The following is a 230,082-nucleotide window of genomic DNA, read 5'->3' as shown; positions in this document are numbered from 1 at the left end:
ACCGCACCTCGTCCGCGAGCCGGCGCACCGAGTCGGTGACCTCGTCCTCGAGTGCGTCGAGGTCGCCCCCGCGCGCAAGGAGCTCTTCGCGTCCGGCGTCGGTGATCTCGTAGACGGTCTTGCGGCCGTCCGTCGACTTTGTGACGAGGCCCTCCTCCTCGAGCTTGGCCAGTCGTGGATAGATCGTGCCGGCGCTCGGGATATAGGTGCCGCCGAACCGGTCGCTGAGTGCCTGGATCAGCTCGTAACCGTGCCGCGGCTGCTCGGCGAGCAGGCTCAGCAGGTAGAGCCGCAGGCTGCCGTGGGCGAAGACGGGAGTCATGCCGAGGCCCCCGTTGCGGTGTTCGCCGGGGCCTCGCCCGGCGCTTCGAACCCGGCGGCTGCGCTCGGGGCGCTCGCCGGGGCCTCCGCCGCCGCGGCCGGACGCCGGACGATCGAGATGTCACCGGAGACGGAGTTCGCGTGCAGTTCGAGCCAGCTGCCCGCGAGCACGCCCGTACTCGACTCGTAGCCCTTTCCGAGGGTGCCCTTGACGGTCTGGTCGTCGAGCTGGAGGACCCCCGAGATGGTGTTGAGGTGGTACTTGATCGGGAGGCCGGCCTCGACGCGTGCGGTGAGGTTGCCGCTCACGGTGTTCGTGTTGACGGTGTCCGGCGAGGCCTCGAGGTCGAGGAACACGTTGCTCGCGACGCCGTCGACGCTGAACCGGCGGATGCTGCCGCTCGCGGTGACATCGCCGGAAACGGTGTGCGTGGTGATGTCGCCGGAGTGGTTGCTGACCGAGATCTCGCCGTTGATCGCGTTGACTTCGATGTCGCCCGTGACGCCGTCGACGACGAGGTCACCGGAGACGGTGTTGAGCTTGAGGTCGCTGCGGAGGCCCGTGATGAGCGCGCCGGCCGAGACCACGCCGAGCTTGAGGGCGACGTCGCGCGGGACGGTGATGCTCACGTCCGCCCGGGCGCTGCCGCGGAAGGAGGCGAAGACCTCGATGAAGTTGTCCCAGCGCAGCTGCGGGTGGTCCACCTCGAGGGTGTCCCCGTCGAGGGAGATGCGGAGGTCCTTGCCGCTGACGCTGTGCACCTCGACGCGGGTGAACGGTTCGTCGTGGCCGATGATGTCGACCTTGCCGCCGATCAGCCCGACCTTGAGCCGGTTGACGAGTTCGACGTCGATCACCCGGGTCTGCCCGGGGGCGACCAGCCATTTTTCGAGTGCCATTGTGTGCTCCTTCTGTGGGCATCCGCTGCGGACGCCGGAAACTTTTTCGCGCTATATCGCGTCTGGTGTAATTCACGATATATCGCGTTGCGGCGGTGCGCAACCCCCGTGTGGGCGCGCGCGCGGGCGGGTGCACGTCAGTAGAGGAAGATCGGCAGCCAGGCCGGGGTGTGCGCATGCACGATCACGAGGAAGACGACGAGGTCGAAGAGCAGGTGCACGACGATGACGTAGCCGAGTGACCTGGTCAGCGCGAAGGTGAAGCCCTGCAGGAGCGCGAAGGGGAAGGTGATCAGGGGGCCCCAGCTGCGGTAGCCGAGTTCCCAGAGGAACGAGGTGAAGATCACCGCCTGGAGCAGGTTCGCGAGCCAGTCCGGGAAGTGCCGGCGCAGCAGCGCGAACACGGTGCAGATGAAGAAGAGCTCGTCCCAGATCCCGACGAAGCCGACACCGACGAAAAGCCGCCCGATCTCGTCCGGCGCGGTGACGGTCGGCCAGTTGTGAAAGGCGCCGGAGCGGATGAAATAAGTCGGCAGAATCGCATAACCGAGCGCGATCACGACGACCAGGTACCCGAGCGCTGCGGATGTCCAGGGTCGCCCGGTGCGGATCGGGAACCGGATCGCCCGCTCGCGGTAGAGGTGGCGCGAGACCAGGTACGGCAGGAGCACCGCGAGCGTGAGCACCGCCCCCATCAGCGCCATGTTCGGGTAGTCGATGTTGGCGGCGAGGGAAATGGTGCTGATCAGCAGGAGGCCGAGGGCGACGAGCGCGAGGTCCCGGGCGAGCGGACGGTCGATGACGACGGCCGCCGCGAGGGCGATTCCGAGCAGCAGATAGCCGGCGGGGATCGAGACCGGCGTGTGCACTCCGAAGAGCAGCACCGCTGACGCCGAGACCAGGGACGCGGGCACGAGGCGGAGCGCCAGGCGCGCGCGGGGCCGCGCGGCGGCATCCGTCGCCTCGGTCATGTCGTGCATGCCACATGGTACCGAACTCGATTCGATCCCCCGGGTTGACCTTGACGCAACGTCAAGAATTATTGTGGTGAACACAACGGACGGGGAGTGGACATGGACTGGTCGATCCAGGAAATCGCGCGGCTCGCGTCGACGACGAGCCGCACCCTGCGGCACTACGGCGATCTCGGGCTGCTCCCGCCGAGCCGGATCGGTGCCAACGGGTACCGCTACTACGACGCGGCGGCGCTCGTGCGGCTCCAGCGCATCCTGATGCTGCGCGCGCTCGGGCTCGGGCTGCCCGGCATTCGCGAGGTGCTCGACCACGAGACGGATGCCGCCCGCGCCCTCGGCGCGCACCTCGCCTGGCTGCGCGGCGAGCGTGACCGCCTCGATCGCCAGATCGGCTCGGTCGAGCACACCATCACCACCCTGAACAGGAAGGAACAACTCATGGCAGAGAACATGTTCGACGGATTCGATCACACCGAACACAAGGAGGAGGTCGAGCGACGCTGGGGAGCCGCGGCCTGGGCGAGCGGCGACGCCTGGTGGCGCGGGATGAGCGCCGCGGAGAAGACGGCGTGGCAGCAGCGGCAGGAGCGGCTCCTCGCGGACTGGCGTGCGGCGGCCTCAGCCTCCGGAGCCTCCGGCGGCCTCGACCCGGCGGGAGCCGAGGCCCAGGCGCTCGCGCAGCGGCAGTTCGACTGGTTGCGGGCCATCCCGGGCACCCACGGCGGCGGTCCGGGCGGCACAGGCCCCTCGAAGGAGTACCTCGCGGGCCTCGGCGAGATGTATGTCGCCGACGGGCGCTTCGCCGCGAACTACGGCGGCCCGCCCGGGGCGGCCTTCGTCCGCGCGGCCCTCCTGGCCTACGCCGACCGCAACCTCTAGCGCGCGTCGGCCAGGGTCGAAGCGGGCGAGGGCGTCCGAGGCGCCGGGAGCGGCAGCGCGAGGCGGGGGATGGTCCACTGGCAGAGCGGACCGACGAGCGCCGCGAACAGCACTGTGCCGATGCCGACATTGCCGCCGAGCACCCAGCCGAGTGCGAGCACGGTGCCCTCGATGCCGGTGCGCACGATCCAGATCGGCCAGCCGGTGCGCCGGTGCAGGCCGGTCATCAGGCCGTCGCGGGGTCCGGGACCGAGGTGCGCCCCGATGTAGAGGCCGGTCGCGACGGCGAGCAGCAGCACGCCTGCCGCGAAGAGCAGCGCGCGCAGCCACAGGTCGAGGCCCGCGGGCACCAGCCAGAGGCCGACATCCACCGACGGGCCGACGAGGAGCGCGTTGATCACGGTGCCCACGCCCGGCTTCTGGCGCAGCGGGATCCAGAACAGCAGCACGACGCCGCTCAGGATGACGGTCAGCAGGCCGAACCCGAGGTGGGTGTGGCCGTCGATGCCCTGGGTGAGCACGTCCCAGGGCGCGACGCCGATCGCGCCGCGCACCATCAGCGCGATCGCGATGCCGTACAGGAAGAGGCCAATAAGCAACTGAATGAGGCGACGGGTCATGGAAACCAATCCAATTGCACGAGTGGACTGTTATCAAGTAGCCAATCTGTCTAGAGTGGCCTCATGTCGGACACCCAGCTCAGCGCCCGTGCCCTCGAGTCGAAGCTCGGCGAGTGGCGCACCGGCGGGAGCGCCTACCGGGGGCTCGCCGATCGCATCCGCCTGCTCGCCCTCGACGGCCGCCTGACCGCCGGCACCCGCCTGCCCGCCGAACGCGAGTTGGGCGTGCGCCTCGGGCTGAGCCGCACGACCGTGACGGCCGCCTACCGCGAGCTGCGCGCCGCGGGGCTGCTCTCGAGCGTGCGCGGCTCCGGCAGCGTGGTGCGGCTGCCGGGCTCCGGCGCAGGCTCCGGCGCGGCGGCCGGTCCGGGCTCAGGGAGCGCATCCGGCGACACCGGTGTCCTCGATCTCAGCAAGGCGACGATGTCGGCCCTCGGCGGGCTGGCGGATGTCGCCGCGCGGGCAGCAGAGGACCTCTCGCGCCACCTGAATGGTCCGGGCTTCGATCCGGTCGGCATCCCGGAGTTGCGCGCGGCGATCGCCGAACGCTACCGGGTGCGTGGGCTTCCGACCGACCCGGACCAGATCATGGTGACGATCGGCGCCCAGCACGCGATCTCGCTGCTCGCCCGGGTGCTCGTCAGCCGCGGCGACCGGGTGCTGATCGAACAGCCGAGCTACCCGCACGCGGTTGAGGCGCTCAGCGCGGCCGGGGCGCGGCTCGTGCCGGTGAGCGTGACGGCGCGTGGGGGCAACGGCTCGTCCGGCTGGGACGAGCCCGCTCTGCTCCAGGCCCTCCGTGGCAGCAATCCCGTGCTCGGCTACCTGATGCCCGACTTCCACAATCCGACAGGGCAGACCATGCCCGCCGAGCAGCGGACCCGCGTCATCGAGGCCGCCGCCCGGCAGGGCACGGTCCTCATCGCGGACGAGACCATGGGCGAGCTGAGCATCGACCGGCCCGACGATTTCATGCCGTTCGCGGCATACACGCAGGGCGAGCCGGGAAATGCGGGAATGAACGGCCAGGGACGAGGATCTGGCGCCGGCGTCCGCGCCACGGTCGTCACGGTCGGCTCGGTGGGCAAGACCATCTGGGGCGGCCTGCGCATCGGCTGGATCCGGGCGGAGCCCGCGCTGATCCGCCGGCTGGTTGTCGCGCTCACGGCACTGGACATGGGCACGCCGATCCTCGAGCAACTCATCGTCACCCGGATGCTCCCGGAGATGCCGGCGATTCTCGAGCGTCGCAGCCGCGAGCTCCGGGCCGGGCGCGACCACCTCGAGGCGCTCCTCTCCGCGCGCTTCCCCAAGTGGACCGTGCCGCACGTCGACGGCGGCCTCACGGCGTGGGTCAACCTCGGGCGACCGGTGAGCTCCCAGCTCGCGCTCGCCGCGCGCAACCACGGCCTGCTCGTGCCGGCCGGTCCCCGCTTCGGCGTCGACGGCGCCTTCGAGCGATTCCTGCGGGTCCCGTTCTGCCACGGCGTGTTCGAGATGGAACGCGCTGTGGACGCACTGGGCCTGGCCTGGGGGACGCTGCTGCGGCATCCGCTGCCCGACACCGGGTACCTCGCCGACGTCGTCTGACTGCGAGGTGCCCCAACGCGCCGAACCGGGGGGGCGAAACGCGACACGGGCGTCACGCGGCGATGCGATACTGAGCCATGCATTTTCTCGCCGTGCTGAGCATGAAGAACAGGGCCCTGATCGCCCTGATCACGATCGTCGCCGCCATCTTCGGCAGCCTCGCCCTCACGAGCCTCAAGCAGGAACTCATCCCCTCCCTGCAGCTGCCGCAGTTGCTCGTCTCCACGAGCTACCCCGGCGCCTCGCCCGAGGTCGTCAACGACGACGTCTCGACCCCGATCGAGACCGCGATCCAGGGCATCGCGGGCCTCGAATCCACCTCGACGACGAGCAGCACGAACTCCTCACTCGTCAGCGCCACGTTCACGTACGGCACCGACCTCGTCAAGGCCGAATCCCGCATCAGCCAGGCGATCAACCGCATCAAGACCCGGCTGCCCGACAACCTCGACCCGCAGGTGATCAGCGGCAGCATCGACGACTTCCCGGTCATCTCCCTCGCGGTCGCCGGCGGTGACCAGGCCACCCTCGCCGACGACCTCAAGCGCAGCGTGCTCGGCGACATCCGCGACGTGTCCGGGGTGCGCGAGGCCGCGCTCGTCGGCGACGTCGGCCGCCGGGTCACCATCACAGCGGATGCCGCGGCCCTGGCCGCCCGTGGCCTCAGCACGCAGGCCATCCGTTCGGCGTTGCAGCAGAACGGCGCGCTCATTCCCGCCGGCTCGCTCACCGAGGGCGACAAGACCCTGTCGGTCCAGGCCGGCGGCAGGCTGACCTCGGCCGCGGACATCGCCGCCCTGCCGCTCCTCGCAACCGGCGCCGGCACCGCCCCTGGCGCCGATCCGGGCACTGCCCCCGCCGCCCCGCCCACGATCGGCGACGCCGCCACCGTCGTGCTCGGCGAGAACCCCATCGCGAGCATCTCCCGCGTCAACGGCCAGCCGGCCCTCACGATCGCGGTCACGAAGGTGCCCGCCGCCAACACGGTCGACGTGTCCACGGCCGTCCGCGCGATCCTGCCGAAGCTCCAGGATGCCGTCCCCGGCACGACGTTCACGGTCGTCTTCGACCAGGCGCCCTTCATTCAGGAGTCGATCAACGCGCTCACCCAGGAGGGCATCCTCGGGCTGGTCTTCGCCGTGCTCGTGATCCTCGTCTTCCTGCTCTCGGTGCGCGCCACGCTCGTCACGGCGATCTCGATCCCGACCTCCGTGCTGATCACCTTCATCGGCCTGCAGGGCGTCGGCTACTCGCTCAATATCCTCACCCTCGGTGCCCTCACGATCGCGATCGGCCGTGTCGTCGACGACTCGATCGTCGTGATCGAGAACATCAAGCGCCACCTCGTGCCCGGGGTGGACCGTTCCGAGACCATCGTCGCGGCCGTGCGCGAGGTCGCCGGCGCGATCACCGCGTCGACGATCACGACCGTCACGGTCTTCCTGCCGATCGCCTTCGTCGGCGGGTCCACCGGCGAACTCTTCCGCCCCTTCGCCCTCACCGTCACGATCGCGCTGCTCGCCTCCCTGCTCGTCTCGCTCACGATCGTGCCCGTGCTCGCCTACTGGTTCCTGCGCGCCCCGAGCCCCAAGCCCGCCAATCCCGCCAAGGCGCCGAAGCCCGGCAAGACACCGAAGTCCGCCAAGCCGGGCACGACCCCCGAGACCGCCCCCGTCCTCGTGACAACGGATGCCGCCGCTTTCGCGGCCGCCGACCCGACCGGCCCCGTCACGCTCGCGTCCGAGTCCGCGCCAGGGACGACCGTCGCCGACCCCGACCCCGACCCCGACCCCGACCCCGGCGTCGCCCCCGCCGCCGCGCCGGTTTCGGCGGAATCGGACCGCGACCGCGCCGTTTTCGGCAGCCCGCTCCCAGAACCGCAGGCGCGGGCTGCCGAAACCGCCGCGCCGGTGGACCACCTTGGCGAATTCGCACCTGAGGCACCGACCCCCGCGGCGGCGACCCCGGCGACCCCGGCGGCCCCGACGGCCACCACGTCCCGGCGCACCCGGCGCGCAGCATCCGCCCCGGCCCCCGCGATCGCAGAGGAGCCGAGCCGGCTGCAGGCCGGATACCTGCCGATCATCCGCTGGACGCTCCGGCACGCCGTCGCCACCCTGCTGCTCTCCGTGCTCGTGCTCAGCGGAACGGTCGCGATCATCCCGTTCATGAAGGTCAACTTTCTCGGGTCGACCGGTCAGACCACGTTCCGGGTCGCCCAGGCCCTCCCGGTCGGCACGAGCCTCGCCGCCCAGGACACCGCCGCGACGACGGTCGAAACGGCCCTGCGCGGCACGCCGGGCGTGAAGATCGTCCAGGTGTCGATCGGCGGCGGCAGCGCCCTCGCCGCGTTCGCCGGGGGAGCGCCGACCACGAGCACCGTGACCTACTCGATCACGACAGACGGCGTGGCCAAGCCCGACGCCGTGCAGGACGCCGTCCGCGGCAAGCTCACCGCACTCACTGATGCCGGCGACTTCTCGGTCACGGCCGGCGGCGGCTTCGGCGGCACCTCGGACATCGCCGTCGACATCACCGCGGCCAACGGCGCCGACCTGCAGACAGCAAGCGACAGCATCCTCGCCGCCGTGAAGAAGCTCGACGCGATCAAGGAGAGCTCGAGCAACCTCGCCGCATCCCGACCCTACCTCGCCGTGACGATCGACCGCACGAGGGCCGCCGCCGCCGGACTGAGCGAGCTCGCCCTCGGCACCCTCGTCTCCCAGGCGATGCAGCCGAGCGTCGTCGGGTCGATCGTGATCAACGAGGCGAACCTGTCCGTGTATCTCACCGGGGCCAGCTCGCCGGAAACGACGGCCGAGCTCGCCGCCCTGCCGATCCCGACCCTCGCCGGGCCGGTCGCGCTCAGCACCCTCGCGACCGTCGAACAGGTCGACGGCCCGGCCACCCTCACCACGACGAAGGGCCTGCGCACCGCGACGGTCTCGGCGACGCCGAACAACAACGACCTCGGCACCGCCAACGCCCAGATGGCGACCGTGCTCGCCGACACGACCCTGCCGACCGGCGCGACCGCGACCCTCGGCGGTGTCACGAAGGACCAGACCGACGCGTTCCAGCAGCTCGGCATCGCGCTGCTCGCCGCGATCCTGATCGTGTACATCGTGATGGTCGCGACGTTCCGGTCGCTGCTGCAGCCGTTGCTGCTGCTCGTGTCCATCCCGTTCGCGGCGACGGGGGCCATCGCGCTGCAGGTGATCACCGGCATCCCCCTCGGAGTGCCCTCGCTGATCGGCGTGCTGATGCTGATCGGGATCGTGGTGACGAACGCGATCGTTCTGATCGACCTCGTCAACCAGTACCGGCGGCGGGGGCTCGACGTGCGCGAGGCGCTCGTCAACGGGGCCTCCCGGCGGCTGCGCCCGATCCTGATGACCGCGCTCGCCACGATCTTCGCCCTGCTGCCGATGGCGGTCGGCCTGACCGGCACCGGCGGGTTCATCTCGCAGCCGCTTGCCCTGGTCGTGATCGGCGGCCTGGTCTCCTCGACCCTGCTCACCCTCATCGTGCTTCCGGTGCTGTACTTCCTCGTCGAGGGCGGCCGGGAGCGCCGGGCTGTCCATCGCGAGGAGAAGAATGCAGCGCGCGCCGCCGCGGCGGCCGATGCGGGGACGAACCTCGGGTAAACGCGGGGTTAAACTGGGTGAAGCGGGGTAGGCAGCAGCCTCTGGCCCGGCACACCGGTCACACCGTCGCGGCCTCCAACTCGCGAGAGGCACTTCATGACCGGGCGTTCCCTGCTCTCCGACCCGTACCGCAACAAGGGCACCGCGTTCACCCGGGCCGAGCGGATGCGCGGCGGCATCACCGGGCAGCTCCCGCACGTCGTGCAGACCATCGAGCAGCAATCGGGCCACCTCTACCGGCGGTTCCTGGCCCGGCCTAACGACCTCGAGAAGCGCCTGTTCCTGATGGACGTCTGCGCGCGCAACCGCCGGCTGTTCTACTACGCGATGTCCCGGCACCTCGTCGAATTCCTGCCGATCGTGTACGCGCCGACCGTCGCCCAGGCGATCCAGCAGTACAGCGACTGCTACGCGGGCAGCGACGTCGCCTACATCTCCGCACTCGATCCCGAGAGCATCGGGGAGGCGCTCCAGATCTACGCCAACGGCCGGGACATCCGCCTGATCGTCGCGACCGACGGCGAGGGCATCCTCGGCATCGGCGACTGGGGCGTCAACGGGGCGGAGATCCTCACGGGCAAGGTCGCCGTGTACACCGCGGCAGCCGGCATCGACCCCGCCCAGATCCTGCCGGTGTTCATCGACGTCGGTACCGACAATGCCGGGCTGCTCGCCGACCCGCGGTACCTCGGGAACCGGTTTCCGCGCATCCGCGGCGCCGATTATGACCGGTTCATCGACGACTTCGTGCAGACGGCCCTCGGGCTGTTCCCTGGCGCGCTGCTGCACTGGGAGGACTTCGGCCGCGCGACGGCGGCGCCGATCCTCGAGCGGTATCGCGACAGCATCTGCACCCTCAACGACGACATCCAGGGCACCGGCGTCACGATCCTCGCCGCCCTGAACACGAGCATGCTGATCTCCGGGTTGACCCTGGGCGACCAGCGCGTGTTGATCTTCGGCGCGGGGACCGCCGGGATCGGCATCGCCGACCAGATCGTCGACGAGCTCGTCGTCACAGGGGGGCAGTCCCTCGCCGAGGCCGAGGCCCGGATCTACCTGATGGACCGGCAGGGGCTCATCGTCGACAGCCTGCCCGACCTCACCGCCGGCCAGCGCCGATACGCCCGGTCAGCACGGGAACTGGCCGGCGATGCGTTCGCGCCCGCGCTCGCCGACCCGCGCTCGCTGCAGGGCGTTATCGCCGCCGTGCACCCGACCGCGCTCATCGGCACCTCGACCCAGTTCGGCGCCTTCACCGAGGCTGCCGTGCGTGAGATGTCCGCCCACGTCGAACGCCCGCTGATCTGCCCGATCTCCAACCCGGCCGAGCTCGCCGAGGCGACCGCGGCCGACGTGATCACCTGGACGGCCGGCGCCGCCCTCGTGAGCACCGGCTGCCCGTCTGCCTCCGTGCGGTTCGACGGGGTCGACTACGAGATCGGCCAGGGCAACAACGCCCTGATGTATCCGGGGATCTGCTTCGGAGCGATCGTCGCCCGGGCGACCGTGCTGAACCGGGCCATGCTCCTCGCCGCCGCGCACGCGATCGCCGGCATGGTCGACGTGACCCGGCCGGGCGCGGCCGTGCTGCCCTCGTTCCGCGACCTGCCAGAGGTGTCGCGCCGCGTCGCCGTCGCCGTGGTCACCCGGGCGGTGCGCGATGGCGTGAACGGCGTCGCCATCGCCGACCCCGAGGCCGCGGTCGCCGCCGCGACCTGGCGCCCCGGCTACTAGACGATCCGCTCCGTCGCGCCCGGCCTCGCCGGCTGTACGCTTCGCCGCGCCCGGCCTTTCCGACCGTCCGCCGGCCTCCACCGGCATGCCCCGGGGCTAACTCAGGAGATTCGCCTCGGCGACGGCACGCATCCGCGCGTTTCCGGGCCGTTGCTTCGAGCTGACGCGAATTCTTCCTGAGTTAGCCCCACGCTGCTCGGATGAGGGCGGGTGCGGCGCTTGAGGCGTGGTGCCCGGGAACACACTGGCTAGGCTCGAAGGATGGCCACCCCCGATTTCATCCTCGAACTGCGCAAAAGCATCGGACACGCCCCGCTCTGGCTCATCGGCGTCACCGCGGTCGTCGTGCGCGGCGACGAAGCGCTCCTCGTTCGCCGCGCCGACAACGGCAACTGGTCGAACGTCGCCGGCGTCGTCGACCCCGGCGAAGAGCCCGCGGATGCCGCGGCCCGCGAGATCCTCGAGGAGTCCGGCATCGTCGCCGAGGTCGACACTCTCGTCGGTGTCTTCGCCCGCGAGCCCCTCCAATACGCCAACGGCGATCACGCCCAGTATCTCGACGTGCTCTTCCGCTGCCGGTGGGTGAGCGGCGAGCCGCACCCGGCCGACGGCGAGAATACGGCGGCCGCCTGGTGGCCGCTCGACGCGCTCCCGCCCCTGCCGGGCACTCACGACGAGCGGCTTCAGCTCGCCGTCACCCAGTCCGGGCCCGCGCACTTCCGCCGCCGCGACACCCAGGCCGACACCCAGGCCTAGCGCCGGTCGAGGCACACCCGAACAGGGGCATCCGCTCGACCTGACACGGCGGGGACACCCCTGCTATCGTGCTGTTCGAAACGAGCGGGACCCTCGCCCGGCATCCGTCGGAGCCGACGTCCCGCATGAGAGGGGCACACCCATGAAGGCATCGGCAGAACTCGGCGGCAACCTCCAGTCCGTCCTCGTCGACCTGATCGAACTCCACGTTCAGGGCAAGCAGGCGCACTGGAGTGTCGTCGGCCACAACTTCCGCGACCTGCACCTGCAGCTCGACGAGATCATCGACGATGCACGCATCTTCTCCGACGAGCTGGCCGAGCGGATGCGCGCACTCGACGCCCTCCCCGACGGACGCACCGAGACGGTCGCCAAGGACACCCACCTGCCGAAGTTCCCGGCGGGCGAGGTCGACACAGCGGAAACCGTCGTCATGATCACGGAACGTCTCGACGCGACGGTGAAGAACATCCGCAAGGTGCACGACGCCGTCGACGAAGAGGACCCGACGAGCGCCGATATCCTGCACGGCTTCATCGAGAAGCTCGAGCAGTACGCCTGGATGGTCAGCGCCGAGAACCGCCTGCCGCGCAAGGCGACCGCCAAGTCGCCGACCCGTCCCTCCGGCCGGGCCCTCACAGACATCGCGGACTGAGCCACTGGCCGCACCGGCACGCTCGGATCCGGACGCGGGTGCGGCGGCGAAGGCGAAACGACGAACACAGCGGAACTGGGGATGCGGCGAAGTGGACTCGGCGAGAGGAGGACGCCGAAACAGTGCACGCGGGTCAAGAATGACAAGCGAAGGAAGGCGAGGCCGCAGATGAACCAGCGAAACTTCGACAGTGAGAGTGCCCCGGTCTGGCTCGGTGCGCCCGGTGATCGCGAGGCGAGTGAGCAACTCCGCGTGGTCGCCGACGAGGCCTCGCTCGTGACCGGCGACACCGGGCGGGCGCTCCGCCTCGCAACGCACCTCGGTTCCCGTCTTCCGGACATCGGGGAGGGCAATACCCTGCACCTCTTCGAGACGCTCGCGACGGTCTCAGCGGCCGACCCGTCGGCGGCGCGCGTCACCGACGGTCATCTCGCCGCCCTCTCGATCCTGGGCCAGGCATCCGTCGAACCGGGACACCTGCCCGGCGGCGACGCGGACCGGACCCGCAGCTGGGGTGTCTTCGCGGCCGAAGCGCGCGGCACCCGCCTCGACGCGACCGAGTCGGAGCAGGGCTGGCGACTCGACGGGCTCAAGCCGTGGTGCTCGCTCGCGACCTCGCTGAGCAATGCCCTCGTCACGGCGCACACCTCGAGTAATGCGCTGCGGCTCTTCGCGGTCGACCTCGCCGAGCCGGGCATCACCGTGCTCGAGGACACCTGGGTCGGCAGGGGACTGCCCTCGATCACGAGCGGTCCCGTTGACTTCCGCGGCGTGCCCGCGGTCGCGATCCGCAAAGACGACTGGTACTTTGACCGGCCGGGCTCCGCCTGGGGCGGGATCGGCGTCGCCGCCTGCTGGTTCGGCGGCGCGGTCGGGATCGCCCGTCGGGTGTTCCGCGGCGCGCAGGACTGGCCGGCGGACCAGATCGCACGTGCGCACCTTGGCGCGATCGACGTGACCCTGAGCGCGTGCGGCGGCGCCCTCGCGGCAGCGGCAGCGTCGATCGACGACGGCACCGCGACCGGCCAGGCCGGGGCACTCCTCGCGGCGCGGGTGCGGGGTCTCGTCGCGCGTTCGGTCGAGGAAGTCATTGCCCGGGCCGGGCATGCGCTCGGCCCGTGGCCGCTCGCCTTCGAGGCCCGTCACTCGCAGCGGGTCGCCGACCTCGAGCTCTATGTGCGCCAACACCACGCCGAACGCGACGAGGCCGCGCTCGGCGCCCTGCTCCTCGACGGCGGTCCGGTTCCCGGCGGCGGTCCCTCGCCCTGGTGAGCGGGGCGTTTCAATCGGCACAGCAGCCCACCACGACAGGGATCCCACCCCGGTGGACGCACAGGGGTCCGATATGTCAGGATTCCGCCGTGACCACTCCACCGGAACGCCGGATGCTGCTCGACACCGCTGCCCTGTACTTCCGTGCGTTCTACGGCGTGCCCGACACCGTGCGGGCGCCGAATGGGCAGCCTGTCAACGCCGTGCGCGGCCTGCTCGACATCATCACCCGGCTCGTCACCGAGTTCCCGCCCACCGAGATCGTGGCCTGCTGGGACGACGACTGGCGGCCGCAGTGGCGCGTCGACCTGATCCCGACCTACAAGACCCACCGGGTCGCCGCGGTCGTCGAGCCTCCCGCAGCGGATGCCCCCACCGCGATCGAGGACGTCCCCGACTTCCTCAGCCCGCAGGTTCCGATCATCCGCGAGCTGCTCGCCGCGCTCGGAATCCCGGTGATCGGCGCCCCGCGGCACGAAGCAGACGACGTGATCGGCACCCTCGCCTCCCACGCGGACATCCCCGTCGACGTCATCACCGGCGACCGCGACCTCTTCCAGCTCGTCGACGACTCCCGTGCCGTGCGGGTGATCTACACCGGCCGCGGCATGGCCAGGCTGGAGACCTTGACGTATGCCGCGCTGGTCGCGAAGACGGGGGTCACCCCGGCGCAGTACGCCGACTTCGCGACCCTCCGCGGCGACGCCTCCGATGGCCTCCCCGGTGTCGCCGGAATCGGCGAGAAGACCGCGGCCACGCTGCTCGCTGACTTCGGCGACCTCGACGGAATCGTCGCAGCGGCCGCCGATCCGGCCTCGGCCATGGCAGCGGGTGTGCGCGGCAAGATCCTCGCCGCCGCCGACTACCTCAGGGTCGCCCCGACCGTCGTCAACGTCGTGCGCGACCTGCAGTTCCCTGCATTCGAAGCCCGCATCCGCCCGAGCACCCCGGAGCAGGACGCCGAGCTCGACCGTCTCTCCGCCGAATGGGGCCTCACGACCGCGATGCAGCGAGTTCGCGCCGCCCTGCTTGCCCTCGCCTGATCCGTTGGCCTCGACGTTGGCCTCGACGTTCGCCACGGCGGCCGTTCGAATGCTGCGGTTCAGGTACCGAGGTTGACTCCGCGGAGGGACAGGAAGGGGACGGCGTCGACGGCGGTCCCGTCGATCCTGACCTCGAAGTGCAGGTGGCAGCCGGTCGAGGCGCCCGTGCTCCCGACCCCGGCGATCACCTGGCCGGCAACGACGCGCTCACCGACGCTGACCAGGGTCTCTCCGGGGGCGATGTGCGCGTAGCCGGTCGTGATGCCATTCCCGTGGTCGATCAGGATCCAGTTGCCGTAGGTGCCCAGTACGCCTGCGGCCTCGACGACTCCGTCGGTCGCCGCATAGATGGCCGCGTCGCACCCGGCGCCGATGTCCGTCCCCCGGTGGAAGTCACCGACCCCGGCAACCGGGTGCACGAGACGCGGGCCGAATGCATCGGTGATGCGCCCTGCGGCTGGTCTGGTCCAGCCCTGTTCGCTGAGACGCCCGGTGTCCGCGACGGGCGCAGTTGCCGGGAACGGCTGGACCTCGCCCGCCGCCGTGGCGGCCGGAGCTGACCGGGCAAGGTCGGCGAGGGCGGCGGATGCGGCGTTGACGTCTTCCTGCGCCGCCGTGACCGCCGTGCGGGCGGCGGAAACGGGGACGGCGGCGATGACGACCTGAGCGGCGGCATCCTGCTTCTCGAGCGCCTGCTCCCGTTCGACGTCCGCGGCGACGCGACTGCGCACGTCGTCGAGATTCGCGGTCAGCCTGGACAGGGTATCCAGTGTTCCGAGCTGAAACAGCAGGTCATGGTCGGCCCTGTCGTCGAGCAGCGCGTCGAGGGTGCTGTTGCCGGATTGTTGCATCAGGCCGCGAACGAGAGTTGCCAGCACCCGGCGGGACGCGTCGGCGGTGACTCCTGCGCGTTCCCTGAGCGCATGCACGAGGTCGGCCCGACTGACAGCGGCCTCGTAGTCGGCGTGGGCTGAGGCGTCGGCAAGCTTCGCCGCACCCAGCCTGGTTTCCGTAGCGCGCAGGCGGGACTGGGCGGCCGCGACGGCGGCGGCGCGGCGGGCGGAGGCTTGTTCCGTCAGGGCCCTCGCGGCGTCGGCGGCGCGGGCGGCAGCGGCTGCCTGTCGTGCGGCCGCCGTCAGGGAGCGTGCCAGCGGGCCGAAAGCCTGCTGGGGTTCCGGCGCGACCAGCACCGGGGCCGGCAGGGAGGCCGGCGGGGTAGGCGACAGTGTCGGTGTGGGTTCCGGGGTCGTCGTCGCCGTCGGCGTCGGAAGAGGAGCGGGCGTTGGTTCGGGGGTGGGCGTCGGCGTCGGAAGAGGAGCGGGCGTTGGTTCGGGGGTCGGCGTCGGTGCCGGCGTGGGAGACGGAGCGGGCGCGGGTTCCGGCGTCGCCGTCGGCGCGGGCTCTGGCGACGGTGCCAGTGTGGGCGTGGGTTCCGGTGTCGCCGTCGGTGTTGCCGTCGACGTCGTCGCGGGCGTTGGATCGGGCGAGGGCGTGGGTATCGGATCCGGCGTGAGTGCGGTCGTTGCAACCGGAACCGGCTGGTCCACGGGCTGCGCGGCGTCCGCCTGTGCCGACGTCGGCATCCCCGTGATCACGAGCACGACGATCGCGATCGTCGCGAGCGGATGCGCCAGTCGGGAGGCCGCGTGAGTGTCCGCACGGCGACTGATTCGACGGACACCTCGTGGCGCACTCATGAGCCTCCGCAATCCAGCTTCGGGTGATGGACGGGCAGATCGACCGGGTCGATGCCCGGCCATCGTGACACGGTCCGGCCCGGGCGACAAGCGCGGCACGGGGCTTTGCCACGCCGGTCTCCGGGGAGGATGGGCTCCCATCCTGACCACCGCACCCTGGGCGGACAAGCCTCACGCTGGGGGTGCTCGACCACCCAATTCAGGGGGCAGCGAGGCTCGCCCCCCAATTTTGGGGAGGCGAGCATCCCTCAGGTGCGGCTCGGTCGACAGGTCGCGTCCGGATGCCGGCGCTCCGTCTGGGGAGCAACCGCTACCGTGCAGAGATCCGGTTCCCGGTTGAGTGCGCCTGCGAGCAGCTCGGTGAACGTGGTGTGGTCGTCGGCGAGCGGGATGCGAATCATTGTTCCCCCGGGTCGGTCGCTGCCCTGTCGGGAACTGGACTACCTGCGTGATCAGGTGATCATCATGGCCTCACCTGGCCGGTTCGTCCATGAATCGCGATACCCCCGTTCGGGACGAACCGGGCGCCCGTCGAGCACTCAGGCCAGCGGCCCCGTGACGGATGCCGCGGCATCCGCGACCGCGCCCGTCGCGACGATCTGCACGACGGCTTCGATCTCGGGGGAGAGGAAGCGGTCGTGCCCCGGACCCTCGGCAACGGTGCGGACGAGGTCTCGCACGGCGCCGGTCGCGGCTCCCGGCTGCAGCGGCGCGCGCAGGTCGAGCGACCGGGCGGCAGTCATGATCTCGATCGCGAGCACCCGCTCGAGACCGTCGAGGGAGCGGCGGAGCTTGCGGGCGGCGGCCCACCCCATCGAGACGTGGTCCTCCTGCATCGCCGAGGACGGGATCGAGTCGACCGAGGCCGGCACGGCGAGGCGCTTGAGCTCAGAGACGATCCCGGCGGCGGTGTACTGCGCGATCATCAGGCCGGAGTCGACGCCGACCTCGTGCGCGAGGAACGGCGGCAGGCCCTTGTTGCGGTGCGCGTCGAGGTGCCGGTCGGTGCGGCGCTCGCTCATGCTCGCGACGTCCGCGGCGGCGATCGCGAGGAAGTCGAGCACGTAGCCGACCGGGGCGCCGTGGAAGTTGCCGTTGGACATCACCCGGCCGTCGAGGGTGACCACGGGGTTGTCGACGGCGCTCGCGAGCTCGCGCCCGGCGATCAGGGCGGCGTGGTCTGCGGTGTCGCGGGCGGCGCCGTGCACCTGCGGGGAGCAGCGCAGCGAGTAGGCGTCCTGGACGGTGGGGTCCTCCGGGCCGGCGTGGAAGGCGAGCAGGGGTGATCCGGCGAGGATCGCGCGGAGGTTGCCGGCGCTCGCGGCCTGGCCGAGCTGGGGTCGAAGCGCCTGCAGGTCGGTGGCGAAGGTCGCATCCGTGCCGAGCAGCGCCTCGACGCTCATCGCCGCGGCGATATCGGCGGTCGTGAGGAGTCGGCTCAAGTCGGTCAGGGCGAGGACGAGCATGCCGAGCATGCCGTCGGTGCCGTTGATCAGGGCGAGGCCTTCCTTCTCGGCGAGCACGACCGGGGTGATTCCGGCCGCGGCGAGGGCCTCCCCGCCGCCCATCAGCGTGCCGCTGGCGTCGCGCACCCGGCCCTCGCCCATCACCGCGAGGGCGCAGTGGGCGAGCGGGGCGAGGTCGCCTGAGCAACCGAGCGACCCGTATTCGTGCACGACCGGGGTGATGCCGGCGTTGAGCACGGCGGCATAGGCCTCGGCCGTCGCGGGGCGCACTCCGGTGCGTCCGGTCATCAGGGTCGAGAGCCGCAGCAGCATGAGCGCGCGCACGACCTCGCGTTCGACCTCCGGCCCGCTGCCAGCGGCGTGGGAGCGCACGAGACTCGCCTGGAGCTGGGCGCGGCGGTCGCTCGTGATGAACGTCGACGCGAGCGCGCCGAAGCCGGTGGAGATGCCGTAGTGCGGGTTCACGTCGCTCGCAAGGCCGTCGATGATGGCACGGGTTTCCGCAACGCCGACGAGCGCGGCCGGGTCGAGCACGATGCGCGCGTCGAGGCGGGCGACGGCGACGACGTCTGCGAACGAAACTGCGCCCGCTCCGACGGTGACCGTGACTGTGGCTGTGGCTGTGGCTGTGGCTGTGATGCGTGCGGCGGTGGATGCTGCGGCCGGGTGGATGCCCGCGGTGACGGATTCTTCGGTGTGGCTCATGTTTCGATTGCACACCCTGCGCGGCCGCCAGGGGCACGGATACACTCGAATCTGTCCGGTATACCGGACATCTGGCGCACGAGACCGGCAGGAAAGGGGCATCCGGATGGTGGTCACACCGAAGGTCCCTGCCGCCCGGAACACCCTGCGGCTGCTCTCCCACCTTGCGGCCCAGCGCGGTCCGGCCCGGGCGAGCGCGATCGCGACGGCCCTCGACCTGCCGCGGTCGACGGTGTACCAGCTGCTCGCCGTGCTCGTAGAGCAGGGTTTCGTCGTGCACCTCCCCGAGGAACGCCGTTACGGCCTCGGTGTCGCAGCCTTCGAGCTCAGCACCGGATTCTCCCGTCAGCAGCCGCTGTCCCACCTCGGCCGCCCCCTCGTCGCGCAGCTCGTCGACCGGCTCGGCGAGAGCGCGCACCTCGTCGTGCTGCACGGCCGGGACGTGGTCTACCTCGTCGAGGAGCGCGCCCCGCGGCGGCCCTCACTCGTAACGGATGTCGGCGTCCGCCTCCCGAGCCACCTCACGGCGAGTGGGCGCGCGCTCCTCGCCGCGCTGCCCGCGGCCCAGCTGCGTGCGCTGTATCCGGACAAGGCGGCCTTCGGACGTCGGCAGGGTGAGGGTCCGGGGCAGGGGCCGCGGAGCTCGTCCGAGTTGCGTGCGCTGCTGACGACGGTGCGAGCCGACGGCTTCGCCCGCGAGGACGGGGAGATCACGCCGGGGATGGCATCCGTCGCCGTCGCCGTGCGGGACCACACCGGCTGGCCCGCCGCCGGGATCGCCGTGACCTTCCCCCGCGAGCGGATCGCCGAGGAGAAGTGGCCCGCGCTCGCCGCAGAGCTCGCCGGCACCGCCGCGGAGCTCTCCCGCCGCATCCACGGGCGTCCGTGACATCCGCCTCAGTGCGTGAACAGGGCGATCAGCAGGGCAACGTAGACGACGACGAAGACGGCCGGTGTCACGAACCGCACCACGTTCACCCACGGTGCCGCCGACAGGATGCGCAGGGTCACGGCTGACGTGCTTCCCACGGTTCGCAGGTCGGCGATGACAGCGAGGGCCTCATTGGCGGCGTTGATCTGCACGAGAGCACCGAGGATGCCGGAGGCCAGGAGCACGCCGGCCGCCGCGACCCGCACGCTCGGTGCGGCTTCGGCCAGGCCCAGGGCCAGGAAACCCACCAGTGCCGTGAGCAGGAAGGTCGGGGCGACCTGGGACACGATGACGTGCCAGCGGGTCTTGATCCAGAGGTTGACGAGCTCGGATTCGGTCATGCGGGGCTCCACTCCGGTCGCCGCGGACGGGCGACCTGCATCCATTCTCGCGCGGCGCATGCACCCGCGGGCCCTCGGTCACTACCGGGAGCCCGCAGCGCAGCGGATGCCCGGCTCAGTACCAGCCGACGCTCACCGAATGCGCCCAGGCGCCGCAGGGCGTTCCGTAGACGGCGGCGATGTAGCCGAGGCCCCAGTCGACCTGGGTCGCGGCGTTCGTGCGCCAGTCGGATCCGGCCGACGCCATCTTGCTTCCCGGTAGCGATTGGGGGATGCCGTACGCCCCGGAGCTCGCGTTGTAGGCGTCGGCCCGCCAGCCGGACTCCTTGTTCCAGAGCGACACCAGGCAGGTGTACTCGTTGCCGCCCCAGCCGCGCGCGCTGACCGCGCCCGCCGCGTATGCCCGGGCCGCAGCCGGAGACGACACGGTTGCGGACGGGGGAGCCGTGGTCGAGCCCGCGCCTGAGGAGCCGGAACCGGAGGATCCGCTCGAGCCTGAGCCGCCCGACCCGCTCGCCGCCGCCGGTTGAGCGGCCGCCGCTGCCGCAGCGGCCTGGGCCGCCGCGCTCGCCGCAGCCGCCCGCGCGGCCTCTTCCTGTTGCTTCTGGTACGCCGCGGCCGCGGCGACGCCGGCCCGGTAGGAGCGCTCCGTCTCGGCCGTCGTGTTCTTCAGGCTCGCGAGCTGGGCGTCGAGCACGTCCGAGCGCGTCCGTTGCTCGGCGAGCTGCGCATCGGCGGCGCGCTGGGCCTCGGCCGCGGCCGTCGCACGATCCTTCGCCTCGACGGCGAGGCGATCGCGTTCCGTCGACGCCGCGGCGGCTTGCTCCTCGAGGCTCTGCACGAGGTTGCGTTGCGCGAGCGCCCGGTCGCGGATGCCGGAGGTCAGTTCGCTCAGCCGGGTCGAGGTGCTGAGGGCCGACAGCAGGTCGCTCGCCTGGCCGGGAACCAGGAGCAGGGTGGCGACGGCGTCGCTCGCCCCGGAGCGGTACAGCTGTGCACCCAGGAGCCCGAGCTGGACATCCGCTGTCCGGGCCTTCTCGGTCGCGGTCGCGAGCTGGCGCGCGAGGACCGCGGCGTGCGCGGCGGCCGCGCGTGATTCTGTGTCGGCGGTGGCGGATGCCGCGCTCGCGGTGATCGCAGCGTCACCGAGCGTCGCGGCCTGGGTTTCGAGCCCGGTCAGCAGGGTCCCGATCCGGGACACCTCCGCCTCGGTCGCCGCCGTGGAGGCGCGGGCCGCCTCGACGTCGGCCCAGCTCGGATAGTCGTCGGCCTGGGCGGGAATGGCGACGGTCACGGCTGCGCCGAGCAGGGCGATGACGGCCGCCATCACGCTCCATGCCCTCACTCGTGATCGCACCTGTCTCCGCCCGCCGTCTACCGAGTGTAGTTCGCGGCCCTTGGACTGTCCCGGCCGGATTCCCGGGCGGCGACATCGGGAGGCCAGGTCCGGGCATCCGCCGGAACGGCCCGCATCAGGTCGCGGTCCGGGCCAGCCGAGGGCGGAGGGCTGCGAGGATCCGGGTCAGGTCCAGCGAGATCGCGGTCGCGGCGCCCATCGCCGTCGCGGGAGTGGCGTCGTGCCGGTTGTCCAACTCGGCCGTCAGCTGCGCCACGGCGGTCTCGGCCGTCTCGAATGCGCCAGAGTCCGTGAGGACGGCCTCTCCGTCCAGGCCCGACTCCCACTCGGTCAGCACCGCGACGACCGCGAGCAGGGCCCGGCCGAGTGGCGGCCTGAGCTCTGGACGCAGTTCGAGCGCGATCGGCGCCCCCCAGACCGCCCCGGCGAGCACATCGGTGAGGTCGCGGACGTGGAACGTCACGGTCTCGAGCGCGGCCAGGTCGTCCCGATCCCTGGCCAGGTCGCGCCGGTGGATGCGGGCCCGAGGGTTTCCCTTGCGGCTGTCTTCCGCGTGGAACAGGGCTTCGCGCACGTCGCGCGCGAGCGTGACGAGTTCCTCCCCGTGGCTCGCCCAGTCGTCGCGCTCGGGCGGCCAGTTCTCGGTGAGCGCCTCGGCCAGGTCGGAGAGGTGGCCGGCGAGCCTGCCGCGGTAGTGCGACAGCTGGCGGCCGACGGCGTCGAGTGTCAGAGGTGGCAGGATCAGGAGGTTCACGGCGAGTCCGATCACGATGCCCAGGGAAAGCTGCTCGAGGTAACCGATCGAGTACCCGTCCGCATTCGGTCCCCCGATGATGAGCACGAACAGGGCCGTGACGGGGATGTACTCCCGGTTCGCGCCGAACACGCCGGTCGCGGCGACGAGCGCGCCCACGCCAACGGCCAGCGATATGGTCAGCACATTCGGTCCGCTCACGAGCAGCACCGTACCCGCGAGCACGATCGCGACGAAGAGGCCGCCGAGGGTCTGCAGTGCGTTCCGAACGGAACTCATCAGCGTCGGGTACATGCTGACGAGCGCTCCGAGCGGCGCGTAATACGGGTACTCGTTGGCGGCCCCCGGCAGGTATCCGGCGACCGTCCACGCGATGGCCACGGCGAGGGCCGCCTTCGCCGCGGCCAGCAGCCGAGCTGCGGTCAGCTGCGATCCCACCCACCGGGGCGCGTGTCGCACGGTCTGCCGTACGCCCGATCGCGTCATCTGCGTCCCTTCCTGTCACGACACGGTACCTCCCGAACCGGTTCTTCTGCCGGGAGGTTCGACCGAACCCGGGGTGCCCCGAAACTGGTCCGTGACTTTTGGGGAACTATCCGGTAACGTTGACAGGTCGGCTCTTGACACCGTGTGCATTTGTATGCGCGGATGGGTTTGTAAGTCAGGATGGGCCGGTTTCCCAGTAATCCGCTGGTGAAAAATCACTGTATGTGAACGGCCCCGGCCATAGACTGCCCGGGTTCTCAGGTTGCGACGCATGTGCGTCGTTGTTCTGCCATGTACCCAATACAACCCAGGAATTTTCTATGCCTACGAGCAACAATCCGGCTGTCAGCCGATCCAACAAGAACTTCGACCCGAAGTACGCCGCCAAGGGCGGACCCTCCCGCGGAGGATCCAACAACGGCAGCAAGAGCCCGGGCCACCGCGGCTACCAGGCTGATGCGGGCGCCCCCAAGAAGGCCCGCTGGAACGCCGGCGAACGCGCCGACCGCGCCGCAGGACGCCCCACCAACGACCGCCCGGCATACGGTGACCGTCCGGCCCGCAGCAATGACCGTCCCGCCTATGGCGACCGGCCCGCCCGCGGCAACGACCGCCCGTCGTACAACAACGACCGCCCGTCGTACAACGGCGCCTCGCGCACCGACCGCCCGACGCACAGCAACAGCGAGCGTCCCACGTACAACGCCCGCTCTGAGCGTCCGTCGTACAACAGCGACCGTCCCCGCACCGACCGTCCGTCGTACAACAACGACCGCCCGTCCTACGGCGACCGCGCCCCGCGCACCGACCGCCCGGCGTACAACAAGGACCGTCCCTCCTACGGCGACCGTCCGGCCCGTACGGATCGTCCGGCGTACAACAGCGACCGTCCCCGCACGGACCGCCCGGCCTACAACAACGACCGCCCGTCCTACGGTGACCGTCCGGCCCGTACGGATCGTCCGGCGTACAACAACGACCGTCCCCGGACCGACCGGCCGGCCTACAACAACGACCGCCCGTCCTACGGCGACCGTGCCGCCCGCACCGAGCGTCCCTCCTACGGTGACCGTCCGGCCCGCACCGAGCGTCCCTCCTACGGTGACCGTCCCGAGCGTTCGCACTCCGACCGCCCGTCCTACGGCGACCGTCCGGCCCGCACCGAGCGTCCCTCCTACGGCGATCGCCCCGACCGTGCGGCTCGCTCCGAGCGTTCCGACCGCCCGTCCTATGGCGACCGTCCGGAGCGTTCGCACTCCGACCGCAGCAACCGTTCTGCGCATGACGACGGCGGCCACTCCAGCAACTTCTACCCGAGCCGCGACACCAAGGCGCACTTCGCCGCAGGTGATGACGTCGTCCTCGAGCGCCTCGAAGCCATCGCGACGACGGCTGCCGAAGTTGTCGGCGTGACCTTCGGCGACCTGGGCCTGGGCGAGAACATCGTCCGCGAGCTCGGCGCCCTCGGTGCCGCCAGCCCGTTCCCGATCCAGGCCGCGACCATCCCGGACGTGCTCGCCGGGCGCGACGTGCTCGGCCGTGGCAAGACCGGCTCCGGCAAGACGATCGCCTTCGGCGCTCCCCTCGTGGAGAAGCTGATGGAGAACAACGGCGCCAAGGACCGCAAGATGGCCCGCAAGCCCCGCGCGCTCATCCTGGCCCCGACTCGCGAGCTCGCGCTGCAGATCGACCGCACCGTGCAGCCCATCGCCCGCAGCGTCGGCCTCTTTACCACCCAGATCTACGGCGGCGTTCCGCAGTACCGCCAGGTCAGCGCCCTCCAGCGCGGCGTGGACATCATCATCGGCACCGCCGGCCGCATCGAGGACCTCATCGAACAGGGTCGCCTCGACCTCAGCGAGGTCGTCGTCACCGTCCTCGACGAAGCCGACTACATGTGCGACCTGGGCTTCCTCGAGCCCGTCCAGCGGATCCTGCGCCAGACCAAGAAGGGCGGCCAGAAGCTGCTCTTCTCGGCGACCCTCGACAAGGGCGTCGCCTCGCTCGTCAAGGAGTTCCTGACGAACCCGGCCGTCCACGAGGTCGCCGGTGAAGACCAGGCCTCCTCCACGATCGACCACAAGGTCCTCGTCATCGAGCACCGCGACAAGAGCGCCATCATCGGCCAGCTCGTCGACCGCCAGGGCAAGACGCTCATCTTCTCCCGCACCCGTGCGTACGCCGAGCAGCTCGCCGAGCAGCTCGAAGATGCCGGCGTGAAGGCGACGAGCCTGCACGGCGACCTGAACCAGGCCCGCCGTACCCGCAACCTGCAGATGCTGACCAGCGGTCGCGTCAACGTGCTGGTGGCAACGGATGTCGCGGCCCGCGGCATCCACGTGGACGACATCGACCTGGTCATCCAGGCCGACGCCCCCGACGAGTACAAGACCTACCTGCACCGCTCCGGTCGCACCGGCCGTGCAGGCAAGTCCGGCACCGTCGTCACGCTGATCCCGAAGCAGCGTCGTCGCCGCATGGACGAGCTCCTCGAGCGCGCCGACATCGAAGCCAGCTTCATGAACGCCGCCCCCGGCGACGCAGCCGTCCGCGAGCTCGCCGGCCTGTAACACCCGCACCACCCGCACCAGGCGCAGGGCACTCACCATCCGGTGAGTGCCCTGCGCCCGTTAACCCCGCCCCCGTACCCCGCGAGAGCGCGCTCTCGCGAGACGGTTCGAGGCGAGGGTGAGCGATGCCGCGGGTCAGGCGAGTGCGAGCATCGCGGCCGCCGCGAGCGCGAGACCGAGGCCGACCCACTGCACCGGCGCGATCCGCTCCCTGAGCACGACCGCTGCGAGCAGGATCGTCCCGGCCGGGTACATCGCGGTCAGCACGCTGATCACGCTGAGGTCGCCGATCCGGATCCCGATGAGCAGCAGGAAGTTCGCGGCGACGTCGACGAGACCACAGACCGCGGCGAGCGTCAGGCCGATCGTGAGGGTGGACCGGGAGCGCCGACCGGTGCGGGCGGGAACCGGGGCCGTGTCTGCCGCGCGAGCAGCGGCATCCGTCGCCCCGAAACCGGCGGCGGCAACGCCCGTACCGCCGGACCCCGCGAGCACCCGCCGCCGACGCGCGGAGACGACGGCGAGCACGCCCACGATCGAGAACATGATCGCGGCGTTGACCGCCCGGTTGAGCACGAGCGGCACGAGTCCGCTGTCGTCGGGAGTCAGGTCGATCAGGATCAGGAACACGCCGATCATGATGCCTGACCCGATCGCCATCAGCACCCCGAGCGTCGTCGGCCGCACCGCGCCCTTCTCTGGCACGAAACCCACGAGCACGACCGCGACGAGCGCGAGACCGAGGGCGGCGTATCCGACCGGCGCGAGCCGCTCGCCGCCGACGAGGCCGGCGGTCATCGGCACGATCGCCGAGACCACGGCGGTCAGGGGCGAGAGGATGCTCATCGGACCGATCGCGAGGCACGCATACAGCAGGGAGATCGCGATCGCGCCGGTCACCCCGGAGAGCGAGCCCCAGAGCACGGCGTCCGGCGACCAGACACCTCCCACGAACGGCAGGGCGACGAGCAGGACCAGCAGACCGGAGCTCGCGGCGACCGCGGTCACGAGCACCGAACTGAGGCGCTTGGCCGCGAGGCCGCCGAGAAAGTCGGCGCTCCCGTAGATGAGGGCGCCGGCGAGTCCGACCAGGGCGGTGAGCATAGGCATCCAGCCTATGCGAGTCGCGCAGCCAGTCCCGGCGCACCCACCGGGCACACGCCGGCGATTCCGGCACAGGTATGGTGGGAGCGACACGGCCGGAGGAGGACCAATGACCGCACGCTGGACACGGTTCGCCCGCGGCTGGGCGATCGCCGGTTTCGCGACCTTCGTCGCGGCGCTCTCGCACACCCTCGGCGGCGGCGCAGCCCCCGGCCTGCTCCCCGTCGTCATCTCCCTCGCGTTCGCCGGCATCGTCTGCATCGGCCTCGCCGGCCGGGCCCCCTCCCTCTGGCGCACCGCGGCGGCCGTGCTCACGAGCCAGCTGATCTTCCACGGCCTGTTCTCCCTCGGCGCGTCCGGTGGTTCCCAGCGAACGGATGCCCCGGCCGGCACCCTGCCCGCCCACAGTCACCCGGCGGGCTCCGCCCTGCTCTCGGTGCAGTCGGGAGCGATGACCGCGCCCGGCGTGTCCGGCGTGTCCGGCGTCTCCGGCCTGCCCGGCGCCCACGGAGCCCTGCCGATGGCCGGCATGACCGGCATGTCCGCGGCCCCCCTCGACGCGGCCCTGATGTCGCTCGCGCACCTGCTGGCGGCCGTCGTGACGATCGTCGCCCTCCGCCATGGCGAACGTGCGTTCGGCATTCTCGTCGCGGCGGCGCGACTCGTCGTCCGCAGGGTCCTGGTCGCCAGCAGCCTGCCGGTCCGCGCTCGCACGGCGCGCCGAGCCCCGGCGCCGGCGCTCGTCTTCCTGCCCCGAGACCTCGGGGTACTCCTGTCTGTGATGCGGCACCGCGGCCCGCCGGTGACCCTGCGTTTCGCCTAGACCAGACCGTTTTGCTTTTCGCTCCGAACCAGGGGCAGTCGCGTGCGCTGCGGCCCGATGCCCCGGTTGTTCGGTGCCGCCAACTATCTAAGGAACCACAGTGACGTTCACGACCACCGCACTCGCGGCATCCGCCCTGCTCGCCGGCGGCATTCTCGCCCTCGCCGCGCCGCTCTCCGCAAGCGCCCACATCGACATCGACCCGTCCTCGGCCGCGGCCGGCTCATACTCCGTGCTGAGCTTCTCGCTCCCGCACGGCTGCGCCGGATCACCCACGACCTCCATCAGCATCGCCATCCCGGAGAGCGTCGTCAGTGTCACGCCGACGGTCAACCCGAACTGGACGGTCGAGAAGACCTCGACCCCGCTCGCGACCCCGCTGACGGACGAGGACGGCACCTCGATCACCGACAGGATCGGCGGCGTCGTCTACACCGCGATCACTCCGATGGCCGACGGCCTGCGCACGACATTCGACCTCAGCCTGCAGATCCCCACGGATGCGGCGGGCACGACCCTCGAGTTCCCCGTCGTGCAGACCTGTGTCGCCGGTTCGACGAACTGGGACGCGCACACCGTCGAGGGTGAGGCCGAACCGGAGCACCCGGCGCCGTCGATCGCGGTCACCGCGGCCGTCGCCTCCGATGAGCACGCCGCCGCCCACACCGACACCACCACCGAAGCGAGCTCCGAATCGGCGGATGCCGCGGCATCCGCCCCCGACGTGCTCGCCCGGGTGCTCGGAGTCGGCGGCCTCGTCGTCGGCGTCGTGGGCCTCGTGCTCGCGATCACCGCCCGTCGCAAGCACTCGGCTTAGGAGAGAACCATGCGAAGCAACCACGTCCGCGACCGGTCCCTGCGCGCGCTCGGTGTCGCGGCCGTGGTTGCCGCGTCGCTGGGGTTCTCCGCCGCCCCGGCGTCCGCGCACAACTATCCGGTCGGGTACGCGCCCGCGGAGAACTCGGTCGTGACCGAGCAGCCCGGCAACTTCACCGTCACCACCAACGACGCCCTGCTGAACCTCGACGGCACTGGAACCGGCAACGCCATGCGGATCAGCGGTCCGACCTCCGCACCTCTCTACTACGGCGACGGATGCATCACCCTGTTCGGCGCGAAGCTCGAGACCACGGCCCAGCTCGGCCAGCCGGGGGAGTACACGGTGACCTGGCAGGTCGTCTCGACGGACGGGCACCCCGTCTCGGGCAGCTACACGTTCACCTGGCAGCCCGCCGCCGGCCAGGTGCTCGCGACCGGCCTCGCCGCCGCCCCGACCTGCGGCGCCACCACCGCACCGGATGCCCCGGGTGCCGTCGCCGAGGCATCCGCCGGCACCCCTGCAACCCCTGGCGCCGCGCAAAGCGCGGTCGCCCCCACCGACCTGCTCTGGATCGCCGGCGCCGCGTTGGCCGTGCTCATCGCGGTGGCCGCAACCCTTTTCCTCACCCGCCGCCGCCCCACCCCCTAACCCGCCCCACCCCGGCTCGCGAAAGCGGGTGAAACGTCGGTTTGATCCCGTCATAACGACGATTCACCCGCTTTCGCGGAGAGGGATAGCGCCGTCGGTCGCCGGTAGACTCGCGGGGTGAGTTGGACTGCCGAAGTGCCCCGTGAACCGGACGAGTGGGTGCCCGACGACCGCGACGCGCCGGAGGACTACGACGCCCCGCCGCCCCCCGACTACGGAGCGGGCGACGGCCAGGGAAACAGCCCCGGCTACGGCTCCCGAGTCGCCCCGGGCGCCGGAGCCGGCGGATCCGGACCCGTCCGCACGTCGTTGGCGACGGCATCCGCCCCGCCCCGCCGCGCCACCGCGAAGTTCGCGACGGCGGCCGATGCTCTGCGCACGGTGTTCGGCTACGACTCGTTCCGCGGCGAGCAGGCCGCCATCATCGACCAGGTCATCGGCGGCGGCGATGCCGTCGTGCTGATGCCCACCGGCGGCGGCAAGAGTCTCTGCTACCAGATCCCGTCCCTCGTGCGCGAGGGCACCGGCATCGTCATCTCCCCGCTGATCGCCCTCATGCAAGACCAGGTCGACGCCCTCACTTCGGTCGGTGTCCGCGCCGCGTTCCTTAACTCGAGCCAGGACTCTGCCGAACGCTCCCGCGTCGAACGCGACTACCTCGCCGGCGACCTCGACCTGCTCTACGTCGCCCCCGAACGGCTCTCCTCCGAGGCCACCAAGCGTTTCCTCGAACGCGGCACGATCGCGCTCTTCGCGATCGACGAGGCCCACTGTGTCTCGCAGTGGGGCCACGACTTCCGCCCCGACTATCTCGCACTGTCCGAACTCGCCGGCCGCTGGCCCGACGTGCCGCGCATCGCGCTCACGGCCACGGCGACGGATGCGACGCACCAGGAACTCACGCAACGCCTGCAACTCGAGGGCGCGCGTCACTTCGTCGCCAGCTTCGACCGTCCGAACATCCAGTACCGGATCGTCGCGAAGGCCGAACCGCGCAAGCAGCTGCTCTCGTTCATCAAGACGGAGCACCCGCACGACGCCGGCATCGTCTACGCGCTCAGCCGCAAGAGCGTCGAGGCAACCGCCGAATTCCTCCGCGCCAACGGCCTCAACGCTCTGCCGTACCACGCCGGCCTCGACCAGGCGGTGCGCGCCCGCAACCAGTCCCGGTTCCTCCGCGAGGAGGGCGTGATCATCGTCGCGACCATCGCGTTCGGCATGGGCATCGACAAGCCCGACGTGCGCTTCGTCGCCCACATCGACCTGCCCAAGTCCGTCGAGGGCTACTACCAGGAGACGGGCCGTGCCGGCCGCGACGGCCTGCCCTCGACCGGCTGGCTCGCTTACGGCCTGCAGGACGTCGTGCAGCAGCGCCGCATGATCGACGAGTCGCCCGGCGACCTCGCCCACCGCCGCAAGCTCTCCGCGCACCTCGACGCCATGCTCGCCCTCTGCGAGACGGTGCACTGCCGCAGGGTCAACCTGCTGCGCTACTTCGGCCAGGCGAGCGAGCCGTGCGGCAACTGCGACACGTGCCTCGAACCGCCTGTCGGCTGGGACGGCACCGTGCCGGCCCAGAAACTGCTCTCCACCATCGTGCGCCTGCTGCGCGAGCGCAACCAGCGTTTCGGCGCCGGCCAGATCGTCGACATCCTGCGCGGCAAGACCACCCCGCGCACGACCCAGCACCACCACGAACAGCTCGCGACCTGGGGCATCGGCGCCGACCTCTCCGACCAGCAGTGGCGCGGCGTCGTCCGCCAGCTGCTCGCCCAGGGCATCCTCGCCACCTCCGGCGAATACGGCACACTCGTGCTCACCCCGATTGCCACCGAGGTTCTCGCCGGCCATCGCACCGTCGAGCTTCGCAGCGAACCCGAGCGTGCGGCACGGTCCACCTCCTCCGCCCGCACCGGCGCCGCGAAGGCCGCGGCCGCCGACCTCACCCCGCAGCAGGACGCGTCGTTCCAGGCGCTCCGGGCCTGGCGCTCGAGCGTGTCCAAGGAGCAGGGCGTGCCCGCGTACATCGTCTTCGGCGACGCGACCCTGATCGCGATCGCGGTCGCGAACCCCGGCGGTATCGGCGACCTCGACGGCATCTCCGGCGTCGGCGCCAAGAAGCTCGAGGCCTACGGGGCAGGAGTGCTCGAGGTCGTCGCCGCGGCGGGCGCTTAGGACTACTCGTTTTTGTGCTTAAGGGCACTCGTTCGAGTGCGGGCCCTGTGGAAAGCTACAAGACGGATGCCGGGCGCGGCACCCGCCTTTGTAGCCTCGTCATGCACTATTTCCGGCCCTCGCCGAGCCGCCCTAGTGTGTAGAAAAATTCTGCCTACAAAATCTTCCGTGTAGGAAGCTTCCGTGCAGGAAACTTCGAGTTCGAGCGAGAACAAAGGACCAACGATGGTTGACACTGCCCAGCGCTCCGCACCCTCCGCACCGGCGACGCCCTCCCCGGTCGCCCCCAAGCCCACCGGCGCCTTCACCCCCATTCCCGCGATCAACGTCCCGGCGCTCAGCCGCCAGCTGCTCGGCAGCTGGCCGGAGATCCGGATCGAGGCCCGCAAGCTCACCGCACGCCCAGAGCTCCAGGGCATCTCCGGCCTGTCGATGGCCGAGCACCGGCTGCGTGTGCTCGAGCAGTTGAGGCTGCTCGCCGTCCAAGGCCACGTGCACCGTGCCTTCCCGGTGCACCTGGGCGGCGAAGACAACCACGGCGGCAACATCGCCGGGTTCGAAGAGCTCGTCACCGCCGACCCGAGCCTGCAGATCAAAGCCGGCGTGCAGTGGGGCCTCTTCGGCTCCGCCGTGATGCACCTCGGCACCCGCAAGCACCACGACGCATACCTGCCCGGCATCATGAGCCTCGCCACGCCGGGAGTCTTCGCGATGACCGAGACCGGCCACGGCTCCGACGTCGCGAGCATCTCCACCACGGCGACCTACGACGCCGAGACCCAGGAATTCGTCGTGCACACCCCGTTCCGCGCGGCCTGGAAGGACTACCTCGGCAACGCCGCGAACGACGGCATCGCGGCCGTGCTCTTCGCCCAGCTCATCACGGGCGGCGTGAACCACGGCGTGCACGCCTTCTGGATGCCCCTCCGCGACGAGACCGGCGCGTTCCTGCCCGGCGTCAGCGGCGAGGACGACGGCCTCAAGGGCGGCCTCAACGGCATCGACAACGGCCGGCTCGCCTTCGACAACGTCCGCATTCCCCGCGAGAACCTGCTCAACCGCTACGGCGATGTCGCAGAAGACGGCACGTACTCGAGCGCTATTTCCAGCCCCGGCCGCCGGTTTTTCACGATGCTCGGAACCCTCGTGCAGGGCCGGGTGTCCCTCGACGGGGCCGCGACCCAGGCATCCGCCATGGCCCTCACCATCGCTGTCACCTACGGTAGCCAGCGCCGCCAGTTCACGGCCGGTGGAGAGGCCGAACAGGTCATCCTCGACTACCAGCGCCACCAGCGCCGGCTGCTTCCGCGCATCGCGACGACTTACGCGCAGACCTTCGCCCACGACGAGTTCCTGGTCGCGTTCGACAAGGTCTTCAGCGGCATCGCAGACACGGATGCCGACCGCCAGGACCTGGAAACCCTCGCCGCAGCCCTCAAGCCGCTGTCGACCTGGGCAGCACTGGACACCATCCAGGAGGCCAGGGAGGCCTGCGGCGGCGCCGGCTTCCTTGCCGAGAACCGCCTCGTCGGCCTCCGCGCCGACCTCGACGTCTACGCGACGTTCGAGGGCGACAACACCGTCCTGCTCCAGCTCGTCGCCAAGCGGCTCCTCACCGACTTCAGCCGCAAGTTCGCCGACGCCGGCAGCGGGGTCCTCGCCCGCTACGTTGTGCAGCAGGCCACCGACCGTGCCCTGCACAACACCGGCCTCCGCACCCTCGGCCAAGCCGTCGCAGACTTCGGTTCGACGGCGCGTTCGGTGGGCCAGCTCCGCGAGACGAACGTGCAGCGGGAGCTGCTCACCGACCGGGTCGAGACCATGATCCGTGACATCGCCGGCAAGCTCCGCCCGGCGAGCAAGCTCTCGGCGCGGCAGCCAGCCGACCTGTTCAACGCGCACCAGGACGAACTCATCGAGGCGGCCCGCGCGCACGGCGAACTTCTGCAGTGGGAGGCATTCACCCGCGCCGTCGAGCACACGACCGATGCCGGAAACAAGCAGGTCCTGACCTGGCTGCGCGACCTGTTCGGGCTCGGGCTCGTCGAGAAGCACCTCGCCTGGTACCTGATCAACGGACGCCTGTCCGCCCAACGCGCCCAGTCGGTCACGGCGTACATCGACCGGATCATCGCCCGCCTGCGCCCCTTCGCCCAGGACCTCGTGGACTCGTTCGGGTACAGCCCCGAGCACCTGCGCGCGAAGATCGCCTCCGGAGCGGAGCAGGAACGCCAGGACGAGGCCCGCGACTACTACACCGCGCTGCGCGCCTCCGGCAACGCCCCGTCAGACGAGAAGGCCCCGCGCAAGAAGTAGCGGCCTGCCGAAACGGGCGCGGCGGCAGATGCGGGGCCGGTCCCGCTCGCACCCGCGCCGGTTTCGGCAGCCCGCGCCGGCGGTTTCGGGTGCGACTTGCGCAAACCGGCGCGGCGGCGGATGCTGCGGCGCCCGCGAGCGGGACGCATCCGTCGTACCGGGGTACTACGCGCCGCGGCCGGTAAGCATCCGTTCGACCGATGCGCCCCGAGAGGCGCCCTGCGTATCGTGAATGCGGGGCCGGCGTTCACCTTGCCTGGCCCCGCCAACGATGCGAATGAGGAGACGGATGATTCAGGCACAGTCCCTGACCAAACGCTACGGAAGCAAGGTCGCGGTCGACGCGATCGACTTCACCATCCAGCCCGGAACCGTGACCGGCCTGCTTGGCCCGAACGGCGCAGGCAAGACCACGACGATGCGGATGATCGTCGGCCTCGACCGGCCGGACTCCGGCTCGGTCCTCGTCAACGGCCAGCGCTATCAGGACCTCCGCGCCCCGCTCCGCGAGGTCGGCGTGCTGCTCGACGCGAAGGCGATCCACACGGGCCGTTCGGCGCGCAACCACCTGCTCGCGATGGCCGCGACCCACAGCATCCCGAAGAGCCGCGTCGACGACGTGATCGAGCTCACCGGACTCACCTCCGTCGCCCGCAAGCGCGTCGGCGGCTACTCCCTCGGCATGGGACAGCGCCTCGGCATCGCCGCGGCGCTCCTCGGCGACCCGGGCATCCTGATCCTCGATGAACCCGTCAACGGGCTCGACCCCGAGGGCGTGCAGTGGGTGCGCAAGCTGATGCGGCACCTCGCCGGTGAAGGCCGCACCGTGCTGCTCTCCTCACACCTGATGAGCGAGATGGCGCTCACCGCCGACCACATCATCATGCTCGGCCGAGGCCGGGTCATCGCCGACGCCCCCGTCGCCGAGATCATCGGCCAGGCCGGCGGAGCGACCGTCCGCGTGCGCAGCCCGCATGCGACCCGACTCGCCACCCTGCTCGCGCAGGCCGAGGTCACCGTCGTGAACCTCGAACAGGACGTGCTCCAGATCACCGGTATCACGGCCGCCGAGATCGGCGACCAGGCCGCAGCCGCCGGCATCGTGCTGCACGAACTCACGAGCCTCACCGCCTCCCTCGAGGACGCGTACATGTCCCTCACCCGGGACGAGGTCGAGTTCCGCACCGGCGGCACCGGCGACGACGAATTCGACGATGACGATTCCGACACGACAGACGCCGCAGCGGATGCCGCCGCGAACGACGATCCGGACCCGCGCGAGACCGAACTGCAGGAGGCATCACGATGAGCACCCCCACGATCCTGGTTGCCGGTACCCCGGAAGCCCTCGCCGACATCGGCGCGGAATTCGTGCCCGCGACGACACCGGCCGGTCCGCACCTCAGCGCGCTCGGCATCATCCGCTCGGAGTGGATCAAGCTCATCACCGTGCGCTCGACGATCTGGTGCTTCGCGGTGTTGCTCGTCGTGTCGATGGGGCTCGCAGCGATCATGTCACTTGCGCTCGACCTCACCGGGACCGACATCACGACGGTTCCGGGCACCGACCAGGCCCGGTTCGTGGCGCAGGCCTCGACCTTCGGTGTGTTCTTCGGCCAGCTCATCGTCGCCGTGCTCGGCGCGCTCGCCGTGACCGGCGAGTTCACGACGGGCATGATCCGCTCGACGCTGACCGCGGTGCCGAAGCGCCTGCCGGCACTGTGGGCCAAGGCCCTCGTGCTGTTCGTTGCGACCTTCGTCACCGGCCTCGTCAGCAGCATCGCGGCCTACGTCGTCACGGTCTCGATCGTCTCCGGCCAGGGCCTGCACGCGAGTCTCTTCGCCCCGGAGGTCATCCTCCCCGTGCTCGGCGGTTCGCTGTACCTCGGCCTCGTCGCGGTCTTCGCACTCGGCATCGGCGCGATCGTGCGGAGCGGGGCCGGCAGCATCGCCGTCGCGCTCGGCGTGATCCTGCTGCTCCCGGTCGTCCTCCAGATGATCCCGGCCACGTGGGCGACCGACGTGCTCCCGTACCTGATCTCGTCAGCGGGTATCAGCATGTTCGGCCTGATGCAGTTCGCCAAGGTACCACTCGACTGGTCGGTCGACCTGGTCATCGTCCTCGTCTGGGTCGTCGTGAGCCTCGGCACCGCCGCGGTGCTGCTGAAGCGCCGCGACGCGTAACCGGGCGGCAATGAACAGGACAGAGCAGGCAGGGTCGGTTGCCGGCCCCAACCGGTGACCGGCATCCGCCCAGTTCGCAGCAAGTAGAGTCCCAAGCATGACCTCCACCAGTCCCAGCCCCGCCGCGACCCCCCTCGCGGACGGGGCTGGCCTGCGTTTGCCGACGCCTCCGGGAGTCACCCGTCGGTTCTGGGCGCGGCACCCCTGGTTCGTCGATTCCCTCGTCGCGGCCGTCTACCTGGTCCCGACCGCGATCGTGCTCCTGGTCGACGCGACCCGCCCGGGCGGCGGACCCGCTCCGGTGGCCATCGTCTCGGCGCTACTCCTCACCGCACTGATATTCGGAGCGTTGCTCTTCCGCAGGCACGCCCCGCTGCTCGCCCTCGCCATCTCCTCCGCGGCGCTGCTCCCGTCGTTCCCGAACCACGGCCAGGGCGACACCCTGCCCGTGATGATCGCCCTCTATGCGGTCGCCGTGTACCGCAACGTGAGCAGCGCCTGGATCGGCCTCGCGGCCGCGGTCGGCATCTCCACCCTCGGCGCCTATTTCGGCTCGGGCAACCCCTTCATCTCCTGGGTCAGCGTCGCCTCGCAGGACGCGGTCCTGCTCATTGTGGCGACCGTGATCGGCGTGAGCGTGGGCGATCGGATGCGCTACGTCGCCTCGCTCGTCAGCCTCGCCGCCCAGCTCGCCCACGACCGCGACCGGCAGGCCCAGCTCGCCCGCAGCTCCGAACGCGCCCGGATCGCCCGCGAACTGCACGACATCGTCGCCCACAGCCTCTCGGTCATGGTCGCGCTCGCCGACGGCGCGGACGCCCTCGCGGTCCGCGACCCCGAACGCTCCCGCGCCGCGATGCGTGAGGTCGCCTCCACCGGCCGCGGCTCGATGGCCGAAATGCGCAGGCTCCTCGGCGTGCTCGGCGACGACGACGAGACGGCGGATGCCGCGGCATCCGCCCCCGGACTGGCCGCGCCAGGGCCAGTGGCCGGTACCACGACGGCCGCGGCAACGACCACCGCGACCGCCGCCCCGCTCGCCCCGCAGCCCGGCGCCGACCAGCTCGTCGACCTCGTGGACTCCTTCCGCTCAGCGGGGCTCCCGGCCCGGCTCGAGCTGAGCGGGCGCGTGCCCGGCAGCCCCGGCGTGCAGCTCACGATCTACCGGGTCGTGCAGGAATCCCTGACCAATGCCCTGCGCTACGCGTCGCACCCGAGCGTCGTCTCGGTGAGGCTCTCCTCGTCGCCCGGCCGGGTCGAGGTCGTCATCGACGACGACGGCCACGCCCGTGCACCGCAGCCGAGCGTGGGCGGCCGGCGCGGCATCATCGGCCTTGGCGAGCGCGTCGCGCTCTACGGCGGCACCCTCGAGGCCGGCCCGATCCGCGGCGGCGGCTGGAGGGTGCGCGCGACGATGAGTCTCGAAGAGGGGCAGGCCTCCGCATGACCGGTCCAGACTCGGTCGCCGCCGCCGCCGCCGCCGCCGCCGCCGCCGCCGCGCAGTCACCGACGCGGATCATGCTCGTCGACGACCAGGCCCTGCTGCGGATGGGGTTCCGGATGGTGCTCGAGGCCGAGGATGACTTCACCGTCGTCGCCGAGGCAGGCGACGGCGCCGCGGCCGTGCGGCTTGCCGCGAGCATGCTGCCCGACGTCATCCTGATGGACGTGCGGATGCCCGGCGTCGACGGGATCGAGGCGACCCGGCTGATCACCGCGGCGCACCCCGGGATCCGGATCATCATCCTCACGACGTTCGACCTCGACGAGTACGCGTTCGGCGGCCTCAAGGCCGGCGCCCGCGGCTTCCTGCTCAAGGACGCCCAACCGAGCGAACTGACCGCCGCGATCCGGGCGGTCGCCTCGGGGGAGGCATCCGTGTCGCCCCGGGTCACCCGTCGGATGCTCGAGTTGTTCGGGTCCAGGCTCCCCGCCGAGGGGACGGACGGCTCCGAGACCGGCGAGGACCCCGAAGCGGATGCTGCGCGCATCGACGTGCTGACCGACCGGGAACGGGAGGTCTTCTTCGCCATCGCCGAGGGCCTCTCCAACACCGAGCTCGCCGAGCGGTTCTTCCTCTCCGAGTCGACGGTGAAGACCCACGTCGGCCGGATCCTGCAGAAATTGGGCCTCCGCGACCGGGTGCACATCGTCATCCTCGCCTACGAGCAGGGCCTGGCCCGCCCCTGAACGCCGTAGGCTCGGGAGATGCGCACCTTCTACCCCGAACTGGAACCCTACGAAACCGGGATGCTCGAGGTCGGTGACGGCCAGTCCATCTACTGGGAGGCATGCGGTAACCCGGACGGCAAGCCGGCGGTCTACCTGCACGGCGGTCCCGGCGGCGGATCGAGCCCCCAGCAGCGTCGAGTGTTCGACCCGGCGAAGTACCGCATCATCCTCTTCGACCAGCGCGGCTGCGGGAAGAGCACCCCGCACGCGAGCGCAGCGGATGCCGACCTCAGCACGAACACGACATGGCACCTGGTCGCCGATATCGAACGCCTGCGCGAGCACCTCGGCATCGACCGCTGGCAGGTCTGCGGCGGATCCTGGGGCAGTTCCCTCGGCCTCGCCTACGCCGAAACCCACCCGGAACGGGTGACCGAGCTCATCCTGCGCGGCATCTTCACCCTGCGGCCCGTCGAGCTCGACTGGTTCTACGAGGGCGGTGCCGCGGCGATCTACCCGGACCTGTGGGAGGGTTTCCTCGCGCCGGTCCCCGTCGACGAACGCGGCAAGCTCATCGAGGCCTACGGCCGGCTGTTGCACGACCCCGACCGTTACGTGCGGGAGCGCGCCGGCGTGGCCTGGTCGACGTGGGAATCGTCGACGATCACGCTGCTGCAGCAGCCCGCGACGATCGCCCGGTTCACCGAGCCCGACTTCGCGGTCGCGTTCGCGCGCATCGAGAACCACTACTTCCGTAACCTCGGCTGGTTCGAGCCCGGGCAGCTGATCCGTGACGCCGGCCGGCTGAGCGAGATCCCCGGCGTCATCGTGCAGGGCCGCTACGACATGTGCACTCCGGCGTTCACCGCCTGGGAACTGCACAAGAACTGGCCGGAAGCCGACTTCCGCATGATCCCCGACGCCGGGCACTCCTTCGAGGAACCCGGCAACCTCGACGCGATCATCGAGGCGACCGACCGCTTCGCCGCCTGAACCGCGCGGGGTGGCTCACTCGAGCGTGAGCTGCCCGTCGTGCTGCCGGTAGCGCTCACCCGTGACGGGGCAAATCCAGAGGCCGTCGCCGACGTGCTCGAGGGTCGCGCCGCTGCGGCCGACCCAGCCCACCCGCTCGGCGGGGACCCCGACCATGAGCGCGAAGTCGGGCACATTCGCGGTCACGATCGCGCCGGCGGCCACCATCGCCCAGCGCCCGATCGTCAGGGGGGCGAGGCACACGGCGTGTGCCCCGACAGAGGCCCCTGTCCGCACCGTCACGCCCAGCGTTGACCGCTCACTGACCGGCCTGGCCGAGCCGTCGGCATTGATCGCACGGGGGTGCGGGTCGTTCGTGAACACGGCCGCCGCCCCGACGAAGACCCCGTCCTCGAGCAACGCGGGTTCGTAGACGACCGCGTATTCCTGCACGATGCAGTTGCGGCCCACCACAACGCCGGGTCCGACGTACGCGCCGCGACCGAGAATGCTGCCCGGCCCGATCCGGGCGTACTCGCGCACCCGCACCAGGTCGGCGATATGTGCGCCCGCGCCGATGACCGCGCTCGGGTCGACTTCAGCGGGGGCGGTGACGTTCATCGCGCGCCCGTCGTCACTGCGGTGGCGCCCGGTGCAGTGGTGCCCGGTGCGCCGGGACGCGAAGCGCGTGCGCTGGTCGTGCCGCGCGGGCGCATGGCCGCGTGTGGGGTGGTGGATCGGGGTCGACGGGGTAGTCGATGCGATGAGGTCGAATTCACGGCAGTCCCTGTGCTCGGGTGTACAGGAGGAAGCGGACGGTACGAGGAACGGATGCGTCGTGGCCGCCGTTCCCGGCGGTCACGAACGGAACGTACCCCGCAACTGCCGCGACACGCTAGTACCCCTCAGGGGGACATACGATATTCGCGAGCTTCACCGAGTAAATGGGGACGAGGTGGACCGTGACCTTCCTCGTGTCTACGCCCGCGGTATCCAGCAGTGCCTTGAGGGTCGCCGTGTCGGGCACAGGGAGCGGGCCTTCGAGGCGGATGTAGACGTCGGCGTCCCGCGTGCTCACGGTGTCGACCTCCCAGCCGACCGACTGCGCCCGGGTCTCCGCGACCCGGTAGCCGCCCAGCTCGACGATGGCGCGCGTACTGATTCCGACGAGGAAGCCGACAAGGTACCCGACCGCGGTCGCGCGCCTGCGACGACCAGGAGCAGCGATCGGAGCAGGTTCGCCCTGTCCCCTATCACGGTCGCCGTGGAGTCGCTCGATGGTGTCGCCTGGGCGCATCACCGTACGTTTGTAGTCATGACTTCTCTTCCGACCCTTCCCATGCGCGGCCGTCCCGGCGAGGATACCCCGGACGGCCGGGGCAGGACCGGCCTTGATCGGGTCGGCGCCGACCTGCACGGGAACCCTGACGTCATCGTGGACCGCGTGGAGGTGACCTCCGACGGTTGGCACGTTCTGCGCCGCACCACCTTCCGGTACCGCGGACGCAACGGGCAGCAGACCAGCCAGCAGCGCGAAACCTACGATCGCGGCAACGGTGCCACGATCCTGCTCTACGACCCGGATCGCAGGACGGTCCTGCTGACGCGCCAGTTCCGGTATCCCGCCTACGTCAACGCTCACCCCGACGGCATGCTCATCGAAACCGCGGCCGGCCTGCTCGACGAGGACTCGCCCGAGGTCGCGATCCGGAGGGAGACGAGCGAGGAGCTCGGCGTGACGGTCGGGGAGCTGCGGCACGTGTTCGACCTCTACATGAGCCCGGGTTCGGTCACCGAGCGCGTGCACTTCTACGTCGCCGCCTACGGCCCCTCCGACCGGGTGTCGGCAGGAGGCGGCCTCCCCGAGGAGGGCGAGGAGATCGAAGTCCTCGAGATCCCCTCCGATGAAGCCCTGGCCATGGTCGCCGACGGCCGCATCGTCGACGGTAAGACCGTGCTCCTTCTGCAGTGGGCCGCCCTGGCCGGCCTTCTCTGACTCGCTCGGCGACTCTGGGCGGATGCCGGTTGCAGCAGGGGTGCATGCCGCCGAGCGTCGTCCGTTCACCAGCCGTGGACATCCGTTCCAGCAGTCAGTCGTCCGTGTTCCGGCGTCAGGTTCGAACGCTACCCATCGTCACACCCCGGGGATTCCGGCAAACTCCTTCTTCGTTGAGGTGTACCACTCCATCGACTGCTTCGGGTGCCTCCAACGAGCTTTCATCTCATTGTGGGCTTGCTCATGAGTGGCGTCTCCGGCTTTGACCGCGTCCTTGAGATGGCGGTTCTGGGCCTTGATGACGTCATCGGCGGTCTCGCCGTGAAGCGGTTGATCGCACGGTCCACCCAGCTGGCGGCAGGTCATGGTCTTCATCGGTTCGGGTCCTCACTGTACAGGCGGTCCCCGTTTGAGACCCGCTACCTAGATGACGATCGATCGGCGCCAAGTGTGACCGCTGCCGTGGTCGACGGTCGCAGGTCGATCTCGGCTCGCTCCCGCTTCACGCCGAATGATGTGTTCCAGGACCGGCGGGTCGGCGCGGAAGTCGATCCGAGACACGACGCCGTCGAGGACCGTGAAGTCAAACGCAACACGGGGGGAACCGCGATGAAACCATGCGGCCCCGGCGCGCCCGTCAATGAAGACGGGGAGAGCGGCCTTGGCTGCGCCGTTGAACATCGTCGCCACCGCGGTCCGCCCTTCGATCCGCGACGGGGTCCCCGCCGCTATGGCCGCGTCATCGCCGACGACCACGACGTTCGGTGCCAGCAGCTTCACGAGCTGCTCGAAATCGCCCTGCCGCGAGGCGGCGAGGAATGCGTCCACGACTTTCCAGTCGGCGCGGCCGTGCTCCTGGCCCTGCGGGCGGATCTTGCTTCGCGCCCTCGAAGCGAGCTTGCGTGCAGCGGCTGGAGTGCTCCCGAGGATTGCGGCGATCGTGGGAAAGTCAATGCTGAAGCTGTCGTGAAGGACGAACGCGACACGCTCCGTAGGCGTGAGGCGGTCCAACACCACCTGGAGGGCGATCCCGACAGTGTCGGCGAGGGCGAGCTCATCCGCTGGATCGGCGGTTCGCGACGGGGACTCGAGGTCGTCAACGAGGATTGGTTTCTCAGCGCGCAGTCTGTCCAGGCACAGCCGTGTCGTGACCGTGGTCAGCCAGGCCGGCAGATTGTCGATCACGGCCTCTGTGGCGTGAAGCCGCAGCCAGGCCTGCTGGACGATGTCCTCGGCCTCCGTGCCATCGCGCAGGATGCGTCCGGCAATACGCAACAGCCGGGGACGCTCTCGTTCGAAAACTGCTGTCTCGTCCATGATCATCACGCTTTCAGTGGAGGTCTCATGTTATGGGTGACCTGCGAGCGTCGGGCCGTGAAACGGAAAGGTCACCGGGTGAGAGTCTCGGCTATCGCCTTGACCTGCGCCAGTACCGCCTGCGCGTTGGCGCGCTCGAGGGTCTCCGGCCGGGCAAGGCAATCGATGTGCCGTCCGAGTCCGGGGTAGGCCAGCGGACGAAGGACCAACTCCGGGTGCTCGCGCAGGTCGGTCGTGTACCGAGGCATCAGCGCGACGCATCCGCTCGCTTCGAGGATGGACGCGGCTACTGAGAATTCATTGATCCGGTGCAGGATTCGGGCCTCGTTCCCTCCGATTCCCGCGATCAGGGAGAGAGCCTGCGTGAGCGGGAAGCCTTCGTGCACCGCGACCCATTCCTCGTTGCGAAGATCAGCCGGCTCGATCGCGGCTTTCGCCGCGAGTCGGTGATCGTGTCGGACCGCGATATCCAGAGGCTCGTACAGGAGGGGTTCCACACGAACCGACCCCGGCCACGAGGGGCTGCCGACCAGCCGATGGGCGAGCACAAGATCGTGATCGATGGTGAGAGCGGGGAAGTCCTCCTGGGCCACGTCAAAATCGCTCAGCCGAACGCCGGGCAGGCCAGGCCTCCGGCAGGCCGCGATCAACGGTCCGAAGACGGCCAGGCCCACGCTGTGAAATGCCGTCACGGAAACGATGCCGAGGTGATCGCCCTGGAAAAGTGCCACCGCCCGCGCGGCGCGTTCGAGTGCCACTTCGACGTCGATCGCTGCCAGAGCGAGGGCGCGCCCGGCATCCGTGAGTGCCGTCCTTCGGCCGTCCCTGAAAGTCAAGGGAGCGGGCGACTGACGCTGCAGGGCGCTGATCTGCTGCGATACCGATGACGGCGTGACGTGCAGCGCCGCCGCGACGGCGGCAATGCTGCCCCGGTCGCCCAGCTCTCTCAACGCCCGAAGCTGACCGAGTTCCATAAGTTGAAACTAATGCATGTGACACAAAAGTGCTCTCTTGTATTACGTGAAGTCAGGCCGGACGATGGAGGAATGGCCGCCCTCCTCAGTCGATTCCGCGTCGACCTGCTCCTGCTTCTGGTCGCCGCCGCGTGGGGATCGACATACCTCGTCTCCAAAGAACTGGTCACGCTAGAATCCGTCGTCGCCCTGCTCGCGATACGGATGCTGTTCGCTGCGGTCGTCATGGCAGCCCTCGTTGCCGCACGGCGGCACCGGATTACGCCAGGGGAGTTGCGATCCGGGATACTGCTCGGGATTGTGCTGGCTGCCGTGTTCGCCTTCGAAACCTTCGGGATCGCCCACACATCGGCCACGAATGCCGGACTCATCATCAGCCTGACGATCGTGTTCACTCCGATTCTGGATTCCGCCGTCTCGGGTCGACGCCTGCCCGGCAGGTTCTTCCTGGCCGCGCTGATCGCCATCGGTGGAGTCGCCCTGCTCGCCAGTGGCGGTGTCTTCCAGGCGCCGAGCCTCGGCGACCTGCTCGTGCTCGCCGCGGCCATCATCCGTGCCATCCACGTCACGTCGATGTTCAAGCTCACGGGCAACACTCCGACGAACTCGCTCCACCTCACCACGGTGCAACTCTCGACCTGCGCGGTGATCTTCTCGGCGGCGTCACTGTTCTACGGCGACTCGATCCCGCACTTTCTGGCCCGTCTCGACCCCGGACGCACGCTCCTGTTCCTCTACCTCGTACTCGCCTGCACCGTCTTCGCGTTCCTGATCCAGACCTGGGCCGTCCGACGCACCTCGCCCTCCAGAGTGAGCCTCCTCCTTGGAACTGAGCCGGTCTGGGCTGCAATCGTCGGAATCGCCGTCGCTCATGACCTGGTGGCCCTCGCCGGATACGTCGGAATCGCCCTCATCCTCGCCGGAACCGCCTGGGGCCGGTCCGTCGAGCAACGGCACCGCCTCGCCCCGGCTGCGCACCAGATACCCGCAAGCCGGAGCTGAAGTCCGTCGCGATTCGCCAGTTGCGCCAGGCGTCATCATTCTCGCGTGTACAAAGTGGCCTCTTCGCGTGAATCCAGGTCGAGCACATAGGTCTGCGTCGGCCTCTTCAGCAGTGAGTGCTGGAACGGCTCTCCCAACGGCCGCCATCCCTCATGCCGATAGAGATCGACAGCAGGGTGGTTGTCCGTGAGGACGTGCAGTACAGCGTGCTTGTGACCGTGGCGCTGGAGTTCATCGGCAACATTGACCAGAAGCGCTCTCCCGAGCCCACATCCCTGCGCGTCTGGTGCAACGGCGAGCAGGCTCACCACCGCAGCGTCGGGTGGATCGGTCGGTAGCCCCCTCTTCGGTGTTGTTGCGAGAACGAAACCCCGGATTCCAGCACCGGGCTCCTCGGCCACGATCCAACTCTCGGCGTGGTCGAACTTCGGTTGAGCGCGTTCGGCCACTTCCGCGACGGTCACCCCATCGCGCGCGGCGCAGGCCCGGACCCACAGCGCGACGCACTCAGCGGTGTCAGCTGCACTGCCGGTGCGGAACGCGGGAGACTGGCGGGCACTCGCCGCTCGAATCCGGATACCCATGACGCGAGCCTAGCGACGGTCGAACGTGGCATCCCGTGATCAGCGCCCGACGGCGCATGTGGATCAGGAGTGTGGCTGGTCGGGACGTTCCATCCAGGTCTCAGGTGCCACCACGCGGGTGAACCCGAATTTGGCGTACAGGCCGTGAGCGTCAGCGGTCGCGAGAGCGATGCGGCGCAGTCCGAGGGGTCGGCAGTCTTCGACGATGCCTGCGATGAGCATCTCCCCGAGGCCCTGGTCGCGAAGCTCTGGGTCGACGAATACGTCGCACAGCCAGGCAAAGGTCACTCCGTCGGTGACCATTCGGGCGTACGCGACCTGCCGGCCCGATGCGGTGTCATAGAGGCCGAAGTTGCGAGAGCCGTCGATCGCCGCGTCCTGTCGTGAACGGGAGCGCCCAGGGGCCCAGTATGACTGCTCGCTGATCCAGCGGTGGACCATGTCCCGATCGATCTCAGTAGAATCCGCGGAAAACCGATAATGAGCAGTCATGACTTCATCTAACCGGTCACACGTGCCGAGAATCGCCCGTATTGCCGGGTGGCCCCGGTGCGCCGACGATTCTGGGCGAGCGGATGCAGTGGCGCGGTTACACGAATCCTGGTCCGATCGACCGGTGACTTCACCGAGCCACCATGCTACGTTTTTACTAACTAGTAAAAGGTGGTGGGGTCATGAGTGCAGCAATCCTGGCTCGTTCCGCCCGTGCGGCGAGCGGCCTCAGTCAGAGTGAGCTGGCCGCTCGATCCGGGATCGCCGGCTCGTCGCTGTCGCTGATCGAGAACGGCAAGCGGGAGCCCACGGTTGCGACGCTCGAGGCGCTCCTCCTCGCGACGCGGCACACCGTGGTCACGCTGCCGACCGTGCGCAGCGACGCCGCCCGGATCGCCTCGGAGATCGCTGCCGCGCTCGCCGCATCCGACGAGCCCCTGGCCTTCCGGTGGTTTGCGCAACTCGCCGACAACCTTGCCGCCGAGCGTGGCGCGACACGGGTCGGCCTGACACTCACGGAGCCGCTCCCGACCGGTTCCGGGCACTGGGACACTGCCATCGCCGCGCTCTGCGAGTACCGACTCAACGCGGATGCGCTGCCGATCCCGGACTGGATCGTCGCGAGAACCGGGACCGCGGGCAGCCCGTGGTCGCCTTCGACCAGCGACTACGACATTCCCGCAGATGTGGACCGGGTGCCTCGCGAGTTCCGTGACCGCGGCATCCTGATTGAGGCCGCCACGCTGGAGAGCGTCTGATACCTGGCGGCCAACTCGACCGCGACGACCTCATCCGCGGCCTCAACGTCGTTATCCTGCCCGTGGGCGGCGAACCGCTTGCAGCGATTTCGAATTCATCGGGACAACTTCGAGCACGGCGTTGCCGGGGCGCGCGGGGGCGAGAAAGAGTAGTTCCCTGGCCGAGGTCGCAGTTCAAGGTGCTGTCCCCCCAGTCGTGGTCACACTGGCCCGCTGTCGCCTGAGTTCTCGTCTGGACCGTCGTAGCGTTTCAAGAATGAGCGGTGAAGCGGCGTTGACGCCCAAGAGAATGCGACTGCGGTACTCCGGGCAATGCCGCATGTGCGACGTCGAAATCCTTGCGGGGACCATGGCACTCTACGAGCGCGAGACCAAGACGGTCGCCTGCTTGACCTGCGCTCAGGATTCAGCGGTGGCCGCCGCATCGGTCGCCGGCCCGACTGAACGCAGCACTATCGACACGGACGCGGTCACAAGCCCGGAGCCAGCACCCGAGGAGCTCGAGGTGTTTGGGGGTACGGCCGGCGCATCGGCCCAGCGAGAGCACGACCGCCGCAAAGACAAGCGTGAGACAAGGATCCGTGAGAACCACCCGCATCTCGGTGGGCTCATCCTGGCGCTGAGCGACGAGCCGCAGAGCACCCGGGCGTGGGCCGTCGGGGCGCAGGGCGAGGTGGCGCTAGGCCAGCGGCTCGACAAACTCAGCGGGAGTGGCGTCCACGTCCTGCACGACCGTCGCATTCCTCCGACGCGAGCCAATATCGATCACATTGCGGTCTGCCCCTCGGGGGTCTCCGTCATCGACGCGAAGAAGTACCAAGGTCGCCCCCGGCTGCAGGTCGAAGGAGGACTGATCCGTCGCCGGACCGAATCGCTGATGGTCGGGTCGCGTAACCAGGACGGGCTGGTTGCCGGTGTGCTCAAGCAAGTCGCACGAGTCAGCGCGGCACTGGCGGACGCAGGCATGGACGGGGTCCCCGTGCAGGGGATGCTCTGCTTCGTCGGAGCAGACTGGCCGCTCCTCGGTGGCGACTTCGTAATCGATGGAGTTCAGGTCCTGTGGCCGAAGAAGGCAGTCGAGCACCTGCAGAAGACGGGGCCTCTCAACGAGCCGGTAGCGCTGCAGATCCACCGGGCTCTCGCGTCGGCCTTCCCGCCGGCCTGAGTGCGTGACCTGTTATTGAGTACCGCTGGGCCAGGGCGAGTCAGGCATCGGTCGAAGGCTTTCCAAGGACTCGGCCGATATTGGCTGCTTGTGTTCGTCCACTGCTGGTGCGAATGCCCGAACAGACCAGACGACCTCGCCGCAGTTTCGGATTGTGATGTCAACGAGAGGCCCCGAGAGAGGCCACAGGGTCCATTCCATCTGGGCGTCAGTGCCTGTGCCGCCCGACGTCTTCCGCATGACGGATAGCTTGGCTCCGCCTGTATTGGCGCCCTGAACCGACCACTCTGACATCAGCACGCTTGCTGCTTGTTCTTCGAACCGTCCATGACGCAGTGCTGCCTCGAAGAATTCCTGAGCGCGATTGAACTCGTCGTCCTCAACGAGCCAGACTTCGACGAAGAGTTGTCCGTCGAGAGTCGAGACGATGACCCTATCCGCTGCGCTCATATCCGTAGTGTCGCATTCTCAGGCGCGTGCGGGCTCTTCGTCGGTGTCTTCCCGCGCTTCAGCTCTCATCGGCCTGAGACGAACCACTTCTACTCCATATGCAGGCAAATCCGACGGCCTCGTCTGTCTGCGGTCCCTGGTAGATCAGGGTTGGACAGAGGCGAGCGACAACGGGAGGAAGCATGGGCTCCGTGACGTCTTACGAAACGGCGAGGGGCAAGCGCAACCGGGTTCGGTACCGCACGCCCGATCGGCACCAAACGGACAAGCGCGGATTTCGCACCAAGCGGGAGGCCGAAGACTTCCTGGCCTCCGTCGAGGTCTCGAAGATGCGCGGTGAGTGGGTCGATCCGTCAAGGTCGCGAGTCAACGTCGGTGAGTGGGCCGAGGCCTGGTACTCGGCGCAGCTGCAGATCAAGCCGACCACGCGGGCCGGGTACCGCCTGTACCTGGACAAGCACGTGCTGCCGAAATGGGGGACCGTGCCACTCCGAAGCGTGCAGCACGCCGATGTACAGCGCTGAGTGAGCAGTCTGGCCGCGGTTCTCGCGCCGTCGACCGTGCGGCAGATTCACTTGGTCCTGGCCGGCACGCTGAACTACGCCGTCAGGGACGGGCGCCTCGTCAAGAGCCCAAGCGACGACATCCGCTTGCCGCGGATCGTTCGCACGCCGCGCGGGTACCTCACGCACGACCAGGTCGCCCGGCTGGCCCGCGAGTGCGGAGAATTCGGCGACGTCGTGCGGTTCCTGGCCTATACCGGGCTGCGCTGGGGCGAGATGGCCGCGTTGAGGGTGGGGCGGGTTGATCTCAGCAGGCGGCGGATCGAAGTCGCCGAAGCGGTCTCGGAGGTCGGCGGGGCCGCTGTCTGGGGGACCCCGAAGAATCACGGCCGCCGCTCCGTGGCATTCCCGGCGCTGCTGGCCACCGAGCTTGCGCAGAGGTGCCAGGGCAAGCGCCCGAAGGACCTCGTCTTCACGAGCACGGCGGGTGCGTGGCTGCGCAACGGCAATTTCCGGCACCGGCACTTCGACCCGGCGTTGACGCTCATCCGCGAGGGACGCAGTACCCCGGACGACCCCGACCTAAACGTGGTGGCCGACCCGAACTTCCCGCCTCAGCCGCGATGACGCTCGACGTCTATGCGGACCTGTTCGACGACGACTTGGACGCCGTGGCCCGCGCTCTGGATGACCAGGCCGCGGCATTTGGAAGAGGGCGCGACGCGTGAGCCCTCGGAACTCCACTTTGACGCGACCTGCTGCGAACCCTGACGTCTGGAGAGCTGTCGAGGATCTAGACAAGATTGCCGGGTCGCGAATAGCGATTTGGCAGTAGCGACCCTGCGACGGTCTTCTTTCTTTCGAATATTTCGAATAGAATATCGCGAAGAAAGGTGATCACAATGAGTCTCACGCGCGAGAAACGCCAACCGCGAACCTACCTACCCAGCGAAATAGATTCCCATGCCATCGACGAATTTATTAGGCAGATCCAGAACATCCACGGCAGGAAAGCAACGCTCACGTCGGCCGACGGCGCACAGGTCATCGAGTTGCCTGAGCCTCTCTTTGATGTGCTGCGACAGGTTGCGGATGCGTTGAGCAACGGTAAGGGTGTCACGGTCGCTCCCCAGGAATCCAAGCTCACGACTCAGTCTGCCGCCGACTTTCTCGGCATGTCGCGCCCAACGCTCGTGAAGCTCTTGGAGTCCGGGGAAGTTCCATTCGAGCTCGTTGGGCGGCACCGCAGAGTTACACTTCGGGACCTGGTGGAGTACAAGGACAAATTCAGGGTCGAGCGCCGTGCTGTTCTGCGCAAGATGGCCCGGGAGGGTCAAGAGGCGGGCATCCTGGATTTGACGGCCGCGGATATGCCGGGACGAAGCTAGCGCCTGATGTCCTTCCCCGCCTTTCTCGACACGTGCACCTTGTTCGGAGCGGCCCTCAGTGATCTGCTCTTGGAGCTGGCTGAGCGAGGTGCCTACAGGCCGCTTTGGTCGGCACGCGTGTTGAAAGAACTGGAAAGGAACTTGACTGACAAGCGCATTGGCGCTCAGGCAGCTCGGAACCGGATTGCGGCAATGCAATACGCATTTCCCGATGCTGAAGTGACCGGATATGGCGACCTGATTGACGGCTTGCGAAATGACCCGAAGGACCGGCACGTGCTCGCAGCCGCAATCCGCGCCAATGCGGAGGTCATTGTGACGTTCAATCTGAGGGATTTCCCGGACGACGCTCTGGTCGGATACGACCTCGAAGTAATCCACCCCGATGAGTTCCTGTTGGACCAGCTTGACCTGTACCCGTCGCTCACGCTGCTCGCTGTAGACGAGATTGCGGCGGCATATGAAAACCCGGCGATGACAACCGAGGAGTACCTGGAACGTCTGCGCGCGGCAGGAACTCCGATGTTCGCGGATGCCGTTCTGGACCGCATCTAAACGGGCGCTCTCACGATCCCTGGGTGCCGTCGAAAGCAGGCGGATAAAGGCCACCGAGTGCGCTCTCAATGATCACGCGACTGTTTCAAGTGTGGGCAAAATGTGGGCAAAAGCCGAATTCGGGGCCGGAGAAAAGACATCCGTTAACGAGAAAAACCCCGGATAACCGGGGATTTCAGCGGGTGGCCCCGACGGGCGTCGATCCCGTGACCTCTCGATTTTCAGTCGAACGCTCTACCAACTGAGCTACAGGGCCAGAAAGTAACTCGAGAAGTCGCTTTCCAAGGAAAAAACCCTCTCTCGCGAAAGGGCGTTTTACCTTTGCGACCCTGACCGGACTTGAACCGGCGACCTCCGCCGTGACAGGGCGGCGCGCTAACCAACTGCGCTACAGGGCCTCACAATGAGAACCAAACGTACGTTTTCATTTATTCGGTGTTACTTGTACTGATTTACTACCTGCTTATTGTTGCACATTCAGTTAGGCAGGTTGCGTAGCCCCAACGGGATTCGAACCCGTGTTAACGCCGTGAAAGGGCGCCGTCCTAGGCCTCTAAACGATGGGGCCGAGACGCCATAAACATCATGGCTACCGACGAGTAAGCATACGGTCTCTTGGGTGAAAACCCCAAATCGGCACGTGGACGGATGCCCGTGACGCCTCGCCCGCGCCCCGGCGCGCCCGCGAATGGCGGCCGATTCGCCCGGTTGGGGGTTAGATTCGGCTCCGATAGCGGGCGATACTGGCGCGAACTTGTTACTGTGAAAAAAGTGGCATCGTGACCAGTGTGTTCACGCGGTGCCCAATCAGGGAGTTCTATGCGCAAGGCAGTGACGAGTGACCGCGGGGCCAGCGAACAGTCGGGTCCACCCCGGCCGGCCGACGGACGCCGCGTTCACGGTCATCGGGGCCTGCTCAGAGGCACCGCCGCAACCGCCCTCGCCACGGCCCTCGCCCTCATCGTGACGCTCGTGATTCCCGCCGGCGGCGCCCAGGCGGTCGACTACCCGAGCTGGCAGGACGTGCAGAACGCCAAGTCGAACACGGCCGCCGCGTCCGCCAAGGTCACCGAAATCCAGAATCTGATCTCGAATCTTCAGACCCAGGTCGCCCAGACCCAGGCCGAATCCGAGAAGCGCGGCGCCGAGCTTCAGGTCGCCCAGAACAACTACGACGACGCCACCCGCCGCGCCTCCGATCTGCAGACCCAGGCCGACGCGAGCAAGGCGACTGCGGATGCTGCGACGAAGCAGGCCGGTCAGCTCGCGGCACAGCTCTACCGCACCGGAGGCACCGACCTCACCGTCAATCTCCTCCTCGACGGCGAGGCGAGCGGTACGGGCGCCGACGCCCTGCTCGCCAAACTCGGCAGCATGAGCAAAATGGTCGAACGCAGCACGGGCGTCTACGAAGAGGCCCAGGCCGCCACGAACTCCGCGCAAGCCCTCGGTGACCAGGCCAAGATCGCCCAGACCGAACGCGAGACCCTCAACGTCGCAGCGCAGGCCGCGCTGGTCGCCGCGCAGGCCGCGGCCGAGGCCGCCGCGACCGCCCTCGCCGAATCACAGTCGAAGAGCGTCGAACTCGCCGCCCAGCTCGCCTTCATGCAGGACGCCCAGGCCTCCACGACTGCCGGCTATGAGGCCGGCGTGGCCGAGCGGGCGCGCCTCGCCGCGATCGAGGCTGCCCGGGTCGCCGCTGAGGCCGCCGCCGCAGCGGCCGCCCACCGGGCCAGTTCGGGGAGCAGTGGCGGCGGCAGCGCCGGTGCAGGACTCGGCGGAGGTTACATCAGCTCTCAGGGCTGGGCCGTCCCGGCCAGCGGGCGCATCACCGACGGCTACGGCCCACGGGCGTCCCTCTGCAGCAGCGGCGGGGCGTGCAGTGGTGGCTTCCATTACGGTACCGACCTCGGCGCCAGCTGCGGCTCGCCGATCTACGCGGCCCACGACGGCACCGTCGAATACGCGGGCCCGCTCGGCACCTACGGTAATTTCGTCCTGATCAGCAACGGCGGCGGTGTCGAAACCGGTTACGCACACATCCGCTCCGGCGGCACCTTCGTTTCCGTGGGCCAGAGTGTCTCGGTTGGCCAGAACATCGCGAGTGTCGGCATGACCGGCGCGGCGACAGGCTGCCACCTGCACTTCGAGGTCCGTACGGGCGGCAACAAGATCGACGCCGTCCCGTTCATGGCAAGCAGGGGAGCACCACTTGGCTAGCGACGGCACGTCCTTCACAAAACGGAAGCCCGTGCGCCTCTTCGCCGCGGCCGTCGCGATCGGCGCGGTCTCGGCATCCGTCGGCATCATCGCTCCCGCCGCCTACGGTGACCAGGGTTACCCCAGCTGGGACGACGTACAGAACGCGAAAGCCAATGAGGCGACGAAGCAGGCCGAGATCGAGAAGATCACGGCGCTGCTGACCGGCCTGCAAACGGCGGCGGATGCTGCGTCCAAGGCCTCGCAGATCGCCGCGGAGGCGTACCGGGTCTCCAAGGACGAGCTCGACGCCGCCACCCTGCGTGAGACGAGCCTGACCGAACAGGCCGCGACCGCGTCGAAGAAGGCGGACACCTCGAAGATGCGGGCCGGCCTGATCGCCGCGCACCTGGCAAAAACCGGCGCGCAGGACCTCTCGCTCAACCTGTTCCTCAACGGCAGCAGCGCCGACGACCTCCTCGAGCAGCTCGGAACCGCGAGCAAGCTCAGCGAGCAGTCCGAGACGATCTACCGGGAGGCCGTCCAGGACAAGAACTCGGCAGCGTCCCTCGGCGGGCAGGCCGCCGCGGCGACCGTGGAGCGCACCCGGCTCACGGGCGAGTCCATGACGAAGTTCGATGCGGCAAGTGGCGCGGCCCAGGCCGCGGAAGCCGCGCTCGAGGCCGAGCAGCAGAAGTCGAACGATCTGTACGGGCAGCTCGCCCTCCTCAAGGACACCACGGCAGACACCGAGCGTTCCTACCAGGCCGGTGTGGATGCCGCGGCTGCGGCGGCCGCGCTCGCTGCGGCTCAGTCCGCGGCAGCGGCCAGGGCTGCCGCAGACCAGGCGGCGTCGGTCGCGCGGGCCGCAGCCGCGTCTGCTGCGGCGGCGGCCCAAGCTCAGGCTCCGGCCGCGGCTCCGGCCGCGAGCGGCGGCAGTAGCTCGGGCTCGGTCAGCTCGGGATCCGGCAGCTCCGGCTCCGGGAGCTCGGGCTCCGGCTCGTCCTCGGGCGGCGGCGCGGCGACCGCGCCCGCTCCGAACGCGAGCGCTGTGCAGACCGCAATCGCCTTCGCCCGCGCTCAGATTGGCGACCGCTACCTCCTCGGCGGCTCGGGCCCCGATGCCTGGGACTGCTCCGGCCTGACCAAGGCCGCCTATGCCGCGGCCGGGGTCTACATCGGCACCCATTCCGCCACGAACCAGTACAACACCATGGCCAGCCAGGGCCGACTCGTCTCCTTCAGCAACGTGCAGGTCGGGGACCTCGTCTTCTGGGGCAGCGGCGGCGACTATTACCACGTGGCCATCTATGTCGGCGGCGGCCAGGTGCTCGAGGCCCCCGACTACGGCAAGCCCGTGCGCATCCACTCAATCTGGTCGCCCGGCGACGTCGCGTCCTACGTGGGCCGCCCCACCGGCTGACCCGCCCGCCCCTCGCCCGTCCCTCACCCGCCCCGTCCCGCAGCGCTCGCACCCTCCCGCGCGCCATTTCCGCCGCTACGCTGCCGGCATGCCTGGCGCGGAGCGGCGCAAGTGGCGCGCGAGAGCGGATGCCGGCAGCCGCGGAACGCAGAAAGGCCCCCCGGGGTGATCCGGGAGGCCCTCGTGGTGCGGCAGCGCGCGAGCGCGATGCGCGAAGCGCGCTAGGGTCAGTGGCCCTCGGCGGCGAGCTTCTTGATGCCGTCTTCGACGATCTGGTTGGCTTCGGCGGCGTCGCCCCAGCCCTCCGTCTTGACCCACTTTTTCGGTTCGAGGTCCTTGTAGTGCTCGAAGAAGTGCTCGATCTCCTTGCGGGTGTACTCCGGGATGTCGAGGACGTCCTGGATGTGGTCCCAGCGGGGGTCGCCCGCGGGAACGGCGATGACCTTGGCGTCCGAGCCGCCGTCATCCGTCATGTTGAAAACACCGACCGGACGCACGGAGACGCCGACGCCGGGGAACAGCGGGAAGTCGAGCAGCACGAGAACGTCGACGGGGTCGCCGTCGAGGCCGAGGGTGTTCTCGAAGAACCCGTAGTCCGTCGGGTACACGAAGCTCGTGTAGAGCACACGGTCGAGGTAGACCCGTCCGGTTTCGTGGTCGACCTCGTACTTGTTGCGGCTTCCCCGGGGAATTTCGATTACTGCGTCATATGCGGCCATGGCCTGGTCTCTCCCTTGTTCACAGTCTCCGGATAACGTTACTGGATGGAGTCCACGCGCCGCCCGAGACTGACACCGGAGATCGCCGACATCCGCCGGGCTATCCGCGCCGTGCTGGCGGATGCCGGGCTCGGCTCCTCGGCGACCGCGCCGGCTGCCGGGTCCGAACCCTTCGTCCCCGGCACCTTCGTCCCCGGTGCCGTCGCCCCGGGCGCCTCCGCACCAGACGCCGAAACGCACGGCCTCGTCCTCGTCGGCCTCAGCGGCGGCCCGGACTCGCTGGCGCTCGCGGCCGGGACGGCCTTCGAGGCGCCGCGGGCGGGACTCCGCGCCGGGGCCGTGATCGTCGACCACGCCCTGCAGCCCGGGTCTGCGGACGTCGCCGCCGAGGCTGCCCGGCAGGCCACGGCCCTCGGCCTCGACCCCGTGCTCGTCGTGCGCATCACCGTCGACCACGGCGAGAACCACCGGGGGAGTACCGCAGTCATCGACACCGCCGAGACCTACAGCGGCCCGGAGGCCGCCGCCCGCACCGGCCGCTATGCCGCCTTCGCCCGCGCACTCGCCGACACCGGCGCGAGCCACGTACTGCTCGGGCACACGCTCGACGACCAGGCCGAGACCGTGCTGCTCGGCCTCGGCCGTGGCTCCGGCCCGGTCAGCCTGCACGGCATGCTGCGGGTCAGCGGTCCCTACCTCCGCCCCCTGCTCGGCATCCGCCGCACCCAGACCGTCGCCGCCTGCACGGATGCCGGCCTCACCCCCTGGACGGACCCGCACAACGCGGAACACCGGTTCGCCCGCGTCAGGGTACGCGAGACGCTTCTGCCGGCGCTCGAGCGCGAGCTCGGACCCGGTGTCGCCGAGGCACTCGCCCGCACCGCGGACCTGCTGCGGGAAGACGCCGCAGCCCTCGACGAACGCACGGCGGAGCTCGCTGGCGGATCCTTCGAGATCGTCGCAGGCGGCATCCGTGTGCCCGTCGGGGTGCTCGCCGAACAGCCCGCTGCGCTCCGGAACCGGCTGATCCGGCTCGCGGCGGCGCGCACAGTCCTGCGCGCCGCCGGTGCCGGCGCGGGCACCGTCGTGATAGCCCTGCCCCGCGGGGCGACCCTGGCCGTCGGCCGGCTGGTGACCGATTGGCACGGCCAGGGCCCGCTCGACCTGCCAGGCGTTAGAGTTGTACGGCACGATGGCTGGCTCGTCTTCACCGGGCCCGGCCTCGCACGGCGCGCATGGCCAACTGAATACGCACAAAGCAAAGGACCCTCCCTCCCCCATGGAACCCCGCGACATTGATGGCGACCTCACCGAAATCCTGATCGAAGAAGAGCAGATCCACGGCCGCCTCGCCGAACTCTGCCGCCGGATCGAAGCCGACTACGCGGGCAAGGATCTCCTGCTCGTCGGTGTCCTCAAGGGCGCAGTGATGGTGATGGCCGACCTGGCCCGCGAACTCAAGCACCCGATCGCGATGGACTGGATGGCGGTGAGCTCCTACGGCTCCGGAACCCAGTCGAGCGGCGTCGTCCGGATCCTCAAGGACCTCGACACCGACCTGCATGGCCGCAACGTGCTCATCGTCGAGGACATCATCGACTCCGGCCTGACCCTTTCCTGGCTGATCGCGAACCTCAAGTCCCGCCAGCCGGAATCCGTCGAGATCTGCGCGCTGCTCCGCAAGCCCGACGCCGCCCGCGTCGACATCGACGTCAAGTACCTCGGCTTCGACATCCCGAACCAGTTCGTCGTCGGTTACGGCCTCGACTACGCCGAGAAGTACCGCAACCTGCGTTCGGTTGCCGTGCTCGCCCCGCACATCTACTCCTGAGAAGCGGATGCCTGCCTCGGCCTCGCATCGCGCTCAGGGCGAACACACGGCGACCGCTCAGTGCGGGCACGGTAGCCTGACAACACGATGAACGTCAAGAAGCTACTCCGCGGGCCACTCCTCTACATCATTCTGGCGATTATCGCCGTCTGGATAGGGTCGAGTCTGATCACCATGTCCGGGTTCCGAGAGATTCCGACCGCACAGGGACTCCAGTTCCTCAAGGACGGAAAGGTCTCGGAGGCCAAGATCGTCGACGGCGAGCAGCGCGTCGACCTCACACTGTCCCAGGCCGACGACAAGCTCGGCACCAAGGTGCAGTTCTACTACGTCGCTCCGCGTGGCACTGAGGTCGTCAACGCCGTCACGAGCGCCGACCTGTCCGGCGGCTTCACCGATGAGGTGCCGCAGACCAACTGGTTCGTGACGCTGCTCGGCTATCTGCTCCCCGTGATCCTGATCGGCGGGTTCGCCTGGCTGATGCTTTCGGGCATGCAGGGCGGGGGCAACAAGGTCATGCAGTTTGGCAAGTCGAAGGCCAAGCTCGTCTCTAAGGAGAGCCCGCAGGTCACCTTCGCGGACGTCGCCGGCGCAGACGAGGCCATCGAAGAGCTCGAAGAAATCAAGGATTTCCTCAAGGAGCCCGCGAAATTCCAGGCCGTCGGAGCGCGCATCCCCAAGGGTGTGCTGCTCTACGGCCCTCCCGGAACCGGTAAGACCCTGCTCGCCCGCGCGGTCGCCGGCGAGGCCGGGGTGCCGTTCTACTCGATCTCCGGCTCCGACTTCGTCGAGATGTTCGTCGGCGTCGGCGCGAGCCGCGTCCGCGACCTGTTCCAGCAGGCCAAGGAGAACGCCCCCGCGATCATCTTCATCGACGAGATCGACGCCGTCGGCCGCCACCGCGGCGCCGGCATGGGCGGCGGGCACGACGAACGCGAGCAGACCCTCAACCAGTTGCTCGTCGAGATGGACGGCTTCGACGTCAAGGCGAACGTCATCCTGATCGCCGCGACCAACCGCCCAGACATCCTCGACCCCGCGCTGCTCCGCCCCGGCCGCTTCGACCGCCAGATCGGCGTCGACGCCCCCGACATGCTCGGCCGCAAGAAGATCCTCGAGGTGCACGCCAAGGGCAAGCCGATGGCGCAGGGAGTCGACCTCGAGGTCCTCGCCCGCAAGACCCCCGGCTTCACCGGCGCTGACCTCGCCAACGTCCTCAACGAGGCCGCCCTGCTGACCGCACGCTCGAACGCGCAGCTGATCGACAACCGCGCCCTCGACGAGGCCGTCGACCGGGTGATGGCCGGCCCGCAGCGCCGCACCCGCATCATGCGTGACAAGGAAAAGCTGATCACCGCCTATCACGAGGGCGGCCACGCCCTCGTCGCGAGCGCGATGAACAACACGGACCCTGTCACGAAGATCACCATCCTTCCCCGCGGCCGTGCCCTCGGCTACACGATGGTCATGCCGCTCGAAGACCGCTACTCCGTCTCCCGCAACGAACTCCTCGACCAGCTTGCCTACGCGATGGGCGGCCGTGTCGCGGAAGAGATGATCTTCCACGACCCGACCACCGGAGCGAGCAACGATATCGAGAAGGCCACGGCTACCGCCCGCAAGATGGTCACCGAGTTCGGCATGAGCGCCGCCGTCGGCCCGCTCAAGCTGGGCCAGGCATCCGGTGAGATGTTCCTCGGCCGCGACATGGGCCACCAGCGCGACTACTCCGAGCGCCTCGCCGAGAGCGTGGACACCGAGGTGCGCCTGCTGCTCGAGGCCGCCCACGACGAGGCATACGAGGTGCTCGGCAAGAACCGCGCCATTCTCGACACGCTCGCCGCGGAACTGCTCGAGCACGAGACCCTCGGCCAGACCGAACTCGCGCCGATCTTCGCCGGCATCGAAAAGCTCCCGCCGCGCCCGCAGTGGCTCTCGAGCGACAAGCGCCCGGTCTCGGACGTGCCCCCCATCGAGATGCCGCTGCCCAAGGCACCCATCGAAGAGGGCATCGTGGACGGCGGAGTGTCCAGTGGAGACGCCGCAGAGATCAAGCCCAAGCGCGCGCCCGCCCGCACCCCGCGGCCCGCCACCGCCTAGGCCCCGGGTGGCAGTCGACAGGGCCCGAATCCAGGGTCTCGTCTCGGAGCTCCTCGCGGCGATCGGCGACGATCCGAACCGGCCGGGACTCGCCGACACGCCGCGTCGCGTCGCCCAGTCCTACGGGGAGTTCTTCGCCGGGCTCGGCACGGACCCGCTCGACCTGCTGCGCGACACCATCCCGGTCGGCCTGACCACGGGCGAGCTCGTGCTCGTGCGCGACCTCGACTTCCGGTCGGTCTGCGAGCATCATCTGCTCCCGTTCCTCGGCCGCGCGCACATCGCCTACCTGCCCGGCGAGAAGGTTGTCGGCCTCGGCCGGCTGCCTGCCCTCGTCGACTGCCTCGCCGCCCGCCCCCAGGTGCAGGAACGCCTGACCGAGGAGATCGCGGAGGCGCTCCAGACCGGTCTGGCGCCCCGCGGCATCCTCGTCGTGCTCGACGCCGTGCACGGGTGTGTCACGATGCGCGGCCCCCGCCAGGTCAACAGCTCGACGGTCACACTCGCCGTGCGCGGCGAACTCGCCGAACCGGCCCGCCGCGCCGAAGTGATGGCCCTGATCGGCGCTGGCTCATGACCCGCATCATGGGCGTGCTCAATGTCACGCCCGACTCCTTCAGCGACGGCGGCAAGTGGGCGTCGACGGATGCCGCGATCCGGCACGGTCTCCTGCTCCGGTCCGAGGGCGCGGACGTCATCGACGTCGGCGGCGAATCGACGAGGCCGGGCGCCGGCCGCGTCGCCCCCGCCGTCGAACAGGCCCGGGTGATCCCCGTGATCACCGAGCTCGCCCGACAGGGCCTCGTGCTGAGCGTCGACACCCTCAACGCCTCGACCGCACGCGCGGCCGCGGCCGCGGGGGCGAGCATCATCAACGACGTCTCCGGTGGCCTCGCCGACCCGCTGATGGCCGGCGTCGCGGCCGAGAGCGGCCTCACCTTCATCGCGATGCACTGGCGCGGCCACGCCCGCACCATGGACGACCTCGCGGTCTACGGCGACGTCGTCGCCGACGTGCGGGCCGAACTGGCCTGGCGCGTCGAGGCCCTCGTCGCAGCAGGGTTGCCGCGGGAGCGGATCGTGCTCGACCCGGGCCTGGGGTTCTCCAAGCTCCCGGCCCACAACTGGGCCCTGCTGGCCAACCTCGCGGCCTTCGACATGCTCGGCCTTCCCGTCATGATCGGCGCCTCCCGCAAACGCTTCCTCGCGACCGCGCTCCCGGAGGATGCCCCGATCGCCGCCCGTGACCTGCCGAGCGCCGTGGTCAGCGTGCTCGCTGCCCAGGCCGGCGCCTGGGCCGTGCGCGTGCACGACGTCGCGGCAACCCGCGCAGCCCTGAAGGTGCTGTCGCTCGTGGAGTCAGCCAGAATAGAGCCATGATCCGCGATTGCATCACTCTCACCGGGCTGCGGGTCACCGCTCACCACGGCGTCTACGACTTCGAGCGTGAGAACGGCCAGGATTTCGTGATCGACGTCACCGTTTGGCTCGACCTGCGCGTCGCGGCGTCGAGCGACGACGTCAGCCGCACCATCCACTACGGCGAACTCGCGATCGAGGTGACCGATGCCGCGGCGGTCAACCCGGTCGACTTGATCGAGACGGTCGCAGAGCGGATCGCCGGCGTCGTGCTCGCCCACCCCGCCGCCGAGACCGTGCAGGTCACCGTGCACAAGCCGCAGGCGCCGATCAGTGTCCCCTTCACCGACGTCTCCGTGCAGATCACAAGGTCCCGGACGTGACCCCTCAGGGCGCCACGGACGCGGTGTTGTCGCTCGGGAGCAACCTGGGTGACCGGGAGGCGACCCTCGCGGCCGCCGTCCGCGACCTCGGGAAGGTGCCCGGGCTCGTCCTGTCCGGGGTGTCTCCGCTCTACGAGTCCGCCGCCGTGAAACCGGACGGGGTCGACGAGGACGCGCCCCGGTACCTGAACCTGGTCGTCGGCATCCGCTTCACCGGTAACGCCCTCACCCTGCTCGACGCGGTCAACACCATCGAAAACGAGCACGGCCGGGTGCGCGCCGAGCGCTGGGGCGACCGCACCCTCGACATCGACGTCGTCGTCTTCGGGGCGCTCGAGCAGGCGGATGCCCGGCTCACCCTCCCGCACCCGCGTGCGGCAGAGCGCGACTTCGTCCTCGCCCCCTGGCTCGACCTCGACCCGGACGCGGTGCTGCCGGGCCGCGGACCCGTGTCCGGCCTCCTCGCCGCGATCGGTTCGACCGTGCACCGCTATCCGGTCCAGGAGGCGAGCCGATGAAGCGCACGCGTGCTTCCGTGATCGTCGCCTGGGTGCTCGGCGCCCTCGTGGGCGGGCTGCTGCTCGAGCTCGCGCTCGCGGCCGCCGGCCGTTCGATCCTGCTGCCGCCGGCGAGCCTCGCCCTCGCCCTCGTGCTCTGCGCGATCGTGGTCTTCGGCCTGGCCTGGCCGATCCGGAAGTCCACGAGAGGCGCCGTGGACGGCAAGCCGCGCAAGCCGGTCAACCCGTTCATGGCGGTTCGCGTCGCCGCGCTCGCACAGGCATCCGCGTACAGCGGGGCCCTGCTGCTCGGAGCCGCCGGCGGTCTCGGCCTCTATCTGCTGACCCGTTCGGTGACTGCGGCGGTAGCATCGGTATGGCTCACCATTGGGATGGCGTTCGGCGCAGCGGTCCTCCTGGCGAGTGGTTTGGTTGCCGAGCATTTCTGTACTCTCCCTCCGGACGACGACGAGGACAGCAAACGAGGAGAAGTGCGTGCCTGACACCACTGAGGGAGTCGCCGCCCCCGTACCCCCTGCCCCCGTTCCCGCGTCGGTTTCCGAACCGGCACCGGTACCCGAACCCGAACCCGAACCCGAACCCGACCAGAGCCTCGACCCGGACGGTCGCCTCGAACTGCCCGTCGCCGACGAGTGGAAACGGGTCTCTTCGCGTTACGTCGTCGTCGAAATCGTCGGGACGGTGATCTTCGGACTCGTCCTCTGTGCCGGCGCGACCGCCCTCTGGCTCCTCGCCGAGGTCTCCTGGGCGCCGATCGTGCTCGCCCTGATCGTCGTCGTGACCCTGGTCGTCGTGTTGTTCGAGCCCCGCCGGGTGCGCTCGATCGGCTACCAGCTGCGGCAGGACGACCTGCTCTTCCGCCGCGGCATCATGTTCCAGCGCTTCGTCTCGGTGCCGTACGGCCGGATGCAGCTCATCGACGTCACCCGTGGCCCGGTCGCGCGCTGGCTCGGCCTCGCCGACCTCAAATTCGTCACCGCCGCCGCATCCTCCGGCGTGCTCGTTCCCGGCCTCGCCTTCGACGACGCCGAGGCGCTCCGTGACCGGCTCATCGAACTCGCCGAGAGTCGCCGGGCGGGACTGTGACCACCCTCGCCGACGGGGAGTGGCACCGGCTGCATCCGGCGAGCCCGCTGCTGCGTGGCGGACTCTTCATCGTGGCCATTCTCGGTTTCATCATCAGCAACCTCCGTGAGCGCCTGATCGACTTCTTCTTCCACGTGCCGACCTACGGTGACGACCCGATCGACGAGCTCTTCCGCCGTGGCGCGGTCGGCTGGGCGTTGCTCGGGGTCGTCGTGATCCTCGTCGTGATCCTCGTCGCCTTCTACCTGTCCTGGCGGATGCACACCTTCCGGGTCAGCGGCGAGGTCGTCGAGGTGCGCAGCGGGCTCGTCTTCCGCAGCAACCGCCGCGCCCGCCTCGACCGCATCCAGGGCGTCAACATCGTGCGCCCGTTCATCCCGAGGCTCTTCGGTGCCGCGAAACTCGAAGTCAGCGTCGCCGGCCAGGACGCCAACGTGCACCTCGCCGACCTCGGCTCCGCAGCAGCGGATGCACTCCGCCGCGACATCCTGCACCTCGCCTCCGGAGCCCGCGCGGCCGCAGCACTTCCCTCCGACGCCGCGCCCGACGCCGCGGCGGAGGGAGAGGACTGGGTCGAGCACGCCGGCACCCGGGCGGCGGGCAGTGCACTCGGCCCGTCCCTCGGCAGTGCCATCGGCACCGCGGCCGGCGGCATCGCCGGCGGGATCGGCGGTTTCGCGACCGACCGCGCCCACGAGTTCTTCGCCCCCGAGCTCGACCCGGACGCCGCGCCGCCCGAATCCGTGGTGCGGATCCCCCCGGGTCGCCTGATCGGCTCCGTGATCTTCAGCGGCTTCACCGTGTTCGTACTGGTCGCGATCGCGGTGCTGATCTGGAGCGTCTCCGCCGGCGGCAGCGGCTGGCTGCTCATCGCGATCTTCCCCGGACTGATCGCGAGCCTCAGCTTCTACGTCAACCGCTTCACGAAGTCCCTGCGCTACAGCATTGCGGGCACGCCGGACGGGGTGCGCGTGGGCTTCGGCCTGCTCTCGGTGAGCAACGAGACGCTCCCGCCCGGCCGCATCCATGCTGTGCGTGTCTCGCAGCCGCTGATCTGGCGCCCATTCGGCTGGTGGCAGGTGCGCATCAACACCGCTGGCCACTCCACGAACAAGGGCGCTGCCGGCGAGGCGCACACCACCACCCTCCCGGTCGGCACACTCGCCGACGTCGCCAGGGTGCTCGAACTGATCCTGCCCGGCTTCGACAGCGACTCCGGCTCCGAGAACGGCAGGGAGAAGCTGCTCGTCGACCACGGCGTGCGCTCGCCCGGCGGTGACGACGGCTACACCAACGCGCCGCGCCGGGCCGCCTGGCTCCGCCCGTTCTCCTGGCGGCGCACGGGCTTCACCGTCGCAGCCGACACGGTGCTCCTGCGCCGGGGCCTCGTCAGCCGGGAACTCATCCTCGTGCCGCTCGCCCGGCTGCAGAGCATCGCGATCGAACAGGGCCCGATCCAGAGGATGCTGCGCCTCGCGAGGCTCCGGGTGCACACCGTCGCCGGCCCGGTCGTCGCCACCCTCCCGGTCATCGACGTCCGCGAGGGGGAGCGCCTCTTCGAGCGCCTCTCCGCGGGAGCGATCTCGTCCGCACGCGCCGACACCAGTCATCACTGGGCCGACCCCGGGCATCCGCTGAACCGGGCGACGCCAGACCGGCCGGCGCAGACCCTCGCATCGGCAGCGGAGGCGGCACTGTGAGCGCGCGCCCCGGGCGCCTCGGCATCGGCATCGTCGGCGCCGGCCGGGTCGGCCCGATCCTCGGAGCCGCCCTCGCCGGAGCCGGCCACGCGATCGTCGGCATCTCGGCGATCTCGCAGTCCAGCCGCGACCGGGCGGAGGCGATCCTGCCGTTCGTGCCGATCCTGCCCGTGCCCGAGATCGTCGAACGCAGCGAACTCGTGATCCTCGCCGTTCCGGACGCCCAGCTCGCGAGCCTCGTCGCCGGGCTCGCCGCGACGAACACGTGGCAGGCCGGCCAGCTCGTGCTGCACACCTCGGCGAGGTTCGGCATCGGGGTGCTCGCGCCCGCGCTCGCCCAGGGCGCGATCCCGCTCGCCATCCACCCCGCGATGAGCTTCACCGGCACGAGCATCGACCTCGCCCGCCTCTCCGACAGCTATTTCGCCGTCACCGCGCCGAGGCCCGTGCTGCCGATCGGGCAGGCGCTCGTCGTCGAGATGGGCGGAGAGCCCGTCGTCGTCGCCGAGGGGGATCGGGCCCGCTACGCCGAGGCCGTCGAGATCGCAACCGCGTTCTCGAAGTCCATCGTCGACCAGGCTGCAGCCCTGCTGACCTCGATCGGCATCGAACGACCCGGCGGCGTGATCGGCCCGCTGATGCGCTCCGCGATGGAGAACGCCCTCTCCCGCACCGCGCCGGACCGCCTCGACCTGTCGGCACTCGACGACGAACTCGACGACCTCGACGATGCCGAAGCCCCTGAAGACCGCACCGGCCAGAACGACCGCACCGACCGCACCACAACGGAGGACGAGTGAACGTGCTCATCAAACCAGAAGTCATCGGCACCATCGACGGGCTGCGCGAGCGCATCGCCGCCGCGAAGAGGCGTGCAGAGCCCGGCCCGGCAGCGCGGGTCGTCCTCGTCCCCACCATGGGGGCCCTGCACGCGGGGCACCTGTCGCTCGTGCGCCGCGCCCACGCCCGCGGCGGCATCGTCGTGGTCTCGATCTTCGTCAACCCGCTCCAGTTCGGGCCCACCGAGGACCTCGCGTCCTACCCGCGCACCCTCGACGCCGACGTCGCGGCGCTCGCCGCTGAGGGCGTCGCGTTCGTGTTCGCGCCCGAGGTGTCCACGATGTACCCGGACGGCGCCGCGGACACCCGCGTCACCGCCGGCCCGGTCGCCGCCCTCCTCGAGGGAGCCGTGCGCCCCGGCCATTTCGACGGCATGCTCACGGTCGTGACCAAGCTGATCAACATCGTCGGCCCCGACGTCGTCGTCTTCGGACAGAAGGACGCCCAGCAGGTCTTCCTCGTGCAGCAGGCGTTCGCCGACCTCAACGTGCGCACCGAGATCGACGTCGTCCCGATCGTGCGCGAGGAAAGCGGGCTGGCCCTCTCCAGCCGCAACCGCCGGCTCGAACCCGCGGACAAGGAGGCGGCCCTGGCCCTCTCCGCGGCGCTCACGGCCGCGGTCACAGCCGCCCCCGACGGGCTGCAGGCGGCCCAGGTCGCCGCGCATACGATCCTCGCCGCCCAGCCATTGGTTAAGCTGGACTATCTCGTGGTCGTGAGCCCGCAGGACTTCCACCCGGTCGCAGCGGGCTTCACCGGCCCGGCACGGATGCTCGTCGCCGCGCATGTCGGCAGCATCCGGCTGATCGACAACGAGGCCATCGACCTCGGCAGCGCACCCGCCTGAAGCGCCCGCCTGAAGCGCCCGCCCGAAGCATCCGCTCGACCAGCTCGACCAGCCCGACCGCACGAGCACGACACGCACCTGAACCGCCAACGGAGATCCGCATGAGCCAGCACACCGAACCGACCGAGCCCACCGAGCCCACCGCCGAACAGGTCGAGCAGGAGAACAGCGAGCAGAAGCTCGTGCGCCTCGCCAAGCGCGACCGCCTCATCCAGGCGGCAACCACGCCCGGCGGCGGCGCCTACCCGGTCGGCGTTCCCGTCACCGACACGATCCCCGCCGTTCGTGCCCGCTTCGGCGACCTCGAAGCGGATGCCGTCACGGGCGTCACCGTCGGCGTCGCCGGCCGCGTGGTGTTCCTCCGCAACACCGGCAAGCTGTGCTTCGCGAGTCTCCAGGCCGGCGACGGCAGCCGGATCCAGGCCATGGTCTCCCTCGCCGCCGTCGGCGTCGACTCCCTCGCCGCCTGGAAGGACCTCGTCGACCTCGGCGACCACCTTTTCGTCACCGGGGAGGTCATCTCCTCCCGCCGTGGCGAGCTCTCCATCATGGTCACCGAATGGCAGGTCGCCGCGAAGGCCCTCCTGCCGCTGCCGAACCTGCACTCCGAGCTGAGCGAGGAGACCCGAGTGCGGAGCCGCTATCTCGACCTGATCAGCCGCGAGCAGGCCCGCCGCAGCGTCATCCAGCGCTCGCAGACCGTCGCGAGCCTGCGGAAGACCTTCACGGACCGGAACTTCCTGGAGATCGAGACGCCGATGCTCCAGGTGATGCACGGCGGCGCATCCGCTCGCCCGTTCTCGACCCACAGCAACGCCTTCGACACCGAACTGTTCCTCCGGATCGCGCCGGAGCTGTTCCTCAAGCGCGCGGTCGTCGGCGGCATCGACCGGGTCTACGAGATCAACCGCAACTTCCGCAACGAGGGCGCGGACTCGACGCACTCTCCCGAATTCGCGATGCTCGAGGCCTACGAGGCATACGGAGACTACAACTCGATCGCCGACCTCACCCAGACGCTGATCCAGAACGCGGCGACGGCGGTCTCGGGCTCGCACGTCGTGACCTGGGCGGACGGCACCGAGTTCGACCTCGGCGGCGACTGGGACCGGATCGGCATGTACGACAGCCTGTCCGCCGCGGTCGGCCGCACCATCTCCCCGGAGACCCCCCTCGCCGAGCTGCAGGAGCTCGCGGCCAGGGAGGACGTCGCGGTCGAGCACCCCATCCACGGCAAGTACGTCGAGGAACTCTGGGAGCACTTCGTCAAGGGCGCCCTCACCCGGCCGACCTTCGTGATGGACTTCCCCGTCGACACGAGCCCGCTCGTGCGTGGGCACCGGTCGGTTGCCGGCGTCGTCGAGAAGTGGGACCTCTACGTGCGCGGCTTCGAACTCGCGACCGGGTACTCCGAGCTCGTCGACCCGGTCATCCAGCGGGAACGTTTCGTCGAGCAGGCCCGCCTCGCTGCCGGCGGCGACCCGGAGGCGATGCGCCTCGACGAAGAATTCCTCCGCGCCCTCGAGTACGGCATGCCGCCGACCGGGGGCATGGGCATGGGCATCGACCGGCTGCTGATGGCCCTCTCCGGCCTCGGCATCCGCGAGACCATCCTCTTCCCGTTGGTAAAGTGAAGGCCATGAGCACCCAGCCGCAGGACGACACCACCCCGGACGAGCCATCCAGGGCAGCGGATGCCGTCGACAAGGTTTCCCCGGACAAGGCCACAGAGGACAAGGCCCCCAAGGAGCGCCAGCCGATCACGACCAACCGCATCGTGCTCTGGGTGATCGTCGCCGCGATCGGGATCTACTTTGTCGGCACCGGCCTCTACGGCATCCTCGTCAAGTAGTCTGAGGGAACTATGGACTTCTTCTGGGGTGCGTTCTTCTCGATCCTGCCGACGGTCGCGCTCGGATTGATCTTCTGGGTCATCATGCGGTCGATCATCAGGGCCGACCGCACCGAGCGGAAGGTCTATTCGGAGATCGAGGCCGAAGAGCGCGCGAAGCTCGGGCTCGAAAAGCCGGTCACCTAACCTCGCATGTTCGGCATCGACATCTCGACCTTCATCCTCATTGTGGCCTTGGTCGTCGATTTCACCATCCGCGTCGTCGCCATCATCGTCGTGCCCCGCAATCGTCGCCCGACGTCGGGTATGGCCTGGTTGCTCGCGATCTTCTTCATCCCATACATCGGTGCCCTCCTCTTCCTGATGATCGGCTATCGCACCCTGCCGAAGAAGCGGCTGGAGATGCAGGAGGAGATCAACCAGTTCATCCTCGAGAGCACCGACGGGATCGAGCAGGTGCGTCGTGACCACCCGTGGCCAGGCTGGCTCGATTCCGTGGTCGAGCTCAACCGCAACCTCGGGGCGATGCCGCTCGTCGGCGGCAACACCGCGCGCCTGCTCGGCGACTACGAGGCGACCTTCGCCGAGATGATCGTCGACATCGACAAGGCCGAGAGGTGGGTACACGTCGAGTTCTACATCCTCTCCCTCGACAAGACCACCGCGCCGTTCTTCGACGCGTTGGAGCGCGCGGTGCAGCGCGGCGTGACCGTACGGGTGCTGATGGACCACATCCAGTCGATGCGGAAGCCCGGCTACCGCAAGACCCTCCGCCGGCTCACCGAATCCGGGGTCACGTGGGAGCTCATGCTCCCGTTGCAGCCGTTCAAGGGCAAGTGGCAACGGCCGGACCTCCGCAACCATCGCAAGCTCGTGACCGTCGACGGCGTCGTCGGCTACATGGGCTCGCAGAACATCATCGACCGCACCTACAACGTGAAGTCGAACATCCGGCGCGGGCTCAAGTGGAAAGACCTGATGACCCGGCTCGAGGGCCCGATCGTCGCCGGGCTCAACGCGATCTTCATCACCGACTGGTACGGCGAGACGAACGAGCTCCTCACCCGCGACATCCAGCCGGTGCAGCCCACGACGGCGCCGCACACCCTGGACTGCCAGGTCGTGCCGAGCGGGCCGGGGTTCGAGGGCGAGAACAACCTGCGGCTGTTCCTCGCGCTGCTCTACTACGCGCAGGAACGCATCGTGATCACGAGCCCGTACTTCGTGCCGGACGAGTCGATCATGTACGCGATCACGACCGCGACCCAGCGCGGGCTGCACGTCGAGCTCTTCGTCTCCGAGGTCGGCGACCAGGCCCTCGTCTACCATGCCCAGCGGTCCTACTACGAGGAACTGCTCCGGGCAGGCGTGATCATCTACATGTACAAGGCGCCGTACGTGCTGCACGCCAAGCACTTCACGATCGACGACGAGGTCGCGGTGATCGGGTCGAGCAACATGGACATGCGCTCGTTCAGCCTCAACTTCGAGGTGTCCCTGATGGTGCGCGGTCGCAGCTTCGTGCGCGACCTTCGCGCGGTCGAGGACGGCTACCGGGCCGACAGCAAGTTGCTCACCCTCGATGACTGGATGAAGCAGCCGCTGCGCTCCACCATCCTCGACAACCTCGCCCGCCTGACTTCCGCCGTCCAGTAGCCCCCCCGCCCCCAGGGTCCGCGAAAGCGGGTGAATCGTCGGTTTCAGGGCCTGAAACCGACGATTCACCCGCTTTCGCGGACCGGGTTGCCGGTTGCGGCTCAGGCGCGAGGTTTGAGGCGCACGGTTGGGAGCTCGGGGGCCGGGAGTGCGGGCCCCGGGTAGCCGGCGACCGTGCCGAAGCGGCCGACGGCATCCGCCCCCTCGATGACCTCGGACTGCCACTCGGCCCGCCACCGGGCGATCTCCTCGTGGCTGCGGCCGATGAAGTTCCACCACATCACGAGCTGTTCCTGGAACGGTTCGCCGCCGAGCAACAGCACCCTGGCCGGGTGCCTGGCGTGGTTTTCCAGGCGGATGCTGTCGCGCCCCGTCCCGAGGTAGCCCAGCTCGCTGCGCGCGAGCGTCACTCCCTCGACGAGCACCGGGCCGCGATCGACGAGCACCCCGTGTTCGAACGCGGGGTCGAGGTCCAGGTCGAGTGTCGCGCCGGAGGGGAGGTCGACCTGGGCGCCGAGCACCGGGCTGTAGACCCGGGCCGCCGAGACGACGGGGCCGAGCGTGCCGATGAACACCCGCGCGGTCGCCCCGCCGCCGATCGGCGTCTGCGGAACCTCGTGGTGCTCGAAGTGCGGCGTCTGGTGCCGGTGCTCCTCGGGCAGCGCGAGCCAGAGCTGCACGCCGTGCAGCACCCGGGTCGCCGGCGTCGATACCTCGGAGTGGCTGATGCCGCGCCCTGCGGTCATCAGGTTGAGCTCGCCGGGGAGCACCGGCGCGTGGCTGCCGGCGCTGTCGCGGTGCTCGATCTCCCCTTCGAAGAGCCAGCTGACAGTCTGCAGACCGGTGTGCGGATGCGGTGGCACGACCATGCCGCGCCGGGCGCCGTCCGCGACGCCTCCCGTTGCCTCCTCGCGAGCGCCGGTGCCGGTGCCGGTTGCGGTTGCCGTCGCAGTTTCGAGGGCGATCGGGGCTGCGATCTCGTCTGGCCCGTAGTGGTCGATGAAACACCAGGCCCCGATCGTGGACCGTCCGCGTTGGGGCAGGGTGCGGCGCACGTTCATGGCGCGGGGGCCGCCGAGCGGCACGTCCCGCGGGAGCAGCAGGAGGACCGGGCCGCCGGCATCCGCCGTGTGGCCGGGGGCGGCTCGCGCACCAGCGGTGCCAATGCTCGCATCCACCGAACCGGAGGGAGCCGAGGCCGCCACTGCTCCTTCACTGCCGGCGATCACGAGCTCGGAGGGGTCACGTTCGAGGTTGCTCACGCTCGCAGCCTAGGCGCAACGGCTGCGCCGGCGCACGAAGCGCTGGCGCCGTACGCCCCGAACGGTCACGATGGACCTGCCGAGTCATCCTCGCGTTCGTAAACGCCTCTCCCCAGGAGCCGCGGGGTCACACTCATCCACCCCTGAGCAGTCCGTCGATCCCATCGTGCTCGCGGCATCCGTCGTGCTGCGTCTGCAGACCATCGTGTCGCGCGAGATCGCCGCCGCCGACTTCGGCGTGCTCACCATCGGCACCCTGCACGCCGGCACCAAGCAGAACGTCATCCCCGACTCTGCCGAGCTCGGCTTCAGCATGCGCACCTACGAACCGCTCGTGCGTGAGCGGATGCTCGCCGCCATCACCCGGATCGTCACCGGCGAGTGCGAGGCGGCCGGTTCGCCTCGCCCGCCGGAGATCGAGGTCACCTTCTCGGTGCCCGCCCTGGTCAACGAGCCGGCCCTGACGGCGGAGTTCGCTGCACTGTTCACCGAACGCTTCGGCGCCGGCCGGGTGGGAATCGGCCCGCAGGCGGCGCCGAGCGAGGACTTCGGCCTCTGGGGCACCCGCGCAGGCTGCCCGTCCCTCTTCTGGTTCACCGGTGGCGGCGACCCCACCGCGTTCCGTGCCGCGATCACGGCCGGCCGCATGCAGGACGTGCACTTCAACCACACGCCGTTCTACGCTCCCGTGCAGGACCCCACGATCCAGACCGGCGTCGAGGCCATGGTGGCTGCGGCCCGCCACGCCCTCGCCCGCTGACCCCTCAGGGTCGGGGAGGGTCAGCGGGCGCGGTCCTGCCGGGGCACGACGACGGTCTTGATGATCAGCAGGATCGAGGCCGTGACCGGGATCGCGATGAGCGCTCCGAGCATGCCGAGAAGCGCCCCGCCCGCGATCGCCCCGATCACCACGAGCGAGCCGGGCACGGCGATCGCCTTGTTCATCACCCGCGGGGTGAGCACGTAGGCCTCGATCTGCAGGTAGACGAGGTAGTACAGGCCGATCCAGAGTGCCGTCGCAAGGGGAGGCGAGCAGGACGACCGCGACCACGACCGCGAGCACACCGGCGAACGGCACGCCGATGATCAGCATCGCGACGAGGCCGAGGCCCGAATTCAGGCACGAGAGCAGCAGCATCCCGTTGACGTAGCCGCCGATCGAGCCGGTGATCTGCTCGGAGATCTCGATGAAGCCCGGCCGGCGCGGGCGTGGCACGAGCGCGTACAACGCCTTCTTCATCGGGTCGAGCGACGCGAGGAAGTACAGGCTCAGGATGAGCACGATCATCCCGCCGGTGATCCCGTTGATGAGGCCGACGCCGACCTTGACCAGGCCGGAGCCCACGAACAACCAGCTCGTCCATGCTGCTGCCTCTCGCCGCCGTCGACCCGGTGCAGCTCCCGCACGGACCCGGTGATGAGGGTATTACCGACTCAAGCGACGCTGCAAGGATTGCCGGGCGCAGACATCCGTCACGCCTGCGGCGAACAGAGGCGCGCTTTGGTTGCTTCCCTCGTTACTCTCGATGTATCGGCGCCACACCTGCCCCTGGTGCCAAGGGAGTGATCACATGTTTGAGAGATTTACCGACCGAGCTCGTCGTGTCGTCGTTTTGGCCCAGGAAGAGGCCAAGATGCTCAACCACAACTACATCGGCACCGAGCACATCCTGCTCGGGCTGATCCACGAGGGTGAAGGCGTCGCCGCCAAGGCCCTCGAGAGCCTGGGCATCTCGCTCGACGCCGTGCGCGAGCAGGTCCAGGACATCATCGGCCAGGGCCAGCAGCAGCCGACCGGGCACATTCCGTTCACGCCGCGCGCCAAGAAGGTGCTCGAGCTGAGCCTCCGCGAGGCACTGCAACTCGGCCACAACTACATCGGCACCGAGCACATCCTGCTCGGCCTCATCCGCGAGGGTGAAGGAGTCGCCGCCCAGGTGCTCGTCAAGCTCGGCGCAGACCTCAACCGGGTGCGCCAGCAGGTCATCCAGCTCCTGTCCGGATACCAGGGCAAGGAGCAGGTCCAGGTCGGCGCCAACGAGACGGCGAGCGGACCGGCGGGCAGCCAGATTCTCGACCAGTTCGGCCGCAACCTCACCCAGGCCGCGCGCGAGAACAAGCTCGACCCCGTGATCGGTCGTGAGAAAGAGATCGAACGGGTCATGCAGATCCTGTCCCGGCGATCGAAGAACAACCCGGTCCTGATCGGTGAGCCCGGCGTCGGCAAGACCGCCGTCGTCGAAGGCCTCGCCCAGGCCATCGTCAAGGGCGACGTGCCCGAGACGCTCAAGGACAAGCAGCTCTACTCGCTCGACCTCGGCTCTCTCATCGCCGGCAGCCGCTACCGCGGTGACTTCGAGGAGCGCCTGAAGAAGGTCACCAAGGAGATCCGCACCCGCGGCGACATCATCATCTTCATCGACGAGATCCACACCCTCGTCGGTGCCGGTGCCGCTGAGGGCGCCATCGACGCAGCGTCTATCCTCAAGCCGCTCCTCGCCCGCGGTGAGCTGCAGACGATCGGTGCGACGACGATCGACGAGTACCGCAAGCACTTCGAGAAGGATGCCGCGCTCGAGCGCCGCTTCCAGCCGATCCAGGTCGCGGAGCCGTCCCTTCCCCACACCATCAACATCCTCAAGGGACTGCGCGACCGGTACGAGGCGCACCACAAGGTGTCCATCACCGACGGCGCCCTCGTGGCCGCGGCGAACCTCGCCGACCGCTACGTGTCCGACCGGTTCCTCCCGGACAAGGCCATCGACCTGATCGACGAGGCCGGCGCCCGCCTGCGCCTCTCGATCCTGTCGAGCCCGCCCGAGCTGCGCGAATTCGACGAGAAGATCGCTGTCGTCCGCGCCGCGAAGGAGACCGCGATCGAGGACCAGGACTTCGAGAAGGCGGCCGGCCTGCGCGACGAGGAGAAGAACCTCCTCGGCGAGCGACTGCGCCTCGAGAAGAAGTGGAAGTCCGGCGACGTCAAGACGACCGCCGTCGTCGACGAGGGCCTGATCGCCGAGGTCCTCGCCCAGGCGACCGGCATCCCGGTGTTCAAGCTCACCGAGGAGGAGTCCTCGCGGCTCGTCTTCATGGAGAAGGCCCTGCACCAGCGCGTCATCGGTCAGGAAGAGGCCATCTCGGCGCTCGCCAAGACCATCCGCCGCACCCGTGCCGGACTCAAGGACCCGAAGCGTCCGAGCGGTTCGTTCATCTTCGCCGGCCCCACCGGCGTCGGCAAGACCGAGCTCGCCAAGGCGCTCGCCGAGTTCCTCTTCGATGACGAGGCCGCCATGATCTCGCTCGACATGAGCGAGTACGGCGAGAAGCACACCGTGTCGCGCCTGTTCGGTGCGCCTCCCGGGTTCGTCGGCTTCGAAGAGGGCGGCCAGCTCACCGAGAAGGTGCGCCGCAAGCCGTTCTCCGTGGTGCTGTTCGACGAGATCGAGAAGGCACACCCGGACATCTTCAACTCCCTGCTCCAGATCCTGGAAGAGGGCCGGTTGACGGATGGCCAGGGTCGCGTGATCGACTTCAAGAACACCGTGATCATCATGACCACGAACCTCGGCACCAAGGACATCAGCAGCTCGCCCGTCGGGTTCCAGCTCGAGGGTGACACGACGACCGGCTACGAGCGGATGAGCGGCAAGGTGAAGGAGGAGCTCAAGAAGCACTTCAAGCCCGAGTTCCTCAACCGCGTCGACGAGGTCATCGTGTTCCCGCAGCTGACCAAGCCGGAACTGCTCCAGATCGTGGACCTGTTTATCAAGCGCCTCAGCGACCGCCTGCTCGACCGCGACATGACCGTCGAACTGACGATCCCCGCGAAGGAGCACCTGATCGAGGTCGGCTTCGACCCCGCTCTCGGCGCGCGGCCGCTGCGCCGTGCGATCCAGCGCGAAGTGGAGGACCGTCTCTCCGAGAAGATCCTGCAGGGCGAGCTCAACGCGGGTGACCACGTGCACGTCGACTTCCTCGCCGGAGAGTACGTCTTCACCACGACGGCGCGTGCCACGCCCGTGTCCATCGGTGTGAACGCGTCGGCAGCGCTCGGCACCGGGTCGGGCACGCCCGACCTCGCGGTCGCAACGGACTAAGCACCCGACGCACGACAACCTGGAGGGGCCAGGCGGAGACATCCGCCTGGCCCCTTCTGCGTGCCCGTGCTCAATAGACTGGGTGTGACGCACACAAGCACGGGCGAGAGGGCTGGAATGCAGGAGCAGGAGTATTCGGTACGCCGGGCGCGCACGAGCGACGTCCCGCGCATTCAGACCCTGGTGGCGCCGCTCGTCCAGGAGCGCATCCTGCTCGGTAAGGAAAGCGTCGTCTTCTACGAGGCCGTCCAGGAGTTCCGCGTCGTCGAAGACACGGCGGGCGAACTCATCGGCGTCGGTGCCCTGCATGTGATGTGGGAGGACCTCGGCGAGGTGCGCACCCTCGCCGTGACCGCCGACTGGCTCGGCCGCGGTGTCGGCCACGCCCTGCTCGCCCGGCTCGAAGCGGATGCCCGCGAGCTCGGCCTCTCCCGCCTGTTCTGCCTCACGTTCGAGGTGCCCTTCTTCACCCGGCACGGGTTCACCGACATGGGCTCGGAGACCGTCGACCCGCTTGTCTACGCCGAACTGGTCCGCTCCCACGATGAGGGCGTCGCCGAATTCCTCGACCTGGCCAGGGTGAAGCCCAACACGCTCGGCAACACCAGGATGGTGAAGCGGCTCGGCTGAGGCCGGGAATCCGCGCCGACACGCAACGCCTTCCCGCGGCTGCCGGGTAAAGCTCGTTAGCCTTGGGGCATGTCGACGATCAAACATCCGGTCGGCCCCCAGTCAAGCAGGGTCTACTGGCGCCGCCGCCTCATCGTGGGTCTTGGCCTGCTCTTCGTGATAGTCATCATCGTGCTGATCGTGGTGCGCCCGGGATCCGGCGGTGGCCAGCCGGCCCCGACTCCCACGCCGACCACGACCGCCGGCACTGACGCTCCCGCTCCCGCCGCCGCCGCGGATGCCGCCCCCGCCGCCTGCGACCCGGCCGCCGTCACGGTCGAGGCGCTCACAGACGCCGTCACGTACCAGCCCGGCCAGAAGCCCGAACTCTCCCTCAGCATTACGAACACGGGCACCGTCCCCTGCGTGATCAACGCCGGCACCTCGAAGCAGGTCTTCACGATCTCGAGCGGCCAGGACATCTACTGGACTTCGACGGACTGCCAGAGTGCGGCGGCCGACGCCGCCGTCACCCTGCAGCCGGGCGTTCCGGTGAGCTCGACGAAACCGATCGCCTGGGACCGGGTCCGCTCCAATGCCGCCACCTGCGACGAGTCCACCCGCACCGCTGCGCCGGCCGGGGGAGCCTCATATCACCTCGCCGTCTCCGTCGACGGCATCGCATCCGCGACACCCAAGCAGTTCATCCTCGACTGAGCGATTGCCCGTACCGCACGTCAGCCCAGAGCGGAATAGTCCGCTCTGGTGCCCAGCCGGTGCGAACGGAATGATTGAATGGGTGACGTGACTGACCCGACTGACCCGACGCCGCCGACCCGCTCCGTGGCCCTTGCCACGGCCCTCGCCGCCCAGGACGTAGCAGCCGTCGCATACGCCCTCCGCAACGACGTCGTGATCGTGCCGCAGCTCGTCGTCAACGGGCAGGGCGAACAGGTTCGCGTCTTCGGCCGCGAAGGCACCGACAAGCGGATGCTGCTGCTCTTCTCCTCCGCCGAGAATTACGTCCGCATGGTGCCCGACGAAGTGGACCCCCAGGTCATGGTCGGCGACGCCCAGTGGTTGCGCGACTTCCTCACAGTGCATCGGAACGTGCTTGAGATGGTCTTCTTCGACATCGCCGGCCCGCACGTGATGCAGGCGGCCCCTGAAGACCTGATGGGGGCGCTCGGCACCCTCCCGGAAACCGATTCCGTCAACGACGCCTAAGTCGGTACCCCCAATCGGCGGCACCCTGCGGCGTCCATTCGCCGGTGTCTGGGCTGGACGCTAGGCTGAGCCTCGACAGTGTCTCACTCTCTCTCGGAGAGGGTTCCCGGTGGGGAGCATGAAGGCCGGGAACACACGCCTGTCGGGGAGCAGGCCACGATGAACGTACCGCCGAATGAGTCGATCGAGGCGAGACTCGCGCGCGTCGAGCGCCTCTTCTGGATCGACCGCGACGAGGCCAACCAGGCCGCCAAGGATTGGCTGATCGAGCTGCGCGTCGTCGACATCGACGGCGCGAACGGCGAGTTCGTCGACTACACCAGTGTCGAGACCGGCCTCGGAAGGGGAGCCGTCGCGCGGCGCCTCCGCGTGCTCCTGGCCAACATCAGCCGCACCCGCGGAGATCCGAGCCGCAGCGCGGCCGAGGTCCAGCAGATCCTCGCCTGGGCCGAGCGGCACGGCGAAGTCGCCCTGCAGTCCCGCTGTCATGATGTGCTCGGCTCGGTGTTCGAAATGGTCGGCGACCCCGCCCTCGCCCTCGAGCACGCCGTTCTCGTCAACGATCTGATCGACGAGAGCGAGGTGCCGCTGATGCGGGCCGCCGCCCGGCTCTGCCTGGCCGACGCCCTCGGCTCGGCCGGATCCTTCGACGAGTCGCGGCGCCGCTACAACGAGGCCCTGCGGCTCGTCATCGACGACACCGACACCAACATCCGCTACATGATCCTGAACAACCTCGCGTACACCGAGTATCTCGCCGACAACCACGGGGCCGCGCTCGAGACCGTCGAGCAGCTGCTCGCACTGTCCACGGCGAACTCCCGCCCGATCGGCATGTATGCGCGCGACACGATCGCCAGGGTCTACCTGATCGCGGGGCGGCTCGACGAAGCCGAGCGGATGCTGCTTCCAGCCATCGAAACCGCGGACGACGACCCCAACCCCGATGCGGTCTCGGCAGCACTGGTCACCCTCGCCGAGGTCTACCGGATCCAGGGACGGCTCGACGCGGCACAGCGCGTGATCGACCAGTGCGCAACCCTCGCCGCCGGTCACGGCCTCGTGCGCTGGCTCACCGAAGTCGCCCGCGAACAGGCCGAGGCCTACGCCGCGAACCTCGATTACCGCCGAGCCTTCGAGGCCTACCGGAGCTACCACGCCCAGTCGGTCGCCCTCAGCGCGAGCGAGAACGAATCCCGCGGGCGCATCCTCGAGGCGATGTTCCAAACCGCGGAATCGCGGCGCGAGAGCGAACGCTACCGTGAACTCGCCGAGCGCGACCCGCTCACGAGCCTGCATAATCGCCGCTTCGTGGACGAGCACCTGAGCATCGCGGCGATCCGGTCCGGCGAGGGCGGCCCGTGCTTCGCCATTGCGATGATCGACATCGACCACTTCAAGCGCATCAACGACGCCCTGTCCCACGCGGTCGGCGACGAGGTGTTGCGCATGCTCGGCGAGATCCTGAAGCGCGCAGCCGACCGGGTCGCCGGCGGGATCGCCGCCCGCCTCGGCGGGGAGGAATTCCTGCTGATCCTGCCCGGCGCCGACGCGGCAGAGGCGCGCGAACGCTTCGAGGAAGCCCGCAGCGACATCGCCGACTACGACTGGACCCCGATCACCGCCGGGCTGCCCGTCACCGCGAGCATCGGGGTTGCTCTCGCCCCCGAGGACGGCGTCCAGACTTCCGACCTCCTCCGGGCCGCGGACGTGCGGCTGTACGTCGCCAAACGCGACGGCCGGAACCGGGTCGTGCACACGGCAACCATCCAGGCCTCGGTGTCGCGCTAGCCGGGCTGCGACCTTGGCGCACCCTGCGCATTCGCCCGCACGCGCCGCCATCCCGCCTGCGCTGAGGCTGCTTGAGCGTCGCGCACCAGTTGCGCCGGTTCGCGCCAGGCATGCCTGGCGCGAACCGGCGCAACTGGCGCGCACGGAGAGCGAACCGGCGCAACTGGCGCGCACGGAGAGCGAACCGGCGCAACTGGCGCGCACGGAGAGCGAACCGGCGCAACTGGCGCGCGTCGGGCGCCGCGCGCGCCGGGAGTGCCCAGGCGACCGGCCCGTGCCGTGCCGCTAACGGAACGCCGCGTCGAGCTCCGCGTCCCGTGCGGAGACCGGCTCCCGCAGCGCGAGGATGATCGCAGAGTCGAGCCGCCCGGCACCCGAGTCGATCCGGGTCACGAACCCGAGCCGAGCCGCCTCGCTCGCACGTTGCTTTGCCGACGACACCGGTCGCACCTCGCCGGCGAGGCTGATCTCGCCGAACGCGACGACGTCGTGCCCGATCGGCTTGTTCCGCGACGCGGAGGCGATCGCGAGCGCGATGGCGAGATCGGCGCCGGGTTCGGTCAGACGGATGCCGCCTACGGTCGACACGTAGACATCCGACGCCCCGAGGCCCTTCACCTCAGCCCTCTGCTCGAGCACGGCGATGATCATGGCGACGCGCGACGAGTCAACGCCGTTGGTCACCCGGCGCGGGTTCGGTGCCGAGCTCGGCATGACGAGTGCCTGCACCTCGACCGGCATCGCCCTCCGCCCCTCGAGGGCGACCGTAACGCAGGTGCCGGGCACCAGGACGCCGCCGCGGGTGAGGAACAGGCCGCTCGGGTCGGGCACCTCGGAGATGCCCTCACCGGTCATCTCGAAACAGCCGACCTCGTCGGTCGGTCCGAAGCGGTTCTTGAGTGCGCGCACGAAGCGCAACGCGGTCTGCCGATCGCCCTCGAACTGGCAGACGACGTCCACGAGGTGCTCGAGGAGGCGTGGGCCGGCGATTGATCCGTCCTTGGTGACGTGCCCGACCAGGAGGATCGGCAGGTTGCGGTCCTTGGCGACCCGGATGAGGGTGGATGCGACCTCGCGCACCTGGCTCGGCTGGCCGGGAAGCCCGTCCGAGAGGCCGCTCGCGACGGTCTGCACGGAGTCGATGATGACGAGGCTCGGCTGCACCGCGTCGATCTGGCCGAGAATGGTGGCGAGGTCGGTTTCGGCGGCGATGAACAGCTCGGGCTGCAGGGCCCCGGTGCGCTCGGCGCGCAGGCGCACCTGGCTCACCGATTCCTCGGCGCTCACGTAGAGCACCCGGGACTTGGCTGCCGCTGCTTTCGAGGCGACCTCGAGCAGCAGGGTGGACTTGCCCACGCCGGGCTCGCCGCTCAGCAGGATCACGGAACCGGGCACGATGCCGCCGCCGAGCACCCGGTCGAATTCGCCGATGCCGGTCGGCCAGTGCGAGACCGCGGTGGTGTCCACGTGCGTGATCGGACGCGCAATGCCGGAACCCATCACGGCGACAGGCTTGACGGCGCGGGTGAGGCTCGCCTTCTCCGTCATGTCGACCACGGTGCTCCACTGCTGGCACTCGCCGCAGCGCCCGGCCCACTTCAGGGTGGTCCAGCCACACTCGGTACAGCGGAAGGATGAAACGGGTCTGGCCATGCCTGCGAGCCTAGCTTCGGCCACCGACACCCGGGCAATCCGCCGCGTGCCCACGCCGGGCGCTCGCCGCGCGCAGGGCCTGGCCACAGGCAGGGCAAGAGCGCCCACCCAGCCGGTCAGGCGGACCTACCCCTCACGCAGGTCGGCGAACTCCTCGGCATCCTCTGGAACGAGCAGCGCGATGTCCGCGCTCAACGCCGGGAGGAACGCCTCGGCCCAGACCCGGTAACCGCGGTCGTTCGGGTGGAACAGGTCGTTGGCCACGTGGGTAGCAATGCTGCGCAGCCCCGGCCGCTTCGTCGTCGCGTGCAGCGGCACCACGGTGAGCCCGAACTCGGCGGCGACCGACCGCAGGATCCGGTTCCCGACGGCCACGATCCGCTCGTTGTGCGGCAGGTGGAAGCACGGCAGGTCGGCCACGAGGGCATGTGGCGGCAACGCGGCGAAGATCGTGCGGATCCCGGATTCGAACACCGCGGCATCCCACACCGCCACGTCGTTCGCACCGATCGCGACCGTGACGATGTCGGGGGAGTGCTCCGCGAGGAGCGGTAGCTGGTCGCGAACGGCGAGCTCGACGGTCGCCCCTGAGACGCTCAGGTTGGCGACGCGCACCGTGCGACCGGTGGCCAGGCGGATGTGATCGGCCAGCAACCCGACGTAGCTGCGCCGCGGTTCGCTCGCCCCGATCCCCTGCGCCGCGCTGTCCCCGATCGCCACGTAGAGCAGCTCGCCCGGCTCACGGCCGTGCTCCCGCCACCACTGCGCGTGCACGGGAAGGGTCTCGTTAAGTACCCGGGCGTTGCCCTGGCGCCATTCCCGGAAGCCGCGTGCCCGAACGACGGCGGCAGCGGTCATTCCGGTAGCTGTGGTGACGGCACCGAGGGTGACCAGGAGCGCGCGAAGGTTCGGTTTGACGTAAGACACGGGGGGGAGCGTACCGCCGGTTTCTGGGTGCCGGCTTTCCGCTTCCTGTGCCCGCGTGTCGCGTTTGTGTGTGCAGCGGATGCCGCCGACGCGACCCGAATATCCGCCTGATTCGCGCAGACCCCTGTTTCTCACGTACAATTTCCCTCGGTACCGTGTCCGAGCGGCCGAAGGTGCAACTCTCGAAAAGTTGTGTGGGGGAGACTCCACCGTGGGTTCAAATCCCACCGGTACCGCCACGAATCATCCCCTGCATCCCTTGAAAACACTGGGAAGCAGGGGGTTTTTCATTGCAGAGATTCGGGGTTTGCCCACGGTTTGCCCACATCTGAAACCTTCTTTGCCTGATTGAGCGCGATTCCGACAGCGTCAAGATCGTCGTCAAATAGATCCGCGTATGTGTCCAGCGTCATGGCGGCTGAAGCGTGTCCAAGCATCTTCTGGACGGCTTTCACGTTTGCGCCGGCAGAGATCGCCAGGCTGGCGGCTGTATGGCGCAAATCGTGGACGGTGACTCGCTGAAATGTCGCGTCAATGGCTTGGGCCTTTCTTACGGCCGAAACTCGCCAACCTCTTCTTGAGTCGGGAAGCGGCACATGGACGAGTCCGGCGCCGAAGACGAGTTCATCTTGGTCCTTTCCCGCGCATGCTTTGGCCAGCAGATCGGTTAGAAACTCAGGGTACGGAACGCTGCGGAATTCGTGCGACTTCGGCGTGCCAACGATGATCGGTCCGCCTACGCTCACGGCGTTTTCAGTGACGTTCGCACGCCGCCTTGTGGTGTCCAGACTTCTTACTCTGAGGGCTGTTGCTTCGCCCCACCGGAGACCCGTGTACGACAGGAATAGGAGCAGAGTCGAATGCCGACCAGCGTTGTCGGCGAGGAGTTGAACCTGCTGGTGGGAAAGATAGACATGCTTGTTGTGAGGTTTTCTCGGAAGATTCACCCCGCGTGCGGCATTCGAACTTATGCGACGATCCTTCACAGCGACATCCAAGATTGACGCGAGAATCCCGAATGCTCGAATCACCAACGTTGCACCCTTGCGTTTGGATAGTTCGGTGACCCAACCTTGAACCTCGCTGTGACGGATGGAGCCCACCGAGCGCTTTCCCCAGAACGGCTGGACGTGCAGTCTCCAAGCGGACTCAATTGGGCGCAAGCTTGAGGGTTTTAGGTGTGATTGATTGTTCAACCACTCGTCTCCGAGGACATCGATGTGTGACCTAGATGCGGTTGCATCCACAAACTCGCCTCTGGCCTTGGATACTTCAATTGAAGCCAAGAAAAGCTCTGCAGCTTTCTTCGTTGAGAAGCCGCGCCGCTCTGTGGAGGAGTGGTCAGGTTTGCGATAGCGAGCCCGATAGCGCTTGCCGGCTACGGTCTCGTAAGGAGTGATGCTACCCATGTCTAGAAGGGGGTCTCGGGAGACGGGCCGATCGGATTTTCCAGGTTCACGCCCGCGGCGCGCAGCCGATTCTCGACCCGATAGAGGTTAGCGTGGTTGGTTTCCTGATCACGCTGATACAAGAATTTCGCTGTCTGGTTAACTGTGAAACCCTTCCGCTGGGGCGCCAAGCGGTAACCCCTCTCTGGTAAGTCGAGTTGTTCAAGGAGTTCGCTTCGTTTGCGGAGGTCGATCAATATGATCTCGTTCTCTGAATAGCCGAATCCCGGCGGGTGCAGCATGGGTTCACCGTTCAATAGAGAACTGGTCGTCTTCCTGCTGGCCGTTCCGGTGAACCAATCGCGAGCGAGCCACATTGGCGTGAGCACGACATTGCTCTCTCCGTTCGCGATTTCTATCCGCTTATACGGTTGCTTCAAGGGGAAAATCAAGTCAGCTGGCTGTACTTCTAGCACGAAGGCCATCGCAATGAGTTGCCTCACGGTCACGTCCTCTTTTCGACCATTCTCTAGATTGGCGACTATCGATCTAGTCAGTCCGAATCCAGCCTTTTCGGCAAGCTCATCGGCGCTCATCTTGAGTAGTTTTCGGAAGTGGGCGATTTGCTTCCCAAGCTCATATTCAACCGTTTCAAACATGTAGACACAATATCGCGGATTTTGTGTAGTGTATAGCCCGTACGCAGAACACCTCGGTTTTGTGTATGCGAGATGGAGCTGAATTGACTACGTATCTCTCACCGCAGCAAGTCTGCGAGATTATCCCCGGCATGACGAAGGGATCCCTTGCCCAGTTGCGTTTCACGGGGAAGGGCCCTCGGTACCGCAAGCCAACTCCGAAGACGGTCATCTACGTCGAGTCGGAGGTCATTGACTGGATTGAAGTCAGCGCGCGGAGAGGAACAGCTCTGGAGGACGCGTGAAAAGGGCAACGAGGGTGCCGTCACCGAGCTGTAACTCGGTGACGGCTTCGACAAATCGCCACCGCTAAAAGGGAGACTGGTTCATGAACAATACCAAGAAATCCGCAAAGGCCCTTTTGCCGCGGAACTCGACTGCAGGACGCACTACAGACACGATCTTCGACATGTGCAATGCAGATAATCCGGAGCGTGAACAGCTCCGAATTCGTTGCCACCTGGCGGAGGCTTCCAAATTCTTCGTCTCCTTTGCGGAACCAGAGGGCGGCGCCGATAGTCCTTTCACAGCTCGTCGAGTCGTTCGGCCCAGGTCGTATGCCGCGACACCAACCGGCAACTATCGGTCCCGATTCGGAAGGGTCGAGTCCTAGTGGCCCGCATTCGAACCATTAAGCCGGCCTTCTTCCAGAGCGATGATGTGGTCGCTCTGAGCTTGCGTGCACGTCTCACGTGGATTGGACTGTGGCTCTTTGCTGATGACAATGGACGTAACATCTTCGACGCGCGAGTTGTAAAGGGCGACCTCTGGCGTTTTGAGGACAACGTGACGCGCAAAATGATCGAGGAGGACCTCGACGAACTTGTGGACGCCGGTCGTATCCGCACCTACGACTCCGGCAAAAAGACGTACTTCGAGGTCGTGAACTGGCTTGTTCACCAGAAGATCGACCGTCCTTCGAAGGTGGCGCATCCGATCCCACCCTGGGGGCCAAACGCCGCAGAAAGTGCGGCATCGGCGAAGAGTGGGACGCGGGAGAGCCTCAACCAAGCTGCGGGTCCAGTGAGTCAAACGGAGCGAGTTCGCCTACCATTCTGCAGCCGCCATCCCAATGGAACAGACCTTCCGTGTAAGGATTGCGGAAATCTCAGGTTGGCGCTCATGGCAGCCGCCGCGCGAGGTGCCCCGGTAGCAACACTGCCACTGCCGCCGCGGGCCGGCGACCGGTCCGGCTTCTGTGCATCGCACAACGAGTATCCGACTCCGTGCGACCAATGCATGAGGATCCGAGCCGAAGCGGCAGCTGCTGCCTAGCGCACGCACAGGTCCGCTCGGGTGAATTGTGCGGTTGCCAGAGGTGCGTTGCCCTCAGTCTCCCCTTGTGCCCCTTCCTGCCGCGTGAAGCGTGCCCACAAGCGCACACCTCGCGGGTCTGAGGTCGGCATTCGACGAGGACTCGGTGAGGGTTCGCTGAGGGCTCGCGGTGTGCGCACGAGCCCTCGATGCGAGAAGGAGAAGGACCAGTGGAAGGGAAAATGGAGGGGGAGGGCGCACGCCTGGTCTTCGAGAGATCCGCTCCTGGGTCTGCGAATAGCTTGCCGGCCGTTCTGGTTGTTGGTCCTTGCCCTTCCTCGCCCCAAGGCCGAGACAGTGCGTGTGGATGCTGTGGATTCCGTGGAACAGCATTCGACGAGAGCTCGACGAGGCGTACGCGAGTCCTCGATGCTGGAAGGGGAAATGGAAATGGAAATGGAAATGGAAAAGGAAAAGGACGGGGAGGGGCGGGCGCGTGTCTGGCTCTCGGGAGTCACGCCTGTCGACCCATGGCAACTTCGCCGGCCGCCTTGGTCGTCGGGCGCTACCCGATGCGGGAGGCACGACGTGGACTTTGGGGATACAGAGGGACAGCATGTCGACGATGGCTTGACGAGCGCCGCGCGGAGTCCGTTCGGTGCGCTCTGCCCGGGGTTGAGAGATCATGTTGGTACGCGTTAGCGGGACAATCCTGGCTGTAGTCCGATGGTTGGCTCAACGGCCTGCGTGATGCTTGCGCTCTACTGCACCGACAGCGCGAGAGGGCCGCGCGGCGCGGTTTAGGCGCCTTCGTTAGTTTTCACGCAGTTGCGCTTGACTACGATATAGCCGTCGTGCCGATTGACGGTGATAAGACCGTCAAGTAAGATGAAGGTGATATGACCGTCAAGAGGGGCACCTATGGCATCACGCGGTGAAGTGAGAAGCATTGAGGCGCTCGGCCGGATGCTGCAGCAAGGCCGTCTGGTCAGCGGGCTGACGCAGCGTGATCTTGCCGAAAGGCTCCAGACCGATCAGAAATACATCTGGGCTTTGGAATCTGGTAAGAGCACGATCGTTTTGGAGCGTATCTTCGCGGTAATGCGGGAGACCGGGGTCCGAATGTATATGGAGGTCGACGACTCGCCAGATGCGCCGCTTCGCCACGACATTGCGCACGACTCTGATGGCTGACTTGCGTGTGGAAATATATGGCGAGCTAGTCGGTTGTCTAGTCGGCGCCGATCGTCGTGCCTTCGATTTCAACGCGGACAAGAACGCCATCGATGTCTTTGGGCTTGGTAGCACGATTCTCTCCGAGTCGGTTCCTTTCGACCTCGTTGTCAACCGCAGCAGAGCCGCACGCCGCCGCAACTTTTTCGCAGAGCTACTTCCCGAGGGAACTGCGCTCGACAATCTCGCCGCCGAGATCAGGGCCTCTACCGATGACATCATCCCGTTATTGGGCTCTCCTGACTCTTCCGTGGGTTAGTCCCGGCCGGGAAGCACGGGTTTGTGCCCGCCGAGGCTGAGCATTGCGAGGGCGATGAGGGCCTCGGGTGATTTGAAGCCGAACGCGATGCGGGTCATGAGGCAGATCTTGGTGTTCATGGATTCGACGCGGCCGTTGGAGAGGCTGTGCTCGATGGAGGCCAGGATCGCGGTGCGGTGTTTCACGATGCTCTTCTGCAGTTTCACGAAGGACGGGATGCGGCAGCGGCGAGCCCAACCAACCCATTTGTCGAGAGCTTCGGTCGCTTCCTCGAGAGGCAGTTTGAAGATCACACGGAGGCCTTCCTTCAGGTAGTACGCCCGAGCCAGCCGGGGGTCGGTCTGCACGATCCAGGCGAGCTTCGTTTGTTGCTTCTCGGTCAGGTTTTCCGGGTTCTTCCAAAGCGCGTATCGGCAGTTCTTGATGCCCGTCGCCCGGGCGCTGTCTGGGCGTGCCGGGGCGTCGGCTGGGGGCCGGCCGCGAGTGCGTCGGGCATCGTTGTGCCGGGCGGCTTTGCGGGCCTCGTTCCACGCGCCCCGGCGGACTTCATCGAGGGCCTCGGTGGCCCATTTCACGACGTGGAACGGATCAGCGCAGCGAACAGCGTTCGGCGCTCGTTCCGCGACAACACTGGCGATCCAGGCCGCACCGTCCGCGGAAACATGCGTGATCAGTGCCGAACGCTCCGGCCCCAACGCATCAAAAAACGTCTCGAGGGTGGCCTTGTCCTGGCCTGGTGCCGCCCAGACGAGACGGCCAGAATCGTGGTCCACGACGCAGGTCAAGTACTTGTGGCCGCGCTTGTAACTGATCTCGTCAATCCCGATCCGGGTGAGGCCCGCGAACTGGTCGAACTGCTTCTCCGTATCTGCCCAAACCCGGGTGATGATCGCGCCCACGGTGCGCCACGCGATGCGCATCAGCACGGTGATGGCGGACTTGGATGTTTGCGTGGCCAGCCACGCGACCTGGTCATCGAAGAACAAAGTGTGCCCGCTCTGATGCCGGGCCCACGGCACGGCGGCGACCGTCACGCCATGCACCCGGCAGCTCACCCGCGGCGCCGCAGCTTCTAAGTGGATTTGCACCGAGCCGGCGTCCAGGGATCGCCAGCGGCGCCGCCCGTCACCGGCGTCGTAGCGCGGGCAGCGCTTCCGGCAGGCCCCGCACCGGTTCCGCATCGATGCCGTTGGGCGCACCGACGCGACCAGCATGCCCGTATCCGCGTCGAGATCGACCGCTTCGACGATGGTTTTGTCGACTCCGAGCAGAGTCCGCCATAGTGTTGAGTTTTGCACGCCGTTTTCTCGTCCCTGTGTTTCTTGCCTTTGTCAGTTAGAAACCTAGACGGAGAGCGGCGTGCACTCGTTAAGGCGCTCGGAAACCACCCACGGTAACGTCAGGAGAGCCCGTTATTGGCTCAATTTGGCCGAGATGTTGCCGGGGCTGTTCAGATTTACGACCCTGAGGCGCCGGGCGAGCCTCGTACGCCAGATGTGGCCTTGGTCGACGGGGGCGAAGTCGGAAAGATGCTCACCAACGCGCAGGCTGCCCCGCTGGGAAACCGACCGAAGTCGGGCCGGACGTCGCTGGCCGGTGTGCAGGACAAGATCGTTCTGGCGCTCAAAGGCGATCAGTGGTTCCAAGTGCTTGAGGGCTACCCGTCGACCCACATCGTCAAGCCGCCGTCCGCCCGTTACCCGAGCATCACGTTTGATGAGGAATACGGCTTCCGCGCGGCCAAAGCTGCTGGCCTGACCACATTCGACGCATGGATAGAAGATTTCGGTGGGGTTCTCGGCCTCGTTATCGAACGCTACGACAGGTCACCGGATGCGCCACAGGGACGAATTCATCAGGAAGACATGAACCAGGCCCTGGGGGCGTCGAAGAACGAGAAGTACCAGGAGTTCGGCGGGAAAGTGACGCTCAAGCGAGTGGCGCACGTCCTTGGGCGCAATGGTGACCGGCGCTCCGTAGACCAGCTCCTCAGGTTGCTGACCGTCTCGCAGGCCCTGGGAAACCTCGACATGCACGGCAAGAACATCAGCATGCTCCACCTGCGGGACGGCAGCACGGCAATTACACCGGCCTACGATGTCGTGCCCCAAACTCACCTCGATGGGGACGGCAAGATGGCGTTGGCCGTCAACCGGAAGTACTTGCACGCGGCGATCACCATCGACGACCTCATCGCGGAGGGTCTCTCGTGGAACGTTCGTTCACCGCGCGCGCTCATCACCTCAGCGCTTGAGGCCGTGGAGAGTTTTGCCCATTCGGAGAGTCCGGTCGACAACGCCTATGCCGGGCTGCAGGATGATGTCCGCAGGTTCACCCGTAACCTGCTCGAGGGACGCCCGACCGGGGACACTCGGTAGATCGCCCTGTTCGCAGCCGAGCGACGATCGTCCGAGAAGAGGCACCGTTCACAGCGGTCAGAGGGGACTCTGCCGACGCTGGCGGAGGAGTCGTTCCGGAGCATTGAGGCGTGCACCGGCATTGTGACGCTATCCACTGATGGCGGGCACCAGGCGCACTCGTAGTCGGTGTCAGAAATCATCGTCGTATTCCGTGGGCAGTCTCATTCTCGTGGGGAGCAGGGCGAGGCGAGTGTTGATTAGCTCTCGTGGGCCCTCCTTAGTGGCGCCAACAAGAGGGATGCCGAGCAGGGCCGTAACCTCGAAGACCGTGCCGATCGATGTGGTGGTGGAACCTTTCTCAATGGCGATAAGAGTCCACACGGAGATGCCTGCACGCCCCGCTATGTCGCGTTGCCGCCAGTGAATGAGTCGGCGCTCGGCGGTGATCTGCTGCCCAAGGACGGTGATGGCTTCAACGGTCCAGGGTGAGTAAGTGCGGGCTTTTCTTGCCATGACCATCTCCATAAAAGCAATGTATTGGTGCTTAGAGTACTTTGGCAGCAATACATTGTGGTTTGAGGCTGAGTTCGCTGGATATCGACGCCCGGGGCAGCGTCAGGCTGCAGGCTAGGAATCGTCCTGAAGCCTCGCCGGTGACTGACCAACAATCGGTCCCAGGCCCGGAACCACTGAGCAAGCCACGCCGTGCGCCGGCACGCAAGTCGGCGACCGTGGTCGTGGAGCAGACCACAAGGATGACAACCTATATGTCCAACACCACGAGGGATCGCGCGCGAGCTACGTATCGGGCCACGAGTCATCTCGAAGGCGACAAAAGCTGGTCTGACTTCGTGGAGCGAGCCGTCCTGGCCGAAGTCGAGCGCCGCGAACGCTCCTACAACTCGGGAGAGCGCTACGAAGGCGACAGCTCACCGCTTTCTGCGGGACGCCCACTCGGTTAAGAAAAACGCTGCAGGCGTAGGAAGCGGTCCTAACAGATCGGGTCCAGATCGGGCACACTCACTGTGCGATTGATGACGATGATCTGGCTTGGAGTGGCCCCACATGTCCGGGTTGTGGCCGGGAGATGAACGCTGAGCCGATCGAAACGCCCCATGGCCACAAGGTCGTCGGTCGGGCCGCGACCGTTACGGGGCGGCCGACTTGGGGATCGTTCTGATGACTGTGTGCGTGACCTCGAGGCTGCCAGTCGCTGGGAGTGGAACGACCTCGTCATCATCTTCCAAATGCGGTATCCAGTCGTGTTCTTCCTCACAGTAAAACCAATTCGCATATTTGGTGCCAAACGAGGTTCCACGTGTCTCGCTCAAGTGGTCACGCGCCCTCTGGTAGCGGCGTAACCGCGATCGCCGCTGGCCACTTCAGTTCGATGGCGTTGAGGAGCGATGGAACGGTCACGGCGTGGGGCATGGAGCGTTCGGGCGACCTGACTATCCCTGCGGGACTCTCGGGGGTCATCTCGATCGCGATGGGCGGCTTTCATTCGCTGGCGCTTAAGGCTGACGGCACCGTCGTGGCCTGGGGGAACAACGTGTTCGGGCAGTCTGCGGTGCCGGTCGGATTGACTGGAGTCGTGGCCATCGCCGCCGGGTTCCAGCAGTCCCTGGCCTTGAAATCCGACGGCACGGTCATCCAGTGGGGCGAATCGCGTCCCGGAGACACGTCGGTCCCGACGGGGCTGTCCGGGGTCGTCGCAATCGCATCAGGCGACTATCATTCACTGGCGCTGAAAGCGACGGCACGGTGGCGGCCTGGGGAGACAACACCGGCGGTCAAACGACGATTCCGACCGGACTCACAGGAGTGACCGCGATCGCAGCTGGGTCCCTGCATTCCATGGCGCTGTCCGCGACGGGGCAGCCGTCGGCCTCACGAGTCGGCGGTGCGGACCGCTACGAAACCTCCGCTGCCATCTCCGCGGCAACGTTTCAGCCCGGCGTGTCGGTCGCGTACGTGGCGAGCGGGCAAGACTTCCCGGACGCTCTTTCCGGCGGTGCAGCCGCCGGCTTCTACAAGGGTCCGCTGCTCACTGTCCAACCGGGAAGTATTCCGCCTGCGATCGCCAGCGAACTCGAACGCCTGAAGCCGGCGAGAATCGTCGTCCTGGGTGGGATCGCCGCAGTGTCCGACGCCGTGGAAACTCAACTCGCGTTGCTCGCCCCGACGACACGACTGTCCGGCGCTGACCGGTATGAGACGTCTGCCGCTATCTCGGCAGCGACGTTCGCGCCCGGGGTATCGATCGCCTATGTGAGCAGCGGCCAGAATTTCCCCGACGCACTGTCCGGAAGCGCGGCCGCCGGCCTGAATGCGGCACCACTGTTGACTGTCCAGCCAGACAGTGTGCCGACCGCGGTCGCCGCCGAAATCTCACGCCTCAAGCCCGCAGGGATAGTCCTTCTCGGAGGAACGGAGGCCGTCTCCGATTCCGTCCAGGCACAACTTGGTTCGTTCGCCCCCACGACCCGGCTGTCTGGAACTGACCGCTATGTGACATCTGCCGCCATCTCGGCGGCAACCTACCAACCGGATGTGCCCGTCGTCTACATTACCAACGGGGACAATTTTCCAGACGCTCTCTCAGGAGCCGCAGCGGCCAGCGTCACGGCGGGTCCAATTCTCACTCTCTACGTCGACGGCGCTCCGACAGTGATCGCCGCCGAACTCGCCCGATTGAGGCCCAAGAAGATCGTCGTCCTCGGCGGACCCGCGGCCGTCTCCTATCTTGGGAAGAGTGCCCTCGCCGCTTACCTCGGGTAGAAGGCGCCGGAAGATTCGCCAGCGCAGAACAACTCAGGACGGTATTCCCGCACTCGTTCATCAGGCTCCCATGCTGCAGAGTGATTCCGCCCGAGGATTGATGACAATACCGGTTCCAGCATCCTGAATCATCCACTTGTTCTGCCACGGTATTGGAGTCACGAGTTGGAGCCGAACTGCGCCTTGGTCACGGCCGAGCGTTTTTATTGACGGTCTGCTACCTCTTGCGGAGAGAGCGGTGCTGCGTTGGCTAGCTAATCGTTAGTCGGCTTCTCCACGGTCTGGAGTGTAAAAATGGTGGCATTCCAGATGGAAATTTTCACCACCCACGGTTGGAGGGCTAAGTGGTCGCCCCGCATGTCAATTCCGCTCACGTGAGGATGATCAGGCTCGATATTCGAGAAATCATTCGCCGGTTGATTGGATCCTTAGGCGGAACCCTTGTTGCCGCTCTATCTGGGAGTAAGGATCCCAAACTCCCATATCGGTGGGCGAAGGTGGATGGACCGTCTCCGAAGAATGAGTCGATGCGACGGCTCCAGTTCGCCTACGAGCAGTGGACGAGATTGGCCCAGTGTGAAGGCGAGGACGTTGCTCGCGCCTGGTTCATTGGCGCGAACCCGTGGCTTGATTACGACACCCTAATTACCGCCATCCGTGAGGACCGGTTCAAAGAAGCAGGGCAGGCCGCTCAAGCCCTCGTAAGCGAATCCTTCTCCGGTTGATGCCGGTCTGTTCCGTCTGCGGGTCGAGCTCGCCAGCAACTGGCGGCTGGCAGCCCGCATCGCGGGGAGTTGGTTCGGGGTGCTATCCCCGGTGTCGCGCTGCCGTAACTTGTTCGCTGAACTCCTTCCCGAGGGAACTGTGCAGCAGAGCGCCGGTCGTCGTTGCAGAGGTGCCGTTCACAGCGCGCAGAAGAGGCTCTGCCGACGTCGGCGAGGAGTCGTTCCGGGCGTTGAGGCATTGCGCGGGGCGCTGCGAATCTATCCACTGAGGGCGGGTTCCAGGCTCACTCGTAGTCAGTGTCAGAAATCATCGTCGTATTCCGTGGGCTGTCTGATTCTCGTGGGGAGCAATGCGAGACGGGTGTGGATTAGCTCTCGTGCTGTCGGCTCCATCGCACCAACAAGGGGGATGCCGAGCAGTGCTGCAACTTCGAAGACCGTGCCGATCGATGTGCTCGTGGAACCTTTCTCGATGGCGATAAGAGTCCCCACGGAGATCCCTGCCCGCTCCGCTATGTCGCGTTGTCGCCAGTGAATGAGCCGGCGCTCGGCAGCGATTTGGTGCCCGAGGATAGTGATGGCTTCAACCGTCCAGGGTGCGTAAGTACGGGGTTTTCTCGGCATGTTTCATCCTTCTAGAAGTGCAATATGTTGCAGCTTAAAGCTCTTTGCGGACAATGGAATCTACTTTTTGGTGGATGGAGTTCCGAAACGAGGCACACGGGAGTACCGAAAGGCCCTCGAGGTACTCGCTGCACGACAGTGAGATCCATGCTCTGGCTCACGCGTGAAACGTCTGCCACAGCGACCAAATGGCTATTCCGACCTTCAATGCCAGCTTGACCCAGGCGGAGACCCTCGTGTTCGCCTCCGAGCGCCCGCTCTTCCAGAGTGCGGCGTAGATGTATGGGTTGGGGATGCGCTCCCTGAGCGGGCTGTAGGCGGTCATGCTCTCGGTCGATGCGACGAACGGCCGGAATGAGGTCACGCGGCGACAGAGAGGCTCGGGAGAGAGTATCGCTGATGCCCCGGCGCGCCAGCATCGCCAAGCGCAGATGCCGTCGGTGTAAGCGACAGCTAGGCATCGGATGGCCGGGAGGGCGAGGTAGTAGGTGTCCAGACAAAGAAGCCATGTGGCGAAACCAGATGCCAATCCATCGCTAACTCCGAGGACAGCATGGATGAGTCGGATGAGTCGGATGAGAGAGGCGAGGAAAGCGACGGATGCGGTCACGCTCGGGTGAATGCGGTGGAGCCATTGAGGCGAAGTAGCGGGTCGTGAGTTGGAGTTCGGTGTCATGCCATGGATGTACGTGGGCGTTCCTCAAAACGTTCCGACCCCACCCCCTACGAAGGTGAGGACGGAACATTATTGGGTCAAGTCCAAATGTGTGGTGTAACGAGTTTGCCGCGTGATTCTTAGATTTTTAGGCGCTGAGGGCGCCGAGTTCGGTTGTTTGTTCCTCCTTCTCGGTGGGGATGAGGGTGAGGCGTGAGCGGCTGAGGACGTCGAGGCCGAGGTAGCGGCGGCCTTCGATCCATTCGTCGTGTTGTTCGGCCAGGACCGCTCCGACGAGCCGGATCAGGGAGCCGCGGTCGGGGAAGATGCCCACGACGTCGGTGCGGCGGCGGATCTCACGGTTGAGGCGTTCCTGTGGGTTGTTGGACCAGAGCTGACGCCAGATCTCTTTGGGGAACCCGGTGAACGCGAGCACGTCCGCCCGGGCTGTCTCGAGGTGGGCGGCGACCGCGGGGAGCTTCTCCTCGAGCGCGTTCAGGACCCGGTCGAACTGGGCGTGCACGGCGTCCTTGTCGGGCTGGTCATAGACGGAAGTGGAGCAGGGTCTTCACCCACGGCCAGCTGGATTTCGGGGTCGCGGACATCAGATTCGCGGCGTAGTGGGTGCGACAGCGCTGCCAGGTGGCGCCGGGCAGGGTGGCCCCGATTGCGGCGACGAGGCCGGCATGGGCGTCGCTGGTGACGAGCTTCACCCCAGTCAGGCCGCGGGCGGTCAGGTCGCGGAAGAAGCCGAGCCAGCCGGCGCCGTCTTCGGCGCTGGTGACCTGCAAACCCAGGATCTCGCGGTGGCCGTCCTTGTTCACGCCCGTCGCGAGGAGCGCGTGGACGTTGGCGACGCGGCCGCCCTCGCGGACCTTCAGCACCAGGGCGTCGGCGGCGACGAATGTGTAGGGGCCGGCGTCGAGGGGGCGGGTGCGGAACTGCTCGACCTGCTCGTCGAGGTCCTTGGCCATGATCGACACCTGCGACTTGGAGAGACGAGTGATACCGAGGGACTCGACTAGCTTCTCCATCCGCCTGGTCGAGACCCCGAGGAGGTAGCAGGTCGCCACGACGCTGGTCAGGGCGGCCTCGGCGCGGCGACGACGTTCGAGGAGCCAGTCCGGGAAGTAGGTGCCGGTGCGCAGCTTCGGGATCGCGACGTCGAGGGTGCCGGTGCGGGTATCGAAGTCCCGGTGCCGGTAGCCGTTGCGGGAGTTGACTCGGTCGGCGGAGATCTGCCCGTATTCGGCGCCGCAGACGGCCTCCGCTTCGGCACTCATCAGCGCGTTGATGAAGGTGGTCAGCATCTGCCGCATCAGGTCCGGCGAGGCTTGCTCGAGTTGTTCGGACAGGAAACGGGCAGGGTCAATAAAATGGGGTGCGGTCATCGCGTGTACTCCTTCGGAAAAGACTTGATCGGTCTTTCCAAGAATCACGCGGTGGCCGCCTCACATCGGTGCAACACGCCCAACAGGGCCGGGGTTACACCACGCTAATGGACGCAACCCATTATTGCCCGTATGGAGGCCACGGCTGAATACGGAGTGCGCCCGCTCAGACGTGGAAAACCCGCCAGAGGGCAGTGGCCGCCCGGACAGCGAAGATGGCCCAGCTCACGCTTCGGCTGTTTGTGCCCTGCCCGCCCGAGGACCATAGATTTAGGCAGGTATAGATGCACAGGAACTGATCCTTGGTGGAGTGGCAGTCGGCAAAGATCGCTTTCCCACCGAAGAAAGCGGAGATGATCCCTGCCCAGCACCACAGCGGACAGGCCGCATCAGGGCGACAGAAACGGGTATGGGCGATACGTTCGTGTGCAGACATACACGGTATGTGTGCGGCGGCCTCCCGAGGGTGGGAGGGAGGGTAATCGATGGCGCTGGAGATTGTCATGCCTATGACATCGGCGCGCGGCTCCCCCCGCCTTCACCTGTCGCGTGGCTCGCGCAGTCCGTATTGCTGAGGCGAAGAACAAGCAGCAGAGCCGCTAGGCAAATTGAGGAAAAGCATCTTGGGTAAGGAGAGCTCTGTCCAAAATCAGGGTGCTCCAATTGCTTCTTGAGCGGCCGATGAACGCGCGTGACAGACTGATGCGCGAATGGAGTTGTGCCTCAGCAAACGGAAGGAATGTCCGCGATGGACTCCATCACTGTGAGCTTCGCTCTCGAGGAAGAGGACCTCGCGCAGCTCGATCAACTTGTGGAATATTTCGCAAATGGGGATCGGTCCGAGTTCCTTCGTATCGCGCTGAGTCGCTTGAATCGGGATCGAATCGCTGAGAATATCCGGGCACTGCAGGGCCGGGCGCGAGTAGAGCTTGGCGGTCGAGTTGCCACACCAGATGAAGTCGCGCACCTAGCCAGGACTGCATCGCAAAAGGATTGGGATTGTTCACGTGCAGATGTACCGATTCACCGTGACGCTCGCTCGGCCTTTGGCTGACGACGACTACGACCGACTCTTCGACCTGGGGTTTGCTGACTGCACGCTAGGCACCGAGAACGGGAGAGGACTTGTCATAGCGGCACGCGAGGCATGGGACTACGATTCCGCGGTGCGCAGTGTCAACGAGGCCCTCGGGCGGGCCGGATTTCCGGTCACCGGCGTAACGAGAGACGAACCCGGAATAACCACGTAGTTTCAGCGGCATCGAGGAAGACGGGTAGCAAAGCCGAAGCGCGAGCGAGCACTGGTGGCTATGGTCCAGTTGTTGCGCCGGCTAGTCCTGCCGAGAGATGGCCGAATGTCTGTCTGCATCCCTGCGGCTCTGTGCTTTTCAGTGACGCAAGATTTCTGCCTGGCGTGTGGCACGTTGGACTACAGTCTCGGCGTCGCCAGACCGCAACCTCTCAAAATTGCTAATGCCGTCTCGGGGGTCCCTATTGACGATCCAAAGGGCGATGTTCCACTCGTCAAGGGTGCCGCCCAAGGCCTTCAGCACTCTGTCCAAGCATGGGAGGAATTCGCCATCCGGGCCGAATTGGAAGCTTGGGACGAGCAAATCGCCCTCGAGGGTCCTGACTGTTAGGAGTTTCCCGTCTCGGGCCAAGCCAAGTACGGAGTCTTCCGTGAGGTCGAGCCATTCCTGTAACCCTGCACAGTCGTAGAACGGCCCAACTGCGTCAACGAGGAGCCGCGTCGCCTCTTCTCCGTCCATGGTCGGAACTCGGGACTGCCCCGAGTTCAGTTGACTCAAAGGGTTAGTGGTTTCAGGCGGCCTTGAGGGCCACGTTTATTGTCTCAAACTCGATCGGGGTGAGCTTGCCGAGGCGGCGTTGTCGGCGCTTGCGGTGGTAGGTCCTCTCGATCCAGACCACCATCGCCAGGCGCAGTTCTTCCCGGGTTGACCACCGCTGCCGGTCCAGGACGTTCTTCTGCAGCAGGGCGAAGAACGACTCCATCGCGGCGTTATCGCCGCAGGCGCCGACGCGACCCATCGACCCGGTGATGCCGTTGTTCTTCAGCACCCGAAGGAACGCGTTGGAGCGGAATTGAGAGCCTCGGTCCGAGTGCAGGATCGTGCCGTCGATGGTGCGCTGGCCGATCGCGTTGCGGGCCGCTGCGACGGCCAGGGATGCTTTCATTCGGGAGTCGATGGAGTAGCCGACGATCTTGTTCGAGTAGACGTCTTTGATCGCGCAGAGGTAGAGCTTGCCCTCGTCGGTGCGGTGTTCGGTGATGTCGGTCAGCCAAAGCTGGTTCGGGCGTGTCGCGGTGAATTTCCGCTCGACGAGGTCGTCGTGGACGGGTGGGCCGGCCTTGCGCGTGAGGCCGCGTTTCTTCGCGAACACGGACCAGAGCCGCTGCTGCGAGCACAGCCGCCAGACCCGGTTCTCGCTGGCGCTGAGGCCCGCCTGGTGGAGCTCGTCGGCGATGAACCGGTATCCGAACGCAGGGTCGTCCCGGTGAGCGTCCCAGGCGGCGTTGGTGAGGTGGGCGTCGTCCCAGTCGCGCTGGGAGATAGGGTTGCGCTTCCACTGGTAGAACGCTTGTTTGGAGAAGCGCAACACCCGGCAGGTCACCGTGACGGGGACACCGTCGACGGCCAGTTCACGGACCAGCGGGTAGATCATTTTGGGTTGACGTCCCGGGACAGATAGGCCACGGCCCGCCGCATGACCTCGGCTTCCTGCTCGAGCAGCCGGATGCGCTTCCTGGCATCGCGCAGTTCCGCGGATTCCTTCTCGGTCACGCCGGGCTTGACGCCTTCTTGGACGTCGGCTTTCTTGAGCCAGTTCGCCAGGCAGGACTCCGAGATCCCGAAGTCCTTCGCGATCTGATTCAGCGGGGCTTCGTGCTTCCGGGCGACCGCGACAACATCGCGGCGGAACTCGGGTGGGTAAGGCTTGGGCATGATGACATCTTTCCAGCGAAGACGAATCTCCACAGGTCAGGAGTCAACCAAACCCGGGGCAGTCCCCTCTACTCAGCGGTCACGTTGGAAGCCACTGATAGTTGACGCTTCTGGTCCCGATTTCAGCGCGTTCAGCCACGCTCGCATGGCGTGGATGTCATCCGGGCGGAGGCCGACCATCGGGTGTGGGGGGATCATCAGGCTGGGTGTGCCCGCTGTGGCACCGAGCACTTTCCAGCCGTGCAGTTCAACTTCGCTGTCGTCGGCCCAGATGAACGGCCCCGCCTTGGCGGCTTGATCTTCGAGGAGGCGTTGGGCTTTCCACCAACCCCGGGCCTCTCCGGAGTTGCGAGGCCCCGGAGTCAGGGGCAGGATCCGGCCATTCGCCAGACCGCCCAGTTTGGGGACCAGCAGTCGCCTGACGGCATCGACTTCCACCCAGGTGGTCAGCCAGACCAGTTCAAGAGCGAACTCGGCCCGCAGCCTGTCGAGGGCCCCGATCAGAGCAGGCGCCCAGACCACGTCATAAGTCGCGGCCCTATCGCCATAGCCAACAAAGACTGAAGCAGACGTCGCAGGACCCCAGGCTGCGTCTGGGCGCCCGAATGGGCAGACACACCCGTCCACATCCAGGTACAGTCGCGGCGCAATCGTTTCAGGCATCTGGGACAACGTGACGTTCTCTCTTGCGGGTTCTTCGACGCTACATCCCAACATTGCCTCATTTCACACGTGATGGAAGCATACGAACCATGACTGACAATCACGTACCCGACGATGTCGCTGACGGACCCGTCTCAGAGGCTGAGGCGCTCCAGGTCTCCGACGACGCTGTCTGGCGTCTAGCGGAAGTCGTGGCCCGATTGGCGATCGATCCTGACTACTTCTTACAGGCCCTCACGGACATGTTGCTGGCAATGGAGCCCAACTCACGTGAGGAGCTACCTGAGAACGAAGTGCGTTTCCTGATCGAATCGGGCGCATTCACCGCCGAGACGTGGGCCACAACTTCGGCGTCCGTGGACAAAGGAAGTTGGCAACTCCGCATAAGTGAAGGATGGCTGCTGGACCTTTTCGCGACCATGTCGTTGGAGAACGTCACAGGTTTCCTGGGTTGGGATGAGGGAAGAGTTCGGGCGGCCGTTACAGACGGGCACCTGTATGCGTTCGAAATATCCGGTCGGCTCCGCTTTCCCACCTGGCAATTCAATGTCGGATCTCCTGTAAAGCTCCTTCCGGGACTCACCGAAATCATCGAGGTCATTACCCCGCGGTGGAGCTGGCGAAGCATCGCGGGATTCATGGCCACGCCGCAATCAGAACTCGTCGCCGAGGGACGCCAAACCCCGGTTGAATGGCTCCGTGACGGAGGCAACGTCAACGACGTGAGAGACATCGTCGAAGCTTCCGACTGGTTGTGAGAACGACGCGTCCTAGCTGAAGCGAAGATGTTGGGTGGCTGTCTTTGTGATGTTGGAGGGGTGGGGCGTCTTGTTGGCGCTTGGGCGTAGGAATGGGTTGATTCCGCGGCGTTTTAGCGGTGCCGAGCCGGCGGAGGTCTCGGTTGAGGCTTAAGTGTCACTAAATACCCACGGTGCGTCGCTGATTACCCACGGTCGAGTAGTCATCTTTGCGGTGTTGGAGTGGTGGGGTATTTCACTGGCGCCCCGTGGGCGGAAAGTGAGGTGTTTTAGTGGCGCCTGGGCGGCGTTTTAGCGGTGCCGAGCCGGCGGAGGTCTCGGTTGAGGCTTAAGTGTCACTAAATACCCACGGTGCGTCACTGATTACCCACGGTCGAGTAGTCATCTTGTCAGCGCTCTTTGAAAAGTAGGCCAGTTTCGCTGACAGTTTCAAGCGGTCAACGCAAGGGTGTGGTTCCGGTGACCTCCTAGTCTGCTTCTTGGGAGGAGTGAAATGGGACGGAAACCAAAGCCACCAGAACAGCGGATGGCGTTCTTTACGGCACGTGCGTCGGGTGCGTCGCTTCGAAAGTCCGCCGCTCTGGCGGGAATATCGAGGTCGACGGCCTGTCTGTGGCTCAAGCAGTCTGGCGGTGTAAGACCGCGGGCGACGAAGCCTCGGTCGGCGTTGCGGTTGTCGCTCGACGAGCGTGAGACGATCTCGCGCGGTCTCGCCGCTAGCCGGTCTCTGACATCGATCGCCGCCGAGCTGGGTCGGCCGGTTTCCACTGTTTCGCGGGAGGTGCTCCGCAACAGTGGGAGGAATGGATACCGTGCCGCTCATGCTGAACGTCTCGCCGAGGCCCGGAGCCGGCGGCCTCGACTCGGGAAACTCGCTTTGGATGATCGCTTGCGCGAGCACGTGGAATCCAAACTCCAGGTCTGCTGGTCTCCGCAACAGATCTCGAAGCGCCTGATCGCGGAGTTCCCGGACGACTCGGCGATGCGGGTGTCTCACGAAACTATCTACATCTCGCTCTTTGTGCAGGCCCAGCCTGGTCTCAAAGCGGAATTGACCTCCAAGCTTCGGACTCGGCGCTTGCGCCGCCATCCGCAACGGCGCGTTGCCTCCGGTGGGAAGAAGTCACGGATACCGGGCCTCGTGCCCCTGAAGGACCGTCCGGCCGAGGCGAACGACCGCAAGACACCCGGCCATTGGGAAGGCGACATGATCGTGGGACGTTACGGCACGTCCCACATCGTGACCTTGGTCGAACGGCACAGTCGCGTCCTGATCGCCGTCCCGCTGCCGCACGGCGCCAAGAGTGAAATCGTGATCGCGGCACTCATCGAAACCTTCAACAAGCTGCCCGCTGTCATGCGCCGAACGCTGACCTGGGATCGCGGCAACGAGATGGCTCGTCACGCTGATTTCACGATAGCGACCGGGATTCCCGTGTTCTTCTGCGACGCGTACTCACCCTGGCAACGTGGCACGAACGAAAACACCAACGGCCTGCTCCGCCAGTACCTGCCCAAGAGCACCGATCTCAACCTGACCGACACCGAGAGACTCGAGGAAATCGTGGCAGAGGTCAACAACCGCCCGCGGAGAACGTTGGGATGGCAGACTCCTCATGAGGTCTTCAGCGCCGCCTGCGTTGCGTTGACCGCTTGAAACTGTCAGCACCAACGGCCTACTTTTCAACGAGCGTCGACACATCTTTGCGGTGTTGGAGGGGTGGGGTATTTCACTGGCGCCCCGTGGGCGGAAAGTGAGGTGTTTTGGTGGCGCCTGGGCGGCGTTTTGGCGGTGCCGGATCGGGCTGAGATGGCTGGTGAGGGTCAAGCGTCACTGATTACCCACGGTGCGTCACCGACTACCCACGGTCGAGTAGTCGTCTTTGCGGTGTTGGAGGGGTGGGGTATTTCACTGGCGCCTGGGCGACGCTGCTCCGGGGGTCAGCGTTCTTCGGGTTGTGTAGCGCGGCATTCATTGGTTTCTCGGCAGAGAGTCGCTCCGTTGAGTGAGCCCAGGCGGGTCCGTCGTTGAAAGGATTTTCCTTCTCGAAGAACTGGAATCGTGACACGGCTCCCGAGCCGAAGAAGGCTTGCCACTCTCCATAAAAGGGCCACAGGGTTGGTCCCGTCTGTTGATTGAGGAACAGGCGTCGGTCAAAGTCGACGTCGACGATTTTGCTCCGACCAAAGCCAAGACGAACGATCCCTTTCAAGTCAATGTCTGCCAGCAAGATGTCGTCCGTGAAGGGAGGAAGCTCCTCAAAGAACATGCTGCGAGCTTGGTCACGTCCCGCTGAGTGGTGGAGTTTCTCAACACCATGCGGGTCAGTTGTTCTAGCTTAGGCGGCGGCGAGTTCGGGGAGGATCACCGCCTCGTCGATGACCTCGATGGGGTTGTTCATGGTAACCAGCTCGAGCATGGATGCTTCGGAGAAGTAGCGTCGTTCGCCGGCCTCCCACTCGTCATGCTGCTCGATCAAGACCGACCCGGCCAGGCGCAGCAGGGCGGCAGCGTTGGGGAACACTCCGACGACGTCGGTGCGGCGTTTGATCTCCTTGTTCACTCGTTCGAGCGGGTTCGTGGACCAGATCTGGCGCCAGTGCCGCCGCGGGAACGCGGCGAAGGCGAGTAGGTCGGGTTGCGCGTCGACGAGCATCGCCGCGACCTTCGGGTGCGAGCGGCTGAGCATCGTCGTGACCTCGAGGAACTGCTTCTCGATGTGCTCACGGTCGGGCTGGGCGAAGATGGTGCGGATGATCGAGGCGACCATGTCCTGGGATCCCTTCGGGATCACCGCGAGCACGTTGCGCATGAAGTGCACCCGGCATCTCTGCCAGCCGGCGCCCTGGAACACGGTGCCGATGGCCTTCTTCAGGCCGGTGTGCGCGTCAGACATGACTAGCTTGACCCCGTCGAGCCCGCGGGTCTTGAGCGATCGCAGGAACGACGTCCAGAAGCCCTCGTTCTCGCTGTCACCGACGTCGAAGCCGAGGACTTCCCGGCGTCCGTCAGCGGCCACCCCGACCGCGACGACGATGGCCTGGGACACGATCCGGTGGCCGACGCGGGCCTTGCAGTAGGTGGCGTCGAGGAACACGTAGGGGAAGTCCTGCGCGGCGAGGGTGCGGTCGCGGAACTCGGCCACCTCAGCGTCCAGGCCCGCGCAGATCCGGGACACTTCCGACTTGGAGATCCCGGTGTCCGCGCCGAGGGCCTTGACCAGGTCGTCGACTTTCCGGGTCGAGACGCCGTGGACGTAGGCCTCCATCACGACCGCGAACAGGGCTTGGTCCACCCGCCGGCGACGCTCGAGCAGGGCCGGGAAGAAGGACCCGGCGCGCAGCTTCGGGATCTTCAGGTCGAGGTCCCCGGCGGTCGTGCTGAGGGTGCGCGCTCGGGTGCCGTTGCGGTGGGTGGTGCGGTCGCCGGAGCGTTCGAATGGGGCGGCGCCGATGAACGCGGTCGCTTCCGCGTCGATGAGTTCTTGGTAGAGAGTTTCGGTCGCGACGCGGATTCGGTCGGTGACGTCGGTGAGTTTGAGTTCTCCGAGGAGGTCGAGCAGGGCAGACTGGTTTAGAGCCATCGTGTGGTGTCCTTTGTGAGTTGCTTTAGTCGGTACTCACTGACCATGCCACGGTGGCTCTTTACGTTGACGAAGCAACGCTCAAGAGTGGGAAACCACACCACTCACCGGGACGTAACCGCGAGCTTCAGCAAGCTGGGCGTTTTGCCACAGGTACTCGGGGTCGCTTCCGTCATTAACCATCGAGGATGGGGTGCGTGCTGCTCATTGGATCGCTTTCTGAACGTCGGTGCTGAGGAGTGCGGTTTTGGCTTTGGCAAGGTCGCGGTCGGTTTCGGTGAGGTAGCGCATGTCCGCTTCGCGGAGCCCGAGGTCGAGGTCGCGTACCCCCATCACGCGCACGTTGGATCCGGGGTAGTCGGCTGCGGCGGTGAGGACTCGGTTCGCGGTGCGCTGTTCCTCGCAGACGTACCAGACGGCGGAGACCTTCTCGTCGCGTTCGTAGGCTTCGAGCTTGGAGCGGTAGGTGCCGAGGGCGCGGTTCAGGTCGCACTCGATCTCAATTGCGATGTAGCTGCGGCCGTCCTTGGCGAGGATGGCGAGGTCGGGGACCTTGGAGACCCGGCCCTCTTTCCCGTCGTACTTGGAGTTGAAGTCGAGCGGGAGGTCGTCACCGTTTGCGAAGTGCCCGGTGGTGACTTCTCGCTGGGAGAGGAGCGGGAGTGGGACGATGCCGGAGAACTGGATGGCTACGTCGGCGGCGAGGAGCGCATGGTGCGCGTTGAACCAGGACACGGGTCCGATGGAGCGCCACGGGGTGTCCGCGATGCGCGCGCCGAAAGCGGTGGCTGACCAAACCGTTTGACGGTATGCGATGGGTGTCTGAAGGACCAAGGGCCCATCGCTGACACCGTTCTTGATTGCGGCTACTTTGAGGAGGCGTCGGTGGACGCTCGCCGCTTTCGACTCGAGGAATGCGTGCAAGCCGGCGGCCGTGTTCTGATCGCCGCGGGCCATGTCCGGATGCCAGGAGCGCACGGGGTTCTCCATCGCGGCGATCTGCACGCTCGTCATGCAGTACCAGCGGGCGAGCATCCTGACGCGATCGAGGTCGCCGCTGGTGATGTCGATGCCAGCCTCGCGCCGTTCGCCGGTCCGGGTGGGGCGGCTCATGCGGGTGGGTGCGGGCGATCTGCCCATTGACATCTCCTTGGTTGGTGTGGATCCAAGCATTGTCGATTGATCTTTCCCAATGTGAGGCAATAGCCCCGTCGTAGGCACTTTTTCACTCTGCCGATTGGCGATTTGGTTGCGTCAGGGCAATTCGTAACGCACGTTGCGGAATTCCGGGCGTTACAGCTAGATCGGGACCCTCGCCATCGCGGCCAGAGTGGTGTTTTAGAGGGACTTCACCACTCCCCCTTTTCGGCTGGTCACGTGATTGGCTCTCGTGAGCGTCCTCAGATTGGCTGGGGCCTACTCGCGAGGCTGCCTATGTCTCGGGGGTCAGAGCCGCTCAAGCTCCCCGCCGAGGTCCAACTCGTTGCTCTCGTCTTCGGCGTAAGCTGCGCCCGGCCGGCTGCTCGGTAGGTCGCGTTGATGAGGCAAGGACCGGTTCCGTAGCGGGCACCTGAAGGCTTAGAAGGTGACGGTTTATCCGCGGGCTCAAGCTTCGTAGCGAGCTACGTCGCAGAGCAACGGGAGGGTGATGCGCAGTAGAGGCCGGCGCGCGTTTTCGAGATGGCTGGGGGTCTAGAAGGTAGGTGTCCTTTTCGAGGGGCGTGAATGCAACGCTGTCATAGTTCGTCTCCGTAGTCTTCTTCAGCTGGTGCTGCACTGCGGGCATCTGCTCGAGGCTGAAGGACAGGGTGGTCACCTTCTTGGGTTCAAGACTGACCCTGGCGGTGTCGACGTCGTGGGTTTCGTGGGAGCCAGATATGTGTCTTCGGTTGCGGTGGTCAAGCCGATCTGGCAGGTGTCGGTGTGTGGAACGTGGCAGCTTCTTGCCCTGATGGGGTGGCTGGTTCGTGGGCGTCGTGGTGTGGGGCGTGAGGGTCCTCCCGGGCTCAGGCCGGTTCCGAGTCTGCCGGATTTGTGGACTTTGGCGGAGCTGTGGAGGTGGTCACCTGGTTGTGTGCGTCGCGGAGCGCGCATGATCGTCCGGGGGCGCCTGGGTCTCCGTGCCGGACTGTGGCCTGGTCGGCGAACGTGGCTGCGGGTGCGGCGAGGCGTGGTGGGAGCGCGGAGCGCGGGGGTCGCGGAGCGGCCCGGAGAGGGGAACGTGAGTGTGCGGGCCCGGAGGGTCTGGGAGGGGAGACATGCTCGCTACAGTTCGGGAGGCCCCATCCAAATCCACCAGATTGCGAAGCGAACACGTCGTCAATAAGCCAGACGTGCAAAACCAATCGAGGGCAAGCGCCCAGTCAGAAGACCAGGAACACCAGAGCAGAGAAGCGCACGCGAGCGCCCTCCCGTCAAGACGCAAGACGACGAGCGAACGCTGGGCAAACCGCGGGAACCCCAAGCGGCGACACACGAGAACGAGTTCGGGAGGCGCCACGCCAGGAAGGCGACCACCGTTGAATGGTCCCGCCAATGGTGAGCCGGCAGAACAGAGTAGGAGTCCTGGGATTATCCGGCGGCGGCCGTATGGTGGACGGCAGGCGTGAGCAACGTGAGGTGGGATCTCGGGTACGGCGAGCAATGAGCATGGCTCCGACCGGGACACCAGGGGCCCCCGGCGATCTGGCGAGTTGCTCGGTGCCGGCGGCGGAAGGTACAACGCCAGCCACCGGACATCTGATGGGCGCAGGATCAGCAGGGCAGCAGGATGAGGGCGGGAGGGGCCACTCCCAGGTGGACGCTCGCGCCGTCACTCGTGCACCGGGTGGGCGGAGCCTGAGCGGATGAGCGCTGGAGCTGACACCTACCCACGGTGGGTGGCAGGGCTCCACGCCCTGAGGTGGCAGGGGGCTCATCGCCCCCTGCACTCTGATTCACCTTCTCCCTGTCCCGTCGCTCAACTTTTCCCCTCGTCCTCCCATCCCTGACTCTCCGGCTTTCCTTCTACGGCCGGTCGACGCGAACTGAAACTGCGGGCAGCTCGATGGGCTCAACGGGGCGCATGCCCATCGCGTATGCGGTGGCTGTCTCCTGCCACTCCCGCTGTGCTCGCAGCAACCGCTCGAACGCGCCCAGCTCGCTCGCGGCGTACACCAGGTGCTCGATCTCGGTTGCATACGCGGCCAGCTCGGCGGGGGTGAAGTCTGCCGTCCAGGCGAACAGGTCCGAGAGGGCCGCCTGCACGTCGCCGCGGTTCCTGCCGATCGCGCGGATCAGTCGGCTGGACAACGCGACCCCGTTCTCCAGGGCGTCGAGGTCGCGGCCGCGCAGGATCACGAGGTCGTCACCGTCCCGGCGGGTGAGGCGCACCTGACCCTCGTCAATGCGGGACAGGACCTCCTTGGGCTTACGGAGCAGGTCGGTGAATGTCGCGGTAATCATGCTGGTCAGCTATATCAGATAAACATCAGAGATAGGGTTTCTCGCCCTGAGCAGCGACGGCCCGGCGGCGGGTTGCTCGCGGGAGAGGCCGGCGCGAGCGCCGTGCGTAGGGTCAGTGGCCGCGCTTCACTCCCCGGTGGGGCCGACTCGTGTTCGCCGGGGGGACCTGCGCGGAGGCGTTGCACGCGGTCGTGTGTTTTGTCAACTTTAAACCGGCCATTTGAGCGCTAATTAACCTGCCATTGTGGCGCGGTTTCCGGCCATTTGATCAGGTGGTCAGAACGGCTGGTTTGTGGGGTCGGTTTCGTCGCCGTCATCGGCGGGGACGGCGGTGTTTTCGGTGGTCCATCCGGCGTCGGGATCGGCGAAGTCGTCTGGCCAGGGGGCTGGTCGGCCGTTGTCGTCCCACCAGCCTGTCTCGTGGTCGGCTGGCGCGTGGGGGCGCTCTGGTTGGGTGTGATCCTTCATGAAGAAGTCCTGACTGCTGAGGGTGCGTGCGGTGGTTGGCGGGACCGTCGTGGGTCGCGTTCCGGGGTGGCCGGCCTGGTGGCGGGTCATTTCATGAGGGCGTGTTTGACTCGGTAGGACTCGCCGCGGAACTGCAGGAGCCGGCCGTGGTGGACGATGCGGTCGATGACGGCGGCGGCCATGTTGTCGTCGCCGAACACGGTTCCCCAGCGGGAGAACTCAAGGTTTGTCGTGATGATCAGGCTTCGTTTTTCATAACCGTCGGCGATGACCTGGAACAAGAGCCGGGCGCCGTCGGTATCGATCGGCAAATACCCCAGTTCGTCAATGACGACGAGCCGGTTTCTCGCGATCGAGGCAAGTTCCCGATCGAGACGCCCTTCATCCTTGGCGCGGCGCAGCTGCATGACCAACGACGACGTCGTGAAGAAGCGGGCCGGAATACCTTGGCGGCAGGCGGCCGCGACCAACGCAGAGGCAAGGTGGGTTTTGCCGGTTCCGACGTCGCCATAGAGGACGAGGTCCTCGGCCTGGTTGATGAACTCCAGCGACGTCAGCGCTTCCCGGCCGTAGTCCTCGGGGAATTTGACGTTGGTGTAGTCAAACCCCGTCAAGGACTTCAGCGCCGGCAGTCGGGCGGCGCTCAGCAGCCGTTGGCGGCGTGATTCCTGTCGGGATTCGCGCTCGGCCAGAAGCATCCCGTGCAGGTACTCGCGTTGTTTCGGGGTGCCCTTCTCTGCCCATTCGGCCAGCACCGTGCCAGTCAAGGAAGACTGTCGGCCGGTCTCGATGATGTCCTGGACTGTGACGAGGGTCATGCGATTTCTCCCGTCGCGGTGTTGACGGCCGAGAAGATGTCGGTGGTGAAGATGTCATAGACGCTCAAATCCACGTTCTCGACTGCCGGTGTGGTGCCGTCGGCGAGGCGCCGGGCGAGCATGCCTAGTGCGGCGGTGTCGGGGGCGTCTCCGCGCTGGATGAGCATGTCGGCAGCGCCAATCGCGGCGTTGAAACCAGCCGATCCTGAGGCAGCATCGACGGCGCTCAGGAGCCGGCGCCGGTTGGTGGCCGTGGCCGTGTCGAGCCAGTCCCGCACCGGCTCGGGGACGAGGGCTCGCAGCTGAGAGTGGCCCCAGGCGCCGGGTTTAGTCACCAGCAACGGCAGCAGGGCCGCGGGTTCGAAGATGGTCTCGGCCTGCACTCCGAAGGCCCGCGGGAAAGACCGCACCGGCGTGGAATGCTCGTCGAGGATCTCGACGACATCGTGCCGCAACCCAACGGTGAGGGTGCGGCTGTGGAAGGAAGACCCGGCCGCGTAGGTGTTCCCGTCAATGAGTAGGTTCCCCTTCTTATCGGCCGTGCGGTTTTCATAACGCACCGGGTCAAACCCGACGCCGGGCAACACCAGAGACGCCGCGACGTCCTGGGCGAAGAGCTCGCCGATGGGCAGGCCCTTGCGGTAGTGCACGGTCGAAGCCAACGCGAGGCACCTGGCCAGCAACACCTCGTTGAGGCCCTGCAGTGTGGCCGCTTCGGGCTCGGGGACCATCAGGTTGCGGCGGAGGAACCCGACCGCGTTTTCCACGTTCCCCTTCTCATGACCGGAGTACGGATTGCAGTACCGAGATTCGGACCGGTAGTGCATCTTGAATGCACCGAACAGCTTCGTCTCGACGACCTTGGTGCCGACCCGCCGCCCGATGCCAGTGGCGTTATCAAAGACCAGATGCCGAGGCGCAGCGCCAATGTGGTCGAACACGGTGCGCAGGCCATGGCAGACGCACTCGGCCGTTTCACCCCGGTAGGCCTGCACGAAACGCATGTTCGAGAACGGGAACGTGACGACGAAGATGTGCAGGATTTGCCGGACCCCGGCGATGATGGCCTCGGCCTGGCCGAAATCGACCTGCGCGGTCCCCGCCGGCCAGACCAGTTCTGTGAAACCTTCCCCGGCGTGCCGGTGCTGGGCATTCCACTTCCTGACGAAGCGTTGCACCGGGGAATAACTGCCGGTGTAGGTCTCCTCGGCGACGAGGCGGTCAAAGACCCGTTGGGCGGTGTGGCGTTGCTTGCGCGGCCGGCGCTGGTCCTCGCCTAACCACAGCTCAATCGTGTCTTCGAACCCGGTCAACACCGACCCGGCGGGCCGGGGAACGAGAGCTGGTGGCTTCGGTGAGTAGTCGTGTTGCCGGGTGTATTTCACTACCGCGTCGCGGCTGACTCCGAGCCGGCGGGCGATTTCACGGCCCGCAATTCCTTGGGAGTCGAGTGATCTGATATTTTCTTGCACGGACATGGGTACCGTCATCTGCTTCCTAGTTCCTTCCGGCGCGACCGCTTGGCAGTAGACACGTCGAATGGAACCTATCGGGGGGTGGCGGGCCCCTGTCTCCAACACGCTGGAGAGGGCCCCGGCCACCGGGTGATCTCAAACTCTGCGCATTCCCCAAATCCAACGTCGTGGAGGGGGATTGCCTGGCCTGATTTTTACCGCTCTTTTGGCAGGAAACCAGCCGCTAACTTGGCCGGTTTCCTGTGCCGAAACGGCCTACAAAGAGTTGATCACACACACGGTCGCTAGAGTGACCCCGTGCCCACCGAGCCCCTCTCAGAACTTTCCCGCCTTGGCGTCTCCAACTCGCTCCTCGGCCTCTGTCGCGGCGCGTACCTCGTGACCCACCGTCTGAACCAGCATCCGCCCATGGACGACAGTCCGGTCCGCCAGTACGACCTGACTCCCGAGCTTGCGGAGCAGGCACGGGCGACGCGGGCCACGATCACGCTCGCGATCGGCACCGGCGTGCAGCAGGCGGAAGGGCGCGATTCTCCTCCGCAACGAGGAGGCGGTCGCCGCGCCACTGGCGAGCACCGCGCGGAGCTCCATCGAAGCGTGGGGACGGGCCTGGTACCTCATGGGCGTGGCTACTGCGGGGGAGTTCGCCCGGCGCCGGATGTCGTTGCGCTTTTCGGGGATCGCGTGGGCCCGAAGGAGTCGGTTCCACATTCGTTCACGTCAACGTGGACGGCAGTCGCCAATCCGTCCCAGCGCAGGAGACACACGCCAGTGAGATAACGAAGCTCGTTGGACCTCAAGGAGATCCCGCAGGCCCCTCGGTATACCGGGCTCGCCGTCGACCTGATGACGGCCGCTCGCTTGGAGAGTCCGCGCGAGCTGAACTCGGCACTGTCGGCCGTGGCGCACGGCGAAGGCTCCTCGCTCGGAGGGATGAGCATCCAGACGCGTGCCCCACAGGGGACACGGAAACCCACGGTCACGCATTGCGAATGTCCTCAGCGAACGTGCTCCAATACGTCTTCGGGGTGACCGAGTGCCGGCACGCCGTCATTTGGCGGTATCTCTCACTGTTGGGAAATCCGTTTGAGACTTCACAGAGGTGGGTCGAGGTTTTCACCCAGGCGAGCGCGAACCTTCAGCGGATCGACAACGCGATCGTGAGCCCGGGCGGCGGCACAAGGTGGGGATCGACGGTGTCCGCGCTCTTTGATAGGTGGACAGGTAACGCCAACGGCCTAGTTCTCAGCCGTCGTTGAAACAGGCGGGGGTTTGGGGGCTGGGTGTGCGGCGGTCAGGCTCGGGGGTGTGGCTGGTCGCGTGTTGATGGGGTATGAGGGGGACCGGCACATTAGAACCCGGCGATGTCCGCGTGGGTTCGCCGGGGGCTTCATGGAGCGGCCGCGAGGTGAGCTGCGGATCGGTGAGGGGCTTAGCGCCGAGCCGGAGTGCGAAGCGCTGACACAGGCCGTTGGTAGCTATCTCGGCCTTACGATTCCAGTGAGATAGGAATCGTTCGATCATGGCCGAACAGCTTGGGTTCAGGGGCAATTCAGATTTGGTCATCTCACTGAAATCGTAAGGCCGAGCTATCTCCGTAGGTTCGGGTTGCGCGGGCGGGTAGCGACCTCTGTGTGAATGCGAAAGTTCATATTGGTAGTTTCTAACGGGGCACGAGGCCAAGATCGATGCTAGCTAGCTAGCTAGCTAGCTAGCTAGCTAGCTAGCTACCTGCCTGCCTGCGTATCTACCTTTTTCGGGAGAGGAGCGGTGTTGCCGAAGATACTCGGCAAGTTCGGTTGGAAGTGGGAGGTGGGAGGACAGGCATTCGCCCGCTACCCTGCTATTGGTGACGACACGAGCGGTGGGCATCTCCGGTTGCAGGGCACCTGAGATCGACTTGATCCATCCCGCAGGAAGGTCGAGCCGTGCGAAGCCTGACTCGACCCTTGCGGTGTAGCCACTTAGAGGGAAGATTCTCCTCGCAAGGAATGTGCGTCCCCCTGGGCTCTGAGGGACACGGTAACCCCACGATCACTCCGTGAGGCTCTTCCGCCGAATGGCGATTCGGCGCGTCTCCGAGGCGACGCTCTGCCTGGGCGGCGGGGTGGGGCAACTGGTCGAGCCGGGCGGGATGAGATCACCGTTCACGAGGGATTCGACGATTCGGTCGCCAAATGCGACCTTCGGCAAGCTGGGCCGTGCCCACTTTTTGCCCACAGTTGTCGGAAATCGGCCTGATTCTGCTGGTGCCGGAGTGATCGAAAACGTTGAATTTACGCGGTTTTTAGCATGGATGGGAGCCCTAGCGGGCATAACAATAGGGTTCAAATCCCACCTGTACAGACTGCTGTGTGTCTTTTTGGGGTACACCCCAACTAGACATCAGGTGCAGGTACGCAGTTTCGTCCGAATAGGGTCCAATTCCTGTTAGTTGACAGCCCTCACTGTCGGGTCTTAGAGTTCAACCTGACAGAAAGGGCCGGAGGCTTCATGACGGGTCAACGAGTTGGATACGTGCGAGTCAGTACCCTCGATCAGAACACCGTCCGCCAACTGGATGGCGTTGACGTCGACCGGGTGTTCGAGGACAAGGCGTCGGGGAAAGATCTAAACCGGCCTGAGTTGGAGGAGCTGATCAAGTTCGTCCGGGATGGCGATACTGTTCTCGTTCACTCGATGGACCGCCTTGCCCGCAATTTGGAGGATCTCCGCTCGATCGTGCGCCAGCTCACGGCGAAGAAGGTCCGGGTCGAGTTCGTGAAAGAGCAGCTCTCCTTTACCGGGGAGGACAATGCGATGGCAAACTTGCTCCTCAATGTGATGGGGGCCTTTGCTGAGTTCGAGCGGTCTCTGATCCGTGAACGTCAGCGAGAGGGTATTGCCCTGGCGAAGAAGCGCGGCGTGTACCGTGGCCGCACCCCGTCACTTGACGCGCTCCGGGCCGCCGAGCTGCGCGAGAAGGCTGCTGCTGGCGTGCCGAAGGCCGCTCTCGCTCGAGACTTTGGGATCAGCCGCGAAACCGTGTACGCCTACCTCCGAGCCGAGGTCTGAAGAGCTGGCTGGTTGCTGCCGGAACACAGCTCCGCCGATTCCTCATCGGTCACGCCGGGCTAACGCCTTCTTCGAGGTGGGCTTTCTTTAGCCAGTTCGCCAGGCAGGGTTTGGAGATCCCGAAGCCTTTCGCGATCTCGTTATGGGGCTGCGTGCTTCCGGCGACTCAGATTTCTTTCTTGATAACTCGCGCGTATCAGTCGCGTGCGATCGCGACAAGGCCGCGCAACGCACTCTCCGCGCCGAGGTGGGGCAGCAGGGCGGCGCCGTCGAGGCCGTTCGCGGTCGGGAAGCGCAGGTCGACTGCGGGCCAGAACGCGCGCAGGTCCCGTTCGAAGCGACTCGCGATCTCGGGCGCGCGCAGCACCCCGCCGAGTCCGCCGACGACCGGTGCGGCACCATCGGCCTGTCCGACGCGCTGGAGTCCCGTGCGCACCGAGTGCACTAGCTCGGCGGCGGTGGCGTCGCAGATTTCCGCCGCGACGGCATCCGTTGGGGCAAGTCCGGTGACCGCGCGCGACCAGGACGCGATACGGCTGACCCGTAGTGGGTCGCCCTGCAGCTCTAGGTAAAGGGTCTCCAGGTTTGGGAATTCCGCGCGGACGGCCGCGGTGAGTGCCGTCGCCGGGCCTCGTCCGTCATAGTTGCGCATGACGGCGTCGAGGGCGGCGCGGCCGATCCAGTAGCCGCTGCCCGCGTCCGCGATCAGGTAGCCCCAGCCGTCGATTCTGGCCACGTTGTGGGCGCCGACCGCGAGGGTAACGACGCCGGTGCCGACTGCGATCACAGCGCCGAGGGTGTTGCCGAGGGACCCGAGGTAGGAGGTAACCGAGTCATGGGCGAGGAATACCTCCCGCACCCCGATTTCGCGGCCGAGCCGACGCAGTTCCGCGGCGTCGGCGTCTGATTGGGTGAAGCCGGAAATGCCAGCGCTCACGATGCCGATGGTGACGTCGGCGGCACCGGCTACCTGGGCTAAGACGTCAGCCAGTTGCGGGATCAGGTCCCGGTCGGTGCGGATGCCGTCGAAGTCAAACGTCTCCTGGCGGGTCTCACCGCTCTGCAGCACGGCACGGATGCCGGTCTGTCCGGCATCGATGGCGAGGTGACGGGATGCGTAATTCATGTGGTGCGGTGTCCTTGGAGAGTTTTGTATCGGTGGGTGAGGAACGTCCCGGCGGGTTTGCCGTACACACAGTAGTCATCGTTATCCGGCGCGGATGCGACCGGGTACAGGACGGCCGGCCAATCCCAGAACATGAAACCGATCATCCAGTCGCGGCTGGCCGTAGCGTTGAAGATGTGCTCGTAGTAGCGCAGCTGCTCGGCGCCGGAGGGCGTGCCCGGCAGCGCCCAGTCGTTGGGCTTGTCCGGTGATCCGGTGCGGCTTGGGCATCCCGCCTCGAGAAAGATGAATGGCTTGTCGAACTTTTCCACGACGCGCTCGATCCGGTCGAGCTCGGCCGGGAACGCTCCGATCGGGTAGTATCCACTCGACCCGATCACGTCCACGGCATCCCACCACGTGACGCGGTCTTCCTGGTATTTGTCGCAGTTGTAGGTCACGAGCCCCGAATATACCGAGCGCACCCGGGCGATGAGGTCACGCCAGTGCCGTACCTGCCCGTCGGCGCGCACCATCTCGCAGCCGATGCAGAAGAGGTCACAGCCTTCCTCCTCGGCGATCACAGCAGCGTGCAGGATGAACGCCGTGTAGGACTCGAACCACTCGGTCCAGGTGGGTTCACCGGGAACGTCCCAGTCGAAGAAGCCGATGAACGCCCGCCAGGTGCCGTCGGCGCAGTTGACGACGGGCTTGAGGCACACCTTGAGGTTGAGTGCCTTCGCCTCCCGGATCGCCTCGCGAATTTCCGGCTCGGTCACGGTTGGTTCTTCGTCGTACGAGATGTGCGTCGATTGGGCATTCTGCTGTATGGCCGCATAGGCGATCGCCGTCCAGTTGATGCCATGCTCGCTCATGAGCCGCATCGACGAGCGCGCTTCAGGGGTCGCCCAGGTGCCGCGCACGCCGGTCCAGCCCCAGGTCATTCCGCAGATGGGTCCGGTGAGAGCGGATGCCGGAGAGCGCCCGGCAGCTGCGGGCGCGGCCCCGGGAACGCCCATTCCGCCCTCGTTACCAGTCACGGCAGAACCAGCTGGTTCGCGCTGCGGAGCACGGCCGGAGCTGAGAGCCCTGCGATGTCGAGATCGAGAGTCGACGTGACGGCGAACACGACACTCTCGCCTGGAAGGAGGGTTACGAGCATGTCGTCGACCGTTCCGGCCGGGTCGACCTTGTCGACGAGAAGTGCGAGGTCGCGGGTGAGGCTTGCCGCGGTGACGGTGAGCTGGTACCCGCCGGGGACCTGCTCGAGGGCAGTCCCGAGCGCAGGCGCGTCGAGCCGGGTGTCGCGGGCCTCCGCGAAGAACCAGTGGCCGCGCACTCCGCCGAGGTCGGCGCGGATGAGCTCCGCCGCCGCATCCGTCGCCGCGGAAATGGATGCTGGTAGCGGCACGGACACTGTGGACCGCGGGGGCAGGGTGATCTGTTCGGTGTGTTCGGCCAGCAGGATCCCCGCGTACGTGAGTCGACGCACCCTGAGCTCGCCCGACCAGGGCTCGCTCGAGTCGTTGACGAGGACGGTCGAAAGGCCCATGCCCCCGTCGACGCTGCGGTCCGTAAGACCGTCGACGTCCGCGCTGGAGCGCTGCGGCTGCACGGTTACGAGCCGGTCGGTGTAGGCGTGGCGGAGCGCATAGAGCAGCGGTTTGGCCCGCCCGTACCCGTCGACGGCGGCCCAGCTTGTCACCGGCCAGCAGTCATTGAGCTGCCAGACGATGGAGCCCATACAGTGCGGCTGCAGCGACCGGAAGTACTCGATCGCCGTCTGGACCGCAAGCGCCTGGTTGAGCGACATCGCCCAGTGCCAATCGTCGATGTCCTCCGGCAGCGGAAAGTGCGCGAGGAGGCCATCGGTGAGCTTGACGTTGCCGTCCATTGCCTTCTGGTGCACGAGCATGCCGGGGGACTCGGGGGTGAGCGGCGCGTCGCTGATCGACTCGGTCATCGTCGACCAGGTCGGCGGGCCCTGCCAGCCGAACTCGGAGACGAACCGCGGGGTGTACGCGCGGTAGTCGGGGTAGTCGCGCAGGTTCCAGAGGTCCCAGATATGCATGGTGCCGAGATCGGGGTCGTTCGGGGAGTGGGCACCGGAGCGGCCGAGACCGTCGGCGTCACCGGGGGAAAAGGGGCTACCTGGCGTGTAACCCACGTGGGGGGCTAGCTCGGCGACGATCGCCGGGAACAGCTCGTAGTAGTACGTCTCGCCCCAGGTTTTACCGTCGAGGCGTTTCTTCCAGTTCCACTCTTCGTGGCCCCAGAGGTTCTCATTATTCCCGTTGAACACGACGAGCGAGGGATGCGCGGCGAGCCTCGCGACGTTGTCGCGCGCCTCCGCCTCCATTTCGCTGAAGAACGGCTCCTCTTCCGCATAGGCAGCGCAGGCGAGCAGGAAGTCCTGCCAGGTCAGCATGCCGCGCTCGTCGCACAGCTCGTAGAAGTCGTCAGCCTCGAAGATTCCGCCGCCCCAGACTCGCAGCAGGTTCAGGTTCGCGAACTCGGCCTGTTCGATCCTGGCGAGGTAACGGGTCCGGTCGACGCGGTGCGGAAAGGCGTCGTCGGGGATCCAGTTCGCGCCGCGCACGAAAATGGGCTGCCCGTTGACGACGATCGTGAACGGGGTGCCCGTGGTATCGGGGGTCGTCTCAAACGCCACCGTGCGGAATCCCACGCGCTTCGTCGCAGCGTCGAGCTCGATCACCTCGTCGTATCCGTCATCATCGCCGTGATGGGTGTTGAGGGTGACGTCGACGTCGTAGAGCGGTTGTTCGCCGTAGCCGCGCGGCCACCACAGAGCCACGTCCGTGACGTGCAGGGTCACGAGGGCAGTGGTGTCGCCGGCCTCGAGGATTGCGGTGCCCGACATGCCGTCGACGGATGCCGTAATGAGGAGCCGGACATCGCTCGCCCGTGCAACCTCGACGTTCACGGCGACTGTGCCGGCTGCGCGGACGGTGCCGGCTACGGTATCCGCTGGATCGACCGTGTCGACGGTCGCGATCGGCCGAATGCTCTCGATCCGGGCAGTCGACCATTCTTCGAGGGAGACTGGGCGCCAGATCCCCGAGGTCGAGGTGTCGATTCCCCAGTCCCAGCCGAAGCTGCACGCCATCTTGCGGATTGCATTGTAGGGGTGGTGGTTAACGTGCGGACGGTATCCGAGCTGGAGGCTCGCTGCGTCGGCGGCCCGGATCGGCGACGCGAAGAACACGTCGATTTCGTTGAGCCCTGCCCTGACGTACGGGCGCAGGTTGAACCGGTAGCTGCGGTGCATGTTGCGGGTGGTTCCGACCCGGTTTCCATTGACAAAGATGGACGCGATCGTGTCGAGGCCGTCGAAGACGATCTCGGACTGGGTCGTGGAGCCCGGCTGCCAAACGAAGGTGGTCGTGTAACGCCAATCGGTGAGGCCGATCCAGCCGAGCAGTTTTTCGTTGCCGTCGAGGTAGGGGTCGGGGATGAGCCCGGCCGCAAGGAGGTCGGTGTGCACCGATCCCGGAACGGTCGCCGGGATCGCACGTAGGCCAATGTTCGGGGGCACCGGCCCGCCCTGGGCAGTCACGGTCCAATCGACGCCGAGGGGGCGGCGAAACGGATGGCGGAGAATCGGAGCGGCGATGGTCTGTGCGGTGGCGGACATTGAGCGGTGACTCCAGACTTGTTGGTGAGGGACAGCAACCAACCTCGAAATGTCAACGCTGTCTCTGGTTTTTCGAGTGTAGCATTGGCGGAAATCCGGGCATGATATCTCTCGTAAAATGTGGCTTAAGAGCCGCTTGCGTTCACGTAGGTTCCGAGGCCTGTGTCTCACCTTGACATAGAGCACTTGCTAGACTACTCGTGGCCGACTGGGGAGATAGTATGACGACGCAAGCGAGAGCGACCCTGGCCGATGTTGCCCGGTTGGCCGATGTGAGTTCGAAGACAGTGTCGCGGGTTTTCTCCGGAGACGGCATCGTGAGTGCGGTCACCCGGGAGCGGGTGTTGAGCGCGGCGAAGCGATTGCGGTTCCGGCCGAATGTCCTCGCGCGCAGTCTCCGCCACGGTGGGGTGTCCAACACGGTAGCCTTCGTGATCGGCGACATCACAAACCCGTTTTATTTCCACGTTGCGGCCGGGATTGAGCGCGAACTGGCCGACAACGGGTTAACTATGGTGCTCTCTTCGACAGATGACTCGGCCGAGAGTGAGGAGGGTGTCGTTGATTCCCTGCTCGCCCAGCGCGTGCGTGCGCTTCTGCTGATTCCGATCGCGGCTGACCAGTCCTACCTCGATGGGGAACGCCAATTGGGCACCCCGATCGTGAGTGTCGACCGACCTGCCAGCAATCTGCTGGCCGACTCCGTCGTGCTCCAGAACCGAGAGGGAATGCGGGAAGCCGTGCGTTCCCTCATTAAGCTCGGTCACCGAAAGATCGGATTCGTGAGCAACCCCTCCGCCATCTACACCTTGCGCGAGCGGCTCGCGGGCTATCGTGAAGCCCTTGCCGAAGCCGGGATCGCCGACAACGCGCGATACGAAAGGTGCAACGACGACCCGGCCGTATCTGCAGAGAGTGCCGTCGCGAGTTTGTTTGATCAGGCCGACCCGCCCACTGCGCTTGTGACGGGGAATAACCGGGCAAGCTCGGGAGCGCTTCGCGTGCTCCGCGGTCGAGAGCCGCGGGTCGCGTTCATTGGTTTTGACGATTTTGACCTTGCCGATGCGCTGGACATCACCGTCGTCGCCTACGACACCAGGGAGATCGGGAGAGCGGCCGCGCGTCTCGCACTCGACCGTCTCGAGGACCCGACCAGCTTCATCCGGCAGATCGAAATTCCGACCCGCCTCATTCACCGCGGTTCAGGCGAGATCAGCCCGCCGACCTGACCCGCCGCCACGCACTCGTCCCAAACGGACGGGGATACGTTCTCAGGTCGTCTGACGCGAGACGATGTGGGCGTACCGGTTGCCGAGGTTCATGAGCTCGTCGTGGGTTCCAAGTTCGACGATGCGACCGTTCTCGAGGTACGCAATCCGATCGGCCGTGCGGATGGTCGACAGTCGGTGGGCAGCGATGATGGTCGTGCGGTCGCGGAAGAGAGTGGCGAGGGCGTCCTTGACCATTGTTTCGGAATCGGCATCCAGGGCGCTCGTCGGCTCGTCCAGAATGAGGATGCGCGGATCGCGGACGAGGGCGCGAGCGATCGCCAACCGTTGGCGCTGGCCGCCGGAGAGTCCGGAGCCGCGGTCGCCGATGATCCGATCGAGGCCGGTGGGCATCGGGACGGTGATGCGCCCGGTCACAAGCCCGAGACCATGGATAATTCCGGTGGGCGGATGCGGGGATTCTTGGTTCGACGACCCGCCCACGGCGTCCGTAACATTCGCTCCCGTTGGGCCGAGGTTCAGGAAATCGAGAGCATTCGCGCCGCGCAGGGCTTTGAGGATGCCGTCGTCGGTGATGCCCGTGAGCCCATAGGCGACATTGTCGCGGATGCTGCCCTCGAACAACACCGACTCCTGCGGCACGACTGAAACGAACGAGCGTGCACTGCGCATGTCGAGGCTGTTCATGTCGACGCCGTCCAGCAGCACCTGTCCGCTTCCGGCCCGCACGAACCCGAGGATGAGATTAAGCAGCGTCGACTTTCCCGAGCCCGAGGGTCCGACGAGCGCGATTGTCTCGCCGGCCCGGATAGACAGGGAGATATCGGTGAGCGCAGGCCGGCCACCGGGATAGCTGAAGCTCACGTGGTCGAGCTTGATCGTGCCCTCAACCTTGTCGACGCGGGTACGGCCCTCGTTGACTTCGACGTCAGGGTCCTGCATGACCTCGGCGATGGAACGCATTGATTCGAGCCCGCGAGTGAGCACCGGAGCCACATTGAGGAGGGCAACGATTCCACCGGTCAGGATGGTGAAGTACGTGCTGAGCAGTACGACCTGTCCCGGCGTGATGGAGATGACCTGGGTTATTGACGCCGCGGCGGCTCCGACCAGGCACGCGACCCCGAGTACCTGGTAAGAGACCCAAGAAAAGGCTCCAAACCGGCCGTTGAGGGTGTCGAGCTGTTGCCCGGCGATGCTCACGCTCTCGGCCTGCCCGGCGACCCGTTCGGCGGCGACGGCCTCGAGCCCGTGGCCCCGGGTGATCGGGATGAGGGCGGCCATTTCGCCGATGCCGGTCGAGAATCGTTCGACCTCGTGGCGGAAGGTCTCGTTGCGGATGGCCGCTCGGGAGCGGATCCAGCGTACGAGTATGGCCGCCACGGGCACGGTCACGGCGAACACCCCGACGAAGGCGGGAACTGAGATCGCTGTGACGATTACGGCGCCGGCCAGGGTGAACACGGTCGACAGTACGGTTGGTAAGGCTTGTTGCATCATTAGTTCAAGATTTTCGACGTCGCGTACGACTTTGCTTTGCACGATCGAGGCGCTGTGGCGGTTGTGAAAGCCAATGGAGAGGCGCTGCATCTGTTCGGTAAGTGCATTGCGCTGGTCGGCGGCCATCGATCGGGTGGCAAGGCTGGAACCACGCACGAAGATCATGTGGAACGGATAGTTGAGCGCCAGTAACGCAATGATGAATGCCGCGAAGACCCACAGGGAATCCAGCGATCCGCGGCGCACGACGAGATCGATGATCGCCGCAGTGAGCGGCGGAAGCACCCACATCGGAGAGTCCTTGATAAGAAACGCAAGCGCGGCGAACCACAGCCGGATGCGGTAGGGCCGCAGTAGCCTCAGGAACGACCGCAGCGGTTCGGACTTCACGACCTCGAGTTCGATCGCAGTCGGGCGGGGATTGGTGGCACTCATGGCGCAGCTTTCAGGGCCGCGCGGGCGGCCTACGGGACAGTCGCCCGGTGATCCGAGCGTCTGTCGATGAGGTTCTTGGAGAAAACCGGCTTCGCCGGGGTACCGCCACACCCCGGCGTCCGGCCACGGCGTCCGGCCTCGGCGGGTGATCAGGTTAAGCCTAGCGCCCGCGTTTGGAACGGAGTCCCGCGCCCGGTTAGATCACGGCGAGTCGATCCATCACGGTGGTGCCGGCATTGACAAAGAGGACCACGTCGCGGACCGAGGTGACTTGGCTCACGTCGCGGCCCGGGGTGGACCTCCTTGGAGCCGCCTCGTTGCGGCTACCTCCTATTTGAGGCCACCGAATCCTACATGTCAAGGTGGACACTTGTTTTGTCTCATAGAACATTGTGAGAGTTTTTTACGGTCTTTCATGGGCTTTCTACAAAATGACAGCGTAGTCATTGATTGCGGTTTGGCTTACATTGTTGTCATACTGAAGGCACGCGCGCCCGCGGGGGCGCGCGTGCCGGTCTTTCAGCGCAGGATCGTGCGTAGCTCCTGGCCGACATAGGCGATCTGGAGGGCGATGTCCGTCGATGTTGGCGCGTTGTTGGTCGGTTCGCCGATGAAGATGGGGATGATCGCGCGGGTGGCGGGCATGCCGGGGAAGCTGCCGGTTCTGGCGTCGACGATGAGCGTCCGCTCCAATTCCGACCATCGCAGAGTCATGGTGCTGAACTCGCCGTTCTCGTAGCCGTAGCCATCACCGGCATCCTCGTAGAGATCGAAGGTTACGTCGGCGCCGGGGTAGATCCGCACCTCCAGGGGGCCGAAGACATTCTCGCCGGTGTGCTGGACCGCGGGTCCAAGGGGCAGTAGGCTGCCGGCCCGCACGAAGACGGGGATCGTCTCCAGTGACGCGGCGACTTCGATGGTCTGGCCGCCCTCGAAGCGCTCGGAGGTCCAGAAGTCGTACCAGTTGCAGCCGGACGGGAGATAGACCGACCGGGTGGTGGGGCGTCCCTGTACGGGCTCCGAATCAGGGCCGAAATACATCGGCTCAGTGATGGGGCAGATCAGGAGCGACGGGCCGAGCATGAACTCATCGTCGACGTCGTACACCCGCGGGTCGTGGCGGAAGTCGAAGACGAGCGAACGCATCGGGGTGTAGTCGCGCTGGGTTGTCCAGCCGCTGAGCGAGTACAGGTAGGGGAGTAGTCGATAGCGCAAGCGGATGAAGGCGCAGATGGTGTCGTAGCTGGCGTCTCCCACGTCACCGAACCGCCACGGTTCGCGGGGCGTGTCCCGGCCGTGGGAGCGGAAGATGGGCAGGAAGGTGCCCATCTGCAGCCACCGGACGTAGAGTTCCCGGTAGCCTAGGTCGGCGCTGCCCTCCGCGAAGTCACCCTCCCAGAACCACAGCGGGCCCGGGGTGACGAAGTAAGCGCCTATATCGAATGTCCAGTATGGGGTGCCTGTGACGCACAGGTTGAGCCCGGCGGAGATCTGCCGTCGCAAGGCTAACCAAGTCGCCGAGGTGTCGCCGGACCAGGTGACCGCGCTGTAGCGTTGCTGGCCGACGAAGCCCGAGCGTGTGAGCAAGAACACACGTTTGTCGTTGCCGGCGGCTCGCTGGCCCTCGTAGAGTCCTTCGGAGTGCAGGAGTGAATAGGCGTTGATGTGCTCCGGGTCGAGGTACTTCTTCAGCTCGCCGGCATTGATGAGCAGGCGCTGCCAGGGCTCCGGTTTAACGATCCCCTTCCAGTCGCCCTCGAACGGTTCGGTGCAGTCTGCCCAGAACGCGTCGACGCCGTGGCTGAAGTAGCCCTCGTTCACCTGCTTCCAATACCGGGCCCTGGCATCCGCGTCGAACGCATCGTAGGTGGAGCCGTCGCCGAGGAGCTCCCCGTGGGCACGGAACTCGGCCTGGTTGGGTCCGTCGTTTTGCATGTTCGGCCAGATGGAGACCATCAGCTTCGCGCCGAGATCGTGCAGCTCTTCGATCAGCCGTGTCGGGTCGGGGTACCGGTCAGGGTCCAGCGACTTCTGTCCCCAGAGTCCCTCCGGCCAGTGCTTCCAGTCCTGCACGATGCAGTCGAGGGGGATATCCCGCCGCCGGTACTCGCGGACGATGTCGAGGAGCTCGTCGGCGTTCTCGTACCGGTCCTTGGACTGGATGTAGCCAAGGGACCAGCGAGGAAGCATCGGAGCCCCTCCGGTCAGGGTGCGGATGTGGTGGACGATGTCATCCAGTTCGGGGCCTGCAATGACGTAAAAGTCCATCTCGTCATCGACTTCAGTCCAGAAGTAGCTCCCGGCCTGGTCATCGTGGAAAGAGGCGAGAGCCTGGCTGTCCCACATGATGGCGTAGCCCCGCGTCGAGACGAGCACGGGCGCCACGATCTTCATGTTCTGCTGGTACAGGTCCTCGTGGTGACCGCGATAGTTGAAGACGCCCTCGTCATGCTGGCCGAGCCCGTAGAGGGCCTCGCCGTCGCTGAACTCAAGTCGGAGCTTCGTCGAGTACGCCTGGCGGTCGACCAGTTGCTTCGTCTGGCCCACGACGGACTTCTCGCCGTCGGCGCCGAGTGCGGTGGTGATCACGGTGTCTTCGGAGAAGACGGAACGCAGGACGTCGATCTCCTCAAGCACTTTCGTGTCCGCGCGATCGTGCGGCTCACGGAACAGGAGTCGCCCGGTCTCGTCGGTCCAGGTGAACGCGCCGAACTGTTTGTCGATGACGAGCCGCAGCCGGGGAATGGAGAGCACCAGCTGATCGGCGGAATCGGCGACGTCCGGAGCCGATCGCTCGTTACCGCCGACCACCATGAGGCTCTCATCGGAGCCGAAGACCGGTCGACCCGTGAAGACGACCCGCATTACTTGCTCACCGAGGCGCTGCACTTTCAGCCGCCCGGTTGATGTGACAATGACCACGCCATCCGCTTCACTGTGATGAGCCTGAATCTTCATACGGTCCCTTTCTGGGTGAGGGCGGCGGGGTGCCGGAGGTTGTTCGCGCTCTGGAGAACCGGTCGGGTGGTGAGATCATCGACGGGCAGTTCTTCGCCGCTGAGGACGAGGAATCGGTGACTCTCGCCGGGTAGCAGGGTCACGAGCATCTCGTCCACCGTGGCCATCGGGTCGAGGCGATCCGGATTTAGCACGATGTCCTTCACGAAATTGTTGGCGGTGACGGTGAGGGAATATCCGACGTCCTCACGCTCGACCGTGGTGCTGAACTCCGCCTGGGGCAGGCTCAACTCGACGTCTTCGACGAAGTAGGAGAATGCACGGGCGGAAGCATCCGCCTCGGCGACAATGAGCTCGTTCCGTGCGTCTGCAGGCACCGTCAGGGACTCGGAGAGGAGGATGGTCTGGTTGGTACGTGAAGCCACGTTGAACCGAAGGTGCTCGGCGGCGAGCTCTGTTCCGGTGAGGCTCAGGCGCCGGACGGCGACGGTACCCGTCCAAGCATGGGGACTGTCGTTGCTCACGATGAGGGCGAGGCCGGCGCCTCGGGGCTGGACTAGGAGCAGGCGGGGCGCGTTGAGTGCCCGCAGTGCGTACCACAGCGGCTTGCGTCTGCCAGCCTTGTCGACGGCCGCCCAGCTGATAGCGGGCCAGCAATCGTTGAGTTGCCAGACCAGCGAGCCGGAAGTGCGCGGGGAATGCGAACGGAAGTGCTTGACGCCGCAGGAGATTGCGCGGGCCTGGTTCAGCTGGGTCGCGAAGTGCCAGTCGTCGAAGGTCGTGGGTGCAGGCAGGTGCAGTGCATAGCCGCGGTCGAGCTTGCCATTGCCGTCGACCGCCTTCTGGTGGGCGGCCATGCCGGGGGAATCCGGCAGCATAGGGTCGTCGTCAATGGCGCTCGTGAGGGTTGAGTAGTCGGCGGGACCTTGGAAACCAAATTCGGCGACGAAACGCGGCACCGAGTTGCGGTAGGTCAGGTAGTCCTCGCTGAACCAGACCTTCCAGCTGTGCACAGGGCCGTGGTTTGGATCGCGAGGATCGGCGTAATCGGCGGGGGAGAATGGAGTCGACGGGAGGTAGCCACGCCCGGGGTCGAGTTCGGCCAAAATACTCGGGAGTAGGTCGTCGTAGTAGCCGCGTCCCCAGGTCTCGCCCTCCTGCATCCGCTCCTTGAAACCCCAGTGGAAGTAACCCTCGATGTTTTCGTTGCTGCCGTTCCAGAAGACAAGGGAGGGGTTTGGGGCAAGACGGGCGACATTCTCACGAGCCTCCGCTTCGACTTCGGCCCACATCTCCGGGGCCTCCGAGTAGATCGCGCAAGCAAACAGGAAGTCCTGCCACAACAGAATCCCCTCCCGGTTGCAGATGTCGTAAAGGTCGTTGCTCTCGTAGATACCGCCACCCCAGATGCGGAGCATGTTCATATTGGCCTCGACGGCGTCGCGAACCCCGCGTTCATAGTCGTCCCGGGTCACGCGGGGCAGGAAACAATCGTCAGGGATCCAGTTCGCGCCCTTGATGTAGACGAATTGCCCGTTGACGTGGAATTCGAAACCGGTGCCGAAGTCGTCGGGATTCATCCGCACCTCGACCGTGCGGAACCCGACATCGTGCGTCCAGGTGTCGAGTTCCTCGGCGTCCCGGGACACTCGCACGTCCAGGTGGTAGAGCGGTTGGTCGCCGTAGCCCCTCGGCCACCATAGTTCCGCATTATCAATCTTGAGGCTGAGGACGGAGGAGGACCGTTCAACTGTCCCGCTCGTGTGCACCGCGGTTCCGTCGGGGGCCGTGAGAATGGCCTCGAGGAGCAGCTCGGTATGCGCAGCAGATTCGAGGTCGGTACGTTCGAGCTCGACGTGGACTTCGACGAGACCGCCACCGTCGGAATCCACGCTGACTCGAGGAATGACCTGTGCCAGTCGGGCGACGGACCATTGGTGCAGGTAGAGGGGCCGCCAGATCCCTGAGGTCGTGAGTGTGGGCCCCCAGTCCCAGCCGAAGTTGCACGCCATCTTGCGCAGGGCGTTATAGGGCAGCGCATCGGCGACCAGCGGTTTGGCACCGATCCGTAGCTCCGATTCGCGCGCAGAGCGGAGGGGTGAAGCGAGATCGACCGTCAGTTCGTTGCTGCTCGCGCGGATCAATGAACGCACGTCGAAGCGATAGGACCGATGCTGGTTCTTGGTCTCTCCAACGAGCGCGCCGTTGAACGTTACGGTTGCAACCGTGTCCAGGCCCTCGGCAACGAGGTCGACGCGTTCGTGGCCCTCGTCGGTGAAGGCGAACGAGGTTTGGTAGCGTACGTCGGTTTCTCCGATCCACTTCACCGCGTTCTCGTTGGTGTTGAGATACGGGTCCGGGATCAAGCCCCGCGCTAGCAGGTCAGTGTGCACGGTCCCTGGAACGGTCGCCGGAATGTCCCGCGGAAGACCTTCGGGGACAGGGCCAGCCATCAGGTTCAGGGTCCAATTGTCGTTTAGCGGTGTGCGGTGCACAGTGTCTCTCCCTATTGCTCGTACAGGTAGTTCTCTTACAAGTGCGGAACGTGCGCGGCGGCCCGCGGCGGATACTCCCCCGACCCGCGCTGGACGACGTGTGTGGGGATATCGACCCGCACCGGGGGCCCGAGTCGATCCTGGAGCCGCTGCATCATGAGCCTCACGGCTTGGCGGCCAAGCTCGGCCGGGTCGTAGGTCACGACGCTGATGCCCCAGGCATCAGCGAGATCGAAGTCGTCGAAGCCGATGAACGCGAACTCTTGGAACCGTCGTCCTAGCTCCCGAATCACGCCAGCGCTCGCCCGGTTGTTCCCCGCGATGATGGCCGTTGGCGGGTCTGGCAGTGCGAGCAGTTCCCGCACCGATTCCTCTTCGCTTCGTCCCGTGACGGGTTCAAGGCGCTCCCAGTGGACGGAGTCGGAGACGCCGCCTTCTCTCATGGCCGAGCGAAAACCGCGCAGGCGTTCCTGGTGGGTGTAGAGCTCGGCGGGACTGCACACGAATCCGATCCGCCGGTGACCTGCCTGCAGCAGACTTCGCGTGGCATCCACTGTGCCCCGGAAGTTGTCTAGGACCACGGCATCGGCGATGAGGTTGCGGGCGGGACGGTCGATACAGACAACCGGCGTGCCGAGCTGGCGTTCGTTTTCGAGGTAGGCCTGATCATCGGCGATCGGCACCATCAGAAGCCCGCGAACTCGGTGCTTGAGCAGATTCTCGACAACCTTCCGCTCGCTCTGGGGGTCGTCGTGAGTGGCCGCCAAGATCATCATGAGCTCGTGCTGTGCAAGCTCCTCCTCGACACCCGCAGCGACCTTGACATAAAAGGGGTTCGCGAGATCGCCGATGACGAAGGCGACGGTATCCGTGACGCTTCCGTGACGCAAGCTTCTGGCCAGATGGTTGGGGCGGAATCGGAGTGTTTGCGCGGCGGAGAGGACCCGGTCCCTGGTCGCGACGGAGACACTGCCACTGTCCGTCACGACGCGTGAAACGGTCTTTGCGCTCACGCCGGCGAGGCGACCCACATCGGCGAGTGTCGCTCGCGACTGGGGGAGGGCGGCAAGATCCCGCAACACGGAGCCGGGATCGTGCCTCAGGGGTACCGACGGTGCACGCGCGACTGATGACGACTCCGGCTCGATCATGACGCAACCGTAGCACGGCGTCACTACTTCATGTCAGCGCTGACAAATTTTCCCGCGACAGGCCATAGAGCACTAATTCCGCGGGGTGTTTTTCATTGAAAAATGGCAGACGAATAGGCACTTGCGCGGTTGCGTAATCCGACAGTGCACTCCAAGCGCGCAAATTTAGCTCAATACTGAACACTGCAAATTGCTGATCAAGCGATAAATTTAAACCGACCTGGGTTGTCAAATCTATTGGAGGGTACCGGGATCGAGCGGTATGCGAGCGGCGGTTTAAACACGCTATAACGGTCCCGCCGCTGGCTCCGAAAATTACATTGACTCTTGTGTCAACGCTGATATGCTGTGCTCACTGATCGCGTCAGGCCGGGACTAATCCGTTCGCGCCGAGAGCGCGGTTGGTTGGATGAAGCTGACGACAGCGTTCACCGGTCACGCTCGTCCATTGACGCACCAACATTGGAGATCCAGAGATGGCAATGAAGCACATCACAGGCGTTGCGGGCGTAGTCGTAGCCGCGATGATGCTCGCCGGTTGTAGTTCCGGCGGCACCACGGCAACGGATTCCTCGGGCAATCCGACCGGCGATATCACGGTCCTGACGAATCGTACCGACCTTGTCGATACCGTGTTCGCAGACTACAAGGCCACATTCGAGAAGAAGTACCCCGACGTCAAAGTGACCTTCGAGGCCATCACTGACTACGAGAGCGAAGTGACCACCCGGCTTGGAACGAAGGACTATGGCGACGTCCTCGGTATCCCGGCGTCGGTCACCAAGGATCAGCTCGCGAACTTCTTCGAACCTCTCGGCAAGGTCACCGACATGGCGAAGGACTATCGCTTTATCGCCGAGCAGGCGTTCGACGGGACTGTGTACGGTCTGCCCACCTTCGGTGGGGCCAACGGTTTCGTGTACAACAAGAAGACCTGGGCGGATGCCGGAGTCACGACCAACCCCAAGACTCCCGAAGAGTTCATCACCGACCTCAAGGCTATCCAGGCCAAGGGTGCAGCGATTCCGCTCTACACGAACTATAAAGACGGCTGGCCCCTCGGCCAGTGGCAGGGGTTCCGCGGCACGTCGGGCGATAAGGAAATCGTACAGACGATGGACAAGTCGGACGCACCCTGGTCCGCAGGGAGCGACCAGTACCTCATTGATTCCCTGCTCTTCAATGCGGTGAGTAACAAGCTCACCGAACCGGACCCGCTAACCACAAGCTGGGAAGGCTCGAAAGGTCTGCTGGCAACCGGAAAGGTTGGCACGATGGCACTCGGGTCCTGGGCCATCGTCCAGTTCCAGAAGGCCGCAAAGGATGCCGGAGCCGATCCTGCGGACATCGGCTACATGCCGTTCCCGCACCAGGTCGACGGTAAGTTCCACTCTGTCATCGCGGGGGACTTCAAGAACGCCATCAACATCAATTCCACGCACAAGGCCGCCGCGCGGGCCTGGATCGACTGGTTCACCAACGATTCCGGATTTGCCGCCAGCCAGGGTGCAATCACTCCGAAGGTCGGCAGCGAGAACCCGTCAACACTGGCGGACTTCACGAAGGCTGATGTGCAATACCTCGAATTGACGCCGGCACCGACGGACCAAGCCACGGTCGATTCCGACATCTACAACGGCGCGAACATCGACCTCTTCGGTCAGGTCTATCGCCAGAAGCTCGTAGACATTGCCCGCGGGGCAGCGAAGGGCGACATGAACTCGTACTTCGACGAGCTCAACCAGCGGTGGGCGGCCGCCAAGGCCAAGGCCGGCAAGTAACACTCCCTCATCGCACGATCGCACCGCAGGGGGCAACACCTCCGGAAAGCAGACAACAATGTCTCAATTGACCGGCTTAGCCGGCACTACCGGGGGTGTTCCCCCCTTAACGGCGACCATCCCGGCCGCGGGCGTCGGCAGGAATGCCCCTTGGCGCCAGCGACCGAAATGGGTCACACCGTGGCTTTTCCTGCTCGCACCACTCGGGCTGTTGATCACGTTCACCTACATCCCCGTCGTGAACATGATCTGGTACAGCTTCACCTCGTGGAATGGCATCTCAAAGGTCCAGCAGGTGGTCGGACTCGACAACTACGGTCAAATCTTCAGTGATCCGACCATCTTCAACGTCTTCTACGTCAGCCTGTTCTATGTCGGCGCTTCTATCCTGCAGATGGGCCTTGCCCTCTACTTCGCGACAATCCTCAGCTTCAAGACGCGATTCCGGAACTTCTTCAAAGGAGTGCTGTTCTTTCCCTACCTGATCAACGGAGTCGCAATCGGCCTCGTCTTCTTGTATTTCTTCCAGCCCGGCGGAACGCTCGACCTAATCCTGAAAAACTTCGGATTGGCGCAGCTGACCACCCAGTGGCTCGGCAACCCCGACGTCGCGAACTTCTCGCTCGCGGGGACATCCGTCTGGCGGTACACGGGACTGAACTTCGTTCTCTTCCTGGGAGCGATCCAGTCGATTCCCGCGCAACTGTATGAGGCGGCTGACCTCGACGGCGCCAACAAATGGCAGCAGTTCCGATTCATCATCATGCCGGGGATCAAGCGCATCATCAGCCTGTCATTCATCCTCGCCATTTCGGGAAGCCTCGCAGTCTTCGAGATCCCGTTCATCATGACGGGCGGTGCCAACGGCACCGCGACCTTCGTGATCACGACCATTCAGCAAGCCTTCACCTTCCGGCACGTCGGGCTTGCGTCGGCGATGGCAGTCATCCTGCTCCTGATTGTGCTGATAGTCACCTACGTCCAGCGCAAGCTGGTACCAGACGATGAGGTAAACATCTCATGACCGAACTGAAAACCACGCCAGTAGCGCAGAAGCACGGCGCTACTCCGGTGCTCCCCAACCACCGCCTTCGGGCGGCAGTCATGACGACACTGAAGTACCTCACCCTCGTCGTCGCTGCAATCGTCACCCTGCTGCCGCTAGGCGTCGTGTTCATGACCGCGTTCAAAACGAAGAACGAGTACCTAAACTCGGGGCCGGCCGACCTGCCCCAAAACTGGTTCAACTTCGCCAACTTCGCCACTGCGCTAGACAAGGGGCACATGCTCCAAGGCTTCGCGAACACGGGTTTCATCCTGGTGATCTCCGTGCTGGGAACCCTCGTCATCGGCACCATGACCGCGTATGCAATCGATAGGTTCGACTTCCGATTCAAGAAGGTCGTCCTGATGATGTTCCTGCTAGCGACGCTCGTTCCCGCAGTGACAACCCAGGTGGCAACGTTCCAGGTGGTCAATAACCTTGGACTTTTCAATACCTATTGGGCGGCGATCGCGCTCTTCCTCGGGACCGACATCATCTCCATCTACATTTTTGTTCAATTCATGCAATCCATTCCCCGCGAACTCGACGAAGCCGCGATGCTAGACGGCGCAAACCGTTTCGTAATCTACTGGCGGATCATCCTTCCGCTCCTCAAGCCCGCGATCGCCACTGTCGTCATCATTAAGGGCATCGCGATCTACAACGAGTTCTACATCCCGTTCCTCTACATGCCCTCGCAACAACTGGGTGTCATCTCAACCTCACTCTTCCGGTTCAAAGGGCCCTTCGGCGCCCAATGGGAAGTCATCTCCGCGGGCACAATGCTCGTCATCATCCCCACGGTCATCGTCTTCCTGGTGCTGCAACGATTCATCTACAACGGCTTCACGCAGGGCGCCACCAAGTAAAACGATCGGTGCGGCGGATAGCCCAGGTCGTTCAAGATATACGCTCGCAAGATCCGCCTGCTGGTTGCGCCTCGCGTGCGGTGGGCTGGCCTCGGAGTAGTGTCGCGTTGTCGACCCGGCCGGGCAGGATGCCGCTAGTGAGCCGAGATCGGAGCGAGGTGGAGGTCGGCGGCGGCGAGCACGTCGGCACCCGCGTCGCGGAGGGTGGCCATGAAGGCGGCCTGGACGGATGCCCCCGGAACCTCGGTGCCTTCGAACTCGAAGTCGGGTGCGGCGCAGGCGTCGTGCACGACCGTAACGACTAACCCGAGGTCGAGGGCGGCCCGGGCGGTCGCGTCGATGCACATGCTGCTCATCATGCCCATGATGACGAGGTGTTCGATGTCCTCGTCCCGGAGCAGCTGTTCGAGTCCGGTGCCGATGAAGGCGTTCGGGGAGCCTTTGGTCAAGTGGTGTTCGGTCGCCACCGGCGCCAGGAGTGGGTAGATCTCGGCCCCTGCGGTCCCGGGGACGAAGAACGTCGCATCCGGTTCGGTGGCGAGGTGCTGGAAGTGGATGATGGGGGTGCCGGTGGCACGGGCCGTGTCGAGGACGCCCCGGGCGATGACCGCGGCGGACTCACTCCCGGTGAGGGGATATGCACCCCCGGGGAAGTAGTCGTTCTGAATGTCAATGACCACAATTCCAGTGCTCACATTTGCTCCGCTTCGTTTTTTTGTGCCATCTTCCCACATGACTCTTATCGTCACGGGCAGGAACTGATCGACGAGAACCAGGTCGACGCGCCGGCGTCGGCCTGTCGTTTTGTACACCCGTCTGCACGAACACGCTCGATCCGGACCTGCGAAGGGATCTTGACTGGGGGAGGGTTCGCCACACCCCACGCGCCCGAGAGTCCCGCAGTGCTCGCTGCGCGCACAACCGACCATCAGGCCGGGATCGCTGTGCTCCGCGGCCCAGGTCACCCACTGGGAAGTCATCTGGGCAGATTAGGCCACCACAACCGGTTGCGTCCCGTGGAGGGGTGTAGTTCCCGGTTCTTGGGGCGTTGGATTAACAACGTCGGAAACCATCGCGCGATGGTCAGTGAGAACCGTTCAAAGTTCCTCACAGAAAGACACATCACACGACCCTTCTATGGTTGAAGTCAAGCAGTAAGGGTCGCCAGTGAGCGATAGATGCTGCGGGCGATGAATCGTTTGAGGCAGCGGTGGATCTCTCGCCGGGTCTTGCCTTCGGCGGTTCTTCTGTCAACGTAGCTTTTCGTCGTGGGGTCGGTGATCATGCGGCAGCGGGCAATGATGTGGAGCGCTCGGTTCAGTTGACGGTCGCCGTGGCGGTTGAGGCGATGCCGGGTCGTATTTCCCGATGATGCCGGAATTGGGCTAACGCCCGCCAACGCCGCGAAGGCGGCTTCCGAGCGCACTCTGCCTTGGTGGGAATAAGCGGTCAGGATGATAGCGGCCGTGAACGGTCCGACACCGGGGATGTCCTGGATGCCTGGAGCGAGTTCGTCGACGTGCTTTGACAGGGCCGCGTGATTCGTTTCCAACTCGCGAGTGCGCTGGTGGATCGCGGAGGCGAGCCTGCGGGCTTCAGATCGGGCGACGGCAGCGGCAGTGTCATCGCTGGAGCGATCGCGCCATGCGGCGATGATGTCGACTTGAGTGTTGGTCAGGGGTGCGCGGACGTCGAGGCCCAGGTTGATTATCCGCAGGAGCGCGTTGCGGTCGTTGCGGTCGCTGGTGCGTTGGGAATCGATACTGTGTCTCGCGACGAGCAGAACTCGAAGGGCGCTGCGAAGCCCGTCGGCGCGCGGCAGAATCAGCGCGGTCGCATCGGTGCCAAGCGCGGTGCGGGCGGCAGCCACGGCATCGATTTGGTCGGTTTTGCCGTGACCATCCCGGGCCTGCCGTTTGGGTGGTTTGACCTCGCAGACGCGGATCCCCGCGGTGGTGAGAGCGCGAGTCACGGTGGCTCCGTAGGAGCCGGTGCCCTCGACAGCGGCAAGCTGCTGCCCATCCGAGCGTCGCTCAATCCATGCGATCGCGCGGGCGGTGCCAGCGTCGGTGGTGGGAAATGAAGCGGTGTCAATGACTGCGCCAGTAGCGGCAGTAACGACTGCGTAGGTGTGACTATGGCAGCGTTACTGGGACCCACCAGGGCAATCTAAGCCGGACCCACTTCGGGCGAAGCGGGGTGTCGCGGGCAACCTAACCGGGACCCACCTCCACCGTTGTTGCAACGTGTTTTCTGGTTGCTCAGGGTGGAGGTTCGGATGGAGTCTCGGGTGGAAATTTTCGCGCAGATCCGGCGTGACGCACGGGTGGAGGGCGTCTCGATCCGGGAGTTGGCCCGACGTTATGGCGTCGGGCGGCCAACGGTGCGGCAAGCCCTGCTGCAGGCGGAGCCGCTGCCACGGAAACCGCGGGTCCGGTCCGCACCGCGGCTGGACGCGTTCAAGAGAGTGATCGACGAGATGCTCCGCCTGGACACGGAGGCACCGAGGAAGCAGAAGCACACGGCACGGCGTGTCTTCGCCCGCCTCGCGGACGAGCATGGTGCGACGGATCTGTCGTATTCGACGGTCCGGAACTATGTCCGCCGGCGCCGCCCTGAGATCGATGCGGCCGCGGGCCGGCTGCAGGAGGTGTTCGTCCCGCAGGAGCACGCGCCAGGGGCCGAGGCGGAGGTTGATTTCGGGGAGGTCTGGGTGATCTTGGCCGGAGTGAAGACGAAGTGCCACATGTTCACCTTCCGCCTATCCCACTCGGGGAAAGCGATTCACCGGGTCTATCCAACGCAGGCGCAGGAGGCGTTCCTCGAGGGGCACATTGATGCGTTCGAGGACATCGGCGGGATCCCGACCCGGCACATTCGTTACGACAACTTGACGGACGCGGTCGTGAAAGTCATTTACGGCACGGGCCGGCAGCGCACCGAGAACGACCGCTGGGTGCTGTTTCGGTCGCACTACGGTTTCGACGCGTTCTATTGCCACCCCGGAATCGAAGGCGCCCATGAGAAAGGAGGCGTCGAAGGTGAAGTCGGCCGGTTCCGGCGCACACACCTGTCCCCGATGCCGGTCGTGGATTGTCTTGAACAGTTGAATGAGCGGATCCGTGGCTGGGATCTCGACGACGAGAACCGGCGCATCAGCGACCGAATCCGCACTGTCGCTCAGGACTTCGCTCTCGAACGACCGCTGCTCGCTCCGGTGACCGCGGATCGGTTCGAGCCTGGTTTGTCGTTGACTCCGCGGGTGAACCGGTCGAGCCTGATCCGGGTGCGGATGGCGAGTTACTCGGTGCCGGCCCGGTTCATCGGACGGCCCGTCCGTGTCGCGCTGCGGGCATCGGAGGTGATCGTCTTCGACGGCCGCACGGAGATCGCACGGCACCCGCGGGTGGTGGCTCTGCATGGTCAGAGCGTGAACCTTGACCACTATCTCGAAGTTCTCCAGCGCAAGCCCGGCGCCCTTCCCGGGTCGACAGCGCTGGCTCACGCCCGGGCGTCGGGCGCATTCACCTCGGCGCATGAAGCATTCTGGGCTGCCGCCCGGAAAACAGACGGTGACGCGGGAGGCACCAAGGCCCTGATCGATGTTCTCCTGCTGCACCGGACAATGGCAACGAACGACGTCGTCGGCGGGATCATGGCCGCGCTCACGGTCGGGGCTGTCACTGCGGACGTTGTCGCGGTCGAGGCCCGTCGCCACGAAGCCTTGGCTGGAACAGGTCGTCCTCCGGTCGAGGAAGTTCGAGGCCCTGAGCGGCGGGTCGTCAGTCTGACCCAGCGCCGCCTCGCGGACCCGGCCGCGGTGATCGCTGGCCTTCCCGCTGACACCAGGCCGTTGCCGAGCGTTTTCGCCTACGACCAGTTGCTGCGCTTACCCGATCGCACGACCCCACCCACAGCCGTCCCGGCTGGACAGAAAGGAACAGGCTCATGACCTCGGCTACCACCAGCATCACTACCACCCTCCGACGCCGCCGAGGGTTGACTGAAGAAGCCGCGAACGCTGCCATCGACGGCGCCTGCCGAAAGCTTCGACTGCCGACGATTCGCGCCGTCGTCGACGAGGCCACGACCGCAGCCGAGAAAGAACAGCTCTCCTATCAAGGGTTCCTCGCGGAACTGCTGCTGGCCGAATGTGATGACCGCGACCGACGCTCCTCTGTCCGCCGCGTGAAGGCCGCCGGGTTCCCCAGAGACAAGTGGTTGGGCGACTTCGATTTCGACGCCAACCCGAACATCAACCCCGCGACGATCAACACCCTCGCCACCGGAGAATGGGTGCGGAAAGGCCAACCTCTTTGCCTAATCGGGGACTCCGGGACCGGAAAATCACACCTGCTGATCGGCCTCGGAACCGCGGCGGCAGAGAAAGGGTTCCGAGTGAAATACACCCTCGCGACCCGGCTCGTGAACGAACTGGTCGAGGCCGCAGACGAGAAGAACCTCGCCCGCACCATCGCCCGCTATGGCCGCGTCGACCTCCTCATGATCGACGAACTCGGCTACATGGAACTCGACCGGCGAGGCGCCGAGCTGCTCTTCCAAGTCCTCACCGAAAGGGAAGAGAACAACTCGATCGCGATCGCGTCGAACGAGTCATTCTCCGGCTGGACGAAGACCTTCACCGACCCCCGCCTTTGCGCGGCGATCGTGGACCGCCTCACCTTCGGCGGGACGATCATCGAAACTGGCACCGACTCCTACCGCCTCGCCCACATGCAAAGACAGCAAGAGCAGATGCCCGTCTGAAGGCGTTGGCCAACAGAAGCAGTCGTCGTGTTCGACGGCTGCTCACCGGAGAGGGCTGACCAGAACGAGCCCGACCGGGCGGTGTTCCACCTGAAGTCAGGACGAGGGCAACCCGGCCAGACGCAGAACAGCAGCCAGACCAGCCGGGGTCCCCGGCCAGTGCTTCGTGATGGAATCGCTGCCCGCGCGCCTGGTCGCGAAGCGAAGAGCGATCGCTACGACCAACGCGTCGTCGGCATATCCCAACACCGGGATGAAATCCGGGATGAGGTCGATAGGCGAGATCAGATACACCAACAGCACGCCCAACCAGATCCGGACCCCGATCGGCACGGACCTGTCTGAAGCGAGACGCTTCAGCAGGCGCACGACGTCCGGGGCGAGACGAAGAAGATCCAGCAGCGACGCACGACCCGAGTGTTTGCGTTGCTCGAACCACAGCACAAGGACAAGCACCAGCCAGAACAGGACCAGCCCGACGACGACGCCGACAACAACCTGCCACCACTCCGACACGACTACGAATCCTCAGGGACTGCGCCGGCGTTCGGATTGGTGGAAATCCTCATGACACTATTCTCCCAGAGGATGACCGCAACAGGTGGAGGTGGGTCCCGGTTAGGTTGCCCGTGACACCCCGCTTCGCCCGAAGTGGGTCCGGCTTAGATTGCCCTGGTGGGTTCGACTTGGGTTGACATAGCCATAGGTGTGCGTTTTGGCGTGGGTATCCACGCCGATGACGTATTTGTATGTGTCAGCTACGGTGCTCACGAAGTGTCTTCTTCCGGTAAATGGTTCGTTATCCGGGCCTGGGAGAATCGTCGCGAGGCAGATCTCTAATGAGTCACACCCCCGCCGGAGCGTGGGTGGACGACCTTCTATGAAGCCATCGAAACGGGTCAGGCCGGCACCGACCTAGCCCAGCGGACAGGTCGTGTGAAAGCCACCGCTTGCGCGGGACAGATGGCTCTTGAGTCACGTTGGGAAAGGCCGATACCAGCTTGCCAGCCAGCCCCAGGCCAGCTACTAACCATTAGAGATGGCTCTAGACCAGTCTGCCCTGCTCGACCTGTTGGGAGAACTCAAACTCACCGACGTCACCGACCGAATCCGCGTCGCGACCGAAACGCTTTACCAAGAACTCATCAATGCGGAGGCCACCGCCCTCATCGGTGCCGGCCGTTTCCGACGTTCCGAGGACCGCACCACCCAACGCAACGGTACCCGCCCGCGTCTGTTGACGACCACGGCCCGAGACCTGCACCTGAAGATCCCCAAGCGGCGCCAGGGTTCATTCTTCCCCGCGCTCCTCGAGCGCCGCCGCCGGATGGACAGGCCCTGTTCGTCGTCGTTATGGAGGCTTGCCTCCACGGCGTCTCGACCCGGAAAGTCGACGACCTGGTCAAGGCCCTCGGCGCGGCTCATCGGGAAACCGGCGGGCGTCGGCGAGGGTGTCCTCCCAGAACTCGTCGAAGTCGTCTGGTTCGGCAACGAGCGAGCGGTACTCGCGGAGTTCCGGCAGGCTGCGGTTGTAGCGGGCATGGGAAAGGACCTTTCAGGCGTGCAGTGCACGAGCCCAGCTTCGAGCTCGTGAACGGTAGGCGGATGCCGCCGGTACTACGGACCCGATGCGAGCGCAATCCCCGACGGACTTTGCACCTCGACGGCAGGACCGACACGCCTAAGAATCCCTGGTCAGCCCCGGCCCGTCGCGCGCTTCTTGTAGTAGTCCCGCCAGATCAGCCGGTGGACCGGGATCCACCGTGGGATGTCCCGCAGGCCGGGGATGAAGGGAACGAGCGTCAGTAGCACGCTCAGCAGGAGCATCAGGAGAACGACGAGCAGGTCGGCGTTCGGGGCGGAGGCGAATGGCTCGACCTGATACCAGAAGGAGAAGAGCCACAGCCAGGATTGTCCGGGTGTGTTCCCCGTTTCGTTCATCATGCCCCACTGGTCGCCCGTGAGGTGCTGGGCGGTCGCGAGGTCACCGAAGTATGCGCCGTCGCCGAGGAACAGGATGGTCCGGGTGTAGTCGGCGTTGTAGAACGATTGCTGCGCGTTCAGGACGCCGTCGAGCGCGCCCTGGCTCGCCATCGTGAGCAGGGCACCCGTGAGTTCGGGAACGGGGCCATAGTCGCCGGTGGCGACCTGGGCCGGGTCGCCGTCGGGGGTGTTCGTGAGGGCATCCGTGTATGCGGCGGTCCAGTCGGTCTTCTGGGTGTCGATCGCGGTGTTCCACGCGTCGAGGGCGGCGCTCGGGGGTACGTTGAGGGTCGTCAGCGGGGTGATCACGAGGTCCTGCGCCGTGTCGATCGGCAGTCGCACTCCGGAGAAGCTCTGCAGGTCGAAGGCCCCGATGGTTTGGGTCGCGTCGGGAGTGTTGTTGTAGGGGGGCCCGTAACCGGCGGAATCACTCGTTCCGCCGAGCTCGGCGGTCGCCGTCGCGACGAAGTCCGCCGGTTCGGCCTGCGCCCAGGACTTGAGGGTGACGCTCGGTTCGTCCGGCGAGCCGGCGATCGCCGAGAGACCCACGATCAGGAGTCCGACGACGACGAGGGCAACGGTGAGTTCCTTGAAGAGGTCGTATTCGCGCACCCTTCCGCGCCAGGGGCGTCGGGCGAGGGCGTCGCGATTGGAGCGGGACGTCGTTGCGGTGCTCATTGCGTCGCCTCCGCCTGTTCCGGGTTCGCGTCCGGTCGGGCCGCTGGACTGTGGCCGAGCGCTGTACCGTCGCCGAGCAGCACTTCGCCACTCAGCTGGGCGTCGCTCTCAGCCGCGTCGATCGGGGGGACGACCCCGTGCATCCGCACCAGGATCACGTGCAGCGCGACGACGGCTCCGACCGCGAGGGGCAGCAGCACGATGTGGAAGCCGAAGATCTGGCCGAGGTTGGCCACGTTGAACCAGGCTCCGATGCCGGAGGCGTTGAGTGCGTCCTTGCCTTCGAAGGCGATCCACTGCGAGTCGAAGTTGGTCTGGAGCAGGTACCCGGTGAATGCCGCGACGATCGAGACGAGGAAGGCGGCCATCCCGGTCAGCCAGGTGAGCGTTCGCCCGCCTCGCCAGGCGGCCATCCAGTACTTGCCCCAGAGGTGCACGACCATGGTGATGAAGAAGACCTCGACGCTCCAGAGGTGCACGCTGTTCACGAAGTGGCCGAAGTCGGAGACGTGGTACCAGGCCGGCCCGTTCAGGCTGAGCACGACGCCGGAAACGACGATGAACACGAGCGAGACGATGGCGCCCATGCCGAAAACGTAGATCCAGGATGCGACGTAGCTGGGCTGGTCCTGTGGCAGCAGTTTGTCGGCGGGCAGGTGCTTGAGCAACCAGCCTCGGGCTTTACCTGTCCAGGTGTAGTACTCCTCGGCGGGTTCACTCTTCTGCTCCTCGCGGATGCTCATGGGCGTTTCTTCCCACTCGGGAACGGGAGAACGAGGGCCAGCAGAAACAGCAGGATGATCACGATGATCACGATGAGATTGCCGAGTTGGATCTGGAATGCCCCCCAGCCGACATAGATGCCTGGACTGTCCTGAGTCGCAAAGTAACTGATGAGCGGATTCATTGCGGCTCCATTGCTCGGGATATCGGCCAGCCACGGGTGGATCCGAGCGACTGTGTCCCGATGAAACTCACGTTATTCCCGTTCGGGAAAATCTGCTCATCGTTCCGTGGGGAAAGAACCTGAGACTACGTTCAGGAAGGAGTGCTGCGGAAGGCGCGGTCAGGACTCCGGGTGGGCGCCGAGTTTGGCGCGAAGAGATCAGCCCTGGCCTTCGAGGATGATCTGCGCGCATCGCCCCGTCGCAGCGTTCACGACGATCGGCGCCATGAGGTTCACGGTCGTGCCGCCCTCGCGCGGGTTGGTCACGACGAGAACGAGTGCCTGGTCGGGACCGGCGAGATCGAGGGCGCGGTCGTCGGTGACGACGGGGGATTAGTCCGGCAGGTAGATCACGGCGTCGAGCACGAACGCCGGATGTGCCGGTCGTCCGCGGACGGCAGCGTGGACAGGCCGTCCGCGCCGGCGATCTCCGTGAGGTCGAACTCGGTCAGCGAGTCGAGCCCGGGCGGTGGGAGACGAATGTCAGAGTGGCGCTCACTGGACGCGGTGTGATGTCGGTGAGCCAGAGCCGGTTATCGGCATCGGCGGTGAACTCGTGCCGAGGTCGCAGCCCTCCGGGTCTTTTGCAACCACGGGCCGCTGCCTGGCACACGTGCGTGCCAAGACCGACCTGCGCGCCGATGGCCCGCGCGGTTTTCACAACATCGCCGGTAGCTATGCGCATGCGCACGCCGAGTCGGGTCAACTGGGCTATCAGCGCGGCCGCGTCAGGCCGGGGCGGATCAGCCAAACCCACAACTCCCAACAAACACAACCGGAGCTGCTAGCCATCGGTAGTGGGGCTGACTAGAGAGCTTAAGGACCCGACACGTCACCGTGATGGAAATCCCGTCAACGGCGAGCTCAGCCACGAGAGGGTAGAACCTTTTCCCGGCGGGTTCGCCTGCGACAAATACGCAGCCGCCCGCCGCAGGATTTCGACTTCCTTCAGCAACCGGATCCGCTTCTGCGCCTCCCCATGCCCGGCCGACTCGGTGCGTATCTGGCCAGATTTGGTTCCGTCATCTCACTGCGGGGCGCTGCAGCCACTTCTGCAACGTCATCGCGTGAGCGCCGAATTCTCTCGCGATCTGCTCGATCGTTGTCACACCAGGTTCACGGTTACGCGCCGTGCCCACAACGCAACACGGACACCCTAATACTGAACGGTCTTGAGGCTAAGCGGTATGGGGCCGCACTGGTGCGCTGAACCACTCGGGCCCGCATAAACTTTTGGCGGTTCTGGACATCGGACTTCTCCTTGCGTCCCGGGAGATTCTCGTCCGGCAACTGCGCACGTGCACACGTGCGCACGTGCACACGACCGAAAGGTGAACGCGGTGCTTCACACCAGCATTCCGAGCCCGACTATCAGTTATTTCGATCTCGGGCCCCTCCGCGTTCACTTCTACGCGCTGTGCATCTTGACCGGCATCATTATCGCCGTCTGGATGTCTTCGGCCCGGTTGACCGCCCGCGGCGGCAAACCGGGCATGGTGATAGACATCGCCATGTGGACCGTCCCGATCGGAATCGTCGGAGGCCGCCTGTACCACGTCGTCACGCATCCGACCGATTACTTCTTCCCCGGCGCAGACCTGTGGAAGGTGCTGTTCGTCTGGGAAGGCGGACTCGCCATCTTCGGCTCGATTCTGTTCGGCAGCATCGGGGCATACATCGGCTGCCGCCGGGCCGGGATCCGGTTCTTCTCCTTCGCCGACGCTCTCGCACCCGGGCTGCTCCTCGCGCAGGCATTCGGCCGCTTCGGGAACTACTTCAACCACGAGCTCTACGGCGGCCCGACGACCCTCCCCTGGGGCCTCGAGATCGAATCGACCAACGCAGCCTTCCCCGCCGGGTTGCCGGCCGGGACCCTCTTCCAGCCGTTGTTCCTCTACGAGATGATCTGGAACACGATCGGCGTCGTCCTGATCATCTTCGTGCTCGAGCGCCGCTTCAACCTCCGCTGGGGCAGGGCTCTCGGCTTCTACCTGCTCTGGTACGGCGCCGGACGGGCGTTCCTCGAGTCGCTCCGCCTGGACCCGACCGAGTATTTCCTCTTCGGCCTCAAGATCAACGTGGACGTCGCGCTCCTCGCCGCCATCGCCGGGATCGTGCTCATCATCGTCCAGACCCGACGACACCCCGGCCCGGAAACATCCATCTACCGGAACCCACAGTTACCCCCGATCGATGACCTGGCGGTGATGGAGGCCCCGTCCGGTTCACACACGGGTGGAGGCACAGCCGTGGATCTGCCGGGTGGCCAGGTGAGCGACAGCCGCCGGGACGCCTGACACAGTCGGGAGCAGATTAGTGGCGTCCAGTCAGACGAACCTCATGCTGTTCTGGGTAGACGAGTGAACGGTGTTGCGAGAAAACGAAAGGCTCGAGCCGTCGTTGCGAGGTAAGCGAAGTCCGATGGTCTGCGGCCCCGGGTCCAGCGGCTGGCGGCCATCCTGGAATTGGATCTCGATGCCTTCTCCGGGCGGGCGGAGCTCTGGGCGTTGCTCGCGGCGTACCACCGCCGCTGACCGACGCCGTTCACCATCGCCGAGCCGACCGGGCGGTGGTCTACCGGGGTGCGACGACCTCGCTATACAGCTCCGGCCTCCGGTCGCCGAACGCATCGCACAACGGCGTGATGGTCTTGTCCCGGGACAGGAGCAGATCCAGGTCGGCCATCGCGATCCCCGACGCGTCGGCGGTGGCGACGACCCAGCCGTGCTCGTTGATGATGGAGCTCGCCTCGTTCCAGTCCTGGCCGCGCTCGGTGCCGCTGCGGTCGCAGCAGACGACGCCGACATGGTTGGTATATGCGGCAGCCATGGCGACCGTGACCTCTGGGACTCGCTCGCCCTCTGGTACGGTTTCCCGCGGCCAATTGGTGGGCACGACGATCAGCTCGGCCCCGCGCAGAGCCAAGCTGCGGGTCATCTCGGGGAACTCCAGGTCGTAACAGATGAGGACGCCAAGCCGGCCGAGCGCGGTGTCCACGACAGGGGGGACGGCCGTGCCGGGCGTGAAGACGAGCTTCTCCCGATCCCACAGGTGAGTCTTGCGGTAGCTCCCCAGGACGCCGGAGCCGTCGACGACGGCGAGGCTGTTGTAGACGAGGCCGTCGGCACCGAGTTCGGCGAAGCCGCCGACGACGACGCCGTCGACGCCGGCCACCGCTAGTGCCCACTGCGCGAACACGGGATGGTCCGTCGTCACGGCGACGGACCGGGCCTCCTCCTGCGAGGAGAACATGTAGCCCGTGGTGACCAGTTCGGGCAGCACGACCAGTCGGGCGCCTGCCGCCACCGATTCGCGCACGGCGGCCACGGATCGTTCGACGTTGCCGGCCAGGTCGGGAATGACCGGTGCCAGCTGTCGACACGCAATGCGGATCATGTCTTACTCCTTGTCTCGTGGCCGACGTGCGTTGTGTTGCTCCGTATCGCGGCCGGAGGTGATCATTCGTGAAAGGGCCGGGCCGGTGACCAGGGAGGTCACAGGCCCGGCCGTTTCACCCCGTCAGGCCCTAGTCGATGAGAGCGCCCGCGAGGTCTTCCTGCTCCTGCGAGGCGAGCTCGAGAGCGTCGGCCTGCTCGTCGGCGAGTTGCCGTTCGGCCGCGACGTCCAGGTTCCTGGTGAACAGCCAGTAGAGCAGCGCACCGATCGGCAGGCCGACGAAGAGCGCGACGTCGACGCCGCCCATCGCCTGCGAAACGAACCCGACGTAGAAGCCCGAGATGTCAAAGAACGGGGTCATGCACGCAAACGCGACCAGGTAAGCGGTGATGCCCGCCCAGCCCCAACGGCCGTAGATGCCATTGGGTTTGAAGATCTCCGTGATCGCGTAGTGGCCCTTCCGCACGATGAAGTAGTCGGTGAGGTTGATCGCCGTCCACGGGATGAAGAAGTACAAGACGAGCAGGAGGAAGTCCGCGAAGAAGACCGCAAAGTTGCTCGAGGCATAGAGCGAAAGGACGCCGGAGATGCCGGCGGTGATCGCGACGGTGACGATTCGAACGGTTACGGTCGGTCTCACCTTGCGGATGCTGTCGATCGAGGAGATGAGGGTGAGGGATCCGCCGTACATGTTCAGCACGATGACCGCGACCAGGCCAAGAGCGATCACGAGCAGCGCGATCGTGCCGAAGCCGGGAAAGAGGCTATCGGCCACGCCCTGGATGGCGGTGATCGGATCGCCGGCGTCGAAGTCCGTGACGGCCGCGGCGAGGTACGCGCCGAGGAAGATCAGCCAGGCGCCGCCGATGGCGCTGCCCCAGAACGTCCAGCGGAAGGTACTGCGACTGGGCGTTTCGGCGGGCAGGTAGCGCGAGTAGTCGGAGACGTAGATTGCCCAGGAGATCTGGTACCCGGCGACGACGCCCAGCTGGGAGAAGAATGCGACTGGATTGAAATCGCCGAGATCGAAGGCCCCGGTGGGCAGGTGCAGATTGACGAGCGCCGAGAAGGTCAGGAGTGCCAGGACGACGACCGTCACGTACGTGAGGTAGCGCTCCATCTTGTGGATGAGGTCGTAGCCGAAGAGGGCGACGACGGCGCCGACGATGGTGACCGCCCAGAACCAGAATGGAGAGACGACCGGGTCGGAATGGAGCGCTCCGCTGATCGCGTTGCCTGCGAGGACCGTGTTGAACACGTTGAAACCTGCGTACTGGAGGAAGGCGAAGAGCCACACGAGGAGGGCGCCAACGTAGCCGAACTGCGGTCGCGACTGGATCATTTGCGGCAGACCGAGCTTCGGGCCCTGCGATGAGTGTGCCGCCATGAAGACGGTGCCGATGACCAGCCCGATGGTGATCGCGATGAGCGACCAGACCAGGTTTCCGCCAGCGGCGAAACTTACGACTCCGATCGCGAGGGTCGCGATCTGTGCGTTGCACATGAACCAGAGCGGCCCGATGTGCCAGACCTTGCCGTGCCGCTCGTTTTTGGGCACGTAGTCGATGGAACGGACTTCCAGACCACGGTTCTTGGTTGGGCTTTCTTCGGTCACAAATCTCTCCTTTGAAATTTCGGGACGCTCAGCGCTGATAGGTGAAAAAAGTACACGCTGCCTTACCCAAACGATGTTGCCATAACGGCAGATTGGAGATTCCTTGTGCCAGTTTGGCAGCCGATTGACCGCCTCGCGGGAGTATCCGTCGTATTTCACCGGGTTTCATCCAAAGTCGTAGAATTGGGGTTCGTGAAGATCGACCAAGACTGTCCGGGTGAGCCTCGGTGAACCGGAGGATTTCGCCGTGACAGTATCAGCGGCATTGCCCCTTGATGACTCGGACCGATTCAATGGTGTGATCACAGGGGTGCGCGATCCTCGCCGGCTCAAGGCTGTCGCCGACGCAGACCTGCACGGGTCTTTGGCTGACCCTGATCTGGACGCGGTGGTTGCCACCTTGCGCCTGGCTTGCGCGGCGCCGATGGTCGTCGTGAACATCGTCAGTGCCGACCGGCAAACTTACGCGGCGGAAGTTGGTGTCGGGGCAGAATGCACCTCAGTACCGGACGCACTGTCCTTTTGTGCGGAGGTAGTTGACACGGGTCGGGCCACGATGGTCTCCGATGCCGCTGCGCATCCCATCTACTGGCAGAACCCGATGGTACTTAGCGGCGTCATCGGTTCATACGCGGGCGTCCCGCTTATCGATAACGGCGTGGTTCTTGGCAGCGTGGCCATCTTCGACCACCATGCGCGAGTGTTCTCCGCTGACGTCCTGGACATTCTTCGTCACCAAGGGAAACTGGCTGGGTCTGTCCTCGCACTGCGCCGTTCGGCCCGCACGGACGCGCTGACCGGGTTGCCCAACCGTGCCCTTTACGGGGACCGCCTCGCAGGTGCGCTGGCCAGACTTGAGCGCAACGGCGGAATGGTCTGCGTGATGTACCTCGACATCGACGACTTCAAGATCATCAACGACACTCTCGGGCACGGTGGGGGCGACGATATCCTTATCGAGCTGGGGAGGAGACTGGCCAGCGTATTGCGCCCCACCGATACGGTCGCGCGCTTCGGTGGGGATGAGTTCGTGAGCCTTTGCGAGAACTTCGGTGGCGTCGGCGATGCCGAACAGTTGGCGGCTCGGGTCGTGGCCGCTACCGCCGAGCCATGGGACGTCCAGGGCTGGTTTATGCCTGTGCACGTGAGCATTGGATTCGCCGTGACGGATTCTGCCACAACAGAGCCAGCGGTATTGCTTGGTGACGCCGACACCGCTATGTACTTGGCGAAGAAGGTTCCTGGCTCCATGTCGGTACTGGCGCCCCGTCGGCGGACAGAACCGCAACCGCCTCATCGTTGAGCCGTCCCACCAGGGGGCTATGGCTTATCCGTTGGTGGGTGGCGCGGGCGTCGAGGACTGATCAGATGATGGGCCGCCCGGCGGAGTGCCGGTCAGCCAAGCGACTACCAAGAATGCGCCGATCAACCCAACGACGATGAGCACCCCTGCCACAGAGCCTCTGAATGCAATCCCGGAGACTACAATCAGGGCCACGAAGGCTGCAGACGCGACGGCTCCTTTCCAGCTGAGTATCCGCCATCCCCAACCCACGTATTTCTTGGGCCCGAACCAGGCTTTCTTCGTGAACCGTCCCGCTCTTGCGTCCATGACGAGAATCGTAGCCCGGTATCCCTTGCTCGTTCCGAAACAGTGGAAAGCATCTCCGATTTTGAGCCACGCAATTTTGTTGTCCGGGATGTGCAACGGAAATGTCGTGAGTCCCGTCCTCACCGCGGTCACGGATGAGGTTGTGCGGCGAGAGTTCCGCGTCGTCCGTGGGAGGGTGTTTGGTGGGTCCGGTCCTTGCCATGTCTGAGCGCGGCGACGTATGAGGGGTGGGCGGCTATGTGGTACCCGAGGAGCCCAAGAGCAAGCCGATTGCGAACGTGGACAACAGTGCCAGCGCGCCGCCTAGGACCATCCTGAACGTGGCCCGTCCTCGTGAGCTGCCTCCCAGATGACCTGCAAGTGCCCCTGAAATGGCGAGAACGAGGAGCACGGCCAGGAATGTGACCGGCACCCTCCATGCGTCAGGTGGGAGCAAGATCGCTGCTAGGGGAATGATCCCACCACAAATGAACGCGACAGCCGACGCCAATGCAGCGTTCCACGGGCTTGCAACATCGTTTTCGTCGATGTTTAGCTCAATCGCGAGATGCGCCGCCAAGGCATCATGTTCGGTCAACTCTCCCGCCACTTGTCGCGCAGTTTCAGGGGACAAGCCCCGCGCTTGGTGCATGCCTGCGAGTTCTTCCAGTTCTTGCTCCGGCGTTTCAGCGAGTTCGCGTTTCTCCGTCGCAATCAACGCCTGTTCACTGTCACGCTGGCTGCTCACAGACACATATTCGCCTAAAGCCATTGAAACAGCGCCGCCCATGAGCGCCGCAACGCCAGCAGTCAGAATAGGTCCGACCACGTGGGTTGCACCAGCTACCCCGACCACAATCGCCGCCACTGACACGATGCCGTCATTGGCCCCCAGCACTCCCGCGCGCAACCAGTTCAGCCGGGTCGACAGGCCCCCACCCTGATGGGGCTCATCAGGGTGCGAGTCTAGAGGCTCCCGTTTGCCCCGATCCGACATAAGCCGAGTAAACCACATCTCACTCCGCCGAACGCACCGTGGCGCTCCACGCTTTGGCCATCGCTTTGGCCACGGTTGTCTTGGCCGCAATCATCGGGGCCGTCAGCCGATTGCATCTCCTCCGCGGTCCCACGCTGACCGGACAGCGACACTTTCCGTAGCGCGCCTGCATTCCGAAATGCACACCGACGAAGGTGGCCGGACTCACCGACAAGGTACTGTAACCATGGTATGCCTTGGCCACCTCGGCGCTGCCCGGATTTAATCGCTGACGTGAGGAACGCTATGACGGTCGAGGAATTGCCTGAAAGTGTCCTGCCGGGCGCGGACATTGCCTCGGAACGGACCGGTCAGGGAAACGGAAAGAGAAACCCGGTTTCGCGTTTTTTCGGTCTCCTTGGTCCGGGTTTAGTTACCGGTGCCGCCGATGACGACCCATCAGGGATCGCGACGTATTCCCAGGCCGGCGCGACGTACGGCAACAGCATGTTGTGGACGGTCCCTTTAACGCTTCCGTTAATGATGGCTGTGCAAGAGATCTGTGACCGGATGGCCCTAGCCACCGGGCAGAGCCTCGGCGCGCTGATCCGTCGACGCTTCAGCCGCGGATTCCGGGTTGCGATCGGGATTCTTTTGGCCTTGCTGATCATTGCGAATTGTCTGAACCTGGCCGCGGACCTGAATGCGATCGGTCAGGGCATGAACCTGCTGCACGCGGGACCCGCGTTTCTGTGGGCCGCGATCGCCGGTATTGCCATTGTTGTGGCCGTGACGGCGGGGTCCTTCGCGATGATCGGCCGGATCTTCAAATGGTTGTGCATGGTTCTTCTGGTCTACGTCGGAGTCCTCTTCGTTTCCAACGTAGATTGGGCCGACGTTGCCCGCGGCCTCACCGGCGGGCAGATCCAGTTCTCCCCGGCGTACTTCGGTTTGATCGTCGGGGTCTTAGGTACCACCATCTCGCCGTACATGTTCTTCTGGCAGTCCGCGCAACGCATCGAGGAACTCCGCGCCGAAAAACGTGGCGGCGATCACGCGCCGGCCCTGGACGAGAGGCCAAGGCCGGAAGCGGCCCGACGGCTACGCAATGGACGAGTGGACGTGTTCACCGGGATGGCCTTTAGCGTGCTGATCATGTTCGCCATCATTGCCTCCTCCGCAGCCACCCTCGGCGCACACAACACCCCCGTCACCAGCGCAGCCGAGGCAGCCCAAGCACTCGAACCAATTGCCGGCAACTACGCCGGTATCCTCTTCGCTCTGGGTTTCATCGGCTCTGGGGTACTCGCAGTGCCCGTGCTCGCCGCATCCGGCGCTGCGGGGATGGCAGGGCTTTTGAACAAGAACTGGGGTCTTGACCGGTCCCCCCGGAGAGCACCCCTGTTCTACGCCCTCCTCGGCGTTGGTATCATCGCCGGCACCATCCTCGCTATCGTCTCCACCGACCCGATCGGACTTCTCGTGCTCTCCGCGATCGTGAACGGCATCGCCGCCGGCCCGTTCCTGATCGTGATGATGCTCATCTCCCGCGACAGAACCATCATGGGTAAATACCGAAACGGTAAGCTCGCCGCAACCATGGGCTGGACCGCCACCGCAATCATGTGCGTCGCCGGCGCATACGGCATCTGGTACACCCTCATCGGAAACTAACCAGTCGAAGCGACAGCTGAAGTTTGGACCCAATGGCTTTGGTAGCAGAAACCGGCCTGCACATCCTCGTCGACGAGCGGGCGGATACGTTGATGCGCACGCGGGCATAAAACAGTGGCACCTCACGCCGGAATGGTCACAGGCGCAGATCCCATCCGAAACGAAACCCTCGTCTGGCCGCCGTTTCTTCGCGCCCGATCGAAAACTCCGATCGGGTTCCCGACACGAGGGACTGTGCCTGCTGGATTCTTAGGCCGGCATAGAGCAGCGTGATGTAAGCGAGTTGGAAGGGAAAGACCATCGAAATCAGCACCGCGTCTTTGGCCGCAGCGACCGGCTCGTCGTGATCGAGCTCTAGGTGCTTGCCGCGCAGCACTACCTTGCCCACCTTTCTCAATCGCCCGAGGTCCCGGCTGACGCTTTCGCGAAGACGGCGATTCAGTGGCAGAGCCACGAGTATGCAGGCAAGGGCCTCGGCGAAGAACGCAGATTCTGCCGCGAAGGACAGCTGCACGCCGATTTCCGAGATGGCGGAAGTGCTCCACCGGGCGAGAACGGTGAACAGTACGCGCTGAGTGTCCTCTGGCGTGACGAGCGGCTTGCGAATCACGCCGGCGCCCGTACTTCGGCTGAATTGACCGGCACCACCCCCGAAGTCAGTTCAGGGGACGTGAGATCGGACGACGCTGATGTCATTGTCTCGCGGCGGAGGAATATGCAGAGGCCCGCGCGCTCGGATTGGTTGGGGAGCCATGACGATAGCTCGCGTTTCGCGGCGGCTGGGCGGGTACTTAGAGCGTATTAGTGGACTCAGCGTGGAGGACGCATTATGCAACACAGTGTGGAATCCGGCGGATTCGAGGATCTGAAAGTTGTACGGGTCTCGGCCACCGAATGGCGGGTCAGTGGGCGTTCGTTCGAAGAGCAGAGCCCCGCAGCATTCTGGGGCCTCGTTTGCCAGTGTGGTGAAGCATTCAGTGTGATGCGTCCCGGACGTTTTCCGGAATGGCGTACTTATTGCAGCTTCGATAGGGCGTTGGCGAGCTTTGCAGATCACTCTGACTGAACCGTGCCTGGATGTGGCCCGTCCTACGGTTTCGCTTTACACCAGGGTCACGTCCCGCTGGGTGTAATTCATTGTCGTCCTGCGATCAGCTCAATTTGGCGCCGTCGCTTGTCAGAATCTGGCCATCAGATTGATCTGGCAGTAGTCCCAAGGCGCGCACTCGGCGGTAGATGGTAGCTCGGGACATTCCGAGGTCGAGCGCGACCTGAGCTGCTGTCTCTCCACCCTCTATAATTCGGCGGGCGTTGCGGACCTGGCTGTCAGTGCTGATCCGCGAGCGACCGCCCAGATCCTTGCCCGCCGCACGGCGTTTAACGATCGAGCCAACCACACGCTCTCGCTTGATTTCGCGTTCCATCTGTCCGAGCGCCGCCATGATCGTGAACAACATGGACCCCATCGGAACTTCCTGATTCTCGCCCTACGTCAAACGGCGGACTTGCTCTGAGCTACTGGCCTCACTCACCCTGACGTAGGGAGGCTAGCGACAAAGACCCAGTAGGGGACATCGACAACACACCGGCGGTTGGTTCTAAATCGTGCGCTTTGTGCGAGGATCTGGGGATGGAGCAGGTGCAGGACTTTCGATCAACAATTTTTCATGCTGGCACGAGGGCGAGCGTGGCTTTCATCGTTGGCGTGCTCGTTGGCGTCGCCTCTGGTCTGATTGTGAAATGGGCATTCGCGCCGGCTATCGGTTGGGTTGGGGCGGCGGTCGTCTTCCTGTCGTGGACGTGGATAGCGGTAGGTCGACTGGATCATTCTGAGACCGCACGATATGCCACTCGAGAAGATCCATCCCGGTTCGCCGCCGAGGTACTCATTCTGTGCGCAAGTATCGCCAGTTTCTGGGCCATTGCGCTTATCCTCATTGAGGCTGGCACCGTGGAAGGACTGGCCAAAGCCGGACTCGTCGCCTTGGCGTTGTCAACGATCGCGGCTTCTTGGCTGATGGTCACCACCGTGTTCACCTTGCGATACGCGCACCTGTACTACAGCAACGAAACCGGGGGCATTGACTTCAATCAACGCGAGCCGCCCCGGTACTCCGACTTCGCTTACCTGGCCGTGACGATCGGGGCCACGTTCCAAGTTTCGGACACCAATCTGCAAAATCACGATATCCGCATCACCGCGCTGCGCCATTCGTTGCTTTCTTACGTCTTGGGAGTCGTTGTCCTAGCGACAACGATCAACCTCGTTTCCGGACTCGCCCATTAACCAAGTGCTTCAGCGCACCACGTACTCGCTCGAGACAAAACGTCTGGAGAAGGAACGAAGCATCCCCAGTGTTGCCAGAAAGGCGCTCGGGTCCCGGTTTCGTGTTCTGCTCCATACCGGTCAGGGCCCCCGTCCCGGGGCTTGATTCGCGCGCGAGCTCCGTCTCGAAAACTCAGAACTAGACAGCCGTTGCCTGGCGGCCTTCCGAGCCCAGATGCGTGCGAGCCTCCCTCAACTCTTTTCGTTCTTCTTCGGCCAAAGGGTCACCGTTGACGGTCTTCCTTGGCGATCGCTCTTTGCCTGTCCTCTGGCCCAATGATGTGGCCGTGAACTTCAGCAAGTGTTAGCGGCCTGGGGTTGTGGGATCGTCAACCGTTTCTTTGAGTTGGTCCGAGGTTTAGAGGAGTGCTTCGCGGGCGAGGACGATGGTTCTGTCTCGGGGAAGCTCGATGACGTCGACGGGGTCGGGTGCGAGCCTGTCGAGGGCTAGGAAGAGGACTTGGGCCCAGCGAAACATTTTGCTCCGCCGGTTGTAGCGGGGTACTGGGGTGGAGATGAAGAATGTTGCGCGTGAGGAAGCGAAATTTACTAGCGCTGTCTTGTCGACGGTGTGAGCTTCGGTCAGGAGTTCTGTCATCCGGGGTTGCTCAAGGAATCCGACTTTCGCGACGACGCGAACGATTCCGGAGGGGAACGTTTCGACGTTGATTCGTTGTTTCATCCCGACGGTGGAGGGGACGTCGATCGTTGACCAGCTCAAGAGGATGGAGCGTTTCTGGAGGGCATGATTTTGAGTGACCATTGTGCGCAGGGCAACGGGCACAATATTTGGATTCCGGGTAATGAACACTGCGTCTCCGGGAACCCGGAACAGGTCCCCTTTGGCGCGTGTGAGGAATGACTCCAGGTCGCTGAGGGGGAGCTCGCCGATGCGTCGTGCGGCGCGGATGCGTTGCTGTCCTATCCACCATGAGCCCATCACTGTGAATATGATTGCGCCGATTGCGAGTGGGAGCCACCCTCCCGAGGTCGCTTTGGGTAGGTTCGCAACGAGGAACGCGACAGTCACCAGGAGGATTGCGCCTGCGGCGAGAATTCTTGGCGTGAGGCGTCTGGAGTGTGCCCAACTCCAGGCCAGGTAGACGATAGTGGTGATGGAGATGGTAGTGGTGACAGCGATGCCGTATGCGGAGGCTAACGCGGCGGATCCTCGGAAGCCAATTGTCACGGCGAGCACAGCAAGTGCAAGTAGGACGTTGATGGCTGGAACGTAGATCTGGCCCTCGTTCTTTTCCGATGTGTGAACTACTCGAAGTGGAGGGAAGAGCCCCAGACGCCACGCTTGATGGATGACGGAGTATGTCCCTGAGATCACAGACTGGGAAGCGATGATCGTGGCGGCCGTGGCGAGGATGACCATGGGGAGTTGACCCCACGCGGGAACGAGGCCGAAGAAAGATGAGGTCGCCTCCTGCGGGTGGCGCAGAGCCAAGGACGCCTGCCCAAGATAGTTGAGGACTAGGGCGGGAAAGACGACCCACATCCATGCGCGCGTGATCGCTTGTCGGCCGAAATGGCCTAGGTCGGCGTAGAGGGCTTCGGCTCCCGTAACGGCCAGAACGATCGCGCCGAGGGCGAAGAATGCTGTCCCGGGCTGGTCGATGAAGAAAAGTACAACCCAGTGCGGTGAGAGCGCTTGAAGGACCGCGGGGTCCTCCAGGATCGATGCGCCACCCGTCACTGCGAGGACAAGAAACCAGAGCAACATTATCGGGCCGAAGAGCCGTCCGATTGTTCGGGTGCCAAATCTTTGTATCGCAAAAACACCCAGCAAGATCACGACTGCGATCGGCACCACAAGGGCGGACAGGGTCGGCTGGATCACTTCTAGACCTTCTACTGCGGACAGGACCGAGATCGCGGGGGTGATCACGCTATCGCCTAGAAACATTGCGGCACCCAGCATGGCAACAATAGTGAAGGTCGTGAGGGTTCGAGCTTTCAGACCGCTCCGGCGGAGAAGCCCGAATAGTGCGAGAAGCCCACCTTCGCCTCGGTTGTCAGCCCGGATCAGGAAACGCACGTAGAGGATCGTGACAACCAAAGTGAGCGCATAGAGGATGGTCGCCGTCGACCCATACACATATTCGGCCGACGGTCCGCTGACATCGAAACTGCCGGCGTCAAACGTCGTCGTCGCCGCGTAAAGCGGGCTGGTGCCAATATCGCCGAAGACGACACCCATCGCCGCAATCATGGGACCCACAACCAAAGCCGGACCGCGTGCGCTCAATTTTTCCAACTTCACGAATCTTTCTACATCCAAGACAGGCTCACGGCAGCTGGGACCGCTGTCGATCCGGTTAACGGTTAGCGTGCGAAGCGGTCTTGAAGGCGCCGCGTCAACTAACTCCTGAATCCTAGGGTGCGTGGAGAGCGTTATGTGCCGCAACGGGTATCGTGCGACGTGTCGGCAACCATCGGTGAGCACCAAGTCGACCTGGCCGGCGCCCACTCCAGAGTTCCCACGGACCGCCCCTCTCTGTGAACCTCCGGAAATAGATGGAAGGCCCGGCGGCTGGGGTGCGTGAAGCCCTGGTCGTCATCGAAGGCGGTAACACCACGAGCAGGGCGGCGATGCGGGTCGAGACGCGGTGTCGGGTTAGAGCACGGTAGGTGGTCATCGCGCATTCGTCTGCGGTGTTTCGTCCCGCGAGCTCGACGAAAGATCTTTGAGCAACACGTACATTTTTCGACATGATCTCCAACACCATCCCGTCGTTGCGGCAGAGCAGATCGACTGCATACGCCACCCCGACCGGGCTGCGGGCAACGGCGGTTCGTGGTCGATTCCCGGCCCGATACGGCAGCATGGACCCCATGCAGGCCAACTCAGAGTTCAAGCCGGAGTTCTTAGAGATCAACCCGCTCTTCGCCCGCCCGGGGGAGGACAGCGTTGTCCCACGCTATGTCCTCGGCGCGGACCCGATGGAGCCGGACACCGCGTACCAGATCATCCACGACGAGATCATGCTCGATGGCAATGCCCGGCTGAACCTCGCGACCTTCGTGGGCACCTGGATGGATGATCACGCCGGCCGGCTCTACACGGAGGCCTTTGACAAGAACGTCGTCGACAAGGACGAATACCCCCAGACCGCGGCGATCGAGGAGTATTGCTGGCGGATGATCGCGGGCCTCTGGCATGCGCCGGAGCCGATGGACACGATCGGCACGTCGACGATCGGGTCCTCGGAGGCGTGCATGCTCGGTGGACTGGCCCTGAAACGACGCTGGCAGCAGGCCAGGCGGGCGGCCGGGAAGCCGACCGGGCAGCCGAACCTCGTGATGAGTTCCGCGGTGCAGGTGTGCTGGGAGAAGTTCTGCAACTACTGGGACGTCGAGGCGCGCTTCGTGCCCATCAGCGAGGAGCATCCGAGCCTCGACGGGCACAACCTCGAAAGCTATGTCGATGAGAACACGATCGGCGTCGTCGCGATCATGGGCGTGACTTACACCGGGGTCTACGAGCCGGTCGCGGCGATCGCCGCAGCCCTCGACGAGGTCCAGGAACGCACCGGACTGGACATTCCGATCCATGTCGACGCGGCATCCGGGGGCATGATCGCGCCCTTCCTGCAGCCGGAACTGGCCTGGGACTTCCGGTTGGAACGGGTGCATTCGATCAACACGTCCGCGCACAAGTACGGCCTCGTATACCCCGGCCTGGGCTGGATCGTCTGGCGTTCGAAGGACCTGCTGCCGGAGGACCTGGTCTTCCACGTCAGCTACCTCGGCGGGAGCATGCCCACGTTCGCCCTCAATTTCTCCCGTCCCGGCGCGCAGGTGCTCCTGCAGTATTACCTCTTCCTCCGGCTCGGGTTCGAGGGATACCGTGCCGTGCAGCAGGTGTCCCAGGACGTGGCACGATTCCTTGCGCGCGGCATCGAGAAGATCGGCGCCTTCACCCTGTGGAATGACGGTTCCGATATCCCGGTGTTCGCGTGGCGGCTCACCCCCGGCCACACCCGGAATTGGAACCTGTTCCACCTCTCGGACCGGCTGCGTTCCCATGGTTGGCTCGTTCCCGCCTACCGGATGCCCGACGACCTGTCCGAGATGACGGTGCAACGCATCGTTGTGCGCAACGGGCTCAGCATGGACCTGGCCGCACGCCTGCTCACGGTCATCGAGCAGGAGACGGCCTACCTCGACAGGCTCGAGGGGCCGATGCCGGTCGAAGGGCAGCAACCCGGCTTCACGCACTGACACCCCGCGGCGGTCATCCGCACAGCAGATTCCCCGTAGGTTCGGTTGGGCGCCGCGATGCCAAATGCAGCCATGAAGGAGACCCGGTCACGGCAGGCGTGGTGGCGGCGTCGACCATAAGGGGGGATCGCGGAGGGGAAGCACTGAACGAGAACTGAACGAGAACTGAACCGCACTCCTAGAGCGAGGGATTCTCTGGCAGGCGCCGGTAGACAGTGTGGTGAGAAGCCTCGCTCAGCCAAACACCCGGCAGCCTGCGGCCGGCGGTGTCGATTGGGTTGACGAGGACCGTTGGAACGTGGCCGTGCTGGTCACGTTTGACCACGACAACAAAAGTTTGGCCCAAAACATCGTCCGTCCGGAGAGTCACGGCCGTCCACATTGTTGACATCGGGTTTCCCTCAGCGTAATAGGTCTTGTCGAGTGTAGAAGTTCGGTGTGCCTCCTCACAGCAGTTCGCGAGGTCGGGCGTGGACAGAGGTTAGTCAATGCATGCGTTGCCCGCGAAGTGTTGGGGCGCTCCGGACGGTCAGCGGGACGGTCAGTGGACATGACGGTGCTTCCGATAGGACAGCAGGCAGTCGAGGAGGCAACAATGAAGCACGTCCCCATATAAGGCCCTCGACCCGGGAAAGGCCCGAAGGACACTCCCGCACCGCGCCAGAACGCAGCCTGGTCCCAGCTACACTCTCGATTCCCCATGCTCCGGCTGCTGACAGAGCCACGAACCGCTCGGTGGGTTCCCAGCAGTTGCCTACTCGCGTTGTATAAGGTGCGGAGCAAGCGTGTTGTTTTTGACGGGGTAGCCGCTTTCGGACCGCAGGAGAAAGCCGGGGTCAACGTGACGGAAAAGCCGCCGCAACCGCTTCGGACGCGAGCGCATTCCTTGGGTGCCCCTATTCGGCACGGACGGTTGCAGCGGCGTGGCCCATGGCAAACCGTGAGGGTCGCGCTCGTGTTCTCCGTGAGCGTTCTCCTGGTCAGTGGGGGGACTATTGCAGCTGTTGCCACGTGGGATGTTGCCAGCAGCGTGAAACCGGGCGTGCATCTCGCCCACCTTGCGGACACACCCGGGAGCACTGCTGCGCCTGCGGCAGACGTCGCAGCCATTTCCGGCGGGGTCGATCTACTCCTGACGGGAACGGATACCCGGTCCGGGCAGGGTGGGGCTTTTGCGACGGGCGCAGGTTTGGCGGGAAGTTCCGGTGCGGGCAATAACGATGTCACCCTGTTATTACACATTTCGAAAAACCATCAGAACGTGAGTGTGATCAGTTTCCCTAGGGATCTCATGATCCCTGTTCCCGCGTGTCCGCAATCTGATGGGTCGACGGCGTCGGCGTCCAGTCGGGTGATGTTGAACGCGACGCTCGCCCGCGGAGGGCTTTCCTGCGTGGTGCTCACGATCGAAAAACTTACCGGCGTTCAGATTCCCTTCGCCGCCCAGATCAGTTTCGACGGGGTCTCAGCGATGTCCAACGCCATCGGCGGCGTCACCGTGTGTGTGGCCTCCCCGATCGATGACCTCTACACGAATCCGCCCTTGCATTTGGCGGCCGGACAGCAGAGCATCGTCGGTGACATGGCCTTGTCGTTCCTGCGGAGCAGACACGGTGTCGGTGACGGCAGCGACCTGGGCCGCATCAGCAACCAGCAAGTGTTCATGGCTGCGTTGGCCCGGAAAGTCGAAACGGGCGGCGTCCTCGGTAACCCTGTCATGCTGTACTCCCTGGCCAAGGCGGCGACAGACAACATGGTCCTCTCTGACACCTTGACCAATCCCACGACTCAGGTCCAAATTGCGCTCGCGCTCAAAGATACCGGCTTGGCGAACATGGTCTTCCTTCAGTACCCCGCTGTGGCCGACCCTCAGGACGTGAACCGTGTCATCCCGCAGAAGGAGGGTGCTGCTGTCGTGAACGCAGCTCTCGCCGCTGACCAGCCCATTCAGCTCAGCGGTGCCCCCGGTCGGGCAGCCGTTCTGGACAAATCTGCGCCCGCGGCCCCGAATCCCACGCCCACTTCCCTCTCGACTCCTGTGCCGGGCAAGACTGTACCGGCCACCACACCCACCCCTGTGCAGGCGGCCACGCCCGGCCCCGGGGGCGCCGTCCTCCCGACGACCGTGACGGGACAAACAGCAGCTCAACAAACCTGCAGCAAAGGAAACTAGGGCGCTCGACCCATCCCGGAAATCCACGCTGGGTCACAACGAAAATAGCGCTTTGAGACACGCGGATACGGTACCTGTCTGACGCGAAAGCCTATTTTCTGGCGGGAGCAGGGGAGAGGGATTGCTTCTTGGGCAGAAAGTCCCCGGACCACGGATACCGCCCGCATCCCTGTTGGCCTTGTCCCGGCGTCGATATTCGCAACTCGACGCTTTCATCCCTTGTTAGCGGCCATGCCAAACTGCCCATAGGCGGCCACGGAACTGCCCACTGATGGCCAGTAGAAAGGCCCGTTGGTGGCCATTAGATCTGCCCACTTCTATTTCTGAACCCCCGCCCGGTTACGTGGCGGGAGCCCCTTCCTGGGATTTGATGACGGTGTCTAGTCGCATCAAAGTCGCCCAGGAAGAGGCCCTGAATGAAGTTTGACGGAGAAATCATGGAAATACTCGCTGCCTACGACCTGACCGAGTCGTTGCGTGCTGCGGCCGAGCTCACCGGGTGCTCGCATCACACCGTCGCCCGGCACGTCGCCGCGCGCGACGCGGGCCGGCCGCTCGCGGAGCCCGCCTACCGGGGCCGGGTCACGGACCCGTTCCTGCCCAAGATCGAGGAATGGGTGGAGGCCTCTCAGGGCAAGATCCGTGCGGACCGGGCCCACGCGAAACTGATCGGCCTGGGCTTTGCGGGGTCGGAGCGGTCGACGCGGCGCGCGGTCGCGCAGGTCCGTGCTGCGTTCCGGCTTGGCCGGGTGCGGGTGCACCGGCCGTGGATCACGGAGCCGGGAATGTGGTTGCAGTATGACTTCGGCGACGGCCCCGTCATCGACGGGAAGAAAACGGTGTTGTTCGTCGCGTGGCTAGCGTGGTCACGGTTCCGTATCGTGATCGCGTTACGGGATCGGACGGCGCCGAGCGTGTTCGCCGCGCTGGACCGCTCGTTCCGGCTCCTCGGCGGCGCCCCGACCTACGTCCTGACCGATAACGAGAAAACGGTGACCGTCTCCCATGTCGCCGGGGTTCCGGTGCGGAATCCACAGACGGTGGACTTCGCCCGCCACTACGGGGTGAGCGTGCTGACGTGCCAGCCGGCGGATCCCGCGTCCAAGGGCGGGGTGGAGTCCTCGGTGAAGCTCGCCAAGGCTGACATCGTGCCCAAAGACACCAACCTCCGGCCCGACTACGCCTCGTTTGCCGAGGTCGAAGCGGCCTGCGAGGCGTTCATGGCCGTGGTGAATGCCCGGGAGCACCGCGCGACCAGGCGGAAGCCGTCCGCGATGCTCGAGGAGGAACGGCCCCGGTTGCACCGGGTCCCTGACACCGCGCACACCGTCGCGCTGGGCTTGACGCGGGCCGTTCCGGAGAACACGCCGATGGTCACGTTCGAGAACGGCCAGTACTCGGTGCCGGCGCACTTGCTCGGCGCCCGTGTGTTCGTCCGCAGCCACGGCGTCGGAGCCTCTGAGCAGGTCGTCATCGTCCACGTCGGCAGTGACGGTCCCGTTGAAGTCGCCCGGCACCACCGGGCCCGGCCCGGCAGTCCGAAAATTGACGACGCGCACTTCCCCGATCACCGGGAGAAGATCCCGGGAGATTACACGATCACCCCGCGCAGCGCGGCCGAGACGGAGTTCCTGGCCATCGGGGCTGGCGCGCACGCGTGGTTACTGGAAGCGGCCGCGGCCGGGACCGCGCGGATGAACGTGAAGATGGCTGAGGCCGTCGCGCTGGCCAAGATCAGCGGCACCGCCCCGGTCGACGAGGACCTCGGCCAGGCCGCGACCTATGGTCGGTTCGCGACCGGTGACCTCGCCTCCCTCCTCAGCGCAGGCTCGATCCGCCCGCCGGCACGCACGGCGGGCGAGACCAGCTCGCTCGCGCAGGGCACCGCCGGGTGGGCCGCTATCGGACAAGCCGCCGATGACGAGTTGGAGCAGAGCGCGTGAGCGTCACCGCGACCGCCGCGCCCGCGCTGCCCGCGGACCTGGAAGCGTTGATGCGGCAGTTAAAGATGCCCTACGCCCGCGCTCTGGCGCCGGAACTGATCGCGACCGCCCGGGCGCAACGCTGGGAACCCGTCGAGATCATCAAGGCCCTCTTCGTTGAGGAAGTCACCGGCCGGTCCCGGTCAATGCTCGCGACCAGGCGCCGGGCCGCGGGGTTCCCAACGGGGAAAACGTTCGACACGTGGGATGAGGCCGCGTCCTCGATCCCGGCCCCGACGCAGCAGGCCCTCCGCACGTTGGAATGGATCGGCCGGAAGGAGAACGTCGTCGTTTGCGGGCCCTCCGGGACTGGGAAGACGTTCTTCCTCGAGGCCCTCGGCCAGCAAGTCGTCGAGGCCGGGATGCGAGTCGCCTGGTTCCGCCTCGAAGACCTCGGTGCTCTCGTCCGCGCGCACCGCGCCGACGACTCCGTCGGCCGGGTCGTGGCCCGGATCCTGCGCTCGGATCTGATCGTGATCGATGACATCGGGCTGCTCGAAGTCGGGGCCGACGCCGCCGAGGGCCTCTATCGACTCGTCGATGCCGCCTACGAGAAACGCTCCATCGCAGTCTCGTCGAACCTGCATCCAGCAGGCTTTGACGAGCTCATGCCCAAGACCCTCGCGACCGCGACCGTTGACCGGCTCCTGCACCACGCCCACGTCTGCCAGACCTCGGGCGACTCGATCCGCCTCACGCAGGCCCTCGCCGGGAAAGGCGTCACGAAGATGAGCTAGACCAACTACGACCGCGCATGGCCAACGCCACCAACACCCAGGTGGGCAGATCTGTTGGCCATGACCGGGCAGTTCTCGTGGCCACCAGCGGGCAATTCTGCTGGCCGCCTACGGGCAGTTCCAAATGGCCATTGACAATCCCTCGGGTCCTCGGGTTCTAGGGCACTCGAATGCAACCCAGACCAGCGACTTCTGTGCATTCATCACCACTCGTGGGAAAGCACCACTTGGATATCGGCGAAGACGCCGGTCGACAGCACCTCAGCTGCCAGTTTGCTCGGTGTTGGCATCGCTGGCACGCTTGGCAGCGTCGTGCTGGAGTGGCGGCTACCAGCGTGGAGAACTGGAGATCGCCGGTTAGAGGGAGCTTCCCAAGGGGTTGAGGGGGTGCAGGTTGCGGTCGAAGTCGTATCGGAGGAGTTGCCCGGTCGGGAGTTCAGCGTCACGGGTCTGCCGAGCATTGCTGTCGTTGAGAACGATCCGTAGTTGAGCAATAACGTGCGGATCTGCCATGAGAAGTATGGTTTGCCGGTCGGACAGCAGGGGACTGCCCCGGGTTTGGTTGACTCCTGACCTGTGGAGATTCGTCTTCGCTGGAAAGATGTCATCATGCCCAAGCCTTACCCACCCGAGTTCCGCCGCGATGTTGTCGCGGTCGCCCGGAAGCACGAAGCCCCGCTGAATCAGATCGCGAAGGACTTCGGGATCTCGGAGTCCTGCCTGGCGAACTGGCTCAAGAAAGCCGACGTCCAAGAAGGCGTCAAGCCCGGCGTGACCGAGAAGGAATCCGCGGAACTGCGCGATGCCAGGAAGCGCATCCGGCTGCTCGAGCAGGAAGCCGAGGTCATGCGGCGGGCCGTGGCCTATCTGTCCCGGGACGTCAACCCAAAATGATCTACCCGCTGGTCCGTGAACTGGCCGTCGACGGTGTCCCCGTCACGGTGACCTGCCGGGTGTTGCGCTTCTCCAAACAAGCGTTCTACCAGTGGAAGCGCAACCCTATCTCCCAGCGCGACTGGGACGACGCCCACCTCACCAACGCCGCCTGGGACGCTCACCGGGACGACCCTGCGTTCGGATACCGGTTCATCGCCGACGAGCTCCACCAGGCGGGCCTCAGCGCCAGCGAGAACCGGGTCTGGCGGCTGTGCTCGCAGCAGCGGCTCTGGTCCGTGTTCGCGAAGAAACGCGGCCTCACGCGCAAGGCCGGCCCACCCGTCCACGACGACCTCGTCGAGCGGAAATTCACCGCGACACGCCCGAACCAGCTTTGGCTGACCGACATCACCGAACACCGCACCGACGAGGGCAAGCTCTACCTCTGCGCGATCAAAGACGTCTACTCGAACAAGATCGTCGGCTACTCCATCGACTCCCGAATGAAAGCATCCCTGGCCGTCGCAGCGGCCCGCAACGCGATCGGCCAGCGCACCATCGACGGCACGATCCTGCACTCGGACCGAGGCTCTCAATTCCGCTCCAACGCGTTCCTTCGGGTGCTGAAGAACAACGGCATCACCGGGTCGATGGGTCGCGTCGGCGCCTGCGGCGATAACGCCGCGATGGAGTCGTTCTTCGCCCTGCTGCAGAAGAACGTCCTGGACCGGCAGCGGTGGTCAACCCGGGAAGAACTGCGCCTGGCGATGGTGGTCTGGATCGAGAGGACCTACCACCGCAAGCGCCGACAACGCCGCCTCGGCAAGCTCACCCCGATCGAGTTTGAGACAATAAACGTGGCCCTCAAGGCCGCCTGAAACCACTAACCCTTTGAGTCAACTGAACTCGGGGCAGTCCCCAGCGGCATGAGCAAATCTGTGACGAACGACCGCCTCGAAGTGGATACGACGTCCTTGGTGTCCATGTTTGCTGATAGTTCGAGTCTGCTCGGCGGGCTGAACGAGGTCGAAGTCGCGTCACCGGTGTCGCCAGCTTCGGGGGACGACTCGGTCCGCGACAACCAGCCGGGCCGGAGTGAGGGGTCTTGGCGCCGTGCGCTTTGGTGACGATCCCAGGCCTCTTCAACGTCCAGTCGACGGTCGGAGCGGACAACGCGCGGTAGGTGACGCAGTTCCGTCAGTACCCCTTGAGTGAGCGGCATCCAGCCCGGTTCGCAGGGCGTGAGGACCATGTCTGGTGCGATCCGGAAGAGATTTAGTCGGTGAGCGGCCAGACGCGCCTGGGCGGTGAACGTCGGGTCCGTCATCGTGCCGAGAGGAAGGTCAGGCCCGGGATCAGACCGGGAACCGGCTGCGACCTGGTTCGCGTTCAGTGGCAGCAGGATGAGTGATCCGAATGAGTGCATCCCTGTCCTCTGCTTCCTCAAGTCTTGGTCTCGACTTAGGTCCTCGCCCTTGGCGTTCTGGTCTTTCCGGGTCCGATGAAGGGTTGGACCGGGGGATCTAGTCGAGTTGAGCACTTTAGAACGCGGCGCGCTAGCAAGGTAAAGCTATCCATGTTGCCGCGCCGCCCAGACGGCGGCCGTTTAACGTCGCGGCAAGGTGAACGCTTGTGGAACATTGACAGCCGCGATTGCTTCTGTTGGGGTCTCCGCGTACAGTCATCTTTGCAGGGCGCCGTTCGTTAGCTGAGGCTCCTTTGTGGATATAAGCCAGCGACCCCCAACGTCCAGAGACGCCCCGGGTCAGGACAGGTTTTCCCGGAACAAGGGATTGCCCCGATTGGCTCCCGGTTTCCGGGTTAACGCCGCAAAGTGCCAAAGGTCTTACGAGGAGAGGTTACCTCGGCCGGTCTGGTCGGACTCTTCGTGTGCGCTGAGCAAAGCGGAGGGAGCACGTCAATGAGCGAGAGCCATAGACCCTACCTCCTGCCGACCACGCGCACCAGGTAGCAGTCTGCCTGCACACGCCTTTCTGGTGGCGTGCCCCGCGGTGATCGCAGCCCGGCCAGGTCATATTTTCTCGCCCGGCCCTGTGGTTTCCGCGGTGTTCCCGACATCGCCGGCCCTCGTGGGGCCGCGTTTGATCGGCTCCCGGATCCTGTCTTTTCATTTCCTGCAGAAAGTTCACCATGGATACAACGTCAAACCTCGTTCCTCCGACCGGGCCCGTGTCAGCGGTCCTGGATTCCGCGCACGTGGGCGATATTGAAGGGGCCATGGGCACGATTCGACTCGGCGATGATGCGCCGCGGCGGGGCGTGCGGGCAAAACTGCGTACCCTTTTGGCCATTCTGGGTCCTGGACTGATTGTGATGGTCGGCGACAACGACGCTGGCGCGTTTGGGACCTACACGCAAGCTGGCCAAAATTATGGGACCACATTGCTGTGGACGTTGCTGCTGCTGGTACCTGTCCTCTACGTGAACCAGGAAATGGTGTTGCGGTTGGGGGTGGTCACGGGGGTGGGCCATGCCCGGCTCATCTTGGAACGTTTTGGAAAGTTCTGGGGAGCCTTCAGCGTCATTGACCTGTTCATCCTGAACGCGCTCACCATCGTGACCGAATTCATCGGTATCAGTTTGGGCTTGCAGTATCTGGGCATCCCCCAAATTCCCGGCGTAATTGTTGCAGCCGTGCTCGTGCTCGGCGCCGTCAGCACCGGGTCTTTTAAACGGTTCGAACGCGTCAGCATGGTTCTTGTTGCCGGGTCCCTCTTGTTGGTCCCCATTTTCTTTCTGTCGGGTCCGAATCTGGGTGAGATGGCGACCAATTTTGTGCTCCCCGGGATGCCACCCGGGTCCCAACTTTCCACGGTGATGCTGCTCATCATCGGGATCGTCGGCACGACCGTCGCCCCGTGGCAGTTGTTCTTCCAACAGTCCTATGTCATTGACAAGCGCATCACGCCCCGGTTCATGAATTACGAAAAGGTCGACTTGTGGATCGGGATCTTGATGGTCATCGTCGGTGCGGCCGCGATCATCGGCTTCACGTCCGCCACCTTCACGGGCCGGCCCGAATTCGGCAATTTCACTGACGCACTCGGGGTCGCAGAAGGCCTCGGCAAGTTTGTCGGACCTGGCGTGGGAGTGATGTTCGCGATCGCGTTGATCGACGCGTCCATTATTGGTGCGGCCGCAGTAGGTTTGTCTACTTCATACGCGTTGGGCGACGTGTTGGGGTTGAAGCACTCCCTGCACCGCAAACCGTGGGAAGCGAAGGGCTTCTACGCCGTATTCGCTGCCCTCCTCGCCCTGGCAGCCACGATTGTTCTGATTCCCGGTGCGCCGCTGGGACTCTTGACCGTGGGAGTACAGACTCTCGCCGGGGTGCTGCTACCTTCAGCCACGGTCTTCCTCTTATTGCTCTGCAACGACAAAGACGTGCTGGGCCCCTGGGTCAACGGCAAATGGTTGAACCTGTTCACGTCTGTTGTCGTCGCCGTGCTGGTCATGCTTTCCATCATCCTCACAGCCAGCGTTCTCTTCCCAGACATCACGGGAGAGACAATCTTGTCCATCCTCGGCGGGGGCAGCGTCTTGGGAATTCTTGTCGGAGCGACCGCCCTGGTCCTTCGCCGGCGACGCCCGGCCGGTGATGCGGTGCTCCCGATGGAACACAGTCAACGTCTCCGTTGGCGGATGCCACCCCTCACCCTCCTCGCCCGCCCGGAGCTCTCCACCGGTCGGACCATCGGATTGGGCGTGCTGCGCGCCTACCTGATCCTCGCTATGGTCCTCGTCGTGGTCCGCGTCATCCAGCTCGCACTGGGCCACTAGCCGCGAGCACCATATTCTCAATACCACCCCGACAACGTGCCACCTCTACCTAGCCTTGTTCGTGAAAGAAGCCACTGTGTCTAACTCTCCCGTTCCAACAACAACTAAATCCGCTCTCCGTCTTTCCCAACTCCTGCGCCATGCCGTGGTCGACAGCCAAGGAAAACAACTTGCCAAACTCGCTGACGTCATTGTTCGCCTCAGGGGAGATGACTACCCCCTCGTGACCGCGCTCGTGGTCAAAGTGGGTTCCGAAACCATCTACGTCCCGATCGCCGACGTCAGAGCCTTGGAACCCAATCGAGTCGAGCTCACCACAGCCCGCTTGAACGTGCGGGCATTCCAGCGCCGCCCGGGCGAGGTCCTACTCAACGCTGACGTCCTGGGCCACCGCCTCATCGACGTGCACATGGCCTCCCTCGTCCGTGCTCACGACATTTATCTCAGCTCCGACACCGCCACGTGGGCTGTCACAGGATTGAACGTGCACCAAACCCACTGGTGGTCCACCCGGAAGAACATCGCCACCGACCCGGCACGGGACTGGAAATCCTTTGAAGCCCTCATCGGCCACGAACCGTCGGTCCTCGTTCGCGCCCCGTTTGGGAAATTACGCCGTCTCAAAGCAGCCCAAATTGCAGACCTCATCGAAACGGCAGACGCTAAAGAGCAAAGCGAACTCCTCACTCAAGTCCACAACGACCCGGAATTCGAAGCAGACGTCTTTGAAGAACTCGACGAAGACAGCCTCACCCATCTCCTCAAATCCCGAAGTACTGCTGACGTCGCTTCTGTCCTGACCCGGATGCGGGCAGATGACGCGGCCGACGCCATCACTGACCTTCCCCAGGCGCGACGCCGGGAAGTCCTCGCTCTGCTCCCTGAACCCCAACACACCAAAGTTCTGGCCCTGCTGGGCTACCACACCGCAACGGCAGGGGGCCTCATGGGTGTGGAATACCTCGCTCTGGCGGAGCACGCGACCATCCAGGACGCCCTTGATCTCATTCGCACCTCGACAACTCAACAACCGGAAGCCCTCACCACCATTTACAGCACCGCCGACGACGGAACACTCCGTGGTGCGATCAGTATCATCCGCGCCCTCCAAACAGACCCGCACCGTCCCCTTCGCGAAGTCGCTGACCCTGATCCCGTTCACGCCGCACCACAAGATGACATCATCGACGTCACCACCCGCATGGCTGACTTCAACCTCCTCACCCTCCCGGTCCTCGACGAAAGCGGCCACATCCTCGGCATCATCACCGTCGACGACGCCCTCGAAGCCGCCCTGCCCCAGGACTGGCAACGCCGCGAACCCCAAACTCACGCCTCCCTCACCCCGGGCGCCGTGTGAGATCGTGCCGTCTTTTCGAACAGTGGCTCCTCCCAGTGAAGGATCGTCTCATCCAGAGCAGCGTTACGATTTCACTGAGATAGCGGCGGAGGAAATGGGCTCGGATCTCCGCTGACACGATCTCAGTTCCGCGCTACGTAGAGGCGATTCGGCGACACCGGCTGTGAAGTGTTTCCTTCTCTTCCCTCCGTCTCTCTTCTCACCGAATTCGTAAGGGTGACCGAGAGCTCAGCAGAATCACATCACGGGCGCTATGTTCGCCAGAGGCAAGTACAAGCTCTACCGCGAGGTAATCCATACGCTAAACGGCATGGGGGCGTCGTGACCGCTGGGCGCGGTGGCCCCGAGGCTCTCCCTGACTGGTGTTTCCACCGCGAGGCCGACGGCGATCTTGACATTGAGATGGAACGACGAGCTCCGCGGGGGCTACGAGCCAGCGGGCCGTATGGCGGGGGACGTGTGGAGCTTGTCGCTAACTCTTGTGTTTTGACCGTTCCTGGCGAAGGAGAGCACGACGCCGATTGCCACGAGGGTCGTGAGCAAGGCTGTGCCTCCGGCCGAGATGAAGGGGAGGGGAACTCCGAGCACGGGGATGAACCCCAGAACCACACCAATGTTAACGAGGGCCTGGCCGATGATCCAGACCATGACTGTTGCGGTGGACACTTTGGCTTGCAGGTGTGTTGTGGCGCTCATGATTCGGATGAACCCGACTGCGAGGAGTACGAACAGGAGGAGAACGGCGACGGCGCCGATGAGGCCAAGTTCTTCGCCGATGATGGCGAAAATGTAGTCGTTGTCGGCGGCCGGTAGCCAGGACCATTTGGCCTTGGAGTTGCCAAGGCCAACGCCGAGGACTCCGCCATTGGCCAGCGCCCATGTGCCGTGCAGGGGTTGCCAGCATGAAGCCGAGATCGTCCCGGTCGTGGTGTCGCATCCAGTTCCAAAGAAGCTGAGGATACGCGTCAACCGATTAGCGCTTCCCGCGGCAGCGGCGATAGCGCCCACAGCGCCAATTCCTAGGGGAATCGCCAGCATGCGCAACCGTACGCCAGCGAAGAAGAGCGAACCAAAGAGCATCCCGGCCATTATGACGGTCGTACCGAGGTCACCTCGGATCATGACAAGCATGACCGCGGTCCCGCCGACTCCGAGGACGGGGATGAGGACGTGTCGCCAGTCGTCGAGTTGGTTTTGCTTGTGAGCGAGGATCGTGCCGAGCCAGATGGCCAAAGCCACCTTGATGGCTTCGGAGGGCTGGAATTGGAAACTGCCCACTGATAGCCAATTGGTGTTTCCGGCGACGGTCACGCCCAGCGGAGTGAATACCAGGCATTGCACGAAGCAAGTGAGGATCAAGGCCGGCCACGCGATCCGTCGCCAAAATTTGAGCGGAGCCCGGCTGACGAGGAGCATCAACGGGATGCCGACCAGGGCCACGAAGCCCTGGTGGAGGAGCACGCCAAAGAATCCGCCACCGCTCAGGTATGAATCCACCGACGAGGAAGACAAGACCATGGCCATTCCGAACACGACCAAGAACACTGTCGTGCCCAACAGCAGGAAGTAATTCGTTGGCAGAGCATGAAAAATTCGCCTCACCCGAATCATTCGCACTTGGGGTATCGGCGCCGACGCGGTGTCTGCCGTGGCAGGGCGAACGGACCTCAAAGTGGAGCGAGTGCGCAGTGAATTTTTCATGTGGTCTCAGATTTCCCGCGTGCCCCATCAGTAAATGGCACTTGTTGGAAAGAACCAACCAACCATCAAAAATTGTGGCCGGTCCTCCTGTGACATGCCCGTTGGACTATCCTCCCTCAGCGGCACAAGAATTATCGCAGGGTGGAAGCGTGTCGCACGACGCCATCTACGGGCTGGCTTCAGCTGTCATAGGCCCGGGACAGGTGACATCGATCCCTTCATCGTCGCGCCGATACACCTGGATGCGGACTGGGCAACCGGGCCACATCACGAGCAACCCGGTGAGGCAGCCTCACGGTTTCAGCGAGACAACGTCAGAGGAAATGGGCACTGACCTCCGCTGAAGCGACGTCAGTGCCGAGCCAAATATGGGTGATTGGGAGCCCGGTGTTGAGTGCTCTCCTCTCTTTTTTTCCTCATCTTCACATCCAGGCGCCAGCCTCTGACGGACAAAGTCGCCAGGTGATTTCGGATTCGGATCGTGGTCGGCGCGACGAAGTCGATGGAAAGTGGGTGACCAGTGCCGCGCCAGTCCACTGACATGTGGTCGAAGAGGCGGCGTTTGATCGTGTTCCACCTGCCGGTACCGGTACCGGTGCCGGGAGGCAGCAGCCGATCGTAATGCTCAGTCCGCGTTTCCTGAGCCATGGCGCCGAGACCTGCCCTGCACCGGGTCACGAAGACCGACACGGGACACCATGACCAGCTAGCCTGGTTCCTCAACCGCAATCTGGTGTGTTTTCGTGCTGGTCTTTTGGCGGAGCGTTCACAATCGGTTATCGGGGTGGGGGTGTCGTTGGCTGGGTTGCTCGGGGTCGGTTCTTCCCTGGGCGGCTTTCGTCCCCGTGGGTCCGCCACCTGGGCCGCGTAGAAAATAGGCTGAGCCCACGGCTAGGAGCGTTCCGATTGAGGGTCCGAGGAGGTATACCCAGGTGTGGGTGAAGTCGCCGCGAACGAGGTCTGGGCCGACAGTCCGGGCGGGATTCATCGAAGCCCCGCTGACTGGGCTCGCCCATAGCCCCGCCAGAATTATGTACCCGCCCACCGCAATCGCCGAGAAGGATCCAACGTTCTGCGCCCCGGATGCGGAGCCCAGAATTGTGCTCACCAGCCCCATAGTCAACAAAGCCTCGACGACGAGCGCTTGCGAGTCCGTGAAGGCAGGACCGGGGACTGTCTCGCCGTTACCTCCGTGTGGGCCAAACACGGCTATCAGGGTTAGTGATGCCAGGATCGCGCCGGCCAACTGGGCGAGGACATATCCCGGCACTCGGCGCCAAGGAAAGTCACCTCGCAAGGCGAAGGCAACACTGACCAGCGGGTTGAGGTGAGCACCGGATACGGCGCCCATGAACAATATGATGGCCGCGACCATTAACCCTGGCGCCGTGACACTGGCGCCGCGGCCGACGTCCCCGTGGGTGAGGGAATCGACTGTTCCTGCTCCAGCCGCGACCAGAACCAAAAAGTACGTCCCGAACATTTCAGCGCCAAGTCGAGTCCATTCTCGATTCCGGTTATTGAATTCATGGACCCAGCCGCGGTCCCGTGGCGACAGCCCCAAATGCCCCACGTCACGGCCCGCAGAAATGATCACGGCACGCCTACGCGCTGATGATCTGCACGGGGACCTCGGCGTCCTCGTCCACGTAATTCGCCGCGCAGATCCGGTGATAACCATCGGCGATCTGCGCGACGCGACCCTTGCCGATCTGACCTCGAATGATCAAACACGGCGACAGCTGGACGCCTGCGGCTATGCGGTCCAATTCCTTGGCAACATCCGGGTTGCTGCGCGGCAAGAGCGGCAACCCACAACCCCGCAACAGGTCCTTGGCCTTGAAATGGACGACCCGCGTCCCCCTCAACTGTTTCACAAGCGCGTCAATCGCCTTGGGCTTCGCGTTCAGCGACAGATACGATCTCGCCGCCGCATAATCGTGTCCCGCCACATCGACCCGCCACCGGAGCACCCCGGCTTTCGGCGCCTTTTTGTCAGGGACCTGTTTCACACTCGTGCTCATCATGATTTCTTTTCCCTTCCTCGCGGCCGGGACGTCATCTTCTTGGTCGTAAAGCTGCACGGCGCGACCGGACGCCAACGCGAGCTGGCTCCGAAGCTAGTGTGGATCGCATGTCCGGTCAAGAGCCTCCCCGATCCAACTCGCCCCGACAAGCGCCCGGCGGACGTGAACGCCACTGGAGTAGCCGGTTCATCCATCGAGTTGGCGATATCACTGCACATGCTTCTTTCGGTCTCACTGCCGCGTTCATCACTCTGCTGTGGTTGTTTTCGGGCCTTCTCCTAGGCTTTCCTGCCTGGTGGGAGACGGCCCTCACGACCGTGACCGCCACTATCACCCTCGTCATGGTTTTCGTCATCCAGCACACTCAAGCTCGACAACAGGCCGCGACACAACGAAAACTAGACGAGCTATTACGCGCCCTACCCACAGCCGACAATCGCCTCATAGCCGTGGAAGCAGCACCAGACAAAGAACTCGATGATCTCGCCGACCGCAACCTCACCCACCGCGAACAAGCCGTCCACAATGCCACGCCACAGCCCTAAAAATCGTCCAGGAGCCTATGGCATGGTCCCGGGCCCCGCCGCCTGTGCCGGGAATCTCAGGAGCAAAACAGTGGGTGTTCGAGATGAACACGTCTTCGACACGCGCTGCCAGCCAAGCTGCGTCTTTATACTGGGCGCAGTAAAGCGGCAATCCGCTTGAACCCTGAAAGAGGAGATGGACATGACGCTCACTGAAGAGATCGATGCTTTGGCAGAAGACGTGCGCGCCAAGTGGTTGCTCGTTGACTACGGTCTGCCTCTGGACGTGTTCATGAAAATGGTCGCGGCCGAGAGCACGCGCACGTGGGAGGCGCTTCGCCTCATCGCGAGGCGTGTTGACGCCGGAGAATAGATCCGACAGAGCCCAGCATTGGCGTGGAAGACGAATTATTTCACCCGGGTAGCGGCACAGTCCACAAAGATCAGATCGGTGTCGGCCGGGGTGGGCGACACCTGCGTATGTGTTTCGCCGGCGATGAGGTTAGCTTCGGTCCTGCCCACTGCGTCTCGCGCTTTCGAGAAAGGCTTTCACGAGGGGTGACCTCGTGCGGTGTATTTCGTTGACGATGTGGATGGTGCTGCCCACTAATTGCCGCGAAGGGTGAATCGGCGCCGGGTCAGGGGCTGTTGGTCGTCACGATCGTCGTCCGTGCCGGTCTCTGGGTTGTTGGAGTGCCAGGAGAGGCTACTCACACCCTGCTCGAGAGAGAGCCGGGTGACCAGTGTGTCCAGTAACTCAGGTGCATTTCCCTCGATCAGGAGCTCAACCTGGAGTTGGACAAGACTGGTGCCGGTGAGGGACTCTTCCGGGGAATGATTTGCAACACTTCGCAAGACGAATGCCGGTCCTGACAAAGCCTGAACGAGTTGAGCTCGAAGGTGCGGTTCATGTTTGCGGCGAACAAGGATTAGGAGAGTGTAGGAGCCGACTGACTCTTCCTTCGTAGCGGGGGCGCGATCAACCAACCGCCCAAGCGGACGAAGTAGCAGGTGTATCGCCAGCACGACCGCCGTTGTTGTCAGGGCGGGTATGAGATGTCCGGCAGCGGCTTGACATCCCACGGCGGCCGAGCACCAGAGAGTTGCCGCGGTGTTCAGCCCCTGCACGGTAAAGCCCTGCCGCAAAATCACCCCACCGCCGAGAAAGCCCACTCCCGAAACGACATACGCCGCAATTTGCAGCGGTGCCTGGGGAACACCGGCTTGCTCTCCGAACAGCACAAATACTGCGGCACCCGCCGCTACGAGGGCCTGAGTCCTCAGCCCAGCCGTTCGTGAGCGAAATTGACGTTCGAGACCGATCATCAGGCCACACCCGGTGGCTAGAAGCAGGCGAAGCGCGAATTCAAAATCCGTTGGGTTCACAGCCACTCACTCTTCTTTGTATGTTTTTTAGAATGTGACGGTGGGCAGTGTTTGTCTGATGGGGTGGTCTTGGGGGGCTTCGGATTCGATGTAGTTGCAGATAGCGACTATTGCTTTGTCTTGTTGTGTGAGGTGGCGCTGAAGTCTGCGGCATTCATGGACGACTGCTTCTGCGTCAAGGTAAGTCTGCTCGGCGCGTTGGGTACCGGCCCGGCCGAGTACATCTTGCCCGACCATGATGACGAACATGAACACCAGTTGGAGGAGGCTGGAAATAAAGAGGAGAAACGCGAATGGGTAGGGGTCGAAAGTGATGATTCCGGTCAAGGCCAATCCGATCCACCCGAACTGGAAAAACACAGCAAAATAGAAAGCCCACATTGTGCTGACGGCCCTTGTAATTGCGGCAGCGATACGACCATTGAGTCCCACATATTGCTCCCCGACCGTAGTCGGTGTTATCGTCTCCCTTTCCTTCACCCGCGGGTGCGCACTCGATTTGACCAGATCGACGCCCTTGTTGAGGATGCGGTCTTGTTCCACCAGGTGGGAATGCAGTGTGAGGACCTCGCTGAGAATCGTTTCAGCGTCTCTGAAGGTGCGTTCGGAACGATGATCAGAACTGCGGCCGAGTACACCCTGGCCTACGAGGATCACGAACACGAGTACCAGCTGCACCAAGTTACCCAGGAACAGTAGGAAAGGGAACGGGTAAGGGTCAGTCTTATGTAACGGTCCGACGCTGGCCAGGACAATCCAGACGAATACGAAAACGATAGTGATATAGACGGACCACATAGATCCGACCTTGCTGGTAAGGAAAAGTCCAAGTCGAGCATTTAGGCCAAGATGTTCATTCTCACTGGCCGCAGCAGCGTCAGTGGGCGCCGTTCTCTTGGAAGGTCTCAATTCGCGGGTGTGGTCCATGACGCTCATGATAAGCGACGTGTAGATCCTCACAGACCTGGGTTGCCAGTGTTGGGGCGGCGGTTTGACTGGCGCTTGGTGGCCGGTCGCTCCCCACGGCCTCCTCGCCCGGGTCACAGCCCATGGACTTATAACCGCCTGACCCCCGACGAACTGAAAGGCTCCACCGCGAACCTCGTTTGGGGGGTGCGTTCCGCGAAGATGATCGGCACGCACTCCGAGTGCGCCGTAGCCTGTACTCGGACCGTCTCCCGTAGTAGTCGGCTGCGAGGGGGACCGAAGTGCCAATTTCTGCTGGGTTGAGAACCCGTGCCTGGGTGGCCGCGCTGGCCATCGTCGGTGGGGCATTGGTCGCGATCCCGCTCGCCGCGGCCCCACAGGCCGCCGAAGCGCTCACCGGATCCGAGTTTGATCCGGGCTACATCATCTCCGACCAGAACTTCTTCGACACCAGCACCATGTCGGTAGGGCAGGTCCAGGACTTCCTCAATGCGCAGGTTTCGTCCTGCTCGAGCGGTTATGTCTGTCTGAAGGACTACACGATGGCGACCTATGACCGGGCCGCCGTCGAACCAGGGCACTGCTCCGCCTACGCCGGTTCCGGGAGCGAGTCGGCCGCCAGCATCATCTTCAAGACGGCGCAGGCCTGTGGGATCAACCCCCAGGTGCTGCTGGTGCTTCTGGAGAAGGAGACCGGGCTGATCACGGACACGTCGCCGACCGACTCGACGTACCGCAAGGCCATGGGCTACGGATGCCCGGACACGAGCTCGTGCGACGCGGCTTTCTACGGCTTCTACAACCAAGTTTACAAGGCTGCGTGGCAGTTCCGGCAGTACTCCAACTACCCGGATCGCCACTATCAGATCGGCAATGTTTCCGTCGGATACCACCCGAATGCCGCCTGCGGGGCGACAGACGTGGACATCCGGAACCAGGCAACGGCTGACCTCTACAATTACACGCCCTACCAGCCCAACAGTGCGGCACTTGCCAACCTCGGCGGTACCGGTGACGGTTGCTCGTCCTACGGCAACCGTAACTTTTGGGTCTACTACTCGAACTGGTTCGGTTCGCCCACCGGCGTGACCGCCAGTCCCTTTGGCGTCGTCGACTCCATCACCGCCTCACCCGGTAACTTCAGGGTCAGCGGCTGGGCCATTGATCCCGACACCTCTGCCCCGGTGGCCGTGCACGTTTACGTGGGGAGCGTGGGGACCGCCTTCAGCGCGGACCTCGTACGTAACGACGTCGCGGCCGTCTACACGGGCCTCGGATCCAACCACGGCTTCGACGTGACCGTGCCGGTGACGTCCGAGGGACCGAACACGGTCTGCATCTACGCGATCAATGTCGGTCCTGGCTCGAACGTGCAACTCGGCTGCCGATCCATCACTGCGATGAGCGGCTCACCGATCGGCTCAATCGACGGGATTAAGGGCGTGACCGGCGGCGTCAACGTCTCAGGGTGGGCTCTGGACCCGGATTCTACGGACCCGATCGCGGTACACCTTTACGTTGACTCGGTCGGTAAGGCCGTCTCGGCGGGGATGTCACGCCCCGATATCGCGGCGGCATACCCGGCATACGGCGCGAATCACGGTTACAGCGATACCCTCGCGGCGTCGCCGGGACCGCACTCCGTCTGTGCGTACGCGATCAACACCGGTATCGGCGGGACCACCGTGCTGGGCTGCCAGAACGTGGTCGTCCCCGATAGCGGGTCGGGCGTGCAGGATCTGGGCCGGGCGCCGATTGGTGCACTTGATGCGGCAACTGTCGCGAGCGACGGCGTGACTGTGTCGGGTTGGGCCATCGATCCGGACACGACCGCGTCCATCCGGGTGCATATTTACGTGGACGCGGTGGGTGCGGCGTTCATGGCGGACAAGGACCGTCCGGATGTTGGGGCGGTTTACCCGGTCTACGGTGGGGCGCATGGTTATTCGGAGAAGATCGCGGTCGCTCCCGGATCTCATCGGATCTGCGCGTATGGGATCAACACTGGGGCGGGCGGCAATACTCAGTTGAACTGCAAGGACGTCGTTGTGCCTGTTGCGACGATCCCTGATCTGGGCAGGGCGCCGATTGGTGCGCTTGATGCGGCAACTGTCGCGAGCGACGGCGTGACTGTGTCGGGTTGGGCCATCGATCCGGACACGACCGCGTCCATCCGGGTGCATATTTACGTGGACGCGGTGGGTGCGGCGTTCATGGCGGACAAGGACCGTCCGGATGTTGGGGCGGTTTACCCGGTCTACGGTGGGGCGCATGGTTATTCGGAGAAGATCGCGGTCGCTCCCGGATCTCATCGGATCTGCGCGTATGGGATCAACACTGGGGCGGGCGGCAATACTCAGTTGAACTGCAAGGACGTCGTTGTGCCTGTTGCGACGATCCCTGATCTGGGCAGGGCGCCGATTGGTGCGCTTGATGCGGCAACTGTCGCGAGCGACGGCGTGACTGTGTCGGGTTGGGCCATCGATCCGGACACGACCGCGTCCATCCGGGTGCATATTTACGTGGACGCGGTGGGTGCGGCGTTCATGGCGGACAAGGACCGTCCGGATGTTGGGGCGGTTTACCCGGTCTACGGTGGGGCGCATGGTTATTCGGAGAAGATCGCGGTCGCTCCCGGATCTCATCGGATCTGCGCGTATGGGATCAACACTGGGGCGGGCGGCAACACCCTGGTCGGGTGCCTTACGATCACGGTCTAAACGGCCGTACGCGGGGCGTACCCTGGTCACCGTTACAGGTAGCAGGGTCGAGGCCGGGAACGGGCGCCGCGTGCGTGGCCTCGCCCTGGACTCGTCATTGGACGGAGCTAGGGAACAGGCATTCGCGTTATTCTAAATGCCGTCCGTAGGAGAGCTTGGCTGACATTTGTATCGCTGGGGCCGGCCTTACCGTCATCGCCACGGCCTGGTGGTCGTGACCTCGCTCGGGGAAAGCCGGACGAAGCCGGGCAAAAACGCGCACAGCATCGAGGCAGTTTCTGTCGCTCGCGGCGAGTTCCTGGATTCACCTACGGGCACGCCGGGCGGGACGGAGGTGACGGTACGCACGCTGCGAACCCAATAGTGCGGATGTCGGCACGGCAGCTGCTACTACTTCGGCGGGACTCGACAGCCGGGTTGAAGACATCACTGCACGTGCCCTTTTTCGATCACACCGCGGACGGCCCTTTTCATTTTGAAAGTTCTTACACACGGCTTCGCGCTCGCGCGAACGGCTCGCGTTCTTAGAGACATCTCTCCGGCTGACGATTGCATATCCTGCGGGACAACCCCATCCAGGGGGCATGGGAGCATTAGTGTCGGAAATTGGCCTCAGTGAGTTTGCAGGGCGCTCCACCATAGTTGTGACGAGCGCCGCCTTGCGCGCTTTCGTACGGTGGCCTTTCGCTGCTGGCTGATGAACGGACTCTCCGATGACCTCTTCAACACCCGATGCCCGTCCGATCGCTCATCGTGGCGAGGCGAGTAAGCGTGTGCGTCGACGTCGGAGGATCCTGGTGTCGCGGGCGCGGGCGCGGTCGTTGTGATCGTTGGGCGGATGGCGGCCTTCGCGATCTACAGTTACAACGATCTGTCCAACCTCATCCACCGTTCGACGATCACGATGTCGACCGCGTCGGCAACGCCGGGGGTACCGCAGAATACCGGCGAGACGAAGGACGCCTACACCGACCGGGCCACTCCGCTGCAATCCGGGTCGATCCCGTGCGTCGAATAGGCCCGGTCACAGCATTACCCATTGACCGTGCGGCACGATTGCGCGGCGCGGTCCCCGGAGTTCGGACCCGGAATGTTGAACTGTTCTTGTTGCTGCTGGCCAGTGTCATTGTGCTCGGCAGTGTGCTGCTCGTGCAGCTGGGAGCTACCGGACACACTGATGCGGCGTTCATCGGTGTGAGCGCGACACTTCCAGCCCTGTCGCTCTTGACGCACGTGGTGATGCGGTTCGCGGCACCGTTATCTGATCCGTTCATTCTGCCGATTATGACCGTCCTCAGTGGGCTTGGGATCGCGGAAATTTATCGGATCGATCTTCATTACGGCTCTACCGGCTGGGCAAGTGCGAGCGTTCGACAAATCGTCTGGTGTGCGATCGCGGTCATTTGTGCACTGGTGACGCTATTGGTTGTACGGAACATTCAGCTCCTGCACCGATACACGTTCACCTTCGGGCTCATTGCCGTGGCCTTACTCGCGCTTCCCCTGGTACCCGGAATCGGAAGAGTCGTCTCCGGCGCTCGGGCCTGGATCAGCATCGGTTCGCTCAGTTTCCAGCCCGGGGAGATCGCGAAGATCGCTTTGGCGGTCTTCTTCGCAGGATACCTTGTGCGACACCGCGACGCGCTGTCGCTCTTGGGGAACAAACATCTCGGATTTCGATTTCCCCGCGTTCGCCATACGGGCCCGATCGTTTTGGTCTGGCTGCTCTCTATCCTTGTGGTGATCGCCCAACACAATCTCGGCCCTGGCCTGCTTTACTTCGGGATCTTTCTCGTCTTGATCTACGTTGCCACAGCACGGCTCAGCTGGCTCATCATCGGTGGTCTACTCATCGTGGCGGGCACCGCTGCTGGCAATGCCAGCCTCAGCTACGTGAACCTTCGGATCACTAACTGGTTCACCCCATTCGACACCCAGGTCTACAACGCGACCGGCGGAAGCTACCAGCTCGTCCAAGGTCTATTTGGCTTCGCGCACGGTGGCCTGATTGGCACTGGCCTTGGCCAAGGGCAGCCTTGGATCACCCCGGTCTCGCAAAGCGACTACATCTTCGCAAGCCTCGGTGAAGAACTCGGCCTCGCGGGGATCTTTGCCATTCTCTCCCTCTACCTTCTCTTCACCGCGCGCGGCCTGCGAATCGCGCACGACAGCGCCGACGACTTCAGCACTCTCCTCGCCGTCGGGCTTGCCTTTGTCGTCGCCCTGCAGACGTTCATCATCATCGGCGGACTTACCCGCATCATTCCACTCACCGGACTCACCACCCCCTGGCTCTCTGCCGGCGGATCCTCCGTCATCTCCAACTGGGTCATCGGGGCCCTCCTCCTACGAATCTCCAATCAACGCCGCCCATCACGCCAGCGGGCGGGACCTAAAAGTTCATGATCCGAGATGCCAGTGACCAAGCCCGGTTCACGTCTTGACAGATCCTCGGTTGCGTCCCGCGGAGCGGTGCACTTCCCGGTCTTGGGGCGTTGCCACTCTCGTAGGTCAGCAAGGCGTCGTGACCGGCCGCGGCCCGCGCAAAAGTCCTCGTGCGTTTCCACTATTTTAGGCGTGCCAGAATTCCTCTATGAGGCATTCCGTCTTTGCCAGGTCCCATCCAATGGTTCGCGTCCGCCCAGCGCGAGGGTGTGCCCTGTGCGCGTCCGATTTCGTCCGCCGGGCCCGGTGGTGATCCTCTTGGATACTAATGGGCTGCCTCTGACGCGGGAGGACGTGGCGCGTTCCTCTGACCGTGCCCGGGTCTCCCGGGCACGGCAGTCCAGTAAGGGGTATCACCTGGCGTGGCTGCTGGCCGGCCCGGGACTGCTGGTCATGCTGGGCGAAAATGACGGGCCAAGCATGGTCTCCTACGCCGCGGACGGGGCCAACTATGGCACGGGGTTCTTTCTGCCTTTCATCGTTGTTCTTTTCGCGATGTCTTACCTCTGTCAGGAAATGTCCATGCGGGTAGGCGCCGTGACCCATCGTGGCTACGGCGAACTGGTCCTGCAACGCTACGGTCGTCTCTGGGGGTGGTTCGGGGCAGTGGACCTCGTGCTCACAAATCTCGTCACCCTGGTCTCCGAGTTCGTCGCGATCCGGGTCGGTCTGGCCTTCTTCGGCCTGGGAGCGCCGGTCGCTGCCAGTCTGGGGATCGTGTTGGTCTTCCTGACCCTCGCCGGGGGACGGTACCGGCGGTGGGAAAGAATTGTTTTGGGACTGGCCATGTTCAACGGCCTGTTCCTGGTCGCCGCGATCATGGTGCACCCGGATCCGGGTGCCATCGGCGGAGCGTTCGCGACGTGGTCACCGTTTCCCTTTGATGGTCTCACCCCGCTGCTGCTGCTGCTGACTGCAACCATCGGTGCGACCGTCACACCATGGATGGTGTTCTTCCAGCAGAGCGCCTCGGCAGATAAGGGAATAACCCACCAGGACATTAGGCACGGCCGTCTGGACACGGCGGTCGGTGCAGGTTTGGCCGCGGTGTTTGGCTGCGCAGCCCTCATCGTCGGTGCGGCGCTGTTCGCTCATGGCGGCTCAGCGATCCAGGGTCTCGCGGGCGCTGGTTTCCCTGCCGCACTGAGCGCCGTGGCGGGAATGCCGGTGGGCGCGGTCTTTGCCCTGGGCCTAATCGAAGCCGGGGCCGTGGCGATCCTGACTATCTCAGCCAGCACCGCGTACGCCGCCGGTGAATGTATCGGGGTCTCGGCCAGCTTCAACAGTTCCCCCCGCGGCGCAGGCCTTTTCTACGGTGTCAATGTCACCTCGGCCTTGATCTCGGCGGCAGTGATCCTGATTCCTGGTGCGCCGTTGCTTGCCATTGCGCTGAACGCGAATGTGCTGGCCACTGTTCTTCTCCCAGTCACGCTGGTCTTCCTGATGATGTTAGCCAACGACCGTGAACTGATGGGCAAATGGGCCAACACACGCCTGACCAATATATTAGGAACCCTAGTGATCACTTTCATCGCGCTCTGCGCGGCGGGCTACGGAATCATCTCCTTCCTCCAGACCATCCACCTCATTCCGAACTAGTCACACGAACACGAATCCGAGTGCTCCGCAAACGACAAGGAACCCAGGTGAAAAGCTGCAACCATGACACGGAGGACCCTGCGGCGGTACTTGAACCGGGCCAACTGTCCACAGCAAAATCACGCCCGGTCCCCCCGGCTGTGCTGGGCCCCAGCACTCGGAAAGCCTTGTGGGCGTTAAGGATTTTCGTCTTACTGCTGGCCATCCTGGTCACCTACACCTTCATCGCCCCAATCATTAAGTAACCAAATTCAGGGGGATGCCCTCGGCACGCCATGACACGGTCATGTACGCCAAGGAACTTCGGGGCACGTCGATCAAGGTCAACGCTCGCGGCGCGCGCGCAGGTACTCGCCCAGCAGGTTCGGCGCGTTGGTCATTTCTCTACCGTAGGCCCGCGGTCACGGATGTTCCATGGTCCTGCCGCTCCCATGATTGAAGGGGCACTGGCTGGGCACAGCCTGGCGCGGAAGAGTTATCACTATGACCACACATCACGTACTCGTCACCGGCGGGTCCGGCTTCATCGCCGGCCACATCATCTTGCAGCTTCTCGAGCAGGGCCATGTGGTGCGAACCACCGTCCGCTCACTCGCCAAGGAGGGATCCGTGCGTTCCGTGCTCGCCGACGCGGGCTTGGTGCACGGCGAAAACCTCAGCTTCGTCGTCGCCGACCTGCTCAAGAACGCCGGATGACCGGAGGCCGTCGCCGGAGTGGACCACGTACTGCACGTGGCATCCCCCGTGCTACCCGGGCATCTCAAGAACGAGGCCGACCTTATCGTGCCGGCACGGGAGGGCGCGCTGCGGGTCCTGCGTGCGGCCCGCGTGTTGTACGTCTCCGTGGGTGACGATGAGGCCGGGGTTGTGCGTCACGTGGGTTGACGATGGGGTTGTCCACGTCGGCAGCATCATCGTGACGAGCGGCGATGGTCGCGGACGAACGCCCGGGCCGTGATCGTCACGATGATCTTGGCCGGGCTGCTCGGCACGTTGACGGCGACCGCCGCACCCTCAACACGAGGTGGCCCCTTCCCCGGCCAGGTGTGGTAGTCAAGAGTTACTGGCATGACCTTGTGGCAGCAGAACGGAGCTGGACGCGATGATCGTGGTCGCCTCGCCGGAGCAGGCCGAGGCCCTGCTCGACGCGGGGCAGCTGGGCTGTCCCGGCTGTCCCGGGGCGTTGCGCCCGCACGGGTATGGCCGCATCCGCAGGGTGCGCAGCCTCGACGAGGCACCGGTCACGGTGCGACCCCGCTGTGCCCGCTGCCCGGAGTGCGCAGCTACGCACGTGCTGCTGCCCGCAGCGCTGGTGCTGCGCCGGGCGGACACGGCCGAGGTGATCGGCACTGCCCTGGCTGCGAAGGCCCGCGGCGACGGGCACCGCCGGGTCGCGGCCCAGTTGGGCCGCCCGGTCTCCACGGTGCGCCGCTGGCTGCGTCGGGCACGGGAAGCACACGCCGACTGGTTGCATGAACAGGGTGTGCAGCACGCGTACCGTGCCGATCCTGACATCCTGAGCCGCGATCTGGTCTGGCCGACTCCGCTCGGGGACGCGCTGAACCTCCTCGCCGGCGCGGCGCTGGCCTGCCGGCAGCGTTGGGACTGCCCGCTGCCGGTGTGGACGCTGATCGGAATGTTCACCCGCGGCCGGCTCCTCCCCCCGCCCTTGCGCACCTGAGATCCCGCGCCGAGGCGCTTCCGCATGCCCGAAAACCGCCGTCATCGTGACGACCGTCACGATAGACGCCGTCATCGCTGACGACGACCACGTCACCGTGCCGCCCACACCCCCAATTCTCATCGTCAATCAGGATGACGCCTCATCGTCATTCAACGTGACGGACAACACCCGCGACGCCGGCGTGCAGCGTGTCGTGCTCACCTCCGCGTTTCATGCGGTGAGCTGGGGACACCCACACAATGGCCACGTCTTCACCGAGGACGACTGGACCATCCTTGACGGCCCGGGCGTCGACGCATACGGTAAGAGCAAAACACTCGCCGAGCGCGCCGCCTGGCAATTCATGGCTGACGAGGGAGGTGCCATGACACTTGCCACGCTCCCCGTGGCGGTGATGGGACCGGTAATGGGCGACGACGTCTCGGGGGCGAACCGCATAGTCCAGACTATGCTTGAGGGCCGGATGCCTGGCTTCCCCGATCTCTATATCCCCATCGTTGACGTACGCGACGTGGCGATAGCGCACATCCTCGCGATGACGGCGGCGGATGCCGCCGGGCAGCGTCTCCTGCTCTCGAACGGTCCCGCCATCCCGATGCAGCAGATCGGAGCCGTCATCAAGGCGCATCTCGGTGTTGACGCGCGGCACGTGCCCACCCGGTCGCTCGCCGACATGCCCGGTGTTCCCGACCTCGGCTACTCGAAGAAGACTTCGAACGACAAGGCGCGCCGCGTGTTGGGTTGGACGCCGCGCGACCCGCGCAAAGCCATCGTGGCCGCCGCCGAGAGCATGGTGAGGAAGGGATTCGTCACCCGGTAATGTCGCCGGCTGACGCGTTCGCCCGGCATCGAGGGCAAACGTGCGCGCATCGAAGGCACACCTTCAGCGACTACTGCCCGCAGTGATACAAGCCCTTGGGGAAGCCGATGGTGCGCAGTTCGGGATCCAAATTTTCACATTGCCTGGTGTGTTCGGCTGTGCTATCGGCCTCACTGCTCCCGTGGAGCGCGATTGCTTGCGATCTCGATGGCGTGACTCTGTGACGTCGGATATCCGCCAGCACCGGGATATCGGGTCGGAAAGAATCGAAGTGAAGCTCGCACCGACGAGCCCTACCAGCCCTCGCTCGCCCCCGCACCGAAGGAAGCCCATGCCGACGCACACCGTGATTGATCCTGCCATCCTCTACTTCGGAACACCCGTTGCGCTTCTCAGTACGATCGACCGCGACGGTGCCACTAATACGTCCCCGATGTCGTCCGTTTTCTGGCTTGGCCAGACTGCCCTCCTTGGCATGGGCGCCCGGTCCTTGACTGCACAGAACCTTCTCGACACCCGCGAGTGCGTCATTAACCTCCCCACTGCCGAACTAGTCGAGGCGGTAGACAGGATAGCGTTGACGACCGGTCGCATGCCCGTCCCTCCTGGCAAGGCTGGCGTTGGCTATCGATACGAGCCCGACAAGATAGCCTGTGCCGGTTTGCATGCCCGACCTGGTGACACCGTCCGAGCGGAACGGATCGACGAATGCCCGGTTAATCTCGAAGCCCGCATCGTTCATTCGCGTCCCCTCGAGAAAGATGACCCGGCCGATGGCGACACGTTCATTTTCGAAGCCAGGATCACGAGGGTGCATGTCCACGAGTCGATCCGCGTGAAAGGGTCGAAGAATCGTATCGATCCGAACTTGTGGCGGCCTCTGATCATGAATTTTCAGCGTTTTTACGGACTCGGCGACGAGTTGCATCCCTCGCGTTTGGCTCAGACGGACGAGGAGTGGTACCGCTAATGGCGCCCTGACAGCTCATCTCGCCAACGAGAAGCCCTGGCGCCTTGCCGAATCGGTGATCAGGAATGCGACGAAATGCCCTAACCGGGCCGTCTGAACACGGCAAAACGCGATCGAGAAGTGCCGAACGTCGGTGTCGTTCGTGGAACTGGACGGGCATTCTATTGTTGTGAGTGCAGGTTACGCACGTGGAGCCAGATCGTGATGGCGAAGAGTGGAATGTGGCGTGCCGGAAGATTTCTGGCAAACCAGACTGGCAGGTACGTCGGTGGCTGAGCCGCGTTCATCGCCCAGCGACTTTGCGAATCCCGTCAGCGGGCACCTCCCTGCACCGGCGATGAAAACCATTGACTCAGCGCCGATGATCGTCGAAAAGCGGCATCGGCGGTCTCCGGCGAGACTGCAACGGATGACGGATTAGAAGCCGCGATGGTTCGAGCAATCGGCGACGCCGTCTTGATGTGGTGGACATCGATGGCTTGGCTCGGGCATCTCGGAGCGTTTGGAGATCTTGGAGTCGAGCTTGGTGAAGGACTCGCACCGAAGCCCTGAACATTTTCCGTGGCTCAAAGATCACCAAGTCCGTCATCGTCCGTTCGATTGTGCAATGCGATCCGGATGGCATCTCGCAGCAATCCGTCTTGCCTCTCAGCCTCGACTCGCGCAGCGTCGATTTCGGCGTATGCCTTCATTCCCGCGTCGCACACTTTGGGGATTTTTGCTTGGAGGATCTGTTTTCTTACCGTGTCCTCGTCGGCTTTGTTGCAGGCGTTCCAAGCGTTCAGTACGGATCGTCGAGCGATGGCTTCTGCGCGCCCGGATAAAGCGAATCGATCGGTTGATTCGTACTGTTGAGGGATATCGACACCTTCGATCTTGCCCATGTTTAGTACGGCGCTTCTGTGCTGGCTCCGTTGGGCGATGAAAGTCAAAATATCGGCGTAGAGGAGCATCTGCTTTTCCAGCAGCCGCGCCTGCCTATCTGCCGTGATCGTGCGCTTCAGAGAGGCGTCCGAATTCTCCCCAGCGCGCTTTGTAGCTCGACTGGTATTCCAGAAACCGAACAATGCCACTACCAGCACGGCCAACGGCGGGAGCCACACTGAGACTGGCACGCCGATGATCGACCCGGCAGCGGGCGCTTTCGATAGGGCCGTTGTAAGGATGTCCATTCGGACAGCGTAGCGACGCGCTTTCCATCATTTGACTATGGTCTCGGCTACCTTTGCGGTCAAAGGAGAAGCATGAAGATCGCACCACCCCGGGGTTCGACGACCGGCTGAGGCTCGGCACTCATACGCCGACCGTCGGGATCCTGATCTGCGGCCACCGAAACGACTCGACGCTCCGGTACGCGCTCGGCCGTGCAGGATCCCCAATGGCCGTCGCGACCTATACCTATGACGGCTTTCCCGACGCGGAGAAACGAGCACTTCCTCCTGCCGAACGGTTGCTTGCCGCGTTCAACCGCCGGTCGATGCGATGGCAGTCAGCAATGAGCCCCCCGCACCGTTAGACACTCGTAACTATTTTCTTGCAGCCCTGACATTCCTGTGGGGGATACTGAGCTGGTCGATCCCGCTTGAGCGGTGTCGAAAAAATTGAGCAACGATGCCAGGAGACCGGATGACCATGACGCAGTCGACCATCCAAGAAGCTGTAGCGCGGGTAACGGCAGTAGCCGCCGCTCACGCCCAACAGGTTGATGCCGATGGCAGCTACCCTGTTGATTCAGTCGCGGCACTCAGGTCGAGCGGGCTGCTCGGCCTGGTGATCAGCGAGGACGCTGGCGGCATGGGGGCCGGGCCGGTCGAGTTCACGGAGGTGCTGAGCGCAATTGCGGTGGCGTGCGGCTCTACCGCGATGATCTACCTGATGCATGTCGCGGCCGCGGTGACGGTGGCATCCGCCCCGCCTGCCGCGATGCCGGAACTTCTCTCGCGGATGGCTTCGGGCGAGGTGCTCGGCACGCTCGCGTTCAGTGAGAAGGGGTCGCGATCGCACTTTTGGGCTCCCGTGTCCGAGTCGGTAGTCGACGGGGCCGGCCTTCGCTTCACGGCCTATAAAAGCTGGGTGACCTCGGCCGGGTACGCCGACGTGTACGTGATGTCGTCGAAAAGCGCGGTCGACCCGGAGACCGTCGACCTGTATGCGATCCCGGCTATAACGCCGGGTTTGGATATCGCCGGTCCGTGGAGCGGACTGGGGCTGCGCGGCAATGCGTCGAGCCCGATGACGGTAGCGATCACTATTCCGTCCAGTTATCGTCTCGGTGAGCCGGGCAGCGGGTTCGGCACGATGATGGCCACCGTGCTTCCCTGGTTCAACCTGGGCAACTCCGCAGTGTCGCTCGGGCTCTGCACCGCAGCTGTTGATGCCGCGGTCGCACACGTGACCGGTGCCCGGCTGGAGCACCTGGACCAGGCTCTGTCCGCGTTACCTACGATTCGGGCACAAATTGCGAAGATGAGCATCGCGTTGATGGCGCAGAAGTCCTACCTTGCACAGGCGGCCGCGAAAGTGGCGAGCCCCGCCGAGGATACTCCGTTGTTCGTGCTCGGGGTGAAGGCCTCCGCGAACGATGCCGCGTTGATGATCACCGAATCGGCGATGCGGGTGTGTGGCGGAGCGGCGTTCTCAAAACACCTACCTATCGAGCGGGCCTTCCGGGATGCGCGTGCGGGGTCGGTCATGGCCCCGACCGCCGACGTGCTTTACGACTTCTACGGGAAGGCTGTCACCGGCCTTCCGCTGTTCTGAGCGCCTGATGTCGAAACTCGTCGGAGCGCCCCTGCTCATTGGAGCGGTCGCTTACACGCCCAACGTTGTTCCCATCTGGGAAGGCATTCGCGAATATTTCGATGAACCGGATACGGCGATGGATTTCCTGTTGTTTTCGAACTATGGCCGCTTGGTCGACGCGCTGCAAGCGGGGATGATCGACATCGCCTGGAACACGAATCTTGCGTATGCGCGGGCTGTGCTTCAGACCGACGGGCACGTGCGGCCACTGGCCATGCGCGACACGGACGCCACATTTTCGACGGTGTTCGTCGCGGCCTCGGGAAGCGGCTGGTCCGGCCCCGGCGATATCGCGACCCGGCGCCTGGCACTCGGATCGGCAGACTCAGCGCATGCCGCGATTCTGCCCTTGCACTATCTGCGCGAAGCCGGAGTGGATGTCGATCACCTGCACATTCAGCGCTTCAACAGTGACATCGGCAAGCACGGTGACACCGGTCGCAGTGAGCTGGACGCGATCGATGCGGTGCTTGCCGGTGACGCTGATGTCGCTGCGATCGGTATCACGGTGTGGGAGAACATCGGCCGCGGCGACCTGATGCCGGGCATGCTGGAGCCGGTCTGGCAGACCGAAACCTACTCGCACTGCATGTTCACCGCCCTCGACACCTTGCCCGAGTCGGTCTACGCACCGTGGGTGGCGAAGCTGCTCGCGATGGACTGGGAGGTGCCGGCGCACCGTCGCATCCTCGAACTGGAGGGTCTGACCCGATGGGTCGAACCACACCTCGAGGGCTACAACGGATTGTTTGCGGCGATCAAGGAACAGGGCGTCGACGCCCGATGGTAATCATGGAGCTGATGCGCACCGTGGAGCAAATGGCCGAAGGCGACACGGCACAGTTTGCGGTCGCGTCGGCGAGCGAACTGGAACTCGTGCGCCGATGGTGCCAGAAAACAGGCAACACCCTTGTCAGCACTTTGATGGTCGAGCAGGACACCGGCCACGTGACCGTTTGCCGGGGCCGGCCGCGCAACCCCGGCAGCATGATCCCCGCCGACCGGATGCCCGGGGCGAGGCTCTGGCTCTACACGAACTTTCACTGCAACTTGGCCTGCGACTATTGCTGCGTCGCGTCGTCGCCGAAGACCGACCCGCGCCTGCTCGGCATCGACAACATTCAGGCACTCGTCACCGAGGCCGCCGACTGGGGCGTGAAAGAGCTCTACCTCACCGGCGGCGAACCGTTCCTGCTGCCGGACATCGACGTCATCGTGAGAGCCTGCGTCGACCGGCTGCCGACCACACTACTGACCAACGGGATGCTGTTCCGCGGCCACGGGCTACGCAAACTACAGGCGATGCCACGCCAAGGCTTCGCGCTCCAAATCAGTGTGGACTCACCCACCCCCGAGGTGCACGATTCCCACCGCGGTGTCGGCAGCTGGAAACGGGCCCTAGCCGGAATTCGAATAGCCCTCGACGAGGGCTTCACTGTGCGGGTCGCCGCGACGATCTCGGCGCACGATGACCCGGCCCTCGATCAGCTGCACGCGCTCTTCGACGGGCTCGGGATCCCGCGAGCCGACCAGGTCATCCGCCCCATCGCGCTGCAAGGCGTCGCCGAAGAGGGGGTCGCATTCACGCGCGAATCGCTAATCCCCGAGGTGACCGTGACGGCGGACGGTATCTACTGGCATCCCGTCGCCGCCCGTGACGAAAACGCGCTCGTGAGTCGCCAGATACTCCCCCTGGCTCCCGCGCTCGACCGGGTCAGCGAACTCTTCACCCAACAGTGGTCATCGGCAACGTCCGCCACATCGATGTTCGCCTGCGCCTGAAACGAAAGGAGAACACCATGACCACCACCCGCACCACCGCACCGGCACATATCAACCAGATTGATTCCGGGCGTCTCACTCGCGCGGTGCTCGCCGCCGTGCGGATCGCAGTGGGGTTGATGTGGCTACAGAATGTGAACTGGAAACGCCCGCCCGACTTCGGGCAAGCCGCGCACGACGGCCTCTACCAGTACACCGCTGACGCCGTGGAGCATCCGGTGCTCGGAGCTTTCAGCTGGCTGGTACAGAATGTCATCTTCCCCAACTTCGCGCTCTTCGGCTGGGGTGTGCTGATCGCGGAATTCTGCCTCGGCGCGTTCCTGCTCGTGGGATTCCTGACACGCTTCTGGGCGGCCATCGGCATTCTCCAGACCATCGCCATCACTCTCTCGGTGCTGAACACCCCCGGGGAGTGGCAATGGAGCTACTACCTGATGTTCGCAGCGCAATTCGTCATCCTGGCAACCGCCGCCGGAAGGATCGCCGGCGTTGACGGACTGCTAAGACCGCGGTGGTCGCTCGGCTCAGGCCGGCCGGCTCGGATTGCAATGGCCCTCTCATGAACGCCACCACACGCACCGGTAGTACAGCGTCCACCTCAGCAATCTGGCGCACCCGCGGCCTGATCGTCGCCGGTTTCACCGCGCTCAGCTCGTTGTTCTCGCTGCTTGACTACACACCGCTACAGTTCACATCGGTCAACCTTGTGCAAGCACTCGTCCTGGTCGCACTCGGTGCCCTCGCCGCGCTCGGCTGTGCACTGCGAATGCCCGCGCTCCTGCTTACAGCCGGCGCGATCCTCATCGTCGTCGGACTGGTGCGCCTCGCCACCTACGCTGCGACTATCGGCATCATCTCCGGCTCTGTCAACGCCGCCGCCCTCATGACCGGACTCGGCACCGCCCTCACCGCCATTTGGATCACCTCACGGCCGATGCCAAAACGTGGTTGAAGACACCACGGTTGATTGGCAGGTCCAACAGGCCCATCGTCACGACCACCAGCGCACTCCGAACCTGAAACGGTGCGAGCCACGCATCCCCCCTCGAAAGCCCTTTGCGGTGAGTGGGCAGGCCCCGAACAACCCTCTACAGGGTTGCCACGCGATGCAGCATCAGCACGATCAGAAGCCACAAGCGACAGCGTTCGGAGGCGTCGGGGCCGGGCGTAGCCTGCCAAGCATGAAACGGGACGTGGACGAGGACCTGAAGGGCGCGGAGTTCCGCGAGTGCAACCTGAACAGCACCCGTCTGATCGGCGTGGTTATGCAGGGCGCCGTGATCGACGGGCTGGTGACCAACCTCGTTGTGAACGGCGTCGAAGTCATGGAGAACGTCGAGGCTGAGCTCGACCGTCCTCACCCGGTCCGCCGACTCATCAGATCGGACGACCTGGCCGACGTTCGCCGAGGGTGGCGGCAGCTGCGCACCGGCTGGGCGGCGACCGTGGCGCGCATGCGGCAGTCGCCGGGCATCGAGCACGAGCGCGTGAACGACGAGTGGTCGGCTGTGCAAACGCTGCGCCACCTGGTCTTCGTCCACGACTCGTGGTTTCGGCGCTGCTGTCTCGGGTCGACCGACCGATTCACTCCGATGGGGCTCGGCATCGACTCTGTGCCCGGCCGCGAGGAGTAGGGTCTCGACCCATCGGCGAACCCGACGCTCGACGAGGTGCTGGCGCGCCCAGAGCCCATTGTCGGGCAGGCAGTGTCGGGCAGTCACCGTCGGGCCAGAATAGGTGGTACGTGGTTAGAGACGAGGGGGGCGATGAGATCGACAGGGTTCAAGGCGACCTCGGTTCTGGCTAGCGCGGGCGGACTCCTCACCAATAGCGGAGTCGACGACGCGGTCGACGTGCTGCTTATGATTGTGGCGGCCTCGGCGTCGGGCTCGAACGTTCACCCCGAGGTAGTCAACGCCGCCCGGCCCCCTCTCGCGCGAGAGGATCGGGCAATCGAGGCCGAGATCGGTCGGCCTGCCCATCGTGTGGCAGCGACATGAACACCGTGACCCTGATCGGCGACATGTCCGCCCTGCTGCATGGGGCTCGGCGATGACGGCCGTCGTGGTGATCGCCAAGGAGTGCCTGCCCGGTCGGGTGAAGACCAGGCTGCACCCGCCGCTCAGCCTCGAGCAGGCGGCGCTGCTCGCGGCGGCAAGCCTCGACGACACGCTCGCGGCCGTTGGGGCTCTCCCGGCGACGCGTCGCATCCTCGCCTTCGACGGTGTCACGCCGCCGGTCGCCGCCGACGCCTTCGAGATCCTGCCCCAGACGTCCGGCCGTCTCGACGCACGCCTCGCGGCCATCTTCGACTCCCTCGACGAACCCACCCTCCTCATCGGCATGGACACACCCCAGGTCACCACGGCGCTGCTCGAGCCGGTCTTCACCGACTGGGACGACACCACGGATGCCTGGTTCGGCCCAGCGAACGACGGCGGCTTCTGGGCGCTCGCGCTCGGCGACCCGCGCGGCCTGCTGTCGCGTCGCGTGCAGTCGAGCGGCGTGCTGTCGCGTGGCGACCTGATCCGCGGCATCCCGATGTCCCAGGACGACACCGGCGCCCGGCAGCTCGCCCGCCTGCACGAGGCCGGGCTCCGGGTGCGGCGGCTCCCACACCTCACCGACGTCGACACGGTCGCCGATGCCGACCGGGTGGCGGCCCTCGCCCCCGGGGGCCGGTTCGCGGCGAGCCTCGCCACGATGCGGCCCGCGGTGCCAGGCAGGCCCGACGCGGGGCTGACACCGAGCGGGTAGGAGCTGTCGCCGGGCCAGTGATGCATCCGACCTCGCTAGCGTCCTGCGCCGTTAGTTCGTTGTAGAAGTCTGCTGAGGGATTCGAGGATCTGTTCGGCGGGCTTGGTCCAGATGAATGACTTCGGGTTCTCGTTCCAACCCTTGACCCATTTGCGGATGTCGGATTCGAGGGCTTGAAGGTTTTGCCGAGGCGTCCCGGACACACGCGGGCCCGGTGGTTGAACGTTGTCTGGCGGCATCACATGGCTACGGTTCAGCTATTCAGCTGACTCGAGCCATGTGTCTACGGCGTCTCGTGCGGCGGCGGGCCGTTCATGGAACAGGAAGTGGCCGGCGCCCTCGATGATGGTGAATGTGGCTGCGGGCATTGCGGCGGTTGTCTCTGCGGCGGCGGCGAGGGGGATGAGGCGATCTGCAGCCCCATGGATGATCGCCGTGGGACACGTTATCGACGGCAGCATCGAGCGGAGGTCAGAGCGCTGAACGACAGCACGCTGTTGGCGCAGGAAGGCGCCCGGGCCAACTGGCGCTGTCATGGCCCGCCATGTGGCCAGCAGCGCCTGGTCAGACTCGTTGTTGGCTGCGACGACGCCGGGGAAGGCGGCGTCGACGAGGGCGTCGAAATGCCCGTCCTCGACGAGTGCGGATTGGCTGGACCGCGCCTTGACCTGCTCTGTGGTGTCGGCTCGGGCGGACGTGCTGACGAGGGCGAGGGCGGTGACTCGGTCGGGTGCTTGCCGGACGACTTCCAAGGCGACGTACCCTCCCATGCTGGTACCAAGAATGGCGAATTCTCCGGCGTTCTCGCGGAGAATCCGTTCAGCCATTGCCGCGATCGTGTCGTCATGGCGGGTATCGGCAATGGTGACCTGACCGTGGGACCAGACAGTGTCGATCACCGGCGCGTAAGCGAGGGGGGAGCAGAGCAGCGGCGGAACCAGGACGATCTTCATGAATCCATTCTCACCAGACCCACCGACAGTCAAGTCGAACGCCACCTCGTAACGTCCAGTTGGATGAGGCAAGCGTGAGTTCATTTGGCTTGTTCTGCCTGGATGGTTGAGGTTGGTGCGTCGATCCAGGCCGCGGCTGGGGAGGCGAGGAACTTTGGCTCGCCTCTGGTGCTGAAACGCTCGCGGTTCCCCTTACGGGTCAGTGCTGTCCTCTCGCAAACATTGCGCTCCGAATTTTTCCTGGCACTTTCTATCGGCTCAGCTACGCAGCAGTTATCAGGAACGCTTCTCGACAAATAATTCGAACTCGACTCAATTACGGCGACAACACCTCACTGGGCGACGATGTCGTGCTCCGCGGCGCAGACGAACCAACCGATACGTCAGCTGAGGGCGGTCAGAAATTTCTGAGTGGACCTCGCGGCGCACAGAACTGGGAATTCGTTCAACTGCACCGCTACTTCTGGGATCCCTTGTTTCCGCCCAGTGAATCCATCGCCTTGGGTCAGGCCGTGTTCGATGCCCCGGAGCAGCACCTGGACGTCAGATTTGCCTTGGGCCAGACCCTTGTCAATGATTGCCAGACCAATGCTTCGATCAGTGCGGATGACGAGTTGGTGCTTCTCCTCAACGGCCGTGCCAACGGCACCCCCTACAACTGCAAACCGTGAGGACCATCATGAGAAAACGCACTCGTTTCGGCTTGGCCGGCCTCGCCGCCATCGGCCTGGCAGCACTGGTCGTCGCTAACCTTCCCGGTCACGCGGAAGTGGCCGTGAATTTCAGCGATCCCAGCGTCGGCTTCCGTGACCAAGCCAGCGGCGCATACCTGCGCATCGACCTGGACTCCACGGCTGCTGGAGTGGGCCAGTTCTACTTCAGCGCACCGGGCGTGGGACTCGTCGTCCCCGCGAAGCCGGCGACCCTGGACCCACACAGCGCCCACGACGAACAGTTCCGCTTCAACGGTGCCGGCACCCAGTATGCCTCGGCCGTGCTGACCAGCGACATCGCCCAACCCGTCCCGAGCGGGGCATCCAGCAACGCAACTATCAAAATCATTGGTCATGACGACCCGACCGCGCGCGCCGCGAACGTGGAAGTGTGGATCAACGGCAAGCACTTCACCCTGAAAGCTGCGCCCGCCCCGCACAACGCCGGCCCCACCCTGACCGCGGTCATCACAGCGCTCAAGGCAACAGACCTGGGTGCGCTCTACGATCTGGGAGACCCGAGCCTGCGAAACGGGCTCACCCGGGAACAGTTCGTCGCCACCATCGGCGCTACCGGCGGCGGCAGCGTCACAGGTTTGGCTCCCACAGGCGCCACGACGTACGTCACAACCAGTGCCGGGGCGGACTTCGCGCTCACCCCGATCACCTTCGACTACGTCAAGAACGGTGCTCCCGGTGAAGTCACAGCCCACCTCCGCCTCATCTACACCGGAGGCCAGTGGCGTTACATGACCATGCAACCAGACAACGCGCCCTCGAACTCGGACAGCAACACGCCTGACCCGACCGTGCCCTAGGAGCGTGAGTCAGTAACGCCTATTCGGCTTTGATGCCAATGAATGCCTCCGATGTCGTCGGGTTGGGTTGGGGCGTTGCCGACGCGATCGTCGTGGGCTGGGGCTCTGTATCCGTTCGCGTGCCGATCGAAAATAGGGCCACGGCCGTGTTGACGACGCAGGGCAGGATCGCTGTCGCCCGTCAGGGCGGTCTTGCCTGGTCTTTAGGTTGCCGGGTGGGGAGTGCTTTGCGTGGCGAGGCGGGCTTTGGTTTGCAGGGTGTGGAGTTTCATTAGGTTGTGGCAGGCGGCGATCAGGTCCCACTCGTGGGCTGCTTGCTCCAACCCGCGCAGCAGCAGGAATTTTCCTTGCCTCGTGTGGATTTGACCGAACACGGGCTCCACGATCGCTTTGCGCCTGGCGTAAACGGCGCGGCCTTTCTTCGTCTTCAACTTCCGGGCCATGCGTTCCCGGAGCGTCGCATCGGCGGGGATCCGGCCCCGAGGAACCTCGGGAACACGTTCGCCATGCTTGACCCGGCCGGTCGCGATGAAGAACTCGGTCCCGCCGTCGCTGGCCGTCTCAATGGTCTTGGCGTAGTCCAGGTTCGCGGCTGAACAATACCCGGCATCGGCGAGGACCTGCCGGGGCAGAACGCCCGTCGTGGTGTGGAGTTTCTCGACCAGGGGCACGACCTGTTCAACATCCACGCCAATATTCGTCAGCGTCGTCGCGACGATGATCTGATGATCCGCATCCACGATGGCCTGCGCGTTGTAGGCGTAATGGAAGGACCCGTCAGCGGTCTTCATGATCCGCGCGTCCGGGTCGGTGAAGTTGCGTTGAGCCTTCGGATTCACGACCGCGTTCTCGGCCGCATCCTCACCCTTCGCCGTGACAGCATCGTCGTCATCGCCCTTATCCCGGGCTTTCTTCTCGGCCTCTTTCCGCGCCCGGGCGGCCGCGTCCGCCTCCAAAGCGGCGCGCGCCTCGGCCAGTTTCACGAGGCGTGATTCCCGCCTCGCGAGCTCCGGCGGCAACTCATCACCGCGTTTGTCTTTCCCGAACCGGGCATCCTCGGCCTCATCGATCGCATCGGCGTCCGCCAGGAGGGCGGAGACTTCATCGGCGAGGACTTTCTGCTTCTCCGTCAACCGGGCGTAACTCATCGCTTTGCGCCTGGACGCGTTCGCCCGGACCTTGGTGCCGTCCAACGCGACCTGCCCCAGCGACACCATCCCAGCCGCACGACACAGTTCCAACGCCTGCAAAAACACGTTCCCCAGGCTCGCGAGGTGCCGTTTCCGGAACCGGGCGATCGAGCGAAAATCCGGTGCCTGCTGCGCGGCCAACCAACGAAAAGCGACCACGTCCACACAGACCCGCTCCAACTCCCGTGACGAGCGAACCCCGACGCAATACCCGTAAAGCAGCACGCGGACCATCAGCCGAGGGTCATAAGGCGGCTGGCCCTTCGACTTCGCGTAGGACGCGTAGAACTTCTTCAGGTCAATTTGAGTTTCGACGATGTCGGCGATGAAACGAGAGAGGTGGTTCTGCGGCAGCCACTCATCCAAAGACGGTGGAACCAACATCACGGCCGCCGGCTCGAACGCCCGGAACCGCTTGTTCACGCCGGCGCCAGCCTCGACTCCGTCGTCCATGACCAGGTCAACATGTTCGAGTTCTGTCGCGGGAAACAAACCATCAAAATCGCTCATAAGCAATTTTCCCAGACCAACAACCCCAGCCCAGGAAATCCGTCGGCGTTTTAAACTTCGCCGTTACTGACCCACGCTCCTAGTATCCCAATTGACCAACGCGACGCGGCAGGCAGGGAGAACGGTGCGAAGAACGACTCGGTTTCTGAGCGTGGTGACCGCAGCCAGCATGTGTTTGCTCTTGCTGACTGGCTGCGTGCCGGGACAATCCATCGACAGCCTGGCCAAACAACCCGAAGCCGCATTGACCTACCCCGGCAGCACCGATGTCCGGATCAACAATGACCCGGGACGGGTTCAATTCGGCCTCGATGGCGGCGACGTGGCCGTCACCGGTATATCCGGGACGACAACCCACACGCAACGCGAGGTCATCGCCTTCTACTCGCGGGCGCTGGCAGCGAACGGCTGGACACAAACCACGGACACTCCCGGTGCCCATACGGAAGCGGGACTGCCATCTCACTGGATCAGTTGGGACAGGACGAAGCTTCATCTCGGCTATCTCGTTGAGGCTTGGACCGAGGGTGCAACCACGAAGTACTACACACAGCTGCGATCGTTTCGGTGATCCGTTGGATTCGGGGTCTGTCAAGTTTTCGGTGTAACTGGGTTTGATTTTTAGTTGTCGCGGATGGAGAGTCGGCCGTTGAAGGTGATGTCGAAGGCGTTGAGGGCTGCCTTCCATCGTTGGGTCCAGCGGGCTCGTCCTTGGCCGGTGGGGTCCAGACTCATCACGGCCAGGTAGACGCATTTCAGGGCGGCTAGCTCGTTGGGGAAGTGGCCGCGGGCGCGGACGGCTTTGCGGATCCTCGCGTTGACGGACTCGATCGCGTTCGTCGTGCAGACGATCCGGCGGATCTCGGCATCGAACTGCAGGAACGGCACGAACTCGGCCCAGCTCGACTCCCACATCCGCACGATCGCCGGGTACTTCTTCCCCCACGCCTCGCCGAACTCAAGGAAGCGTTCCTCGGCCGCGTCGACAGTCGCGGCGGTATAGACCGGCTTCAGGGCCTTCGCTATCTTGTCCCAGTCCTGCCGGGCGGCGTAACGGAAACTGGCCCGCAGCAAGTGCACGACACAGGTCTGGGTGATCGCTTCAGGCCACACGGCCCCGATCGAGTCCGGGAGGCCTTTCAGTCCGTCGCAGACGACCATGCACACGTCCCGGACACCCCGGTTCTTGATCTCGGTCAACACCTGCAGCCAGTACTTCGCTCCCTCGCCACCATCCCCGGCCCAGAGCCCGAGGATGTCGCGGTTGCCCTCGATCGTCACGGCCAGGGCTACGTAGATCGGCCGGTTCGCGACCTGCCCGTCGCGGACTTTGACGTGGATCGCGTCGATGAAAATCACCGGATACACCGGGTCAAGAGGCCGGTTCTGCCACTCCGTCATGCCCTCGAGCACGCGGTCGGTGATCGTGGAAATCGTCGTCTTAGACACCTCGGCCCCATACACCTCAGCCAGGTGAGCGCTGATATCGCCGTGGGTCAGCCCGCGCGCCGACAGCGACAACACCAGCTCGTCCACCCCGGTCAAGCGCCGCTGGTGCTTACGCACGATCTGCGGCTGGAACGAACCGTCCCGGTCTCGCGGCACCTCGATCGGGACCGGGCCGATATCCGTCAGGACCGTTTTCGTCCGGGACCCATTCCGTGCGTTCGAGGCCGACCCGGACCTCTCGTGCTTCTCGTAGCCGAGGTGATCGGTGATCTCGCCCTCGAGTGCGGATTCCAGGACCATCTTCGTCAGCTGGCCCAGCAACCCTTTCTCGCCCGTCAGCGCGAGACCCTGTTCCCGGGCCCGTCCGACCAGCTGGTCCACGAGCCGGCCATCCACCACGTCCTCCTGCTTCACCGTCGCCACGGCTTCGTCCTCCATCACGTCAAGAATCACATCAGTCATCAGGCACCTCCATTGTTAGGAGTTACACCGAAAATCGTATAGTCCCTGGATTCGCGGTCTAATTATAAAGCCATGCCCGTTGATCTCCGCGTCGGAGTAGAGAAGAGGCAACGCTGCGGCGGGATGGACGAAATCTGGCCGCGGATCTGTCGCGCTAGCCGTTCCCCTTACGGGCGGTTGATGGTGGGCATCGCCTCGACCGGTGCTGGTCCATCTGCACTGTCCTCGGCGGAGCGTGTGGGCTTGACGCGATTCAGGCGTGTTCGCACGGCGATGCCAGCGCAGAGGATGACGGCGGTGCCGCCGATGATGGTCTGCCAGGTGAGTTGTTCGTGGAGGATGAGTGCGGCCCAGAGGATGCTGAGGACGGGTTGGGTGAGTTGTACCTGGCTGACCTGGGCCATGGGCCCGATCGCCAGTCCGCGATACCAGGCGAAGAATCCCAGGAACATGCTCACCACTCCGAGGTACGCGAAGGCCGCCCATTGGGTGAGCGTGCCGGTAGGTGGCTGGTCAACGATGGCAATTGTCGTCAGGGTGACCATGAGGGGAGCGGCTAGAACGAGGGCCCACGATACGGTTTGCCACGCTCCGATCTCGCGCGCGAGCAGGCCTCCTTCGGCGTAACCGATGGCCGCGGCCATGACAGCACCGAACAGGAGCAGGTCTGACCATTGCAAGCGGATGCCTTCGCCTCCCTGCAGGGACGCGAAGGCTACGGCCACCATGGCTCCGACGGTGGCCATGATCCAGAACGAGAGCGGTGGTCGCTCTTTTCCCCGGATGACAGCCATGACGGCCGTCGCGGCCGGCAGGAGCGCGATGACCACGGCGCCGTGACTGGCTGACGCCGCCGTGAGGGCAAAGGATGTCAGGAGGGGGAAGCCGATGACGACACCACCCGCAACGACGGCGAGGCGAGACCACTGGTGGCCGCGCGGAAGGCGTTGCCGCGTGATGATCAGGGCGGCCGTGGCGAGCACGGCAGCGACGACAGCGCGGCCGGATCCGATGAACAGGGGAGCCATGCTCTCGACGGCCACGCGGGTGAAGGGCACGGTGAAGGAAAACGCGGCGACACCGAGAAACCCCCAGGCGAGGCCGGCCCGTGAGGGTGATAGCGGTGCGGACATCCGATTGATAGCGCTATTATGATCTGACATGGATAACGATAGCAGTTTTCGGATTGTGGCCGCACTGCATGAGTGGATCGCGGGCCGGGCGCCGGGCGCCCGGCTGCCCACCAGCCGGATGCTCGTCGTCGAGTATGGGGCGAGCCCGGTGACGGTGCAGAAAGCCATCCGGACTCTTGTGGGGCAGGGCTTGATCGAAACCCGGCCCGGCGCCGGCACCTTCGTTCGCGCAGTGCGTACCGCTCGGCCGCTCGACTTTAGCTGGCAGACCGCCGCGATGCGTTCGCCAAACAGCCACCTCGGCGCGTTGAATCCTGCGCTACGTGCCGCTCCACAGGGGAGCATTGCTCTGCATTCCGGGTATCCCGACCGGGAGCTGTTACCGGAACGATTGCTCCGGTCGGCGCTGGCTCGCGCGGCCCGAAGCGAGGCGGCTCTGACGCGTTCACCGGTCGCGGGGCTTCCGGAGCTGCAGTCCTGGTTCGCCGGGGAGCTCGGTTCTGCGACACCGGTCGGCGTGACTCCGCCCCTGCCGAGCGATGTCATCGTACTCCCGGGAAGTCAAAGTGGTCTGGCCACGATCTTTCGTGCCCTGGCCACCGCTGGAGCGCCGCTGCTGATGGAATCGCCCACGTACTGGGGCGCGATCCAGGCTGCGGCTCAAGCCGGGGTTGACGTGGTCCCGGTTCCCTCAGGACCCGAGGGGCCCGATCCCGATGACCTCGCTCGGGCGTTCCAGGAAACTGGTTCGCGGGTCTTCTATGCACAGCCGACCTATGCGAACCCGACGGGCGCACAGTGGTCAGAGTCCACCACGACGCAGATCCTCGACGTCGTTCGGGCGCACGGCGCCTTCCTGGTCGAGGACGATTGGGCCCATGACTTCGGCATCGATACCGACCCGCAACCGGTCGCCGCGCGCGATGACGCCGGCCATGTCGTCTATGTGCGATCCCTCACCAAGAGCGTCTCGCCGTCGCTGCGCGTGGCGGCGATCATTGCCCGGGGTCCCGCCAAAGAACGCATTCTCGCCGACCGCAGTGCAGAATCGATGTACGTCAGCGGGATCCTTCAAGCCGCAGTGCTCGACGTCGTCACCCAACCGGGGTGGCAGACGCACCTGCGCAACCTTCGCCCGCAACTGCGGGCCCGGCGAGACCTGTTACTGACGAGTCTGCGCGAACACGCACCCGACGTGCACATCGCCACCGTTCCGGCGGGCGGTCTGAATTTGTGGGCGCGCCTGCCGGATGGGACGAATCTCGAGCGGCTGGTCGCAGACTGCGAAGCCGCGGGGGTCCTGATCGGTGCCGGCTCGAGTTGGTTCCCGGCCGAGGCCACCGGCCCCTTCATGAGGCTCAACTACTCCGGACCCAACCCCGGGGCATTCCCCGACGGAGCCCGCATCATCGGCCAAGCACTTTTGTCCAATTACTGACGGTGCCCCTGACCCGCGAGCGCGTCTGCTCGAACGCACCGCGCATAGTTGGCGACCGCGGGACTACTGTCTCACCTGCCCCGTAGGGGGTTGGCCAATTGGTCTTCCTCTTCCGTGGCGCTTCACTCAGGGGCGAGTATCGTCCATGACGTGGAAACCTCCTCGCAGCGGTCTGCGCGATTGCACGCCAGCAGCCAAGCGCTCTGGCGGATGGCCAAGTTCGGGTGGGGCCTGGCGCTCCTGATACTTGTCCTCTCAATCGTCGAGCTCTTCCTCACCTGGCCACAGGGAATTGTGCAAGTGACACGGTACGTAGCGTTGGCTCCGGCCGTCATAGCTTCAGGCTTCTGGGGAGGGTCGAGAGCGCGCGAGCGGGATTCTTTGATCGCCGAGGTGGAAGGTGACGAGCCTCCGATTGACGAATAGTGCGCCGTCGTATTCGACGTCCGGCTAACGGGCGCGGACTTCAACGAGGTATCTGGATTCTGGGCAGATCGCCCCGCGCTCGAGAAGTACTCTGGAACGCATGATGCCTGCGTTGCCGATCCTCATCTCTGCGACATCGCCGACGTCCGCTGAAGCCAAGGATGTGTCGTTTCGGTACTACGAAGACATTGTGGGTCGCTACCATGGGCGACCTGCATCACGGCAGGAGATTTTGGATGCCCAGGCCGGGTACTCCAGTGATGACCTTGTCGCACCACGGGGGATTCTTTTACTCGCCCGTCAAGGGCTCACGGTTCTCGGCTGCGCAGGATTGCGGGTTCGCCCCGGCGAGATCGGCGAGGTGACGAGAGTCTTCGTGGAACCGACGGCACGAGGTAAGGGCGTGGGACGCCTGCTCATGGAGGAACTGGAGCGCGAATCCCGCGAACTGGGACTGGATGCGTTGCGGTTGGACACGCGAACCGACCTCGTCGAGGCGCGACGCCTGTACGCGTCGCTTGGCTTCATCGAGGGGGAAGCGCACAATACGGACCCCTACGCGAACCACTGGTTCCGCAAAGAACTGCTGTGAAGTCATGACAGGCGCGGACAGCACGCCAGGCCCCGGACCGGTTCCGGAGCTTCTTGTCACCTCTCTTGAGGAGAGTTTAGATTTCTGGTGCCGTCTCTGCGGATGTGAGATGCTGTATGACCGCCCCGAGGAGGGGTTTTCCTACATCACCAGTGGCACGGCACACATGATGCTCGAGCAAAGGGGCGTGGGGGCGAAACTGGGTGCCAGCTGCGTTGGATCTGCCTTTGGGTCGCGGCGTCAATTTCCAGATCTCCGTAGCGTCGATTGACCCGATCGTAGGTGCTCTGGAGCCGGAGACGAAGTGGTACCGGACAGGCCAGACCGGGGCTGGCGTAGTTCAGTTTCTCGTGCAGGACCCGGATGGGTACTTGATCCGATTCCAAGCATCGCTGGGCCGAAGGTCTGTCGCCCTTGTCGTGTAAGGGGTTCCGCTTGCGGGCATCTCACCTGGTCATCGCTCCGATGCCTGATCCAGTCGCCTGGGCGCCCGTTCAACGTCCGGCTTGCGGGCATTGTAGGGACGCCAACATCACGATGTGTCTGATTATGTGTGAGCGACCTTCGGTCCACGGATTTGACCCTGCACTATGGTGCAGGGTCAACAGTGGGGGAATGACTTCCTCGGCTGTTCGAAACACTGTCCGCATATCCGCTTTCTACGATCTGATTGTCACTGCTGGCTTCGCATTGCCGTTCACAGCACCAGCTCTCTTCGAAGGATTCGGAGCGCTTCAGGTAGCCCTTGGGCTCCCTGGTTCAGTGCCCGATGCGGGCGATGTGTTTACCCTGATGTTCGCCAACTTGATGGGATCGCTGGTGGTGGTGTGGTCGGTGTTCAGGCTTGCGCGCCCATCGAGGGCAGCAGGCGCCGCGGACACTGCAGCAAGGTTCCTTTTCTCGCTCGGGATGGCGGCAGCCCTGATTCACGGCGCGTCGCCGCTCGTGCTTGGCATGCTCATCCTCGAGGTGGTGTGGGCTATCGTGCAGGGAGCTGTCATGGCCTCCGCCCGCCTTCCAGTAGTGGCTTAGAGTCGGCTTGTGCTAATAGCAGAACTAGCCCTGCGAGCCGGGGTTAAAATATCTACGGTTAGGTTCTACGAGCGAACAGGTGTCCTCGCGAAGCCAGAGCGGACAAACAGTGGATACCGCGACTATCGCGACTCCGATGTCCGCCGAATGCGCTTTCTTCGTCGCGGCCAGGAACTTGGTTTCACTTTGGCCGAGTTGCACGAATTCGACCGCTTCTCACAGACAGTACGTGCCGGGAGCGTGACGGCTGGCGACGTCGCGGAGGTTGCTGCGCAAAAGCTCCGCGAGATCGATGAAAAGATCGCTGACCTCCAGCGCACGAGCCTCGCCATCAAGGGACTTCTTGAAGTGCAGTGCGTTGATGCATCAGTGCCTTGCCCAATTGTCAGCGCCCTCGCCGGCCAATAGGGAGACTCCCGCACTAGCGCGCATGAGTGAGAGTGACAGTGCCCGTTGAGCGATCCCCGTGCGTGGTCTTGACCCCGGAGAGTGGACACGGGTTAAGCGGCGAGTTGGATTTCTGCGGCCTGTGACGAGTATTGCATCTCGAACTCCACTGGGGTGACCTGCCCGATCGAGGAGTGGCGCCGGCGGCGGTTGTAACGGTCCTCGATCCAGTCCGCGACGCCTTGGATCGCGCGGGCCCGGGTGGGCCAAACCCGGCGGTAGGAGAACTCGGTTTTCAATGTCGCGAAGAAGCTCTCGGCCATGGCGTTGTCCCAGCAGATCCCGGTGTAGCCCATCGACCGGGTGATGCCGTTCTTGGCCGCGAACAGAGTGATCTGTTCCGACGCGTATTGGGCAGATTCAACCGGTGGAAGATCACCGTCGCCGGGCGGTCTCCGCGCAGCACCATGGCCATCGTGAGGGCGTCCTGGATGAGGTCGGTGCGTATGTGGTCCGCGATAGCCCAACCGATCACACGGCGGCTGTGAGCGTCGATGACGGTCGCCAAATACACCCACCCCTCCCACGTCCTCAGATAGGTGATATCGCCGACCCAGACCTGGTTCAGCGCCCCGGTATCCCACTGCCGTTCCACAGCATCGACCGGGTAGGCGTCAGCGTGATCGATGATGGTGGTCGTCTTCCACTTCTTCGGGCAAATGCCCACCAAACCCAGGCGCCGCATGGTCGCGGCGACGGTTTTGCGGGAGATGACCTCCCCGTCCGCTCGGAGATCGGCCAGGATCCTGGGGGCGCCGTAGACCTCGTCGGAATCGCCGTGAAAGAAAGCGACTTTCTGCTCGATGTGCACCCGCCGGATCGCCGCCGGCGACGGCACCCGGCCGGCCCAGGCGTAGTAGTCCGACCGGGACACCTCGAGGAGACGGACCATGCGGGTGATGGTGAAGTTGGTCCTCTCCGCCAGCATCAGTTCGAACGCTTGCCGTTCGTATCCGATGCTTCCTGGGCGAAGAAGATGGACGCTTTTTTCAAGAACGCCCTGTCCATCTTGAGGTCCGCGTTCTCTTTCCGTAGCCGCAGCAGCTCGGCCCGCTCAGACTCCGTCACTTCGGTTTGTCCGGTCTCGTTGCGGGCCTTGAACGCGCTCACCCAGCGGCCCAGCGTGGCCTCGTTGATCCCGAGCTCTCGCGCGACGGTCGCGACCGCTCTGCCGGTAGTCAAAATCAGCTTCACGGCCTCGTCTTTGTACTCAGGAGTGAACTCCCGACGTGATCTTGCCATAGTGAACATTCTCTCTTGTGAGGTGTCCACTCCCCGGGGTCAGGGCCACAGTGTTTACCTCGATGATCCGAAGTGACAGGGAAAAACGTGAACAGAACATCTCGGCTCCTGAGCGCGGCGACCGCCGCCAGTATCTGCATGCTGCTGCTGGCGGGCTGCGTGCCCGGACAATCCATCGACAGTCTGGCCAAACAACCCGAAGCCGCATTGACCTACCCTGGCAGCATCGATGTCCGGACCAACAAGGTCCCAGGACGGGTTCAATTCGGGCTCGACGGCGGCGACGTGGACACGACTGGTATATCCGGGACAACGACGCACTCACCACGCGAGGTCCTCGCGTTTTACTCTCGCGAGCTGGTGGCCAACGGCTGGAAACAGGTCGATGAGGAGCCCTACGGCACAACGGAGTCGGGACGACCAGCGCCTGCGAGACAATGGGAGAAGACGGGGCTCCAGCTCGGCTATTTCGTCGCAGCAACGACGGAGGGTGAAGCAACGAAGTACGAAACTATCCTTGAATCGTTGCGGTAGTTCGTTATTCGCGGTCGGGAAAGACCATGCCCCTTCAGATTCAACTCAGGGGTGCGAAAGACGTTGTGCCGTTCTGAGAAAGAAGGATCACACCACCGTGGAACCGTCCCGCAAGGGGTTCCGATGTGACACAACATCGGCACTCTTGGCAATCGCGCGGAGAGGCCGCGAATTCGTCGCGCTGGAGGTCCCGTCTTACGGGCACATGGCTCGACCCTACCTAGACTCGACCGCATGGTCAACAAGGTCAGCACCGCGGCGTACTCACGCCGAGCAAGGGAGTACACCGAACTCTTGGGGTCGATGGCTGCCGTGCACCCATCCGATCTCCAACTCGTTTCCCAGTGGGCCAGCGATGTCGACGGGGAAATAGTCGATGCTGGGTGTGGTCCAGGTCATTGGACCAACTTCCTCGCGGAGCAAGGCTATGTTGCTCGCGGAGTCGATTTGGTGCCCGAGTTCGTCACGTACGCCACGAATACCTTTCCTGGCGTGAGCTACACGCTTGGCAGTCTCGACTCGCTCGACGCCGACACGGGCTCCATTGGCGGGATCCTCTCCTGGTACTCCCTCATTCACTACGAGCCCGAGACGATACAGATTCCTCTCCAAGAGTTCAGCCGCGCGCTCAAATCCGGTGGCACGCTGCTTGTCGGATTCTTCGAAAGCCAGACGGTCGAGGAATTCGCCCACGCCGTCACGCCGGCCTACCGCTGGCCCGTGGATGACCTCGGTGCCGAGTTGAACGCGACCGGTTTCGACGTGGTCGAATCGCACGTCCGGAAGACCGCCGGCCAGCGCCCGGTGGCAGCTATCGTCGCCCGACGTCGCGATGCCCGCTGAGGGATAGGAGGTACTAGCCAATGTTCGGCTTTCCCTTTTCATCGCGTCAGCCCCGAAGAACGTCAGGGACTGACGTCAGCGTCGCAGTCTCGTTGGCCGTCCTTCAGGTCTTGATCGCGGTGATCCTCACCCTCATTTCTCTCGTGGAGCAGTTCAACGTCGACGCCTGTGGGTTCTCGCGCCACTGCGACTTTGGCCTCCTGACAAGATCAGTTTTTGTCACACCGCTTGCCGCGGTCGGCGCGCTGCTCATTGAGGGTGTCGCCGTCGTCCTTCTGGTCCGCCGTGGCAGTCGTATCTGGTGGGTGCCGGCTGTCGGCATAATGGTGGTGATAGGGGGCTACGTGGTTGCCCACGTGCTCAATGCTGTGGCCACGGGAGTTGCATAGGCCGTTCGGCTACCGCTCGGCGGCGATGAGCAACCTCGTCAGGTCATTGGAGAGCGACACGTGGCGCATCCGGACCATTCCACCTGAACAGGGTCAGATGCCACAGCCCGGGGCGTTTGCGCGAAGGATCGACGAGGCCATTCGCTCCAAGGGCCTCCAGCCGCCGGCGGACCTGCCACGAAGAGGGTTCGTCTCCAGCCTTCGCAATGTCCTGCCAGGGCGCGACTGCGTCCGCAAGGTCGATACCGTGTCTTCGGGCCAGCTCCCTGATCGAGAGGCCCTCCACGCGCGCATCACGTCTGATCCGCGCGAACAACTCCACCCGAAACTCCATCCGAAACCTCCACCTTGAGCAACGAAAACACGTTGCAACAACGGTGGAGGTGGGTCCCGCTTAGATTGCCCTGGTGGGTCCGAATAACACTGCCATAGTCAATTCTCCGCCGAGGTAAGCACCATGTCTGCAGCTGGGGGAGTGAGGGCGAGTTCGCTTTGCCTCGTCTCCTGGTACGGGACACGCCAAGCCGAAACGCTGCGCAGGGCGCCGGTGATGCAGCCGCGGGGCAAATGAAAAACTCCGGGTCCGCCAACGCGAAGTACCGGAGTTCTCAATTCTTGGCCCAAGTAACATGAAACAGCGGTCATCAAGGGCTTGCGGATCAATCGTAGTTCGGAGGGCGGTGTCCCTCAGGAACACGGATTGAAGCGGTAGTTGCTCGTTTGGTCAAAGCGGGTGGAGGTTGGAATCTGGTCGTCGAGCATTTCGGCGAAGAGGCCCCGCCGCGACTTTCGGGCGGGGCCTCTCGTTGCGGAGACGTCAGGTTGTCGGCACGTGCCAGGCTTGTGTGGAGAGCCCATTGCAGTCGTATATCTGCAGTTGAGTTCCATTGGTCGTAGCTGCGCCCGGGTCGTCGAGGCATCGTCCAGACTGCGGGTTATAGAGCGACCCGTCGGCTCGTGCCACCCACTGTTGGCCCCCGACGCCGTTGTTGCATCCCCAAAGCTCGACCTTCGCGAAGTTAGCGGTACCGTTGCCGGTGATGTCGAGGCATTTATCGAAGGCTCGGATGGTGCCGTCGGACTCGAGCGACCATTGTTGCCCAGTTGCGACGCCGCAGTCGTAGAGCTGAACCGCGTTGCCTTGAGCTGACGTGTTGTTGTTCACATCGAGGCACTTAGCTACACTTCCTGGGCCGGTGATTGGTCCGGTCGCGCTCGGAAGATTCGCGGTGGCGAACCGCGTCTCGCATTTGCCGCTCGCAATATGGGTGCCCGCCAGCATGATGAAGCTCGACCCCGTGGTCGCGGCCAGGAGCGGTGAGCTGTAGCCTGCGCAGGCAGTTTCTCCGGCGTCGTATCCGCCGGTAGGTGCCACCGTCACTGCCGTCGTGATCTCCTTCCATGTACCAATCCCAAGGTTTTTATTGATGAGCAAAACGTGGCCGGATTCCGGAAGCACGGTGAGGGCCCCGTCATTTCCTGCGACGACTCGCTGTCCTGAGACGATGAGTGTGCCGTTGGCTCCGCCTGCGGGCGACCATGTCAGGTACGGAGTATGCAGCAGGAAGCGAGAATCACTCGTCTGAATGCGCGTGCCGAGGCTTCCTGGATTCCAGGTCACACCGTCGGTCGATGTCTTAATGTAGACGTCGCACGCCTGGTCCGGATCGAAACCGTTCTTGCAGTCCTCGTAGCTCATCGCGTAGCTGCCGTTTGGTAGGTTGACGACGGTAGCCATGCCAGGACGTTGCACGCCGTCCTGGATTGCTACGTCGTAGACCTCGCTTCCCCACGTTGCACCGCCATCTGTGGATGAAACGTGCGCGAGTACCTGGTTGTAGTTGTTCGATGAGGGTCGCTCGTCCGAGAAGTAGCAGACGAGATTACCGTTGCTCGCGACGTTGAATTCCGGTTCCCAGATGCCGTGCATGATTGTGTTGGGTGTGCCGGTTTCGCTCGTGCACGAGCTCCGGTAGGTCCAGGTCACGCCTTGGTCTTTTGAGATGAACACCTCGACGGACTGCTGCGTGTAGTCACCGTGGTTCCAAGCGGTTCCGGCTGCCAGAAGCGTGCCAGCGGGAAGGTCGCCTTTCGCGCTTGGTAGTTCGTAGAGGGTGGGACCGTCGAGATCCCAGCCGTGCAGCGTATCCGTGACGGTACCGATCGGCGAAGCCGTCCAGCTCACGCCGTTGTTGGTCGACCGGTAGAGGGGAAAGTTTGCTTTCGTCGTTCCGGCACCCGAGTGCGCGAATGTCGCGATCATGGTCCCGTTCGACGAGCCGGAGTGGGCGAGACGGATGACGCGGGGATAGCTCGCGTCTTCACTCGGGTTGGCTGAAGAATTGGGTGTGTAGAGGGTCCCGCTCGAGGTGGTGGCAGCGAATGCTGCGCCTCCCCCAAGAGCGAGGCCGCTTGCCAGGAGGGCAAGCGCCGTGATGGTCACAGCGACCAGCGTCCGAGCGTCTGTGCGCCATTTGGGGCATTGCCGTACTCTATTTTTCATTTTGAACTCCTCGTTTGCGTCGTTGCAGTGATGGGATGAATGGACCCTCCCGTGGGGAGGCCGGCGAATTCGGCAGTTACTGAGCGTCTCGTTCGAGCGGCCCGGCATCGACGAACGTGCGTGCCTTGATGGCACCCTGCTCGTCCACGATCCAGAGGTGGAGCCTCGCAGAGGTCATAGCCGGCGCTGGTAACGAAAGCTTGACTGCATCGGAGATTTGGAACGGGTGAGCGAAGACGGGAGCTTCGGTGACGGAATGGGAGATATTTGGGCCGAAGGGCGTCCCGCTTTGAACCCAGGCCGCGCGCACTTGTCCAGTAAGAGGCTTCCGGCCGTGGTGGGACACGCGCACATCCAGGATGAGTGGCACTGTTGGGGTTGCGATGTCGGTTCCTGCCTCCCTGGGAACGAGGTCAACCACGATCACAGTTTCGGCGTTTGCGTCGGCCGGGTCCAGGCCGCCGAGGTCCTTGCTTTTACGGTCGGCGGTGAACAGGCCCGCAGACTCGTGCTCGACATCGGCCAGTTCGGTATAGACGTAGCCCGCGAACCTATCGTGTCGTCGGATCTCCTGCGTCTGCCACCTCACGTGCCAGGCTCGTTCGAGGCTGGTGAATCCGCCCCCGAATTCGCTGTTGAGGAGGGGTACGCCGCTACGGGGTTGCTCGTTGTCGCCATAGATCGACTTGTCAACGATGTGGGCCGGTCCCAGTGGCACAGGGAACGACTCGCGCTCACCCGAGGCGATCGCCGCGACATTGGCCGCCCACGACGCCGGGTTCTCGTCGTAGTAGTGCCAGTCCATGAGGTCGGTCTTGACGTGCTCCCAGCCAGAGTTCTCGACGATGGGTCGACTGTGGTCGAGGGCTGCGAGCTGATCGTATGCGCGGCGGGCCGCGTCGGCTTTTGCGGGGTCTCCGGGGATGTCCCAGTCCAGACCCCACTCCTCGTTGTACAGGCCCCAGATAATGATGCTCGGGTGGTTGCCGTCGCGCTTGACCATCTCCGGTATTTGCGCCTCGAAGTTCACCGTGGCTTCCTCGCTGAATCGGCTCGTGCTGGCCGGTTCCGCCCAGATGAGCATGCCGAGCGTGTCCGCCCAGTGCAGCCAGCGCGGCTCTTCGAACTTGAGGTGTTTGCGCACGAGATTGAAACCAGCCTGCCGGGCGAGATCGAGGTCGTGCACGAGTGCAGCGTCATCGGGCGCGGTAATGCCGGAGGTCGACCAGTAGCCCTGGTCTAACACTCCGCGAAGGTAGAATCGCTCGCCGTTGAGGTAAAGGTCCTCGCCGAGTCGTTCGATCGAGCGCAACCCGCCTGTGACGACGACAAGATCGTCGCCGACTCGCACGTCGAGCGCATAGAGGTGCGGGTCGATAGGCGACCACAAGCGGGGTGAGTCGATCGGTAGAAAGCCGGAGGCGCGACCGTGCTCGTCGGTAACCACTTCGAGATCGCCGATGCTCACGCGGGCACGCGCGGCCTCGTCGCCCGCGACCTGCACGGTGACCTCAAACCCCGTCAGTGAGTCGCCTCTCAGTGAGACAGATTCAGCGTAGGTGCGGCCGCGTGCTTCGATCCACACGCTTTGCCAGATGCCGGAGCTTGCCATGAACGAGACGCCGTCGTAGTCGTCGCGGGGAAGTGATCGTTGCTTGCCGTGCGGGATCGAGCGCTTATCGGAGGGCGCCGTTACGTCCACGAGCAGCGTCGCGCTCGAACCTGCGGCGAGGTAATCCGTGATATCGAACTCGAACGAGGTGTACCCGCCTGTGTGCTCGCCGACTTTTGCCCCATCGATGGACACCCGCGTCTCGTGGTGCACGGCGCCGAAGCAGACGAACACCCGGGCGCCGGCCCAGGAGTGGGGGATGGTTAGTTCGCGTGAGTAGCTGGCTTGTTCGAGCCAGGTGCGGGCGATGCCCGACGCCTCGGTCTCCCAGGCGAACGGCACGGTGATGCTCTCCTCGCCGTCGAGGCTTGAGAACGCCCACTGGCCGTTGAGTGATTCCCAGCGATTCGACCGGTCGAAGTCGGGTCGAGGGTACTCAGGTTTGGGTACCGACGGCAGTTCTGAAGACATGCGAATGGAGCCTTTCGGGGTGATGATGGTCATGGTCAGCCTTTGACGCTTCCGGCGAGGATGCCGTTGATGAAGTGCTTCTGCAGAAGCACGAAGATGATGAGTAGGGGGATGAGTGCGACGGAGGACGCGGCGAGGAGTTCGCCCGTTACGTGCGCATAGTCGGCGCCGATCTTGTTGCCGCTGATGTTTTGGGCGAGGGTCGATAGGACCACCTGGAGCGTCTGCATCCGGTCGCCCGTGGTGATAACGACGGGCCAGACGAAGTCGTTGTAGATGTTCATCACAGTCAGCACGGCGAGGCCAGCGATCCCGGGTCGGATCACCGGAAGCACGATGCGCCAGAAGATACCGAACTCCCCGCACCCGTCGACGCGGGCCGCATCGAGTAGTTCGTCGGGCACGGCGCTGATCACCTGCCGCATCCAGAAGATCGCGAACGCGTCCACGGAGCCGGGCAGCACGAGGGCCTGGTAGGTGTTGACCCAGCCGAGCTCTTTCATTTCGAGCAGTAGCGGGATGATGAGCACGATTGTTGGGAGCATAAGTGTCAGCAGTACGGCCCCGAAGAAAAAGTTCTTGAACCGGAACTCGTATTTGGCGAACGCATACCCTGCCAGTGGTGCGAAGAACAGTGTGATCAGGCCCTTGGAGAAGAGCACTATGGCGGTGTTGAAAAAGCCGGAGAGGATCGGCACGTCGGTGAACATCTGCGTGTAGTTGTCGAGCGTGAACGTGCCTGGGTTGAATCCCAGTGGGTCGGCGATGATGTCGTTGGCCGGTTTGAATGCCGAGACGAGGGCCCAAGCCACCGGTGCCAGAAAGCCCGCGGTAAGGAGGATCAAGAAGACCTGGGATACGATCTGCGGCTGGAACCGCCGTGTCCGGAAAACGGATGCCGTCCTCATGTCAGTCCTTCGCTCTCAGCAGCCGCACGAACCCGAGCGACAGCGCCATCACGATGATCACGAGCAGGAACGAGTTGGCCGCTCCCGTGCCGAGATCTGCGACGGTGATGTGGTTGTACAGGTAGAGGCCGGCCGTCGTGGTTGAGCCATACGGGCCACCCTTGGTAACGACGTACGGTTCGGCAAACATTTGGAATACCGCGAGAGTCTGCAACACGACGATGAACATGATCGTCCGTCGGATCAGGGGGACAGTGATGCTCCAGAGCTGCCGGAACGGCGATGCCCCGTCAAGCTCCGCGGCCTCGTATACCGTCGTGTCGATGGACTGCAGGCCGGATATCACGATGATGACCACAAATCCGGTCGTCTTCCAGAGGAATAGGAGCGCGAGCGTTGGTTTCGACCACTCGCTCGTTGTTAACCAACCGACGTCTGGAAGCCCGACTAGGTTCAGCAGCCCGTTGATGACCCCGTAGCGCTGGTCGAACAGTACGATCCAGATCTGGGCGATCGCAACGAGGGGTGTGACGAAGGGCACGATGAACGCCGTGCGGTAGAAACCGCGAGCACGGATGCGAGTGCTGTTGAGGAGGACCGCTGCGAGCACGCCCACGCCCAGTTGCGCCGGGATGATCAAGAGCCAGAGCACACCCGAGTTGGCCAGCGACGCCCAGAAGTCCGGGTTCGAAAGCAGGTAGGTGTAATTGCCCCAGCCCACCCAGTCCGCGGTACCCGACCCGCGCCAGTTGGTTAAGCTCAGCCGGAACGTGAACACCAGCGGGTAGATCGAGAACGCGGCAAAGATCGCGACGAACGGAAAAATGAAGAGGTAGGGCGCCGACTTCCGTCGCAGCAGGGACCAACGCGGTCCCCGCTGCGACGATCGCGGAGCCGTACTTGACGCCTTCAAGGCGGTCGTGACGGTCATGGAGCTGCTTTCTCGCGTGGGTGAAGAGGTGTTACTTGTTGCGGTCGACCAGGTTCGTTTGGATCTGATCGGTCGATTGCTGGATCACCTCGTCGGGTGTCATCTGCCCGTCGAGCATCTTCTGCAAGTTGTTACCGAGATAGTTGACGGCGCTCGCCCACCAGGTGGGGGTGGGGGTGCCACCTGGGATCTGGTTGCCCGCCTCGATAGCGGTCTTCCAGAGGTCTTGTCCGCCCATGGCGTCGATGGTGCCGAACAGCGGTGTGTTCGGATCAGCGGCCGCCTTGTAGCTGGGTACCGACGTATTCAGACCCTTCGGGTAGACGGAGTTCGGCCCGTAGACAGCCGTGTATCCGTTCTTGTCGTACATCAGGAAGTTGTAGAACAAGGCCGCAGCTTTCGGGTTCTTCGCGGCCTTGGGGATGACGAACGACGAGCCACCCATCGCGCCCGAGTGGGCTCCATCTGCCGTCCAGGACGGTAGCGGCATGGCCCGCCAATTGCCCGAAGTCTTTGGGAGTAGTTGCTGCGGGGCAAAGTCGAACCAAATCGACCATGGGTAGAACACCTGCTGGCCGGAATCGAGCGTCTGCACGTCCGTGGGCCCGAGGTACTCCGCACGCGTGCCGAGCTTCTCTTTCTGAACGGTATCGAGCCACGTGAGGATTTGCTTATACTCGGGCGAATCAAGGCGCAACTTTCCCGATGCGTCGGTCATGCTCGTGCCTTGCTGGCTCGCGAACATCTCAAGCCACAATTGCCCCAGGAAGGCGCTCTGTTCGAGGTGTATTGGACCCGACGACGGATCGGCGGCTTTAACTTTCTTGGCAGCGGTGAGCAGGTCGTCGTAGGTCTTGATGCCTGCCGGATCGATTCCATCCTTTTCGAGCACGCTCGCGTTGTAGAAGAGAAGACCGGGGTCCAGATCGAACGGGATGCCGTAGATTCCGCCATTGAGCGAGTTGACGTCGACCTTTTGTTTCGCGATGTCCTGAACGTATGGCTTGAGAACGTCGCTGAGATCCCACAGGTCATTGGCAAAGCCCGGGACCTTCGCGTCGTCGAGGAAGACGCCGTCAGGTACGTCAGTTGAGGAGATGAGGGTATTTTGCAGCTTTGCGTCGATGTCAACGGCCTGGTGATTGACCTTGACGTTCGGGTACTTCTCGTTGAATTTGGCGATCGTCGCATCGAAGACGTTGAAGAGATCGCCAGAGCGGTCCCAAATGGTGATCTCCCCTGTGGCGTCCTTATCAGTCGGTGCCGTAAGAACGTTCGGATTCGATGTGCCGGTCACGCTCGAAGAGTCATTTCCAATCGCCGGGCCGCAGGCGCTAACGCCAACGGCTACGGCGACAGCGACGCCAAGCGCTCCGAAACGAGAGAAGGCGCGGTGCTGCCGCAGAGCCGAAGCGCTCGCGCCGGGCCTTCTGGGCTGCGTGGGTGTGCTGTGCATGAACACTCCTTTGTGATCGGTGCCTCGCTCCCGCAGTCGAACACCCAACGGTCTCCGAGAGTGAAATACGGTGCGACGCTGCTGACGTTTGCCAACGTATGCAAAAGGATAGCGCGGAATTGCGTACGTTGCAAAGATAAGCTGGCACAACAGTTGTTCAGCTAGTGGAGGTCCGATGCCCGCAACGCTTAAAGACGTAGCTGATCACGCGAAGGTCTCCATGCGCACTGTGTCAAACGTGGTCAGCGGTTACGAACACGTCAGCAAAAAGATGCGTGAGCGCGTCATGACTGCGATCGCCGACCTTGACTATCGACCCAACCTCGTAGCACGTACCCTGCGCACCGGTCGCACGGGCGTGCTTGCGCTCGTCGTGCCCGAAATCGACGTTCCATACTTCAGCGAGCTCGCCCGGGATGTCATCCGGGCGGCGACTTCGTTCGGGTACCGGGTGATGATCGATCAGACAGGGCACGACCATGAACGCGAACGCGACTTGCTCGTTGGCGGTGACCGCAACATGCTCTTCGACGGCATCCTCTTCAGCCCACTCGCGACAAAAGCACAGCTCGATGCCGTGGAGGATCGCGTGACCCTGCCGTTCGTGCTGCTTGGCGAGCACGAGTTCGACGGCCGGTTCGATCACGTGGCCATCGATAACTTCAAGGCAGCGCAAGAAGCCACCATGCACCTGCTCGCTATAGGACGATCACGCATAGCCGCAATCGGAGAGCAACCCTTCGAGAGCTACGCGACCCCGCACCTTCGCACAGCGGGATACCTCGCTGCGCTCGATTCTGCTGGCATCGCTTCAGATGCGGACCTCATAAAGCCGGCCGTGCACTACCGCCGGGCCGACGGCTATGCGGCCACGCAACAGTTGCTCAAACTGCCAGATCGGCCCGACGCAATCTTCTGCTACTCCGACATCCTCGCCATGGGAGCGATGCGAGCCGTCTTCGACGCGGGGCTTATCGTCCCGAAAGACATAGCGATCATCGGTATCGACGACATCGAAGAAGGTCAATATTCACGCCCAACCCTCTCAACAGTGTCCCTGGACACCGAGTTCATAGCCCACCACGCCGTTGCCACTCTGGCCGCTCGTATCGACGATCCCGAGAGAACGGCTGAAGAAGTCGTAGCACCCCACTCCCTCAAAGTTCGAGAAAGTAGCGCCTAACCGGGCACCTCATATCCTCATCACGATGACGGGGGAACATGTGCTGCCTGACCAACGCCTGGCCAATGGCTCGGCTGGTCCTTAGTTGAAGACCATTCCGCCGTCGACGAGGATCGACTGTCCGGTGATGTAGTTGGAGTCGGGACCGGACAGGAAGGAGACGAGGCCGGCGACCTCGGAGGCTTCGGAGAGGCGGGCGAGAGTGATGCCGTTGGTGAACTGGTCCCAGCCCCACTCTTCGGGCTTGCCCGCGTCGGTTGCTACTTTTTTGGCTCTCCTGACGTTACCGTGGGTGGTTTCCGAGCGCCTTAACGAGTGCACGCCGCTCTCCGTCTAGGTTTCTAACTGACAAAGGCAAGAAACACAGGGACGAGAAAACGGCGTGCAAAACTCAACACTATGGCGGACTCTGCTCGGAGTCGACAAAACCATCGTCGAAGCGGTCGATCTCGACGCGGATACGGGCATGCTGGTCGCGTCGGTGCGCCCAACGGCATCGATGCGGAACCGGTGCGGGGCCTGCCGGAAGCGCTGCCCGCGCTACGACGCCGGTGACGGGCGGCGCCGCTGGCGATCCCTGGACGCCGGCTCGGTGCAAATCCACTTAGAAGCTGCGGCGCCGCGGGTGAGCTGCCGGGTGCATGGCGTGACGGTCGCCGCCGTGCCGTGGGCCCGGCATCAGAGCGGGCACACTTTGTTCTTCGATGACCAGGTCGCGTGGCTGGCCACGCAAACATCCAAGTCCGCCATCACCGTGCTGATGCGCATCGCGTGGCGCACCGTGGGCGCGATCATCACCCGGGTTTGGGCAGATACGGAGAAGCAGTTCGACCAGTTCGCGGGCCTCACCCGGATCGGGATTGACGAGATCAGTTACAAGCGCGGCCACAAGTACTTGACCTGCGTCGTGGACCACGATTCTGGCCGTCTCGTCTGGGCGGCACCAGGCCAGGACAAGGCCACCCTCGAGACGTTTTTTGATGCGTTGGGGCCGGAGCGTTCGGCACTGATCACGCATGTTTCCGCGGACGGTGCGGCCTGGATCGCCAGTGTTGTCGCGGAACGAGCGCCGAACGCTGTTCGCTGCGCTGATCCGTTCCACGTCGTGAAATGGGCCACCGAGGCCCTCGATGAAGTCCGCCGGGGCGCGTGGAACGAGGCCCGCAAAGCCGCCCGGCACAACGATGCCCGACGCACTCGCGGCCGGCCCCCAGCCGACGCCCCGGCACGCCCAGACAGCGCCCGGGCGACGGGCATCAAGAACTGCCGATACGCGCTTTGGAAGAACCCGGAAAACCTGACCGAGAAGCAACAAACGAAGCTCGCCTGGATCGTGCAGACCGACCCCCGGCTGGCTCGGGCGTACTACCTGAAGGAAGGCCTCCGTGTGATCTTCAAACTGCCTCTCGAGGAAGCGACCGAAGCTCTCGACAAATGGGTTGGTTGGGCTCGCCGCTGCCGCATCCCGTCCTTCGTGAAACTGCAGAAGAGCATCGTGAAACACCGCACCGCGATCCTGGCCTCCATCGAGCACAGCCTCTCCAACGGCCGCGTCGAATCCATGAACACCAAGATCCGCCTCATGACCCGCATCGCGTTCGGCTTCAAATCACCCGAGGCCCTCATCGCCCTCGCAATGCTCAGCCTCGGCGGGCACAAACCCGTGCTTCCCGGCCGGGACTAACCCACGGAAGAGTCAGGAGAGCCACTTTTTTCGCCAGTTCCTCCATGAGGGGGGGTCTTGACGATGCCGGGGGCGTAGGTGTTGACCGTGATGCCGAACTGGGCAAGGTCCCTGGCCGCTGTCTGAGACAAGCCACGAATGGCGAACTTCGTGGCCGAGTACAACGCAATGCCGGGGTTCCCGACGTGGCCGGCCTGGGAGGCGGCACTAATGATTTTTCCCCCGTGGCCGAGCTCTTTGAACGCCTTCGTGGCTGCCTGAATGCCCCACATTCCGCTGAGGTGGCCATGCTTATATCTGGGGGAGGGGTCGAGTCCGCGGAGTCTCGTTCTCCTGGGTTGGAACACACGCCGAGGGCCCACGCTCGCAGGGTGCCGCGGAAGGGCTTTCACGGCAGGCGGGGAGGGATGCTGGAGTATCAGACTAGGGTCCCGGCCGGCTGCGGCGGTAACCTGACATCACTTCCCGGCATTTCCCGGTGGGCAAGGGGCGCATGGTTCCGGTGGCTGGCATGAGCCGGGGTACCAAAAGGCGTCGATAACGAGAGCGAGCAACTATGGGCGAGACGCACGCGTCTACGACGACGAGCGGGCGGCAGGCAAGGTCGTTGACCGGAGAGCGCAAGCGGGAGCAGATCCTCGACGCTTCTGTACAGGTCTTTGGTACCGGTGGCGCAGCCGCTGTGACTCATCGTGCGGTCGCGAGGGTCGCTCGTGTGCCGCTTGGCTCGACGACCTACTACTTCACCGACCGCAACGACTTGTTACTGCAGACGATGGCCCACGCCCGGAGGACCGAGGCGGCCCGGCTCGCCGCGATCGTCGAGGCGCTGCATGGGGAGCTGACCGTCGAGCGCTCAGTCGAGGTGTTAACTGAGATGTTCTTCGATAAGACGGTCGCAGACCCGCTCTACGACCTTGCGCTGTTCGAGATGTTCATGGAAGCGACCCGGAACATCACAGTGCGAAACGAAGCGCGCGGCTGGTCGACCATGATTGGCGCTTTGGTCGACCGCGTCCTGCCCGCCAGCGAACCGACAGTGCCTCGTGCGACCGTCGTGCAGATCGTCGCGTGCTTAATTGACGGCTTGATGCTTGAGGCCGTGTCCAACGGACAGCTGAGCGTTGCCGACCTCGCCGAGCGGCTTCAGATTGTTGTTGAGCGGTTGTGCCTACGGCTCTAGAGTCCTGCACCTGAAATTTTCTGGTTGTGTTGCAGAACGGAACGCGTTTCGAACTGGACGTCCGAAGACCGAGCTGATTCCTAGGGGCGAAGCGCGGCAGCGGTTATTGCGCTGGGTGAGGCGGCGAAGTCCTCGCAGGGTTTGGCGTTGCGGTCACGGATCGTGCTCGGTCGCGTGAGGGCCTGAATAAGCAACAGGGTGCAGGGCGGGCGCTGTTCGCCGAACGCAGTCAGTAAGTGGCGTGCCCGCTTCCTGGACTCTCGACTGGATGCGTTGGTCGATGAGCCGCGCCCGAGACGCCCGGCAACGATCGCGGCCGAGCAGGTCGAGGCAGCCGTTGTGGCAATTGGAGTCAACGTCGGAGAATGCCGACCGTAGTGGATTGTCGAGATTGTCGATCGGGCGGATCTGGAAGGCACTTGAGCTGAAGCCCACTGAGACAAGTTCAAGCTCACGAACGATCCGCTGAGTATCTTAAAGCCCTGAGCGCCACACAATCGGGTGGTTCAGCGCCGGGGATTGTGCGAGAGTCCGCCAGCAGTTGCGTGGTTTGGCACCGCTGACGCGCTCGGTCGCGTGAATAGACGGTCACGAGTGCTGCATGCTCGCGCATGTTGTAGTTGCCGGTCTCGACCCAGATCCGGACTGGTTTGGGTCGGCGTCAACACGGGCGCAGCGTCCCACCTTTCAAGCCGCGTATCGGCAACATCGACCCATGGTCAAAGGTGCGCTTGCTTGGATGACTCGCCGCGCGCCGTGCCCCCTACCGGGCGTGACGAAAAACAACGCCTGGTGGGTGAACCGGGCCGCTGAAATCAGCCTCAAACGGCTCCTCGAACTCGGACTCGCCACCTCCCACCCCGCCAGGCAACGGCCATGGGAGCTGCCCGGATTAGCCGCTCGGCCCGAAGTCATCAACGCGTCCAGACAGCCACCGGCCCCGCTCGAACTACGCACCGCTCTTCGTGTCATCGACACCCGCGTGAACTCTTACATCGCCCGGGAGCGACTGGGGAACGCCGCCTGAAAACTCAAGACAAACGCCAAAGATCTGACCCCAAGGATCGCTAGGTGCACCAGCGCACAGATGTGTTACGTTAAAGAACAAAGGTTGTACGTTTGTACACGTTGGACAAATCCCGTCTTTGGCAGCGTTCGGCCTTCGAACAATTTCGTTCAGCGGTATGTCAAGTAAAGGATCAACAGCAATGACAATGCAGTCAGATAGTCCTCCGACAGGCGCCGCCGACCCAGCGAAGGGACGTCCGACCTTCCGAATGTTCGACATGGTCCTGTTCTCCGTGGCCGCGATGCTGTTGCTCTCGCAGCTGACCGTAACGGCCGCCGTCGGGCCGACGGCGATTTTCTGGACCGTCGCGATCATTATCTTGTTCTTTGTCCCCTACGGCCTGGTCACGAGTGAGCTCGGCTCGGCTTACCCGGATGCCGGCGGCATCTACGCCTGGGTCGTGCGAGCGTTCGGCAACCGTTGGGGGAGCCGGGTTTCCTGGTGGTACTGGCTCAACGTGGGCTTGTGGGTACCGAGCGTTTACTTGATGTTCTCGGGTGCGATCTCGTCGATGTTCTTCGGTGGGCACCTGAACTTTTGGATCCAGGTAGCAATTACCGTCACTCTGATCTGGATCAACTACTGGGTCAACGCCCATAGCCTGAAGATCGGCACCTGGGTATCAAACCTCGGAGCCGGCATCACGATCGTCGTCATAGTAGCGCTCGTCATTGCCGGCGGGATCTACGCTTCGGCGAACGGCTCGGCAACCTCCTGGACACTGGACACGCTTATTCCTACGGATGCACTGCCCGCGTTTATCGCAGCGCTACCGATTGTGATCTACAACTTCCTCGGCTTCGAGCTGATGTCGTCCGCCTCGACACAGATGGCCAACCCGCAGCGCGACGTACCTAAGACGATCTTCATCGCCGGCGTCCTCATCGGAGGGTTTTACCTCCTCGCGACCGTTGGCATGCAGCTCATCCTCCCAGCCGATGAAATATCTAAAACCACCGGCCTAATCGACGCCCTCCGTCACGGATTCGGCGACTCACCCATTGCCAACGCGGTCGTGACGATCCTCGGCATTGGTGCACTATTCTGCTTCTTTGCCAGTCTGGTGCCATGGACTATCGGCGCGAACCTCGCCGCCGCCGAGGCTGCCCAGCAGGGCGACCTGCCCAAGGCGTTCGCCCGGACACACCCAACCCGTGGCACTCCGGTCGGCGCAGCGATGCTCTGCTCCATCGTCGGGACGGTTTTCACTGTCGGGTACGCGGCGTTGTTCTCCGTGACCGACGGCGCGATCGACGCTCTCTTCTGGAACCTGTTCGCCTTCTCTTCAGTCATCTTCCTGCTGCCCTACATCGTGATGATGCTGGCGTTCGCCAAGCTCCGGCGTATCGACGCGGGCCGGCCGCGGCCCTACCGAGTCCCGGGCGGTCCAATTATGACGTGGCTGATGACGTGGATCCCGGTGGTCCTGCTTGGGGCAGCCGCGGTGTTCTTCGTCTGGAACCCCTACGATTATTCGCTCACGGTGACCGGGTCGATCCTGATCGGCCTCGTCGTGACGGTCGCCTTCCAGGAGTACTTCTGCGCCAAGTCGCCCGAGTGGACACGCCAGCGGGCCATCGAGCGCGGCGAGGACCCGACACTTCCAGCTCCTTCCCAGGCGCCCAACTCTGACCTCATTCAATCTTGAAAGGCTGCTTCTTATGACTCTTACTCTCGATTCCACCCCCGGCTCAGACGGCTACCGGATGCCGGCGGAGTGGGCTCACCACAGCGGTTGCTGGTTGATCTGGCCCGAGCGCCCGGACAATTGGCGCCTCGGCGGCAAGCCGGCGCAGGCCGCGTTCGCCCGGGTAGCGACGGCGATCTCCGGTACGGAGGCCGTGACTGTCGCTGTCTCCGCCCGGCAGTACGACAACGCCCGCAGCGAGCTCGGTGAGCATATCCGGATCGTCGAAATGTCCAACGATGACTCCTGGATCCGGGATTGCGGGCCGACCTTCGTCGTGAATGATGTTGGAGACGTGCGCGGCGTTGACTGGGACTTCAACGCTTGGGGCGGCCTCGTGGATGGGCTCTACTTTCCTTGGGCGGCCGACGACGCCGTCGCGGGCAAGGTGCTGGAGATCGAGGGTGTGGTCCGGTACAAGGCCTCGTTCGTGCTCGAAGGAGGATCGATCGATGTCGACGGCGAGGGAACGCTCCTGGTGACGGAGGAGTGCCTGCTGTCGCCCGGGCGCAACCCCGACCTGACCCAGGAAGACCTCGAGAGGCTGCTGCATAGTTATCTCGGTGTCGACGTCATCATCTGGTTGCCTTTTGGGGTCTACCTCGACGAGACGAACGGACACGTGGACAACTTCTGCCGGTTCGTCGCGCCAGGCAAGGTCATGCTGACGTGGACAGACGACCGGACAGACCCGCAGTACGCCCGTTCGGCGGCCGCGCTGGAGGTCCTCGAAAACGCCGTGGACGCCCGCGGTCGCACGCTCGAGGTCGTCAAACTCCACCAGCCCGGTCCGATCTTCATCACCGCCGAGGAGTCCGGCGGAGTCGACTCGATCGCCGGCACTCTGCCGCGCGGAGCCGGTGATCGGCTGGCCGGCTCCTACGTGAACTCATATATTGGCAACGACGTCGTCGTGCTGCCGATCTTTGATGATCCCCATGATGACGCGGCGGTCGCGGCCTACACCGAGCTGTTCGCGCCGCGCCGGGTCGTCACGGTACCAGGCCGGGAGATCCTGCTCGGCGGCGGCAACGTTCATTGCATCACCCAGCAACAGCCCTCCGGCGACTAGTCGGCCGACGGCGGCCGACCCTACCGGGGCACCGCCACTTTCCCCCCTTTTTCCGCATCTTTGGTACGACTCGCCCATTCGCTGGCGACCGCCCGTGCCTCGCCATGCCCTCAAACGCGCCCAACAAGCCCCGCGTCGACCCTTTCAAAGGAGACCATTATGACCGCACGTAACTTCATCGATACCCAGGACCTCACCAAAGACGAGGTGCTCGATATCGTCCATCTCGGCCTCGCCCTCAAGCGGTGTGTCGCGGTGGGCTACTTCCCCCCGCTGTTGCACGGCCGCACTCTCGGGATGATCTTCGAGCAGTCCTCTACCCGGACCCGGGTCTCGTTCCAGACCGCGATGTCACAGCTTGGCGGACACGCCCAGTACCTAGCGCCTGGCCAGATCCAGCTCGGTGGGCACGAGTCGATCGAGGACACCGCCCGCGTGCTGTCCCGATTGGTGGACGTCGTTATGGCGCGGGTCGCGCGGCACGCGACGGTCGTGGAACTCGCGAAGTACTCGACGATCCCCGTGCTCAACGGCATGTCCGACTACAACCACCCAACGCAGGAGATCGGCGATCTCATTACGATGGTCGAGCACTTGCCGAAGGGCAAGCGCCTCGAGGATTGCAAGGTCGTCTTCGTCGGCGACGCCACCCAGGTCTGCGCCTCCCTGATGATGATCACCACGAAGATGGGCATGCAGTTCGTTCAGTTCGGTCCGAAGGCCTTCCAGCTCCGCGAAGAGATGCAGGCGATCGGTCGCCAGAACGCCGTCGTGTCGGGTGGCAGTATCGTCGTGACCGACGATGCTTCGAAGGCTTTGGCTGGCGCAGACTTCGTCTATACCGACGTCTGGTACGGCGACTACGAGGCCGAGCTGGGCGAGGAGGCGCGCCTGGCCGCCTTCATGCCGAAGTACCAGGTGAACCCCGAGCTCATGGCCTTGGCCGAGCCGGACGCGAAATTCATGCACTGCCTGCCCGCCACCCGCGGTGAAGAGGTCACCGATGGGGTCCTCGACTCGGAAGTCTCGCTGGCCTTCGACGAGGCGGGCAACCGACTTACGGCACAGCGCGCGCTGCTCGTGTACTTCCTACGTCCCGAGGTTGCGAACTCGATCAAGGTCGACGCTGCGAAGGCAGAGCTCGGGACCCTGCTCGCCGAAATTCTGTAGAGGTCCGACATGTCACGCATCGTGATCGCCCTGGGCGGAAACGCCCTGGGCAGCACCGCAACGGAGCAGCGCGCCTGCATCGACGAGGCCACTCCCTCGCTCGTCGGTCTAATCGCCCAGGGGCACGAAATCATCGTGTCTCACGGCAACGGCCCGCAGGTCGGGGCTATCAGCCTCGCATTCGAGATCGCATCGCAACACACCGACCGGGTGACCCCTATGGACCTGGCCGAGTGCACCGCGATGAGCCAGGGGTACATCGGGTATCACCTGCAACAGGGGATCGCGAAGGAGCTCCGGCGGGTCGGCATGCCCTGGCACGTCGCCTCCGTCGTGACACAGGTGGAGGTGGCCGCCGACGACCCCGCATTCGCGCATCCGACCAAACCGATCGGCGGCTTCTATGACGAGGCCGATGCACGGGCACTGATGGCCGGGCGGCCAGGTCTTGTCATGGCCGAGGATTCCGGGCGAGGGTGGCGGACCGTCGTCGCGTCACCGCGCCCGGTAGACATCGTTGAGCGTGATTCGATCCTCAACCTGCTCGATCACGAGTTCATCGTGGTCGCGTGCGGCGGGGGTGGCATCCCCGTGGCCCGGGACAAGGCGGGCGAGCTGCACGGTGTTCCGGCCGTCATCGACAAGGACTTCGCCTCGGCGAAGCTCGCCGAAGTAGTCGGGGCGGACGTTTTCTTCATCCTCACGGCCGTGGACCGGGTCGCAATCGGCTTCGGCACGCCCCAGCAGCGCGACCTGGAAAAGCTCGACCTTGCCGAAGCGCGGCGCTACCTGGACGACGGACAGTTCGGCGCTGGCTCAATGGCTCCTAAGGTCCAGGCCGCGATCAATTTCGTGGCTAGCGGCCCCGGGCGGACCGCGGTGATCTGCTCGCTCAAGAACGCCCCGCTCGCTATGAAGGGTCAGAGCGGGACGGTGATCCACAGGTAGCAGTATTTCGCCAGTGCGCGTAACCGGGGCGGCAACCGCCCACCGTTTGCCCGGCGCGGATAGTCGTGTTCGGCTACGTGATCGCAAGCGAGGGGGCTGCTCGCGTTGACATGGATCAGATGGTGCTCGCTGTTGGGGCGGCGTCCTGGCCGCGATCAGCGACACCAGCAGGCGATCTCTCTCATCGTGGACCAGCCCGGCGGCCACCACCGTTTGAGCTGAGGAGAACCGGATCCGAAATCAGGATCACGCAAAAGCCATACAATTGACCAAGCGATCAATAAACCCGACGTAAAACTAGACATTGGGCTGTCATGTCAACTCTTCCGAGTCGGGCCAAGCGAAAGAGCCGCGCCGAGCGCGCCGCCGAGATCGGGCGCACGGCTCGGGAGATCGCCCGCTACGACGGCCTGGACGCCATCACGCTCCGGGCGATTGCGCTGCGCATCGGCGTGACGTCCGCGCTGGTCAGCCACTATCAGCCCAGCATGGAGGGGCTTGTTGCGTCGACATTCGGCTCGATCGTTTCCGCCGAGCTCGCCGAGGTCCAGCGGGAGCTGGCGGCAATGCCGAGCGCCGTCGAGGCCCTGCGCGCCTTGATCCGAGACCTCCTCGGACCCGAGCGCAGCACGGTCACGAGTCTCTGGTTGGACGCGTGGAGCGTCGCGCGACGAAACGCGGCCCTAGCCCGCGAGGTCGCGGTGCAGATGGACGCCTGGCAGGAGTTCTTGGTCAGCGTGCTGAACCGTGGCTGCGCGCGCGGTGAGTTCGCCGTCGCCGACCCCGGTGCCCTGGCCTGGCAGCTGCTCGCGATCATCGACGGCCTCGACGCCCACGCCGTGATGCACCACGGCGACGCGCGCGACCAGCGCGACCTCGTGCGCACGATCGCCGAACACGAGCTCGGCCTGCCCACAGGAACACTAGCGCCGGCGTACCTTATTGACCGTGGGCGCCCTCTGAAGGGCACGTCGCACTAGTAGCTCGACGTCGCGGCTGTGGGCTACGCCAGCGCATAGAGACGGGGCCTTAGCAGGTCCGTGATGACGACACTGTCGCTTGCGTCGAGGGCGTCGAGGGCGCGATCGCAGTTCGGCTGCGAGGCTCCATCGCCGGAAACGTCGCTGTCGACGTGAGGGTCATCACGCCGGAAACCAGCGGCCAGAAGGTCCACCACTTACCGGTCGGTGAATTGATGGCGCGTCGATACGCGGGCGTAACCGATCAGCTTCATCACCATCCTCTTGGCTGCCTCATAACTAACGGTGAATACGGCTCTCCTGACTCTTCCGTGGGTTAGTCCCGGCCGGGAAGCACGGGTTTGTGCCCGCCGAGGCTGAGCATTGCGAGGGCGATGAGGGCCTCGGGTGATTTGAAGCCGAACGCGATGCGGGTCATGAGGCGGATCTTGGTGTTCATGGATTCGACGCGGCCGTTGGAGAGGCTGTGCTCGATGGAGGCCAGGATCGCGGTGCGGTGTTTCACGATGCTCTTCTGCAGTTTCACGAAGGACGGGATGCGGCAGCGGCGAGCCCAACCAACCCATTTGTCGAGAGCTTCGGTCGCTTCCTCGAGAGGCAGTTTGAAGATCACACGGAGGCCTTCCTTCAGGTAGTACGCCCGAGCCAGCCGGGGGTCGGTCTGCACGATCCAGGCGAGCTTCGTTTGTTGCTTCTCGGTCAGGTTTTCCGGGTTCTTCCAAAGCGCGTATCGGCAGTTCTTGATGCCCGTCGCCCGGGCGCTGTCTGGGCGTGCCGGGGCGTCGGCTGGGGGCCGGCCGCGAGTGCGTCGGGCATCGTTGTGCCGGGCGGCTTTGCGGGCCTCGTTCCACGCGCCCCGGCGGACTTCATCGAGGGCCTCGGTGGCCCATTTCACGACGTGGAACGGATCAGCGCAGCGAACAGCGTTCGGCGCTCGTTCCGCGACAACACTGGCGATCCAGGCCGCACCGTCCGCGGAAACATGCGTGATCAGTGCCGAACGCTCCGGCCCCAACGCATCAAAAAACGTCTCGAGGGTGGCCTTGTCCTGGCCTGGTGCCGCCCAGACGAGACGGCCAGAATCGTGGTCCACGACGCAGGTCAAGTACTTGTGGCCGCGCTTGTAACTGATCTCGTCAATCCCGATCCGGGTGAGGCCCGCGAACTGGTCGAACTGCTTCTCCGTATCTGCCCAAACCCGGGTGATGATCGCGCCCACGGTGCGCCACGCGATGCGCATCAGCACGGTGATGGCGGACTTGGATGTTTGCGTGGCCAGCCACGCGACCTGGTCATCGAAGAACAAAGTGTGCCCGCTCTGATGCCGGGCCCACGGCACGGCGGCGACCGTCACGCCATGCACCCGGCAGCTCACCCGCGGCGCCGCAGCTTCTAAGTGGATTTGCACCGAGCCGGCGTCCAGGGATCGCCAGCGGCGCCGCCCGTCACCGGCGTCGTAGCGCGGGCAGCGCTTCCGGCAGGCCCCGCACCGGTTCCGCATCGATGCCGTTGGGCGCACCGACGCGACCAGCATGCCCGTATCCGCGTCGAGATCGACCGCTTCGACGATGGTTTTGTCGACTCCGAGCAGAGTCCGCCATAGTGTTGAGTTTTGCACGCCGTTTTCTCGTCCCTGTGTTTCTTGCCTTTGTCAGTTAGAAACCTAGACGGAGAGCGGCGTGCACTCGTTAAGGCGCTCGGAAACCACCCACGGTAACGTCAGGAGAGCCCTTTAAACGCCTCAATCCCTACCTCATACCCTCCGGAGCCTCACAGTCGGAAGACATCGACTAAGGAGCGCTCCGCGTGAGTACACGCCCATGATTTCTTCAGTACCTGTGATATAGATCTCCTCGCGTCCGATCGGGAAAGTATCGCGGTCGAAGCTGTGCCATAGAACCGCTGCCGTCGTCGTTGGCACCGATTGACCTCGTGGAACTGCGATCTCCGCGCGCGGCGGAATCGCGTCGATGAGACCGTGGTGTGCCAGCGCGCCGGCCAGTCACAGGGTGGCGTCGGGCCTGCATTTCACGATTTCGAGCAGGACGAGATGGAGGCCATCCAAAGTCTCCGCCACGAGGCTCTCAAGTTCGTCGACGGGAGCGCCCAGAGGATTATTTGGCAGAGCGTAGAGGATGTGCGCGAAAGTGCCGAAAATCTGCCCAGTGATTCACCAGCCTGTGAGTTATAGGAACAACCCGCCACGAATCACCCCCTGCATCCCTTGAAAACACTGGGATGTGGGGGTTTTCTTTTCCCGCAAAACCCCGCAGGGCAACACTTTGGCAACCACCGTCAGAAGTGCGGCCTGATTCTGCCAGCTTCTGAGCGGCTGTGACCTGGCCGTCACAGAGCAGGGGCCGTCGAACCGTGACCGGACGGTCAGGAGGAGCTGAAGTTGAGCCCGCCACGTACTGAACGCCATAAGCGCTTCCGCATCTTGTCCAACGTCGCCTTCGGTTTCACCTTGGGCTTCACGCTCCTGGTCATTGGTACGGCCGGCTTCTCGACCCCGTTGTCTCATGGACTTGTGTTCGAGTTTTTGTTTGGCTCGATAGCTGCGGGAGTCGTCCTTCGACTCCGCTCGAATCCGGACTATGACCGTCCCAAAGGTTGAGAGAACGAGAAGCGGGATCTACAGCACTCAGTCTCTTAGCGTTCCAAGGCGCAATGGGAGACGAGGCGATCTAAGGATGCGTTAGGGGTAATCAGTCGATGCTGAGCGAGCGCGCGTCGTCGAGGGCGTCGGCCACGAGGTCGAGGTCGTCGTCGAAGAAGTCGTCGTAGGAGTCGAGGGTCGCCGCTACCACCCGCGGTGCTGTCGGTGCTGCACTTGGGCAGGTTCACGTTCTCCGTCCTTCCGGTCACGTGGAAAATGACCGCTTCATTGTGATTTCACCCAAATGGCAAGCGTGAATGCTCACCGCAAACGAATCGAACAGGCATACCCCGTGTGACACGCTTGGACCGTATGACGGGACAGAAGCCCCCGCTCACGCCGATTCAGGGGCCATAATTTGGCACTCGATCGGGACAAATTGAGACAAAATTAGCCAACAGGCGATTAGGTCTCGCCCCAAAAAAGAGAGGACGAGTCTCGACGGGCGCTGCCGTCTATCCATTTCCCGCTCTCGCACCGCAGTGCTACCGCGTGCGGGCGGAGCGGGACGTGGAATTCGGCGAAGTCGACTTCCTCCCGTGTGTCGTCATAGCGTGCGGAGCGGATGAAGAGGGAGAGCACGTCGCTGTAGTGTTCGAGTTTGGGGTGCTGGTGGCCGGCGAGCAAGTCCTCTTGGAGGAGGGGGTACAGATCCCATGCATCGGCGAGCTCGGCGACGTTCCCGAGCGTCGGGGCGGGGTATAAGCGCATGGGCATCCTGTCCGTACAGGTGCGAGCAAATTCCAGTGCGTCGGAGGCCGTCGCGCCAGACGGGGCCGCTGTTGGCAGTCCTCGGTTCACATAGCGGGTCAGGAACGACGCCTCGGCCGGTCCCGGGGGTGGGCGGTGCGGCGCTTCGTCGTCCGGCATGTTCCGCCGAACTCGCGATCGCCCGACGGCTCCGCCAGGGATTCATAGCTGCCGCCCTTCCGAATCCTGGCTTCTGCGTGGGCCTGTGCTGAGGTGCGTGGCTGCTGCTGTGGGAACGAGGATCTGTTGGATCGCTGGTCCGACGACGGCGACGAGCGTTTCGGTGTCCGCTGCGACGAGCGTGGGTACTCCGATGATGCGACGTCCGGTGACGATGCCGACGAGCATCGAGGAGGCGAGGCCAGCTCGGAGGACGGCGTCGGGGTCGAGGCGGTCGCGGGTGCCGACGAGCAGGCGGGACTGGATGAAGTCGCGCAGCTGCCCGCTCGCGGTGTCGTTGACGATCGCGCCGCGGAGCATCGCCATCAGCGGCTCCGACTCCTCGGCCACGCCTTCCCACGCGCTCAGGTAGGCGCGGACGACCCGTTCACCGAGGTGCTTGTCCGGCCCCTCAAATGCGGTACTGAAACGCTCCAGCGCCGCTGGGGTGATGGCCATCACCCCAGCGAACAATTCATCCTTCGACCGGAAATACTGCATCACCTGGGATGCATCCACCCCAGCGTCCAGAGCAACAAGCCGGATCGTGGTGGCGGCGAATCCTTCCCGGGCGAAACGAGCCCGGGCGGCCTTGAGCACCACTGCCCGGGTGTTCACGCCACCAGGTCGACGCCCGCGCCGCACGGTCGGTGTTGGCTGCTTCTGTATCGTCATCAACTCAATATAGCTCTTTCGCGCTTATTTTCTCAACGCTTGTTGAGTTTCTGAGTTTTTGGGCGTACGCTCGCACCGGCCCGAGAGTCGATCCCAGGATCACGAAACCAGAGGAGCTCCGCGATGAGCGAAGAACAGAGAATGTACGTCCCTTCCACCCCGCTGCCCCCGGCGCGCACCGGAGCGCTAACCGCGTTCGATCCCGGAACCCGAACCCTCCAGGCGGGCTTTCAGATCGCCCCGCAGTTCAAGCCGCTGCCAGTCGATATCCTGTTCGAGAAGGACGTGCCCGTGCAGATGCGCGACGGTGTCACCATCTACGCCGACGTCTTCCGGCCCGCCAGATCCGAGAAAGTCCCAGTCATCATGGCCTGGAGCCCCTACGGTAAGGCCCAGGGCTCCTCACTCGCCGTAATGGGCGTGTTCGGCTTGGTGGGTCTGGACAACTCGATCGTCTCCGGACTGGAAAAATTCGAAGGCGCCGATCCGGCGTATTGGGTCGCCCAGGGCTATGCGATCTGCAACCCGGACATGCGAGGCATCGTCGACGGCGAGGGCAGCAGCGTGCTCTGGGACCGACAAGACGGCCGCGACTGCTATGACGTCATCGAGTGGCTGGCGGAGCAGGAGTGGTGCACAGGCAAGGTCGGTATGAGCGGAACCTCCTACCTCGCGGTTTCGCAGTGGTTCGCCGCCGCCGAGCAGCCGCCTCACCTGGCGGCGATCAACCCGTGGGAGGGCGTCAGCGACGTTTACCGCGACCTGGTGATGCGCGGCGGCATGCCCGATACCGGCTTCGCCCGCCAGCTCCAGGAAGGCAGTTTCTTCGGCAAGAACCAAAAAGAAGACATCATCGGCGAGGTCGAAAAGTATCCGCTCGTCAACGACCTGTGGGAGAACAAAATCCCCGCGTTCGACAAGATTACGGTGCCGGCATACGTGGTGGCCAGCTATTCGAACACTCTCCACACCGCCGGAACCTTCCGCGCGTGGCGCCGGATGGCGTCGGAGGAGAAATGGCTGCGCATCCACAACACCCAGGAATGGCCCGACTATTACGACGAACAGCACCAGGACGAGCTGCGCCGCTTCTTCGACCACTTCCTCAAAGACCACGACAATGGCTGGGAGCAGACCCCCCCCGTGCGCTATTCACTGCTCGACCTTGAGGGTGGCGACCGGATCGATATCCCCGCCGACCAGTTTCCACCGGCCGACTCCGTGCCGACGAAGTTCTACCTCGACGGCCGCTCTCGCGCGCTGACCATCACGGCGCCCGGCGCCGAGGTGCCGGTGGCGTACACCGTGGCGGCTAACCCGGACGCCGTGTCTTTTCTCACGCGCTTTGCCGACGAAACGGTGCTGGCGGGCTACCCGAAGGCGCGCCTCTTCGTCGAAGCCCGTGACTGCGACGACATGGACATTTTTGTGCTCGTGCAGAAGCTCGACGCCTACGGCACACCATTGGAAGCGTTCACGGTTCCGAATCAGAGCGCAATCGCACACGACCTCACCGACCGTGGTGCGACGATTCTGAAATACAAAGGCTCAGACGGTCGACTGCGGGTCTCGCTGCGTCACCTCGACGAGACGCTGTCGACGGATGAAGTGCCCACACACACCTTCGACCGGGTCGAGAAGCTCGCACCCGGCGAGATCGTCGAGATAGAAATCGACCTGTTGCCGGTCGGGCTGGTGTTCCACCCGGGCGAGCAGCTGCGCTTCGTAGTCAGCTCCCGCAACCTGCTCGGCACGATGATGCCCGGTATCCGCGAGTACGTCGGCGCGAACAGCGGCCAGCACGTTGTTCACACCGGAGGCGAGCACGCCTCATACCTGCAGCTGCCCCTGCAATCGCGATAGCCGGTCCGAGTACCGATAGGGAGCGCTCACCGAGCGTTCCCTATGCGATTTTCGGTGTAACTCCTGACACAGGCCTTGACCCCGGAGAGTGGACACCTCACAAGAGAGAATGTTCACTCCCCGGGGTCAGCGCCAAAGACTTGACAGACCCCGCCGACGGTATGGTGCGGCAGCCCTGAGAACGGAGTCGGGCTATTGTGTGCGCATGTTTGGTTTGACGTTTGAGAAGCTGGTGTTGATCGGAGTGGTGGCGGTCTTTTTGCTGGGCCCGGACAGGCTCCCGCATTACGCAGCAGTGTTGGGTCGTGTGGTGCGGCAGTTGCGGATGTTGGCGTCGGGGGCGTCGGATCGGTTGCGAGATGAAATGGGCCCAGACTTTGACGACGTCGACTGGAAGAAGTACGACCCACGCAAGTACGACCCCCGCCGGATCATCAGGGATGTCCTCCTGGATGCTGGCGACGTAGCGCCCCATGTTCCGAGCCCACCCCGGCGACCGAGCGCCGACCCGCTTTCCCCGTCCAGCGGCGCGGCAGACACGATCTCGCCGGTACCAGCGGCGGCACCGCCGGAGTCCGGACCCCCCCCAGTCAGTCCCGCCGGGGTCTGACGACGCTCGTTGATGTTGCGAACTTCATCAGGCTACGCGGTCATACCTGCCTCCGCGTCGCGGGTGCGTTTGGCGAGTCGGCGGTCGTGGAGAGAGGCGATGCCGTAGGCGGCGAAGTAGAGCAGCACCATCGGGATGGCCAGAAGGAACATAGAGACGACGTCCGCGGCGGGGGTGGCGATAGCGGTGAACAGGATAATGATCAGGCACGCGATTCGCCAGGACTTGATGATGGAGTGGGCGCTGATAACGCCGGCGAAGTTCAGCAAAACGAGGAAGACCGGAAGGACGAACGCGACTCCGATCGCGACGACGAGTTTCAGGACGAAGTCGAAGTAGTTTTGGGCGTTGATGAACGCGGCGTCCTGGGTGGGGGCAAATCCGGTCATGAGTTCCACGACGTGGGGGAGGACGTACCAGCCTGCAGCACAGCCGGCCAGGAAAAGGGGAACGGCGGTGAAGAAAAACCCGAAGGTGTAGCGCTTCTCGGTGCGTGTCAAGCCCGGCATCAAGAACGCGAAGACCTGGTACAGCCACACCGGGCTCGACACGACCAGGCCCACGTAGAGGGAGATTTTCAGTTTCAGGTCGAACGCGGACGTGATATCGGGGTAGTTGATCTGGGCGTTCCGATGCTGCGCATGCACGATCGCGTAGATCGGCTCTCGGAGCGCGTCCCACACGAATCCAGAAAGAAACCAGCCTGCCAGGGCGCCGATCAGGATCCCGGCCGCCGCGAAGAACAGGCGCTTTCGCAGTTCCAGAAGATGCTGGCCCAGGGTCATCTGCCCGTTCGGGTCCGCACGCGAGCGAGCGCCAACGAACATGATGCCTACGGCGCCGGAGGCGGCCCGGCCGGGCCCGACGGTGTCGCGCTCTGCGCGCTGCGCCCTGGCGGGGCGGGCGCCGGGACGGAGGTGTCTGGGACGGGCGTGTCGTAGACGTCTGGTTCCGTTTTGATCTCAGCCTTGAGGATCTTCATCGACTGCCCCACACTGCGCGCCAGCCCGGGAAGTTTGGGTGCGCCAAAAAGCAGCAAAATGATCGCGAGGATGATCAGGAAATGCCATCCAGTCAAATTCCCCAACATATGGTGTGTCCTCTCAGTTCTGAGAATGTCTCAGCAACCTACACCGTCAAGGCGCGTTCGGGTCAGGGGAAGGAGCGTTATATTGCAGCAAAAGGCAAAGTCGATTCCCAAGAGCATGAAGTTTTCATCTTCTGAAATCATGAGGTTGTCTCATCTTCCGTACGCGTTGGGCGCCAGTTAGCCTTTTGAAGTCACCGTTACCTGACTGTGATGCGAGGACGGATGCACCGACGCGACACGGGTGCGAACTGGGGGTCCCGGCCGCGCCATTGACCCACAATGGCAGGAGAAGTCGATGTTCGACCAAAAATTCATCACTCATGCGATCGGCAGGAGCGCAGAATCGCCCCTCGATCGGAGGCGTTTCTTCCAGGCCGCCGGCGTTGCCGGGTTCGGTGTCGGTTCGGCGGTGCTCCTGGCCGGTCAACCAGCTTTCGCTGGCGAAAGCGGCCACGACGACGGCGACAACGGAGACGGGCCCAGCGACTCGTCCATCCTCAACTTCGCCTTGAACCTTGAGTACCTCGAGGCGGAGTTCTACCTGCGGGCGGTTACCGGCTCCGGATTGCCCGACGATATGACGACTGGTCGCGGCGATCGCGGCAGCGTCTCCGGCGGGCGTGCCGTCTCCTTCGACACCCCGCTGATTCGCAAGTACGCCGAAGAGATCGCGGCCGACGAGAAGTCCCACGTGGCCTTCCTTCGCAGCGCACTGGGGAATGCTGCCGTGTCCCGGCCGAAGCTGAGCCTCGACTCCAGCTTCACCGCAGCGGCCCGCGCCGCCGGTCTGATCGGGAGCACCGAGCAGTTCGACGTGTACGCCAACGAGGTCAACTTCTTGTTTGGCGCCTTCATCTTTGAGGACGTCGGCGTGACCTCCTACAAGGGCGCCGCACCGCTGATCAGCAATAAAACCTACCTGGACGCGGCGGCCGGCCTGCTGGCGGTGGAGGCATATCACGCCGGGATCATCCGTACAACGCTTTATGCCCTCGGCGTCAACACGCCGGCCATCTACTCCAGCGTGCAGAAGATCTCGGATGCGAGGGACAGCCTCGACGGGTCCACCGATCTCGACCAGGGCATCGGCACGGCCGACAAGGCGAATCTCGTTCCAACGGACAACAACGGGCTGGCCTTCAGCCGCACCACCGGACAAGTGCTCAACATCGCCTACCTCAACCCGAAGAAGGTACGCTCGGGCGGTTTCTACCCGGCGGGCGTCAACGGCAAGATCAACACGAGCGGCGCCAACTAAGAACCGGCCCCTTTTGCCCGGTAGTCCACAGCGGGCAGAAGGGGCCATTCCGCTCGTCGTCCGTGCCGCCAGCGCCGGACAAGCGGCACGAATGCGGGTTGTCGTAGCGCCAACGGCGTGCGCACGATCGGGACGAAATCGAACGGTGGCGGAGTCCATGGTTCCTGATAGAAGACCTGGCAATGCCTCAATACGTGCAACGCTCGCACGCTGCGACGGACTGAGAGAATTCTTTGGAAGACGCTTGAAGGCGTCCTTCGGTGCCCGCGCAGGGCGCCAGACTGAGCGTGGCACACCGAGACTTCGTCACCGGGCGCCCGTGACAACGGACCCCGGGACAAAGTGGGCCTTGTGCTCGATAGTTTCGCAATGGACACAATGAAGCTGCTGCGGTCGCCGATGCGCCCGAACAGGCGGCGTCGATGAAGCGACCGCTTCCGCGTCGATGAGTTCTTGGTGGAGGGTTTCGGTCGCTACGCGGATGCGATCGGTGACATCGGTGAATTTGAGGTCTCCCAGCAGGGCGAGCACGGCAGACTGGCCAAGAGCCCTCGTGTGGTGTCCTTCGTGAGTTGCTTTTAAAGGGCGTTGGCCGCACGCGGTCAGTGGAACCACGCGGAGCCCAATATCGACTGAAGTTAGGCTGTGGGTCATGAACAACAAACCCCAGACGTGGCATGAGAAACATCGGGATTCCCTGACCAGAGGCCAGCGTGCGGCGGACGTGGTGCGGAAC

At 64.9% G+C, this 230,082-nt stretch carries 207 protein-coding genes, 4 tRNA genes, 8 pseudogenes and 1 riboswitch (1 of these 220 cut by a window edge); of the genes and pseudogenes, 123 read left to right on the top strand and 96 right to left on the bottom strand.

Annotated elements, in window-relative coordinates:
* The 3 genes and pseudogenes from RCH22_RS15310 to RCH22_RS15300 all read right to left on the bottom strand — a co-directional run.
* Positions 1–322: pseudogene (locus RCH22_RS15310) on the bottom strand (PadR family transcriptional regulator); its annotated part reaches 65 nt to the left of the window's first position; the annotation flags it as partial.
* Complete coding sequence (locus tag RCH22_RS15305; RefSeq protein ID WP_327014563.1) at positions 319–1,221, bottom strand: hypothetical protein; 903 nt, start codon at positions 1,219–1,221, stop codon at positions 319–321. The gene RCH22_RS15305 and the pseudogene RCH22_RS15310, both read right to left, overlap by 4 nt.
* A gap of 137 nt (positions 1,222–1,358) precedes the next feature.
* Entirely contained in the window at positions 1,359–2,192 is an 834-nt protein-coding gene (locus tag RCH22_RS15300) for a CPBP family intramembrane glutamic endopeptidase (RefSeq protein WP_327015540.1), read from the bottom strand.
* A gap of 102 nt (positions 2,193–2,294) precedes the next feature.
* On the opposite strand from RCH22_RS15300, the gene RCH22_RS15295 reads away from it, so the two are divergent.
* On the top strand, positions 2,295–3,074 hold the full coding sequence (locus RCH22_RS15295; protein ID WP_327014562.1) for a MerR family transcriptional regulator: 780 nt from the start codon (positions 2,295–2,297) through the stop codon (positions 3,072–3,074).
* Here RCH22_RS15295 and RCH22_RS15290 read toward each other — a convergent pair.
* Entirely contained in the window at positions 3,071–3,694 is a 624-nt protein-coding gene (locus RCH22_RS15290; RefSeq protein ID WP_134446245.1) for a YitT family protein, read from the bottom strand. The two genes, RCH22_RS15295 and RCH22_RS15290, sit on opposite strands and share 4 nt — an antisense overlap.
* Positions 3,695–3,757: 63 nt before the next feature.
* On the opposite strand from RCH22_RS15290, the gene RCH22_RS15285 reads away from it, so the two are divergent.
* The 7 genes from RCH22_RS15285 (at position 3,758) to RCH22_RS15255 (ending at position 14,394) form a co-directional block, all read left to right on the top strand.
* Complete coding sequence (locus RCH22_RS15285) at positions 3,758–5,284, top strand: PLP-dependent aminotransferase family protein (protein ID WP_327014561.1); 1,527 nt, start codon at positions 3,758–3,760, stop codon at positions 5,282–5,284.
* Positions 5,285–5,361: 77 nt separating this feature from the next.
* Positions 5,362–8,931, top strand: coding sequence for an efflux RND transporter permease subunit (locus tag RCH22_RS15280; protein WP_327014560.1), 3,570 nt, complete (start codon positions 5,362–5,364; stop codon positions 8,929–8,931).
* A gap of 96 nt (positions 8,932–9,027) precedes the next feature.
* Complete coding sequence (locus tag RCH22_RS15275) at positions 9,028–10,668, top strand: NAD-dependent malic enzyme (RefSeq protein WP_327014559.1); 1,641 nt, start codon at positions 9,028–9,030, stop codon at positions 10,666–10,668.
* Positions 10,669–10,929: 261 nt separating this feature from the next.
* The gene (locus RCH22_RS15270) at positions 10,930–11,424 is read left to right on the top strand and encodes an NUDIX domain-containing protein (RefSeq protein ID WP_327014558.1); all 495 of its coding nucleotides are present in this window, start codon (positions 10,930–10,932) and stop codon (positions 11,422–11,424) included.
* Positions 11,425–11,566: 142 nt separating this feature from the next.
* The gene (locus tag RCH22_RS15265; RefSeq protein ID WP_327014557.1) at positions 11,567–12,079 is read left to right on the top strand and encodes a DNA starvation/stationary phase protection protein; all 513 of its coding nucleotides are present in this window, start codon (positions 11,567–11,569) and stop codon (positions 12,077–12,079) included.
* 168 nt (positions 12,080–12,247) lie between these two features.
* Positions 12,248–13,351, top strand: a complete 1,104-nt coding sequence (locus tag RCH22_RS15260; RefSeq protein WP_327014556.1) for an acyl-CoA dehydrogenase — start codon at positions 12,248–12,250, stop codon at positions 13,349–13,351.
* A 113-nt stretch (positions 13,352–13,464) separates the two neighbouring features.
* On the top strand, positions 13,465–14,394 hold the full coding sequence (locus tag RCH22_RS15255) for a 5'-3' exonuclease (protein WP_327015539.1): 930 nt from the start codon (positions 13,465–13,467) through the stop codon (positions 14,392–14,394).
* 59 nt (positions 14,395–14,453) lie between these two features.
* Here RCH22_RS15255 and RCH22_RS15250 read toward each other — a convergent pair whose 3' ends face one another.
* Positions 14,454–15,584, bottom strand: a complete 1,131-nt coding sequence (locus tag RCH22_RS15250) for a M23 family metallopeptidase (RefSeq protein ID WP_327014555.1) — start codon at positions 15,582–15,584, stop codon at positions 14,454–14,456.
* A gap of 43 nt (positions 15,585–15,627) precedes the next feature.
* Between RCH22_RS15250 and RCH22_RS15245 the strand changes: the two genes are divergently transcribed.
* Positions 15,628–16,044, top strand: a complete 417-nt coding sequence (locus RCH22_RS15245) for a hypothetical protein (protein ID WP_327014554.1) — start codon at positions 15,628–15,630, stop codon at positions 16,042–16,044.
* A 295-nt stretch (positions 16,045–16,339) separates the two neighbouring features.
* Here the strand turns inward: RCH22_RS15245 and RCH22_RS15240 are convergent, their stop codons facing one another.
* The gene (locus RCH22_RS15240; RefSeq protein WP_327014553.1) at positions 16,340–16,492 is read right to left on the bottom strand and encodes a hypothetical protein; all 153 of its coding nucleotides are present in this window, start codon (positions 16,490–16,492) and stop codon (positions 16,340–16,342) included.
* 138 nt (positions 16,493–16,630) lie between these two features.
* Positions 16,631–18,262: a histidine ammonia-lyase gene (gene hutH / locus RCH22_RS15235; protein ID WP_327014552.1), complete on the bottom strand. Its 1,632-nt coding sequence runs from the start codon at positions 18,260–18,262 to the stop codon at positions 16,631–16,633.
* A 106-nt stretch (positions 18,263–18,368) separates the two neighbouring features.
* Between hutH and RCH22_RS15230 the strand changes: the two genes are divergently transcribed.
* The gene (locus RCH22_RS15230; RefSeq protein WP_327014551.1) at positions 18,369–19,151 is read left to right on the top strand and encodes an IclR family transcriptional regulator; all 783 of its coding nucleotides are present in this window, start codon (positions 18,369–18,371) and stop codon (positions 19,149–19,151) included.
* Positions 19,152–19,159: 8 nt separating this feature from the next.
* Here RCH22_RS15230 and RCH22_RS15225 read toward each other — a convergent pair whose 3' ends face one another.
* From RCH22_RS15225 to RCH22_RS15215, 3 genes are all read right to left on the bottom strand, one after another.
* Positions 19,160–19,534, bottom strand: coding sequence for a hypothetical protein (locus RCH22_RS15225; RefSeq protein WP_327014550.1), 375 nt, complete (start codon positions 19,532–19,534; stop codon positions 19,160–19,162).
* A gap of 115 nt (positions 19,535–19,649) precedes the next feature.
* Positions 19,650–20,861: a hypothetical protein gene (locus RCH22_RS15220; RefSeq protein WP_327014549.1), complete on the bottom strand. Its 1,212-nt coding sequence runs from the start codon at positions 20,859–20,861 to the stop codon at positions 19,650–19,652.
* A gap of 145 nt (positions 20,862–21,006) precedes the next feature.
* Positions 21,007–22,131 (bottom strand): FUSC family protein, encoded by a 1,125-nt coding sequence (locus RCH22_RS15215; protein WP_327014548.1) that lies wholly within the window; start codon positions 22,129–22,131, stop codon positions 21,007–21,009.
* 320 nt (positions 22,132–22,451) lie between these two features.
* Between RCH22_RS15215 and RCH22_RS15210 the strand changes: the two genes are divergently transcribed.
* Positions 22,452–24,701, top strand: coding sequence for a DEAD/DEAH box helicase (locus RCH22_RS15210; RefSeq protein ID WP_327014547.1), 2,250 nt, complete (start codon positions 22,452–22,454; stop codon positions 24,699–24,701).
* A 135-nt stretch (positions 24,702–24,836) separates the two neighbouring features.
* On the opposite strand, the gene RCH22_RS15205 is transcribed toward RCH22_RS15210, so the two are convergent.
* Positions 24,837–25,811, bottom strand: a complete 975-nt coding sequence (locus tag RCH22_RS15205; protein ID WP_327014546.1) for an EamA family transporter — start codon at positions 25,809–25,811, stop codon at positions 24,837–24,839.
* A 103-nt stretch (positions 25,812–25,914) separates the two neighbouring features.
* Between RCH22_RS15205 and RCH22_RS15200 the strand changes: the two genes are divergently transcribed.
* The 10 genes from RCH22_RS15200 (at position 25,915) to pip (ending at position 37,936) form a co-directional block, all read left to right on the top strand.
* Positions 25,915–26,628 (top strand): hypothetical protein, encoded by a 714-nt coding sequence (locus RCH22_RS15200; RefSeq protein ID WP_327014545.1) that lies wholly within the window; start codon positions 25,915–25,917, stop codon positions 26,626–26,628.
* Between the two features lie 100 nt (positions 26,629–26,728).
* On the top strand, positions 26,729–27,445 hold the full coding sequence (locus RCH22_RS15195; protein ID WP_327014544.1) for a YcnI family protein: 717 nt from the start codon (positions 26,729–26,731) through the stop codon (positions 27,443–27,445).
* 9 nt (positions 27,446–27,454) lie between these two features.
* Positions 27,455–28,096: a copper resistance CopC family protein gene (locus RCH22_RS15190; protein WP_327014543.1), complete on the top strand. Its 642-nt coding sequence runs from the start codon at positions 27,455–27,457 to the stop codon at positions 28,094–28,096.
* Positions 28,097–28,468: 372 nt separating this feature from the next.
* Positions 28,469–30,271: a DNA helicase RecQ gene (recQ, locus tag RCH22_RS15185; RefSeq protein WP_327015538.1), complete on the top strand. Its 1,803-nt coding sequence runs from the start codon at positions 28,469–28,471 to the stop codon at positions 30,269–30,271.
* 225 nt (positions 30,272–30,496) lie between these two features.
* Entirely contained in the window at positions 30,497–32,587 is a 2,091-nt protein-coding gene (locus tag RCH22_RS15180) for an acyl-CoA dehydrogenase (protein WP_327014542.1), read from the top strand.
* Positions 32,588–32,876: 289 nt separating this feature from the next.
* Positions 32,877–33,896 carry an ATP-binding cassette domain-containing protein gene (locus RCH22_RS15175; RefSeq protein WP_327014541.1) on the top strand — a complete coding sequence of 340 codons (1,020 nt, stop codon included), beginning with the start codon at positions 32,877–32,879 and terminating at the stop codon, positions 33,894–33,896.
* Positions 33,893–34,771, top strand: a complete 879-nt coding sequence (locus tag RCH22_RS15170; RefSeq protein ID WP_327014540.1) for an ABC transporter permease subunit — start codon at positions 33,893–33,895, stop codon at positions 34,769–34,771. Before RCH22_RS15175 ends, RCH22_RS15170 begins: the two co-directional genes overlap by 4 nt.
* 97 nt (positions 34,772–34,868) lie before the next feature.
* Complete coding sequence (locus RCH22_RS15165; RefSeq protein WP_327014539.1) at positions 34,869–36,218, top strand: histidine kinase; 1,350 nt, start codon at positions 34,869–34,871, stop codon at positions 36,216–36,218.
* A complete protein-coding gene (locus RCH22_RS15160; RefSeq protein ID WP_327014538.1) occupies positions 36,215–36,961 on the top strand; it encodes a response regulator transcription factor in 747 nt (248 codons plus the stop codon). The genes RCH22_RS15165 and RCH22_RS15160 overlap by 4 nt, the downstream gene beginning before the upstream one ends.
* An 18-nt stretch (positions 36,962–36,979) precedes the next feature.
* Positions 36,980–37,936 carry a prolyl aminopeptidase gene (pip, locus tag RCH22_RS15155; RefSeq protein ID WP_327014537.1) on the top strand — a complete coding sequence of 319 codons (957 nt, stop codon included), beginning with the start codon at positions 36,980–36,982 and terminating at the stop codon, positions 37,934–37,936.
* A 15-nt stretch (positions 37,937–37,951) separates the two neighbouring features.
* Here pip and RCH22_RS15150 read toward each other — a convergent pair whose 3' ends face one another.
* Complete coding sequence (locus RCH22_RS15150; RefSeq protein WP_327014536.1) at positions 37,952–38,536, bottom strand: acyltransferase; 585 nt, start codon at positions 38,534–38,536, stop codon at positions 37,952–37,954.
* 274 nt (positions 38,537–38,810) lie between these two features.
* Complete coding sequence (locus tag RCH22_RS15145) at positions 38,811–39,215, bottom strand: hypothetical protein (protein ID WP_327014535.1); 405 nt, start codon at positions 39,213–39,215, stop codon at positions 38,811–38,813.
* A 15-nt stretch (positions 39,216–39,230) separates the two neighbouring features.
* Here RCH22_RS15145 and RCH22_RS15140 point away from each other — a divergent pair, with 15 nt between their 5' ends.
* Positions 39,231–39,911, top strand: a complete 681-nt coding sequence (locus RCH22_RS15140) for an NUDIX domain-containing protein (RefSeq protein ID WP_327014534.1) — start codon at positions 39,231–39,233, stop codon at positions 39,909–39,911.
* Positions 39,912–40,049: 138 nt separating this feature from the next.
* Here the strand turns inward: RCH22_RS15140 and RCH22_RS15135 are convergent, their stop codons facing one another.
* The 3 genes from RCH22_RS15135 to RCH22_RS15125 form a co-directional block, all read right to left on the bottom strand.
* Entirely contained in the window at positions 40,050–40,286 is a 237-nt protein-coding gene (locus tag RCH22_RS15135; RefSeq protein WP_327014533.1) for a hypothetical protein, read from the bottom strand.
* Between the two features lie 48 nt (positions 40,287–40,334).
* Positions 40,335–41,228, bottom strand: coding sequence for a sigma-70 family RNA polymerase sigma factor (locus RCH22_RS15130; RefSeq protein ID WP_327014532.1), 894 nt, complete (start codon positions 41,226–41,228; stop codon positions 40,335–40,337).
* A gap of 71 nt (positions 41,229–41,299) precedes the next feature.
* On the bottom strand, positions 41,300–42,202 hold the full coding sequence (locus RCH22_RS15125) for a LysR family transcriptional regulator (RefSeq protein WP_327014531.1): 903 nt from the start codon (positions 42,200–42,202) through the stop codon (positions 41,300–41,302).
* Positions 42,203–42,274: 72 nt separating this feature from the next.
* On the opposite strand from RCH22_RS15125, the gene RCH22_RS15120 reads away from it, so the two are divergent.
* Positions 42,275–43,204, top strand: coding sequence for a DMT family transporter (locus RCH22_RS15120; RefSeq protein ID WP_327014530.1), 930 nt, complete (start codon positions 42,275–42,277; stop codon positions 43,202–43,204).
* Positions 43,205–43,239: 35 nt separating this feature from the next.
* Here RCH22_RS15120 and RCH22_RS15115 read toward each other — a convergent pair whose 3' ends face one another.
* Entirely contained in the window at positions 43,240–43,788 is a 549-nt protein-coding gene (locus RCH22_RS15115) for a GNAT family N-acetyltransferase (RefSeq protein WP_327014529.1), read from the bottom strand.
* Between the two features lie 63 nt (positions 43,789–43,851).
* Complete coding sequence (locus RCH22_RS15110; protein WP_327014528.1) at positions 43,852–44,229, bottom strand: GNAT family N-acetyltransferase; 378 nt, start codon at positions 44,227–44,229, stop codon at positions 43,852–43,854.
* Between the two features lie 233 nt (positions 44,230–44,462).
* On the opposite strand from RCH22_RS15110, the gene RCH22_RS15105 reads away from it, so the two are divergent.
* Both RCH22_RS15105 and RCH22_RS15100 read left to right on the top strand, forming a co-directional pair.
* The gene (locus RCH22_RS15105; protein WP_327014527.1) at positions 44,463–45,038 is read left to right on the top strand and encodes a helix-turn-helix transcriptional regulator; all 576 of its coding nucleotides are present in this window, start codon (positions 44,463–44,465) and stop codon (positions 45,036–45,038) included.
* Positions 45,039–45,387: 349 nt separating this feature from the next.
* Complete coding sequence (locus tag RCH22_RS15100; RefSeq protein WP_327014526.1) at positions 45,388–46,203, top strand: nuclease-related domain-containing protein; 816 nt, start codon at positions 45,388–45,390, stop codon at positions 46,201–46,203.
* A gap of 12 nt (positions 46,204–46,215) precedes the next feature.
* Here RCH22_RS15100 and RCH22_RS15095 read toward each other — a convergent pair whose 3' ends face one another.
* Positions 46,216–46,653: a hypothetical protein gene (locus tag RCH22_RS15095; RefSeq protein WP_327014525.1), complete on the bottom strand. Its 438-nt coding sequence runs from the start codon at positions 46,651–46,653 to the stop codon at positions 46,216–46,218.
* Positions 46,654–46,844: 191 nt separating this feature from the next.
* Here RCH22_RS15095 and RCH22_RS15090 point away from each other — a divergent pair, with 191 nt between their 5' ends.
* From RCH22_RS15090 to RCH22_RS15075, 4 genes are all read left to right on the top strand, one after another.
* Positions 46,845–47,177, top strand: coding sequence for an Arm DNA-binding domain-containing protein (locus RCH22_RS15090; RefSeq protein ID WP_327014524.1), 333 nt, complete (start codon positions 46,845–46,847; stop codon positions 47,175–47,177).
* Positions 47,178–47,783: a hypothetical protein gene (locus RCH22_RS15085; RefSeq protein WP_327014523.1), complete on the top strand. Its 606-nt coding sequence runs from the start codon at positions 47,178–47,180 to the stop codon at positions 47,781–47,783.
* Positions 47,784–48,058: 275 nt separating this feature from the next.
* Positions 48,059–48,544: an excisionase family DNA-binding protein gene (locus RCH22_RS15080; RefSeq protein ID WP_327014522.1), complete on the top strand. Its 486-nt coding sequence runs from the start codon at positions 48,059–48,061 to the stop codon at positions 48,542–48,544.
* A gap of 6 nt (positions 48,545–48,550) precedes the next feature.
* Positions 48,551–49,099, top strand: a complete 549-nt coding sequence (locus tag RCH22_RS15075) for a PIN domain-containing protein (RefSeq protein ID WP_327014521.1) — start codon at positions 48,551–48,553, stop codon at positions 49,097–49,099.
* Between the two features lie 183 nt (positions 49,100–49,282).
* Here the strand turns inward: RCH22_RS15075 and RCH22_RS15070 are convergent.
* From RCH22_RS15070 to RCH22_RS15060, 3 genes are all read right to left on the bottom strand, one after another.
* Positions 49,283–49,355: transfer RNA gene (locus tag RCH22_RS15070), tRNA-Phe, on the bottom strand.
* 68 nt (positions 49,356–49,423) lie between these two features.
* Positions 49,424–49,497: transfer RNA gene (locus RCH22_RS15065), tRNA-Asp, on the bottom strand.
* A 97-nt stretch (positions 49,498–49,594) separates the two neighbouring features.
* Positions 49,595–49,667: transfer RNA gene (locus RCH22_RS15060), tRNA-Glu, on the bottom strand.
* A 251-nt stretch (positions 49,668–49,918) separates the two neighbouring features.
* On the opposite strand from RCH22_RS15060, the gene RCH22_RS15055 reads away from it, so the two are divergent.
* Both RCH22_RS15055 and RCH22_RS15050 read left to right on the top strand, forming a co-directional pair.
* The gene (locus RCH22_RS15055; RefSeq protein WP_327014520.1) at positions 49,919–51,319 is read left to right on the top strand and encodes a peptidoglycan DD-metalloendopeptidase family protein; all 1,401 of its coding nucleotides are present in this window, start codon (positions 49,919–49,921) and stop codon (positions 51,317–51,319) included.
* Positions 51,312–52,721, top strand: a complete 1,410-nt coding sequence (locus tag RCH22_RS15050) for an NlpC/P60 family protein (RefSeq protein ID WP_327014519.1) — start codon at positions 51,312–51,314, stop codon at positions 52,719–52,721. The genes RCH22_RS15055 and RCH22_RS15050 overlap by 8 nt, the downstream gene beginning before the upstream one ends.
* 227 nt (positions 52,722–52,948) lie before the next feature.
* Here the strand turns inward: RCH22_RS15050 and RCH22_RS15045 are convergent, their stop codons facing one another.
* A complete protein-coding gene (locus tag RCH22_RS15045; RefSeq protein ID WP_327014518.1) occupies positions 52,949–53,440 on the bottom strand; it encodes an inorganic diphosphatase in 492 nt (163 codons plus the stop codon).
* A 45-nt stretch (positions 53,441–53,485) separates the two neighbouring features.
* Between RCH22_RS15045 and tilS the strand changes: the two genes are divergently transcribed.
* The 16 genes from tilS (at position 53,486) to cls (ending at position 67,612) form a co-directional block, all read left to right on the top strand.
* Complete coding sequence (gene tilS, locus RCH22_RS15040; RefSeq protein ID WP_327014517.1) at positions 53,486–54,739, top strand: tRNA lysidine(34) synthetase TilS; 1,254 nt, start codon at positions 53,486–53,488, stop codon at positions 54,737–54,739.
* Positions 54,720–55,271 (top strand): hypoxanthine phosphoribosyltransferase, encoded by a 552-nt coding sequence (hpt, locus tag RCH22_RS15035; protein WP_134446290.1) that lies wholly within the window; start codon positions 54,720–54,722, stop codon positions 55,269–55,271. Before tilS ends, hpt begins: the two co-directional genes overlap by 20 nt.
* An 87-nt stretch (positions 55,272–55,358) precedes the next feature.
* A complete protein-coding gene (gene ftsH, locus RCH22_RS15030; RefSeq protein ID WP_327014516.1) occupies positions 55,359–57,371 on the top strand; it encodes an ATP-dependent zinc metalloprotease FtsH in 2,013 nt (670 codons plus the stop codon).
* 7 nt (positions 57,372–57,378) lie between these two features.
* Positions 57,379–57,948: a GTP cyclohydrolase I FolE gene (gene folE, locus RCH22_RS15025; RefSeq protein ID WP_327014515.1), complete on the top strand. Its 570-nt coding sequence runs from the start codon at positions 57,379–57,381 to the stop codon at positions 57,946–57,948.
* Entirely contained in the window at positions 57,945–58,751 is an 807-nt protein-coding gene (gene folP / locus RCH22_RS15020) for a dihydropteroate synthase (RefSeq protein ID WP_327014514.1), read from the top strand. The genes folE and folP overlap by 4 nt, the downstream gene beginning before the upstream one ends.
* Positions 58,748–59,113: a dihydroneopterin aldolase gene (gene folB / locus RCH22_RS15015; protein WP_327014513.1), complete on the top strand. Its 366-nt coding sequence runs from the start codon at positions 58,748–58,750 to the stop codon at positions 59,111–59,113. The genes folP and folB overlap by 4 nt, the downstream gene beginning before the upstream one ends.
* Positions 59,110–59,631, top strand: a complete 522-nt coding sequence (gene folK / locus RCH22_RS15010) for a 2-amino-4-hydroxy-6-hydroxymethyldihydropteridine diphosphokinase (protein WP_327014512.1) — start codon at positions 59,110–59,112, stop codon at positions 59,629–59,631. The genes folB and folK overlap by 4 nt, the downstream gene beginning before the upstream one ends.
* Entirely contained in the window at positions 59,628–60,113 is a 486-nt protein-coding gene (locus RCH22_RS15005) for a DUF3180 domain-containing protein (RefSeq protein WP_327014511.1), read from the top strand. The genes folK and RCH22_RS15005 overlap by 4 nt, the downstream gene beginning before the upstream one ends.
* Positions 60,114–60,246: 133 nt before the next feature.
* Positions 60,247–60,717, top strand: coding sequence for a PH domain-containing protein (locus RCH22_RS15000; protein ID WP_327015537.1), 471 nt, complete (start codon positions 60,247–60,249; stop codon positions 60,715–60,717).
* The gene (locus RCH22_RS14995; RefSeq protein WP_327014510.1) at positions 60,714–62,417 is read left to right on the top strand and encodes a PH domain-containing protein; all 1,704 of its coding nucleotides are present in this window, start codon (positions 60,714–60,716) and stop codon (positions 62,415–62,417) included. The genes RCH22_RS15000 and RCH22_RS14995 overlap by 4 nt, the downstream gene beginning before the upstream one ends.
* Positions 62,414–63,217 (top strand): DUF2520 domain-containing protein, encoded by an 804-nt coding sequence (locus RCH22_RS14990; RefSeq protein WP_327014509.1) that lies wholly within the window; start codon positions 62,414–62,416, stop codon positions 63,215–63,217. Before RCH22_RS14995 ends, RCH22_RS14990 begins: the two co-directional genes overlap by 4 nt.
* Positions 63,214–64,104: a pantoate--beta-alanine ligase gene (panC, locus tag RCH22_RS14985; RefSeq protein ID WP_327014508.1), complete on the top strand. Its 891-nt coding sequence runs from the start codon at positions 63,214–63,216 to the stop codon at positions 64,102–64,104. The genes RCH22_RS14990 and panC overlap by 4 nt, the downstream gene beginning before the upstream one ends.
* 101 nt (positions 64,105–64,205) lie before the next feature.
* Positions 64,206–65,738 carry a lysine--tRNA ligase gene (gene lysS / locus RCH22_RS14980; protein ID WP_327014507.1) on the top strand — a complete coding sequence of 511 codons (1,533 nt, stop codon included), beginning with the start codon at positions 64,206–64,208 and terminating at the stop codon, positions 65,736–65,738.
* A 5-nt stretch (positions 65,739–65,743) separates the two neighbouring features.
* On the top strand, positions 65,744–65,956 hold the full coding sequence (locus tag RCH22_RS14975; protein WP_327014506.1) for a hypothetical protein: 213 nt from the start codon (positions 65,744–65,746) through the stop codon (positions 65,954–65,956).
* 12 nt (positions 65,957–65,968) lie between these two features.
* Positions 65,969–66,142, top strand: a complete 174-nt coding sequence (locus tag RCH22_RS14970) for a hypothetical protein (protein WP_327014505.1) — start codon at positions 65,969–65,971, stop codon at positions 66,140–66,142.
* A gap of 6 nt (positions 66,143–66,148) precedes the next feature.
* Entirely contained in the window at positions 66,149–67,612 is a 1,464-nt protein-coding gene (cls, locus tag RCH22_RS14965) for a cardiolipin synthase (RefSeq protein WP_327014504.1), read from the top strand.
* Between the two features lie 101 nt (positions 67,613–67,713).
* Here cls and RCH22_RS14960 read toward each other — a convergent pair whose 3' ends face one another.
* Positions 67,714–68,778 carry a pirin family protein gene (locus RCH22_RS14960; RefSeq protein ID WP_327015536.1) on the bottom strand — a complete coding sequence of 355 codons (1,065 nt, stop codon included), beginning with the start codon at positions 68,776–68,778 and terminating at the stop codon, positions 67,714–67,716.
* A 166-nt stretch (positions 68,779–68,944) separates the two neighbouring features.
* Between RCH22_RS14960 and RCH22_RS14955 the strand changes: the two genes are divergently transcribed.
* Positions 68,945–69,634, top strand: coding sequence for a peptidase dimerization domain-containing protein (locus tag RCH22_RS14955; protein WP_327014503.1), 690 nt, complete (start codon positions 68,945–68,947; stop codon positions 69,632–69,634).
* A 20-nt stretch (positions 69,635–69,654) separates the two neighbouring features.
* On the opposite strand, the gene RCH22_RS14950 is transcribed toward RCH22_RS14955, so the two are convergent.
* Both RCH22_RS14950 and RCH22_RS14945 read right to left on the bottom strand, forming a co-directional pair.
* Positions 69,655–69,939 carry an AI-2E family transporter gene (locus tag RCH22_RS14950; protein ID WP_327014502.1) on the bottom strand — a complete coding sequence of 95 codons (285 nt, stop codon included), beginning with the start codon at positions 69,937–69,939 and terminating at the stop codon, positions 69,655–69,657.
* A gap of 31 nt (positions 69,940–69,970) precedes the next feature.
* Positions 69,971–70,162, bottom strand: a pseudogene (locus RCH22_RS14945) (AI-2E family transporter); the annotation flags it as partial.
* 283 nt (positions 70,163–70,445) lie between these two features.
* Between RCH22_RS14945 and RCH22_RS14940 the strand changes: the two are divergent.
* From RCH22_RS14940 to RCH22_RS14920, 5 genes are all read left to right on the top strand, one after another.
* Positions 70,446–72,971: an ATP-dependent Clp protease ATP-binding subunit gene (locus tag RCH22_RS14940; protein WP_327014501.1), complete on the top strand. Its 2,526-nt coding sequence runs from the start codon at positions 70,446–70,448 to the stop codon at positions 72,969–72,971.
* Positions 72,972–73,088: 117 nt separating this feature from the next.
* On the top strand, positions 73,089–73,601 hold the full coding sequence (locus RCH22_RS14935) for an amino-acid N-acetyltransferase (protein WP_134446389.1): 513 nt from the start codon (positions 73,089–73,091) through the stop codon (positions 73,599–73,601).
* Positions 73,602–73,670: 69 nt separating this feature from the next.
* Positions 73,671–74,297 carry a hypothetical protein gene (locus RCH22_RS14930; RefSeq protein ID WP_327014500.1) on the top strand — a complete coding sequence of 209 codons (627 nt, stop codon included), beginning with the start codon at positions 73,671–73,673 and terminating at the stop codon, positions 74,295–74,297.
* An 87-nt stretch (positions 74,298–74,384) separates the two neighbouring features.
* Positions 74,385–74,807 (top strand): dehydrogenase, encoded by a 423-nt coding sequence (locus RCH22_RS14925; RefSeq protein ID WP_327014499.1) that lies wholly within the window; start codon positions 74,385–74,387, stop codon positions 74,805–74,807.
* Between the two features lie 159 nt (positions 74,808–74,966).
* Positions 74,967–76,598: a diguanylate cyclase gene (locus tag RCH22_RS14920; protein ID WP_327014498.1), complete on the top strand. Its 1,632-nt coding sequence runs from the start codon at positions 74,967–74,969 to the stop codon at positions 76,596–76,598.
* Between the two features lie 285 nt (positions 76,599–76,883).
* Here RCH22_RS14920 and radA read toward each other — a convergent pair whose 3' ends face one another.
* Both radA and RCH22_RS14910 read right to left on the bottom strand, forming a co-directional pair.
* Positions 76,884–78,251, bottom strand: a complete 1,368-nt coding sequence (gene radA, locus RCH22_RS14915) for a DNA repair protein RadA (protein WP_327014497.1) — start codon at positions 78,249–78,251, stop codon at positions 76,884–76,886.
* 126 nt (positions 78,252–78,377) lie between these two features.
* A complete protein-coding gene (locus RCH22_RS14910) occupies positions 78,378–79,178 on the bottom strand; it encodes an SGNH/GDSL hydrolase family protein (RefSeq protein WP_327014496.1) in 801 nt (266 codons plus the stop codon).
* A gap of 149 nt (positions 79,179–79,327) precedes the next feature.
* Here RCH22_RS14910 and RCH22_RS14905 point away from each other — a divergent pair.
* Positions 79,328–79,417, top strand: a tRNA-Ser gene (locus RCH22_RS14905).
* A gap of 48 nt (positions 79,418–79,465) precedes the next feature.
* Here the strand turns inward: RCH22_RS14905 and RCH22_RS14900 are convergent.
* The 3 genes from RCH22_RS14900 to RCH22_RS14890 form a co-directional block, all read right to left on the bottom strand.
* Positions 79,466–80,587: a tyrosine-type recombinase/integrase gene (locus RCH22_RS14900; RefSeq protein WP_327014495.1), complete on the bottom strand. Its 1,122-nt coding sequence runs from the start codon at positions 80,585–80,587 to the stop codon at positions 79,466–79,468.
* Positions 80,588–80,589: 2 nt separating this feature from the next.
* Complete coding sequence (locus RCH22_RS14895; RefSeq protein WP_327014494.1) at positions 80,590–81,225, bottom strand: helix-turn-helix transcriptional regulator; 636 nt, start codon at positions 81,223–81,225, stop codon at positions 80,590–80,592.
* A 648-nt stretch (positions 81,226–81,873) separates the two neighbouring features.
* Positions 81,874–82,164, bottom strand: a complete 291-nt coding sequence (locus RCH22_RS14890; protein WP_327014493.1) for a hypothetical protein — start codon at positions 82,162–82,164, stop codon at positions 81,874–81,876.
* A 1,275-nt stretch (positions 82,165–83,439) separates the two neighbouring features.
* Here RCH22_RS14890 and RCH22_RS14885 point away from each other — a divergent pair.
* On the top strand, positions 83,440–83,712 hold the full coding sequence (locus RCH22_RS14885) for a helix-turn-helix transcriptional regulator (RefSeq protein WP_327014492.1): 273 nt from the start codon (positions 83,440–83,442) through the stop codon (positions 83,710–83,712).
* Positions 83,669–84,010 carry a HipA N-terminal domain-containing protein gene (locus RCH22_RS14880; protein ID WP_327014491.1) on the top strand — a complete coding sequence of 114 codons (342 nt, stop codon included), beginning with the start codon at positions 83,669–83,671 and terminating at the stop codon, positions 84,008–84,010. Before RCH22_RS14885 ends, RCH22_RS14880 begins: the two co-directional genes overlap by 44 nt.
* Here the strand turns inward: RCH22_RS14880 and RCH22_RS14875 are convergent.
* Positions 84,007–85,308, bottom strand: a complete 1,302-nt coding sequence (locus RCH22_RS14875; RefSeq protein ID WP_327014490.1) for an ISL3 family transposase — start codon at positions 85,306–85,308, stop codon at positions 84,007–84,009. The genes RCH22_RS14880 and RCH22_RS14875 overlap by 4 nt on opposite strands.
* A 231-nt stretch (positions 85,309–85,539) precedes the next feature.
* On the opposite strand from RCH22_RS14875, the gene RCH22_RS14870 reads away from it, so the two are divergent.
* A complete protein-coding gene (locus RCH22_RS14870) occupies positions 85,540–86,388 on the top strand; it encodes a HipA domain-containing protein (protein WP_327014489.1) in 849 nt (282 codons plus the stop codon).
* A gap of 171 nt (positions 86,389–86,559) precedes the next feature.
* On the opposite strand, the gene RCH22_RS14865 is transcribed toward RCH22_RS14870, so the two are convergent.
* The gene (locus RCH22_RS14865; RefSeq protein ID WP_327014488.1) at positions 86,560–86,883 is read right to left on the bottom strand and encodes a helix-turn-helix transcriptional regulator; all 324 of its coding nucleotides are present in this window, start codon (positions 86,881–86,883) and stop codon (positions 86,560–86,562) included.
* A gap of 242 nt (positions 86,884–87,125) precedes the next feature.
* Between RCH22_RS14865 and RCH22_RS21225 the strand changes: the two genes are divergently transcribed.
* The 4 genes from RCH22_RS21225 (at position 87,126) to RCH22_RS14850 (ending at position 89,876) form a co-directional block, all read left to right on the top strand.
* A complete protein-coding gene (locus tag RCH22_RS21225; protein WP_369125300.1) occupies positions 87,126–87,332 on the top strand; it encodes a hypothetical protein in 207 nt (68 codons plus the stop codon).
* A gap of 257 nt (positions 87,333–87,589) precedes the next feature.
* Entirely contained in the window at positions 87,590–88,198 is a 609-nt protein-coding gene (locus RCH22_RS14860) for a hypothetical protein (RefSeq protein WP_327014487.1), read from the top strand.
* The gene (locus RCH22_RS14855) at positions 88,195–89,151 is read left to right on the top strand and encodes a cell wall-binding repeat-containing protein (protein WP_327014486.1); all 957 of its coding nucleotides are present in this window, start codon (positions 88,195–88,197) and stop codon (positions 89,149–89,151) included. The genes RCH22_RS14860 and RCH22_RS14855 overlap by 4 nt, the downstream gene beginning before the upstream one ends.
* A gap of 527 nt (positions 89,152–89,678) precedes the next feature.
* Positions 89,679–89,876, top strand: coding sequence for a hypothetical protein (locus RCH22_RS14850; RefSeq protein ID WP_327014485.1), 198 nt, complete (start codon positions 89,679–89,681; stop codon positions 89,874–89,876).
* A gap of 300 nt (positions 89,877–90,176) precedes the next feature.
* On the opposite strand, the gene RCH22_RS14845 is transcribed toward RCH22_RS14850, so the two are convergent.
* The 4 genes and pseudogenes from RCH22_RS14845 to RCH22_RS14830 form a co-directional block, all read right to left on the bottom strand.
* On the bottom strand, positions 90,177–90,500 hold the full coding sequence (locus tag RCH22_RS14845; protein ID WP_327014484.1) for a helix-turn-helix transcriptional regulator: 324 nt from the start codon (positions 90,498–90,500) through the stop codon (positions 90,177–90,179).
* 157 nt (positions 90,501–90,657) lie between these two features.
* Complete coding sequence (locus RCH22_RS14840) at positions 90,658–90,825, bottom strand: hypothetical protein (RefSeq protein WP_327014483.1); 168 nt, start codon at positions 90,823–90,825, stop codon at positions 90,658–90,660.
* Positions 90,826–91,303: 478 nt separating this feature from the next.
* Positions 91,304–92,546 (bottom strand): annotated as a pseudogene (locus RCH22_RS14835) (IS256 family transposase).
* A gap of 649 nt (positions 92,547–93,195) precedes the next feature.
* A complete protein-coding gene (locus RCH22_RS14830) occupies positions 93,196–93,513 on the bottom strand; it encodes a hypothetical protein (protein ID WP_327014482.1) in 318 nt (105 codons plus the stop codon).
* Positions 93,514–93,592: 79 nt separating this feature from the next.
* On the opposite strand from RCH22_RS14830, the gene RCH22_RS14825 reads away from it, so the two are divergent.
* Positions 93,593–93,796 (top strand): hypothetical protein, encoded by a 204-nt coding sequence (locus RCH22_RS14825; RefSeq protein ID WP_327014481.1) that lies wholly within the window; start codon positions 93,593–93,595, stop codon positions 93,794–93,796.
* Positions 93,797–94,367: 571 nt separating this feature from the next.
* On the opposite strand, the gene RCH22_RS14820 is transcribed toward RCH22_RS14825, so the two are convergent.
* Together RCH22_RS14820 and RCH22_RS14815 are read right to left on the bottom strand one after the other, a co-directional pair.
* Positions 94,368–95,512 (bottom strand): IS3 family transposase gene (locus RCH22_RS14820; RefSeq protein ID WP_323511346.1). Its coding sequence is split into 2 segments (ribosomal slippage): positions 94,368–95,233 and positions 95,233–95,512, totalling 1,146 coding nucleotides; the frame shifts between segments, so codons are not numbered across the junction.
* Positions 95,513–95,584: 72 nt separating this feature from the next.
* Positions 95,585–96,175 (bottom strand): HAD domain-containing protein, encoded by a 591-nt coding sequence (locus tag RCH22_RS14815; protein ID WP_327014480.1) that lies wholly within the window; start codon positions 96,173–96,175, stop codon positions 95,585–95,587.
* Positions 96,176–96,264: 89 nt separating this feature from the next.
* Between RCH22_RS14815 and RCH22_RS14810 the strand changes: the two genes are divergently transcribed.
* The gene (locus RCH22_RS14810; protein WP_327014479.1) at positions 96,265–96,933 is read left to right on the top strand and encodes a hypothetical protein; all 669 of its coding nucleotides are present in this window, start codon (positions 96,265–96,267) and stop codon (positions 96,931–96,933) included.
* 493 nt (positions 96,934–97,426) lie between these two features.
* On the top strand, positions 97,427–98,590 hold the full coding sequence (locus RCH22_RS14805; RefSeq protein ID WP_327014478.1) for an IS30 family transposase: 1,164 nt from the start codon (positions 97,427–97,429) through the stop codon (positions 98,588–98,590).
* 202 nt (positions 98,591–98,792) lie between these two features.
* On the opposite strand, the gene RCH22_RS14800 is transcribed toward RCH22_RS14805, so the two are convergent.
* The 8 genes from RCH22_RS14800 to RCH22_RS14765 form a co-directional block, all read right to left on the bottom strand.
* Positions 98,793–99,203, bottom strand: a complete 411-nt coding sequence (locus RCH22_RS14800; protein WP_327014477.1) for a hypothetical protein — start codon at positions 99,201–99,203, stop codon at positions 98,793–98,795.
* A gap of 69 nt (positions 99,204–99,272) precedes the next feature.
* Complete coding sequence (locus RCH22_RS14795; RefSeq protein ID WP_323505389.1) at positions 99,273–100,517, bottom strand: IS256 family transposase; 1,245 nt, start codon at positions 100,515–100,517, stop codon at positions 99,273–99,275.
* A 204-nt stretch (positions 100,518–100,721) separates the two neighbouring features.
* Complete coding sequence (locus RCH22_RS14790; protein ID WP_327014476.1) at positions 100,722–101,657, bottom strand: hypothetical protein; 936 nt, start codon at positions 101,655–101,657, stop codon at positions 100,722–100,724.
* A gap of 1,866 nt (positions 101,658–103,523) precedes the next feature.
* The gene (locus tag RCH22_RS14785; RefSeq protein ID WP_323505237.1) at positions 103,524–103,961 is read right to left on the bottom strand and encodes a hypothetical protein; all 438 of its coding nucleotides are present in this window, start codon (positions 103,959–103,961) and stop codon (positions 103,524–103,526) included.
* Positions 103,962–104,237: 276 nt separating this feature from the next.
* Positions 104,238–104,519: a hypothetical protein gene (locus RCH22_RS14780; protein ID WP_327013000.1), complete on the bottom strand. Its 282-nt coding sequence runs from the start codon at positions 104,517–104,519 to the stop codon at positions 104,238–104,240.
* On the bottom strand, positions 104,516–105,247 hold the full coding sequence (gene istB, locus RCH22_RS14775; protein WP_327012999.1) for an IS21-like element helper ATPase IstB: 732 nt from the start codon (positions 105,245–105,247) through the stop codon (positions 104,516–104,518). Before istB (RCH22_RS14775) ends, RCH22_RS14780 begins: the two co-directional genes overlap by 4 nt.
* The gene (gene istA / locus RCH22_RS14770) at positions 105,244–106,725 is read right to left on the bottom strand and encodes an IS21 family transposase (protein WP_327015455.1); all 1,482 of its coding nucleotides are present in this window, start codon (positions 106,723–106,725) and stop codon (positions 105,244–105,246) included. Before istA (RCH22_RS14770) ends, istB (RCH22_RS14775) begins: the two co-directional genes overlap by 4 nt.
* A gap of 312 nt (positions 106,726–107,037) precedes the next feature.
* On the bottom strand, positions 107,038–107,433 hold the full coding sequence (locus tag RCH22_RS14765) for a hypothetical protein (protein ID WP_322136729.1): 396 nt from the start codon (positions 107,431–107,433) through the stop codon (positions 107,038–107,040).
* A 1,782-nt stretch (positions 107,434–109,215) separates the two neighbouring features.
* On the opposite strand from RCH22_RS14765, the gene RCH22_RS14760 reads away from it, so the two are divergent.
* Entirely contained in the window at positions 109,216–109,776 is a 561-nt protein-coding gene (locus RCH22_RS14760) for a recombinase family protein (protein ID WP_322136728.1), read from the top strand.
* A 196-nt stretch (positions 109,777–109,972) separates the two neighbouring features.
* Here the strand turns inward: RCH22_RS14760 and RCH22_RS14755 are convergent, their stop codons facing one another.
* The 3 genes from RCH22_RS14755 to RCH22_RS14745 all read right to left on the bottom strand — a co-directional run bounded on the left by RCH22_RS14755 (position 109,973) and on the right by RCH22_RS14745 (position 114,536).
* Positions 109,973–110,902 (bottom strand): BadF/BadG/BcrA/BcrD ATPase family protein, encoded by a 930-nt coding sequence (locus tag RCH22_RS14755; RefSeq protein WP_322136727.1) that lies wholly within the window; start codon positions 110,900–110,902, stop codon positions 109,973–109,975.
* Positions 110,899–111,825 (bottom strand): 1,4-beta-xylanase, encoded by a 927-nt coding sequence (locus RCH22_RS14750; protein ID WP_322137367.1) that lies wholly within the window; start codon positions 111,823–111,825, stop codon positions 110,899–110,901. Before RCH22_RS14750 ends, RCH22_RS14755 begins: the two co-directional genes overlap by 4 nt.
* Before the next feature lie 92 nt (positions 111,826–111,917).
* The gene (locus RCH22_RS14745) at positions 111,918–114,536 is read right to left on the bottom strand and encodes a sugar-binding domain-containing protein (protein ID WP_322140450.1); all 2,619 of its coding nucleotides are present in this window, start codon (positions 114,534–114,536) and stop codon (positions 111,918–111,920) included.
* A gap of 221 nt (positions 114,537–114,757) precedes the next feature.
* Between RCH22_RS14745 and RCH22_RS14740 the strand changes: the two genes are divergently transcribed.
* The gene (locus RCH22_RS14740) at positions 114,758–115,765 is read left to right on the top strand and encodes a LacI family DNA-binding transcriptional regulator (RefSeq protein ID WP_322136724.1); all 1,008 of its coding nucleotides are present in this window, start codon (positions 114,758–114,760) and stop codon (positions 115,763–115,765) included.
* Positions 115,766–115,807: 42 nt separating this feature from the next.
* Here RCH22_RS14740 and RCH22_RS14735 read toward each other — a convergent pair whose 3' ends face one another.
* The 5 genes from RCH22_RS14735 to RCH22_RS14715 form a co-directional block, all read right to left on the bottom strand.
* Positions 115,808–117,700 (bottom strand): ABC transporter ATP-binding protein, encoded by a 1,893-nt coding sequence (locus tag RCH22_RS14735; RefSeq protein WP_322136723.1) that lies wholly within the window; start codon positions 117,698–117,700, stop codon positions 115,808–115,810.
* A 519-nt stretch (positions 117,701–118,219) separates the two neighbouring features.
* Positions 118,220–120,658, bottom strand: coding sequence for a TIM-barrel domain-containing protein (locus RCH22_RS14730; RefSeq protein WP_322136722.1), 2,439 nt, complete (start codon positions 120,656–120,658; stop codon positions 118,220–118,222).
* Positions 120,655–123,153 (bottom strand): glycoside hydrolase family 2 protein, encoded by a 2,499-nt coding sequence (locus RCH22_RS14725; protein ID WP_323508504.1) that lies wholly within the window; start codon positions 123,151–123,153, stop codon positions 120,655–120,657. Before RCH22_RS14725 ends, RCH22_RS14730 begins: the two co-directional genes overlap by 4 nt.
* Before the next feature lie 35 nt (positions 123,154–123,188).
* Positions 123,189–124,304 (bottom strand): LacI family DNA-binding transcriptional regulator, encoded by a 1,116-nt coding sequence (locus tag RCH22_RS14720; RefSeq protein WP_322136719.1) that lies wholly within the window; start codon positions 124,302–124,304, stop codon positions 123,189–123,191.
* A gap of 28 nt (positions 124,305–124,332) precedes the next feature.
* Positions 124,333–124,536, bottom strand: coding sequence for a hypothetical protein (locus RCH22_RS14715; protein ID WP_322136718.1), 204 nt, complete (start codon positions 124,534–124,536; stop codon positions 124,333–124,335).
* Between the two features lie 250 nt (positions 124,537–124,786).
* Here RCH22_RS14715 and RCH22_RS14710 point away from each other — a divergent pair, with 250 nt between their 5' ends.
* The 3 genes from RCH22_RS14710 (at position 124,787) to RCH22_RS14700 (ending at position 127,999) form a co-directional block, all read left to right on the top strand.
* Entirely contained in the window at positions 124,787–126,085 is a 1,299-nt protein-coding gene (locus RCH22_RS14710) for an extracellular solute-binding protein (RefSeq protein WP_322136717.1), read from the top strand.
* 211 nt (positions 126,086–126,296) lie between these two features.
* Positions 126,297–127,109 (top strand): sugar ABC transporter permease, encoded by an 813-nt coding sequence (locus RCH22_RS14705; protein WP_322136716.1) that lies wholly within the window; start codon positions 126,297–126,299, stop codon positions 127,107–127,109.
* Positions 127,106–127,999 (top strand): carbohydrate ABC transporter permease, encoded by an 894-nt coding sequence (locus tag RCH22_RS14700; protein ID WP_322136715.1) that lies wholly within the window; start codon positions 127,106–127,108, stop codon positions 127,997–127,999. The genes RCH22_RS14705 and RCH22_RS14700 overlap by 4 nt, the downstream gene beginning before the upstream one ends.
* A 134-nt stretch (positions 128,000–128,133) precedes the next feature.
* Here the strand turns inward: RCH22_RS14700 and RCH22_RS14695 are convergent, their stop codons facing one another.
* On the bottom strand, positions 128,134–128,694 hold the full coding sequence (locus RCH22_RS14695) for a cysteine hydrolase family protein (RefSeq protein ID WP_322136714.1): 561 nt from the start codon (positions 128,692–128,694) through the stop codon (positions 128,134–128,136).
* Between the two features lie 452 nt (positions 128,695–129,146).
* Positions 129,147–130,136, bottom strand: a pseudogene (locus tag RCH22_RS14690) (IS110 family transposase); the annotation flags it as partial.
* 141 nt (positions 130,137–130,277) lie between these two features.
* Here RCH22_RS14690 and istA (RCH22_RS14685) point away from each other — a divergent pair.
* Both istA (RCH22_RS14685) and istB (RCH22_RS14680) read left to right on the top strand, forming a co-directional pair.
* On the top strand, positions 130,278–131,951 hold the full coding sequence (gene istA / locus RCH22_RS14685) for an IS21 family transposase (protein WP_322136713.1): 1,674 nt from the start codon (positions 130,278–130,280) through the stop codon (positions 131,949–131,951).
* Positions 131,948–132,766 (top strand): IS21-like element helper ATPase IstB, encoded by an 819-nt coding sequence (gene istB / locus RCH22_RS14680; RefSeq protein ID WP_322136712.1) that lies wholly within the window; start codon positions 131,948–131,950, stop codon positions 132,764–132,766. Before istA (RCH22_RS14685) ends, istB (RCH22_RS14680) begins: the two co-directional genes overlap by 4 nt.
* Positions 132,767–132,862: 96 nt before the next feature.
* On the opposite strand, the gene RCH22_RS14675 is transcribed toward istB (RCH22_RS14680), so the two are convergent.
* Complete coding sequence (locus RCH22_RS14675; RefSeq protein ID WP_322136711.1) at positions 132,863–133,282, bottom strand: DUF1232 domain-containing protein; 420 nt, start codon at positions 133,280–133,282, stop codon at positions 132,863–132,865.
* A 523-nt stretch (positions 133,283–133,805) separates the two neighbouring features.
* Here RCH22_RS14675 and RCH22_RS14670 point away from each other — a divergent pair.
* Positions 133,806–134,182 (top strand): annotated as a pseudogene (locus RCH22_RS14670) (transposase); the annotation flags it as partial.
* Here the strand turns inward: RCH22_RS14670 and RCH22_RS14665 are convergent.
* The 7 genes and pseudogenes from RCH22_RS14665 to RCH22_RS14640 all read right to left on the bottom strand — a co-directional run.
* Positions 134,169–134,288 (bottom strand): acetylxylan esterase, encoded by a 120-nt coding sequence (locus RCH22_RS14665; protein WP_323504678.1) that lies wholly within the window; start codon positions 134,286–134,288, stop codon positions 134,169–134,171. The pseudogene RCH22_RS14670 and the gene RCH22_RS14665 overlap by 14 nt on opposite strands.
* Positions 134,289–134,461: 173 nt before the next feature.
* Entirely contained in the window at positions 134,462–135,427 is a 966-nt protein-coding gene (locus tag RCH22_RS14660) for a hypothetical protein (protein WP_327014475.1), read from the bottom strand.
* On the bottom strand, positions 135,424–136,170 hold the full coding sequence (locus RCH22_RS14655; RefSeq protein ID WP_327014474.1) for a cytochrome b N-terminal domain-containing protein: 747 nt from the start codon (positions 136,168–136,170) through the stop codon (positions 135,424–135,426). Before RCH22_RS14655 ends, RCH22_RS14660 begins: the two co-directional genes overlap by 4 nt.
* The gene (locus tag RCH22_RS14650; RefSeq protein WP_322136708.1) at positions 136,167–136,334 is read right to left on the bottom strand and encodes a hypothetical protein; all 168 of its coding nucleotides are present in this window, start codon (positions 136,332–136,334) and stop codon (positions 136,167–136,169) included. Before RCH22_RS14650 ends, RCH22_RS14655 begins: the two co-directional genes overlap by 4 nt.
* Before the next feature lie 198 nt (positions 136,335–136,532).
* A complete protein-coding gene (gene fliW, locus RCH22_RS14645) occupies positions 136,533–136,640 on the bottom strand; it encodes a flagellar assembly protein FliW (RefSeq protein WP_322136707.1) in 108 nt (35 codons plus the stop codon).
* A gap of 181 nt (positions 136,641–136,821) precedes the next feature.
* Positions 136,822–137,130, bottom strand: coding sequence for an HAD family hydrolase (locus RCH22_RS21220; RefSeq protein ID WP_369125154.1), 309 nt, complete (start codon positions 137,128–137,130; stop codon positions 136,822–136,824).
* 16 nt (positions 137,131–137,146) lie between these two features.
* Positions 137,147–137,349: pseudogene (locus RCH22_RS14640) on the bottom strand (IS3 family transposase); the annotation flags it as partial.
* Positions 137,350–137,713: 364 nt separating this feature from the next.
* Between RCH22_RS14640 and lgt the strand changes: the two are divergent.
* Positions 137,714–138,670, top strand: coding sequence for a prolipoprotein diacylglyceryl transferase (gene lgt, locus RCH22_RS14635; RefSeq protein ID WP_322136706.1), 957 nt, complete (start codon positions 137,714–137,716; stop codon positions 138,668–138,670).
* 277 nt (positions 138,671–138,947) lie between these two features.
* On the opposite strand, the gene RCH22_RS14630 is transcribed toward lgt, so the two are convergent.
* Together RCH22_RS14630 and RCH22_RS14625 are read right to left on the bottom strand one after the other, a co-directional pair.
* Positions 138,948–139,769, bottom strand: a complete 822-nt coding sequence (locus RCH22_RS14630) for a nitrilase-related carbon-nitrogen hydrolase (RefSeq protein WP_322189222.1) — start codon at positions 139,767–139,769, stop codon at positions 138,948–138,950.
* A 130-nt stretch (positions 139,770–139,899) separates the two neighbouring features.
* Positions 139,900–141,384: a cytosine permease gene (locus RCH22_RS14625; RefSeq protein WP_322136705.1), complete on the bottom strand. Its 1,485-nt coding sequence runs from the start codon at positions 141,382–141,384 to the stop codon at positions 139,900–139,902.
* A gap of 217 nt (positions 141,385–141,601) precedes the next feature.
* On the opposite strand from RCH22_RS14625, the gene RCH22_RS14620 reads away from it, so the two are divergent.
* A complete protein-coding gene (locus RCH22_RS14620; RefSeq protein ID WP_327014473.1) occupies positions 141,602–142,687 on the top strand; it encodes a sensor domain-containing diguanylate cyclase in 1,086 nt (361 codons plus the stop codon).
* A 544-nt stretch (positions 142,688–143,231) separates the two neighbouring features.
* Here the strand turns inward: RCH22_RS14620 and RCH22_RS14615 are convergent.
* Positions 143,232–143,972, bottom strand: coding sequence for a VIT family protein (locus RCH22_RS14615; protein ID WP_322136703.1), 741 nt, complete (start codon positions 143,970–143,972; stop codon positions 143,232–143,234).
* A gap of 231 nt (positions 143,973–144,203) precedes the next feature.
* On the opposite strand from RCH22_RS14615, the gene RCH22_RS14610 reads away from it, so the two are divergent.
* Complete coding sequence (locus tag RCH22_RS14610; RefSeq protein WP_327014472.1) at positions 144,204–145,625, top strand: Nramp family divalent metal transporter; 1,422 nt, start codon at positions 144,204–144,206, stop codon at positions 145,623–145,625.
* Between the two features lie 136 nt (positions 145,626–145,761).
* Here the strand turns inward: RCH22_RS14610 and RCH22_RS14605 are convergent, their stop codons facing one another.
* Positions 145,762–146,235 carry a hypothetical protein gene (locus RCH22_RS14605; RefSeq protein WP_322136701.1) on the bottom strand — a complete coding sequence of 158 codons (474 nt, stop codon included), beginning with the start codon at positions 146,233–146,235 and terminating at the stop codon, positions 145,762–145,764.
* Between the two features lie 541 nt (positions 146,236–146,776).
* Positions 146,777–147,094 (bottom strand): annotated as a pseudogene (locus tag RCH22_RS14600) (helix-turn-helix domain-containing protein); the annotation flags it as partial.
* A gap of 161 nt (positions 147,095–147,255) precedes the next feature.
* On the opposite strand from RCH22_RS14600, the gene RCH22_RS14595 reads away from it, so the two are divergent.
* Positions 147,256–147,912 carry a DUF1345 domain-containing protein gene (locus RCH22_RS14595; RefSeq protein WP_322187940.1) on the top strand — a complete coding sequence of 219 codons (657 nt, stop codon included), beginning with the start codon at positions 147,256–147,258 and terminating at the stop codon, positions 147,910–147,912.
* Between the two features lie 397 nt (positions 147,913–148,309).
* On the opposite strand, the gene RCH22_RS14590 is transcribed toward RCH22_RS14595, so the two are convergent.
* Entirely contained in the window at positions 148,310–150,427 is a 2,118-nt protein-coding gene (locus RCH22_RS14590; protein WP_327014471.1) for a KUP/HAK/KT family potassium transporter, read from the bottom strand.
* 356 nt (positions 150,428–150,783) lie between these two features.
* Here RCH22_RS14590 and RCH22_RS14585 point away from each other — a divergent pair, with 356 nt between their 5' ends.
* The 4 genes from RCH22_RS14585 to istB (RCH22_RS14570) all read left to right on the top strand — a co-directional run bounded on the left by RCH22_RS14585 (position 150,784) and on the right by istB (RCH22_RS14570) (position 157,073).
* Positions 150,784–152,181: a glutamate decarboxylase gene (locus RCH22_RS14585; RefSeq protein ID WP_322189852.1), complete on the top strand. Its 1,398-nt coding sequence runs from the start codon at positions 150,784–150,786 to the stop codon at positions 152,179–152,181.
* Between the two features lie 964 nt (positions 152,182–153,145).
* Positions 153,146–154,354 (top strand): LCP family protein, encoded by a 1,209-nt coding sequence (locus tag RCH22_RS14580; protein ID WP_327012698.1) that lies wholly within the window; start codon positions 153,146–153,148, stop codon positions 154,352–154,354.
* A 416-nt stretch (positions 154,355–154,770) separates the two neighbouring features.
* Positions 154,771–156,297 (top strand): IS21 family transposase, encoded by a 1,527-nt coding sequence (istA, locus tag RCH22_RS14575; protein WP_322189228.1) that lies wholly within the window; start codon positions 154,771–154,773, stop codon positions 156,295–156,297.
* Positions 156,294–157,073, top strand: a complete 780-nt coding sequence (gene istB / locus RCH22_RS14570) for an IS21-like element helper ATPase IstB (protein ID WP_322189230.1) — start codon at positions 156,294–156,296, stop codon at positions 157,071–157,073. Before istA (RCH22_RS14575) ends, istB (RCH22_RS14570) begins: the two co-directional genes overlap by 4 nt.
* Positions 157,074–157,430: 357 nt before the next feature.
* On the opposite strand, the gene RCH22_RS14565 is transcribed toward istB (RCH22_RS14570), so the two are convergent.
* Positions 157,431–157,586 carry a hypothetical protein gene (locus RCH22_RS14565; protein ID WP_322140582.1) on the bottom strand — a complete coding sequence of 52 codons (156 nt, stop codon included), beginning with the start codon at positions 157,584–157,586 and terminating at the stop codon, positions 157,431–157,433.
* Positions 157,587–157,682: 96 nt separating this feature from the next.
* Between RCH22_RS14565 and RCH22_RS14560 the strand changes: the two genes are divergently transcribed.
* The 3 genes from RCH22_RS14560 (at position 157,683) to RCH22_RS14550 (ending at position 163,110) form a co-directional block, all read left to right on the top strand.
* Positions 157,683–158,827, top strand: a protein-coding gene (locus RCH22_RS14560) for an IS3 family transposase (protein ID WP_323511346.1) whose coding sequence is annotated in 2 segments (ribosomal slippage) — positions 157,683–157,962 and positions 157,962–158,827 — 1,146 coding nt in all. Because the reading frame shifts where the segments join, the coding sequence is not laid out codon by codon here.
* A gap of 815 nt (positions 158,828–159,642) precedes the next feature.
* Positions 159,643–159,812, top strand: a riboswitch (M-box (ykoK) riboswitch).
* Positions 159,813–160,166: 354 nt separating this feature from the next.
* Entirely contained in the window at positions 160,167–161,750 is a 1,584-nt protein-coding gene (locus tag RCH22_RS14555; RefSeq protein ID WP_327012699.1) for an Nramp family divalent metal transporter, read from the top strand.
* Positions 161,751–161,895: 145 nt separating this feature from the next.
* The gene (locus tag RCH22_RS14550; RefSeq protein WP_327012700.1) at positions 161,896–163,110 is read left to right on the top strand and encodes a CBS domain-containing protein; all 1,215 of its coding nucleotides are present in this window, start codon (positions 161,896–161,898) and stop codon (positions 163,108–163,110) included.
* Between the two features lie 426 nt (positions 163,111–163,536).
* Here RCH22_RS14550 and RCH22_RS14545 read toward each other — a convergent pair whose 3' ends face one another.
* The 3 genes from RCH22_RS14545 to RCH22_RS14540 all read right to left on the bottom strand — a co-directional run bounded on the left by RCH22_RS14545 (position 163,537) and on the right by RCH22_RS14540 (position 166,895).
* On the bottom strand, positions 163,537–164,721 hold the full coding sequence (locus tag RCH22_RS14545; RefSeq protein WP_327014470.1) for an FtsW/RodA/SpoVE family cell cycle protein: 1,185 nt from the start codon (positions 164,719–164,721) through the stop codon (positions 163,537–163,539).
* 856 nt (positions 164,722–165,577) lie between these two features.
* Entirely contained in the window at positions 165,578–166,492 is a 915-nt protein-coding gene (locus tag RCH22_RS21215) for an MIP/aquaporin family protein (RefSeq protein WP_369125156.1), read from the bottom strand.
* Positions 166,416–166,895, bottom strand: coding sequence for a hypothetical protein (locus RCH22_RS14540; RefSeq protein ID WP_322136696.1), 480 nt, complete (start codon positions 166,893–166,895; stop codon positions 166,416–166,418). The genes RCH22_RS21215 and RCH22_RS14540 overlap by 77 nt, the downstream gene beginning before the upstream one ends.
* Positions 166,896–166,945: 50 nt before the next feature.
* Here RCH22_RS14540 and RCH22_RS14535 point away from each other — a divergent pair, with 50 nt between their 5' ends.
* Positions 166,946–167,383 (top strand): low affinity iron permease family protein, encoded by a 438-nt coding sequence (locus tag RCH22_RS14535; RefSeq protein WP_322136695.1) that lies wholly within the window; start codon positions 166,946–166,948, stop codon positions 167,381–167,383.
* Between the two features lie 181 nt (positions 167,384–167,564).
* A complete protein-coding gene (locus RCH22_RS14530) occupies positions 167,565–167,735 on the top strand; it encodes a hypothetical protein (RefSeq protein ID WP_322136694.1) in 171 nt (56 codons plus the stop codon).
* A gap of 233 nt (positions 167,736–167,968) precedes the next feature.
* Here RCH22_RS14530 and RCH22_RS14525 read toward each other — a convergent pair whose 3' ends face one another.
* A complete protein-coding gene (locus tag RCH22_RS14525; RefSeq protein WP_322136693.1) occupies positions 167,969–168,754 on the bottom strand; it encodes an MgtC/SapB family protein in 786 nt (261 codons plus the stop codon).
* Between the two features lie 21 nt (positions 168,755–168,775).
* The gene (locus tag RCH22_RS14520; RefSeq protein WP_322136692.1) at positions 168,776–169,675 is read right to left on the bottom strand and encodes a DUF1003 domain-containing protein; all 900 of its coding nucleotides are present in this window, start codon (positions 169,673–169,675) and stop codon (positions 168,776–168,778) included.
* A 281-nt stretch (positions 169,676–169,956) separates the two neighbouring features.
* On the opposite strand from RCH22_RS14520, the gene RCH22_RS14515 reads away from it, so the two are divergent.
* From RCH22_RS14515 to RCH22_RS14490, 6 genes are all read left to right on the top strand, one after another.
* Entirely contained in the window at positions 169,957–172,395 is a 2,439-nt protein-coding gene (locus tag RCH22_RS14515) for a hypothetical protein (RefSeq protein ID WP_327014469.1), read from the top strand.
* Positions 172,396–173,233: 838 nt separating this feature from the next.
* Positions 173,234–173,413 (top strand): hypothetical protein, encoded by a 180-nt coding sequence (locus RCH22_RS14510; protein ID WP_322136689.1) that lies wholly within the window; start codon positions 173,234–173,236, stop codon positions 173,411–173,413.
* Positions 173,414–173,499: 86 nt separating this feature from the next.
* Positions 173,500–174,801, top strand: coding sequence for an FtsW/RodA/SpoVE family cell cycle protein (locus tag RCH22_RS14505; RefSeq protein WP_322136688.1), 1,302 nt, complete (start codon positions 173,500–173,502; stop codon positions 174,799–174,801).
* Between the two features lie 432 nt (positions 174,802–175,233).
* Positions 175,234–176,439 carry a divalent metal cation transporter gene (locus RCH22_RS14500; protein ID WP_322140583.1) on the top strand — a complete coding sequence of 402 codons (1,206 nt, stop codon included), beginning with the start codon at positions 175,234–175,236 and terminating at the stop codon, positions 176,437–176,439.
* A gap of 483 nt (positions 176,440–176,922) precedes the next feature.
* A complete protein-coding gene (locus RCH22_RS14495; RefSeq protein WP_322136685.1) occupies positions 176,923–177,135 on the top strand; it encodes an NAD-dependent epimerase/dehydratase family protein in 213 nt (70 codons plus the stop codon).
* Between the two features lie 18 nt (positions 177,136–177,153).
* Positions 177,154–177,324: a hypothetical protein gene (locus RCH22_RS14490; protein ID WP_327014468.1), complete on the top strand. Its 171-nt coding sequence runs from the start codon at positions 177,154–177,156 to the stop codon at positions 177,322–177,324.
* Positions 177,325–177,350: 26 nt separating this feature from the next.
* Here RCH22_RS14490 and RCH22_RS14485 read toward each other — a convergent pair whose 3' ends face one another.
* Positions 177,351–177,509 (bottom strand): hypothetical protein, encoded by a 159-nt coding sequence (locus RCH22_RS14485; protein ID WP_322136684.1) that lies wholly within the window; start codon positions 177,507–177,509, stop codon positions 177,351–177,353.
* 32 nt (positions 177,510–177,541) lie between these two features.
* Between RCH22_RS14485 and RCH22_RS14480 the strand changes: the two genes are divergently transcribed.
* The 3 genes from RCH22_RS14480 (at position 177,542) to RCH22_RS14470 (ending at position 179,913) form a co-directional block, all read left to right on the top strand.
* Complete coding sequence (locus tag RCH22_RS14480) at positions 177,542–178,120, top strand: helix-turn-helix domain-containing protein (protein ID WP_322140584.1); 579 nt, start codon at positions 177,542–177,544, stop codon at positions 178,118–178,120.
* 46 nt (positions 178,121–178,166) lie between these two features.
* A complete protein-coding gene (locus tag RCH22_RS14475) occupies positions 178,167–178,943 on the top strand; it encodes an NAD-dependent epimerase/dehydratase family protein (RefSeq protein WP_322140585.1) in 777 nt (258 codons plus the stop codon).
* Positions 178,944–179,274: 331 nt separating this feature from the next.
* A complete protein-coding gene (locus RCH22_RS14470) occupies positions 179,275–179,913 on the top strand; it encodes a flavin reductase family protein (RefSeq protein ID WP_322136682.1) in 639 nt (212 codons plus the stop codon).
* 566 nt (positions 179,914–180,479) lie between these two features.
* Here the strand turns inward: RCH22_RS14470 and RCH22_RS14465 are convergent.
* A complete protein-coding gene (locus RCH22_RS14465) occupies positions 180,480–181,085 on the bottom strand; it encodes a hypothetical protein (RefSeq protein ID WP_322136681.1) in 606 nt (201 codons plus the stop codon).
* 454 nt (positions 181,086–181,539) lie between these two features.
* Here RCH22_RS14465 and RCH22_RS14460 point away from each other — a divergent pair, with 454 nt between their 5' ends.
* The 7 genes from RCH22_RS14460 to RCH22_RS14430 all read left to right on the top strand — a co-directional run bounded on the left by RCH22_RS14460 (position 181,540) and on the right by RCH22_RS14430 (position 187,254).
* Positions 181,540–182,673, top strand: a complete 1,134-nt coding sequence (locus tag RCH22_RS14460; RefSeq protein WP_322136680.1) for an acyl-CoA dehydrogenase family protein — start codon at positions 181,540–181,542, stop codon at positions 182,671–182,673.
* Between the two features lie 7 nt (positions 182,674–182,680).
* Positions 182,681–183,505, top strand: coding sequence for a PhnD/SsuA/transferrin family substrate-binding protein (locus tag RCH22_RS14455; protein ID WP_322136679.1), 825 nt, complete (start codon positions 182,681–182,683; stop codon positions 183,503–183,505).
* Complete coding sequence (locus tag RCH22_RS14450) at positions 183,499–184,497, top strand: radical SAM protein (protein ID WP_327014467.1); 999 nt, start codon at positions 183,499–183,501, stop codon at positions 184,495–184,497. Before RCH22_RS14455 ends, RCH22_RS14450 begins: the two co-directional genes overlap by 7 nt.
* A complete protein-coding gene (locus tag RCH22_RS14445; RefSeq protein ID WP_327014466.1) occupies positions 184,452–185,060 on the top strand; it encodes a DoxX family protein in 609 nt (202 codons plus the stop codon). Before RCH22_RS14450 ends, RCH22_RS14445 begins: the two co-directional genes overlap by 46 nt.
* Complete coding sequence (locus RCH22_RS14440) at positions 185,057–185,449, top strand: hypothetical protein (RefSeq protein WP_322136676.1); 393 nt, start codon at positions 185,057–185,059, stop codon at positions 185,447–185,449. The genes RCH22_RS14445 and RCH22_RS14440 overlap by 4 nt, the downstream gene beginning before the upstream one ends.
* A gap of 229 nt (positions 185,450–185,678) precedes the next feature.
* Positions 185,679–186,131, top strand: coding sequence for a hypothetical protein (locus RCH22_RS14435; protein ID WP_322135537.1), 453 nt, complete (start codon positions 185,679–185,681; stop codon positions 186,129–186,131).
* Positions 186,132–186,549: 418 nt separating this feature from the next.
* Positions 186,550–187,254, top strand: coding sequence for a DUF2064 domain-containing protein (locus RCH22_RS14430; RefSeq protein ID WP_322135538.1), 705 nt, complete (start codon positions 186,550–186,552; stop codon positions 187,252–187,254).
* Between the two features lie 257 nt (positions 187,255–187,511).
* Here the strand turns inward: RCH22_RS14430 and RCH22_RS14425 are convergent, their stop codons facing one another.
* Complete coding sequence (locus RCH22_RS14425; protein ID WP_323504902.1) at positions 187,512–188,207, bottom strand: alpha/beta hydrolase; 696 nt, start codon at positions 188,205–188,207, stop codon at positions 187,512–187,514.
* Between the two features lie 350 nt (positions 188,208–188,557).
* On the opposite strand from RCH22_RS14425, the gene RCH22_RS14420 reads away from it, so the two are divergent.
* Positions 188,558–188,878, top strand: coding sequence for a hypothetical protein (locus tag RCH22_RS14420; protein WP_322136672.1), 321 nt, complete (start codon positions 188,558–188,560; stop codon positions 188,876–188,878).
* A gap of 8 nt (positions 188,879–188,886) precedes the next feature.
* Complete coding sequence (locus RCH22_RS14415) at positions 188,887–189,738, top strand: hypothetical protein (RefSeq protein ID WP_322136671.1); 852 nt, start codon at positions 188,887–188,889, stop codon at positions 189,736–189,738.
* Between the two features lie 203 nt (positions 189,739–189,941).
* On the opposite strand, the gene RCH22_RS14410 is transcribed toward RCH22_RS14415, so the two are convergent.
* On the bottom strand, positions 189,942–191,381 hold the full coding sequence (locus tag RCH22_RS14410; RefSeq protein WP_322135178.1) for an IS1182 family transposase: 1,440 nt from the start codon (positions 191,379–191,381) through the stop codon (positions 189,942–189,944).
* Between the two features lie 208 nt (positions 191,382–191,589).
* On the opposite strand from RCH22_RS14410, the gene RCH22_RS14405 reads away from it, so the two are divergent.
* Complete coding sequence (locus tag RCH22_RS14405) at positions 191,590–192,009, top strand: hypothetical protein (RefSeq protein ID WP_322189244.1); 420 nt, start codon at positions 191,590–191,592, stop codon at positions 192,007–192,009.
* 50 nt (positions 192,010–192,059) lie between these two features.
* Here RCH22_RS14405 and RCH22_RS14400 read toward each other — a convergent pair whose 3' ends face one another.
* Positions 192,060–193,325 (bottom strand): IS256 family transposase, encoded by a 1,266-nt coding sequence (locus tag RCH22_RS14400; protein ID WP_322141107.1) that lies wholly within the window; start codon positions 193,323–193,325, stop codon positions 192,060–192,062.
* A gap of 191 nt (positions 193,326–193,516) precedes the next feature.
* Complete coding sequence (locus tag RCH22_RS14395; protein WP_323504959.1) at positions 193,517–194,482, bottom strand: DMT family transporter; 966 nt, start codon at positions 194,480–194,482, stop codon at positions 193,517–193,519.
* Between the two features lie 28 nt (positions 194,483–194,510).
* Between RCH22_RS14395 and RCH22_RS14390 the strand changes: the two genes are divergently transcribed.
* From RCH22_RS14390 to RCH22_RS14375, 4 genes are all read left to right on the top strand, one after another.
* Complete coding sequence (locus RCH22_RS14390; protein WP_322136669.1) at positions 194,511–195,920, top strand: PLP-dependent aminotransferase family protein; 1,410 nt, start codon at positions 194,511–194,513, stop codon at positions 195,918–195,920.
* 526 nt (positions 195,921–196,446) lie between these two features.
* Positions 196,447–196,938, top strand: a complete 492-nt coding sequence (locus RCH22_RS14385) for a GNAT family N-acetyltransferase (protein ID WP_322136668.1) — start codon at positions 196,447–196,449, stop codon at positions 196,936–196,938.
* Between the two features lie 615 nt (positions 196,939–197,553).
* A complete protein-coding gene (locus RCH22_RS14380; RefSeq protein WP_322136667.1) occupies positions 197,554–197,970 on the top strand; it encodes a hypothetical protein in 417 nt (138 codons plus the stop codon).
* Positions 197,971–197,979: 9 nt separating this feature from the next.
* Positions 197,980–198,378: a MerR family transcriptional regulator gene (locus RCH22_RS14375; RefSeq protein ID WP_322136666.1), complete on the top strand. Its 399-nt coding sequence runs from the start codon at positions 197,980–197,982 to the stop codon at positions 198,376–198,378.
* 92 nt (positions 198,379–198,470) lie between these two features.
* Here RCH22_RS14375 and RCH22_RS14370 read toward each other — a convergent pair.
* A pseudogene (locus RCH22_RS14370) lies at positions 198,471–199,668 on the bottom strand (IS3 family transposase).
* Positions 199,669–199,797: 129 nt separating this feature from the next.
* Between RCH22_RS14370 and RCH22_RS14365 the strand changes: the two are divergent.
* The 3 genes from RCH22_RS14365 to RCH22_RS14355 all read left to right on the top strand — a co-directional run bounded on the left by RCH22_RS14365 (position 199,798) and on the right by RCH22_RS14355 (position 201,425).
* A complete protein-coding gene (locus tag RCH22_RS14365) occupies positions 199,798–200,193 on the top strand; it encodes a hypothetical protein (RefSeq protein ID WP_322136665.1) in 396 nt (131 codons plus the stop codon).
* 234 nt (positions 200,194–200,427) lie between these two features.
* A complete protein-coding gene (locus RCH22_RS14360; protein WP_322136664.1) occupies positions 200,428–201,036 on the top strand; it encodes a class I SAM-dependent methyltransferase in 609 nt (202 codons plus the stop codon).
* A gap of 92 nt (positions 201,037–201,128) precedes the next feature.
* The gene (locus RCH22_RS14355; RefSeq protein WP_323504956.1) at positions 201,129–201,425 is read left to right on the top strand and encodes a hypothetical protein; all 297 of its coding nucleotides are present in this window, start codon (positions 201,129–201,131) and stop codon (positions 201,423–201,425) included.
* 817 nt (positions 201,426–202,242) lie between these two features.
* Here RCH22_RS14355 and RCH22_RS14350 read toward each other — a convergent pair.
* The 5 genes from RCH22_RS14350 to RCH22_RS14330 form a co-directional block, all read right to left on the bottom strand.
* On the bottom strand, positions 202,243–203,868 hold the full coding sequence (locus tag RCH22_RS14350; protein WP_322136661.1) for a ricin-type beta-trefoil lectin domain protein: 1,626 nt from the start codon (positions 203,866–203,868) through the stop codon (positions 202,243–202,245).
* Between the two features lie 136 nt (positions 203,869–204,004).
* On the bottom strand, positions 204,005–206,044 hold the full coding sequence (locus tag RCH22_RS14345) for a sugar-binding domain-containing protein (protein WP_322140590.1): 2,040 nt from the start codon (positions 206,042–206,044) through the stop codon (positions 204,005–204,007).
* A 2-nt stretch (positions 206,045–206,046) separates the two neighbouring features.
* Complete coding sequence (locus RCH22_RS14340) at positions 206,047–206,919, bottom strand: carbohydrate ABC transporter permease (protein ID WP_323510558.1); 873 nt, start codon at positions 206,917–206,919, stop codon at positions 206,047–206,049.
* 1 nt (position 206,920) lies between these two features.
* Positions 206,921–207,850: a sugar ABC transporter permease gene (locus RCH22_RS14335; protein WP_322136658.1), complete on the bottom strand. Its 930-nt coding sequence runs from the start codon at positions 207,848–207,850 to the stop codon at positions 206,921–206,923.
* Between the two features lie 31 nt (positions 207,851–207,881).
* Positions 207,882–209,306, bottom strand: a complete 1,425-nt coding sequence (locus RCH22_RS14330; RefSeq protein ID WP_322136657.1) for an extracellular solute-binding protein — start codon at positions 209,304–209,306, stop codon at positions 207,882–207,884.
* A 175-nt stretch (positions 209,307–209,481) separates the two neighbouring features.
* Between RCH22_RS14330 and RCH22_RS14325 the strand changes: the two genes are divergently transcribed.
* Positions 209,482–210,489, top strand: coding sequence for a LacI family DNA-binding transcriptional regulator (locus RCH22_RS14325; RefSeq protein WP_322136656.1), 1,008 nt, complete (start codon positions 209,482–209,484; stop codon positions 210,487–210,489).
* Between the two features lie 81 nt (positions 210,490–210,570).
* Here the strand turns inward: RCH22_RS14325 and RCH22_RS14320 are convergent, their stop codons facing one another.
* Complete coding sequence (locus RCH22_RS14320; protein ID WP_327014465.1) at positions 210,571–210,810, bottom strand: SDR family oxidoreductase; 240 nt, start codon at positions 210,808–210,810, stop codon at positions 210,571–210,573.
* A 61-nt stretch (positions 210,811–210,871) separates the two neighbouring features.
* On the opposite strand from RCH22_RS14320, the gene RCH22_RS14315 reads away from it, so the two are divergent.
* Positions 210,872–212,173, top strand: coding sequence for an ISL3 family transposase (locus tag RCH22_RS14315; RefSeq protein WP_322135197.1), 1,302 nt, complete (start codon positions 210,872–210,874; stop codon positions 212,171–212,173).
* Here the strand turns inward: RCH22_RS14315 and RCH22_RS14310 are convergent.
* Entirely contained in the window at positions 212,170–212,445 is a 276-nt protein-coding gene (locus RCH22_RS14310) for an SDR family NAD(P)-dependent oxidoreductase (RefSeq protein WP_327014464.1), read from the bottom strand. The two genes, RCH22_RS14315 and RCH22_RS14310, sit on opposite strands and share 4 nt — an antisense overlap.
* 284 nt (positions 212,446–212,729) lie before the next feature.
* Here RCH22_RS14310 and RCH22_RS14305 point away from each other — a divergent pair, with 284 nt between their 5' ends.
* From RCH22_RS14305 to RCH22_RS14275, 7 genes are all read left to right on the top strand, one after another.
* Entirely contained in the window at positions 212,730–213,356 is a 627-nt protein-coding gene (locus RCH22_RS14305) for a TetR family transcriptional regulator (RefSeq protein ID WP_327014463.1), read from the top strand.
* A gap of 772 nt (positions 213,357–214,128) precedes the next feature.
* Entirely contained in the window at positions 214,129–214,383 is a 255-nt protein-coding gene (locus tag RCH22_RS14300) for a hypothetical protein (RefSeq protein ID WP_322136653.1), read from the top strand.
* A gap of 181 nt (positions 214,384–214,564) precedes the next feature.
* A complete protein-coding gene (locus RCH22_RS14295; RefSeq protein WP_327014462.1) occupies positions 214,565–216,073 on the top strand; it encodes an APC family permease in 1,509 nt (502 codons plus the stop codon).
* Positions 216,074–216,086: 13 nt separating this feature from the next.
* Positions 216,087–217,184: an agmatine deiminase gene (aguA, locus tag RCH22_RS14290; RefSeq protein WP_322136651.1), complete on the top strand. Its 1,098-nt coding sequence runs from the start codon at positions 216,087–216,089 to the stop codon at positions 217,182–217,184.
* A gap of 159 nt (positions 217,185–217,343) precedes the next feature.
* Positions 217,344–218,354, top strand: coding sequence for a putrescine carbamoyltransferase (gene ptcA, locus RCH22_RS14285; RefSeq protein WP_322140592.1), 1,011 nt, complete (start codon positions 217,344–217,346; stop codon positions 218,352–218,354).
* 9 nt (positions 218,355–218,363) lie between these two features.
* Complete coding sequence (gene arcC, locus RCH22_RS14280) at positions 218,364–219,302, top strand: carbamate kinase (protein WP_322136648.1); 939 nt, start codon at positions 218,364–218,366, stop codon at positions 219,300–219,302.
* Positions 219,303–219,616: 314 nt separating this feature from the next.
* A complete protein-coding gene (locus RCH22_RS14275; protein WP_322136647.1) occupies positions 219,617–220,282 on the top strand; it encodes a TetR family transcriptional regulator C-terminal domain-containing protein in 666 nt (221 codons plus the stop codon).
* Between the two features lie 316 nt (positions 220,283–220,598).
* Here RCH22_RS14275 and RCH22_RS14270 read toward each other — a convergent pair whose 3' ends face one another.
* The 3 genes from RCH22_RS14270 to RCH22_RS14260 form a co-directional block, all read right to left on the bottom strand.
* The gene (locus RCH22_RS14270) at positions 220,599–221,900 is read right to left on the bottom strand and encodes an ISL3 family transposase (protein ID WP_322135197.1); all 1,302 of its coding nucleotides are present in this window, start codon (positions 221,898–221,900) and stop codon (positions 220,599–220,601) included.
* A gap of 1,446 nt (positions 221,901–223,346) precedes the next feature.
* On the bottom strand, positions 223,347–223,652 hold the full coding sequence (locus RCH22_RS14265) for a hypothetical protein (RefSeq protein WP_322136645.1): 306 nt from the start codon (positions 223,650–223,652) through the stop codon (positions 223,347–223,349).
* Between the two features lie 201 nt (positions 223,653–223,853).
* A complete protein-coding gene (locus tag RCH22_RS14260) occupies positions 223,854–224,468 on the bottom strand; it encodes a TetR family transcriptional regulator (protein ID WP_327014461.1) in 615 nt (204 codons plus the stop codon).
* A 180-nt stretch (positions 224,469–224,648) separates the two neighbouring features.
* Between RCH22_RS14260 and RCH22_RS14255 the strand changes: the two genes are divergently transcribed.
* Positions 224,649–226,388, top strand: a complete 1,740-nt coding sequence (locus RCH22_RS14255) for a CocE/NonD family hydrolase (protein WP_322140593.1) — start codon at positions 224,649–224,651, stop codon at positions 226,386–226,388.
* A gap of 205 nt (positions 226,389–226,593) precedes the next feature.
* Positions 226,594–226,998: a twin-arginine translocase TatA/TatE family subunit gene (locus RCH22_RS14250; RefSeq protein ID WP_322140594.1), complete on the top strand. Its 405-nt coding sequence runs from the start codon at positions 226,594–226,596 to the stop codon at positions 226,996–226,998.
* 32 nt (positions 226,999–227,030) lie between these two features.
* On the opposite strand, the gene tatC is transcribed toward RCH22_RS14250, so the two are convergent.
* Entirely contained in the window at positions 227,031–227,783 is a 753-nt protein-coding gene (gene tatC, locus RCH22_RS14245; RefSeq protein ID WP_322136641.1) for a twin-arginine translocase subunit TatC, read from the bottom strand.
* Positions 227,784–227,830: 47 nt separating this feature from the next.
* A complete protein-coding gene (locus RCH22_RS14240) occupies positions 227,831–228,088 on the bottom strand; it encodes a twin-arginine translocase TatA/TatE family subunit (protein ID WP_322136640.1) in 258 nt (85 codons plus the stop codon).
* Positions 228,089–228,383: 295 nt separating this feature from the next.
* On the opposite strand from RCH22_RS14240, the gene RCH22_RS14235 reads away from it, so the two are divergent.
* A complete protein-coding gene (locus RCH22_RS14235; RefSeq protein WP_322136639.1) occupies positions 228,384–229,346 on the top strand; it encodes a ferritin-like domain-containing protein in 963 nt (320 codons plus the stop codon).
* Positions 229,347–230,082: the final 736 nt, after the last annotated feature.

Origin of the sequence: Cryobacterium sp. GrIS_2_6 (genome assembly GCF_035984545.1) — a bacterium.
In the GTDB taxonomy this organism is placed as follows: Bacteria; Actinomycetota; Actinomycetes; order Actinomycetales; family Microbacteriaceae; genus Cryobacterium.
Note: the sequence above shows the minus strand (reverse complement) of the source record. Positions and strands in the feature narration are given on the sequence as shown.

Bases quoted from the DNA above. Each gene is read 5' to 3' on its own strand.
- RCH22_RS15150 (WP_327014536.1), bottom strand. From the start codon at position 38,536: ATGAACGTCACCGCCCCCGCTGAAGTCGACCCGAGCGCGGTCATCGGC.
- RCH22_RS15125 (WP_327014531.1), bottom strand. From the start codon at position 42,202: ATGGAACTCGGTCAGCTTCGGGCGTTGAGAGAGCTGGGCGACCGGGGC.
- RCH22_RS14865 (WP_327014488.1), bottom strand. From the start codon at position 86,883: ATGGCAAGAAAAGCCCGCACTTACTCACCCTGGACCGTTGAAGCCATC.
- RCH22_RS14240 (WP_322136640.1), bottom strand. From the start codon at position 228,088: ATGTTGGGGAATTTGACTGGATGGCATTTCCTGATCATCCTCGCGATC.
- RCH22_RS15255 (WP_327015539.1), top strand. From the start codon at position 13,465: ATGCTGCTCGACACCGCTGCCCTGTACTTCCGTGCGTTCTACGGCGTG.
- RCH22_RS14800 (WP_327014477.1), bottom strand. From the start codon at position 99,203: ATGTTCTTTGAGGAGCTTCCTCCCTTCACGGACGACATCTTGCTGGCA.
- arcC (WP_322136648.1), top strand. From the start codon at position 218,364: ATGTCACGCATCGTGATCGCCCTGGGCGGAAACGCCCTGGGCAGCACC.
- RCH22_RS14745 (WP_322140450.1), bottom strand. From the start codon at position 114,536: ATGTCCGCCACCGCACAGACCATCGCCGCTCCGATTCTCCGCCATCCG.
- RCH22_RS21225 (WP_369125300.1), top strand. From the start codon at position 87,126: ATGACAACCTATATGTCCAACACCACGAGGGATCGCGCGCGAGCTACG.
- RCH22_RS14785 (WP_323505237.1), bottom strand. From the start codon at position 103,961: ATGATTACCGCGACATTCACCGACCTGCTCCGTAAGCCCAAGGAGGTC.
- RCH22_RS15115 (WP_327014529.1), bottom strand. From the start codon at position 43,788: ATGGGTATCCGGATTCGAGCGGCGAGTGCCCGCCAGTCTCCCGCGTTC.
- RCH22_RS14780 (WP_327013000.1), bottom strand. From the start codon at position 104,519: ATGACCCGCCACCAGGCCGGCCACCCCGGAACGCGACCCACGACGGTC.
- RCH22_RS15160 (WP_327014538.1), top strand. From the start codon at position 36,215: ATGACCGGTCCAGACTCGGTCGCCGCCGCCGCCGCCGCCGCCGCCGCC.
- RCH22_RS14305 (WP_327014463.1), top strand. From the start codon at position 212,730: ATGGGCGAGACGCACGCGTCTACGACGACGAGCGGGCGGCAGGCAAGG.
- RCH22_RS14430 (WP_322135538.1), top strand. From the start codon at position 186,550: ATGACGGCCGTCGTGGTGATCGCCAAGGAGTGCCTGCCCGGTCGGGTG.
- RCH22_RS21215 (WP_369125156.1), bottom strand. From the start codon at position 166,492: ATGGTTATCACCGGATCTGCGCGGCGAATTACGTGGACGAGGACGCCG.
- RCH22_RS14530 (WP_322136694.1), top strand. From the start codon at position 167,565: ATGACGCTCACTGAAGAGATCGATGCTTTGGCAGAAGACGTGCGCGCC.
- istA (WP_327015455.1), bottom strand. From the start codon at position 106,725: ATGTCCGTGCAAGAAAATATCAGATCACTCGACTCCCAAGGAATTGCG.
- RCH22_RS14735 (WP_322136723.1), bottom strand. From the start codon at position 117,700: ATGAGTGCCACCAATCCCCGCCCGACTGCGATCGAACTCGAGGTCGTG.
- RCH22_RS15305 (WP_327014563.1), bottom strand. From the start codon at position 1,221: ATGGCACTCGAAAAATGGCTGGTCGCCCCCGGGCAGACCCGGGTGATC.
- RCH22_RS14750 (WP_322137367.1), bottom strand. From the start codon at position 111,825: ATGACCTGGGGCTGGACCGGCGTGCGCGGCACCTGGGCGACCCCTGAA.
- RCH22_RS15190 (WP_327014543.1), top strand. From the start codon at position 27,455: ATGCGAAGCAACCACGTCCGCGACCGGTCCCTGCGCGCGCTCGGTGTC.
- radA (WP_327014497.1), bottom strand. From the start codon at position 78,251: ATGGCCAGACCCGTTTCATCCTTCCGCTGTACCGAGTGTGGCTGGACC.
- RCH22_RS14930 (WP_327014500.1), top strand. From the start codon at position 73,671: ATGTCGACGATCAAACATCCGGTCGGCCCCCAGTCAAGCAGGGTCTAC.
- RCH22_RS14760 (WP_322136728.1), top strand. From the start codon at position 109,216: ATGACGGGTCAACGAGTTGGATACGTGCGAGTCAGTACCCTCGATCAG.
- RCH22_RS14740 (WP_322136724.1), top strand. From the start codon at position 114,758: ATGACGACGCAAGCGAGAGCGACCCTGGCCGATGTTGCCCGGTTGGCC.
- pip (WP_327014537.1), top strand. From the start codon at position 36,980: ATGCGCACCTTCTACCCCGAACTGGAACCCTACGAAACCGGGATGCTC.
- RCH22_RS14415 (WP_322136671.1), top strand. From the start codon at position 188,887: ATGAGAAAACGCACTCGTTTCGGCTTGGCCGGCCTCGCCGCCATCGGC.
- RCH22_RS15045 (WP_327014518.1), bottom strand. From the start codon at position 53,440: ATGGCCGCATATGACGCAGTAATCGAAATTCCCCGGGGAAGCCGCAAC.
- RCH22_RS14885 (WP_327014492.1), top strand. From the start codon at position 83,440: ATGGCATCACGCGGTGAAGTGAGAAGCATTGAGGCGCTCGGCCGGATG.
- RCH22_RS14810 (WP_327014479.1), top strand. From the start codon at position 96,265: ATGACTGACAATCACGTACCCGACGATGTCGCTGACGGACCCGTCTCA.
- RCH22_RS14295 (WP_327014462.1), top strand. From the start codon at position 214,565: ATGACAATGCAGTCAGATAGTCCTCCGACAGGCGCCGCCGACCCAGCG.
- RCH22_RS14895 (WP_327014494.1), bottom strand. From the start codon at position 81,225: ATGTTTGAAACGGTTGAATATGAGCTTGGGAAGCAAATCGCCCACTTC.
- RCH22_RS14920 (WP_327014498.1), top strand. From the start codon at position 74,967: ATGAACGTACCGCCGAATGAGTCGATCGAGGCGAGACTCGCGCGCGTC.
- RCH22_RS14435 (WP_322135537.1), top strand. From the start codon at position 185,679: ATGAAACGGGACGTGGACGAGGACCTGAAGGGCGCGGAGTTCCGCGAG.
- RCH22_RS14700 (WP_322136715.1), top strand. From the start codon at position 127,106: ATGACCGAACTGAAAACCACGCCAGTAGCGCAGAAGCACGGCGCTACT.
- RCH22_RS14235 (WP_322136639.1), top strand. From the start codon at position 228,384: ATGTTCGACCAAAAATTCATCACTCATGCGATCGGCAGGAGCGCAGAA.
- ftsH (WP_327014516.1), top strand. From the start codon at position 55,359: ATGAACGTCAAGAAGCTACTCCGCGGGCCACTCCTCTACATCATTCTG.
- RCH22_RS14470 (WP_322136682.1), top strand. From the start codon at position 179,275: ATGCCGACGCACACCGTGATTGATCCTGCCATCCTCTACTTCGGAACA.
- RCH22_RS14460 (WP_322136680.1), top strand. From the start codon at position 181,540: ATGACCATGACGCAGTCGACCATCCAAGAAGCTGTAGCGCGGGTAACG.
- RCH22_RS14410 (WP_322135178.1), bottom strand. From the start codon at position 191,381: ATGGACGACGGAGTCGAGGCTGGCGCCGGCGTGAACAAGCGGTTCCGG.
- RCH22_RS14655 (WP_327014474.1), bottom strand. From the start codon at position 136,170: ATGAGCATCCGCGAGGAGCAGAAGAGTGAACCCGCCGAGGAGTACTAC.
- RCH22_RS15170 (WP_327014540.1), top strand. From the start codon at position 33,893: ATGAGCACCCCCACGATCCTGGTTGCCGGTACCCCGGAAGCCCTCGCC.
- RCH22_RS15260 (WP_327014556.1), top strand. From the start codon at position 12,248: ATGAACCAGCGAAACTTCGACAGTGAGAGTGCCCCGGTCTGGCTCGGT.
- RCH22_RS14335 (WP_322136658.1), bottom strand. From the start codon at position 207,850: ATGACCGTCACGACCGCCTTGAAGGCGTCAAGTACGGCTCCGCGATCG.
- RCH22_RS15270 (WP_327014558.1), top strand. From the start codon at position 10,930: ATGGCCACCCCCGATTTCATCCTCGAACTGCGCAAAAGCATCGGACAC.
- istB (WP_322136712.1), top strand. From the start codon at position 131,948: ATGACCTCGGCTACCACCAGCATCACTACCACCCTCCGACGCCGCCGA.
- RCH22_RS14710 (WP_322136717.1), top strand. From the start codon at position 124,787: ATGAAGCACATCACAGGCGTTGCGGGCGTAGTCGTAGCCGCGATGATG.
- RCH22_RS14520 (WP_322136692.1), bottom strand. From the start codon at position 169,675: ATGGACCACACCCGCGAATTGAGACCTTCCAAGAGAACGGCGCCCACT.
- RCH22_RS15210 (WP_327014547.1), top strand. From the start codon at position 22,452: ATGCCTACGAGCAACAATCCGGCTGTCAGCCGATCCAACAAGAACTTC.
- RCH22_RS14310 (WP_327014464.1), bottom strand. From the start codon at position 212,445: ATGTGGGGCATTCAGGCAGCCACGAAGGCGTTCAAAGAGCTCGGCCAC.
- RCH22_RS14565 (WP_322140582.1), bottom strand. From the start codon at position 157,586: ATGGCAGATCCGCACGTTATTGCTCAACTACGGATCGTTCTCAACGAC.
- RCH22_RS14850 (WP_327014485.1), top strand. From the start codon at position 89,679: ATGCGACGGCTCCAGTTCGCCTACGAGCAGTGGACGAGATTGGCCCAG.
- RCH22_RS15180 (WP_327014542.1), top strand. From the start codon at position 30,497: ATGGTTGACACTGCCCAGCGCTCCGCACCCTCCGCACCGGCGACGCCC.
- RCH22_RS14585 (WP_322189852.1), top strand. From the start codon at position 150,784: ATGGACCCCATGCAGGCCAACTCAGAGTTCAAGCCGGAGTTCTTAGAG.
- RCH22_RS14480 (WP_322140584.1), top strand. From the start codon at position 177,542: ATGATCGTGGTCGCCTCGCCGGAGCAGGCCGAGGCCCTGCTCGACGCG.
- RCH22_RS15165 (WP_327014539.1), top strand. From the start codon at position 34,869: ATGACCTCCACCAGTCCCAGCCCCGCCGCGACCCCCCTCGCGGACGGG.
- RCH22_RS14500 (WP_322140583.1), top strand. From the start codon at position 175,234: ATGCTGGGCGAAAATGACGGGCCAAGCATGGTCTCCTACGCCGCGGAC.
- RCH22_RS14790 (WP_327014476.1), bottom strand. From the start codon at position 101,657: ATGGGCAGATCGCCCGCACCCACCCGCATGAGCCGCCCCACCCGGACC.
- istA (WP_322136713.1), top strand. From the start codon at position 130,278: ATGGAGTCTCGGGTGGAAATTTTCGCGCAGATCCGGCGTGACGCACGG.
- tilS (WP_327014517.1), top strand. From the start codon at position 53,486: ATGGAGTCCACGCGCCGCCCGAGACTGACACCGGAGATCGCCGACATC.
- RCH22_RS14385 (WP_322136668.1), top strand. From the start codon at position 196,447: ATGATGCCTGCGTTGCCGATCCTCATCTCTGCGACATCGCCGACGTCC.
- hutH (WP_327014552.1), bottom strand. From the start codon at position 18,262: ATGAGCCACACCGAAGAATCCGTCACCGCGGGCATCCACCCGGCCGCA.
- RCH22_RS15220 (WP_327014549.1), bottom strand. From the start codon at position 20,861: ATGGCGGCCGTCATCGCCCTGCTCGGCGCAGCCGTGACCGTCGCCATT.
- istB (WP_327012999.1), bottom strand. From the start codon at position 105,247: ATGACCCTCGTCACAGTCCAGGACATCATCGAGACCGGCCGACAGTCT.
- RCH22_RS14595 (WP_322187940.1), top strand. From the start codon at position 147,256: ATGGAGCAGGTGCAGGACTTTCGATCAACAATTTTTCATGCTGGCACG.
- RCH22_RS14510 (WP_322136689.1), top strand. From the start codon at position 173,234: ATGGCGGCCTTCGCGATCTACAGTTACAACGATCTGTCCAACCTCATC.
- RCH22_RS14795 (WP_323505389.1), bottom strand. From the start codon at position 100,517: ATGGCTCTAAACCAGTCTGCCCTGCTCGACCTCCTCGGAGAACTCAAA.
- RCH22_RS14360 (WP_322136664.1), top strand. From the start codon at position 200,428: ATGGTCAACAAGGTCAGCACCGCGGCGTACTCACGCCGAGCAAGGGAG.
- RCH22_RS14465 (WP_322136681.1), bottom strand. From the start codon at position 181,085: ATGGACATCCTTACAACGGCCCTATCGAAAGCGCCCGCTGCCGGGTCG.
- hpt (WP_134446290.1), top strand. From the start codon at position 54,720: ATGGAACCCCGCGACATTGATGGCGACCTCACCGAAATCCTGATCGAA.
- RCH22_RS15265 (WP_327014557.1), top strand. From the start codon at position 11,567: ATGAAGGCATCGGCAGAACTCGGCGGCAACCTCCAGTCCGTCCTCGTC.
- RCH22_RS15080 (WP_327014522.1), top strand. From the start codon at position 48,059: ATGAGTCTCACGCGCGAGAAACGCCAACCGCGAACCTACCTACCCAGC.
- RCH22_RS14955 (WP_327014503.1), top strand. From the start codon at position 68,945: ATGGACCTGCCGAGTCATCCTCGCGTTCGTAAACGCCTCTCCCCAGGA.
- RCH22_RS15110 (WP_327014528.1), bottom strand. From the start codon at position 44,229: ATGGTCCACCGCTGGATCAGCGAGCAGTCATACTGGGCCCCTGGGCGC.
- RCH22_RS15230 (WP_327014551.1), top strand. From the start codon at position 18,369: ATGGTGGTCACACCGAAGGTCCCTGCCGCCCGGAACACCCTGCGGCTG.
- folB (WP_327014513.1), top strand. From the start codon at position 58,748: ATGATCCGCGATTGCATCACTCTCACCGGGCTGCGGGTCACCGCTCAC.
- RCH22_RS14610 (WP_327014472.1), top strand. From the start codon at position 144,204: ATGCCTTGGCCACCTCGGCGCTGCCCGGATTTAATCGCTGACGTGAGG.
- RCH22_RS14545 (WP_327014470.1), bottom strand. From the start codon at position 164,721: ATGATTCGGGTGAGGCGAATTTTTCATGCTCTGCCAACGAATTACTTC.
- RCH22_RS14765 (WP_322136729.1), bottom strand. From the start codon at position 107,433: ATGTGGAACCGACTCCTTCGGGCCCACGCGATCCCCGAAAAGCGCAAC.
- RCH22_RS15295 (WP_327014562.1), top strand. From the start codon at position 2,295: ATGGACTGGTCGATCCAGGAAATCGCGCGGCTCGCGTCGACGACGAGC.
- RCH22_RS14755 (WP_322136727.1), bottom strand. From the start codon at position 110,902: ATGAATTACGCATCCCGTCACCTCGCCATCGATGCCGGACAGACCGGC.
- RCH22_RS15105 (WP_327014527.1), top strand. From the start codon at position 44,463: ATGAGTGCAGCAATCCTGGCTCGTTCCGCCCGTGCGGCGAGCGGCCTC.
- RCH22_RS15225 (WP_327014550.1), bottom strand. From the start codon at position 19,534: ATGACCGAATCCGAGCTCGTCAACCTCTGGATCAAGACCCGCTGGCAC.
- RCH22_RS14650 (WP_322136708.1), bottom strand. From the start codon at position 136,334: ATGAATCCGCTCATCAGTTACTTTGCGACTCAGGACAGTCCAGGCATC.
- RCH22_RS15055 (WP_327014520.1), top strand. From the start codon at position 49,919: ATGCGCAAGGCAGTGACGAGTGACCGCGGGGCCAGCGAACAGTCGGGT.
- RCH22_RS15130 (WP_327014532.1), bottom strand. From the start codon at position 41,228: ATGGACGAGACAGCAGTTTTCGAACGAGAGCGTCCCCGGCTGTTGCGT.
- RCH22_RS14395 (WP_323504959.1), bottom strand. From the start codon at position 194,482: ATGTCCGCACCGCTATCACCCTCACGGGCCGGCCTCGCCTGGGGGTTT.
- RCH22_RS14845 (WP_327014484.1), bottom strand. From the start codon at position 90,500: ATGCCGAGAAAACCCCGTACTTACGCACCCTGGACGGTTGAAGCCATC.
- RCH22_RS14900 (WP_327014495.1), bottom strand. From the start codon at position 80,587: ATGGGTAGCATCACTCCTTACGAGACCGTAGCCGGCAAGCGCTATCGG.
- ptcA (WP_322140592.1), top strand. From the start codon at position 217,344: ATGACCGCACGTAACTTCATCGATACCCAGGACCTCACCAAAGACGAG.
- RCH22_RS14730 (WP_322136722.1), bottom strand. From the start codon at position 120,658: ATGAAGATTCAGGCTCATCACAGTGAAGCGGATGGCGTGGTCATTGTC.
- RCH22_RS14325 (WP_322136656.1), top strand. From the start codon at position 209,482: ATGCCCGCAACGCTTAAAGACGTAGCTGATCACGCGAAGGTCTCCATG.
- RCH22_RS14805 (WP_327014478.1), top strand. From the start codon at position 97,427: ATGGGACGGAAACCAAAGCCACCAGAACAGCGGATGGCGTTCTTTACG.
- RCH22_RS15075 (WP_327014521.1), top strand. From the start codon at position 48,551: ATGTCCTTCCCCGCCTTTCTCGACACGTGCACCTTGTTCGGAGCGGCC.
- RCH22_RS14840 (WP_327014483.1), bottom strand. From the start codon at position 90,825: ATGACCGCCTACAGCCCGCTCAGGGAGCGCATCCCCAACCCATACATC.
- lysS (WP_327014507.1), top strand. From the start codon at position 64,206: ATGAGCCAGCACACCGAACCGACCGAGCCCACCGAGCCCACCGCCGAA.
- RCH22_RS14365 (WP_322136665.1), top strand. From the start codon at position 199,798: ATGCTGCTGCTGGCGGGCTGCGTGCCCGGACAATCCATCGACAGTCTG.
- RCH22_RS14660 (WP_327014475.1), bottom strand. From the start codon at position 135,427: ATGAGCACCGCAACGACGTCCCGCTCCAATCGCGACGCCCTCGCCCGA.
- RCH22_RS15005 (WP_327014511.1), top strand. From the start codon at position 59,628: ATGAAGCGCACGCGTGCTTCCGTGATCGTCGCCTGGGTGCTCGGCGCC.
- RCH22_RS14485 (WP_322136684.1), bottom strand. From the start codon at position 177,509: ATGCCAGTAACTCTTGACTACCACACCTGGCCGGGGAAGGGGCCACCT.
- RCH22_RS14425 (WP_323504902.1), bottom strand. From the start codon at position 188,207: ATGAAGATCGTCCTGGTTCCGCCGCTGCTCTGCTCCCCCCTCGCTTAC.
- RCH22_RS14275 (WP_322136647.1), top strand. From the start codon at position 219,617: ATGTCAACTCTTCCGAGTCGGGCCAAGCGAAAGAGCCGCGCCGAGCGC.
- RCH22_RS15205 (WP_327014546.1), bottom strand. From the start codon at position 25,811: ATGCCTATGCTCACCGCCCTGGTCGGACTCGCCGGCGCCCTCATCTAC.
- RCH22_RS14455 (WP_322136679.1), top strand. From the start codon at position 182,681: ATGTCGAAACTCGTCGGAGCGCCCCTGCTCATTGGAGCGGTCGCTTAC.
- RCH22_RS15175 (WP_327014541.1), top strand. From the start codon at position 32,877: ATGATTCAGGCACAGTCCCTGACCAAACGCTACGGAAGCAAGGTCGCG.
- cls (WP_327014504.1), top strand. From the start codon at position 66,149: ATGTTCGGCATCGACATCTCGACCTTCATCCTCATTGTGGCCTTGGTC.
- RCH22_RS15300 (WP_327015540.1), bottom strand. From the start codon at position 2,192: ATGACCGAGGCGACGGATGCCGCCGCGCGGCCCCGCGCGCGCCTGGCG.
- RCH22_RS14535 (WP_322136695.1), top strand. From the start codon at position 166,946: ATGTCCGGTCAAGAGCCTCCCCGATCCAACTCGCCCCGACAAGCGCCC.
- RCH22_RS14935 (WP_134446389.1), top strand. From the start codon at position 73,089: ATGCAGGAGCAGGAGTATTCGGTACGCCGGGCGCGCACGAGCGACGTC.
- RCH22_RS14440 (WP_322136676.1), top strand. From the start codon at position 185,057: ATGAACGCCACCACACGCACCGGTAGTACAGCGTCCACCTCAGCAATC.
- RCH22_RS14880 (WP_327014491.1), top strand. From the start codon at position 83,669: ATGCGCCGCTTCGCCACGACATTGCGCACGACTCTGATGGCTGACTTG.
- aguA (WP_322136651.1), top strand. From the start codon at position 216,087: ATGACTCTTACTCTCGATTCCACCCCCGGCTCAGACGGCTACCGGATG.
- RCH22_RS14495 (WP_322136685.1), top strand. From the start codon at position 176,923: ATGACCACACATCACGTACTCGTCACCGGCGGGTCCGGCTTCATCGCC.
- RCH22_RS15140 (WP_327014534.1), top strand. From the start codon at position 39,231: ATGACTTCTCTTCCGACCCTTCCCATGCGCGGCCGTCCCGGCGAGGAT.
- RCH22_RS15120 (WP_327014530.1), top strand. From the start codon at position 42,275: ATGGCCGCCCTCCTCAGTCGATTCCGCGTCGACCTGCTCCTGCTTCTG.
- RCH22_RS14380 (WP_322136667.1), top strand. From the start codon at position 197,554: ATGACTTCCTCGGCTGTTCGAAACACTGTCCGCATATCCGCTTTCTAC.
- RCH22_RS14400 (WP_322141107.1), bottom strand. From the start codon at position 193,325: ATGGAGGACGAAGCCGTGGCGACGGTGAAGCAGGAGGACGTGGTGGAT.
- RCH22_RS14615 (WP_322136703.1), bottom strand. From the start codon at position 143,972: ATGTCGGATCGGGGCAAACGGGAGCCTCTAGACTCGCACCCTGATGAG.
- RCH22_RS14450 (WP_327014467.1), top strand. From the start codon at position 183,499: ATGGTAATCATGGAGCTGATGCGCACCGTGGAGCAAATGGCCGAAGGC.
- RCH22_RS15200 (WP_327014545.1), top strand. From the start codon at position 25,915: ATGACCGCACGCTGGACACGGTTCGCCCGCGGCTGGGCGATCGCCGGT.
- RCH22_RS14630 (WP_322189222.1), bottom strand. From the start codon at position 139,769: ATGATCCGCATTGCGTGTCGACAGCTGGCACCGGTCATTCCCGACCTG.
- RCH22_RS14815 (WP_327014480.1), bottom strand. From the start codon at position 96,175: ATGCCTGAAACGATTGCGCCGCGACTGTACCTGGATGTGGACGGGTGT.
- RCH22_RS15095 (WP_327014525.1), bottom strand. From the start codon at position 46,653: ATGAGCGCAGCGGATAGGGTCATCGTCTCGACTCTCGACGGACAACTC.
- istA (WP_322189228.1), top strand. From the start codon at position 154,771: ATGAAGTTTGACGGAGAAATCATGGAAATACTCGCTGCCTACGACCTG.
- RCH22_RS14975 (WP_327014506.1), top strand. From the start codon at position 65,744: ATGAGCACCCAGCCGCAGGACGACACCACCCCGGACGAGCCATCCAGG.
- folP (WP_327014514.1), top strand. From the start codon at position 57,945: ATGACCCGCATCATGGGCGTGCTCAATGTCACGCCCGACTCCTTCAGC.
- RCH22_RS15215 (WP_327014548.1), bottom strand. From the start codon at position 22,131: ATGACGCGATCGGGCGTACGGCAGACCGTGCGACACGCGCCCCGGTGG.
- RCH22_RS14265 (WP_322136645.1), bottom strand. From the start codon at position 223,652: ATGCGCTTATACCCCGCCCCGACGCTCGGGAACGTCGCCGAGCTCGCC.
- RCH22_RS14340 (WP_323510558.1), bottom strand. From the start codon at position 206,919: ATGAGGACGGCATCCGTTTTCCGGACACGGCGGTTCCAGCCGCAGATC.
- RCH22_RS14255 (WP_322140593.1), top strand. From the start codon at position 224,649: ATGAGCGAAGAACAGAGAATGTACGTCCCTTCCACCCCGCTGCCCCCG.
- RCH22_RS14345 (WP_322140590.1), bottom strand. From the start codon at position 206,044: ATGACCATCATCACCCCGAAAGGCTCCATTCGCATGTCTTCAGAACTG.
- RCH22_RS15290 (WP_134446245.1), bottom strand. From the start codon at position 3,694: ATGACCCGTCGCCTCATTCAGTTGCTTATTGGCCTCTTCCTGTACGGC.
- RCH22_RS15135 (WP_327014533.1), bottom strand. From the start codon at position 40,286: ATGAAGACCATGACCTGCCGCCAGCTGGGTGGACCGTGCGATCAACCG.
- RCH22_RS15280 (WP_327014560.1), top strand. From the start codon at position 5,362: ATGCATTTTCTCGCCGTGCTGAGCATGAAGAACAGGGCCCTGATCGCC.
- tatC (WP_322136641.1), bottom strand. From the start codon at position 227,783: ATGACCCTGGGCCAGCATCTTCTGGAACTGCGAAAGCGCCTGTTCTTC.
- RCH22_RS14250 (WP_322140594.1), top strand. From the start codon at position 226,594: ATGTTTGGTTTGACGTTTGAGAAGCTGGTGTTGATCGGAGTGGTGGCG.
- RCH22_RS15240 (WP_327014553.1), bottom strand. From the start codon at position 16,492: ATGATTCGCATCCCGCTCGCCGACGACCACACCACGTTCACCGAGCTG.
- RCH22_RS14330 (WP_322136657.1), bottom strand. From the start codon at position 209,306: ATGCACAGCACACCCACGCAGCCCAGAAGGCCCGGCGCGAGCGCTTCG.
- RCH22_RS15100 (WP_327014526.1), top strand. From the start codon at position 45,388: ATGGCACTCTACGAGCGCGAGACCAAGACGGTCGCCTGCTTGACCTGC.
- RCH22_RS15275 (WP_327014559.1), top strand. From the start codon at position 9,028: ATGACCGGGCGTTCCCTGCTCTCCGACCCGTACCGCAACAAGGGCACC.
- RCH22_RS14720 (WP_322136719.1), bottom strand. From the start codon at position 124,304: ATGATCGAGCCGGAGTCGTCATCAGTCGCGCGTGCACCGTCGGTACCC.
- RCH22_RS14870 (WP_327014489.1), top strand. From the start codon at position 85,540: ATGCTCACCAACGCGCAGGCTGCCCCGCTGGGAAACCGACCGAAGTCG.
- RCH22_RS14390 (WP_322136669.1), top strand. From the start codon at position 194,511: ATGGATAACGATAGCAGTTTTCGGATTGTGGCCGCACTGCATGAGTGG.
- RCH22_RS14970 (WP_327014505.1), top strand. From the start codon at position 65,969: ATGGACTTCTTCTGGGGTGCGTTCTTCTCGATCCTGCCGACGGTCGCG.
- RCH22_RS15285 (WP_327014561.1), top strand. From the start codon at position 3,758: ATGTCGGACACCCAGCTCAGCGCCCGTGCCCTCGAGTCGAAGCTCGGC.
- RCH22_RS14940 (WP_327014501.1), top strand. From the start codon at position 70,446: ATGTTTGAGAGATTTACCGACCGAGCTCGTCGTGTCGTCGTTTTGGCC.